Here is a 222,542-nt window from a genome sequence, read left to right on the forward strand (position 1 = left end):
GAGGCGGGGCGCATACCTTGTAGCTGCGCCAGGAGTGGCAGACCGGTTCACGCTTGACCGGACGATAAGCGGCAAGATCTTCCATCGTCATCGATCCACCGAGCGGTGCAGCCCGGGTTCGCTGGACGATTTCCGCCGCAGTGCTGCCGCGATAGAGCGCGTCAGTCCCGCTGCGCGAAAGGCGGCGCAGGAAGTCGGCATAGTCTGGATTCTTCAGCCGGTCGCCGACCTGCAGCCTGGTGCCGTCCGGGCGCGAGAAATAAGCCTGCGCATCGGGTACAGACAATTGCGGAAACGGGGCCTGCAGGAACTTGCCGAGACGTGGGCTGACGATGAAGCCCTCCTCCGCCGTGGCGATCGCAGCGGAGAACAGGCCGCCCCAGGGCAGGCTGCCGTGTTCGCTGTGAAGCAGGGCCAGCGCCGCTACCGCGCCGGGTACGCCAGTGGCGCGCCCGCTGACGACCGCTTCGCGGAAGCCCAACGGCTGTCCTGCGTTGTCGAGGAACAGCGCGCGGGTGGCCTGGGCAGGCGCGGTTTCGCGGCCATCGTAGATGGTTACCTTGCCGGTGGAAGCATCGAAATAGTTGAGGAAGGCACCACCACCCATCCCCGAAGATTGCGGCTCGACCAAGGACAGCATCGCCTGGACGGCCAGTGCGGCATCGGGGGCACTGCCGCCGCGTTCGAGCACTTCCATCCCTGCCTGCGCCGCGAGTGGATTGGCCGCAATCACGAAGGGCTCAACCCGCGTCTGAACGACCGACGCCGGCGGGGTGCTCGCAACGGGTGGGTCCAGCGGAGCGCAGGAGACGAGGGCGAGCGAAACCAGGGCGGCGCAGAAGCGGATCGGGGTCATGGGCGCCATCCTTAGGCAGCCCCCCGGTCGCTGGCAACGCCGTGCGGCCGGGTCACCAAGGTGCTTGCCGCTGCGGCGCAGGCGACCTAAGCCTCGCGACAAGATCTGAATACAGAACACAAATCGCGTTGAGGAGCCTGCCGTGCTGACCGATATCGACTCGGCCAACAATCTCGTCGAACTGTTCCTGAAGCGGGCCGATGCCCGACACGACCAACCGTTTCTCGGGGCGCGCATCGGCGGGCAGTGGGAAACCATCAGTTGGGGCGAAGCCGTTGCCCGAGTTTGTCTGCTGGCGGAAAGCCTGCGTGGGCTGGGCCTCAAGGACGGCGACCGTGTGTGCCTCGTTTCGGAGAACCGTCCTGAATGGTGCCTGGCCGACCTGGCAATCATGGCGGCCGGCTGCATCACGGTGCCCGCCTACGTCACCAATACCGAGCGCGACCACGTCCACATCCTCGACAATTCGGGGGCACGGGCAGTGATCGTGGCGAATGAGAAGCTGTTGAAGCCGCTCCATGGCGCGCTGCAAGCCTCGGGAGTCGCCGAGCACGTCATCGGCATCGACAATCTCAACCGGCATCAGTCCGGCAGCTTCGAGTTTCACGACTGGGCGACGATGCTGCAAGGGGATGTCGCGGCGGCACGGGCTGCGGTCGAAGCCCGCATGGCGGAGATCAAGCGCGAAGACACTGCCTGCATCATCTACACCAGCGGCACCGGCGGGGCCCCGCGAGGCGTGCTGCAGCATCACGGCGCAATCCTGTGCAACGTGGCGGGCGCAGCCGATATCCTGATCGAGGATTTTGGCATTGCCGATGACGAGCGCTTCCTCTCCTTCCTGCCGCTGAGCCACGCCTATGAACACACCGGCGGGCAGTTCCTGCCGATCGCGGTCGGGGCGCAGATCTACTACGCCGAAGGGCTGGAGAAGCTCGCCAGCAACATCGAAGAAACCCGCCCGACGATCATGGTCGTGGTGCCGCGCCTGTTCGAAGTGCTGCGGGCCCGGATCATGAAGCAGATCGAGAAGCAGGGCGGCCTTGCCGAAAAGCTGATGAACACCGCGCTCGATGTGGGCGAGCGCAAGGCTGCAGGCGCCCGCAAGTTCGGCGACGGCGCCAAAGATCTCGTGGTCGGTCGGTTGCTCAAGCCCAAGATCCGCCAACGCTTCGGCGGACGCATCAAGGCGATGGTTTCGGGCGGCGCACCGCTCAACCCCGATGTCGGCGTGTTCTTCCAGTCGATGGGGCTGACCATGCTGCAGGGATATGGCCAGACAGAGGCGGGGCCGGTGATCAGCTGCAACCGCCCCAAGGCCGGACTCAAGATGGACACGGTCGGTCCGCCAATGCGCGGGGTCGAGATCAAGATCGCCGAGGACGGCGAGATCCTCTGTCGCGGCGAGCTGGTGATGCATGGCTATTGGCGCAACGAGCCCGAAACCGCGCGGACGATTGTCGATGGCTGGCTTCACACGGGTGACATCGGCCATCTCGATGACAAGGGCCGGATCGTGATCACCGACCGCAAGAAGGACATGATCGTCAACGACAAGGGCGACAATGTCGCGCCGCAGAAGCTCGAAGGCATGCTGACGCTGCAACCAGAGATCGCGCAGGCAATGGTCGCGGGTGACAAGCGGCCCTACATCGTCGGGCTACTGGTCCCCGATGCCGAATGGGCGCTCGAATGGGCCAAGGCACAGGGCAAGAAATTCGACCTCAAGACATTGCAGGACGATCCCGAGTTCCGCGCCGCGGTGCGTACGGCGGTCGACCGAGTGAACAAGGACCTGTCGGTAGTAGAGAAGATCCGCCAGTTCGCCTTCGCCGACGAGGCCTTCACCATCGACAATGAAGAGCTAACCCCGAAGCAATCGATCCGCCGCCACAAGATCAAAGAACGCTACACGGATCGGATTGATGGGCTGTACAAGAGCTAGTACTCGCATCAGTTTGGCGTTGTAGTTTCCCAACAATCCCATAACCTGCCGACTGCTTGAAAAATTCGTCCAAGGGGTCCGCAATGTTTCGAATACGTGCTGCCGGGATGGCGGCCGCTGTTGCGCTTGCCGCATTTACTCAGCCACTGATCGCCACCCCGCCTATCGAAGCCTATGGCGAACTGCCCGTAATAGAACAGATGGCCCTATCACCCCAGGGCGGACTCTTTGCGGCGATTACGACCCTCAACGGGCAGCGGGTGGTCGCGGTATTCGACACGAGACTCACCCTGATCAAGCGGGTAACGATAGGCGACGTAAAGGTGCGCAGCGTCGAGTTTGCAACCGAGGACCTGCTGCTTCTGCGACACAGCATGACCCAGGAACTCGATGCCGGCTTCGCACAGGACAAGGTCGAACTGGTGCAGTCGCTGGTCATTCCGCTCAGTGCCACCGAACCTGCAGTAATCTTCAAAGATCGCGCCGACGTCCTCAATGCCACTTTCGGTTACTACGGCACCCGCATAGTCGACGGTCAGCCCAAAGCTTACTTCGGCGGCATAAAGCTCAAGAGCGGTAGCTTCGACGGAGGCTATTATTTCGATCATGGGCGCCCTGGCCTCTATGAGGTCGATCTTCGGACCAATCGTAGCAAATTGGTCGATAGTCCTGCGCCTGAAGGGTTCTATCGCAGGTGGATCGTCGGACCCGACGGTAGTGTTTTAGCCCTGATCGATGTGCGGGACGCGAACGGCGAATGGGTCGTCAGGAATGGGGCCGACACAATCATTGCCCGGGGCGAAAGCCACAATGGTGCTGCAGGCCTTGTCGCTACGGGGCCAGGCGGAAGAACCGTCATCTACAGGGTGCAGGGTGAAGCAGACGAGGCTCCGCGTTGGATCGAAATCGCGCTCGACGGATCGGGTAGCGAAAGCGAGTTTCTTCCAGGGGTCGGTATCGAACGGCTCTACAAGGACAGCCTGACCGGTCAGCTGATCGGTTATCGCCCCTTGGGAGAGGATCCGCATTTCTTCCAATCTACTTCGACCAGCCGCGCGCGGGCAGTTCGCAAGGCCTTTGCGGGGCTCAATCCCTCGATGTTGGATTGGACTTCTGGGCTGGGACGGGTGCTCGTTAACACCCACGGCAATGAGGACAGCGGCAGCTTCTTCATCGTCGACCTTGCTGCAATGCGCGCTGATTCCGTGGGGCTTGAGCGACCGCAGATCGAACCGGGCGACGTCGGGCCGATCTCGACAGTTACCTACCAGGCAAGCGATGGATTGGAGATCGAGGGTATCCTGACCCTCCCGCCCGGACGCGAGGCCAGACAGCTGCCGCTGGTGGTATTGCCACATGGCGGCCCCCACGCTCGGGATATCGCAGGCTTCGATTGGTGGGCACAGGCCTTTGCTTCACGCGGTTATGCCGTGTTCCAGCCCAATTTTCGCGGCTCGACCGGCCGCGGAGTCGATTTTGAGCGCGCCGGCTACGGTGAATGGGGCAAGAAGATGCAGACCGATATTTCCGACGGCGTGGCCAAGTTGGCAGCCGACGGGACGATCGATCCCACCCGCGCCTGCATTGTGGGCGCCAGCTACGGCGGATATGCGGCACTAGCAGGTGTAACGCTGCAGAACGGCCTTTATCGCTGTGCAGTTTCAGTTGCGGGAGTGGCCGATCTCAGTCTCATGTCGCGTATCGAGAGGCGTGAATCTGGTGACAGCCGGATCTTCACGCGCTCGCTGGAGGAGGAGCTGGGTCCGAAATCTGGCCTGCGGGCGGTTTCGCCCCGCTTTAATGCCGCGCAGGCCGACGCGCCGGTTTTGCTCATTCACGGCCGCGACGACACAGTCGTGCCGTACCTTCAAAGCGAGAAAATGGCCGACGCCCTGAAGGATGCCGGCAAGCCCTATGAACTGCTTGAGTTGAAGGGCGAAGACCACTGGCTCTCGCTCGGATCAACCCGCCTGCAGATGCTGAAGGCAGCAGTCAGTTTCGTCGAGAAGCACAATCCGCCGGACTAGGGTCAGGCCGCTTCGCTCTCGATGAATTCTGGGTAGAAGCTCGGCGCGCGGTCGGACCAGCCTGGGGCGGTCGCGGCGGCTTCGCTCAGCGACTGGAGCAGCATCTTGCGGCGCTCCGGACGGATCTGCGGCAGGGCCGCCGCGGCGCAGAAGGCACTCGGCAGCCACGGGCGGACGTCGGCGGAGAGCAAACGCTCATAGAGGAAACGAAAGGCCGAGAAGCTCTCGATCCGTTCCTGCGCGAGATCGAAGGCAGCAACGCGGGTCAGTTTGCCGACAAAGCCCTCGATCGCATCGAAACCCGAGGTCTGCGGAACCGAATGGCGCAGCGCCTTCAGTTCCTGGTAGGCGACATACTGGCTGCGGATTGCGGCGTTCTCTCCCGCGCTACGGCCCCAGATGCGGAAGGCGTCGCAACGGCTGAGCCCGATATCGAGGCTGCGCCGGATATAGCGCTGCTCGGCTGCGGTGAACCCGGCGAATTCGCGCATCTCTGCGATGGTCAGCGTAGCGGTATTCGTAACGGCCATGATCGGTGCCCCCGTTGTACAGGGCGAATCTCACCGAAGATGGTTAATAAGTCGTAAGCGAGCGAAGGTCAGATCAAACCGGCCAGTGGGCTCGACGGGTCGGCGTACTTGCGCGTGGCCATGCGGCCGGCGAGATAGGCATCGCGCCCGGCCTCTACCGCCAGCTTCATCGCGCGGGCCATGCGCAGCGGATCCTTGGCTTCGGCAATCGCTGTGTTCATCAGCACACCGTCACAGCCCAGCTCCATCGCCACTGCCGCGTCGGAGGCCGTACCGACTCCCGCATCGACCAGTACGGGCACCTTGGCTCCCTCCACGATCAGGCGGATGGTCACGCGGTTCTGGATGCCCAGACCCGATCCGATCGGCGCACCGAGCGGCATGACCGCAACCGCACCGGCATCTTCGAGCTGCTTTGCCGCGATTGGATCGTCGACACAGTAGACCATGGGCAGGAAACCTTCCTGGGCCAGGATCTCGGTCGCCTTCAGCGTCTCGCGCATATCGGGATAGAGCGTGCGCGCTTCGCCCAGCACCTCGAGCTTGACCAGATCCCAGCCGCCCGCCTCGCGCGCAAGGCGCAGCGTGCGAATGGCTTCGTCGGCGGTAAAACAGCCGGCGGTGTTCGGGAGGTATGTGACCTTCTTGGGATCGATAAAATCGGTCAACATCGGTGCCTTGGGATCGCTGACATTGACCCGGCGCACCGCCACCGTGACGATTTCAGCGCCCGACGCTTCCAGCGCGGCAGCGTTCTGCGCGAAATCCTTGTACTTCCCAGTGCCGACGATGAGGCGGCTGCGGAATGTTCGCCCGGCAACGGTCCAGGTGTCATCCTGGCCGCCGCCGACGAAATGGACGATCTCCAGCACGTCGCCCTCGGCCAGCTTGTGGCTCGCCAGCTCGCTCCGCGGTGCGATGGTGCCATTGCGCTCGACCGCGACCTTGGTGGGATCGAGTTCGAGCTCGCGCACGAGGTCGGCGATGGTGGTGGCAGCGGTGCGGCGCAGTTCGCCATTGACGGTAAGGGCAATCATGCGGCCCGACTTAGTCGCCGCAGCGCTCCTTGCAAGTCGCGGAATGCGTGTGGCGCAGGTTGAGGACGTGTCCGAGCGACACCAGTGCTACGCCGATGATGGTCAGCACCGCTTCCTTATACCCATGCGGGACCGCGAGCGCGCCACCCATGAAGGTCAGCCCGGTCATCGCCACGACAAAGGGCGCGGCAACCCGATGGCGCAGTGCACCCCAGCCGATCGCGACGGCCGCGATCAAGGTGGCGATCACCAGGCCCACGCGGTGGATGTCGGGCGAAAGGAAGAACTCGCCCCCGATACCCAGGCCGGAAACCAGCACGATCGAGAGCAGGCAATGCATGGCGCAAGCGCCCGAGAGGAAAATCCCGGCGCGGTCGAGCCTGCGGCGAATCGGAGAGATGGCACGTACAACCATTGCGAAACGCGACTTATGTGACGATGTAACATAATTCAAGGGCGAGAGGGGCTACACAGGTGCGAATTGTCGCGGAGCGATACCGCTTTGCAGCAGCGGATTGCGCTTGCGTAACGATGCTGGCGGTCGCACATCGGCGCCGATGATGACCTCTCCTGCGACTATCCGCCCCAAAGCCCTGGCCACCTGGTTGCTGATCGTTGCGGCGATGGTGGTGCTGATGGTCTCTGTCGGGGGGATCACGCGCCTGACCGAAAGCGGGCTGTCGATCACCCAATGGAAGCCGATCACCGGGGCGATCCCACCGCTGAGCCAGGCGGACTGGCAGGCCGAGTTCGAACTATACAAGCAGACCGGCGAGTATCTGAACGTTACCGGGCCTGCGGGAATGGATCTCGCAGCGTTCAAGTTCATCTTCTTCTGGGAGTGGTTCCACCGGCTGCTGGGCAGGCTCATCGGACTGGCTTTCGCGGTGCCGTTGGCGTGGTTCTGGGCAAAGCAGGCGATCCCGCAAGGCTACAAGCCGCGCCTGCTCGCCTTGCTCGCATTGGGCGGGCTGCAAGGCGTGTTCGGCTGGTTCATGGTTCGAAGTGGATTGGCCGGGACGATGACCGACGTCAGTCATTTCTGGCTTTCGATCCACCTCCTGACCGCGCTGGTGACGCTGGCGGGTTTGGTATGGACCGCCCTCGACCTGCGGGAGCTGGCGCGTGGCAATGCCAAGGCGGCGCGCTGGACAGCGACCGCAAGCTGGGTTGGCGCAATCCTGTTCGTGCAGCTCCTGCTCGGCGCGTGGGTGGCCGGGCTCAATGCCGGGCTCGCCAGTGACACCTGGCCCCTTATGCAGGGGCGTGTGGTTCCTGAATTCGACGGCAGCCGCGGGCTGTTCTACGCGATGGCCCACGATCCCTTCCTCGTCCACTTCCTGCATCGCTGGTGGGCCTGGGTCGCTGTGGCAGCCCTGGTGGTGATGGCACGCAAGCTCAAACCGATCGACCGCAGGGCCTCGGTTGCCATCCATTCAGCCTTCGGGACGCAGATCGTGTTGGGCATCGCCACTGTAATGACCGGCGTCGCGCTGTGGATTGCGGTATCGCACCAGGTCGTGGGAGCACTACTTGTCGCCAGCTTCGCCTGGGGTGCGCATGTACTGGGGCGCAGGACCGCGTGACCGCACTTATCTACTGCCCCTTTCCGGACGCCGCGAGCGCGGAGCGGATCGGCGCCGCAATGCTCGATGAGGGGCTGATCGGCTGCATCAATATCGGCGCTCCGATCCGCTCGCTGTTCGCCTGGCAGGGCGAACGGGGTGAAAGCGAGGAAGTGCCCGCGCTCATCAAGACCGCCGCCGCCCTGCTCGAGCGTGCGGTTGCCCGGCTCGAAGTTCTGCACCCATACGAAGCACCGGCAGTAATCGGCTGGAAAGCGGATGCTGCGGGATCTGCAACACAGGCCTGGCTCGGCGCGCTGAACCGCTAGCACCGCAGCGCAGCGCAAGTGGGGTGTTATTTTACCGCTCCGCAGAGGCCCGGATTTGCTTGACTTGCGCGGCATCCCTCGCCATTTGCCGCCCGCTTCGCGGATGCGGCTTCGGGCCGGATTCGCCGAATGGACGCCGCCGCTAACGCGGGCGGCACGAACACTAGGAACGGAAAACAGCCATGAAGGCTCTCACCAAGGTGACCCGGTCGATCAAGCCGGCCGAGGTCGAAAAGAAGTGGCACATCGTCGACGCCGACGGCCTCGTCGTCGGCCGCCTCGCTGCGATCGTCGCCAACCACCTGCGCGGCAAGCACAAGCCCAGCTACACCCCGCACGTCGATTGCGGCGACCACGTCATCATCATCAATGCCGACAAGGTGAAGTTCACCGGCAAGAAGATGACCGACAAGGTCTACTACAAGCACACCGGTCACCCCGGCGGCATCAAGGAAACCACCCCAGCCAAGGTGCTGGGCGGTCGCTTCCCCGAGCGCGTGCTAGAAAAGGCTGTTGAGCGCATGATCCCCCGCGGCCCGCTGGGCCGTGCGCAGATGCGAGCGCTGCATATCTATGCCGGCACCGAGCACCCGCATGACGGCCAGAAGCCCGAAGTGCTCGACGTTGCCTCGATGAACCGCAAGAACAAGGTTGCCGCATAATGGCTGACACCAACGACACCGTCACCGATCTCGCCGATCTGAAGGACATTGCCGGCGACGCGCCTCAGGGCGACGCGGCCGACATCGCCAAGACCGCCGAGGTCCCCCTGCGTGAGCAGGAACTCGACAAGCAGGGCCGCGCCTATGCCACCGGCCGCCGCAAGGACGCCACCGCGCGCGTCTGGCTGAAGCCCGGCACCGGCAAGGTCACCGTCAACGGTCGCGACCAGGAAGTCTATTTCGCACGTCCGACGCTGCGCCTCGTCATCGACCAGCCCTTCGCGATCACCGATCGCCAGGGCCAGTACGACGTCGTCGCCACCGTCAAGGGTGGTGGCCTTTCGGGTCAGGCCGGCGCGGTCAAGCACGGGATCGCGCAGGCACTGTCCAAGTACGAACCTGCGCTGCGCGGGACCGTCAAGGCGGCCGGCTTCCTGACCCGCGACAGCCGCGTGGTCGAGCGTAAGAAGTACGGCCGCGCCAAGGCTCGCCGCAGCTTCCAGTTCTCGAAGCGCTAAGGCTGGATCTCCAGGATCAATGGGAAGGGCGGCTCCGCAGGGAGCCGCCCTTTTCTTTTGCAGATAGGCTATGCTGCAATCAGCGCTGCAGCATCATGATCCCCCAGGCGAGCCCGGAGCCGGCAAAGAACAACGGCCACGACCACCAGAACCGATAATCGACGACTTCGGCCATGTAGATCGCCATCTGGCCACCATGGCTGCCTTGCGATCCGATTATCAGCGAGATCACGCCCGACAATATCGCTCCGAGTGGGATCGCCTTGACCAGTTCCATCGCCATTCTCCGCCTGGATCAGGAAGCGAAATGCCACGGCTTGGTTTCGGAATCGGGTGCCAAAATCGGTTTGCGAAGGCGGTTGCCGTTCGCGGTTAATGGATAGGCGGGTCCACCGGTGGAATCTGCCGCACGGGTGCAACCGGCTCGCCGGGCTCACGCGGTGGCAGGGCGTTCTCGGGTACGTCATCGATCTGCATGTCGGGAGTATCGATATGCTCGAGATTGCGCACCGTTACCGAGAGTGTGCTCCCATTCCAGCTTATCTCGTTGAAGCTGGGTGGCGTCGAACGGGTGCGGTGCGACAGGGTCCCGGCCCCGATCATCCGCACGGGGCCGGCGGGTGTGGCCTCCATGATATCGAAGGCGTCATGGACATGACCCGAAAGGACCCCCACGACATTGCGCCTTGCCAGTTCGGCCAACGCGCGTTCGCCGTGCTTGGTCAGGGCCGTGCCCTTTGTCCCCACTTCCCTCAGTGGGTGGTGGACGGCGATGAGGGCACGGGTGCCCGACGGCAAGGCATCGACAAGCGCCAAGCAGTTCTCCAGCGCAGCTCGGCTGACCCAACCCTTGGACCAGTTGAGGCGTGGCTGTGCGGGCACCGCGGTCTTGAGTGGAATGATCGCCAGCGTGCCCAGATCGAGGTCACGCTCCACCTTCCCCTTCATCCCGCTGAACCGTCGATAGGGCGCGAAGAAGCGTTCGATAGGGTTGAAATAGGGCATGTCGTGATTGCCCACTTCGACTGTAACGGGCACGTCGAGCGAGTTGATCCATGCCGTAGCAGCGGCAAACTCGCGATGGCGCGCACGCATCGTCAGGTCGCCAGTGATCGCGACTGCATCGGGGCGCTGCACTGCAATTTCCCGCTTCACCCAATCGAGTGCGTGGGGGTTCTCGAGCCCGAAGTGGATATCGGAGAGATGGAAGATGCGCCGGAGTTCGGGTGCCATGTTCGCTCGCTAGCAGATCGCGCAGCGCGGCTGCCACAGGAATGTCGGGCCTATTGCTTAGATGCGACCTTTGATTAGCAGCCAGCAGAACGTCCCGTTCACCGCGGTATACGCGCCATAGAGCCAAGCGGCGGCCTTCCAGCCACTCGCCGCCAGGAACATGGCGGCAAGGAGGATAAGGAACTCAAGCATCAGCGAAACTCTCCCCCCACCGCGACGCAGGGCTGGCGGGAGCGAATCGAGGATCGGGTTGCCACTTTCGAGCATCGCCTTTCCGAGGGCGAAGTTCAGCACACCGCAAATGAAGAGTAGCGCCAACAGCATCGACGGACGGCATAGGCTTGTCGTCGGTGGATTGCCAATCGCGGTTCGTCGGCTGCCTAGCACCGCCGATCCAAAGACCCGGTCGCTCGTCGAGCAGCACGTGCGACTACAGTTGTAGCTGGGTAATACAGGTCATGCGGAGGGTCCTCCCCCAAGTCAGTCCCCCAAAACCGGGGCCCTCCGCAGACCCGGAGGAAACCCTTATGAAAACGACCCTCGCCCTAATCGCCGCTGCCGGTCTGGCCGTACCGGCCGCCGCCATGCCCGCCGACGCCGTCCCCTACAGCGTAAGTGTGAAGTATTCTGACCTCAACCTCGACACACCCGAAGGCCTTGCCCGTCTTGAGCGCCGAATCGACACGGCGTCTCGCGAGGTATGCGGCTTCCAACGCGTGGTCACTGGTACCCGCATCCGCAGCTCGGAAATCAATGCCTGCCGCGACAAGGTCAAGGCCAAGGCCATGGCCCACATCGCAGCCGTTCGTGATGAGCAGGCGCGCGGCGGCTGATTGATTTGCAGCTGTCTCAGAGCAGCGCAGAACAGGGTGGCTGCACCCCCAGCCAAACCCACAGAACTAGACCCCGGCCGAATGCAGTCCCTCGGTCGGGGTCAACTTTATCGCAGGACTGCAGGGTTCGGAAAAGCGCGGCGTATCAGCGCCCGGCCATCGCCTTGACCTTGGGCAGGTAGGTCCGCCCGATCCGCAGCGCCTCACCGTCATCGAGTTCCACCGACCACACACCCAGACCGTCGTGCCTGAGGCCTGCGATCCGGTCGCGGCGCAGGATGGTCGAACGGTGGATACGGATGAAACGCGCCGGATCTAACCGCTTCTCGAGGCCGGCAATGGTTTGCAGCAGCAAATAGGTGCGCGCTTCGTCGCCTTCACCGACATACAGGCGCACATAATCACGCTCGGCATCGATCCGGCCCACTTCCGACGTAGCGATCCGGATCAGCTCGGAACGATGCGGGATCCACAGTTCTTCCAGCCAGCGGCTGTCACCGCGCTCGGCATCTCCCTGCCGGGCGAGCGCGCGCTTTATGGCGCGTTCCAACCGCTCGGGCTTAACCGGTTTGAGCACGTAATCGACCGCATCGAGATCGAAGGCCTCGACCGCGTAATTGTCATGCGCGGTGACGAAAATCACGGCCGGACGAGTCGCGGACTTGGCCAATTCCTTGGCAACCGAAAGTCCATCAACCTCAGGCATTGTCATGTCGAGCAGCACGAGATCGGGCTTGAGTGCTTCGATCAGCCGCAGTGCCTGGCCGCCATCGCTGGCGGTGCCAATCACCGCTAGGTCATCCATCTTTGCGCAGATCACCTGCATCCGCTCGATTGCGAGCGGTTCGTCGTCGACAATCAGTGTGCGCAGTTTCTGCGGTGTGTCTTCAGCCATGCTTCACCATGGGGAGCCTGAGTTCGGTTTCATAGCCCTGCAACGCCGGGCCCGAGGTTACGGTCGCTTCGTTGCCAAAGCGCGCCTCGAGACGATCACGAACATTGGCGAGACCGATGCCGAAGCCGCCCGAATGACCTGCTGGCATGCCCGGCCCATCATCGCAGACCGTCACCACCAGTCGCCCATACTCCTCGCGCGCGGCGATCGAAACCGTCACCGGGCGCGAGCTGGCGGAAACGCCGTATTTGACCGAGTTCTCGACCAGCGGCTGCAGGATCATCCCCGGCACCTTGTAGTTTGCCAGCGCCGAAGGCAGGTCGACCCGGACGCGCAGCCGCTCCGGAAAGCGCACCGCTTCGATCTCGAGATAGTGTTCCTGCAGGTCGATCTCGTCGGCCAGGGTCACGTCGCCGGTGGAGTCTTCGGCCAGGCTGTGGCGGTAGAAGCGGGAAATCGTCTGGATCATCTGCTCGGCCTGTTCGGCCTTGCCTGTCATCACCAGTGCGCTGAGCGAGTTGAGCGTGTTGAACAGGAAATGCGGGTTCACCTGGTAACGGAGCGAGCGCAGTTCGGCTGCCTTGGCCGCGGTACGGAACCGCTCACCCTCTCGCTCGGCGGCCAGCGCCTGCGCGCGCGCCTGGATAGCAATGTAGAGAGCCGCCCAGGCCAGCAGCAGGAAGTAGCGGCCAAGTGCGATGTCGAAGGTCATCCGCCACTGATCCATCAGCGTCGGAGCCGGGGCAATCAACACGCTTTCCGGTTCGGCCGTCTCGGCTTGACTGACATCATTGTCGATCGGCGCGCGTGGGACGTCGACAAGCAAGTTGCCCGATTCGTCGCGACGGATGGCAATGCCGCGCTCGGCGCCGATCCGCTTCTCGATCTGGGCCTGGACAGGCTCGAACATCCACTGATTGACCTGGGCAATAACCAGAGAAGCTGGCGTGGCGATTACCGCGGCGACCGCAATCTTGACCCCGATCGAGCGGCGATCGAACAATCGCAACACCAACCACATGACGCTCGTCATGGCGATGCCGACCAGCACAACGACGCTGCGGCGCCAGAGCATTTCCCATTCGAGACCGAATCCTGACAATTCGCCCCGAATGGTCGCGAGGGTGAAATAGATCACCCATACGCTCACGATCGAGCCCATCACGACTCGCGTCGAGAGATGCGGGGTTTCCGAGTTCATCTGGCGTTCATGCTGCAAAACATGCCGACGTGTGGCCCCGAAGGCGTGCAAAAGCCAGCACGGCGGTCGATATGGTTCACACGTTAGTCGAGGCGGATGCTATTCGGCGGGCTCGAAATTACCTTCGGCGATCCGCTTGCGCCATTCAGCCGGGGCAAGCGTGTGAACGTTGTTGCCCGCCGCGTCGACCGCGACCGTCACCGGCATGTCCTGCACCTCGAATTCGTAGATCGCTTCCATGCCGAGATCCTCGAAGGCAACAACCCGCGCGCCCTTGATCGCCCGGCTGACGAGATAGGCTGCCCCGCCTGTCGCCATCAGATAGGCAACCTTGAAACGACTGATCACCTCGACCGCATTGTGCCCGCGCTCGGCCTTGCCGATCATCGCCAGGAGTCCAAGGTCGAGCATCATCTCGGTGAACTTGTCCATGCGGGTAGCAGTGGTCGGACCAGCCGGGCCAACGACTTCACCCATCACTGGATCAACCGGCCCGACGTAGTAAATAGCGCGTCCCTTGAAATCGACCGGGAGCTCCTCACCCGCATCAAGCATATCCTTGATCCGCTTGTGCGCGGCATCCCGCCCGGTAAGCATCTTGCCGGAGAGCAACAAGCGATCGCCATGGTTCCAGCTCGCCACTTCCTCTGGTGTCAGCGCATCGAGATTTACGCGCTTCGCTGCACTGTCGGGCTGCCAGGTGACTTGCGGGTAATCGTCGAGCTTGGGCGGCTCGAGGAAGGCGGGACCAGAGCCATCGAGCGTGAAGTGCGCATGGCGCGTCGCCGCGCAGTTCGGGATCATCGCCACCGGCTTGCCCGCGGCATGGCAGGGCCAGTCGAGGATCTTGACGTCGAGCACGGTCGACAACCCGCCCAAGCCCTGTGCACCCACACCCATCGCATTGACCGCGTCGAAAATCTCGATCCGCAGCTTCTCGATATCGTTCTGCGGCCCGCGCGCTTTCAGCTGGCCCATGTCGATCGGATCCATCAGGCTCATCTTGGCAAGCTTCACGCAATGCTCCGCCGTACCACCGATGCCGATGCCGAGCATGCCCGGCGGGCACCAACCCGCACCCATAGAGGGAATCTGCTCAATTACCCAGTCGACGATATTGTCGCTGGGATTCATCATCTTGAACTTGGACTTGTTCTCGCTGCCACCGCCCTTGGCCGCGACATCCACGCTCACCGTATTGCCCGGCACCATCTCGACCGACAGGACACACGGCGTATTATCGCGCGTGTTGCGGCGGGTGAAGGCCGGATCGGCAAGGATCGACGCACGCAGCTTGTTGTCGGGGTTGTTGTAGCCACGGCGCACGCCTTCATCGACGACGTCCTGCAGGCTCAACCGCGAATCGAGTCGACAATCCATGCCCCATTTGACGAAGACGTTGACGATGCCGGTATCCTGGCAGATCGGCCGGTGTCCCTCGGCACACATCCGGCTGTTGGTCAGGATCTGCGCGATCGCATCCTTCGCGGCGGGGCCCTTTTCCGCCTCATAGGCTTCGCCCAGCGCGCGGATATAGTCCATCGGATGGTAGTAGGAGATGTACTGAAGCGCGTCGGCCACGCTCTCGATCAGGTCGGTTTCCTTGATGACGGTCATGTCGCTCATCGCCGCGAGTTCCCATGTTGCAGAATTGCGCTCTCCGATAGGCGCGTTTGCGGCCATCGGTCAAAGCGCTTGGACACATCTTCTCTTGCGCCTAAAGCAAGCCTGCTTGACCTAGCGTGTTATTAGAGTAATACAGTAGCAATTGCCATGACCACGACCCTATCCCCTTCGAACGACTTTGCCGCCGCCCGCCGCGCGATGATCGACAGCCAGTTGCGCACCAGCGGCGTAAACGAGGCCTTCGTTCTCGATCGCATGCAAGCGGTTGCTCGTGAGGATTTCGTGCCTGAAGAGATGCGCGCCGCGGCCTATACCGATCGCGCAATCCGATTGGGCGAGGGCAAAGCGCTCGCTGCACCGCTGTTTCACGGCATGATGCTGGCGGAAGCCCAGCCGAAAGCCGATGACACCGCTCTCGTGGTCGACGGTGGCAGCGGCTACCTCGCTGCGCTGGTCGAGCCGCTGGTCGGTTCGCTCAAGACGCTCTCGTCCGACGAGGCCCTGAGTGCCAAGAAGAAGGGTGCCTATACCCTCGTCCTTGTCGACGGTGCCATCGAGCACGTTCCCGCCGAACTCGCGAAGCTGGTGGCCGAAGGCGGCCGGATCGTGACCGGCCTGGTCGACCGCGGGGTCACCCGTCTTGCCACCGGGCGCAAGGCTGCGGGCTCGCTCGCACTCCTGCCGCTGGCGGAAATCGGTGTCCCGCGCCTCCACCAGTTTGACAGGCCCACCAGCTGGAGCTTCTGAATGCGGTCAACCGCCCCTGCGAGAAAGTTCGCTTACACCACTGCGCTCGTCGCGCTGACCGTCGCCGCACCTGCCAGTGCCGACACGCTTCAGGAAGCGCTGACCGAAGCCTATCTCTCCAATCCGACGCTGCTCGCCGCTCGCGCGAACCAGCGCGCGAATGACGAGAACGTGCCGATCCAACGGGCCCAGGGGTTACCGGGGATCAACACCACCGCGACCTATGTAGAATCGATCCAGAAGTCGCAGAACAGCTTCAATGCCCCCGACCGCACGCTGCAAGTCAATCCGCAGCTGACTGTGCCGATCTATTCAGGCGGTGCGGTCCGCAACTCGGTCAAGGCCGCGGAGGAACGGGTGACTGCGGGTCGTGCGGATCTGCGTGCAACGGAAAGCTCGATCTTCAGCCAGGTTGTCGCCGCCTATATGGACGTGCTGCGCAATGAAGCCATCGTGGCACTCAATGCGAACCAGGTCGAAGTCCTCAAGGTGAACCTGCAGGCCACCAGCGACCGGTTCGAGATCGGTGACCTCACTCGCACCGACGTGGCCCAGTCGCAGTCCCGCCTCGCCACCGCCCAGGGCAATCTGCAAGGCGCGCAATCCAACCTCATCTCGGCCAGGGAAACCTATATCTCACTGGTCGGCGACGAACCCGACAGCCTCCAGCCGCCGCCGCCGCTGCCGAACCTGCCGCAGGACGTAAACGACGCCGTCGATTTCGCACTGGACAACAATCCCGACCTGATCGCCGCCAAGGATCGCGCCAAGGCGGCTGGATTCGACACGGAAGTGGCTGGTTCGGGTCGCTTGCCGAACCTAGCCCTCTTCAGCGGCGCAACTTACACCAATTACTTCAATACCTTGGCAGGGGGTTCCTCGGCGCTGGCCCAGCGCGAAACAACCGCCAACGCAGGTGTCAGGCTGACCGTTCCGATCTTCCAAGGTGGCCTTCCGGCAGCCCGTCAACGCCAGGCGCAGGCTCGCGAAACCGCGGCATTGGAGCAGGTCATCGCAGCTGAGCGCAACGTGATCGTGCAAGTCCGATCGGCGTGGTCGAGCTGGCAGGCTTCGCTGGCCGTGATCGAAAGCAGCCAGCTTGCAGTCGAAGCAGCCGCGCTGAGCCTCGAGGGCGTGAAGGCCGAGAACACCATCGGGAATCGCGACATCCTGGACGTGCTCAACGCTGAGCAGGAACTGCTCTCTGCACGCGTCCAGCTGGTGACGGCTCGGCGCAATGCCTATGTCGCGGGCTTCAGCTTGCTCGCCGCGATGGGCCGCGCAGAGGCGCGCGACCTTGGCCTCGGTGACGAGGGCACGCTCTACGATCCGGTTGAAAACTACCAGCGTGTCCATGGGCGGATCTGGGACTGGAATCGCGATCCGGAGCCCGTCGCCAGCGCGACCCGCACCGTGGATATCCCCCCCCCGACTGCCGAAGTTACCGAAGTGGATGAAACCGCTTCCAAAAGTGAGTACTAAGGTCCGGTAGCCGAATCGGAGTGCCGATTCGAAGCAGGGGCAGGGACGCAATGCAGCAACCGGGCGAACCATCGGTCGAAGAGATCCTGGACTCGATCAAGAAGGTTATCGCGCGCGACAATCGCGAGGGCATGATCGCCGAACGCCGGCGCAAGATCGGGCCGACTCCGGAACCCGAAACGCACCAGGTCGAAACCGAAGAAACGGTCGAGGAAGTACTCGAGCTCGATGCCGACTTTGCCATGGAGACGGCCGAAGAAGAGGCGGGCGAGGCCGCCGAGGCGCTGATCCGCGACGAAACCCGCAACGCAATGCGTGAGAACTTCGCCGCACTGGCCATGCTGTCCCAGCCGGGCAAGGCGCCGCAGATCGTTCGGTCGGGCGAGACCTCGCTCGAAGGGCTGGTCCGTGAAATGCTCCGCCCGATGCTCGCCAAGTGGCTCGATGAAAACCTTCCCGCAATGGTCGAGGAAATGGTCAAGGCGGAAATCGCCCGGATCGCCGGCAAGCGCTCCTGATCCCAATCTTGGCATCGGCGCGCTGCGGGGCTAGGTCCGCGCGCATGACTGCACGCAATCGGGTCGCATTCCCTATCGCCAGCGCGCTCGCGCTTTTCGCCGCCCCTCTCGCCGCCACGCCGGACGGCCGTACGGCGATGAGCGCGAAAGACCTCGTCACCATGCCGCGCCTCGGCGCGCCGAGCGTCGATCCCGCGGAACGCATGGCGGTCTACACGGTGACCGAGACCGATCCCGAAAGCTATGCACGCAAAAGCGTGCTGCACATGCGCCTGCTCAATGTGATGGGTGCTGCATCGTTGCGGCTGGAGATCGATGGGAGCGACGCGCAGTTCGGCGGCGATGGCTGGCTCTATTACCTGGCCGACAGTGCCGAGGGGGGTGAGGATGCCACCAGCCAGGTCTGGCGCGCGCGGATCGGTGAAGACGGCAGCGTTTCCGACGTGATGCGGGTCACCAACCTGCCACGCGCAGTCAATGGTTTCGCCGTATCGAAGGACGGCACGAAGATTGCCGTATTCGTCGAAATCTCACGCAATTGCGCGGCACTCGACTGCGACGACAGCGCCAAACCCTACGCGCCCGGGCCGGGCACGGGGCGGCTGTACCAAGGCGACGGTGGCTTCGTCCGCCATTGGGACCATTGGGAAACGCCAGGCACGTATAACCGCGTCTTCACCTTCAATCTCGAGAACGGCAAGGCGCACGGCACGGGCGTTGCGGTGGACGGGCCGGCAGGCGCCGGTGGGCCCAGCGGCGATACGCCGACCATGCCGTTCGGTGGCAATGAAGACTTTGCCTTCGCCCCCGACGGCAAGGGGGCGTGGTTCGTGGCGCGTGAAGCCGACGCGCGGGAACCCTTCTCGACCAATCTCGATATCTGGTGGACCGACCTTTCGGGTGGCGTTCCCGTCAATATGACCAGGGCCAACGCAGCGATGGACATGCTGCCCGCCCCTTCGCCAGACGGGCGCCACCTAGCCTATGTCGCGATGGAACGGCCGACATACGAAGCAGATCGCCAGGTCGTGATGCTGCGCGACCTCAAGACCGGCGCCACGCGCGCGCTGACGCAGGATTTCGACCGTAGCTTCGGCTCGCTCGCCTGGACGCCCGATGGGCGCTGGATCGTCGCCACTGCGCAAGACGTGCTCGACACGCCAGCCTTCCGTATCGATCCGCACAGCGGCAAGGTCGAACGGCTCGACCTCATGGCCGGGAACGAGGCGCACATCGCCAATGTCGTTCCGTTGCGCGCTGGCAGGCTGGTGTTCACCCGCGATTCGATCGGCGCTCCCCCCGAACTCTACCTTGCCCAGGCATGGGGACAGGCAAAGCCGCTAACCGACGCAGTGACGACGCGAATTGGCAAGCTGGCTCCGGTCTCGGTCCAGCGCTTCAACTTCACTGGCGCCGACGGCGATACCGTGTGGGGGCAGATTACCAAGCCCGAGGGCGCGACGGGCAAGCTTCCCGCAATCCTTTATGTCCATGGCGGGCCGCAAGGCACCTTCAACGACAGCTGGTCGAACCGCTGGAATCCGCGCGTCGTCGCGAGTCAGGGCTACGCGGTGATCTCGGTCGACTTCCATGGATCCACCGGATACGGGCAGGCCTTCACCGACGCGATCAACAACGACTGGGGTGGCAAGCCGCTGGAGGACCTGCAGAAGGGCCTCGCCCATGCGCTCACGGTCGATCCGCAGATCGACGGGAGCCGGGCCTGCGCGATGGGCGCCAGTTATGGCGGCTACATGATGAACTGGATCGCCGGGCTATGGCCCGACCGGTTCAAGTGCCTCGTCCAGCATGACGGCGTGTTCGACGCACGCGCCATGGCCTACGAAACCGAGGAGCTGTGGTTCGACATCTGGGAACACGGCGGCAAGAGGTACTACGAAGACCCTGCCGCCTACGAACGGTGGAATCCCGTGAATCACGTCGACAAATGGCAAACCCCGATGCTGGTGATCACCGGCGAGAGGGACTTCCGTATCCCCTACACCCAGGGCATCGCGTCCTTCACTGCGCTGCAGATGCGCGGCATACCCAGCCAGCTGCTGGTCTTTCCCGACGAAAACCACTGGGTACTGAAGCCCAAGAACTCGCTGCAATGGCACCAGACCGTGTTCAATTGGCTGGGCAGGTGGCTGAAGCCGGCAGAATGAGCAACACCCCGGCAGATCTCGACAAGGCTCGTGCCGCGCTGGCCAAGATTGGTGGGGCCACGATCGAACGACAGATCTTCCTCTGCGCCATGTCGGAAAAGCAGAAATGCTGCCGTCGCGAAGAGGGCGAAGCTGCGTGGAAATACCTCAAGCGGCGGATGAAGGAACTCGGCCTGGTTGGACCGGGTGGAACGGTGCAGCGGACCAAGGCCGACTGCCTGCAGGTCTGCGAAGCCGGGCCGATTGCCGTCGTCTGGCCCGACAACGTCTGGTACCATTCCTGTCGTGAAGACGTGCTCGAGGCGATTATCCAGCGCCACCTGATCGGCGGCGTTCCGGTCGAGGAATACCGGCTGCGTCCCGCAAACTAGTCGTCCGCCAGCGGATCCTCGATCGCTTCGTCGTGGCCAGTACCCGATGACAGGAATACCAGCCCCATCAGCGCACTCGCCATCAGCATGGTGAAGCCGATCCCCAGCGCTGCGGCGATATAGTAGTGAATGGAAACCTCGGTGCTGCCGAACTTGTAGAGCAGCGCGAGCGAGATCGCGACGACACCCACAGTCAGCAGCAGCATGAAGCGCATGATCCGGCGGAACCGCGCCCATGCAAAAGCCGCCTGTTCCGGATCGTCGAGGGGGGACTTCCTGGCCATCGCGGCCCATCTGGAGGCTCGCGCCCGGCGATTCAATGCCAATCCCTAACCGATTCGCTTTTGAGCCCGGAAAGTGGCATTCTCCCTAGCCAGGAGTGGTACAGGAGGTCGGGCATGATAAGCAGGCTGATCGAAGGTCGGGCAAGTTCGGAAATCGTCGCATCCACCGTAGACACGCCGGTACGCGAGGTGATCGCATTGCTGGCAGAACGACGCATCGGCGCGGTGCCGATTCTCGAGAACGGAAGGGTGGCGGGGATTTTTTCCGAGCGCGACGTGATCTATCGACTGGCCGCCGAAGGCGACGCTTGCCTCGACCGACCCGTTGGAGAAGTTATGACCTCGCCCGCGATTACGGTCGATCCGCGCACCACCGTACTCGATGCCCTGGCGCTGATGACCCGTCGCCGCATCCGCCACTTGCCGGTGGTCGATGGCGAGGCAATGTGCGGCTTCATTTCGATCGGCGATCTCGTCAAGGCGCGGCTCGACCAGATCCAGCACGAAGCCGAGGCGATGCGCGAATATATCCAGACCGCTTGAGTGGAACGGCGCGCATTCCTACATCCATGCGCATGAGCATTGCCCCAACCCTCACCGAAGCTGCCGCCGCCCGCGTTGCCGCGATTGCGCAAAAGCAGGCCAAGCCGGCTATCTTGCGCCTTTCGGTCGAGGGGGGTGGCTGTTCCGGGTTTCAGTACAAGTTCGACCTTGCCGCTGCGCCCGAAGGTGACGACACGGTGAGCGAGACCGGCGGAGTCCGCCTGGTGGTCGATGCAGTGAGCCTCGATCTCGTATCCGGGAGCACCGTGGATTTTGTCGAATCGCTGGGTGGCGCGGCCTTCCGGGTCGAAAACCCGCAGGCGGCAGCAGGTTGCGGTTGCGGTTCCAGCTTCGGCATTTAGTGTCCGGGCGATGAAAATCGCCAGCTTCAACATCAACGGGATCAAGGCGCGGCTTCCGCGCCTGAAGGAATGGCTCGAAGAGACCCGACCCACCGTCGCCTGCCTCCAGGAAATCAAGACGATGGATGAAGGCTTTCCGGCCGACGAGTTCGAGGCGATCGGCTACAAGGCTATCTGGCACGGGCAGAAAAGCTTCAACGGGGTCGCCATCCTCGCCGATGGGGTCGAGCCGGTCGAGACAAAGCGTGGCTTACCGGGAGATCCGGATGACGAACAGGCGCGTTACCTCGAAGCCGAGGTCAACGGCGTCCGCGTCGCTTCGATCTATCTTCCCAACGGCAACCCTCAGCCGGGACCCAAGTTTGACTACAAGCTACGCTGGATGGAGCGACTGCGTGCGCACGCCGCCTCGCTGTGGGCGCAAGAGATCCCCACCGCCTTGGTCGGCGACTACAACGTCATTCCCAATGATCGGGACGTGTGGGCGGTCAAGGCGATGGAAGACGATGCGCTGATGCAGCCCGAATCGCGCGACGCCTACAAGCGGATGCTCGGTGATGGTTGGACCGACGCCCTAGCCACACTCAACCCACGCGGCGGAGTTTGGACCTATTGGGACTACCAGGCCGGGGCCTGGCAGCGCGATCATGGCTTTCGCATCGATCATCTGCTCCTGTCCCCCGAACTGGCCGACCGCATGGTCGCTGCGGGCGTCGACAAGGCCCATCGCGGGCGGGAGAAGGCGAGCGATCACGCCCCGGTGTGGGTCGAGATCCGCGACTGACACGAAGAAGGGCCGCCGCAGTGCTGCGACGGCCCTGTTAGTTCGGCCATCCCTATCTCAACGATAGAAGATGTGCGTATCGATCGTGGCGAGCGCGACCTTGCGGCGGCTCCAGCCGGGTCGAACATATGTGGCGTGGAAATAAAGCGCTTCACTCGCCTTGCTGTCCCACAGCCCGCGATGCGCGATGCGCGCGATTGCCCTGGCATTGGCCCAGGCCTTCGACGCGGTGCGAATCCGCGGCATGTTGCCGTTCTTGATGAACGAGAACTGCGAGCGCTGGTAGACGACGCCGCAATAGCTTTCCGGGAAGCGCCGGTCTTCTGCGCGGTTGACGATCACCTGCGCCACGGCCAGCTGGCCATCGAGCGGTTCGCCGCGGGCCTCGAAATAGATCGCACCAGCCAGGCACTGGAGCTCGGGTGAGAGTTCGCCACTGGCGGGCATGGCGTTGACCAGCTCGCGCAGGCTCTGGGCCCGCGGTGCTTCGGTCGTTTCCTCTATGTCGGATTGCGCTTCCTCAGCGGGAAGCTGCTGCACCACTTCCTTCTCGACGAAGACCGGCACGACCTCTTCGGTCAATTGTGCCGCAACAGCGGTGGTTTGGGTCGCCTGCGCCGCGACCTGGGCGTTGGCGCCGGAACTTTCTGCCCCGGCAAGGGTAATAGTGGCGGCCACCGCGAAGAGCGCGGTTAAACCGGTGAACTTGCGAACCATGATTCCGAAACAATCGGCGGTTGGCGGACTGACACAGGCTGGGACCCACGCGCGTTTTCCTGCGTCGTTTAATCGGGTCCGTTAACGGGCCTGCCGGCCACCCCCCGTCTGCGTGCTTGTGCTACGACCGTATTGTCGCGGGCACCGCCTACGCCTCGTAAGGTTGGCGGCCAAATAGTCGCAATTGATACGGTGTCAACCTATTGCAGTGCGGAATCGATGAAGTGTTCCGGATCGGGAAGGTCCAGTTCGACCACCCAACAATCGGGATCCGAACGTCGTCGCCGTTCGATATACTGCGTAAATTCGTCTTTATCTTCAGCATTTTCTTCCTTCGTCAGGACGAATTTGCGCGAGCCATCGAGCTGCGGCATCCGCTCCCATAGACGTGCGTTGGCTCCGCGCGTCATGGTGACGAGAAGAATTACGCCTGCATCTTTTTCGCCGCGCTGCACAATAGCCGCGAATCCTCCCGAGGCTTCGGCTGTGCGAACCAGGGCGCTGGCTTCCAGGTGGGCAGGCAGGCGACCTTCCATTAATCCTGTTCCTTCACCTGATACCCCGGCAGGCCAGACAGCGCGATGCGGGAACGCATGAAGGTGCCAGTGCCGCGGCCTATCTCGTCCCCGTCGGCATCGACCAGCCGCGCTTCGGCGACAAATACCCGCTTGCGCCCGCTGACCCAACGTCCTTCTGCCACTACCTCGCCCGCACGGACCGGCTTGGTGAAATGCAGGTTGAACGAAGTGGTCAGCAGGAAACGATCGGTGACGAAGGTGTTGGCGGCATAGAAGGCCGCGTCGTCGAGCATCTTGAAATAGATCGTCCCATGCGCCGCCCCTGCCGCATGGTAACTCGCTTCGGTCACGGTGAAGGTGATGCGAGAGCGGCCCTCGCCAGGGATCTCGAGCCGCGATTCGTACAGGGCGTTGACCGGAGCCGATGCATACAGGCTCTCGAGGGCGCGATAATGGCGCTCAGCTCCAGTCATGTCCGCCTTTCAGCCTAGCGCGGTTCGACCCAGCCGATCGACCCGTCGTGGCGACGATAAACCATGTTGTGCTGCTCGCTGCCGGCGTTCTTGAACAGCAGCGCGTTGGCGTTCTGCAGGTCGAGCATCATCACCGCATCGGCGACACTGCATTCGGGGATCACCGCGCGGGTTTCAGCAATCACCGGCGGGCTATCCGCAGTAATCTCTTCCTCGTCGTCAGGCTCGGGAGCAGCAAGGATCGTGTAGGCAGCTTCTTCCTCGCGCAGCGCGTGGTCGGCCTGCTCATGGCGATCCTTGATACGTCGCTTGTAGCGGCGCAGCTGCTTTTCGATCTTGCCGGCGGCGGCGTCGAAAGCCTGGTGGACATCGTGCGCCTCGGCATGACCCTTGAGGATCAGGCCCTGCATCACATGGGTGACAATGTCGGAGGTGAAGGCGCCACCCGGGCCCTTGCCGAAAGTTACGTGCGAGGAGATCGCTCGGTTGAAATACTTCTCGACGATGGCGTTCATGCGTTCGGAGACATGCTCCTGCAAGGCGGCGCCGGTATCGATCTGGTGGCCAGAGACGCGGATGTCCATGTTGTTGTGTTCTCCTTTGTCTGCCCTACGATCCCTTGATCCGGCCCGTCCGCCGGATCGTGTCGAACCCTAGCCCCACAAGGGGTTTTCGAGCTCGGCGACGAATTTCCTGTGCCGTTCCAATTCCTCCGCTGAAGCAGCATGCGGCCGTGGTTCGCGGCGCGGCCCTGAAGACTGGCGAACCGCGATAATCTCGGTCACCTCGGTCACGATCTCGACATGGCGCGTCGCGGCGAGCTCGAGCCCGATCTGCCGCCCGCCCTTCAGCTCGACATAGACCTGCGCCAACAATTCGGCATCGAGCAGCGCGCCGTGCTTGACCCGGTGGCTGCGATCAATCCCGTAGCGGGTGCACAGGGCGTCGAGTGAAAGCTTGGCGCCGGGGTGGCGCCTCTTCGCTAGCGCGACGGTATCGACCATCCGGCTGGTGCAGATCGGATCGCGTTCGCACAGCGCGAGCTCGTTGTTGAGGAATCCGAAGTCGAATCCCGCATTGTGCGCCACCAGCGGGGCATCGGCGACGAAAGCGAGCAGTTCATCGGCCAATTCGCGGAACAGCGGTTTGTCAGCCAGGAACGCTGCCGACAGGCCATGCACGGCCTCCGCCCCCGCGGGCATGTCGCGTTCCGGGTTGAAGTAGGCGTGAAAGGTCGCGCCAGTGGGTACGAGATTGACCATCTCGATGCATCCAATCTCGACCATCCGGTCCCCCGTCTTGGGGTCGAGTCCGGTGGTCTCGGTATCGAACACGATCTCACGCATTGCTTACCCTATCGGCCTCGGTTGCGCGGATTTCAAGGGGGCGCAGCCGGCTAGCGCGCGGCACTGGCTTGCTTCAACTCCCCAATGAGGTCGATCACCTCGTCTTCGGTCAGCTCGATCGAGGTCCCGGTGTCGATAATGTGGTCGGCGCGGGCGCGCTTGTCCGCGTCGGGCACCTGCAGCGAAAGGATGTGAGCGAACTTGTCCTCGGTCATCCCGGGGCGGGCGAGCACGCGCTTGCGCTGCGCCTCGGCCGGGGCGGAGACGACCACCACGCGGTCCACCGCGGCCACGCCACCCTTCTCGAACAACAGGGGAATGTCGAAGACCACCACGGGAGCCCCCACATGTTCGATCAGGAAGGCTTCGCGCTTCTTCGCCACGGCGGGGTGCACGATGGCCTCGAGCCGCGCGAGCGCAGCCTTGTCGCCGAATACCTGTTCGCCCAGCTTCTCCCGCAGCACACCTTGCGGGCCGGTCGACCCGGGAAATTCGGCCTCGATCGCAGGTAGTAACTCGCCGTCCGGACCTTGCATCGCGCGGACTTCCGCATCGGCATCGAAGACCGGTACTCCCGCTGCTTCGAACATGGTCGCAACGGTCGACTTGCCCATTCCGATGGAACCGGTGAGGCCGACGATAAGCGGGCGGGTCATGCTGTCAGCCTTTCGCGCAGATCGGGATCGAATTCGCGCGGCGGCTCGACATCGAAGAAGTGGGTGAAGGCCGCAGCCGCCTGCCCGATCAGCATGGCCAGCCCATCCACGGTCGCAAAGCCGGCTGCCCGCGCATTCCTGAGGAAGTCGGTCTCTACCGGATCGGTCACGATATCATAGGCAATCGACCCCGGAGGCGCGTGGCTCCAGTCGAAGGCGAGCGGCGACTGGCCGCGCATGCCCAGCGGCGAGGCATTGACGACGAGGTCGCAGCATCCCTCACGGTCGTCGAAGGCAAAATCGGTTGCTTCGGCAAAATGATCGAGTGGAGCGGCGTGATGTTCTCCGCCCGGATCGAGTTCGTCCAGCAAGGCGCGCGCCTTGTCCGGATTGCGTCCGGCAAGCACCAGGGTGAATCCCTCGCCCGCAAGCCCGGCGATGATCGCCCGCGCCGCACCGCCGGTCCCAAGGATCCGCGCCATGCGGAAATAGTGTTGTTGGGCCAGTTGGCCGCGCAAAGGCTCGAGGAAGCCCGCAACATCCGTGTTGTAGCCCACCAGCGAGCCGTCGGATTCGCGCACAATGGTATTCACCGCAGCAACCTTGGTCGCAAGCGGGTCGATCCGATCGAGAAAGGGGATCACTGCCTGTTTGTGCGGCATGGTCACGTTGCAGCCGCGCCATGCCTCGTCACCACGAAGCGCGGCGAGGTAGGATTTCACATCAGCTGGCAGGACATGGTGAGCACGATAGGTCGCATCCAGCCCCAGTTTCTCGATCCAGAAGCCATGGATTGCGGGTGATTTCGATTGAACGATCGGATCGCCAATGACTTCCGCGTAGCAAGTCATGCGAGCAAGGCGCCTTCTTCGCGAAGCGCGTCGAGTACCTGCAACAAGGGCATGCCAAGGACGGTGAACTGGTCGCCCACTATACCTTCGAACAGCTGCACACCGGGCCCTTCGATACGAAACACGCCTACGCAATAGCTAACCTGTGGCCATTCGGCGTCGAGATAGGCCGCAATGAACTCGTCGCTGAGTTCACGCACATGCAGTCGCGCAAAATCCGAACCAACCCACAGGATCTGACCACCCCGCGCCAGTGCCGCTGCACTATGCAGGGTCATCGTCCTGCCCGAGAACGCGCGCAGGTGTTCGGCGGCATTCTCGCGACTGGTCGGTTTGTCGAACCGGCGTCCATCGACTTCAACCAGCGAATCCGAGCCGAGCACCAGAGCCTCGGGATGGCGTGCTGAAACGTCAGCAGCCTTGGCCGCTGCGAGCGCCTGCGCGATCTCGACCGGTTCGACATCCTCCATTTCTGCTTCGAGGGCCCGTTCATCGATCTCGGCGCCGATCGCTTCGAAAGTGAGCCCGGCAGCGGTCAGCATCGCCTTCCGCGACGCACTGTTCGAACCGAGTATCAGGCCCGTTCCGGCGATCCCGCTCATATCGGCTTGGCTCCCTGGGTGGTCCCGCGCAACTCGCGCTCATTGTAAAGGCGGATCACGGCGGCCGCGGTTTCTTCGATCGAACGGCGCGTCACGTCGATGACTGCCCAGCCATTATCGGCGAACATGCGGCGGGCAAAGGCGACTTCCGCCTTGACCTTTTCCTGGTCAGCATAGTCAGTCTGGCGTTCCTCGTTCAGACTGAGCAGCCGGTTGCGGCGCACCTGCACCAGCCGTTCGGGTGCGGTGGTCAGGCCGACCACCATCGGGTTCTTGAGTTTGTAAAGCATCGGCGGCGGCGGGCTTTCCACCACCAGCGGGATATTCGCAACCTTGTAGCCGCGATTGGCAAGGTAGATGCTGGTCGGCGTCTTCGAGCTGCGCGACACGCCGGCAAGGACGATGTCGGCCTGCTCCCAATCCTCCCAGCCGATGCCATCGTCATGGGCGATCGTGAACTGGATCGCTTCGACGCGTTGGAAGTAGGCCTGGTCCATTGCATGCTGGCGGCCCGGCCTGCCATGAGCTTCCTGGCCCAGCGCCTTCTCGAGCGCCTCGGTAACCCGGTCGAGGATTGGCACCGCAGGCAGGCCCTGCTGGCTACACACCTCTTCCAGCCGGCTGCGGGTTTCCGGATTGACCAGCGTGAACAACACCAGGCCTGGATTGGCCTTGAGTTCGGGAACGATCCGCTCAAGGTGCTGGCGGCTGCGGACCATCGGCCAGAAATGACGAATGACGTCGGCATTCTCGAACTGCGCGAGCGCTGCCTTGGCAAGCATCTCGAGCGTTTCGCCGGTGGAATCGGACAGCAAGTGGAGGTGGACGCGGTTGGAAATGGGAGGCTCCGGCACCCTGTGGAGAACCTCCCGCATAAACCACGGGAGAAAGCTGGCGACAAGTTCGGGTGCGAATTCGCTCCCCACTGCGAGTCCGCCAAGGACCGACTTCCGCACAGGCCGGCAAGGTTTTGGACAGGCTGGGGACAGCCGGGATAACTTTGACTCGACTCACCGCGAACCACGAGTCGCGGCCAACCGGCACCCTTTGCATCGCGGGAGAAATCGGGCAGGGGCGCTTTATCCCTGAAATCCACAGGGCCAACAGACTCCATCAAACCTAATCAATATATATATTATTTGGATTGGACTCGCACGATGCCCGGTCTCCTGCTCGATACTCTCAACGGCCAGCGAGGCGCCAATGTGCCCCTCTGGCTCATGCGCCAGGCGGGTCGATACCTGCCCGAATATCGCGCGCTGAGGGAGCAGAAGGGCGGGTTCCTCGCGCTTGCCTATGACAGCGAAGCAGCATGCGAGATCACGCTGCAGCCGATCGATCGCTTCGGGTTCGATGGGGCAATCCTGTTCTCCGATATCCTGATCGTGCCCCACGCGATGGGCCAGGACTTGCAGTTCCTCGCCGGGGAAGGCCCGCATCTTTCGCCGCGACTGGTCGAAGCAGCGCTGGAAAGCCTCACGCCCGATCCTTCGCGGTACGAACCGATCTACCAGACGGTGCGCCTGTGCCGCCAGCGCCTGCCCGAAGGCGTGACCATGCTGGGCTTTGCCGGCAGTCCCTGGACCGTGGCGACCTATATGGTGGCCGGTGAGGGGAGCCGCGACCAACACGAAGCCCGCGCGCTTGCCTATCGCGACCCGGCTGCGCTCCAGGCGATCATCGACGCGATCGTGGCGCAGTCGATCGAATACCTTTCGGGTCAGATCGTTGCAGGGGCCGAAGCAGTTCAGTTGTTTGACAGCTGGGCAGGAAGCCTTGCGCCGTGCGAGTTCGAGCGTTGGGTCATCGCGCCCAATGCCGCGATCGTCGCGGCGCTGCGCGAACAGCACCCTGACGTACCGATCATCGGTTTTCCCAAGGGTTCGGGCGAGAAGCTTCCTGCCTATGCCCGGGAGACGGGGGTACAGGCGGTTGGTGTCGACGAAACTTTGGATCCCGCCTGGGTTGCCCGCGAATTGCCCGAAGGCCTGCCTGTGCAGGGCAATCTCGATCCACTGCTACTGCTGGCCGGTTCACCCGAGTTGGAGCGGCGTGTGACCGCGATCCTGCGCAGCTTTGCTGACCGTCCTCACGTGTTCAACCTCGGCCACGGCATCGACCGGCGCACCCCGATCGAGCATGTCGAGCGAGTGATCGCGGTTGTTCGCGGATTTGAGGGGTGACGCAGGGATGCTGCGATCCTACATAACCAGCAGATGCAGGATGTCCTCGCCATGACTTACTACTGGCTCAAGGCCGGGCACATCATTTTCATGGTTTTCTGGATGGCGGGGCTGTTCATGCTCCCGCGCCAGATGATCTACCTGCACTCAGCCGCCGCCGGATCCGATGAAGCGGCATCATGGGCCAAGCGGATGGGCCTGCTGCGCAAGGTCATCCTTTCGCCAAGCATCGCGGTCGTCTGGATCCTGGGCTTGCTGCTGGCATGGCATATCGGAGCATGGAGCCAGGGCTGGTTCCATGCCAAATTGCTGTTCGTCGCCGCCCTCAGCGGGTTCCATGGTTACATGGTGGCCCAATCGAAGAAGATGGTTGCCGGCGAACGGCCGTTGACCGAGAAGCAATTGCGCATGTGGGGCGAATTTCCCGGCATCGCGCTTGCCGTCATCGTGATCCTGGTGGTGGTCAAACCCTTCTGACCCGCGCTGTGTCGGGCGAATCACGGATCATTGGATTGTCGATTGACGCACATCGGGCGCGGTCGTAATTGCACATCACCGACCGGCTAGAGGTCCCGCATCCAGATGGGGCCAGGTCCGCTTTCTCCAAGCCCATACGACCTGCCGGCCATCAACCAGAATACTCAGAGAATTTCTATGCATCTCAAAGATTTGAAAGCAAAACCCCCAGCCGAACTGGTCTCGATGGCCGAAGAACTCGGGGTCGAAGGCGCTTCGACGATGCGCCGGCAGGACCTCATGTTCTGCATCCTGCGCGAACTGGCCGAGGACGAGGAATACGACGAACCGATCATGGGGATCGGCACGATCGAGGTGCTGCAGGACGGTTTCGGCTTCCTCCGCAGCCCCGAGGCGAACTACCTCGCCGGCCCCGACGATATCTACGTTTCGCCCAACCAGGTCCGCAAATGGGGCCTGCGTACCGGCGATACGGTCGAGGGCGAGATCCGCGCGCCGCGCGAAGGCGAACGCTACTTTGCGCTGACCAGTCTCAAGACGGTCAACTTCGACGATCCCGATGCCGTGCGCCACCGCACGAATTTCGACAACCTCACACCACTCTACCCCGATTCGAAGCTGACGCTCGACACGGTCGATCCGACGGTGAAGGACAAGTCGGCGCGCGTGATCGACATCATCTCGCCGCAGGGTAAGGGCCAGCGCGCGCTGATCGTGGCGCCGCCGCGCACGGGCAAGACCGTGCTGCTGCAGAACATCGCCAAGGCGATCACCGACAACCACCCCGAGGTGTTCCTGCTGGTGCTGCTCGTCGACGAGCGCCCGGAAGAAGTCACGGACATGCAGCGCAGCGTGAAGGGTGAAGTGATTTCATCGACCTTCGACGAGCCGGCCAACCGCCACGTCCAAGTCGCCGAAATGGTGATCGAGAAGGCCAAACGCCTGGTCGAACACAAGCATGACGTGGTCATCCTGCTCGACTCGATCACCCGCCTCGGCCGTGCCTACAACACCGTGGTGCCGAGCTCGGGCAAGGTCCTGACCGGCGGTGTCGATGCCAATGCGTTGCAGCGCCCGAAGCGCTTTTTCGGTGCCGCGCGCAACATCGAAGAGGGCGGTTCGCTCTCGATCATCGCCACCGCGCTGATCGATACCGGCAGCCGCATGGACGAAGTCATCTTCGAAGAGTTCAAGGGCACCGGTAACTCGGAAATCGTGCTCGATCGCAAGGTCGCCGACAAGCGCATCTTCCCCGCGCTCGATGTGGGCAAGAGCGGTACCCGCAAGGAAGAGCTGCTGGTCGAGAAGGACAAGCTCTCCAAGATGTGGGTCTTGCGCCGGATCCTCATGCAGATGGGCACGGTCGACGCGATGGAATTCCTTCTCGACAAGATGAAGGATTCCAAGACCAACGAAGACTTCTTCGCGAATATGAACCAGTAAGCAAAAGGGCCGCTTCCCGAATGAGGAAGCGGCCCTTCTTGCATTGGAGGCGGGTGGGTCAGCCGGCTTTCTGCCGCTCCAGCTGGGCGGCCATCTGCTCCCATACCTTGTTCACCGCCTTGAGCGGCCGAACCATGACCTTGAAATCGACGATCTTGCCATCCTGATCGAAGCGGATCAGGTCGATGCCGTTGACGTGGATCCCATCCATGGTGGTCTGGAACTCGATCATCGCGTTTTCGCCGTCGACCAGCTCGCGGACATATTCGAAGCTGTCGTTGCCCAGCGTCTGCCCCGCAGCGGAGAGGTAGGCGACGACAATCGGGCGGCCGACCTGGGGGGTGTGCACCACCGGTGAGTGGAACACTGCATCGGGGTGGATGATCGCCGAAAGTGCTGCGGGCGAGCTGCCCGCTTCGATCACTTCGTGCCAGCGCTTCAGGCCCTCACGTGCGGACATAGAATCTCTCTCCTCGTTTGAGCTGGAACGATGGCGCGAATTGAAGGGCTGGTCCAGCCCGCTTCAGCCAAGGTGCTGGGCGAAGAATGTCGATGTTCGCTGATCCGCGAGTTGCGCGGCTTCCTCGGCGCGACGCTTGCCGAACTCGGTGGCGAAGCCGTGATCGAGCCCTTCGTAGTCGTGCAGGGTAACCTTTGGGTGGTCGTCCAGGCCTGCGTGCATGGCTTGCTGTGTGACCTTGTCGACGAAGCCGTCCTCGGTCGGGATGTGCAGCATCAACGGGTGGGCGATCGCGTGCTTCTCGCCCAGCAATCCATCGATACCGACCCCGTAATAGCCGACGGACGCGTCGATATCGGTCCGCGCGGCGGTCATATAGGCCAGTCGCCCGCCAAGGCAGTAGCCGACGCAACCGACCTTGGGCACACCCTCGGTTCGGCGAATGTGGTGGATGGTCGCCTCGATGTCGCGGATGCCCTGGTCCTGGTTGAACTGACCCATGAGGGTGAGTGCACGCTGGAACTCGGGTTCGACATCGGGATCGAGCTCGACCCCGGGTTCAAGCCGCCAGAACAGGTCTGGTGCAACTGTAAGATAGCCCTCTTCGGCCAGCCTGTCGCATTTGCGGCGGATTCCGGCATTCACGCCGAAGATCTCCTGGATCACGATTATCGCGGCCCTGGGCGCGCCTGACGGGCGTGCAACGTAGGCTGTGAAGCTATCCTGACCCGAGAGGGTGGGAATTGTGGCGGTCTCGGTCATAGAGTCGATCTCCTGTTGCGCTGCGGGGCCTAGCGCTTGCGGCGAAGCTTTGGCAAACCCAGATAAGGCGTACAGCGCCACAACGGAGGAAGCGCCATGAAGGTCCATATCGAAATCGACTGCACGCCCGAGGAGGCGCGGACCTTCATGGGCCTGCCCGATGTCGGCAAAGCTAATGATATCTATGTCGACATGATGGCCAAGGCCATGAAGGGCGTGTCGAATACCGACCAGCTACAGGAATATGCCAAGCAGCTCGCTCCGATGGGGCAGGCGGGCTTCAAGCTGTTCCAGAGCTTCATGGAGGGTGCCAACGCCGCCCGCAGCGGTTCGGGCCGTGGCAAGCCCCCCGACGAGGACTGAACCGGCCTGAGACAATGATTGATACGATTTTTGCCCTGTCGAGCGGCGCGCCGCCGGCTGGGATTGCGGTTATCCGGATCAGTGGGCCGGAAGCGGAATCGACGCTGTCTGCACTTTCAGGGCCTTGCCCGCCCGCGCGACGCCCGTCCTTGCGGGTGCTGCACAGTCGCCTGGGTGGCTTTCTCGACAAGGCGCTCGTGACATGGTTTCCCGGGCCCGCCACTGCCACAGGCGAGGACCTGGTGGAACTGCATTGCCATGGGGGCAGGGCGGTCGTTGCGGCGGTTCTGGGGGCGCTCGAGGCGATGCCCGGCCTACGCGAGGCACAGCCAGGCGAATTTACCCGTCGGGCCTTTATGAACGGACGGATTGATCTCACCGAAGCCGAAGGATTGGCTGATCTGCTGGCGGCAGAGACCGAGTGGCAACGGCTTGGAGCATTGGTTGCCGCTGGTGGTGCGCTGTCAAAGCGAATCGAGATCTGGCGCGAGTTGGTCCTGGGTTTGTCAGCCGAGGTCGAGGCTGCGATCGATTTTGGCGACGAGGATGATGTGGGTGAGCTTCCTGGCGATTTTGGGGAGTCGGTTGCCTTTGTCGCTGGCACGGTGGAGCGCGTTCTGGCGCGCCCATCGGCCGATCGCTTGCGTGAGGGGATACGCGTGGTATTCGCTGGACCGCCGAATGCCGGGAAATCATCTCTTTTCAATGCATTACTTGAAGAAGGCGTGGCGATTGTCTCGGCTGAAGCGGGCACAACCAGGGATGTGATCGAGCGACCGGTTTCGCTGGATGGCGTACCCTTCACCCTCGTCGACACGGCGGGTTTGCGTGAGGCAGGTGCGGGAGAGATCGAGGCAATCGGGATTGAGCGGGCGCGCGAGCAGCTGGTTCGGGCACAGATTGTGCTGTGGCTTGGAGACCCTGAGGACCGCCCTGAAGGATCGATCCTGGTGCAAACCAAATGCGATCTGGGGATGGCTGAGGTCGATGGTGCCTTTCGGGTTTCCGCAGTTACTGGGGAAGGTCTTCCAGTCTTGGTCGAAGAGATAATTCGGCTGGGCAAGGTGGCTTTGCCGCCGCGTGGCAATATCGCGTTCAACCGGCGGCAAAAGGCGGTGGCGACTCAGGCGCTAGAGTGTCTCAAGCGGGCGGGCGAGATCCGGGACCCCTTGCTGGTTGCGGAAGAGCTGCGGGCTGCACGTGCTGCGTTCGACGCTTTGAGCGGAAGAAACTCGACCGAAGAGATGCTCGATGCGTTGTTTGGTCGCTTCTGCATCGGCAAATGATGTTTCACGTGGAACACACTGTGCTTTGATTTCCGGCGTCGCGACGTTAGAGGCCCGCTTATGCATGATTTCGACATCCTCGTAGTCGGCGGCGGACACGCCGGCGTCGAGGCGGCTTGCGCCGCCGCGCGGATGGGCGCGCGGACAGCGCTGGTGAGTTTCGACCTCGATGCCATCGGGGCGATGAGCTGCAATCCAGCCATTGGTGGTTTGGGCAAGGGTCACCTTGTTCGCGAGGTGGATGCGCTCGATGGCATTATCGGTCGCGCGGCCGACGCGGCCGCGATTCACTATCGCATGCTCAACCGATCGAAGGGTAGTGCCGTATGGGGCCCCAGGGTCCAGGCGGACCGGCGCCTGTTCAAAGCGGCTGTGCAGTCGATGATCGCTGCTCAGGACGGCCTCTCATTGATCGCGGGGGAGGTGGCCGCTCTGCGCTTCTCGGGGCAGCGCGCGGCTGGTGTGGAACTGGCCGATGGAACCCAGCTTTCGGCACAAGCAGTGATCTTGTGCACTGGCACTTTTCTTGGGGGCGTGCTGTTTCGCGGAGAGGAGCGCTTCATCGGTGGGCGGGTGGGCGAGAATGCCGCACATCGACTGGCCAAGCAGTTGCGTGCAGCGGACCTGCCGATGGGGCGCCTCAAGACGGGGACCCCACCCAGGCTCGACGGGCGCACGATCGACTGGGGTGTACTCGAGGAGCAGGCTTCCGATCACGAAGCGTGGACCATGTCCTCACTGACGCAGGGTCGGATTAACCCGCAGGTCTTCTGTGCGGTCACGCGGACCAATGCTCGTGCGCATGACATCATTCGCGCCAATCTCGATCGCTCACCACTGTTCTCGGGTGCTATTGGCGCTGCTGGTCCGCGCTATTGCCCGTCGATCGAAGACAAGATCCATCGCTTCGGCGATCGCGATGGGCATCAGGTCTTCCTCGAGCCTGAGGGACTCGATACGCATCTGGTCTATCCCAACGGCATATCGACTTCGCTTCCTGCAGACGTCCAGCTGGCAATGCTGCGGAGCATGACAGGCTTGGAGAAGGTCGAGATAGTCGTTCCTGGCTACGCAGTCGAGTACGACCATGTTGATCCTCGCGCGCTAAGTTCGGGCCTCGAGCTCCACGCAATTCCAGGGCTATATTGCGCGGGACAGATCAACGGCACCACCGGTTACGAAGAAGCGGCCGCCCAAGGACTGGTTGCTGGGATGCAGGCCGCCGCCCAGGTCCTCGGTAAGGAACCGGCCGCCCTCGACCGGGCCAATTCCTATCTGGCGGTGATGGTGGACGATCTGACACTGCATGGGATCACCGAACCCTATCGTATGCTCACCGCGCGAGCGGAGTATCGGCTTCGCCTGCGGGCTAGCAATGCCGACACGCGCCTGACCCCGCTTGGCATGTTGGCTGGCCTGATCGGCGAAGAGCGTCGCACGTGGTTCGAATGCAGGACAGCGCGGCGGGCAAGGCTGGACGTAGTGTTCGATGGTCCCCTCCATGCGCGCGAACTGGCTGAGGCAGGGTTCCACGTGAAACGCGATGCTGGGGCACGGCCCGTTCGTGATTGGTTGTCGGCTGGCCATGTCGACCTCAACGGACTGGCGACAATATTCGATGCGATCGATCCCTTCGACGAGCTCGCGGTGGAAATGGCGGAGGACGCCTTCTATGCTCCCTATCTGGCGCGACAGCAGGCGGAATTGAGCGATTTGCGGGCAAGCGAGGCTCTCCGCCTGCCGGCGGACTTTCCCTATCGCGACGTCCCGGGACTTTCGAACGAAATGGTCGAACGGCTTTCCCTGGCGCGCCCTGCAGATATGGCTGCGGCCTCGCGGGTCCAGGGGGTTACACCGGCAGCTTTGGCGGCGCTGTTGGTACACGCCCGTAGGGTGGGTCAGCTGGCCGCATGATCGAAACCGAAGAACAGGCGCGTGCCTATGTCGCCGGGCTCTGCGATGGGCGCGCGATGGTGCGCCTCGAGCGTCTCGTCACGGCGCTGGGCGAAGAGAACGAACGCCAGAACCTGGTTGCGCGAAATTCTCTGTCCATGGTGTGGCAGAGGCACATCGCCGATTCCGCGCAACTCCTGAACCGGGACGATCTCGGTGTGGGCCCTTGGCTTGACCTGGGTAGCGGAGCGGGCTTTCCAGGGCTTGTCATCGCCGCAATGCGTCCGGAACTTCCTGTAATTCTGGTGGAATCACGCAAGCGGCGCATCGAGTGGCTGGCCCACTGTGTGCAGCTGCTTGGGCTCGGTGAGTGCCGGATCGAAGGTAGGCGACTCGAATTGGTCGAGTCCTTTCCTGCCCGGGTGATCTCCGCGCGGGCCTTCGCTCCACTCGATCGTTTGCTCCGCTTATCCGCACGCTTCTCCACAAGCGACACCCGGTGGCTGTTGCCCAAGGGGCGTTCGGCAGAGCAAGAAGTGCAGGGCCTCACAGAATCACTACGGCAAATGTTTCACGTGGAACACTCGCTCACCGATCCCGAGGCAGGAATCGTAATTGGCTGCGGCCAATGGAAGGAAACGGCATGATCACCATCGCGATCGCGAACCAGAAGGGCGGGGTGGGCAAGACCACCACGGCGATCAATATTGCGACGGCGATGGCCGCGACCGGGTGGAAGACGCTGCTGATCGACCTCGATCCCCAGGGAAACGCCTCGACCGGCCTCGGAATCGAGGCGGCCGCGCGCGAAAACACCAGCTACGACCTCCTGCTCGAGCAGGCGACGCTACCCGAATGTGTTTTGCCAACAGACATTCCCGGTCTCGACATCGTCCCGGCGACGCAAGACCTGTCCGGCGCCGAAGTTGAACTGGTTTCGGTAGAGGATCGCACGGGTCGGTTGACACAGGCATTGGCGCAGCATGCGCACGCCTACGAAGTCTGTTTCATCGACTGCCCGCCTTCACTGGGGTTGCTGACGCTCAATGCACTATGTGCGGCGGACACATTGCTTGTGCCGTTGCAGTGCGAGTTCTTCGCCCTCGAGGGCCTTAGCCAGCTGCTCCAGACCGTCGAGCGTATCCAGCAGGGTTTCAACCCCGATCTTGGTATCGTGGGGGTCGTCCTGACCATGTTCGATCGCCGTAACCGTCTAACCGATCAGGTCGCCGACGACGTACGCGATTGCCTGGGCGGATTGGTGTTCGAGAATGTCATACCGCGCAATGTTCGCCTCTCGGAGGCGCCGAGCCACGGCATGCCCGCTCTGGTTTACGACCACCAGTGTCCGGGTAGCCGCGCCTATATTGGCTTGGCTCGAGAATTGATTGGTCGCCTGCCCGAAACAAGGAAAGCCGCATGAGCGAGACCACGCCCGCCGCCCGTCCGATCGATCGCAAGAAGAAGCTCGGCCGTGGGCTCGGTGCGCTGCTCGGAGAGACGCGTCGCGAAGAGCCACTGGTCCGCCGGGAAGCTACTGACGATTCTGACCAGGGGGAGGCAACCGAGCCGAAGTCCGCCACCGCTATAACCAGCGGCCTCGCATCGATCCCGGTTGCCCGGATCGAGCCGCTGCCGGGGCAGCCGCGGACCCACTTTAACGAGGAGGCACTCGATGAACTGGCCTCCTCCATCGCGGCACGCGGGGTGATCCAGCCGATCATTGTCCGTCCGCTGGATGGCGGGCGCTACCAGCTGGTCGCGGGTGAACGCCGCTGGCGTGCAGCCCAGCGCGCGCGGCTGCATGAGATTCCAGCCCTGGTGCGGGAGCTTGAACAGCGCGAGGTAATGGCACTGGCGCTGATCGAGAACCTCCAGCGCGAAGATCTCAATCCCCTGGAAGAAGCCCGCGCATATCAAAAGCTTGCAGACGACGAGGGGATGACCCAGGCGGAGATCGCCAAGCTGGTCGACAAGTCGCGTAGCCATGTCGCCAACTTCCAGCGCCTGCTTGCCTTGCCGGACGACGTACTTGCCTTCCTGGCCGAGGGGTCGTTGTCGATGGGACACGCACGCGCCTTGATCGGACGCGAGGATGCGTCTGCGCTCGCCCGACGGGCGGTTAGCGAGAAGCTCTCGGTCCGTGAGATCGAAAAACTCTCTCGCGCACCGTCAAAAGCCGGTGAAAGAAAGGCGAAGAGACCGTCACCGCACGGGGCAACCGAGGACGCGGACATCACGGCGGTTCAGGGCCATCTCGAAGAGTTTTTGGGGATGCAGGTGCGCATCAAGATCGAAGCATCGCCCAACACTGGTACGGTCACGATACGCTATCGCACTCTCGACCAGCTCGACCTGATCTGCCAACGCCTGACGGGCGGAGATATCTAATAATTATCAGTTATTTACGACAGCTCTTGTGGTCCGACCGGTTTATCGATCGACTGCAATGTCTTCACGGTAAACTGCGCGCTGCGGCACCATGACCATCACCGGCACGAGCATGTATTGCCCACTGTCCGAATACTGCGCGTGGAACGCCCCACTGCGGGCGCTTTCCATGTAACTATCGAGATAGTCTTCGCACGTTGCCCGAACTTCGTAGCTGGCATCGACGGCTGCGGACTCGTCTTCTTCGACGACTTCGGGGCTCAAGCGTCGGCTACACTCCGCGAGCCAGCCAGCGCGATCAAACTGCACCAGCCGCCCACCCGGCGATAAAACGGGCTCATCACCTTGATAGATATAGATATATTGGCCGCTGCGGCCCTGCTACTGCGGTGGATCACTCGCGAAGCACCACCCGGTGCGGCAGGGTGACCGTAAATAGCAGGATACGCGTAGAACACTGACCCTTCGGGAACAGTTGCATACTCAACCCTGCGCACAATCCTATGAACCGCCGGGTCCTGGTGCGGCCGCGTTCCTTCAGGCGGGGGCCATCCCGGCACCGTGCCGCCATACTCCATCGCAGTCTCGACCTCACAGGCCGTGTAGGCATAATCGTCTGGTTCCACCGACGGGATTGTTTGCACTACCGGCTCTGAAACAAAGATGACTGTCCCATCCAGTCGTGAGGGAATTGCGCGTGTCGCCACACTCTCTTCACCGGGCTCTGCCGTACCCTCAATCTGATCGACTTCGCTCTGCTCATCGGCGAAATTGGTATTCGCCGGATGCGTAGTCGATCGGATCCTGCGCCAAAGCGACACCCGGTATCATTGCCAGCATGAAGGAAGCGATGCTTAAGCGGGATCGCAATTGCATGGGCCGACTCCTGCGACGAATCCCAGTCCCGTGGGCGGATCGATCGTGGCCCAGTGTTAACACCGCCGTTTGATCCGACAAAATTGTGCCCGTGGGCCTGCCCCGCAGCGGGTCAGCCGGCTCTAGATGCGATTCGCCAGCAAGGCAGCCAATGCCTCGATGCCCGCTTGGTCTTCCTCATCGAACCGCGCTGGCTTCGGGCTATCCAGATCGATCACCGCAACGACTACATCGTTGCGGATGATCGGTACCACCAGTTCCGAATTGGTCACCGAATCGCAGGCGATGTGCCCAGGAAAGGCGTGCACATCTTCTACCAGCTGGGTCAGGCCTTCGCTGGCGGCCACGCCGCAAACGCCCTTGCCCGGAGGGATCCGGATGCAAGCCGGGCGACCGCAGAATGGACCCAGCACCAGTTCACCCCCCACCATCCGGTAGAAGCCTGCCCAGTTGAGATCGGGAAGGAAGTCCCACAGCAAAGCGGCAATGTTGGCCATATTGGCTACCGCATCGGGTTCACCATCGGTGAGGGCCGATGCCGCGTCGATCAGCTGGCGATATGCTTCGGGCTTGGGGCAATCCGGCGCAGGGCGAAAATCATACATCGCGCCGATCTAGTGCGGCCGGAGCCTGCTGCAACCCCCATTGCCGCCTCCAGAGGTCTCGCCTATCCGATGAGTCATGAGCACTCTCAAGAAAGTCGGCATCGGCCTTGTCATCGCCCTGTTGGTCATTGCCGCGGGCCTATGGTTCATCACCCGCGGCGATACGGCGACGATGCCCTGGGCCGAAGTCACTGGCACTGAGCCGCAGCTCGAGGAGCCTTCCGAAGAAGCGATCCCGACGGTGGCCATCGCGGACCCTATTGGTTGGGGCGCGGATGAAACCCCGATCGCGGCCGAGGGTCTCGTCGTCTCCCGCTTCGCGGACGGGCTTGAGCACCCACGTACGCTGCAGGCGCTGCCCAACGGCGATATCCTGGTGGCCCTAAGCCGCGCACCCCAAGAAAAGGGTAGCGGTTTCGAGGCCTGGATCGCCGAAAGGCTCATGGCAAAGGCTGGGGCAACCGGTCCCTCGCCCAACCAGGTGCTGCTCCTGCGCGACACCGACAACGACGGGAAGGCGGATGTGAAGCAGGTCCTGCTCGACGGGCTGGACTCTCCCTCTGGCCTCGCATGGGGCGATGGCGTGCTCTATGTGGCCAACCATAATGCCGTACTGGCTTATCCCTACGAACTCGGTGCGGCCAAGGTTTCTGGAGCAGCCCGAAAGATCGCCGATCTGGCGCCCGGCGGTAATCACTGGATGCGCAACCTGGCGCTGAATCCCGATGGGACCAAGCTCTATGCCGCAGTCGGTTCGGCCAGCAATATCGCCGAGCGCGGGCTCGAAGTTGAGGAGGGCCGCGCACTCATCTGGGAAATCGACGTGGCTACCGGTCGGCAGCGGGTCTTTGGCGCAGGATTGCGCAACGCCAACGGACTCGACTTCAGCCCGTGGTCCGGGGAGTTGTGGACTACCGTCAATGAGCGCGACATGCTCGGGTCGGACCTCGTCCCGGACTATCTTACCAATGTGCCTGTCGGTGCCCATTATGGCTGGCCATGGGTCTATTGGCGCGACAATTACGACAAGCGGGTCAAATACCCCATCCCGTCCTTCATCAGCTACGTTCGCACTCCCGAATATGCCATGGGTCCCCATGTTGCCGCACTGGGCCTGGTGTTCAGCAAGGAAGGCGCCCGCTTGGGCGACAAGTTTGCGAATGGAGCCTTTGTCGCTCAGCATGGATCGTGGAACCGCAAACCGCCTTCGGGCTACGATGTCGTCTACGTGGCTTTCGACGCGCGCGGAAACCCCATGGGCAAACCTGTTCCGGTCCTCTCCGGTTTCCTGACGGGCGATGGCAAGACCCACGGGCGGCCGACCTGGGTGGAATGGGCGGGAGATGGCGCCTTGCTAGTGAGCGATGATACGGCCGGCATTATCTGGCGGGTGATTGCACCAGGTGCCAAGCCACAGGCAGGCATTGCGCGTATCACGGGCAAGCGTCTCCCGCCGCAGCGGGAGCTTCGCGGGCAGTCCGCGACCTTCGGTGCCGATGATTTTGCACGTAGCGTTACGGCTGAGTAAGTCGCGCCGCGCGACTTCTCAGCCCGCTAGCTGGGCCGTGTCGAGCGCGTAGAGGTCAGCTGCTCCGGCAATTGCCGAGGCGCGCAGGCCCGTAGCCTCTGGTACGATCCGGTCGAGGAAGAAGCGGACGCTGGCACGCTTCGCCGCGGCGTTCGCAGGGTTATCTTCGGCTTCGACCGCACGGAGCTGGCGCAACATCTGCCATCCAGCGACCGCCACGGCGAGCATGGTGCAGAACGGCACGGAGCCTGCCAGGCGATCATCCAGACTGGCATCCGATCGGAGCCAGTCGGCCACTGCGGTGCAATCCTGGGCCAGCGCCGCCAAGCTCGGCTCGTCCCCGCCATCGCGCAAGATATCGGCAATTAGGCCAAGCAGCGCTTGCCCATCCTCAAGACCCAGCTTCCGCGTCACGAGGTCGGCTGCTTGGATGCCGTTGGTCCCTTCGTAGATCGGTGCAATCCGCGAATCGCGCCAATGCTGGGCTGCACCGGTTTCCTCGATAAAGCCCATGCCGCCATGGATCTGCACGCCAAGGCTGGCGACCTCGATCCCCACATCCGTACCCCAGGCCTTGATAAGTGGGGTGAGAACCTCGGCGCGCGCCGCGGCGCCAGTATCGCCGAGTGTCCCGCGGTCCACCTGACCAGCGGTGTAATAGAGCAGCGCGCGGGCTCCTTCGGTCAGCGCTTTCATGCGCAGCAGCATCCGGCGGACATCCGGATGTTCAATGATTGCCACCGGAGCACGACCGGGCGATCCGGCCCGCGCGGACTGAATCCGGTCCCGGGCATAGGTCAAGGCTTGCTGGGTCGCGCGTTCGCCGATCTGAACTCCCTGGTTTCCGACATTGATGCGCGCATTGTTCATCATCGTGAACATCGCCGCGAGTCCGCGGTTTGGCACACCGACCAGCTCGCCGATGCATTCGCCATTGTCGCCGTAGCTCATCACGCAGGTCGGCGACGCGTTGATACCGAGCTTGTGTTCGATACTGACACAGCGAAGGTCGTTCCTCGAACCGAGTGAACCGTCGGTGTTCACATGATACTTGGGGACGATGAACAGCGAGATTCCCCGGCTCCCCTCCGGCGCGTCGGGGAGCCGCGCAAGCACTAGGTGTATGATGTTTCGCGACAGTTCGTGTTCGCCCCAGGTTATGAAGATCTTCGTGCCGGTGATGCGGTACTTGCCGGCATGCTCGCCCTCGGCAATGGGCACGGCGGTCGAGCGCAGTGCGCCGAGGTCCGAACCCGCCTGCGGCTCGGTCAGGTTCATCGTTCCCGACCATTCGCCACTCACCAGCTTGGGCAGGTATTTCTGCTGAAGTTCCGGCGCCCCATGGTGCTCAAGCGCCTCGATTGCACCGACACTGAGCATGGGCAGGAGATTGAAGGCCATGTTCGCCGTGCCGAGGTTTTCGAGCACATTGCAGGCCAGCGTGAACGGCAGGCCCTGGCCGCCGAAGTCGACAGGTCCGGCAATCGCATTCCAGCCCTGCTCCACATAGGCCTGGTAGGCCTCCGCAAAGCCCTCAGGCAGACGTACCACGCCATTGGCCAGTTTCGAGCCCTCCAGATCGCCTAGCCGATTGAGCGGCGCCCACTCGCCCGCCGCGAACTGGCCAATACCTTCGACGATCGCTTCGACCATGTCGGGCTCTGCTGAGGCGAAGCGGGCGCTTTGGGCAAGATCGCCAATACCCGCGTTGACACGGATGGCGAGCAGTTGGTCTTGGGTAGCGGCGGCGTAGGTCACAGGCATTCCTCTTGGCTTTGCGCACGTCCAGATATAGCGCGCAGGCATGAGCCGCAAATACGCTACGGAAATGCTCCAGCCAGATGCTGAGGGAATCGCACATGCGGCGAAGATTTTGCGGGCCGGTGGGCTTGTCGCGGTGCCGACGGAGACTGTCTATGGCCTAGCTGCCCGCGCCGATAGTGGCGCCGCTGTGGCACGAATCTACGAAGCCAAGGGACGACCAAGTTTCAACCCGCTCATCGTGCATGTTGCGACGCTGGACCAGGCTCGGCGCCTGGCCGAGCTTTCGCCTGAGGCAGAGCACCTCGCCGCGACGCATTGGCCGGGGCCGCTGACCCTTGTTCTTCCTCGCCGTCGCGACGCCACACTGGCAGAAGCGGTGACCGCCGGGCTCGATACGGTGGCACTGCGCATGCCTGATCATCCCGTTATGTGTTCGCTATTGGAAGCTGTCGATTTTCCCCTCGCGGCACCCTCGGCCAATCGCAGCGGCTTTATCAGTCCCACTACCGCAGCACATGTCCTTGCTTCACTCGACGGGCGGATCGAGGCCGTCATCGATGGCGGCGCATGTCGGGCTGGCGTAGAGTCGACGATCGCCGCGGTCCGTGCGGATGGGTCGATTGAAGTCCTGCGCCCAGGTCCTATCAATCTGGGGCAAATCTCTCGCGGATCCGGGATCGAAGCGCCCGGCCAGCTGGCCAGCCACTATGCCCCCGGGAAACCCGTTCGCCTCAATGTGTCGGAAGTTGCGCCAGACGACTTCGTGATCGGTTTCGGTGCCGTGCGCGGCGACTGTACACTTTCCGCTTCCGGCAATCTCAACGAGGCGGCGTCACGGCTCTATGCCTGCCTGCATGAGGGGGCGCGGTCGGAAAAGCCACGCATCGCGGTCGCACCGGTTCCAGAGAGCGGTATCGGCATTGCGATCAACGACAGGTTGCGCCGCGCAGCGACGCCGCCTGCTTGATCAGCGCTCGACGGGCTCCACCGGTATTGTCGGCAGGATCTGCTGGATTTCGGCATAGGTTGTCACTGCATTGTCGCAGGCGCGGCGGTTGCCTTCCTGGCATTCGTCGAGCTGCTTTTCGTATTGCCGTTGGAGCTTGGCGAGCCGCGCTTCGCGCTGGCGGATCTCTCGTCCGCGCTTCTGGTCCGCTTCCGATTGGCTTGTCGTTGCGAGGTCAACTCCCTTGCTGGCGACACGGACTGGCGCGGTCGCCACATCATAAGCCGCCTTCGCGATACAGCCCTGTAGAAGCAGGGCTGCAGGTAGGGAGGCAGATAAGACTAGGCGGCGCATGGCAATTCCTTCCATGCGCCGCCTAGCTGGATTGTTGTGAGCCGTCGATGAACTCAGGCTTCAGGTGCCTCCGGGGCCTCCGGTGCAGTAGGGGGTTCGGGAGCCTCCGTAGCCACAGGAGCCTCAGTTGTGCCCTGTGCAGACTTGCAGTTGAGCTTGCCCGAACCCATGGCGCTGACGGTGCAATTGGCGCGGCCATGGACGGTCACGGTGCCCGATCCCATGATGCTCGCATCAACCGTGCCGTCGGAAGAAAACTCGGTGTCGCCCGAACCGGCGACCGAAATGTCGGCGGTATCCACCTTGAGCCCCGCCATGCGTGCTCGACCCGAGCCGGCCACGGTCATGTCGAGCTTGTCGGCGCTGCCCGAGGCCTCGAAATCGCCCGATCCGGCGATCGTCAAGTCGAGCGCTTCGGCGGTGACCTTGGCAACGCTTGCCTTGCCCGATCCGGCAATGGTTACGTCTGCCTTGCCAGATAGCGAGGCGGCCTCGATTGAGCCTGATCCGGCAAGTACGATCCCGGTGAGGCCGGGCAGCGTCACGCGGATCGTAGCGGTGCCCTTGTCCTTCCAGCCATCCTTGCCGCGAACGATGCCCAGCGTGTCGCCATCCAGCGAGAAGCGCAGCGCGTCTACAGCGTCCTGATCGCCTGAGACATCGATATCGAGGGTATCCCCGTCGCTGACTATGACCCGGTCGGGGCTGGCGAGCACCAGTTCGGTCGGCGCCTTTCCGCTCATGTCGAGTTCGGACAGCGGCACGGCGTCTTCGTCACCGATGCGCACTTGCATGCCGTCGCAACCCGAAACCAGGACAGCGCCAGCGAGCGCGGCGACCGGGGCGAGGCCTTTGAGTATCTTGTGGATCATCATCGAAGCAGTTCCTTGTATGCCGATAGTCCGTGTTGCCGTTATAATACAGCGAGTGCCAGCATTCAAGCCAAACGAAAGGGGCCGCCCCTTGCGGAGCGGCCCCAAACGCTATTTTCGTCGAAGCTGGGAAGGCGCCGGTCGATCAGGCCTCTTCGGTGTTCTCGTAATACTGCGGCGCGTGTTCGCGCAGCACGTCGAGGATCTTGCCGAGCGCGGTCGGCTCGTCGGTCTTCTCCATCGCCGCCAGTTCGCGGGCCAGGCGGCTCGAAGCCGCTTCGAAGATCTGGCGTTCCGAATAGCTCTGTTCTGGCTGGTCTTCGGGGCGGAACAGGTCGCGGGTCACCTCGGCGATCGACACGAGGTCGCCCGAATTGATCTTGGCTTCGTATTCCTGCGCGCGGCGCGACCACATGGTACGCTTGACCTTGGGCTTGCCCTTGAGCGTTTCCATCGCTTCCTTCAGCGTCTTGTCGCTCGACAGCTTACGCATGCCAATCGATTCAACCTTGTTGACGGGAACGCGGAGCGTCATGCGCTCCTTCTCGAAACGGAGGACGTAGAGATCGAGCTGCATGCCTGCGATTTCTTCGCTTTGCAGCTCCACGACGCGTCCCACGCCGTGCTTGGGGTAAACAACGTAATCGCCAACGTCGAAGGCATTCGCCTGGCTTGCCATGCAATCCATCCTTTCGTCCGGGCGCGGCCGCTGAGGGGCTGCAGCGTCACCAAGAGACCGTACCGCGATCCATGGAGCGGAGCGCGGTGTGGAACCTTCGGTGTCGTTGCTTGGGTGGCCTGCCCTTCCAATTCTTCACACCTGACCGGGAGCAAACCGGTGCAGTTGTTGCATTATATAGCACAGTCGCAAGAAAATTGCGAATCGCAATTCACATCGACCGGAAGTGGCATGGCGGCGCGCCCTGCGCGCGGAGGAATCAGTCGCCTTCGCCGGGCTCGGGAGAGAAGTACTTGTCGTACTTGTCATCTTCGCCCTTGTGCTCGTCAGCATCCGCAGGCGCATCCTTGCTCTGCGTGATGTTCGGCCATTCGGCGGAGAACTTGGTGTTGAGCTCGAGCCACTTCTCCAGCCCATCCTCCGTGTCGGGGAGAATCGCTTCGGCGGGGCATTCCGGCTCGCACACGCCGCAGTCGATGCATTCGCTGGGGTTGATGACGAGCATGTTCTCGCCTTCGTAGAAGCAGTCGACCGGGCAGACCTCGACGCAGTCGGTGTACTTGCACTTGATGCAGGCGTCGGTGACGACATAGGTCATGGGTAGTCGGATCCCTTGCGAAGTGTTTCCCTGAATCCTGCTGCTAGGGCCGATTATTGCTTTGGGTCAAGCTCCCGATAGCAGGCCTGCGCCTCACGCGGCGGGCCACGCCGTTCGGGCAGGGCGAGTATTTCTACTAGGCGGACAAACTTGCCGAGTGGGATCGTCAGGATGTCGCCGACGCGTACGTCCTGCGAGCCACGGGTGACGCGTTCCCCATTGCGCCGGATCAGGCCCTGTTCGACCAGCTTTTGCGCCGCGCTGCGTGTGCGCACGAAACGCAAGGTACACAGCAAACGGTCGATCCTCACGGACGCGCCATCTCAGCGAATCAAGTCTGCCAATGCAGCAAAGGCGCTGCCTTCACGCGGCTGGGCAGGCGCAGCGCGTTCCTGCTTGCGGCGCGAAGGACGCCATTCCCACAGGTCCGGCCGCGGAGGGCCGCACACGCCTTCCGCCAACGGCCTTGCGCGCTGGATCCGGAAACCCGCGCCTCCCAGCAACCGGATGACACTATCCTGTTCGAGGCCGATCGATATCGGCAGGGCCAGGTCGACCACGAACTTGCGCCGCCGGTCCTTGGCCTGCGCCTTGGCGCGGGCTTCGTGTGCGGCGCGCAGGATCTTCTCGGCCAGATCGATGCGGATCGCCTGCTCACCAGCCGGACGATACCCCGATGGGAGCTTCTTGCCCCCGGCAATGACCGGTAGCATCGCCTCCTGCAACGGCCTTCGATCGATCCCAAGGGCACTCAACAGCTGGCGCGGGGCCGGTTTGAGTAGTGCCGGTGCGAAGATGTCGAGCGCCCCGAAGGTCACCCCGATCTTCCTGAGAAACGGCCGCATTTCCTTGGGCAGGTGCTCGATTCCCGCTCGCTCGCGGCTGGTGTAGCCGTGGCCGGCGATGAGGTTGAGCAGCAGCGCACGCGCCTGCGAGCCGGCCTCGGGATCCCTCGCCGCCATGTGAAGCCGCTCCAGCGGCTCGAGCGGGGCGAGTTTGGCTTCGAGCCAGCGCGTCAGTGCAGAGAGCAGCGCCTCGCTTGCCCGATTGGGCAAGGCGGCGACCTCACGCGAGGGATGCAACACCGGCGTCACGGTGCCGTCGCGGACCTCGAGCCGTGCCAGCTCCTCGCCTTTCCAGCGAAGCGTACCCCTGCCGAGCTCTATTTCTGCCAAATCGGACGCAGCCAGCGCTTCCGCCCTTTGGCCGAGCAAGCGCGGAAGCGCCTTTTCGGCTGCAGCCAGCAGCATCCGGCGATCCTCATGGCGAGCACCGGGGTCAACCGCGAAGCGGAAGCCCGTGACCGTGCCGAGCTGCTCATCCTCTACGGTCACGCTACCGTCCTCGCTCAACGTAATAGGCAGCATGCCGGTGTCTTCACCCAGCGATTTCATCAGGATTGCGGTCCTCCGGTTAACGAATCTCTCAGTCAGTCGCGCATGCAACGCGTCCGACAGTTTGGCCTCGACGCCGCGCGCCCGCGACGCCATTTCGTCACGCGCCAGCACCCAATCGGGTCGCTGGCAGATATAGGCCCAGCTGCGAATCGCCGCGATCCGCCCCTGCAGCGTATCGATGTCGCCCGCCATATTGGCGAGTTCGCTGATTCTCGCTGCGACATAATCCGCGCCAAGATAACCTTCGCTGAGATCCTGCCACAGCCGCGCAACGAAGCGGGCGTGCACGTCCGGGCCGCGCTGGCGAAAATCAGGCAGAGAACAGGCTTCCCAGAATCGCCGCACCATGCCGGGACTGCGCACATTGATCGCGACCGCATCTTCGGCGAGGGTTTTGAGTGTCGTCAGGTCGATCGCTTCGGGGGCAAGGCGCAGCGCGGGATCTTCCGGCGTTGCTTCAAGATCGTCGATCAGCCGCTGCAGCGAATCGAAACGAGGCTCAGGCTCCCGCCAGAACAGGTGCGTGAGCGGCGCGAAGCGATGCTCTTCGATCGCGTAGACCTCTTCATCGGTGAACTCGGGCGCTTCGCTGCGTTGCCCAGCCAGGGTGCCGAATGTGCCGTCGCGCTGGTGGCGGCCTGCCCGCCCGGCGATCTGAGCCATCTCGGCCGGCAAAAGGCGCCGCATACGGACCCCATCGAACTTGGTAAGCCCGGCGAAAGCGACGTGGTTTACATCGAGGTTGAGCCCCATCCCGATCGCATCGGTAGCGACGATATAGTCGACCTCTCCGCTCTGGAAGAGCGCTACCTGCTTGTTGCGGGTCTCCGGGCTTAACGCGCCCATGACTACAGCGGCACCGCCGCGAAAACGGCGCAGCATTTCCGCCACCGCGTAGACCTGCTCCGCACTGAAAGCGACAATCGCGCTGCGCGGGGGTAGGCGGGATAACTTGCGTGGGCCGATATGCTTGAGCGTCGAGAATCGCGGCCGGTCCGAGATCTCCGCCTTGGGGATGAGTTGGCGGACCAGCGGCTCGACCGTCGCCGAACCCAGCAGCATGGTTTCCTCGCGCCCGCGTGTGTTGAGCAGGCGATCGGTGAAAATGTGGCCACGCTCACGATCGGCGGCGAGCTGGGCTTCATCGAGCGCGACGAAGGCCGATCCGGCACCATCGCGCGGCATCGCCTCGACCGTGCAGCACAGATACCGTGCGGTGTTCGGTTCGATCCGCTCTTCACCGGTGATCAATGCGACCTGGCTGTCACCCTTGATTGCCCGGACGCGATCGTAAACCTCCCGAGCCAGCAGGCGCAGTGGGAAGCCCATGCAGCCGCTCGAATGCGCTACCATGCGCTCGATCGCGAGATGCGTCTTGCCGGTGTTTGTGGGTCCGAGAACCGCCTTGATCGCGCTATCCTGCACCTCGCCCCTGTGGCAGCGACGCCCGCGGGCTGCAACAGCCTGCCGAGAGGCAGACTCGTTTCATCGCATGCCGGACTCGCATGGTCGCAAGTTAAGCCCGTCTTTACTTTGTTTTGGCAGGAAAAGCAGGCAAGGGACGTGCAGGGATCGGGCCTTCCCGTTCACGCGCGGGCGGCCATGGACGGAGGGTGAGGCGTGTACACGTCCCATGGGGACATCAGCGAAAGCACCGAAAACGGCATCACGGGCGGACCTGGCCAGCCAGCCGCCGCGCTTGCGCACGACCAAGTGCTACCCATTCGCCCGACTACCGCTGCTTCGTGGGACCACCTGCGCATTCAGGTTTCTCAACGCCTTCAGGCCTTGGACCTCGCACCCGATCTAGGGTCCGAAATCGGCAGCAAGCGTTGGTTTCGCGGTCTCGGCACCTTCATCGGCCTCTCTGCCTTCGCACTCTCTTTCTGGCCCAGCTTTGCCCCGCTCGAAGCCGCTCCGATGGAGCGGATCGACGATGCTGTACGCGATGAATATCGCAGCCAGATGATCCTCCCGCTTGCGCTTGGCGCGGATAGCGGCCGCCACATGGGCGCGACTTCGTTGGTCGAGCCATTGAGCGAGGCTCCTGAACGCCCGCGGATCGAGCTTCTGGCGACGCTGGGCCAGGGCGATAATTTCGATCGGATGCTGCGCCGCGCAGGGGTCGGAACGGGAGACACCCAGAGGGTCCTCGACATGATTGGCGGCGCTCTTCCCCTGGCTGAAATCGAGCCGGGAACACAGGTCGATATTATACTCGGTCGCCGGCCAGCCCCTGGGGCGCCGCGCCCCCTCGAGAAACTGGCCTTCCGTGCGCGGTTCGACCTCGAACTCGAAGTTGGCCGCTTCGAGGATTCCGGCCCCCTGGCTCTCGTGAAGAAGCCGATCCGCGTCGACGACACGCCCCTGAGGATTCGCGGTACCGTGGGCAGCAGCCTCTACCGTTCGGCACGAGCCGCCGGCGCCCCGGCCAGTGCCGTACAGTCCTATCTCAAGACCCTTAGCCAACAAGTCGATTTGGACCGCGACCTGCGTGCGACGGATACATTTGACCTGATCATTGCACATCGTCGGGCAGCGACCGGCGAACGCCAGGCTGGCCAGCTCCTATTCGCCGGCATCGATCGCGGTGAGAAGCCGAAGGTCCAGCTGATGCGCTGGGGGCGCGATGGCGAATTCTACGAGGCATCGGGCGTGGGCGAGCAGCGTGGGGGTTTGATGGCCCCGGTCAGCGGCCGGGTGGGCTCGCGCTATGGCATGCGGCGGCACCCGATCCTCGGCTATACCCGCATGCATTCGGGCCTCGACTACAAGGCTGGCTACGGTGCGCCGATCGTCGCCGTGACCGATGGCGTCGTGCTGTCCGCCGGTCGCGCGGGCGGTTGCGGCAACGCGGTGAAGCTGAGCCATGGGGGCGGGCTGCAGACGCGCTATTGCCACATGAGCCGCATGGCCGTGAGCGGTGGCCAGCGCGTACGCCGTGGGCAGGTGATCGGCTATGTCGGTTCGACAGGCCTCTCGACCGGTGCGCACCTGCATTATGAAATGTATCGCAACGGCCGCGCGGTCGACCCTGCCTCGGTCAAGTATGTCACGCGCGCGCAGCTGTCGGGCACTGAGCTGCAGCGGTTCCGGCAGACGCTGTCGACCCTGCGCCAGGTCGAAGTAGGTGCTGCCCTCGCCGACCTGGTTCCCACCTCCAGCGAAGTTGCCGAAGAAGCACCAAAGCGTGAAATCGACAAGCTCGACGTGCCCAAACCGCTCCGCTGAGATTGCGCCTTGCAATTCCTTGCGGCACAGCGCCTTCCCATGAGTGATGCAAGCTACCCCGCGACGCGTCTGCGCCGCACTCGTGTCAGCGGCTGGAGCCGCGCGATGCACCGTGAAACGGTGATGACTCCTGCCGACCTGATCTGGCCCCTATTCGTGACCGGAGGCTCGGGCATCGAGGAACCGATCGCGAGCCTGCCCGGCGTATCGCGATGGTCAGTAGACGGAATCGCCAAGCGAGCGAAGGAAGCTGTCGAACTGGGTATCCCGTGCATTGCGCTGTTTCCCAACACCCAGCCCGAAAGGCGCAGCGATGATGGGGCCGAGGCGCTCAATCCCGATAATCTCATGTGCCAGGCGATCAGGGCGGTCCGCGACGCATGCGGCGGAGACGTCGGGATCCTCACCGACGTGGCGCTCGATCCCTATACCAGCCATGGCCAGGACGGTCTGCTCGACACGAGCGGTTATGTGGTCAACGACGACACGGTAGCGGTCCTGGTCGACCAGGCGGTCAACCAAGCCAATGCCGGCGCCGACATCATTGCGCCTTCCGACATGATGGATGGCCGTGTGCGGGCGATCCGCATGGCGCTTGAGATGAGCAACCATCCCAATGTCCAGATCATGGCCTATTCAGCGAAATACGCCTCTGCCTTCTACGGCCCGTTCCGCGATGCCGTGGGGTCGGGCGGCCTGCTCAAGGGTGACAAAAAGAGCTACCAGATGGACCCAGCGAATGGCGACGAGGCGATGCGCGAGATCGCACTCGATATCGCCGAAGGCGCCGATAGCGTCATGGTCAAGCCCGGCCTTGCCTACCTCGACATCATTTGGCGGGCCAAGCAGCGTTTCGGCGTGCCGGTATTTGCCTATCAGGTGAGCGGCGAATACGCGCTGATCGAGGCCGGTGCCGCTTCGGGCATCGCCGATCGCGAGGCGTTGCTGATGGAGAAGCTGCTGGCATTCAAGCGAGCCGGCTGCTCCGGGGTTCTCACCTACCACGCACCGGTTGCTGCACGCCTCCTCAATGGCTGAGTACCGTCGAGAATCCGATCGCCTCATCCTGCGCGATTGGCGGGGCGATTTCGATTGGGAAGAGTTCTTCCTGGTTACCAATACCCCCGAAGTTATGCGTTGGCTGGGCGGATGTTTCGACGAGGCTGGGTGCTTGAAGCAACGCGAGCGGGTGGAAGCTTGCCGCTTGCGCAATGGCTTCTGCTTCTGGGCACTGGAGCGCAAGGAAGACGGCGCGCTGCTGGGGTTTTGCGGATTGAAGCGCGCTGATGCGCTGGGTTCGACAGTGACCGGACAAATGGAGATCGGCTGGCGCTTGCGCGAAGATGCCTGGGGCAGGGGGTATGCCAAGGAAGCCGCCAATGCCGCGCTGGCTGCTGCCTTCGGCGAGTTCGGTGCCAAGGAAGTCGTTGCGCTCACCGTTGCCGACAATACGGCAAGTTGGGGCCTGATGCTCAAGCTGGGAATGCGCCGGCGTGAAGAGCTGGATTATCCTGATGAACGCTATGATCACCCCTGGCGCGATACGGTGGTCTACTCGATCGATCGCACTACATGGGAGCGCCGCGATGGCTGACATAATTGCCGAAACCGATCGCCTGATCCTGCGAACTATAGACGAGGGCGATGCACTCGAGCAGGACCGCGTGCTCAACACGCCAAGGGTCATGGCACGGCTGGGCGGCGTGAAGGAGTTGCATGAGATCGAGGCCAAGCACGCCACGTCGCGCGCGCTCTATGCCCAGGAAGGCTTCAGCTTCCTGTTCATGATCGAAAAGGCGACCGGCGAATTGGTCGGCCATTGCGGCATCAAGCGGGTCGATCACCCATTAGCCAAGAACCAGGGCGATCACGAGGTCGGCTGGCTGGTGCGCGAGGACCGCTGGCGGCGCGGCTATGCTGAGGAGGCCATGCGTGCGGTTCTCGATTGGGCGTTCGGTCGGGTGTGCGCGCCGCATGTCGTCGCACTGACCAGCGAGCTCAATGTCGGCAGCTGGAAGCTAATGGAAAAGCTTGGCATGATGCGCCGCAAAGACCTCGATTTCGAAGATCCGGCCTTTCCGCCGGAAGATCGCACCACGATCCTCTATTCACTCACCAAAGAGCAGTGGGAGAATGCCCGATGACCGCGACTCGCCCCGGCGTGACCACCATCCCGATCCATGGAAAGGCGCCGCGTATCCACGATAGCGCATTTGTCGCTCCTGGCTGCGTAATCGTTGGTGATGTCGAGATCGGCGCGGACAGCTCGATCTGGTACAATTGCGTACTCCGCGCAGATGTAAGTCGTATCGTGATCGGCCAGCGCTCGAACATCCAGGACGGCAGCGTGTGTCACTGCGACCCGGAACGCCCGGGCGATCCCGAGGGCTCGCCGCTGATCATCGGTGACGACGTGCTGGTCGGGCACATGGCCATGATCCACGGCTGTACCATAGAAGACCGCGGCTTCGTGGGTCTCGGTGCAATCGCCATGAACAAGGCGGTGATCGGTTCGGATGCCATGCTCGCGGCCGGCGCGATGTTGACCGAAGGCAAGGCGATCGGCGCGCGCGAACTGTGGGGCGGTCGCCCGGCCCGCAAGATGCGCGATCTCGACGAAATGGCGATCATGGGCATGCGGATGGGCGTCGCGCACTATGCCGACAACGCGAAGCACCATGCAGCGGCGGTAGATGAAGCGCTCAAGGGCTGAACTGCCCGATGCCGATGCCTTGCGTGCCCTGATCGACAAGGCGGGGTGGCTGGCGGTTCGCGCCACGCCCGGAGCGCGCAGCGAAGCCCTGCGGATCGAGGACGGACGGGTATTGGTGAAGGTTCGTGCCAAGCCGCAGGACGGGGCGGCGAACGAGGCGGTGATCCGCCTCGTTGCACAGGCACTGAACCTCGCCCCGTCGCGCGTCGAATTGTTGCGCGGCGCAACTTCGCGCGAGAAACTGTTGCGGATTGCGACCTAGGCGGCCGCGGGGGCCTTCAGGTACTTCATCATGAACGGGACGTAATCGGCCTTCCCGACTGCTAGGCCTTCCATCCGCAGCAGGGCATAGGTTGCCATCAGGTGGAAGTAGAACTGCGGCAGAACCCAGTCGCGAACATATTCATGTGCCTGCATCGCGAAGGCCATGCCGTTGGGCAGGTCGAACTCCACGGTCGCGTCGGCGGCGGGCCAACTGGCGGGATCGGTCGCAACAACCAACTCCTTGACCTTGGCGATCCGCGCCTTGGCATCGGTCAGGTCGGTGATGTCGCTCTCATCGAGCTCAAGCTCGAGATTTCCCAGGCGATTGAGCGCAATCACCACCTGTGCGGTGGTGAAGCGGATCTGCGTGGCCAGCGGGAACATGTCTTCCGCCAGTTGCGCCTGCAACAAGGCATCGCCCTTTGCATGCTCGCTTGCCTTGCCGACCAGATGATCGAGCGTTCCAAGCATGTTGGTGAAAGTGGCAAGCGTGGCAGTGGCGTAAGACATAGGGCTCTCTCCTGGAATGATCCCGGTGAGTTAGGGAGCGGCCGCGCCAGTATCAACGATCCCTCCCGATCAAACCGAACAATGACCGGGTTCCAGTGTGGTTAACCGGCCTCTCCCGCGCGCAGCCGCTCGATCCGCGCCTCGACTTCCGGATTTCCCGGAAAGGCGATAGCCTCGATCGTGTCGGCAAAGCGCTCGCTGTCGCCGAACCACGCCAGCTCGGCACAGGCGTCGCGCATTGCGAGCCATTTCGCGGCGGGGCCGTCCATGCGAGTCATTGCGTCGGCCAGGGCATGGCTGGCGCCGGTGGGGACGACAAAACCATTGTGGCCATCGCGGATCAGCAGATCGCGGGCACCGACCTGCATGCTGACGATTGTGGGCAGGCCCAATGCGACGGCCTCGTTGACCACCAGGCCCCACTGCTCCTCGACGCTCGGAAGTACCAGCGCGAATGCAGCGTTCATTTCGCGCGCACTTTCCTGTGGTCCGAGGAATCCCGTCCAGCGAATGCGCTGTTCGACGCCAAGGTCTTTCGCCTGCGCTTCCAGTTCCGCCTGCAACGGTCCTGCCCCGGCCAGCACCAGGCCTCGCGGCCGCGGGACGGAAGCACAATAGCGCGTATAGGCATCGAGCAGGAGATGGAGGCCCTTCTTGGGCACGAAGCGTCCGAGGAACAGGAACGGCCGCCGCTCGAAGTCGGGTTCCTCACTACCAGCGGCCAAGTGCCGCAACCGCGCATTGGAAAGCGTATCATAGCCCGGCCACAGGCGCTTCGCCGGCAGCCCGAGGCTGCGATAGTAGGCGTGACTGCGCGGCCCGGCGAGAATGCCACCGTAATAGGCGCGGAGGAGGGTGCGCTTGAGCCATTCGGCTGCGCCGTGCCGCCGATAATCGTCGGCCTTGGAATCGGAGCAAAAGAACACCGCCGCGCCGCGACGCCTGAGCTGCCAAGCAAGCAGGGCGGTGCCGGGATCGCTACTGGCCAGACCAAGGATCACGACATCGTGCCCCGGCAGTGCGTCACGAAGCGCGCGATGCCGTCGGCGCCGGGGAATATCCTCTGCATCCACACCGGGAACGAGGGTCTGCTTGGTTACCCCGTCGATCGGGCCGGATGGCGCCCATGCGTAGCGGCGCGAGCCCGAGGCGACTTCCACGCCAGTGACAAGCGCCCGGCCCCGCAGCCGCCGCGCGACCGCCTCGCAGCGATCGACATGGTAGGGCGCGAACTGCTCCCAGACGAGCGCGATGCGCCGGGGCGCGGCCTGAGCCGGCCCGGTGCTCAACGGACTATCCGCAAGTCAGCTGTCAGCTTTCACCTGCGCCCTTGTTCGCCTTGGCGCCGGGCTTCTTCGGCGCCGCCTTCTTCGCGGCGGCCGGCTTCTTGCGCTTCGGGCCGCCCTTCGGTGGGGCTGGCGTAAGTTCGAAAGCGGGCTTGCCGTCCTTGATCGACACCTGCACCTCGCCGCCGTCCGCGAGCTTACCGAACAGCAGCTCCTCCGCCAGCGGTTGCTTGATCTTCTCCTGGATCAAGCGGGCCATGGGACGCGCGCCATAGAGGCGGTCGTAGCCCTTGTCGCCCAGCCAGGCGCGCGCTTCCATGTCGAACTGGATATCGACATCCTGTTCGGCGAGTTGCAGTTCGAGCTGGAGGATGAACTTGTCGACCACGCGGGCGACCGTCTCCTTGCCAAGATAACTGAACGGCACGATCGCATCGAGGCGGTTGCGGAACTCGGGGGTGAACATGCGCTTCACCGCCTCTTCGCTCGCGTCCTCCTTGCTCACATCGCCGAAACCGATGCCCTGGCGCGCCATGTCGGCTGCGCCGGCATTGGTGGTCATGATCAATACGACGTTGCGGAAGTCGACTGTCTTGCCGTGGTGGTCGGTCAGGCGGCCATTATCCATCACCTGCAGCAGGATATTGAACAGGTCGGGGTGCGCCTTCTCGATTTCGTCGAGCAGCAGCACACAATGCGGATTCTGGTCGACTGCGTCGGTCAGCAGGCCGCCCTGATCGTAGCCTACGTAGCCCGGGGGCGCGCCGATCAGGCGACTGACGCTGTGGCGCTCCATGTATTCGGACATGTCGAAGCGCTTGAGCTCGATGCCCATGATGCTGGCGAGCTGCCGCGCAACCTCGGTCTTGCCGACGCCGGTCGGACCCGAAAACAGGAACGAGCCGATCGGCTTGTCCGGATCGCGCAGGCCTGCGCGGCTGAGCTTCATCGCGGTCGACAGCTTCTCCACCGCGGCGTCCTGGCCGAACACGACATGCTTGAGGTCGCGTTCGAGATTCTCGAGAGCCTTTTTGTCGTCGCTGGACACCGTCTTGGGCGGGATGCGCGCCATGGTCGCGATCACCGCCTCGATCTCGCGTGCGGTAATCTTCTTCTTGCGGCGGCTCGGCGGCACCAGCATCTGCATCGCGCCAACTTCGTCGATCACGTCGATCGCCTTGTCGGGCAGCTTGCGGTCGTTGATGTAGCGTGCCGACAACTCCACCGCGGTCTTCAACGCATCTGCGGTGTAGGTGACCTTGTGGTGGTTCTCGAAGGCGCTCTTGAGGCCCTTGAGGATCTTGATCGTGTCTTCCACCGTGGGTTCGTTCACGTCGATCTTCTGGAAACGGCGCAGTAGCGCGCGATCCTTCTCGAAGTGGTTGCGGAACTCCTTGTAGGTGGTCGAACCGATGCAGCGGATCGCACCGCTCGATAGCGCCGGCTTGAGCAGGTTCGAAGCGTCCATCGCCCCGCCGCTAGTGGCGCCAGCCCCGATAACTGTATGAATTTCATCGATAAACAGGACCGCGTCGGGCATGCCCTCGAGTTCGTTGACGACCTGCTTGAGCCGTTCCTCGAAGTCGCCGCGATAACGCGTTCCGGCGAGCAGCGCACCCATGTCGAGCGAGTAGATCACCGCGTCCTGCAGGACTTCGGGCACGTCGCCTTCGACGATCTTGCGCGCCAGGCCCTCGGCGATGGCGGTCTTGCCCACGCCCGGATCGCCGACATAAAGCGGGTTGTTCTTCGATCGGCGGCACAGGATCTGGATCGTCCGGTCGACTTCGGGCCCGCGGCCGATCAGCGGGTCGACCTTCCCGTCTTCCGCCTTCTGGTTGAGGTTGACCGTGAACTGATCGAGCGCGGTTTCTTTCTTGCCTTTGGCTTCAGCCTTATCTTCGCCCTGCGCTTCGCTTTCCTCCGCGCCCTGCGGCGGACGGCTTTCGATCTGCTTGCCGCCCTTGCCGATGCCGTGGCTGATGAAGCTCACAGCGTCGAGCCGGCTCATGTCCTGCTGCTGGAGGAAGTAGACCGCGTAGCTGTCGCGCTCGGAAAACAGCGCCACCAGCACGTTCGCGCCCGTGACCGTATCCTTGCCCGAGGATTGCACGTGCAGGATCGCGCGCTGGATTACCCGCTGGAATCCTGCAGTCGGCTGCGGGTCGGAGCTGTCGTCCGACTTGAGCGATTGGTACTCCTGCTCGAGGTACTGGCGCACCACATTGCCGAGTTCGTCGAGATCGACGCCGCAGGCGGTCATCACCTGGGCCGCATCCTCGTCTTCGATCAGCGCCAGCAGCAGGTGCTCGAGCGTGGCATACTCATGCCGTCGCTGGCCTGCATCGCTAAGCGCTGCGTGGAGGGTCTTTTCGAGATTGGCTGCGAAACTGGGCATTCAGGTGGTCTTTCCAAGGGACTCGCCAAAGGCGAATTGGGGACAGACTATCGGCAGAAGGTTAGCCGAAGCTGTATAGACAGTCGATATGGGTGCCTCGCGAGGAAAGTGCAGCCCCCGCATCACCAACTAATCCTTTCGCCCGAACAAGGCCTCGGCCGCGTCGCGGTGGGCGGCTGCCTTGGAGCGATGTCTCTCTACGCGTGCTATCTCGGCTTCGAGCAGGGCAATCCGCTCGGCGAGTTCGTCCTGCGAATAGGGGGCGAGATCTTCTGTCGCGAGCCGGTCGGCTGCGTCGCCCCGGGGGCGCGGACGGTCGTCTTCATCCATTGGTGGCAATCTCGCAATTCTCGGTGGTTGCTGTCAACGGGGCCGCGCGTTAATGCACCGCAGCGTGGCGGCGGAGCCACGCTGGCAAAGCGCGCGACAGGGGAAATTCGTGGCTACACAAATACCTGAGACGATGATTGCCATGGGCTTCGACGCGCCCGGGGGCCCCGAGGTCTTCCGCTCAGAACGGCTGCCCGTGCCCACCCCCGGCGAAGGCGAGTTGTTGATCAAGGTCACTTGGGCGGGGATCAATCGACCAGACGTGATTCAGCGGCAGGGTTTCTACCCACCCCCGCCCGGTGCTTCGCCGATCCCGGGTCTTGAGGTTTCCGGCACGGTTGTGGCGGTGGGTTCGGGGGTCGGGCCCGAAATGCTCAACCGGAGGGTTTGTGCGCTGGTGTCCGGCGGCGGCTATGCCGAATATTGCCTCGCCCATGCGGGCCATTGCCTGCATGTCCCCCACCACATGGACATATCCGAAGCTGCTGCAATCCCCGAAACCCTGTTCACTGTGTGGCACAATGTCTTCGAACGCGGTTTCGCCCGCGATGGTGAAACATTGCTGGTGCACGGCGGCACGTCCGGCATCGGGACGATGGCGATCATGCTCGGCAAGGCTTTCGGATTGACAGTCATCACCACTGCCGGAAGCGAGGACAAGTGCGAGGCTGCTCGCGGCCTCGGCGCCGATCTGGCGATCAACTATCGGGACGTCGATTTCGTCGACGCGGTTCGTGAGTTCACAGGCGGGAAGGGTGTGGACATCGTACTCGACATGGTCTCCGGCCGCTATGTCGCGCGCAATATCGAATGCCTGGCCGAAGACGGGAGGCACGTGACGATCGCCGTGCTCGGTGGGCTCAAGGCCGAAATCAACATGGCTACGGTGATGCGCAAGCGGTTGACCCTGACCGGTTCGACGCTCCGCCCGCGATCGGACGGGTTCAAGGCATTGCTTGCCGACGAAATCTACAATCACGCCTGGCCGCTGTTCGAGGACGGAACGATCCGTCCGGTGATGGACAAGGCCTTTCCCTTGGCCGATGTCGCTGCAGCCCATGCCCGCATGGAAGCGGGCGACCATATCGGCAAGATCGTTTTGGAGGTGGCCGGTGGCTAGGTACATTCTTCACGAAGATCCGCGCAGCGGCAATTGCTACAAGATCAAGCTGACTGCCGCGCTGGTGGGGATTCCACTCGAAGTCCGCCAGTACGACATCATGGCAGGCGAGACCCGCACTCCCGAATTCCTCGGCAACGTCAATGCGAATGGACGGATTCCGGTCCTCCAGATCGACGACCGCTTCCTCCCGGAAAGCAATGCCGCGTGCTGGTACCTGGCCGAAGACAGCGCGCTGATCCCGAACGATCGCTTCGACCGCGCGGATATGCTGCGCTGGATGTTCTTCGAGCAATATAACCACGAACCCAATGTCGCGACCTTGCGGTTCTGGCTGCACTTCGTGGGCGAGGCCAACCTGTCCAAACAGCAGCGGGCACAGCTGATGGCCAAGCGGATTGCCGGTTGCGACGCACTTTCCTTGATGGACCGGCACCTTGCCGGGCGCGACTGGTTCGTGGGAGGCGGCCCCACGCTCGCCGACATCGCGCTCTATGCCTACACCCATGTGGCTGAAGAAGGGGGCTTCGGGCTAGCCGATTATCCGGCGGTCGAGGCCTGGCTGGCGCGGGTCGCGGCGCTGCCCCGCTACGTCGCGATGAGCTGACCCGCAATCGTAGCAAAGTCCCCGTTCGGTAACCGGACCGTGCGACGCACGTAACAATCCTGCGTCATGGAAGTCCCCGTCATGCAGCGGGGATTCCATCCATGACCGAACTGCCCAGCGGCTTCGAAGCGCTTCACAACGTCGCCAATTTTCCGTCGGTAAAGCCCGCCGTGCCCGAACGCATCGTAGGTGAGCGGCGTCGCTTTCGGACGATCTGGATCAGCGATGTCCACCTGGGCACCAAGGGCTGCAATCACGAGCTGCTGATCGACTTCCTCGACCATACAGACAGCGAAACGATGTACCTCGTCGGCGATATCATCGACGGCTGGCGGCTGAAGAAGAAGTTTTACTGGCCGGCCGAACACAACGATATCGTTTGGCGCATTCTCAAACGCGCCAGGCGCGGCACGCGCATCGTCTACATCCCGGGCAACCACGATGAAATGGTGCGGCCTTTCTGCGGGATGGATTTCGGCGGGGTCCAGATCCGCCGCGCTGCCTTCCACGATACCGCCGATGGTCGCCGGTTGATAGTCCTGCATGGTGACGAGTTCGATACGGTCATGCTGGCGCACCGCTGGCTCGCCTTCGTCGGCGACGCTGCCTACCACCTGATGATGAAGCTCAACAATTGGGTCAGCCGGGTGCGGTCGGCCCTTGGCCTGCCGTATTGGTCGATCTCCAAGGCGGCCAAGCACAAGGTCAAGAATGCGGTCGAGTTCATCTCCAAGTATGAGGAAGTGGTCGCCCGCGCGGCCGGTGAGCGTGGGGTGGATGGCGTGGTCTGCGGCCATATCCATACCGCCGAGTTCCGGCCTTTCATGCACGAGGGCAAGGCGGTCGAATATTGGAACGATGGCGACTGGGTGGAGGGCTGCAATGCGCTGGTCGAGCATTTCGATGGGCGCATGGAAATTCTCCACTGGGCCGACGAAGTTGCGCGGCGCGACAAGTGCGAGGACCCTGCGCAGGAGCTGCAGGCGGCGTGACGGCACAGCCCATGCGCCCGCTCGAGCACTCCGCGAACGGCCTTCCGCAGCGCATCGCGATCGCCACTGATGCCTGGATGCCGCAGGTCAACGGAGTGGTTCGTACGCTCTACACTACCCGCGATATCCTGAACGCGAAGGGCCACGAAGTGCTGGTAATATCGCCCGACCGGTTCACCAACTTTCCCTGTCCGACCTACCCCGAAATACGGCTGGCTCTGGCACCGCCGGGCGAAGTCGCCCACCTGCTGCGGGACTTCGCTCCCGATGCCATCCATATCGCCACCGAGGGTCCGCTGGGAATGACGGCACGGCGCTACTGCGCCCGCAACGGTGTGCCCTTCACTACCGCGTACCACACCCAGTTCCCTGAGTATGTCGCACGCCGCACGCACCTGCCGGCTGAATGGTTCTGGCGCTACATTCGCTGGTTCCATGCCCCGGCCGAGCGCGTGCTGGTCGCCACCGAGAGTATCCGCGAAGAGCTGCGGGCGCATGGTCTGCATCGGCTGCATCACTGGAGCCGCGGCGTCGATCTGTCCTGTTTCACGCCCGATGCACCGCCGCCGCCGGAGTATGACGGCCTGCTGCGCCCGATCCAGCTTTACGTTGGCCGGGTAGCGGTCGAAAAGAACATCGAGGCTTTCCTTGCCTCTGAATATCCTGGCACCAAGGTGGTGGTGGGCGACGGTCCCGCGCTGGCGGAACTCAGGGCGCGCTTCACCGACGTCCGTTTTCTCGGTCGCCGTTCAGGTCGCGAACTGGCGGGCTGCTATGCCGGTGCGGATGTTTTCGTCTTTCCGAGCCGGACCGATACTTTCGGGCTGGTGATGATCGAAGCGCTCGCATGCGGCACGCCGGTCGCAGCGTTCCCCGTAGCCGGCCCGCGCGATATCGTGACCGAAGATGTCGGGGCACTGTGCGACGATCTTGATCGCGCCATAGCCGCGGCCCTGTTTTGCGAGCGTAGCACATGCTCGGCGTATGGGTCCGGATTCAGCTGGGAGGCGGCGACCGGCCAGTTCCTGAGCGGTCTTTCGGCCCTCGACAGCGAGGCGTTGCCGGCCACCTAGCCTTTAGCTTGCCGAATCCCCGCAGCTGGCCTACATGACGGCTGCAATGGCCGCTCCGCGAGGGGCGGCCCTTCTATTTTCAGAGCTGAGAAAAGGCACTTCCATGGCCGACCAACCCAAACCGCTCATGCCGCATGCGACCGCTACCTGGCTGGTCGACAATACCGGGCTGTCGTTCGAGCAGATCGCCGAATTTTGCGGCCTGCACATCCTCGAAGTGCAGGCGATGGCAGACGATCTTGCGGGCAGCAAATATACCGGTCGCGATCCGGTCCATTCGGGCGAGCTGACGCTGGCCGAGATCGAAAAGGGCCAGGTCGATCCGGAATACAAGCTCAAGATGCAGCGCGCACCGGTTGCGGTCAGCCGCACGAAGGGGCCGCGCTACACCCCGGTCTCGAAGCGCCAGGACAAGCCGGACGGCATCGCCTGGCTGATCCGCAACCATCCCGAGATTTCGGACGCGCAGATCTCGAAGCTGATCGGCACCACCCGCAACACAATTACCGCGATCCGCGAACGGAGCCACTGGAACATCCAGAACATCCAGCCGAAGGATCCAGTGACGCTGGGCCTGTGTTCGCAGCGCGAACTCGACGCGGTGGTCGCCAAGGCTGCCAAGAAGGCCGGGCTCGAGGGCGAGGCCGCCCCGGTCGAAGTCACTGGCGGGACCGATCGCGAGCGCTTGATCGAGGAGCTGCGTGCCGAGCGCGATGCGAATGAAAAGGCCGCCGCCGAGGCAGTGCAGGAAGCGGAAGCCGCGGCCTGGCTGGAGGCCAAGCGCGCTTCCGAAGAAGCCGACGAAGAATAGTCGCGCCGACTCCATGAATTGAAGCGGGTGGAGCAGGCGCTCCGCCCGCTTTTTTCTTGCGCGATTTGTAACTGCGCGCCATGTTACTGACATGGCTGTCAATAAGCGCTTCCCCCCACCGCCATCGGTCTACGGTCATGCAAGGCCCTGGAACTCCAGCATAAAGCCGGAGCTCCTCCATGTTATATTCGCGCGGCAGGCGCGGGAAGTTCCTGATGCCCCACTGGTCGAATTCCTTGGCCGGAGCTTTACTTACCGCCAGTTGTATTCGGAGGCTCGGCGTTTCGCTGCGGGGCTGGCCGAGCGAGGGATCAGCAAGGGTGACCGTGTCGGCCTCTTCTTGCCCAATGTTCCGACCTACGTCGCGGCCTATTATGGAGCGATGATGGCCGGGGCGGTCGTGGTCAATTTCTCGCCGCTCTATACTGTCGAAGAGCTTAGCCACCAGGTCGAGGACTCGGGCACCAAGCTGCTGGTCACACTCGACTCGCCGCTGCTCCTGCCAACGGCAACCAAGGTACTAGACGCATCCTCGCTCCAGCACCTGATAGTTGCGCGGCTCGCCGATTCATTGCCACGCCTCAAGTCGTTGGCACTGCGCACGCTTGGGCGGCGCCAACTCGCCCCCGTCCCCCAACGCTCCGACGTGCTCGAATGGAGCGATGTGCTCGCCGAATGGAACTGGGTGCGCTGGCTGGATGGGAAGGAGCCCGACTTGCGGGTGGGGACGGTAACAGACCTCGCACTGCTGCAGTATACCGGCGGCACTACGGGTACGCCGAAGGGTGCGATGCTGACCCACGGCAACTTGTCGAGCAATGCGATCCAGGTCGATATGCTCGACCCCTTCGATCGCGCCGAGTCCGACATTGTGCTCGGCGCGCTGCCGCTGTTCCATGTCTTCGCCAATACCTGCGTGCTCAATCGCACGGTGGTTCGGGGCGGGTGCATCGTGATGTTGCCGCGCTTTGAGGCGGGGCAGGTGCTCAAGACCATTACGCGGACGCAACCGCGCGCCTTTCCCGGCGTCCCGACCATGTTTCAGGCGCTCCTCGATCATCCCGATTTCACCAGGACCGACTGGTCGGCCTTGCGCGTTTGCATCTCCGGTGGCGCGCCGATGCCGGGGCCTCTGCGCGAGAAGTTCGAGTCGTCGACCGGCGTGCGCTTGATCGAAGGCTATGGGCTCACGGAGAGTTCGGGGGTGGTCTCGACCAACCCCTACCAGGGGCTACGCAAGCCGGGCACGATCGGCCAGCCGATCCCCGCGACCCAGGTGCTGCTGCTCGATAAGGAAGATCCCGAGAGTCTGGCACCCGACGGCGAGCCGGGCGAGCTCGCGGTACGCGGCCCGCAGGTGATGCAAGGCTATTGGAACTTACCCGAGGCGCAGGCGACTACCTTTGCGGAACACAATGGCGAGGCATGGCTGCGCACCGGCGACGTTGCGACGATCGACGATGACGGATTCCTCACGATCGTTGACCGGATCAAAGACATGATTGCGGTGGGCGGCTTCAAGGTGTTTCCGAGCCAGGTCGAAGCAGTGCTGCTTGAGCACCCGGCGATCAAGGAAGCACTGGTGATCGGCCGACCGGATGCCTACCGTGGTGAAGCGCCGGCTGCCTATGTCACGCTCAACGAGGGCGAGAGCGTTTCGGGTGACGAGCTCAAGGCTTGGCTCAACGCAAAGGTTGGCAAGCATGAGCGCGTTGAAGAACTGGTGGTACGGGAGGCGCTGCCCAAAACGATGATCGGCAAACTCGATCGCAAGGCGCTGCGGGCCGAAGTTCTGGGTTGAACCAACAGGCACGGGCCGCTCGCATCAATACGCGAACGGCCCGCAACTTTCCCAAAGCTTGAACTCAGTTGGCGACCGGAATCTCGGTCTTCGCGGGCTGTGTCGGGACTGCGCCAGTTTTGCGCGCATCGCGATGCGCGAAGCGGCCCTCGACTTGTGCGCCCTGTTCGATTGTGAGCGCATCGTAGAATACGTCACCGGTGATCTTGGCAGTTTTCAGGATGACCAGCTCACGGGCAGTGATCGAACCATCGACGGTTCCGGCAAAGCGGGCGCTCTCGGCCTTGACCGCGCCGGTAATCGTGCTGGTCTCGCCCTGTACCAGACTGGCGCAGGCGATGTCACCCTCTACCGAACCGTCGATATGGAGGTCGGCCGAGGCCTGAATATCGCCCTTGATGGCAAGGTCCGAACCTAGGACGGAGAAGGTCGAGCTGTTCTTGGTGGCCATGGTGCGCCCTGTGTTATTCGGCGTGGGCGAGCTGGGGGGCTCGACGGATTTCTTCGAGAACATGCGGAGCGGTCTCCAGGAAGGTGCGCGGGTTCACCGCGCGATCATTGATGCGCACTTCGAAGTGGAGGTGCGGGCCGGTCGAACGACCGGTGCTTCCGATAGCACCGATGGTTTCTCCGGCAACGACCTTCTGGCCGACCTTGGAGTTGAAGGCCGACATATGCGCATAGCGGGTCATCAGGCCGTTCCCGTGGTTGATCTCGACCACCTTGCCGAAGCCCGACTTGCGCCCGACGAAGCTTACTACCCCGTTGGCGGCAGCGTAGATCGGTGTGCCGGTCGGGCCGCGGAAATCGAGACCCTTGTGCATTGCTGCAACGCCGGTGAAGGGATCGCGGCGATAGCCGAAGCCCGATGATATGTATTCAAGCGCTGCCGGTTCGACCTGCGGGACGCCGGCCAGGCCGTTCTCCAGTGCTGCCATGCGTGCGATCGAAAGCCCGAGGCGCTCGAAGCGCGGATCGATTGAGCCATCGCGCGACGTGGCCAGCTTCTCCAGCGGACCACCCACTGCGGTGCGGTCGGCACGGCTCAGCATCAATCGGGGGTCGATGCCGAGTTGTTTGAGGGCACTTGCGGCACGCTGGGCGCGCCAGTCGGCATAGCGGGTGAGGCCCTCAACGAAAGCGAGCTGACGTGCTTCGATCCGGGCGAGTGCAGCTGCCTCGGGAATAGATACGCTGACCTTGTCGACAGTCTTCGCCGCTTCGCCGCTGGAATCACTGACATTGGTCATGCCTTTGGCGTCTGCCGGAAGCGAGGTGACCATGTCTTCGATGAACTCCTGGCGCTTCACCAGGTCGCTGGCGACCGCATCGATATCATCGCGATAGGCATCGACCCGCTCTTCAGCGGTAGCCACCTTGGCTTCGCGATCGAGCAGCGAGAGCCGGTCGGCCGTCGCGCGATACTGGGCCCAGCCGGCGATGGCGACCGAAAGCGTCCAGACAATGAGGGCGGCAAGGGTAATCGCGGCGGCCGTCATCTGGACGCGCGACGAAATCGTGATGAAACGAACCTGGCCTTCGGACCGCATGAAGAACTCGCGATCCGGGAACCAGCTAAGCACGCGGCTCCCCCAGCCGGTGTTGGCAATCAATTTTCGCAAACGACCCGTCCCTTTATGGTCTTTCGTCCCTGTCCAAGCGAGCTAACAAAGCTTTGTGTTGAAATCGAATCGCAGTTCCCGTGGAATCCATGAGACGAAGCAGCGATGCGATGAACCGTTTCAGATGTTGAGAATTTTCGTTCGCGGGCAGGAACCAATCATTAAGTCCAAGTTTACCAATAACTTGCGATTCGCACCGGAGCGGGCGAGCAACCCATTGTATATATACGACAAAACTTGGGAAGGCCTAATTTGACCGGGCGGCGCCCACGAATCGGGCTGCTCGGCGGTAGCTTCAACCCGGCACACCGTGGCCACCGCCGCGTTTCGCTGTTCGCGCAGAGGGCGCTCGGGCTGGACGAGGTCTGGTGGCTGGTCTCGCCCGGCAATCCACTCAAGCCATCCAGCGACATGGCCCCGCTCGAGGCGCGATTTGCCTCGGCCGTGCGGCAGGCGCGAGTGGCGCCGATCCGCGTCACCGCGATCGAGCGCCAACTCGGAACGCGCTACACGATCGATACGCTGCGCGAGCTGTGTCGGCGTTATGCGAGGTACGAGTTCGTGTGGCTGATGGGTGCGGATAATCTTGCGCAATTCCATCGCTGGCGTGAATGGCGCGACATCGCACGCACCATGCCGATTGCAGTCATAGCCCGGCCGGGCTATGATGATGCTGTCGTCGCAAGCCCCGCGATGGCCTGGCTTAGGCGCTATCGCGTGCCGCTGGCCAGCTTTGTTAATGGGGGCGCATGGAGTGCACCGGCACTGGTGACTTTGCGTTTCGATCCCGATCCAAGATCGGCCACGGCCATTCGCCGCGCCGATCCCGATTGGGCCGCACGCTTCGCCGGGCCGCCTCCGAGGGACCAGCTGACACATCGGCGAATAGTGGCGGGGGAGGAAACGACCGCGCCATGATGCGCCTTGTTTCTCCAACGGCCCACGCCTCTCGATCCAGGAGTACGATACCCGCCTATGACACAGGCGCATACCGCCCCGGCCACAGCCGGACAGACCTCGGCACAGGTGATCCGCTTGGCCAAGGGTGACACTGACGCGCTGCTCGCCCTGGTGCTGCAGCAACTCGACGACGACCAGGCGCAGGACGTGGTCAGCATCCCGCTCGAAGGGAAAAGCTCGATTGCAGATCACATGGTCATCGCTTCGGGTCGCTCTACCCGCCAGGTCGCTGCAATGGCGCAGAAACTGGCCGAGAAGATCAAACACGATGGGTTCGGTTCGGTGAAGCTCGAAGGGCTTCCCGCGGCAGACTGGGTGCTGATCGATGCAGGCGACGTGGTGGTCCACCTGTTCCGCCCCGAGGTGCGTAGTTTCTACAACCTCGAGCGCATGTGGGCCTTCGGCGATGCACCGCCGGTAGCGGGCACGGCATAACCGTTTCTGCCTCGCGCAGCCGGAACTGAGGCTGCGCGCCTGGAGCCGACCCTCGGCCGTGCGTCGCGCGGCTGCTCTGCAGTCGACTGGACGCAGACGGAGCATCGCCATACAGCGTGCGGCATGCTCCTGCATGTCATTGCACGTGGAAAGATCGCCCGCTCGCCGGAGGCTGAGCTGGTCGCGCGCTATGAGAAGCGCATTACCTGGCCGATCAAGTTCACCGAACTGCCCGAAACTGGCGGTCGCATTCCCGACTCCCAGACACCCGGCAAGACCGTCTTGCTCGACGAACGCGGCAAGGATCTCTCCTCGGAAGACCTCGCTGCAATCCTCGGCCGCTGGCGCGACGACGGTATGCGCGAATGCCGGTTCGTGCTGGGTGCCGCAGATGGACATTCGGAAGCCGAGCGTCGCGAGGCCGAACTGCTTCTCGCATTCGGCCAGGCGACCTGGCCTCATCTGCTGGCCCGCGCCATGCTTGCCGAACAGCTCTACCGGGCGACGACGATCCTCGCCGGCCACCCCTATCATCGCAGCGGATAATCGGGCAGGAATGACGCCATGGTCCGTTGGCTCGTTGCCCCCGCCTTTTGCACTGCCAGCCTTGCGGCCTTCGCGCTTGCCCTGACCCCGCTCGATGCGCAGGGCCCGGCGCAGTTTTCCAGTGCCAACGAAGCACGGGAGGCGCTCGATGCGGCCCGCCAGCAGCAACGTAACGCCCGGGCACGCGGCGAACGCCTCGAGAAGCAGGCCGCGGCCGCTCGCGAGGCCGAAGAGAAAGCGGTGCAGCAGGCCGCCGCACTTGCCGCGCGCGTGCAGCAGGCCGAAGCGGGGATCGCTGCAGCGGAAGCGCGCTTCGACCTCGCCAGTCGCCAGCGCCAGGCGCTCGATCGCCAGTTGGCGCAGCGCCGGGAGCCGCTCGTCCGGCTCACAGGCGCGCTCCAAAGCATGGCCCGCCGCCCGCTGACGCTGTCGGCGCTGCAGCCAGGTTCCTTGCGCGACCTCGTACATACCCGCGCCGTTCTCGACAGCACGATACCGCTGGTGCGCAGCCGAACCGCAGCCCTGCGCGGCGAGCTGGCACGCGCCCGGGCGCTCGAGGCTGAAGCGAGCGCGGCCCTCTCCGACCGCCGTGAAAGCGAGAGAGTGCTTGGCGAGCGTCGCAAGCAGTTGATCGCGGCTGCGGCACGCCAGCGACTGGTGGCCCAGCGCGCATCCGGCGGCGCCAATCGCGAGGCGCAACGGGCACTGGTCCTGGCGGAGCAGGCGCGCGACCTCGATGGTCTGGTCGATCAGCTTGAATCCGCCGGATCGCTGCGAACACAGTTGGCGGCACTGCCGGGCCCGATCATCCGGCCTGAGGATCCGGCGGCCGCCACCGTTGCGGCGATACCCATCCCGACGCCGAGCGAGACCGCGCCACCTGCGCGCTACCAACTGCCCGTCAATGGACGGGTTACCCGTGGTTTTAGGGAAAGCGGCACCGGTGGCTCACGCGAGGCGGGCATCGAACTGTATCCCCGACCCAGTGCACAGGTTGTCGCTCCCGCCGCTGGCCGGGTGGCCTTTGCCGGCCCCTATCGTGGCTATGGAAAGATCGTGATCGTCGAGCACGAGAATGGGTGGACGAGCCTTATCACCGGCCTTGGCTCGCTCGATGCCGAGGTCGGGCAGGCAGTGACAGCGGGCTCGCCCCTTGGCCTGGCAGGGGCAAGGGCCCCCGCAATCACGCTCGAGTTGCGCCGGCAGCGCACCCCGGTGAACCCGCTCGACTATCTCCAGTAATCGCTCCGTCGATTTCCCCTTTCGGGACGTCCCTCCAATGCTCATCTGGTGTTCAGCGCGCTCTCGCGATAAACTGCGTTCGCGTATTGGAGAGTTACTGCCGATGAAAATCGCCGCCCTGCTTCGTTCGGCCGCCCTTGTCACAGCCGTGGCGATCATTCCCGCCACGACTGCGGGGGTCGCACAGGTCGAAGGCCGCGCAGGTCCTGAATTCGCGAAAGTTCTCGCTGTCTACCAGCGGATCAAGGCGAGCTATGTCGAGACGGTCGAAGACGACGTGCTGATGCGCGGGATGATCGATGGCATGCTTACCGCACTCGATCCGCATTCCGCCTATCTCGACGGTGGCGACCTCCAGCGGCTCGAAACCATGATCGACGGAAACTATTCGGGCCTTGGCCTATCCGTCGTCATGGAAGATGGTGCGGTGAAGATAATCTCCCCGTTCCGCGGCAGCCCTGCGGAGAAGGCGGGTCTTAAGGCGGGCGACTTCATCACCCATCTCGATGGCAAGCTGATCTACGGCGGTAGCCTCGACGAAGCGGTGGCGCAGATGCGCGGCAAGGAGGGCACGCAGATACAACTGACCGTATTCCGCACGGGGCGAGAAGAGCCCTTCGACGTGACCGTGACCCGAGGGGTGATCGAACTCGAACCCGTCACCGGGGAACTCGAGGACGGCAATATCGGCCACATCATGATCAACGAGTTCTCGCGCGACGTCGGCAGCGATGTGTTTTCCGCGTGGCAGGAGCTGCGCGAAAAGGCCACCGGGCGGATAAATGGGCTGGTGCTTGACCTGCGCTCGAACCCCGGCGGAAGCCTCGACGAGGCCGTCGCTCTGTCCGACCTGTTCCTGTCCGATGGACGCATCGTTTCGCAGCGCGGACGCGCGCGGGGCGAGAATATCACCTACGATGCGGAGACCGTTTTCCGCGGTGACATCGCCGAAGGCTTGCCGATTATCGTGCTGATCGATTCCGGCTCGGCCTCGGCCTCCGAAATCGTCGCAGGTGCGCTGCAGGACCACCGCCGCGCGGTCGTCATGGGCGAACGCAGCTTCGGCAAGGGCAGCGTCCAGTCGCTGCTGCCGCTGGGCCGGGATGCCGCGCTCAAGCTCACCACGGCGCGTTACTACACGCCTTCGGGACATTCGGTGCAGGAAGGTGGGATCAAGCCTGACATCGCGGTGCCGCAGCTTAGCGACCCGGATCTGGCCAAGAAGGCCAAGTTCACCCTGCGCGAATCCGATCTGCGGGGCCATCTGATCAACGAAGCAGGGTTGGCTGACGAGGCGTTCGAGAAGGATCAGCGTGAAGATCCGCGCTTCCAGCTGACGGCCGAGCAGCTCGAGAAGAAGGGGATCAAGGACTTCCAGCTCCACTATGCGCTGGAAACCTTACGCCGCACCGCGCCGAACAAGGTTGCCGCACGCTCCCGATAGGGTAAACCGCCGAGTGATGGATGTGTCGCCCCCCTTCCGGACCGCGCGTGCTCTCGCACTGGCTGTCCCCGCCCTGCTGCTCGCCGGCGCCTATGTCTCGCAATATGGCTTCGGCCTTTACCCCTGCGAGATGTGCTGGTGGCAACGCTACCCGCACTTTGCCGCCGTGGCGCTTGCCCTGCTCGGCTTCGTCATCGCACCGCAACGGCTATGGGTGGCACTCGCGGCATTGGCCGTGCTGGTCTCAGGCGTGATCGGGCTGTTCCACGCCGGGGTCGAATATGATTGGTGGCCCGGTATCACCTCCTGTGCAGCCATATTCTCCGAAGGGACGGGCAATGCGCTGGAGGACATCATGAACACCCCGCTGGTGCGCTGCGACGAACCGGCCTGGACGTTGTTCGGCATTAGCCTGGCCGGGTTCAACTTCCTCATTTCGACCGCCGCAGGGCTCGCGATCCTCGTGCTGCTGGGCAAGGATCGCGCTGCGTGAGCAAGGTGCCCGACCATATCGCGCGCATGATCCGGGTCGATCAGGCCGGCGAATTCGGTGCGACGCGCATCTATGCCGGGCAGCTTGCCGTCCTGGGCAATCGCGGCCCGCACGCCACGGCAATCGCCGGAATGGCCGAACAGGAGGCCGATCATCGCGCGAAGTTCGATGCACTCATGGCTCGGCGTGGCGTTCGGCCAACCGCGTTGCAGCCGTTCTGGGACCGCGCGGGCTTCGCGCTGGGCGCAGTCACTGCGCTGATCGGGCCCGAGGCGGCGATGGCCTGCACTGCGGCGATCGAGACCGAGATCGACAATCACTACACCCGCCAGCTCGACGAGCTTCACGCCAGCGGCGAAGATCCCGAACTGGCCGGATTGATCGAAGAGTTCCGCGAAGACGAACGCGAACATCGCGATGCGGCGCTTGCTGCCGGGGCGGAACGCGCACCGGCCTATCCGCTGCTATCCGGACTGATCAGGCTCGGCTGCCGGGCCGCGATCAGGCTTTCGGAACGCGTTTGAGGGGATTAAGCCGCATTCGTGCGCGCTTCATGGGTGGTTCACCGGCGCACAGGCGTAATGCGCCAACCAGATAAGGACGAGCTTTCGATGACCAGGACTCTCCCGCTGCTTGCAGCACTCGCCAGCACTGCGTTTGCCGTTCCTGCTTCGGCACAGGAAACCGTCGATACCGGTGATGACAGCTACAACATGGTCATCGTCTATGGCGATGACACGTGCCCGCAGTCGACGGTCGATCAGATCGTCGTTTGTGCGCGCAAGGCCGAAAGCGAACGATACCGGATTCCCGAACGCCTGCGCCTTTCCGACAGCCCCGAGAACCAGGCCTGGGCAGAACGGGTCGAGCGGTTCGAGACAATTGGCAGCTTCGGCGCCCTGTCCTGTTCGCCGACCGGTGCGGGCGGCTTCACCGGCTGCACCCAGCAATTGATCGATGCCGCCTATGCCGACAAGGAAAACAGCTCGGAGGTTCGCTTCGGCCAGCTGGTTGCCGAGGCGCGGGCCGAACGCCTTTCAACCATCGATGCCGAGGCGGCTGCCGAGCAGGAGCGCGTAGAAATGATCGAGCGCGAATACCAGGAGCGGCTGGAACGCGAACGTGACGGTGAAGGCCCGGCCGAAACCGCCGAGGAATTGCCCCAGCCCGAAGGCTAAGCAGCCTCTATCGCAGCTTAACCATTTACGGTTACGAGGGCGGCATGGCCGCCAAGCGCAAGATCCTTACCGTGTTCGGCACCCGTCCGGAGGCGATCAAGCTGTTCCCGCTGGTGCATGCCCTGGCGGCGGACGATCGGTTCGACAGTCGCGTGTGCATCTCCGCGCAGCATCGCGAGATGCTCGACCAGGTACTCGCAATCGCGGGGATCGTACCCGATCATGACCTCGACCTGATGACGCCCGGCCAGACGCTCGATGCGCTGACTGCACGGGCCCTGGTCGAGATCGGCAAGGTGCTCGACGCGGAGCAGCCCGATTGGGTGGTGGTACAGGGCGATACCACGACGGTGATGGCCGGTGCCATCGCCGCCTATTATCGCAAGATCCCGGTCTGCCATGTGGAAGCCGGACTGCGCAGCGGCGACATCCATCATCCCTGGCCGGAAGAGGTCAACCGCCGTGTCGTGGGCGGCTTTGCAGCGCTCCATTGCGCGCCGACTGGAACCGCGCGCGAGGCCCTGCTGCGCGAGAACGTCGATCCGGCGACCGTCCATGTCACGGGCAATACGGTGATCGATGCGCTGCACTGGGTGACTCGACGGATCGAGCAAGATCCTCCGCTGGCGTCCGGCCTTGCCGAACTCGAAGCGCGCTTCGCGGGCAAACGGATCATCGGCATGACCAGCCATCGCCGCGAGAACTTCGGTACGGGCATGCAAAGCATTGCCAAGGCAGTGAAACGGATCGCTGCGCGTCCCGATGTGGCGGTGATCTTCCCTATCCACCTGAACCCCAATGTGCGCGCCGTGATGAAAGAGATTCTGGCCGGTCTCGACAATGTCGCTCTGCTCGAACCGCTCGACTATCCGAATTTCGCCCGCCTGCTCTCTATCTCGCACCTCATGTTGACCGATAGCGGTGGGGTTCAGGAAGAGGCGCCCGCGTTGGGCAAGCCGGTGCTGGTGATGCGTCAGACCACCGAACGACCCGAGGGGGTCTCGGCCGGGACCGCCAGGCTGGTGGGAACCGATGCCGATGCAATCGTGCGGGAGACCATGCGCCTGCTCGATGACGATGCCACCTACGCGGCGATGGCACGGGCGCACAATCCTTTCGGCGATGGGCATTCGGCGGCGCGCATCGCCGACCTCCTCGCAGGTTAGTAAATGGCAGTGCCGCTGAACATGCCGACCCGCGCTGCCTGATCGAAGGTTGCCTGAAGCCTAAGCCTTGTCGAGCGCGATGTCGGGCGCGTCTTCCTGCTTCATGCCAACGACGTGATAGCCCGCATCGACGTGGTGCGTTTCGCCGGTCACGCCGCTCGACAGGTCCGAGAGGAAATAGAGACCCGATCCGCCCACGTCCTCGATGGTGACGTTGCGACGCAGTGGCGAATTGTATTCGTTCCACTTGAGGATGTAGCGGAAGTCGCCGATCCCGCTGGCGGCCAGCGTCTTGATCGGCCCCGCGCTGATTGCATTGACGCGGATACCCCGAGGGCCAAGGTCGTTGGCCAGGTATTTCACGCTGGTTTCCAACGCCGCCTTGGCCACGCCCATCACATTGTAGTGCGGGATCACCTTTTCTGCGCCGTAATAGGTCAGCGTCAGGATCGAGCCGCCGCCCGAACCGTCTTCCTGCAGCGGTGGCATCATCGCCGACGCGCGTTGCGCCACAGCGACGAGGCTGTAGGCGGAGATATTCATGGTCATCAGGAAGTTGTCGAGGCTGGTGTCGACATATTTCCCGCGCAACTCGTTCTTGTCCGAGAAGCCGATGGCATGGACGACGAAATCGATCGTGTCCCACCGCGCCTTGAGCGTCTCGAAGGCGCGGTCGAGCGCGGCCATGTCGGAGACGTCGCAGTCGAAGGTGAAGTCGCTGCCCAGCTCTGCCGCCAGCGGCTCCACGCGCCGCTTGAGCGCCTCGCCCTGGTAGGAGAACGCCAGTTCGGCGCCTTCGTCGGCAAGCTTTTTGGCAATGCCCCAGGCCAGAGACTTGTCATTGGCGAGGCCCATGATCAGCCCGCGCTTGCCTGCCATCAACCCGCTCATGCAGCGTGCTCCTCTTCTTCCATTTCCTTCGTCAACGCCGCCCGCCTCGGCTCGTCGTCCTGCCCGATGTGGCTCAGTTCTTCCTCGGGCGATTCCGCCAAGGCTGCGTTGAGTTCCGCGCCGATAACGACACCGAGCCCGACAAGCCAGAAAAAGAACATGGCGATCATGACCCCAGCCAAGCCGCCATAGGTCAGGTCATAGGTGAAGAACTGGCGGACCAGGGGAGGCATCAGCGTCGTGGCGGCCATCCACCACAGGGTCGTGATCAACGCTCCGGGCCATTTGGGATAGCGCCGGCGGCGATAGCGTGTCGGCGTCAGGCCCAGGAAGGTCGCGTAGAGCGAACCGAACACGACAAGCGCCGGGATGGCCTGGCTCAGTCGCAGTTCGGCAATCCGGTCGAGCAATTGCGGGAAATAAGCGGAAATCATCTGCTGCGCAGCACCGATCGTGACCTGCGCGATCAGCGCCAGCATCAGCAGCAGGACAGTGCCCAAGATCGCGAGGGTCGAAAGCAGGCGATTCTTCCAGAATGCCCGGGTTGGTACCGTACCATAGGCTCGCCGCAGGATGTCGCGGATGGTCTCGACGAGACTGCCGACGGTCCAGAGTGCGACCAGGGCGCCGACCCAGAGCAACCAACCGCTGCGCGCATCGACGACATTCAGGGCCACCGGCTGGATCACATTGGCGACCATCGGCGGAACCGCCAAGAGCACCGTGTTGATTGCCGCCGCGCGTTCGGCCTGTTCGCCAAACAGCGAAAACACCGCCGCCCCGAGGATGAAAAAGGGGAAGATCGACAGCATGGCAAGATAGGCAAGATTGCCGGCGTGGATGAAGCCATCGTGCCACGCGCCGATCGCTGTGCGCTTGGCCACTTGCCAGGCGCGCGTACCTGGACCGAGGTGGTATTCGATCCGCCCACGCAGGTCCTGTGCAGCCTTGCGACGAGCCTCGGGGGAGAGCGATACGATCTCGTGCTCTTCCACCACCGAATGGTCGTGCTTAGTCAAATGGCTACACCCCGAGATCGGCCCTTGGGTCGCTTTCGTCCTTCCACCCTTCGAGCCGCTTGGCAAGCGCCTCGAGGTCTGCCGGGAGCTGGATCTGCAGCGCGACGAGCTGGTCGCCCCTGCTGCCGTCCTTCTTGCTAAAGCCCTTGCCCTTGAGTCGCAGTACGGTCCCGCCATGGGTGCCGGCCTTGAGCGTCATCATCACCGGGCCGTCGACCGTCGGCACGCGAATCTTGGCCCCGTTGACCGCTTCATCGAGCGTAATCGGCAGGTCGAAGCGCACGTCGTCGCCATCGCGGCGGTAAAGCTTGTGCTTCTCGATATCGATCGTGACCAGCCCGTCGCCCGCGCCACCAGGGCCCTGCTCTCCCTTGCCCTTGAGCCGCATCTGCGTGCCGTTCTCGACCCCCTTGGGCAGCTTGAGGTCGATCGTCTTGCCATCGGCCAACGTGATTCGCTGGTCCTTGAGCGTTGCTGCATCGATGAAGGGCACGCGCAGGCGATACGCGATATCGGCACCTTTCCTCGGTGGGGGCGGCCTGCGTCCAGCATTGCCGAACGGGCTGCCGCCACGCCGCGTGCCTCCGCCGAAAAGCCCGTCGAAGATGTCGCCGAGGTCGACTTCCTCGCCGCCGAAGCCCTGGAAATCCTCAGGCCGTGCGCCACGCCCCGATCCGCCGCCACGGAAACCCCCGCCGCCGAAGCCGCCGCCCATCCCGGCAAAGGGATTGGCCGGATTGCCGTCCGCGTCGATCTCGCCGCGGTCGAAGCGCGCACGCTTGTCCGCGTCCGACAGCAGGTCGTAAGCCTGGGTCACCTCGGAAAAACGCTCGGCGGCCTTGGGGTTGTCCTTGTTACGATCGGGATGGAGCTCCTTCGCCAGCTTGCGATAGGCGCTCTTGATATCCTTCTCGGACGCGGTGCGGGCAACGCCAAGGGTGGAATAGGGATCGGCCATGGCGTGTTAGCTAGGTGTAACGCTTCTTGCGCGCAAGCGTCCGCAGTTTCCTACGTTACTGTCGAGAGCTAGGTGAAGGAAATGTCGGGCGTTGCTCCCTGTCTGCGATCCTGCCATGCGGCTACCGTTACTGCTGCGGTATTTATCGGCAGGACAGTGTTCCATGTGTTCCATGTTTCAGGATCGAGCGATGCAAGCTGAACAGAGCGCCATTCCCGAGACCGATCCCTTCGCCCTGTTCGAAGCATGGTTCGGCGAAGCGAAGGCGAGCGAGCCCAACGATGCCAACGCCATGGCGCTGGCAACGGCGGCACCCGGCGGGTTTCCCTCGGTCCGAATGGTGCTGCTCAAGGGCCATGGGCCCGACGGGTTCGTGTTCTACACCAATGCCGAAAGCCGCAAGGGCGAACAGATTCGCGCCAACATGCGCGCAGCCTTGCTGTTCCACTGGAAGAGCCTGCGGCGCCAGATCCGTATCGAAGGCCCGCTCAGCGAAGTGAGCGAGGCTGAGGCCGACGCCTATTTCCATTCCCGCCCGCGCGTTTCGCAGATTGGTTCGGCTGCGTCGGACCAGTCGCGACCCCTGCCTGAGCGACAAATCTACCTTGATCGTGTCGCCGCGCTCGAGGCCCGCTTTCCCGAAGGCGACATCCCGCGACCGCCGCATTGGACCGGCTTCCGCCTGAGCCCGCGGCGAATCGAATTCTGGCGCGATCGCGAGTTCCGCCTGCACGACCGTCGCCTGTTCACTCGCGACAAGGAAGAGGAGGCGTGGTCCAACACGCTTTTGTATCCGTGAGCATCGAACGCGCTCGGCTGACGCGCTCGGCGGCACTCGCGTCGATCACCATGGCGGTGTTCCTGGTCACCTTGAAGACCTGGGCCACATGGAAGACGGGCTCCACCGCCATGCTCGGCAGCCTGGCCGATTCCGGGCTCGACCTCATTGCCAGCCTTGCCACGCTGGTGGGCGTCTGGATCGCTGCGATGCCTGCGGACTCCGAGCATCGTTTCGGGCATGGCAAGGCCGAGGCGCTCGCCGCGATCGTCCAGGTCATGCTCATCTCGGTTTCCGCCTTTGGAATTGCGGTGCGAGCCATTGGCCAGTTGATGTCGGGCAGCGAAACCACTGCAGCAGCCGAGGGCATCGGCGTTTCGGTGATCGCCATCCTCGCCACGCTGGCTCTGGTGGCCTGGCAGCGCCATGTCATTTCCCGCACCGGCTCGGTGGCGATCAAGACCGACAACATCCACTACCAGTCCGACCTCCTGCTCAATCTCGCGGTCATCGCCGCGCTGGTGGTCGATCAGTACCTTGGGTTTTCGGAGGCCGATCCGCTGTTCGGCCTCGGCATCGCTGCTTGGCTGGCATGGGGCGCGTTCAATGCGGCGAGCGAAGCGGTCGACCACCTGATGGACAAGGAGTGGCCGGAGGAGCGGCGCGAGGAATTCCTTGCCGTGCTGGCACGCCATCCCGAACTGCGCGGCGTGCACGACCTGCGTACCCGCACCAGCGGTGCCATCGACTTCGTCCAGTTCCATGCCGCCATGGACGGATCGAAGCCGTTGCGCGAAGTGCACCAGATCATGGACGAGCTTGAGGCGCGGATCGAGGCCGAGTTTCCCGGTGTCGAAGTGCTCATCCACCCCGACCCCGAAGGGCTGGTCAATGAAGTAGGCGATGCCGCCGAGGAATTGCTGCCCGAGCTCAAGGACCAGGCGTGACGCTCGCCCTTCCGTACTGGCACGTGGACGCTTTCGCCGAACGCCCCTTTGCCGGCAACCAGGCAGCCGTGATCCTGCTCGAAGAATGGCTCGATGATACGACCCTGTGCGCCATTGCAGAGGAGAACGCCTTTGCCGAAACCGCCTTCCTGGTTCGCAGCGAGGCAGGCGAGGCCGATTGGGATTTGCGCTGGTTCTCGCCGGTGGCGGAAGTGCGGCTGTGCGGGCATGCGACCTTGGCCAGCGGACATGTCATCCTGAGCCACGACGGCGGGGATCGGGTCACCTTCCGCACGCGGCAGGCAGGCGTGCTCGAAGTGCGCCGGAACGGTGCGGGCTACGAACTGGCCTTGCCGGTGATCGAGACCGCGCCGCGGCCCTGGCCGGAAGCGGCCGTGCTGCTGGGCGCTGAGCCGCTGGAGGTGTGGCGCAACGATTCACGCTACAACGTCTTCCTCTTTCGCGACGAAGCTGCCGTGCATGCACTTGCGCCGGACCTGCGCGGCCTGGGCGCGCTGGGCGACGACCAGTTCATCTGCACGGCACCCGGCGTCGCTACCGATATCGTCAGCCGTGTCTTCGTGCCGGGTGTCGGGGTGGATGAAGACAGCGTGACCGGCTCGGCCCATGCGGTGCTGGCGCACTTCTGGTGCCCACGGCTGGGCCGGGACGATTTCACCGCGCATCAGGCTTCGCCGCGCGGGGGGGCGTTGACCTGCCGCCGGGATGGCGATCGGGTCTGGCTGGGTGGCCCCTGCGTGTCGGTGGTCGAGGGGAGTTTTTTCCTCGCCTAGCTGGCGGGATATAGCTCGATCACATCGGCCAGCTGCTCAAGCATGGCCCTGCGCTCTTCCGCGTTGGAATGGCCCAGCCGCACTACCGTCAGCTTCTGGCTTGGCGAGACGTAGACATATTGCCCCATATGCCCGATCGCCGAGAAAGCACTGTGTGGCGCGCGGTTGGGAAACAATGGCTGTTCCATCCCCTCGGGCACTGGCCGGTTGAGCCAGGTTTGCAGGCCGTATTGCGGGCTCCTGGGGCTGGGTTTGACCATTTCCTCGACCCATTGGCGCGGAACAAGCTGCTCGCCGCGGACGGACCCCTTGTTGCGCAACAGCTCACCGAACCGGGCCCAATCGCGTGCCGTGGCGTGGATCAGGCTTCCCCCGATCAGCGTGCCCGAGCGGTCGAATTCGGGCACGGCCGATGTCATGCCCAGCGGCCCGAATAGCCGAGCATGGAGATAATCCGCCACGGCCTTGCGCCGCGCGTCGGGGCTGCGGCTGTCGGTCAGCGCCCGCGCGGCGATGTCCGCCAAGATGACCGAGGTACTCGAAGAGTATTCGAACTTCGTACCGGGTTCGGCCTCGAGCGGCTGCGCAGTGGCATAGTCCACCATGTCGTCGCGCCCATCGAGGAACAGCATGCGCACCTCATCGCTCTCGTAAGGCGGGTCGCCTGCCTCGGTATGCTCGAGGCCCGAGCGCATCTGGAGGAGTTGGCGTAGAGTGATCTCTGCGCGAGGGTCGCCGGGCCGCTGCCATCGTGGAACCGGCGCGGGTGCGTCTAGCCGCAGCTGCCCGTCTGCCACCAACATGCCGATCATCACTGCGGTGACGGTCTTCGCCATCGACCAGCTGACGAAGCGGGTCCTCTCGCTATAGCCGGGAGCGTAGCGTTCAGCCGCGATCTTGCCGCCGTGCATTACGACCAGTGCCCGCGTCTCGCCCAGCCCGTCGAGCGTAAACAGTTCGTCTGTTTCCCGCGCGAGCGCCTTGGTCGGCGCACCTGGATCTTCGCCGATGGCGGCGAGTGCTTCTTCGCTCAGCGGCGGCGGCTCGGGTGGGCCTGATGGACCGCAGGACGCGAGGCTTGTGGCGGAAAGAAGAAGCGCGATAAGGGGTGCAGGCCGCGAAAGCATGCGGCGTCACTCGCATGAAGGAATCCCGCTTGGCAACGGCCAAAACCCGCTCTTCGAATTTGCGCCGCAGACTGTGGCTCCTGGTGCTCCTCTTCGCCGCGCTGGCGGCAGTCTGGGCTGCCTGGGGCGAGGGAGTGCGCCGCAATGCCGCGGCTGCGACTGCCTATGGTGCCCATGTCACTTGCTCGTGCCGCTACATCGAAGGGCGCAGCCTGGAAGACTGCGCGAAAGACAAGCTCGACGGCATGGAATTCGTGCGTTTCAGCGAGGATCCGGAAGCCAAGAGCATTACCGCCATGGTTCCCTTCGTCGCCAGCGACACGGCGACGTGGCGCGACGGTTATGGCTGTGTGCTCAAGGAATGGGAAAGCTAGGCGCCTTCGCGCAGGAAGTCCGCATAGGCCCCGCGCAAACCATCTTCGAGCGTGATCCGCGGTAACCAGCCAAGTGCCTTCATGCGTGAAGAATCGAGCAGCTTGCGCAGCGTGCCATCGGGCATGCTCGTGTCGAACAGGATCCGGCCATTGAAGCCCACGATCCCGGCGATCAGTTCGGCGAGATCCGCAATTGCGATGTCCTCGCCATAACCCACGTTGACCGGATCCTCGTCCGAATACTCGACCAGCAACTTCACGCAGGCATCGGCAAGGTCGTCGACATGAAGAAACTCGCGCCGTGGTGAACCGCTGCCCCACACCGTCATCGTGGCACACCCGGCAAGCTTCGCCTCATGCGCCTTGCGGATCAGTGCGGGGACGACATGACTGCCCTCAGGGTCCCAATTGTCGCCCGGACCATAAAGATTGGTCGGCATGGCGGAGATGAAGTCGCAGCCATATTGTCGGCGATAGGCCGCCGCCAATTTGAGCCCGGCGATCTTGGCGATCGCATAGGCCTCGTTGGTGGGTTCGAGCACGCCGGTCAGCAAGGCGGCTTCACGGATCGGCTGTTCGGCGTGTTTCGGGTAGATGCAGGACGACCCGAGGTACAGCAGCTTGCCGGTGCCATGCCGATGTGCCGCATCGATCACCGTCGTGGCGATGGCGAGGTTGTCATGAAGGAATTCGGCAGGGCGCGTGGCGTTGGCCATGATCCCGCCCACCCGAGCCGCTGCCAGGATCACCGCGTCCGGGCGGTGCTGCGCGAACCAAACGTCGACCTCCGCCTGATTGCGCAAATCGACAGACCGCGGGGCGGTCACGATCGTGCAGGCCTCGCTCTTGAGGCGGCGGAGTAGCGACTGGCCTACCATTCCGCCATGGCCTGCGACCCAGACGGTTTTCCCTTCGAGCGCGAATCGCGGCATAATCACGGGCGTCGAAGCAGGTTCATGTCGGCTTCGACCATCTCGCGGGCGAGCTCGCGCACGGGCAGGGTCGTCGACCAACCAAGCCTGTCGCGCGCCTTGCTGGCATCGCCGCGCAGGTAATCGACTTCGGTCGGCCGGAAATAGCGCGGATCGATCTCGACAAGGCAGCGACCCGTCTCGCGACAATAACCCTTCTCAGCCGCGCCTTTGCCGCGGAACTCGAGCGTGATGCTCGCATCCTCAAAGGCCCATGCAGTAAATTCGCGGACACTGGTGGAGACGCCGGTCGCGAGGACGTAGTCTTCAGGCTGCTCCTGCTGCAGCATGAGCCACATGCCTTCGGCATATTCGCGGGCATGGCCCCAATCGCGACTTGCTTCGAGATTGCCGAGCCATAGCCGGTCCTGTTGCCCGAGCGAAATCGCTGCCGCTGCGCGGGTAATCTTGCGGGTTACGAAGGTTTCGCCGCGCACTGGGCTTTCGTGATTGAACATGATCCCGCAGCTCGCATGCAGCCCATAGGCTTCGCGATAATTGACCGTAATCCAGTGCGCATAGAGCTTCGCGGCGGCATAGGGACTGCGCGGATAGAACGGGGTGCTTTCGTTCTGCGGGCACTCGTGCACCAGGCCGAACATCTCGCTGGTCGATGCCTGGAAGAACCGCGTCTTATCGGTAAGCCCCAGGATGCGGATCGCCTCGAGTAGGCGAAGCGTCCCCAGGCCATCGGCATTGGCGGTGTATTCGGGGGTCTCGAAGCTGACCTGAACATGGCTTTGCGCCGCCAGATTGTAGATTTCGTGCGGCTGGACTTCCTGCACCACGCGGATGAGATTCGTGGCGTCGGTAGCATCGCCAAAATGCAGGTACATCCGCGGATCGGGATTGTGGGGATCCTCGTAGATGTCCTCGATTCGACCGGTGTTGAATGACGAGGACCGGCGCTTCACGCCGTGGACCTCATAGCCCTTTTCCAGAAGCAGGCGCGCCAGATAAGCGCCGTCCTGTCCTGTTACACCGGTAATAAGCGCCCGCTTCGTCGGCACGTCGACCTCGTTATTTCTTTGCGTCGACGATTCCGTCAATCACTGCCGCGAAGCAAGGCCAATGGATGGGGAATGCCCGGTTTTAGGGGATTTCTCTTTCGGTATCGGCAATCCAGCCGCCGCCGACCACGCGCTCGCCTGCATAGAGCACCGCCGCCTGGCCCGGGGCGACACCCAGCTCGGGCTGCGCGAAGCGGATGAGTGTCGTCCGCCCTTCGCCAAGGGGTCCGTCGAGCACCACCGGTACCGGTCGCGCAAGGCTGCGCACTTTCGCGGCCAAGGGAGCGTCAGGTAGTGGACCGATCCGATTGGTCTCGACCAGTCTAGCGGCCGTTACCGCCAGCATTGCCCGCGGACCGACTCGTACTTCGCCGCGTTCGGCGTCGATGCCCACAACATAAAGCGGCTCGGGCTGCCCCCCGATGTCGAGTCCGCGTCGCTGGCCGACGGTATAATGGATGATTCCGCGGTGCTTGCCGAGCTCTTCGCCGGTTGCTGCATGGACGATCGCGCCTTCGCGCGCGCCCTCGGGCCGCAGCTTCCGGACGATCTTTGCATAGTCGCCATCGGGAACGAAGCAGATATCCTGGCTGTCCGGCTTTGCCGCATTGCGCAGGCCGGCTTCTTCGGCGAGCCGACGAACCTCGCTCTTGGGCATCCCGCCCAGCGGGAAGCGGAGGTAGGCGAGCTGCTCTTCGGTAGTGGCGAACAGGAAATAGGACTGGTCGCGCGCCGGATCGAGTGCGCGGTGCAGTTCGGGGCCGGCGGCTCCCATTACGCGCCGCACGTAATGTCCAGTCGCGAGGCAATCCGCCTCGAGTTCGCGGGCCATGGCGAACAGGTCGGTAAACTTGGGCCCCATATTGCAGCGGATGCAGGGCACCGGCGTCTGGCCCGCAAGGTAAGCGTCGGCGAAAGCTTCGACCACCTCCTCGCGAAAGGCACTTTCATGGTCGTGCACGTAATGTGCGATCCCCAGCCGGTCAGCCACGGCACGGGCATCGCGTATGTCGTCCCCTGCGCAGCACGCCCCCTTGCGACCGCTGGCTGCGCCATAATCATAGAGCTGAAGGGTGACCCCGATTACTTCCGCACCACTCCGCGCCGCCAGTGCGGCGACGACGGAACTGTCGACCCCGCCCGACATGGCGACGACGATGCGGCATTCGCCTGCAGGCCTCGGCAGGTCGAACAAGCCAGCGGCGGCAGCCGGAGAAAGAGTAATGCTGTCGGGCATGGCGGGCCCTTTACACGCAAGTGGGGCTTGCCACCAGTAGCCCCCGTATGGACCCGCTATCGATGTTTCACGGAACGTTTACCATGCTGCACTATCCACAATCTCATGTTCGAGGGGCAATTCAACAGGACAGGCGTCCCTGAAACGCGCGAATCCGCGGATTTGCAGCGTTTCCGTTGGACGGACCTGGTCGCACGACTCGCTGCGACTCGCGATTTGCGCGATGAAATCGCGCGGGTCGAGGGTGGTTTCGGTGCCTTTGCAGAAGTCCGCCGGGAGGGTGGCGAAAAAGGTAAAGACGCTGTTTACCATGATGGTTCAGGACATGGCAAAGCGGGTAAGCTAGGCCTCGGAACAGCCGCCAATGACGCGGTGCAAGGCGATCGAGAGACAGAATGATTGAAAACCAGGATATCCGCCCTGCACAGGTGATCGGCCCCCTTGGGGAGCCGCTGACGCTTGACGACCTGCCTTCGCCCAAAACCAAGCGCTGGGTTGTTCGCCGCAAGGCCGAGGTCGTCGCGGCGGTCAATGGTGGCCTGCTGACGATCGACGAAGTGCTGGAGCGCTATAGCCTCAGCCTCGAGGAATTCGCGTCTTGGCAACGCGCCGTCGACCGGTCAGGCATGCAAGGCCTTCGCGTGACGCGCATCCAGCACTATCGTGACCTCTATGAGCGCCAGTTGAAATACTGATCTCAGCTGCAGTAGGCGCTGAAATCCTACAATAAATTCATAAACTTCTCAGCCTCCGCGTTCCGGTGGGGGAACCGTTGGTCGTGATCGCCCGTTTGTCGGACATCGGGTGGACGGTTAAAGAGGAGAAGTTCAATGGAATGGATTGTCGCAATTATTGTCGGCGGCGTCGCTGGCTGGCTGGCGAGTCTGGTCATGCGCCGGGACGCCTCTATGGGAATTTTCATGAACGTCGTGGTCGGCATTGTGGGCGCCTTGCTGGGCAATGCCTTCATCGCCCCGCTCCTCGGCTTTGGCGGCAGCATCCAGAGCTTCAATGCCGCTGGATTCGTGATCGCCATCCTCGGCGCGATTGTCCTTCTGGCAATCGCGAACCTCATCCAGCGCGGGCGGGTGCGCTAGAAACTAGCTACTACTCGATGGCAGTGCCCGGGATCGCGTGATCCCGGGCACTGCCATTTTACCTTTACCTTGCGAAGGATGACGCGGATATTCGCCGACGTTCGTCCGTTGCTGGGAGACCCCGGTCGATAGCTGCATTGCTCCCAATCTACACGGGGCCTATTCGCCCTTTGCTTATTTCTTGCGCTTAGTGACCTAGTCATGTAACACACTCGGGTCCGAAGTCGCATATCGGGGCATTATGGCAATGAAGTACGAGTCAGGTTTCGAAGCCCAACGGGCGCAGGTGCTGGAGTCCGTCGGTGACGACGACTCGATCGGAGTGGGTGGTTCTGCCACCATCCGACGCCGGATCATCGTAATTGCCCTGGTTGGCCTCGTAGTTGCCCTCGCGGCTTTCTTCGCGCTGAGTTCCGGCGGCGACGCGGTGCCCGACGAATCTGCTCAACTGCCAACCGTCTCAGTGGTGGCGCCCGGCCGTACGACGGTCGAGGGCGAGATTGTTGCAACCGGTGCGATTGCAGCCCGGCGCGACATGCCGGTCGGTGCGGTCGGCGAGGGTGGCCGGGTCATTGCCATTCCGGTCGAGGCCGGCGACTGGGTCCGCCAGGGCCAGGTGCTCGCGGTCATCGACCGATCAGTCCAGACCCAACAGGCGCAAAGCGCCGCGGCCCAGGTTCAAGTCGCGCAAGCCGATGCCAACCTTGCACAGGCGAACCTAGACCGCGCGCTCCAGCTGGTCGAACGGGGTTTCGTCTCGGCCGCTGACATCGACCGCCTGACCGCGACGCGCGATGCCGCCGATGCCCGCGTACGTGTGGCACAAGCCCAGTTGCGCGAACTCCAGGCCCGCAACGCCCGCCTCAACATCGTCGCGCCCGCTTCGGGACTGCTGCTCGAACGCAACGTCGAGATCGGCCAGACCGTCTCGGGTGGCGCACAGTCCTTGTTCCGCATTGCGCGCAACGGTGAGATGGAGATGCTCGCGCGTGTGGGCGAGGTCGAACTGGCAAACCTTTCGGCTGGCGTAACGGCCGAAGTCAGCCCGATCGACGGAGGCAAGACGTTTACCGGGAAAGTCTGGCAGCTTTCGCCCACGATCAATACCCAGGATCGTCAGGGAACGGTCCGGATTGCGCTCTCCTATGCGCCTGAACTGCGTCCGGGCGGCTTCGCCACGGCACGCATCCGCAGCGGCACGGTGGTGGCTCCGATTCTGCCTGAGAGCGCCGTCCTGTCCGATCGCGAGGGTGCCTTTGTTCTCATCATCGATAGCGAGAACAAGGCGCAGCGCCGCGCCGTCACGACCGGTGCGGTTACCGCCAAGGGCATTGTCATCACCGAGGGCCTTACAGGTTCAGAGAAAGTGGTGCTGCGCGCTGGCGGCTTCCTGACGCCGGGTGAGACCGTCAAGGCCCAAATGACGACCATCGACTGAGCAGGGGCAACCTGATGAACTTCCGTAATATTTCTGCCTGGTCGATCCGCAACCCGGTCATACCACTGGTAGCCTTCGCTGCGCTTCTGCTTGCAGGGCTGATCAGTTTTGCCCGGATGGATGTGGTCAACAACCCGGACATCGAATTCCCGGCAGTCAACGTATCGATTTCGCAGCCGGGCGCAGCGCCCACCGAGATCGAGAACCAGATCACGCAGCGCGTGGAAGCGGCGGTCCGCTCCATCAATGGCGTGAATTCAATCAACTCGACCGCCAGGGAAGGCAATTCGAACACCTTCATCGAGTTCGAGATCGGGACCGATCCGAACGATGCAGTGGCGGAGGTCAAGAACGCGGTCGATCAGATCCGCGGCTCACTGCCCGACGGGATCATCGAGCCCCGCGTAACCAAGGAGGAAATCTCCGGCGGCTTCCTTGCGATCTACGCAGTTGAAGCCGATGACATGACGATCGAAGGACTGAGCTGGTTTATCGACGACACGGTCGCCAAGCAATTGCTCGGTATCGAGGGGATGGCGGAGGTCAACCGCTTCGGCGGCGTGGACCGAGAAATCGAGGTCATCCTCGATCTGCCCAAGATGCAGGCGCTGGGAGTAACCGCGAGCCAGATCAATAACTTACTGCGGCAGAGCAACATCGATGCCGCCGGCGGTGCGGCCGAAGTCGGCGGAACCAGGCAATCTGTGCGCGTTCTCGGTAACAGCGAAGACGCCTATGCTCTCAGTCAACGGCAGATCCAGCTCGGCGGCGGACGCACGGTCAAGCTCGCCGAGGTCGCAAAGGTCCGCGACGGCTATTCGGAACGTACGTCGATCAGCAAGGTGCGCGACAAGGAAGTCGTCAACTTCGCCATGAGCCGCGCCAAGGGCGCTTCCGACGTCACCGTCTACGAAGAGGCGCTCAAGAAGATCGAGCAGATCGAGGCTGAGAATCCCGGGGTGAAGTTCATTCCGCTGTTCAACACGGTCAAATACACCAAGCAGCAATACGAAAGCGCCATGGCGGCGATGATCGAGGGCGCGATCCTCGCTGTTGTCGTGGTGTTCTTCTTCCTGCGCGACTGGCGCGCGACCGCAATCTCGGCAGTCGCCATCCCGCTTTCGGCCATCCCGACCTTCTGGTTCATGGATTTGCTCGGCTTCAACCTCAACCAGCTGTCGCTGCTGGCGCTCGCGCTGGTCGCGGGCGTGCTAGTCGATGACGCGATCGTGGAGATCGAGAACATCGTGCGCCACATGCGCATGGGCAAGACCGCCTATCAGGCATCCATCGACGCGGCCGACGAGATCGGCCTGCCAGTGGTCGCGACCAGCTTCTGTATCGTCGCCGTGTTCTTCCCGGTTGGCGCAATGCCCGGTATCTCGGGCCAGTTCTTCAAGAACTTCGGGTTCACCGTGGTGGTCGCGGTGCTTATGTCGCTCGCCGTCGCACGTATGATCACGCCGATGCTGGCGGCCTATTTCCTCAAGGCGAAGGGCGTCGCCGCGCACGGCGAAGGCCGCTTGATGGACCGTTATATGGAAATCCTCGCGTGGTCGCTCGACCGCGGAAAGATGTACGCTGCGCGCGAAGGTATTGAGGGGCCACGCCACCGCTGGCTCTATGTCATCTCGTTGCTCCTTGTGGTCTTGGGTGCGCTTGGACTGTCCGCGGTAGCCACATTCGCGGCATCGGGGATCATTCAAGGCTTCGGCATTCCAGCAATGATTGCTGGGCCCGATGCGAGCCTTCCCGCCGAAATTGTCGCCAAGATCATCGGCGTCGCCCAACTGGCGATCGCGCTGGCTGCTGGCGCCTTGGCACTGTTCGTATTCTTCAAGTTACTCGCCGTCATATCAAGCAGCCTTGGCGATCACATGCGCCAGGCGTGGCGGTACCTCTTTGCGCGCTTCCTCGACCACCGTGTGTGGATGCTCGGCGTCGGCTATTTCTCGCTGCTGCTGACGATCCTGCTATTCGGCGTCGTCCCGGCTCAGTTCCAGCCGGTTATCGATGATGACAACAGCCGGGTAGAGATCGAGATGGTGCCCGGCACGACGCTCGAAACGACGGAGCGCGTTGCAGATGAGGTCGCTGCGATCCTCTACGAACAACAGGAAGTCGAACGCGCCCTCGAGCGCGTGCGCGAAGGACAGGCGACGATCTACATTACGCTCCGCCCCGATCGTGAACGGACTTCGATCGAGTTCGAACGTGGCCTGGCTCCGCGCTTTGCCCAGATTGCGGACGCCCGTGTGCGGTTCGCCTCGCAATCGGGCGGCTTCGGTTCGGGTCGAGACATGACGATCATGCTGGCGGGCTCGGATCCCGAATTGCTCAACCAGACGGCGGCAACGCTGGTCGAGCAGATGAAGGGCATCGACATGCTGGTCGCGCCGCGCATCAGCGCTGACATCAACCGGCCTGAATTGATCATCGAACCGCGTGAGGATCTCGCCGCGGAACTCGGCGTCACGACTGTTGCGCTCAGCCAGACGATCCGCATCGCTACCATGGGCGAGATCGAACAGAATGCAGCGAAGTTCTCGCTCTCCGATCGGCAGATCCCGATCCGGGTCAAGCTGCCCGAGCGGTCGCGTGAGAGCCTAGAGACGATCAAGAACCTGCCCGTCCAGACCGCAAACGGAGGTTCGGTGCCGCTGTCGCGCGTCGCGAATGTTTCGTTCGGCTCAGGCCCGACGAGCATCCAGCGCTACAACCAGAACCGCCGAGTGCTGGTGGGCGCGGACCTCGCCCAGGGTGTGGTCAAGGGCGAGGCGCAGGCCAAGATCGACGCGCTGCCGATCCTGCAGGACCTGCCGCAGGGCGTGATCCGCGACGTAGTTGGCGAAGACGAGTGGCAGGCCGAGCTTATGACCAGCCTGCTGATCGCGATCATCTCGGGCGTGCTGCTGGTGTTCGCGGTGCTGGTGCTGCTCTATAAGCGGTTGATGAGCCCGCTGGTCAATATGACCAGCCTGGCCCTGGCGCCGCTGGGTGGCATCCTACTTGTCTGGCTGTTTGGTCAGCCGCAGTCGATGCCGGTCTACATCGGTATCCTGCTGCTGCTGGGCATCGTCTCGAAAAACTCGATCCTGCTGATCGACTTCGCCATCGAAGAGATGGACAAGGGCACGCGCAAACTCCACGCGATCATCGATGCGGGCCACAAGCGCGCGCAGCCGATTGTGATGACCACAGTTGCGATGACCGCCGGCATGGTGCCCACCGCCCTGTCGGGCATCCTCGGCTCGGGTGACGGCGCCTGGCGCGCGCCCATGGGCACCGTAGTGATCGGGGGCCTGATCCTCTCGACACTGCTGACGTTGCTGATTGTGCCTGCAGGCTTCAGTCTCGCCGATGGCTTCGAGAAGCGCGCGGGCCCCTGGCTGCGCAACCGGCTGCTCACCTACAAAGACGGCGATGATACGCGCGGGCGTGTCGACGTGCCGCCGGAGGCCGAGCCGGCCGAGTGACGGGTCTCCATCCAGCTGGCCGCACGCATGTGCGGCCGCCGGTAACGCCAGACCGCGCGCGCGCCATGCGCCGCACCGCGACGGGACTGATCGTCCTGATGGCGGCGGTGTTCCTTGTTTCGGGCCGCTATCTCGGATTGCATCCTTCCATCGGCTACGTCCACGCGTTTGCTGAGGCTGCCATGGTCGGCGGCCTTGCCGACTGGTTTGCAGTGACCGCACTGTTCCGTCGCCCGCTCGGCCTGCCGATCCCGCACACGGCGATCATCCCTGTCAACAAGGATCGGATCGCGGAGACGATGGCGGGGTTCCTGCGCGACAACTTCCTCACTCCGGCGGTGGTTGGTCGGCGCATGGGAGCGATGAACCTCGCCAAGGCGCTCGGCACCTATCTCGCAGACCCGAAGGCCGTGAAGGACTCGCGCATCCGCGCGGGGGCGGGCGAACTCGCGGTCGAGGTCCTCGAATCGCTCGATCCCGACCGCCTTGGCGGGCAGGTCCGCAGTGGCATCAAGACCCAGCTTGAAAAGCTCGACATTGCCCCGTTGCTCGGTGGAATGCTCTCGGCGATGATTGCCGACGGGCGGCACAAGCCGCTGATCGACAAGATCATCCGCTGGACCGGCCTCGTGCTCGAGGACAATGAGGAGATGGTGCGCGATATCGTCCATCGTCGCGCCAATGCCGTTCTGCGTTTCACGGGGCTCGACGAGCGGCTCGCCAATTCGGTGATCGACGGGCTCTACAAGTTGCTCGCCGAAGTGCTGGTCGATCCCGAACATCCCATCCGCGCCAAGATCGAGGAAGGGCTGGAGGAATTCGCACGTGGCTTGCGTGAAGACCCCGAGCTGCAGGCGCGGGTGGAGAAGCTCAAGCGCGAACTCCTCAACAACCCGGCCATCAGCGATTGGTGGCAGGGCGTGTGGGAGCGCCTGCGCGGCAATCTGATCGACAGCATCCGTTCATCGGGTGGTGTCGGCGGGGCCTATATCGGCGAGACGCTGGGCGAGCTGGGAGCCGCACTGCGCGACGACGAGCGCCTGCAGGCACAGGTCAACCGCTTTGCCCGCCGAACCGCTGTAGGTATCGCCACGCGCTACGGCGACCAAATCGTGCGCCTGGTTTCCGAAACCGTGCGCCGTTGGGATGCGCAGACGATTACCGACCGGGTGGAGTCCGCCGTGGGCCGGGACCTCCAGTTCATCCGCATCAACGGTACGCTGGTGGGCGGGCTGGTCGGCACCACCATCCATGCGCTGGATGTCTATGTGATCTGAACTAGGCAGGCGCCTTGCCCCTTACGGCGACCTCGCCGCTGTCGGTCATTGCTCGGTCGTAGGCTGCGACCAAGGCATCGAACGCATTTCGAAAGGCACGTGCTTCGCCATGAAAGGGGATCCCGGTCCCCCCGCTGACAGCATCGGACAAGAGCCACGCGAGGTGGTCGTGGCCGGCTTCAGTGCGCTCGCCAGCGGCACTACGTTCGATGAGGGTAAGCATGGCATCCTCCACCTCGCCGTAGCGATGGCTCCAGATGCGGACCCAGTTCTTGCCCTGCTCACCATACCGTCGCAGCCATACAACCTGCGGATCATCCGCATCGATCTTGCTGGCGGGGGCTTCGATCACCCGACGACGCTGTTCCAGCAGGAAATCAAAAGTCGTCCGGCTGTCTGCCTTCCAATGGTCGAGTAGTTGTGTGTCGGGCCTCGCGAAATCGCCTGAGGGATAGAGGAACCGGTCCATGAAGATGGGATGGTCGAAGGTCAGCGCACGCAGCCCGGGCATCTCGAGATAGATGGCCATTTCGGTGAGCGTTGATGCCTGTCTCTCATTGGCGAAGTTCTTTGATTCGAGCATCCCGATGCTGCAACCGCGAAGATAGGGCAGGGTAGCTGCGTGGTAAATCTCGTGCAGGTAGCGCAGGTCGCGAATGTACGGGTTGTCGTAGTCGCATAACAAAATGCCGCCCCACCAGCTCGAAAAGTGGGTCCATTCGATATGCGGTTCGGATGGTTCATAAAAGAACCGGGGTACCTTCCCGAAGCGATCGACAATATCGTGGACCATGCCGCCCTTGCGATGAGATTCGGCGATCGGGCCGTCGGCCCACAGGTTCATGACGTAGTCGTGGATCGAACCTCGATCGACTAACAGGTCGATACTATCTATTTTCATGTGAGGCCTTCTGCTTGCCATCGCGCGAGCAGACGTGGCGCTGTGCTTGCCGCCAACTTTGGATCGATCAGTGCTGCCATCGAGGGCGTGGCGCAGATTCGGATGATGCGCTCGTCTTCGCAGCCGCGATGAACTGCCTGAATAAACGGCGCATCGCCTGCGCTTGCCGGAGCCGTCACAAGCAGGTTAACCTGGGCTGGCGCCAGTGCTGCAATTCCCAGGCAATGTCCAATACGACGGGCTGCCTCCGCCTGTGCCTCGGCATAGCGGCTGGGCAGCTCATGAACTGAAAAGTGGTCCATCATAGCGCTACCCCAAGCGAGGCTTAGCAAGTTCTTGAACCATTTGTTGCCGACGAGTGAAGGGCATTCCTCGCGCGCGAAAACGCCGCCTACCCGATGATAGTAGCCTCCGAAGGGCTTGGAGTGGCTGAAGACGAAATGTGCGACGTTGGGCAAGTCGATCGCGACTTCGAATGCGCGCGCTACATTTCCGACATAAGTCAGGTCCGGAACCAGCGCGATGTCGGGCCGCATTTCGGCGAGCTCACGCGCGAAGGCATCGAAATGCGGCCACACCGCGCCATCGATTGCCGAGGGCTGGCTGATCCAGAACTGGGCGTGCCGGTCGGCGAATTCCGACACGGCTTGCCAATCCGAGCGAGCATGGCGCCTTAAGGGCAATCCAAGGCTCGCCGCATAAGCCGAAAAGCCCTCATACTCGCCGTCGAAGATATGGATCGAAGGCTCGAAGCCCCTGCGCTGCGCGCTGGCAGCATATTCGGCCATCAGCTTGAATATGCCTTCGCTTGCACCGGCGGTCGGATAGTGGTGGGGGAAGGCGGTGGCGTCGAACTTCACGACCGGCGAAGACCAGGCGATCCAGCGCTCGAAATAGCTTTCGTGGAGCGTATCCTGTTTCTGCGTCCACGCCTCGCGGTAGTGGTCGAACAACCCTGCTTCGCGGCCCGCAGTGCCACCATCCATCACCGCGGCCAGCATGGCCTCGCTTTCAGGCATGACCAGCGAATAGATCGTGCCCGACGCGCCGGCGGCGAACAGCGCCTGCTTCACATCTCCCTGCGAATAGGACGGCAGGTGATCGCTCATGCATCCCTCATGCAACGAAAAAGGCCCGGGCGGAATACCCGGGCCTCCCTATGCAAGATCACTTGCAAATTTTGCGTGAATTCAGAGCTTTTGCGTCAATTCCGGCACGATCTTGAAGAGATCGCCAACCAACCCGATGTCCGCGACCTGGAAGATCGGGGCGTCCTCGTCCTTGTTGATCGCAATGATAGTCTTCGAGTCTTTCATGCCGGCCAAGTGCTGGATCGCACCCGAGATGCCGATCGCGATGTAGACTTCGGGGGCAACGATCTTGCCGGTCTGGCCGACCTGGTAATCGTTCGGGACGTAGCCCGCGTCGACCGCCGCGCGGCTGGCGCCGACGCCCGCACCGAGCTTGTCGGCGAGCGGGATAATCACTTCCTGGAACGTCTCCGAATCTTTCAGCGCGCGGCCGCCCGATACGATTACCTTGGCGCTGGTCAGTTCCGGACGCTCGCTCTTGGCGATCTCGGCCGAGATGAAGCTCGAAGTGCCGACATCGCCGGTCGCCGCGACGTCTTCGATGGTGGCGGAGCCACCCTCGGTTGCTGCCTTCTCGAACGCCGTGCCGCGCACCGTGATGACCAGTTGCGCATCGGAAGATTCGACCGTGGCAATCGCATTGCCGGCATAGATCGGACGGGTGAAGGTCTTGTCGCCTTCGACCGAAAGGATGTCCGAAATCTGCATGACATCGAGCTGCGCGGCGACGCGCGGTGCGATGTTCTTGCCGGTGGTGGTGGCGGGCGAGACGAAGGCGTCGTGGCTGGCCATCAGCGAGGCCACCAGCGGCGCGACGTTTTCAGCGAGGCCGTGCTCGTAGGCCGCATCGTCGGCACAGTGTACGGTGCTGACGCCGGCGACCTTGGCGGCCTCTTCGGCGACGCCGCGGCAGCCCTTGCCGGCGACCAGCAGGTGCACTTCGCCAAGCTTCGAGGCGGCGGTGACCGCAGCCAGTGTGGCGTCCTTCATGTGGGCGTTGTCGTGTTCCACCCAGACGAGAGTTTTCATGTCGTGATTCCTTTCGTGTCCGGGTTGCTTAGGCGATGCCGAGGGCTTTGATCTTGGCAACCAGCTCGTCGACGTCGGCAACCTTGATGCCGGCCTGGCGCACGGGCGGCTCGGTGACCTTGAGCGTCTTGAGGCGCGGCGCGGTGTCGACGCCGTAGTCGGCCGGGCTCTTGGTATCGAGCGGCTTGGACTTGGCCTTCATGATGTTCGGCAGCGAAGCATAGCGCGGTTCATTGAGGCGCAGGTCGGTGGTGACGATCGCGGGCAGCGAGAGCTTCACGGTCTCGAGGCCGCCATCGACTTCGCGCTTCACGATAACGCTGTCGCCGTCGACTTCGACCGTGTTGGCGAAGGTGCCCTGCGGACGGCTCATGAGGGCGGCGAGCATCTGGCCGGTCTGGTTCGAATCGTCGTCGATGGCCTGCTTGCCCAGCAGGATCAGGCCAGGCTCTTCCGCCTCGGCGATTGCCTTGAGGATCTTGGCGACGGCCAGCGGCTCGACTTCGTCGTCGGTCTGGACCAGGATCGCGCGATCGGCACCCATGGCCAGCGCAGTGCGCAGCGTTTCCTGCGCCTTTGCCGGGCCAATGCTGACGGCGACGATTTCGGTCGCCTTACCCGCTTCCTTGATGCGAATGGCCTCTTCGACGGCGATTTCGTCGAAGGGGTTCATGCTCATCTTGACGTTGGCGAGGTCGACACCGGTACCATCCGCCTTCACGCGCGGCTTGACGTTGTAGTCGATCACCCGCTTGACGGGCACGAGGATCTTCATGGGGATTCCTTCCTCTCGAATGAATGTGACGCCCGCCTAGCTTGCGTTTACGTAAACGTCAATCCGAAGGGCGGTGTCGGCTCGCGCAAAGGTCAAGAACTTCGTACGGAATGCCTTCCTCGAACTGGCCGTTCTCGGCTGCCAGCATCTCTTCCATGATCCGCTTCGGATCATACTCAAAATTGGAGGATTCACCTGTTGTCGGCGAATCGATGCCTTGAGGAATGACCAATTCACGGTTCACCCGCGTGCCGGCTCCCAGGTTTATTAGGCCGCTCCCTGAGAGATGGGCATACTCTCCGAAGTCTTGAGTCTTGTATTTCCCTGCGGCCCAGCGTTCGGCGATAGTCAAAATCATATGATAATTGGCTTGGGGGAAATAGCGACCTGAGTCTCGCGCACCCAACTGCTCGTCGGTAAAGTAACTCGGCCCGGCGAGCCAGAAGAGATACTGCGCTGTTCCAGCATCGCACTCGTCCTGAGAGACGATCCAGCTAAGCTCTTCAACGCCGCTATCCCAGTTCTTTTCCTTGGCGACTTTGTCCCAATCAGCAGGACCCTTCGCCGCTAGCCACTTAAGTAGCTCCTGGCGGATGCATACATTGTAATCGTCGACCCAGCTCATTTATAGCCTTACCCTTCACGCCGCCTTCTTCACCTCGGCCACGATCTTGCGCGCGGCATCGCCGAGATCGTCGGCGCTGACGATGGCGAGGCCCGAACTGTCGAGGATCGCCTTGCCTTCGTTGACGTTGGTGCCTTCGAGCCGGACTACCAGCGGAACCGACAGGTTCACGTCCTTGGCCGCCTGGATGATGCCGTTGGCGATCACGTCGCACTTCATGATCCCGCCGAAGATATTGACGAGGATGCCCTCGACCGCCGGGTCCTTGAGGATGATCTTGAAGGCCGCGGTCACCTTCTCGGTGGTGGCGCCGCCGCCCACGTCGAGGAAGTTGGCGGGGAAGGCACCGTTGAGCTTGATGATGTCCATCGTCGCCATGGCCAAGCCCGCGCCGTTGACCATGCAGCCGATATTGCCGTCGAGCTTGATGTAGGCGAGATCGTATTCGCTCGCTTCGACTTCGGCCGGGTCTTCCTCGGTCTCGTCGCGCAGCGCTTCGATGTCCTTGTGGCGATAGAGCGCGTTCGAATCGAAGCTCATCTTGGCGTCGAGCACCATCAGCTTGCCATCGGTGCTTTCGACCAGCGGGTTGATCTCGAGCATCGAGCAGTCGGTCGCCATGAAGGCTTCGTAGAGCTGCTTGGCCAGCACCTGCGCCTGCTTGTTGAGGTCACCGGTCAGCTTGAGCGCGAAGGCCACCGCGCGGCCATGGTGCGGCATGAAGCCCTGCGCCGGGTCGATGGTGAAGGTGGTGATCTTTTCGGGCGTGTCGTGGGCGACGGCCTCGATATCCATTCCGCCTTCGGTCGACACGACAAAGGCGACGCGGCCGGTGGCACGGTCGACCAGCAGCGACAGGTAGTATTCCTTGGCGATATCGACGCCATCGGTGACATAGAGGCGGTTGACCTGCTTGCCGGCCTCTCCGGTCTGAACGGTCACCAGCGTATTGCCGAGCATTTCCTTGGCATTCGCTTCGACCTCTTCGAGCGTCTTGGCGAGGCGGACACCGCCCTTGGCGTCGGGGCTGAGTTCCTTGAACTTGCCCTTGCCGCGGCCGCCGGCGTGGATCTGCGCCTTGACCACGTAGAGCGGGCCGGGGAGCTGCTTCGCTGCGGCAACCGCTTCTTCGACGTTAAGCGCGGCATGGCCCGCGGGCACCGCGATGCCGAACTTGGCGAGCAATTCCTTGGCCTGGTATTCGTGGATGTTCATCGGTGGGCGTATCCTTCGCGTATTGCGCGTCTGGGAGGGAATGGGAGTCGCGCGCCGCATAAGCATGTCTGGGCCCGCTTGAAAAGTGCGTCGTTCGCGTGCAGGGCGCGCTGCCTTCCCATGATAGATAGTGCTCGCCTCGAATCGATTGTCTCCGAAGCGGGGCGGATCGCCCATGGTCTCTGGCCGGGCGCGGGCAATGCGCTGCGCAGCTGGGACAAATCGCCGAACAACCCCGTGTCCGAAGCCGACATCGCGGTCGACACTTTCCTCAAGCGCGAACTGGGTGCCCTGTTGCCCGCGGCCGGGTGGCTCAGCGAAGAGACTGCCGATGATCCTGCGCGCCTGGGACGCGACCTCATCTGGCTGGTCGACCCGGTCGACGGGACGCGCGATTTCATCAGGGGGCGCAGCGGCTGGGCCGTGTCGGTCGCGTTGATCAGCGCAGGCCGGCCCTTGATCGGGATCCTTTCGGCCCCCGCGCGTGGCGAGATATGGCAGGCCGTTGCCGGGCAGGGGGCCTGGCGCAATGGCCAGCGGCTCGTTGCCTCGACCCGTTCGGAGTTTCCAGGTTCGCGCGTCCCCGCCGTATCGCTGCCCAAGACCGACAGTGACCTGGTGACCGTCGACCAGCCCAATTCGATTGCATTGCGCATTGCGATGGTGGCGGCGGATGAAGCCGATCTGGTCGCCACGCTGCGCTGGGGCTTTGAATGGGACATCGCGGCCGCCGGTATGATCGCACGCGAAGCGGGAGCGGCAGTAACCGACGCCTATGGCAACAAGCTGGACTACAACAAGCGCGATCCGCGCGCCTTCGGGGTCCTGGCTTGCGCGCCGCTCATCCACGACGCGGCGGTTGCCCGTCTCGCCCCCCGCGCGGCCGAACTCGATGCCTAGAATGTAGGAAGGGGCCGACCTGGCGGCCGACCCCTTCGATTGCATGGCCAAACGGCCTTAGTGTCAGTAGCCTTGCGTACTCTGCGCGGCTTCCACGTCCTGCTGGTCGAACGGGATAATCTTGATCTCGACACGACGGTTGAGCGGCTCATTGACGCCGTCACCCGTCTGGATCTTCAGCCGGGTTTCACCGAAGCCCATCCAGCGAATGCGCGAAGAGCTGACTCCGCGGCTGATCAGGTAATTAGCCACCGCCTGCGCGCGTTGTTCCGACAGGCGCTGGTTCGATTCCATCGAACCGGTGGTGTCGGTGTGGCCGTACACGTCGACCAGGCTGTTGGGATACTGGACCAGGCTCGCCGCCACACGGTCGAGCACGTCGCGGAAGCCGGGCGAGATCGTGTAGCTGCCGGTCGAGAAGGTCACGCCATCGGGCAGGTTCACCAGAATCGCGTCCCCGCCGTCGACCTCGGTAACGTCCACGCCGGAACCGGCGGTCTGTTCCTTCAGTTCCTTGATCTGCTGGTCCATGCGATAGCCGACGTAGCCGCCGGCGGCGGCACCACCCACGGCGCCAATGATGCGGCCGGTCTTGCCGCCGATCACCCCGCCCAGAAGGCCACCAACGATAGCCCCGCCTGCGCCGCCGAGCACGGTGCGCGAGACCTTCTTCTCGCCGGTGTTGGGGTCGGTAACGCAGGCTGAGACGGTCAGCAGCGAAATGCTGGCGAGGCTTGCGGTCAGGATACGCGACTTTTTCATAAGGACTTTCCTCTATCTGCAGCGGGCTTGGGCCATCGCCGAACTGCCCCAGTGGGGATCCGGGGGAGTAACCCTACCTCTCTCTGATGTTCTAAACCGCTCAAAGCCTAGCCCGTTCCTGAACGAGTGACAGATAAGTTGCTGGAGGCGCTGGCGCGACGGTGCAATTGTGCTAGCTGAGAGACGTGACACCCTTCCCCTGGACCGACCTGCTGATCATCGCCGGGCTCATCGTGCTCAATGGCGTGTTCGCAATGAGCGAACTGGCCATCGTATCCGCGCGCACTGCGCGGCTGCGAGGAGCCGCGCAGAAAGGCGTCCGCGGCGCGCGCGTGGCACTGTCGCTCGCCGCGGAGCCGGGCAAGTTCCTCTCGACCGTCCAGATCGGCATTACCCTGATCGGGATTATTGCCGGCGCCTATTCGGGATCGAGCCTCGGGCCTCCCGTCGCCGCGCGCCTCTCGGCTGCCGGCTTTCCTGCGCAATGGGCCGAAGAGGTCGGTTTCGCACTGGTCATTGCCATCACCACCTATCTCAGCCTGGTTGTTGGCGAACTCGTGCCCAAGCAGGTCGCGCTGCGCGCGGCTGTGCCGATCGCCATCTACATGGCGCGCCCGATGGCCTTTCTGGCCCGTGTCGCTGCGCCGCTGGTTTGGCTGCTCGATGCTTCGTCCGGCTTGCTCATTCGCCTGCTTGGCGTGCGCCCGGCTGGGCAAGGTTCGGTAACCGCCGAAGAACTCCACATGCTGTTTGCCGAAGCCACCCGCACCGGCGTGATCGAGCACGAACAGCACCAGATGCTGCAAGGCGTGGTGCGCCTGGCCCAGCGTCCGGTGCGCGAACTGATGACGCCGCGCACCGCGGTCGACTGGATCGACAGCGGCGCCGATACGGCAGCGATCCGCGAAGCCATCGATGCCAGCCCGCACTCGCTGCTGCCGGTCGCCGAAGGTTCGCCAGACAAGGTGCTTGGCGTGGTCAAGGTGCGCGACATCCTGTCGCGACTGGTGACGGGTGAAGCCATCGATCTCGCCGCGCTGATGAAAAAGGCAGAGGTGGTCCCGGACCAGCTCGATGCGGTCGACGCCCTTCGGGTGCTGCAGCAGGCCGAAGTCGCCATGGCCATGGTCCACGATGAATACGGCCATCTCGACGGGATCGTCACTCCGGTCGACTTGTTGACCGCACTGGTCGGTGATTTCGTCAGCGACCAGGACCCGGGCGACGCTCCGGGAATCATTGAACGCGAAGACGGCAGCCTGCTGGTTGCCGGCTCGCTCTCGGCCGACGTGCTCGCCGATCGCCTGGCTCTGGAATACGGCGACGACCGTGAGTTCGGCACGGCTGCGGGCTATGCCCTCCATGTGCTCAAGCGCTTGCCGAAGGAAGGCGAGCACTTCCATGATCAGGGCTGGCGTTTCGAGGTGGTCGACATGGATGGCCGCCGGATCGACAAGCTGCTGGTGTCGCAAGTGAGCGGCGAGCGCGTCGCTGACGAGGCTTAGCCGCAAGGGGCGCACTGATCGATGATCGGTGCGGTTTGCCATGAGGGGAATGGTGCTGCTGGGGAGGATTGAACTCCCGGCCTCACCCTTACCAAGGGTGCGCTCTACCACTGAGCTACAGCAGCACGGATCCTCCGCGAGACGCTCGCGGGGTGGAGGCGCGCGCTATTGGCAGGACGGGCGCGAATGTCAACCTGCAGCTTGCGGCACAGCGCGATTTTGGCGAAAGGTTGCGCGATGTCCGCTGCGAACGAACCGATGAGCCGTGAAGAACGGCTCGCTGCGAAACTCCGTGAGAACCTGCGCCGTCGCAAGGAGCAGGGACGGGAAATGCGCGAATCACAAGCGACAAGCCTTCCCAAGGGCGATGTGGGCGGCTAACGCGCCTTGCTCCTAGGGGAATAACGGGAGCCTCCCATTGTCCAAGCTTGTCCTTGTCCGCCACGGCCAGAGCGAGTGGAACCTCGCCAACCGTTTCACCGGTTGGTGGGACGTCGACCTGACCGCACAAGGCGAAGCCGAGGCGCGGGCCGCGGGCGACCTGCTGGCGGAAAAGGGCGTATTGCCGACGGTGGCCTTCACCTCGCTGCAAACCCGCGCGATCAGGACGCTGCATTTCGCGCTCGAAGGCTGTGGGCGCCTATGGATCCCGGAGACCAAGGACTGGCGCCTGAACGAGCGTCACTACGGTGGGCTGACCGGTCTCGACAAGCAGCAGACGCGTGAGCGCCACGGCGATGAGCAGGTGCATATCTGGCGGCGCAGTTTCGACGTGCCGCCGCCTGAGCTCGAGCCGGGCAGTGAATTCGATCTCTCCACCGACCCGCGCTATGCCGGGATCGATGTGCCGCGCACCGAGAGCCTCAAACTGACGATCGAACGCGTGCTGCCCTATTGGGAAGAGACGATCCTGCCGCAGCTCGGCAAAGGCGAAACGGTCATCATCTCGGCCCACGGCAATTCGCTGCGCGCATTGGTCAAGCACCTCTCGGGCATTTCCGATGAGGAGATCACCGGGCTCGAAATCCCTACCGGCCAGCCGATCGTCTATGAATTCGACGGCACGCAGGTGGCGGGCGAGCGCTATTACCTGAAGGACGCGTGATATGGCTGCAAAGGTCGCCATCGTCATGGGGAGCCAGTCTGACTGGGAGACCATGGCCTGTGCTGCGGAGGTCCTCGACGAGCTGGGTGTCGACACCGACGTCAGGATCGTCTCGGCCCATCGCACGCCCGATCGCATGTATGACTTCGCCAAGGGCGCGGTGAATGCAGGGATCGAAGTGATCATTGCCGGGGCCGGTGGTGCGGCGCATCTGCCCGGCATGATTGCGGCACTGACCCATGTTCCGGTGCTCGGCGTGCCGGTCCAGTCCAAGGCGCTTTCGGGGCAGGACAGCCTGCTCTCGATCGTCCAGATGCCCGCGGGGGTGCCGGTCGGAACGCTTGCCATCGGCAAACCGGGGGCGACCAATGCGGGCCTGCTCGCGGCGGCAATCCTCGCCAATCACGACGCCGCACTGTCGCAGCGACTGCAGGATTGGCGCGCGGCACGCAGCGCCGCGGTGACGGAGCGCCCAGAAGACTGATGCTGGCGAGAGGGGGCACGATCGGCATGTTGGGCGGCGGCCAGCTTGGCCGGATGATGGCGGTCGCGGCTGCCCAGCTCGGTTACCGCTGCATCGGCTATGCACCGCAGGGCGAGGCGGTCGCCGAACAGCTGTGCGACGGCTTCTTCACCAATGCCTGGGACGATCACGCCGCGCTGGCGGAATTCGCCGCGCAATGTGACGTGGTGACCTGGGAGTTCGAGAACGTCCCCGTTGCCACCGCCCAGGCCATCCCCGCCGATCGCGTCTTCCCCCACCCGCGCGCGCTCGAGACTGCGCAGGACCGGCTGACCGAGAAACGCTTCATCGAGGATCTTGGCGGAAGGCCTGCGGCCTATGCGCGCGTCGACTCTGCAGCGGAACTCGCGGCAGCGGTCGACCGTCTGGGTGCGCCGGGTATCCTCAAGACACGGCGCGACGGTTACGATGGCAAGGGCCAGTGGCGGATCATGTCGGCACGCGATGCCGACGCATTGCGCCTGCCCGACGTACCGCTGATCTACGAGGGTTTCGTCGAATTCGAAGCCGAGTTCTCGGTCATCCTGGTGCGGGGCCGCGATGGCGAGATGCGCGTGTGGGATTCGCCGCGCAACACGCATGCAGAAGGCATTCTTGCCACCTCCGCGCTCCCTGCAGGCTCCGTCATCGAAGCGCAGGTGGCCGAAGCGCGCAGGCTGGCTGAAAAGGTTGCGAGCGCGCTCGACTATGTCGGCGTGCTGACGCTCGAGTTCTTCGCCACGCGCGAAGGGCCGATCTTCAACGAGATGGCGCCGCGCGTCCACAATTCGGGTCACTGGACGATCGAGGGTGCCGCGACGAGCCAGTTCGAGAACCACATCCGCGCAGTTGCGGGGCTGCCCTTGGGGGACACCCATACCGTGGCCAGCAAGGTGGTGATGACCAATATCGTCGGCGACGATATTCTGGGTGCGCAGCAGTGCCTGTCGCTGCCCGACACGCATTTGCACGACTACGGCAAGGCGGAAGTGCGCGAGGGGCGCAAGATGGGCCACGTCACCCAGCTTGAGCGCTGATGGGACTGTTCCTGATCTATGCCCGCGCCGCCAACGGCAGCATCGGCAAGGACGGTGGCTTGCCCTGGCATCTTCCTGCCGACCTCAAGCACTTCAAGGCGCTGACGCTGGGCAAGCCGATGATCATGGGCCGCAAGACTTTCGAGAGCCTGCCCGGCCTGCTTCCCGGGCGCCGCCACATCGTGCTGACCCGCAGCGCGGGCTGGCAGGCGGACGGCGCCGAAGTCGTTGGCACGATCGACGACGCGATTGAGCGTGCGGGCGGCGGCGACGCCGCGGTAATTGGCGGGGCGGCGGTCTTCGAGCTGTTCCTGCCGCATGCGGAGCGCATCGAACTCACACAGATTCATGCCGACTATCCCGGCGACACTTTCATGGGTGAGCTCGGTCCCGAATGGACAATTGCCGCGCGCGAAGATCATGATGCACAGGGTGAGGCGCCTGCCCACAGTTTCCTGACGCTGGAGCGAACACGATGAAACGCAAGATCCTGATCGGCCTGGGTGGCGTGTTGCTCGCGGCAATCTTCGGCTTCTTCCTGTTCGCGCCCGGCATGATCGAGCGCGACATGAACAAGATCGACGGACAACCGCTGATCGAGGTTTCGGACGAGGCGAAGGCGTTGCATGCGACGCTCGAGATCGTCGATTTGCATTCGGACACGTTGCTGTGGAAGCGCGACCTGCTCGAGCGCTCGGATCGCGGCCACATGGATCTTCCGCGTCTGCGCGAAGGCAATGTCGCGCTGCAGGTCTTCTCCAGCGTGACCAAGACGCCCAAAGGCCAGAACTACGATGCCAATGGCGCCGACACCGACAACATAACCTTGCTGACCTTTGCGCAGCTCCAGCCGATGCGGACATGGACCAGCCTGCTCGAACGTTCGCTGTGGCACGCGAAAAAGCTGGAAACAGCGATCGAGACCGCGCGCTTCGAGATGTATCAGGTCTGGACTCCGGCGGATGTCGACAGGCTGCTGAAAGCGCGGGAGGATGCGGTCAAGCCGGTCGGCGCGCTGTTCAGCGCAGAGGGCCTGCAAAGCCTCGAAGGCAATCTCGACAATCTCGACACGCTCTATAGTGCGGGGATGCGCATGGCGGGGCTGACGCATTTCTTCGACAACGACCTCGCCGGTTCGATGCACGGGCTGGAGAAGGGCGGGCTGACCGACAAGGGGCGCGAGGCGGTGCGGCGGATGGAGCGGATGGGCATGATCGTCGATATCGCGCATTGCAGCCACAAATGCGTCGCCGACATCCTCGCCATGGCACAGCGTCCGGTCGTTTCGAGCCACGGCGGGGTGCAGGCGACCTGCAAGGTCAATCGCAACCTCACCGACGAAGAGATCCGCGGCGTTGCCGCCACCGGAGGGGTGGTGGGGATCGGCTACTGGGATGCGGCCATCTGCGATACCAGCCCGCGCGCTGCGGCCAAGGCGATGAAGCATGTGCGCGATCTCGTGGGGATTGAACATGTCGCGCTGGGCAGCGATTACGATGGAGCGACCACCGTACGCTTCGACACCTCGCAGCTGGTGCAGGTGACGCAGGCGCTGATCGACGAAGGCTTCTCGCCGGAAGAGACCCGTGCGGCCATGGGGGGTAATGCGCTGCGGGTGATCCGCGCCGGACTGGTGCCGCAAGGGACCGCGCAATGAGATTCCTCGACCACCGTGATCCCCTGCCGGAGAGCCTGCGCGGAGCGATCGTCGCGCTGGGCAATTTCGATGGGTTCCACCTTGGCCACCAGGCCGTGGCGGGCGAAGCGATCCGTTGGGCCCGCGCCGAGGGCCGCCCGGCGATCATCGCCACCTTCGATCCCCATCCGGTGCGCCACTTCAAGCCCGATACCGCACCTTTTCGCCTGACCACGCTCGAGCAGCGGCAGGAACTCTACCTCGCCGCCGGGGCCACCGCGATGCTGGTGTTCCATTTCGACGGTGAACTGGCGGGCACCACGGCGGAGGATTTCGTCAAGCGCCTGCTCGCCGAACACCTCGGCGTGGCCGGAGTGGTAACTGGCGAGGATTTTACCTTCGGCAAGGCGCGCGGCGGCAATTTCGAGAAGCTGGTCGAGCTCGGCCGCGAGGTCGGGATCGAAGCGCGCGCCGTCCCGCCCGTCATGGAAGGGGGTGAGCCCGTCTCGTCGAGTCGGGTGCGCGATGCCCTGGTAGCGGGCGATCCGCAGGAAGCGGCGCGGCTGCTTACCCGCCCCTTCGCCATCCGCGGCGTGGTCCAGCACGGCGACAAGCGCGGGCGTGAAATCGGCTATCCCACTGCCAATCTCCCGGTCGAACATTACCTGCGCCCCCGATATGGGATCTATGCCGTGACCGGCCGCATCCTTGCGACCGGACAGCTGCTCAAGGGCGCGGCCAATATCGGCGTGCGCCCACAGTTCGACCCACCCAAGGAGCTGCTAGAGCCTTATTTCTTCGATTTCTCCGGCGACCTCTATGGCCAGGAACTCGAGGTGGCCTTCCACCACTTCCTGCGTGGCGAGGCGAAGTTCGATTCGCTCGATGCGCTGACCGAACAAATGGCCCGCGACTGCGACCAGGCGAGAGACCTGCTTTCGTGAAGAAATGGCTGATGCGCCTCGGCACCGCTGCGGCGGTGGGGTTCCTTGCGCTGACCGTGCTCAACGCCAGCTGGCTGGCGCCGCAGCCGAAAGGCGCGGTCAAGCTGGTAGCACATCGTGGGCTCGCCCAGCTTTCCGACAGCGAGGCGGCTGGTTTCGACAGCTGTACCGTCACCCGAATTGAAGAGCCGATCCACGACTATCTCGAGAACTCCACCCGTTCGATCGCCCGGGCGGCGAAGCTGGGGGCAACGCTGGTCGAAGTGGATGTCATGCCGACCAGCGACGGGCAGGTCGCACTGTTCCAGGATGCGACGCTCGATTGCCGCACTGACGGCACGGGCGCAACGCGCGGCAAGACACTGGCCGAGCTGAAGGCGCTCGATGCGGGGCATGGCTATACTGCCGATGGCGGCAAGACCTACCCGTTCCGCGGCAAGGGCGTGGGCGCGATCCCCTCGCTCGAAGAAGCGCTGGCGGTCACCGGGCGGGCGCGCCTGCTCTACCGCTTCACCAGCGATGACCCGAGAGAGGCCGAGCTGCTCGCCGCTGCGCTCAAGGCGTCCGGGCGCAATGTCGGACCGCGCGGCGATGCCTTCGTCGGTCCGAGTGCGCCGATCGAGCGCATTCGGGAGCTACTGCCCGATGCCTGGGCCTATACCGTCGAGGAGGGCGAGGCCTGTACCCGCGCCTATGTCGCGCTCGGCTGGAGCGGCTATGTGCCCGAAAGCTGCCGTGGCGGGACGATCTTCGTCCCGCTCGATTCCCAATGGGCGATGTGGGGTTGGCCCAACCGCATGATCGCGCGGATGGAGGCGCACGGTACGCACATTGTGGTGGTGCGCTCGTCGGGCGAGAACGGCCCTGCGGGGCTCGACCTCCCCGAACAGCTTGGCGAGATTCCCAACACCTTCAACGGCTATGCCATGGTCGATGACGGGTTCGCGGTGATCCCCGCCCTGATCCAGCGCTTCGACGATCGCAGCCAGGAAGAAATCGACACGGTCTATCGCGGGCTCGAAGCTCGCCGGCTGCGGCGCGGCGATTGACGCTTTAAAGCCGACGCCAAATCCCCTAACGGCTCGCCTCTATGTCAGAACAGCGCGACTACAGAGACACGGTCTTCCTGCCGAAGACCGATTTCCCCATGAAGGCCGGACTCCCGCAGAAGGAGCCGACGATTGCTGCGCGCTGGCAGGACGAGAAGCTCTATGAAGCGCTGCGAGCAGCGCGCAAGGGGCGCGAGAAGTTCATCTTCCACGATGGCCCGCCCTACGCCAATGGCGACATGCACATCGGCCATGCGCTCAACCACACGCTCAAGGACATGGTCTGTCGCACGCAGAACCTGCTGGGCAAGGATGCGCCCTACGTTCCGGGCTGGGACTGCCACGGCCTGCCGATCGAATGGAAGGTCGAAGAGCAATATCGCAAGGACAAGAAGGCCAAGCCGGTGCTGTCGGGCAACGGCCGCAACGAGGCTGAGGTCAAGGCCTTCCGCGATGAATGCCGCGCCTATGCCCAGCACTGGGTCGACGTCCAGCGTGAGCAGCTGAAGCGCCTCGGCGTAATGGCCGATTGGGACAATCCCTACCTCACCATGCAGAAGGAAAGCGAAGCGATCATCGTCGCCGAGCTGATGAAGCTGGCCGAGGCGGGCAATCTCTATCGCGGTTCGAAGCCGGTGATGTGGTCCCCGGTCGAGGAAACCGCGCTGGCCGAAGCCGAGGTCGAGTACGAGGACATCGTTTCGACTCAGATTGACGTGGCGTTCGAGATCATTGACGGCCCGCTCCCCAACATCGCTGGAACTCACGCGGTCATCTGGACGACGACGCCGTGGACGATTCCGGTCAATCAAGCGATCGCCTACGGGCCCGAGGTCGAATATGTCATCCTGCATGTTCACACTCAGCCTGAAAACGAAGTAGCGAAGACCGCCAAGGTTTCCGACGTCCTCATTGCAGAAGCACTCGTCGAGCAATTCTCGGTTCGCGTGGGCATTTCGCCAGCCCATTACGAGATCGTCTGGCGTGGCAAAGGCTCTGACCTCGCCGGCACCGTCGCCCGCCACCCGATGCACCATCTCGGCGGGTTCTATGCCAAGCCGCGTCCCTTCCTACCGGGTGATTTCGTCACCACCGACAGCGGCACCGGCCTCGTCCACATGTCGCCTGACCATGGCGAGGACGATTTCGAGCTGTGCAAGGCGAACGGGATCGAGCCGCAATTCGCGGTGATGAACGACGGGCGCTATCGCGATGACTGGCCCTGGTTGGGCGGGAGCGACGAGCGCCGCCGCAGCGTCATCAACAAGCCCTTCAATGCGCCCGAGGGACCGATCTGTTCGGACCTGCGCGAAGCCGGCGCTCTGCTCGCCGCGTCCGAGGATTACCAGCACTCATACCCGCATAGCTGGCGTTCGAAGGCCAAGGTCATCTTCCGCTGCACCCCGCAATGGTTCGTGCCGATGGACAAGCCGTTGGGCGTGGGTGATTTCGACGTCGCCCCGGGTAGTCCTTTCGGCGGGGCGATCGCACCCTTCGTCAGTCACGACCATTCGACGCTGCGCGAACGCGCGATGCAGGCCATCGCCGATACGCGCTTCGTGCCCGAAAAGGGCCGGAACCGTCTTGGCAGCATGGTCGAAGGGCGGCCCGACTGGGTGCTCAGCCGCCAGCGCGCCTGGGGCGTGCCGATCACGCTCTTCGTGCGCTCCGACGGCAGCTATCTGCAGGACCCCGGCGTCAACGCGCGCGTGATCGCGGCGGTGCGCGACGAGGGCATGGACGCCTGGAACGACGGCAACAAGGCCGCCTTCCTCGGCCCGGATTACGACCCCAACGAATTCGAGATGGTCACCGACATTCTCGACGTATGGTTCGATTCGGGCTGTACCCACGCCTTCGTGCTCGAAAGCGGACGCTGGGGCGATGTGCAATGGCCCGCCGACCTCTACCTCGAAGGCAGCGACCAGCATCGCGGCTGGTTCCAGTCCTCGCTGCTCGAAAGCTGCGCCACGCGCGGCCGCGCGCCCTACGACCAGATCCTCACCCATGGCTTCACCATGGCGAGCGATGGGCGGAAGATGTCGAAGAGCCTCGGCAACACTGTAGACCCGATCAAGGTGATGGAAACCTATGGCGCGGACATCATCCGCCTGTGGGCGCTGAGCGTCGATTTCACCGAGGATCACCGCATCGGTGACGAGATCCTCAAGGGCGTCGCCGACCAGTACCGCAAGCTGCGCAACACCTTCCGTTACCTGCTCGGTGCGCTCGACGGGTTCGACTATGAGAGCGAGCATGTCGGGTTTGCCGAAATGCCCGAGCTCGAGCGGTACATGCTCGACCGGCTGGTAGCGCTCGATGCGACGATCCGCCGCGCGATCGTCGACTACGACTTCAACGAATACACCCGCGCGCTGATCGACTTCTGCAACGAAGACCTCTCCGCCTTCTTCTTCGATATCCGCAAGGACCGGCTCTATTGCGACGATCCGGCGGGAACCGAACGGCGCGCCTATCGCACCGTGCTCGATATCCTGTTCCAGGCGCTGGTCCGCTATGCCGCGCCGGTGCTGGTGTTCACCGCCGAAGAGGTATGGGGGACGCGTTTTCCCGATCGCGGCAGCGTCCACCTGCTCGAAGTGCACGAGTTACCCGCCGAATGGAGCGACCCGGCCCTGGCCACCCGCTTCGCTGCCCTGCGCGCACTGCGTGAGGAAGTGACCGAAGCGATCGAGCCGCTGCGCCGCGACAAGACCATCCGCTCCAGCCTCGAGGCCGAAGTGGCCGTGCCCGCCGCGCGCGTCCCCACGGGCTTCAGCGATGCCGATCTTGCCGAGCTGTTCATCACCGCGTCAGTGACGCGCGGCGATAGCGAGGGCGTGAGTGTGGGCCGGACATCCGAACACAAGTGCGGGCGCTGCTGGCGCCTGCTCCCCAGCGTGCCCGAAGACGGCGCGCTTTGCGACCGCTGCGAGCCGATGGTCGCGGGCATGGATGCGGCCGTATGACCGCAGTGCTGCGCTATCGCCTGATCGGCTGTGCCTTGGCGCTGCTGGTCCTGGCCATCGACCAGTGGACCAAGTGGTACGTCACCGGGCCGTTGAGCATCGATGAAGTAGGCGATTCGATGCAGATCGTCTCGATCTTCGATCTGCGCTTCACCCGCAATTTCGGTGTCTCGCTCGGCATGTTCGAAGCGACCAGCCCGGAAATGCGCTGGGGCCTGGTGCTCGTCACCGGACTGATCGCGCTCACTGTGACCATCTGGATGCTGCGCGAGAAATTGCTGGGCGATATCCTTGCGCTGGCGCTGATCCTTGGTGGGGCGCTGGGCAATATCCGGGACCGTTACGAGTTCGGCTATGTCGTCGATTTCGCCGATCTGCACTTCGGTACCTGGCGCCCGTTCCTGATCTTCAACGTTGCCGATGCGGCTATCACCATCGGCGTTCTCATCGTTCTTGCGCGGGCACTCTTCATGCGCGACAAGGACAGCGATACCGAGACCCCAGAGGCGCCTGGCGCCGCGGAGACCATCTGATGAACAAGCTTGCCCGTTTCGCCCTCGCTGCCGGCCTCGCCGCCATGACCGCGGCCTGCGGTGGCGGCGGCATCTTCAATCGCGACCGGCCCGACGAGATGGCGGTGCAGCGGCAGGCCCCGCTGGTGGTCCCGCCCGATTTCAACCTGACCCCGCCCGCCCCTGGCGCGCCGCGCCCGGGTGAAGGCACCGCGGCCGAGCAGGCGCTCGACGCGCTGTTCGGCGGGCCGGCTCCGCGTTCGCGGGTCGAAACCAGCGTGCTCGACCGCGCCGGTGCGGCGGATCCCGGCATCCGCTCCAACGTCGGCGATCCCGGCACTGCGACCGTTGCCAAGGGTTCGGTCACTCGCGACATCATCGCAGCCCCTGAGGGCGACGGTGCCAGCGCGCAGGCCGTGATTCCGGGTTAAGTCGTCCGCTCCGCCTTGTCGGCGGCGTTGGTGTTCTTGATCATCGCCCGCATCTGCTCCCACTCGGCATCGCCGAGGCCGTGGAGTGCACCCCAGAAGGTCCCGCCGGTCGCCTGATAGCCGGCACCATCAATCGCGATGGTCTGGCCGTTCACCCATTCGGCACCCGGCCCCATCAGGAATACGGCAAGGTTGGCGAGTTCGTGCATCTCGCCATGGCGGCCCATCGGATTCATGTCGTGCCGTGAATTGTCGCCATGCCCGCCGGGCGCAAGCCGCGCGCTCATGCCCTTGGTCGGGAATAGGCCGGGTGCAATGGCATTGAAGCGCAGGCCATAGCGTCCCCATTCGACCGCCAGGCTCTGGGTCATGATGTTGATCCCCGCCTTGCTCATCGCGCTCGGCACCACGAAGGCGCCACCATTCCACACCCAGGTGGTCAGGATGGCGAGGAAGCTCGCCTTGCGTCCCTCGGCGATCAATCGGGTGCCGATCTCATGCGTGACATAGAAGGTCCCGCGAAAGACGATGTCGCTGATGGCGTTGAAACCGTTGATCGACAGGTCTTCGGTGCGGCTGATGAAATTGCCCGCGGCATTATTGACCACGCCGGTCAGCGGGCCATGCGTCCAGATCGCGTCGACCATTGCCTTGATCGCTTCAGGCGAACGGATGTCGCAGGCATGGCCCACAACCTTGCCGCCAAGTGCCGCCATCAGCTCTTCGGCGGTCTCGTCGAGCTTGCCTTGCCGCCGGCCGCAGATGTGAACCTCGGCGCCCAGCTTCAGGAAAGCTTCGCTCATCTCACGCCCCAGGCCGGTGCCACCGCCAGTGACCAGGATCCGCTCGCCTTCCATCAGCCCTTCGCGAAACATCAGCTTCGAAATGTCCATGGCCCTCTCCCTCTCTCTCGATGGCATAGCGCAGGCGGGTGTCGAAACCAGATTGAATCGTGCCAGTGTATTGCCTAGCTAGAACGGCATGGATCCAGAAGACCTGACCCCGCTCGACCCGGCCTACGCCAGCATGCTGCGGGTCAAGTTCGGAATTGTCGCCGCCGTGCTGCTCGCCGGGGCGTCTGTCGCGGAGATCGCGATACCGGGGTATACCGGCGCGGTATGGCTGCCTGTGGGACTGTTCGCCCTGTGGCTGCTCATCCGCATGCCGATGCGGCGCTACGCTGCGCGCGGCTATTCGCTCGAGGGCGAACGGCTGCGTGTGGTGCGCGGCATCCTGTTCCGCTCGGATTCGGTCGTGCCCTTCGGTCGGGTCCAGCATATCGACGTCGATCAGGGGCCGCTCGAGCGTGCCTTCGGCCTGGCGACGTTGACGGTGCACACCGCCGGCACGCACAATGCCTCGGTTTCACTGCCGGGTCTCGCGCAGGCGGATGCCGGGGCGATCCGCGAGGATATCCGCGCCGCAATCCGTCGCGACACGCAATGACCGAAACCTCGCTCCATATGCCGCAGCGGACCGATCCGCGCACCTTTGCGGTCAAGGCGATGGCGATGATGGGGCAACTTGTCGTGCCGCTGGTGATCGCTGGCGCGACGATTTTCGACAAGGCGGGTGACCGCGGCAAGCTAGTCTATGCTTTGCCCTTCGTGCTGATGGTAATCGCGATCAACTTCGCGCTGGCCTATATGCGCTGGCTTCGGCTGACCTATGAAGTGCGTGATAGCGACATCAAGGTCGAGAGCGGCCTGCTATCGCGGTCCGCGCGTTCGGTGCCCTATGAACGGATCCAGGACGTCAGCCTCGAGCAGAAGTTCCTCCCACGCCTCTTCGGCCTGACCGAGGTCAAGTTCGAGACCGGTGCGGGTGGCGGTGAGGACCTCAAGCTCTCCTTCCTTTCCGAAGAAGAGGGGGAACGGCTCCGCCAGCTCGTTCGCGCCCGCCGTGATGGGGCGGAAGTGGTGCTTCCGGAGCACGGCGAAATCGAGGAAGCGCCCGATAGCTTGCTGTTTGCCATGGGCCCGCAGCGCGTGCTGGTTTTCGGGCTGTTCGAGTTCTCGCTGGCGGTCGTCGCCGCCGTCGCCGGTGCCGCGCAGCAGTTCGACTACCTGTTGCCCTTCGAATGGTGGGATGTGCGCAAATGGTACACGGCGCTCTCGGGGCCGGGGCACTGGCTGTTCGAACTCGGCGTCCTTGCGCAGGGCATTGCGATCCTGCTTGCGCTCGGCTCCCTGTTGCTGGTGGGAACGGTTACCGGACTTGCCCGCACGGCCTTGCGCGAATGGGGTTTTCGTCTCGAGCGCGGGGAGAAGGGCCTGCGCCGCCGCCGCGGATTGATGACCCGCACGGACGTGGTCATGCCGCTTCATCGCGTGCAGGCTCTGCGGCTGGGCACCGGCATATTGCGGCGACGGTTTGGCTGGCATTCGCTCAAGGTCGTCAGCCTGGCCAGCGATAGCGGTTCGACCAATCACGATGCGGTACCCTTCGGCCGGTTGGAAGAGATCGCCCCGGTGGTCGCCGAAACCGGCTTTACGCTGCCGTCCGCCGAGGTCGAATGGCATCCGTCCGCTCAAGCCTATCGTTTCGATCGCGCGATGCTCGGAGCCGCGGCGCTGGGTCTCGTCGCCATCGGGAATCTGGTATTCGGTCATTGGCCGATCGCACTCGGCGCCGCTCTGATCGGCTTCGTCTGGATCCCGCTGCACGAGTATCTGCGCTGGCGCTTCGATCGCTACGCGATTGATGCAAAACAGCTCTATTCGCGGCATGGCTGGCTCGCACCCAGCCTTTCCATCGCATCGCGGGTCAAGCTCCAGTCAGTCGAGATCGTCCGTGGTCCGCTGGCTAGACTACGCGGCTATGCCGACCTTCACTTCGGGCTGGCCGGCGGCAGGTTGCGGATGCGCGGAGTCCCACTGGAACAGGCACGGCGTATTCGTGCAGGAGTGCTCGATTCGATCGCCGGGACCGACTTTTCCGAACTCTCCGTCCCGGCATGAACGATTAGGCGCGCAGGTCTGCCCATTCAGGGTGGCGTTTGAACGCCGCGACGACATAGGAACACTCAGGCAGAATGCGAAAGCCCTGCTCGCGCGCATCAGCAACCAGTGCATCGACCAGCTTGCCTGCGAGGCCCTGGCCGCGCAATTCGTCGGGCACGAATGTGTGCGTGGCGTGCCGCACGCCTTCGCCTTCGGTCCAAGTCAGTGTGGCATGACGCGTCATGCCCGGGACGCGGATGACATAGGTCCCGCGCGCTCCGTGTTCGCGGCGCTCCACGCTGATGGCCTTGCTGTCGCTCATGCAGAATTCCTTTCTGTGCAACCAATGCACCGGCGGTTATGCGCGTTCCGATGCAGTTCCTGTCCGACAATGCCGCCAGCGTCCATCCCGCAGTGTGGGATGCACTGCGTGCCGCCGACACTCCCGACGCGCCCTATGACGGCGATGCGATCAGCGCCGGCCTCGACGACAAGGTATCGGCGCTGTTCGGACGCGAATGCGCAGTGCTGTGGGTGGCGACCGGGACGGCGGCGAATTGCCTTGCGCTTGCCACCATGGTCCAGCCACACGGCGGCGTGGTTTGCCATGAGGAAGCGCACATCGAGGTGGATGAGGGTGGCGCGCCCGGCTTCTACCTCCATGGGGCCAAGCTGCTGCTAGCGCATGGCGATGGGGCGAAGCTGGCCCCCGATGCCATTCGCGCCGTGATCGATCCGATTCGTGATGACGTCCACCAGGTCCAGCCGCATGCGATCTCGATTACGCAGGCGAGCGAGTACGGTCGCAGCTATCGCCCCGAAGAGGTTGCTGCGATTGCCACGCTGGCCAAGCACCGTGGGCTGGGCCTGCATATGGACGGCGCACGTTTTGCCAACGCAGTGGCCTTTCTCGACTGCTCGCCAAGTGAAGCCGCGGGGCCGGTCGATGCGCTGAGTTTCGGCTTCGTCAAGAACGGCGGGATGAGCGCCGAGGCGATCGTGTTCTTCGATCCCGCACTGGCCGATGTCGCGCGCTACCGCCGCAAGCGTGCAGGACACCTGCAGTCCAAGGGGCGCTACCTCGCGGCCCAGATTCACGCCATGCTCGACGGTGATGTGTGGCTGGCCAATGCGCGCAATGCCAATGCGGCGGCAGCGGAGATCGCGAGTGCCTGCGGCGAGCGCCTGATGCACGCGGTCGAGGCGAACGAACTGTTCGTGCACTGCACTGCGGCCGAACGTGAAGCACTGCGCGCCCAGGGTTTCGGCTTCTATGACTGGGGTGCGGACGCCGCGCGTTTCGTGACCGCATGGAACACGCGCGAAGAGCATGCGCGCGCACTGGCGCAGGCGATTGCAGGCCTATGAGCATGCATCCCGAGGAGCATAGCCTCCTCGCCCCCCGCAACCTGGCAGCATTCCTGCTTGTCAGTCTGATCTGGGGCGGCACCTGGCTGGTGATTCGCGACCAGATATCATCGGTCCCGGCCGGCTGGTCGATCGCCTATCGCTTCATGGTCGCGTCGCTGGGCATGTTCGCGCTAGCGCGCCTGCGTGGCGAACCATTCCGGCTCGCGCCCGGCGGCTGGCCCTTTGTCCTCGCGCTCGGGATCTTCCAGTTCTCGCTCAATTTCACCTTCGTCTATCACGCCGAAGGCTACGTCACCTCGGGCCTCGTTGCGGTGATTTTCGCATTGCTTGTGGTGCCCAATGCGGTCCTCGGGCGGATCGTGCTCAAGCAGCCCATCCGCAGCGAATTCGTGATCGGATCGAGCATTGCCGCGCTGGGCGTGGCGATGCTGTTTGCGCAGGAATACCGCGCCTCCCCCGCGACGCTGGGGGAAGTCGTGACCGGTGCATTGCTGTGCGTCGGCGGTATCCTTTCGGCCAGCATGGCCAACATCCTCCAGGCGACGGAAGGCGCCAAGCGCCAGCCGCTGCTGACCCTGCTCGCCTGGTCGATGCTGTGCGGGGTGGCGATCAATGTCGCCTATGCGCTGGTGGTCGAAGGTCCGCCGCAGTTTGATCCGCGTCCGAGTTATGCCCTCGGCGTGCTTTATCTCGGGCTGATGGGTTCGGTGGTCACCTTCCCGCTATACTATGGGTTGGTGCGCAAGGTTGGGGCGGGGCGGGCGGCCTATTCCTCGGTCGTGGTGCCGGTGGTGGCGATGATCCTGTCGACGCTGTTCGAAGGCTTCGTGTGGGGTCCGTTGCCGATTGCCGGGGCGGTGGTGACGGTGGCGGGCATGCTCGTCGCCATGCGCACCCGCAGCGCGCCGCCGCCGCGCCGCGCTACGCCCGAGCCATGATCGCGGCCAGGCCTTCGCGATAGGTCGGATAGAGCGGCCGCCAGTCGAGCAGCCGCTTGGCCTTGCCATTCGCGACGCGGCGGTTCTCGGCATAAAATCCACGCGCCATGGGCGACAGGTCAGCTTCCTCGAGCGTCAGCATTGGTGGAGGCTCGAGGCCCAACAACCGCGCCGCTTCCTCGATCACCGCATTCTGGCTGCACGGCAGGTCGTCGGCGAGATTGTAAGCCCCCGATGGGGCATTGCGCTCGATGCCAGCGACTACTCCGCTGACGATGTCGTCGACATGGATGCGGCTGAACACCTGCCCAGGCAGGTCGATGCGGTTGGCCTTGCCCGTGCGGACGCGTTCGAGCGCGCTGCGGCCCGGACCGTAGATGCCCGGTAGGCGAAAGACTCGGGCACCAAGGTCCAGCCAGCGCGCGTCGCTTTCGGCACGGGCGGAGCGGCGTCCGCCGCCGGTGGGCGAAGCTTCATCGACCCAGGCGCCTTGCGCATCGCCATAGACTCCGGTCGAGGAAAGGTAGCCTAGCCACTTGCCCGCGAGGCCGTCACCAAAGGCATCGAGCACCGGATCGCTGCCCTCTGCGGGCGGCACCGAACTCAACACTTGGGTCGCATCGGCCAGCGCCGCTGCAACCGCCGCTCGATCTCCGAAGGCAAGATTGCCCGCACTGCCGGTTGCATCGACCCGCCACCCTTGCGCGCGCAGCGCGGCAGCGATGCGTTCGGCGGTGTAGCCGAGGCCAAAGATCAGCAGCCTGCTCACTTGGCGTCGAGATAGCCCTCTTCGGGCACCACGATTTGTGGATCCTTCACATGCCGGGCCTTCCACTCCATCGACATGCGCACGCGGGCCGCGCCGCTGGGATGATCGAAAAACAGCAGTTCCTCGATCGGCCCCGGCTCGATCTTGCGATATTCGGACAGGCGCATGGCGACCTTGGCGAAGCCATCGGGCTCCTGAGCGGCGTCGAGTCCGAAGGCGTCGGCCTCGCTTTCGGCAATCCGTACCAGCGAATTGGTCGCTGGGGTCATCAGGAACATCCACACGCTGAAGCAGATGGCCAGTACCGGCAGTGAAGCGGGGTCCGCCACGTCGCGCACGCCCCACCGCTCGCCGTAGCGTGCGATCAGGCGGGGTGCCACGCGGCTGGTGACGAACAGTCCCAGCCCGAAGATCAGCAGGTAGATCCCCACGATCCACCAGACATGGGCGAGCTTGTAGTGGCCCATTTCGTGGCCCATCACGGCAAGGATCTCGGGCTCGCTGGTGCGCTCGAGTAAATTGTCATTGAGGGAAATGCGGATCGTCGGGCCGAGGCCCGAGACATTGGCCGAGATCCGCTTGTGCTGCTTCGACTGGTCGAAGACGTAAATATGCTCGGCAGGAATGTCGTATTTCGCCGCGATTCCTTCGATCCTGTCACGCAGTGGACCGGACTCCATCTCCGTATACTCATTGAACAGGGGGGCAATGAATACCGGGGCAAGGACCATGCCGAGCATCAAGAACGCGCCGATCACCCCCGTTGCCCACAGCCATCAGCTGCGCGGTGCGCGACGGATGAGAGCGTAGATCATGATGACCAGCAACGGCGCAGCAATCAGACCGATGGCGAAACCGGTCAGCTGTTCCCCCGCCCAGCCGGCAAAATCCTGGTCGAGCAGGCTATACTGCTTTTCGCGGAAATAGCCGGTGTATAGCGTCCATGGCAGCAGCAGGATCGAGCCGACCACCGAATAGAGCAGCGCAGTGATGCCGGTGACTACCCAGCGGCGCTTGCTCACGCGTTCGCCGAAATTGCGAAAGGCGCTGGCCAGGCGGAAGCGGAGCAGCAGCCAGTCGGCCAGCACGCTCGCCACGGTGCCCCACAGGATCAGCCAATAGCCGCCCTCGAAATAGGCATCGGATTGCGCTCGCGCGGGGCCTTGCAGCGTGTCGAGATAGGCGCGCGTCGCCGCTTCGACATCGAATCCCGAATTGGCCGCGGCCAGAAGGTCGATGATCATTGCATTCCTCCCTCTCTGGTTACCGGGCTGCGGCCATTGGGTGAATCTGTCAATCCGTCGACCTTCTCTTGCCGACCGGTGAACGCGAAGGCTCGACGGGCGTTGCATGAAGTGACAGAGGAAACTGCGCAGCAGCGCGACAGGAGAGAAATGGACATCGCTCGTACCCCTGAAACCCCCGGTGGCAACGTGGAAATGGCTGACGCCGCGCCGCAGCCAAAGGCTCCGCCGATGATCCGGCGCGACGACTATCGCCCGTTTGGCTGGCTGGTCCCCGAAACGAAGCTCGACTTCGAGCTCGGTCTCGAAAGCACGCATGTTACCGCGACATTGACCGTGGCGCGCAATGCCAAGGCCGACCCCGCGCCGGTAATCCGCCTCAACGGTGATGGACTTGAGCCCGAGAGCGTGCTGGTCGACGGCGTGCCCGCGACGAACTGGACTATGGACGAAGGCGATCTGATGCTGCCGCTGACGGGCGAAGCGCATGAGATCCGTATCGCCACTACAATCCAACCGTCGACCAACTCCCAGCTGATGGGGCTCTATGCCTCGAACGGGATGCTTTGCACCCAGTGCGAAGCAGAGGGTTTTCGCCGCATAACCTTCTTCCCCGACCGCCCTGACGTGCTCAGCACCTATACCGTGCGGATGAGCGGACCGAAGGCGCAATTCCCGGTCCTATTGTGCAATGGCAACCGTATCGCTGTGGGTGAGGGTGGCGACAGCCATTGGGCCGAATGGCATGACCCCTGGCCCAAGCCCTCCTACCTCTTCGCGCTGGTTGCAGGCGATCTGGTCGCGCGCAACGACAGCTTCACTACGATGAGCGGGCGCAAGGTTGAACTCAACGTCTATGTCCGCGAAGGCGATCTCGACCGGACCGAGCACGCGATGGAAAGCCTCAAGCGTTCGATGAAGTGGGACGAGGAGGTCTTCGGACGCGAATACGACCTCGACCTCTTCAACATCGTTGCCGTGTCCGACTTCAACATGGGGGCGATGGAGAACAAGGGGCTCAACGTCTTCAACACCAAGTTCGTCCTCGCCGATCCCGAAACCGCCACCGATGCCGATTATGACGGGATCGAAGGCGTCATCGGCCATGAATACTTCCACAACTGGTCGGGCAATCGCATAACCTGCCGGGACTGGTTCCAGCTGAGCCTCAAGGAGGGCTTCACCGTGTTGCGCGACCAGCTGTTCAGCCAGGACATGGGTAGCGCACCGGTCAAGCGGATCGAGGATGTACGCATCCTGCGCATGGCCCAGTTCCCTGAGGATTCGGGCCCGCTGGCACACCCGATTCGCCCAGATTCCTATCGCGAGATCAACAACTTCTATACGGCGACCGTCTACAACAAGGGGGCCGAGGTGATCCGCATGATGCGGACCATGGCGGGCGAAGAGCGATTCCGTGCCGGGACCGACCTTTATTTCGATCGCCACGATGGCGAGGCGGCGACCTGCGAGGATTTCGTAGAGGCGATCGAGGACGGTGCGGGGCTCGACCTCAAGCAGTTCCGCCTGTGGTACTCGCAGGCAGGAACGCCGAAGGTCTCGGTGTCGCTCGAGCACGAAGGCAACACCGCTACGCTGCGGCTGGGACAGGTGGTCCCATCCACCCCCGGCCAGCTGGACAAGCAGCCGATGCCGATCCCGCTCAAGCTCGCCCTGTTCGATCGCGCCAGCGGAAAGCATGGTGGCGAGCAATTGGTGGTGCTCGATAAGGCGGCAGACACGTTCACTTTCGATGGTTTTGCCGAGAAGCCGGTACTGTCGATCAATCGGACTTTCTCCGCGCCGGTGACGATCGAACGGGACGTGCCGCGCGAGGATCTCGTTTTCCTCGCCGCCAAAGACGACGATCCCTTTGCGCGCTACGAAGCGATGCAGGAGTTGATGACCGGCCATTTGGTCGCGGCGGTGTCGGGATCGCTGGGCGACAATGACCGCGCGGCTGCACGGGCCGATATCGCGCGGGCCCTGGGTGCGGTGATCGCCGATGCGACGCTTGACGACCTGATGCGTGGCGAGCTGCTGTTGATGCCCGGCCAAACCCATATTGCCGAGCAGATGCTGGTGGCCGATCCGGGTCGTATCCACGCAGAGCGCGAGGCGTTGAAGGCTGCGGTCGGAGCTGTTCTGGCCGAAGATCTCGTTGCGATGCATGCGCGGGCCTCGACATTGCCCTTCACCATGGATGCGGCAGGCAAGGGCGCACGCAAGGTCAAGACCATCGCGCTAACCTATCTCGCGGGCGCCGATCCGGAGCGCGCTTCGGCGCTGGCTGCGTCACAATACGATTCTGCCGACAACATGACCGATCGACAGGGTGCGCTCATGGTGCTGGCCGGTCTTGGTACCGCGGAACGGACCGCGCGGCTGATCGACTTCTACAACCGCTATCAGGGCAATGCCCTGGTGATCGACAAGTGGTTTGCGCTGCAGGCGTCCTCGCTTCACCCGCAGGCGATCGAGCACGTCAAGGCGCTGGCCGATCATCCGGACTTCACCCTCCGCAACCCCAATCGCGTGCGCTCGCTCTACATGGCCTTTGCCGGCAACCCGTCGGCATTCCATGCGGCAGACGGTGAGGGGTACCGGATGGTTGCCGACCTGATCCTCGCGCTCGATCCGATCAACCCGCAGACCGCGGCACGCTTTGTGCCGTCGCTCGGGCGCTGGCGGCGGATCGAGCCGGGCCGAGCGGCGCTGATGCGCTCCGAGCTGGAACGCGTCGCGGCTGCGCCACACCTGTCGCGCGACACCTTCGAACAGGTTACCCGTTCGCTTGATTGAGTTGCTGCGCTCCGGACTCCTGGATGCGGTCCCTCATGGGTTCTCGACGCGGGTGGGGCTCGCTGCCGACGATGTACTACCGGGGGCCCCGTTGGTCCGCGTCAATCAGGTCCATTCGCCCGATGCGCTGATCCTGCGCGATATCTGGGATACGCCGCCAACGGCCGATGCGATGGTCACCGACCGGCCTGGGCTGCTCCTCGGGATCGTCACTGCCGATTGTGCCCCAGTGTTGTTCCATGACCCGGAAGCCCACGTTGTGGGCGCGGCACATGCGGGATGGCGCGGAGCGCATGGCGGGGTGATCGAGAACACGCTGGCCGCGATGGTCGAGCTTGGTGCGCAAGCAGACCGGATTCGGGCTGCCATCGGGCCGACCATCGCGCAGGCGAGCTACGAGGTCGACGAAGGCTTTCGGGCGCAATTCGGCCCCGACGATGCGATCTTCTTCGTGGCGGGACGCGCCGATCATTGGCAGTTCGATCTCCCCGCCTATGTCGTCCACCGATTGCAGCAGGCTGGCGTGACCAAGATCGATGACCTTGCGCAGGACACCTACGCTGGTGCGACCAAGTTCTTTTCATTTCGCCGCTCCACCCATCGCGGCGAAGATACGGGCGGCCGGCAGTTGAGTGTGATCGGGCTGCGCAATTGATGGCGCGCATGATGGAGGACAGCCGCCAAAATGGCTGTTGGCAACCTGTCGCATAGCCGCTAGAGGCGCCACCAAACCGGGATTCCGGGGGCTTTCGCGTAGGCTTCGTGCAGGCATTCGTGGTCCGTCCCCGTCCGGTTACGAGATCGAAAATTGCGCCAGTCCGATCCCGGGTCCTGGCGCCGGAACAAGGCAGGTAAGGCAAGGCGCTGATGGCAGACACCGCTGCAACCGCAACTCCCGAAACGGCTGGCGCGACCGACGACGGTATCCGTCGGCGTGACTTCCTCGACATCGCCGCCGTCAGCGCGGCCGGTATCGGCGGCCTCGCTGTCGTCTATCCGCTGGTTAGCCAGATGGCGCCTTCGAAGGACGTGCTCGCCGCCAGCTCGACCGAGGTCGACGTGTCGGCAATCGAGCCGGGCCAGGCGATCAAGGCCGTGTTCCGCAAGCAGCCACTGTTCGTGCGTCGCCTGACGCCGACCGAGGTGCAGGAGGCGAACGACGTCGACGTGTCCTCGCTGCGTGACCCGCAGACGCTCGAAGAGCGGACGAAGGAAGGTCACGGCGACATGCTGATCACCATGGGTGTCTGTACGCACCTCGGCTGCGTCCCGCTGGGTGCAGCCGAAGGCGAGGTGAAGGGCGAGTTCGGCGGCTATTTCTGCCCCTGCCACGGTTCGCACTACGACACCGCTGGCCGCATCCGCAAAGGCCCGGCGCCGAAGAACCTCGAAGTGCCGGAATACGAGTTCACCTCCGACACCGTCGTGCGCGTCGGCTGAGCCTGAAAGACGAGAGAGACACCATGAGCTTTCCCTGGGCCAAGGAATATACCCCGACCAATTCGTTCATGAAGTTCATGGACGAAAAGCTGCCGCTGCCGCGCCTGGTCTATAACGCCGTCGGCGCCGGTTACCCGGTTCCGCGCAACCTGTCGTACTTCTGGAACTTCGGCGTGCTCGCCGGGTTCTTCCTGGTGCTGCAGATCGTCACCGGCGTGGTTCTGGCGATGCATTATGCGGCGAACGCATCGGTGGCCTTCGCCACGACCGAGCACATCATGCGCGACGTCAACTGGGGCTGGCTGATGCGCTACGCGCACGCCAATGGCGCGAGCTTCTTCTTCATCGTCGTCTACCTGCACATCTTCCGCGGTTTCTTCTACAGCTCGTACAAGGCCCCGCGTGAGATGATCTGGCTGCTCGGCGTGGTCATCTTCCTGCTGATGATGGCGACCGCCTTCATGGGTTACGTTCTGCCCTGGGGCCAGATGAGCTTCTGGGGTGCCAAGGTCATCACCGGCCTGTTCGGCGCGATCCCGCTGGTTGGCGAACCGATCCAGGTCTGGCTGTTGGGCGGCTATGCGCCCGACAACGCCGCGCTCAACCGCTTCTTCTCGCTGCACTTCCTACTGCCCTTTGTAATCGCAGCGGTGGTCATCCTGCACATCTGGGCGCTGCACATCCCGGGTTCCTCGAACCCGACGGGCGTCGAAGTGAAGCAGGAAAGCGACACGCTTCCGTTCCACCCGTACTTCACTGCGAAGGACGGCTTCGGCCTCGGCGTGGCGCTGTTGTTCTACTTCGCTCTGGTGTTCTTCCTGCCGAACTACCTCGGCCACCCGGACAACTACATCGAAGCGAACCCGCTCTCGACCCCGGCGCACATCGTGCCTGAATGGTACTTCTGGCCGTTCTACGCGATCCTGCGCGCCTTCACGGCGGACTTCTTCTTCATTCCGGCGAAGCTGATGGGCGTCCTGGCGATGTTCAGTGCGATCCTGGTGTGGTTCTTCCTGCCCTGGCTCGACAAGTCGCCGGTTCGCAGCGGCCACTACCGTCCGCTGTTCCGCAAGTTCTTCTGGTACGGCCTGATTCCGTCGATGGCGGTGCTGTTCTACTGCGGTGGTGCCCCGGCCGAAGAGCCCTTCGTGATGCTCAGCCAGATCGCGACGGCATACTACTTCCTGCACTTCCTGGTGATCCTGCCGATCGTCTCGCAGATCGAGAAGCCGGAGCCGCTGCCCTATTCGATTACCGAAGCCGTTCTCGGTTCGGACGACAAGGCCGTCCTCGGTGACAGCGCCAAGCCGGCCGTCTGAGCGAGAAAGAGAGACTTGAGACAATGAGCCAACTCTTCAGCATCCGCTTCATCGGCATCCTGATCGGCCTCGGCTTTACCGTTGCCGTGCTGTGGGCCTTCGGCAATGGCGCCTACACGGTGATCAGCGAAGGCCAGCTCAAGCCGGCCACCGCCGAGCACGAGTTTCACAAGACCCCGAACCAGTATGCCTGGTCGTTCGATGGCCCCTTCGGCCGCTTCGACCAGCAGCAGCTCCAGCGCGGCTTCAAGGTTTACGATGAGGTTTGTGCTGCGTGCCACAGCCTCAAGTTCGTGGCTTTCCGCGATCTCGAACAGCTCGGCTATGACGAAGGCCAGGTGAAGGCCTTCGCCGCATCAAAGCAGGTGCCTGACGTCGATCCCGTGACGCAGGAGCCGACCACCCGCCCGGGCCTGCCGACCGACTATTTCCCGCATGTCGCCTATGCTGGCGCAGGCAATCCGCCGGACCTCTCGCTCATGGCCAAGGCTCGCCACGACGGGACCAATTACATCGCTTCGCTGCTGACCGGTTATACCGAGATGCCGGCCGAGGTGACCGAGGAATTCCCCGACTTCGCGATCCCGGCAACGGGTTACTACAACCCCTATTTCGCCAACCTGGCGCTGGCCATGCCGGCCCCGCTGGCTGACGGCCAGGTCACCTACGACGACGGTACCGAAGCGACGGTCGAGCAGATGTCGAAGGATGTCGCAGCCTTCCTCACCTGGACCGCCGAACCGACGCTGGACAAGCGCAAGCAGACGGGTTGGCCGGTTCTGATCTTCCTGCTGTTCGCCACGGTCCTCGCATACCTGTCGAAGCAGCAGATCTGGGCAGCGGTGAAGCCGAAGAAGCACGGCTGAGCCAGTCTGACAACCGAATGCAAGGCGCCCCTCCATCCAACGGGATGCGAGGGGCGCCTTCGTTCTGCCGGAGAGATACATGACCCCCGACGAGCTCAAGGCGCTGGTCCGCACCATCCCTGATTTCCCCAAGCGCGGTATCCAGTTCCGCGATATCACCACCCTGATCGGCAATGGGCGCGGATTTTCCGCCTCGGTTGAGTGGCTGGCGGAACGCGTAGAGGGCAGCCAGGCGATCGCGGGCATGGAGGCGCGCGGCTTCATCTTCGGCGCGGCGGTCGCAGCCCATCTGGGCCTGCCATTCCTGCCCATCCGCAAGCCCGGCAAGCTGCCCTGCAACACCATTGGCGTCGACTACGAGCTCGAATACGGACTCGATCGGCTTGAGATGGACCCCTTGGCGGTGACTCCTGGCCAACCGGTCGCCATCGTCGACGATCTACTGGCAACCGGCGGTACTGCGCTGGCGGCGACTAAGCTGCTGCGTCAGGCAGGTGCCGCGGTCTCCCGTGCGGCCTTTGTGATCGACCTCCCCGACCTGGGCGGAGGCCGGCGACTTGCAGAGGTCGACGTTAAGGTCGATAGCCTGATGTCCTTTGAGGGCGACTGACTTTCTCGCCCCTGTTTGGATATTTTCGGGGCTTCGGGCATTGAACGAGGGAAGCTTTCCCTTGTGGGGGATCGACAGGAACGCCTGAGTTCTCGCGAGGGGTATGGAACAGACACTGGTCATCGCAATGGTTGGCATGCTGGGCATCGGCGCCCAGTGGCTGGCATGGCGTACGGGCTGGCCTGCCCTCGTCCTGATGCTTGCCGCCGGTTTCCTTGCGGGCCCCATTCTCGGCCTGTTCGATCCTGAGCACGCCTTCGGCCCCTTGCTCGAACCGATGATATCGATCGGCGTCGCGCTCATCCTCTTCGAAGGTGGGCTCAGCCTGGATTTTCGCGAGCTGAGGCATGCCGGCTCGGGCGTTCTCAGACTGGTAGTCCTCGGTGTGCCCCTCGGTTGGACCTTTGGCGCGATAGCCGCCCACTCGATTGGTGGATTGGAATGGCCCGTCGCAGTGCTCTTCGCCGGCATCCTCGTAGTCACGGGCCCTACCGTGGTGATGCCGCTGCTGCGCCAGTCTTCGGTCAACCCTCGCCCGGCCGCGATCCTCAAATGGGAAGCGATCGTCAACGACCCCCTCGGTGCGCTTTGCGCCGTGATCGCCTATGAATACTTCCGTCGGGTCGCCGAGTTTCCCGATGCCTCGTTGGTGGAGGTCGTCCCTCCCCTGATCTTCGCCGCGATCATCGCCGGCCTGATCGGCTATGTCGCGGCAGCTGCCATCGCCTGGTCCTTTCCGCGCGGCGCCGTACCCGAATACCTCAAGGTCCCTGTCCTGCTCACTGCGGTGATCGTCGTCTTCGTCTTGTCGAACACGATCGAGCATGAGGCGGGCCTTGTCGCCGTCACCGTGATGGGCATCGCGCTTGCGAACATGAACGTCTCCTCGCTGCGCAGCATCCACCCCTTCAAGCAGAACGTCGCAGTGCTGCTCATTTCGGGCCTCTTCATCATCCTGTCGGCCAGCCTCAAGTTCGAGGAACTGGCCTATCTCAATTGGAGCTTCGGCCTCTTCCTTCTGGCGCTGCTGTTCCTGGTCCGCCCTGCCACTATCCTGCTGAGCCTGCTGGGCAGTTCGGTGCCCTGGAACGAGCGATTGTTCCTCGCCTGGATCGCACCCCGCGGGATTGTACTCGTGGCGATCTCGGGACTCTTCGCGCTTCGACTCAAGGATATCGGGTATGACGGGACCGCGCTGATCGGCCTGAGTTTCGCGGTAGTGGTGACCACCATCGTCGCCCACGGCTTCACCATCGACCTTGTCGCCCGCCTGCTGGGGATCAAGGGGAGCAATCGCCCGGGCCTGCTCATCGTTGGCAGCACGCCCTGGACCATCGCGCTGGCGCAGCATCTGCACGAGCTCAAGACCCCGGTCATGGTAGTGGATTCAAGCTGGCAGCGCCTGACGCTGGCGCGCCAGAAAGGCCTGCCAGCCTATCACGGCGAAATCCTCAATGAAGCGACCGAGCACAATCTCGATCTCTCGCCCTACTCGGTGCTGGTCGCCGCGACCGAGAATGAGGCCTACAACGCTCTGGTGTGCAACGAATTCGCGCATGAGATCGGTCGCGACAAGGTGTTCCAGCTGGGCGAATCGGCCGAGGAGGGCGATCGCTATGCCTTGCCGCCGGGGCTGCGTGGCCGGGCCTTGTTCGAATCGGGTTTCGGGGTTGAGGACGTCAACGAGCGCCAGGCCCAGGGGTGGGTGTTCCGCAAGACGAAGCTTTCCGAAGCCTTCCGCTTCGAGGCTGCCCAGCAGCGCCTGCCGGAGGCGGCCAACATGCTCCTCCTCGTACGCGAGGACGGAACGCTGCGCTTCTTTACCCACGCGGTTCGACCCGAACCGCAACCGGGGGATACGATAATCAGCTTTTCCCCGCCCCAGCAACGTAGCCCGGAAGAGGTGGCCGCAAAGCGGGCGAGCAGGCGCCAGAAGACAACTGCGGCGGAGCAAGGGGCATGACTGTGAAACGAAGCCTTACGGCCGGACTTGGTCTTGCCCTGCTTGGTGCACTAGCCGCGTGCGGGGAGACGACACCTCAAACCCCGCAACCCAAGCCGACGGGGGATGCCAAGTCGATCTTCAGGCCCGAGTTCCAGATCGAGCCGATCGCAAAGGAACGTCCGCCCCAGCCGCTCGATACACGCATTTTCTTCCCTGAAGGTAGCGAGCTGACAGAGGCCGCCCGTGCCGAACTCGCCACGGTCGTCAATTCGCAGCAGGCAGCGGCCGGCGGGCCAATCGTCCTGCGTGGCCATGCCGACGCGGGCGGCAACGATGCGGCCAACCTTCGGATATCGCGCGAGCGCGCCGAAGCCGTGCGCTCATTCCTTGTCGACAACGGCATCGATGAGGCGCGCATCAGCGTGATCGCCTTCGGTGAGCAGAATCCGATTGCGCCGAATGCCTTGCCCGACGGGACGCCCAACGAAGAGGGGCGCGCGCGCAATCGCCGGGTCGACCTTCACATCGACACTCCTGCTCCTGTTCCCAAAAGCAAGGAGCCCACCCTAGCCGAAACACTTTCGGCGGCAGCGGAACGGGAAGCTAGCGTGGCCCCCTCCGAATAGCACGATCCCGGCAAAGGCGTGTTGACGAGCCCGCTGCGGTGATGGCATGGGCGGGTCCTGTTCACGGGGCTTCCGTATGGAGCCCCGACAAGCGGGTATAGCATAGTGGTAATGCTCCAGCCTTCCAAGCTGGCTAGAGGGGTTCGATTCCCCTTACCCGCTCCATTCCCTCTCGCGAGAAAGCGAGCTGCCGGAAATGAAAAAGCCGGATGCATCGCACCACACTGGCGCGACGCATCCGACCAATACGACTCCGAAGGGATCAGCGCCTAACGCCATCCTCGACAAGTCCATGCCCTAGGCATTGCAACCGAACTGTAACAGTCCCCCTGCGAGGGGACGCCCTAGGCGAGCGGCATGTTGTCGATCAGGCGTGTCCCGCCGATCCGCGCAGCAACGAAGAGCCGCAGATTGCCCGATGCCGGGCCCGGCGGGGCGAGGCTTTCGGCATCGCGCAACTCAGCATAATCGACCGAGTCGAAGCCCGCGGCGAGGATGTCGCCGGTCAATTGCTCCAGCACGCCGGGAACGCCCGCCCCCTTTGCGAGGGCTGCGATTGCACGGCGCATGGAGGCAGGGAGCGCGGTTGCCTGCTTGCGTTGCTCGACCGAGAGGTAGGCATTGCGGCTCGACATGGCGAGCCCATCGCCTTCGCGCACGATGGGTACGCCGTAGATCGCATCGGCTGGCGGGAACAGCAGGTCGAGGTCGCGCGCCATGCGACGGATCACGGCCAGCTGCTGCCAGTCCTTCTCACCGAAGAACGCCATGTCGGGCCGAACCTGGTTGAATAATTTGCAGACTACCGTCGCGACGCCGTCGAAATGTCCGGGGCGGTCGGCCCCGCACAGGCCCGCGCTGACACCCTCAACCGAGATGCTCGTGGCATAGCCCGCAGGATACATCTCGCCCGGCGTCGGCGCCCACAGCAAGGCAACTCCTTCGGCTTCGAGCAATTCGCTGTCGCGCGCGAGCTGGCGGGGGTAGGCGTCGAGATCCTCGTTGGGGCCGAACTGCTTCGGATTGACGAAGATCGAGACAGCGACGTGATCGGCCTGCGAACGCGCCTTGCGCACAAGTGTCAGGTGCCCCTCGTGGAGGGCGCCCATGGTCGGCACCAGGGCCAGCGATCCACCTTGCCGCAAGCGCTCGGTCTCGGTGCGGAGCGCGACCAGCGTCGTAACCGTCTTCACCAGATCCACTCCCAATGACAAGGTAAGGCGACCATTGTCGCTCCGCCCCTCTAATCGCCCCCGGTGCCTGTGGCTACAGCGCTTCGGACGGCGCTGCAACGGACGCCACCGCAAGGAATTTTGGTACTTCCCAGTGCCATTGCGTTGCCCGGGCTGGCGACCTTGGATAGGGAGGCGCGCTCAGCCCTATTTTCGAGTAGAACCTTCCGATGTCGTCTGCGCCGCACCGTATCGTCTTCGCCAATGAGAAGGGCGGGACCGGTAAATCCACTACGGCGGTGCACATCGCGGTGGCGCTGGCCTTTGGTGGCGCACGCGTGGTGGCCTTCGACCTCGACTATCGCCAGCGCACCATGTGCCGCTATTTCGAGAACCGTGCCGAAACGATGGAGCGCCGCGGGATCGAGCTGCCGATGGCCGAATCCCATGTTGTCGAGGGCATGGACGAATCGCAGTTCGAGGCGTTCATCGCGGAACAAGCGATTGGGGTGGACTTCGTGGTGATCGATACGCCCGGTCGCGACGATCCCCTGGCGCGCCATGCCGCAACCACGGCCGACACGCTGGTCACGCCGATGAACGACAGCTTCGTCGACTTCGACCTCATCGGCCAGGTCGAAGGCGAAAGCTTTCGCGTCAAGAAACTTTCCTTCTACGCCGAACTGATCTGGGAAGCGCGGATCAAGCGCAGCCGCGCGACGGTGGAGCAGAGCCGTCGCCAGATGGACTGGGTGGTGGTGCGCAACCGCACCAGCCACACCGAAGCACGCAACATGGCGCGCATCGAACAAGCGCTGACCGAGATGTCGCGCCGCGTCGGTTTCCGCGTGGCGCGTGGCTTGTCCGAACGCGTCATCTATCGCGAATTGTTTCCGTCGGGCCTTACGCTGCTCGACAAGGGCCACCTTGGCGACCTCGGCACCAGCCACCTGGTCGCGAGGCAGGAACTGCGTGGGCTCATCGCGGGACTGCGTCTCCCGGGGACCAGCGCAGCCCGGGACGAGGAGGATGTTGCCTGATGATACGCCTTATTGCCTTGGCCATTCTGGTTTCCGTCGCATGTCGCTGGATCTTCGGAAAATGGCCGTGGGAATACCTCAAGGCGCCTGACACGCGTCAGCAGGCTTTGTCCAAGGCGCGCAAGCTGCTCGGCGTCAGCGAGCGAGCCGACGCGCAGGAAATCCGCGACGCACATCGTCGTATTGTTGCAATTATCCATCCCGACAGGGGCGGGAGCAGTCAGGAAATGCAGGAGGTCAACGCTGCGCGTGACCTCCTGCTCAATGAACTGCCCTACGAAGCCCCGGAGAGTAGTGAATGAGTCACAGTTTCAACCCCACGATCCTGCGCGAATACGACATTCGCGGGATCATCGGCGAAACGCTGGGGCCCGACGATGCGCGTGCGATCGGAAAGGTGTTCGGCTCGATGCTGGCCGAGGCGGGGGGCAAGCGGGTCGCAGTGGGCTATGATGGGCGAGTGTCTTCGCCGATGCTCGAGCATGCCTTGGTCGAAGGACTGAGCGCTGTAGGGCTGGATGTCGTGCGGGTCGGCATGGGGCCAACCCCGATGCTCTATTACGCGGAAGCCTCTGCCGACGATGTCGACGGCGGTATCCAGATCACGGGCAGCCACAACCCGGCCAATTACAACGGCTTCAAGATGGTGTTCCAGGGGCGACCGTTCTTCGGCGCGGATATCCAGGAGCTTGGCCGACGCAGCGCGGCCGGTGAATGGCGTGATGGGACGGGTTCGGTCGAAGCGCGCGATGTCATGGAGGCCTATGTCGCCAAGATGCTGGCGGCGCTCGACGGGATCGATCCGGCCAGGCTCGAGGGGGTGCGGATTGGTTGGGATGCGGGGAATGGCGCCGCTGGCCCGGCGTTGGAACGGCTCGTTGCTGACCTGCCGGGCGAACATCACCTGCTCTACACCGAAGTCGACGGTAACTTCCCCAACCACCATCCCGATCCAACGGTTGAAGCGAATCTCGCGGACTTGCGCGCGCTGGTCGCTGAGAAATCGCTCGACTTCGGGATCGCCTTCGACGGTGACGGGGACCGCATCGGCGCGATCGACGGCGAAGGGCGGGTCATCTGGGGCGACCAGCTGCTGATGATCTATGCCGAGGACCTGCTGGCAAAGCGCAAGGGCGCAACGATTATCGCTGACGTGAAGGCGAGCCGGGCACTGTTCGATCACGTGGCCGCGCATGGCGGGCAGCCGCTGATGTGGAAGACCGGCCATTCGCTGATCAAATCCAAGATGAAGGAAGTCTCCTCGCCGCTGGCGGGCGAGATGAGTGGGCACGTGTTTTTCGCCGACGAGTATTATGGCTTCGACGACGCGCTCTATGCTGGGGTGCGGCTCATCGCCGCCTCGGCGCGACTGGGCAGGTCGGTCACCGAGCTGCGCGGAGCGATGCCGGCGATGGTCAACACGCCCGAGCTGCGTTTCCAGGTCGATGAGAGCCGCAAGTTTGCGGCGATCGAAGAAATCGCCGCACGCATCGCTGCGAGCGACGCGGTGGCCAATACTACCGACGGCGTACGGGTCACCACCGATGACGGCTGGTGGCTGCTGCGCGCCTCGAACACGCAGGACGTGCTGGTCGCCCGCGCGGAGAGCGATAAGCAGGAGGGGCTCGATCGGCTCGTCGCGCAGATTGACGAGCAGCTCGCGCTGAGCGGGCTCGAACGCGGCGAGAGCGTGGGGCATTAGGTTTAACGGGCAGACTCTGTCTGATGACGCGATGAACGAACAGGCGGGCGTGATGAACGCTGGCGATGATGCGTGGCGAAGCGCTAGGTTGTTGCCGCATGGAAAGCCTTACGGTCCCACCTGAAATCGACGCCTGGTTCGCCGGGCGTGGGTGGCGTGTTCGGCGGCATCAGGCGGATATGCTCGCTGCCAGCGATGCTGGGCGGCATGCGCTGCTTGTCGCGGATACTGGGGCAGGCAAGACCCTTGCGGGCTTCCTGCCGACGCTGGCCGATTTCACCCCGTCGCGATTGGGCGGCAGCGAACTGCCCGAAGGACTGCACACGCTCTATGTCTCGCCCCTGAAGGCGCTGGCGCATGATGTGCAGCGTAATTTGCTTGCCCCGGTCGAGGAAATGGGGCTGCCGATCCGGATCGAGACGCGCAGCGGGGATACGCCGTCCGAACGCAAGAAGCGCCAGCGCACGCGCCCGCCGCATGTCCTGCTGACCACGCCCGAAAGCCTCTCGCTGCTGTTGTCCTATCCCGACAGCTTCGAACTGTTCCGTGGCCTGAAGCGTATCGTCATCGACGAGGTTCACGCCTTTGCCACCGGGAAGCGCGGCGACCTGTTGGCATTGGCACTTTCGCGCCTGCAAGCGATCGCGCCGGACATGCGCCGAGTGGCGCTATCCGCCACCCTCGCCAATCCCGAGGGGTTTCGCGAATGGCTCGCGCCGTGGGACGAAATCGATGCGGTCGAGTTGGTCGAAGGCGAAGTAGGTGCTGCGGCCGAGGTCGAAATCCTGTTGCCCGAGGAGGAGCGCGTCCCCTGGGGCGGGCATGCCGCGACCTGGGCGATCCCGCAACTCTATGACCAAATCTGCGCCAACCGCACCACGCTGATCTTCACCAACACGCGTTTCCTGGCGGAGTACATCTTCCAGAACCTATGGGATGTGAACGAGAGCAATCTGCCCATCGGTATCCATCACGGATCGCTGAGCAAGGAGGCCAGGCGCAAAGTGGAAGGCGCCATGGCACGGGGAGAACTTCGTGCCCTGGTGGCGACCGCCAGCCTTGATCTGGGCGTCGACTGGGGTGACATCGACTTGGTGGTCCAGATGGGGGCACCCAAGGGCTCATCGCGTCTGCTCCAGCGCATCGGCCGCGCCAACCACCGACTCGACCAGCCGAGCCGGGCCTTGCTGGTGCCGGGGAACCGCTTCGAATTCCTGGAGGCGACCGCCGCCAAGGAGGCGGTCGACGAGGGCGAGCGGGACGGTGAAGATTTCCGCCCCGGCGGCCTCGATGTGCTGGCCCAGCATGTGATGGCCTGCGCCTGCGCCGGGCCATTCCACGAGGATGCTTTGCTGGGCGAAGTGCGATCGAGCCTTGCCTATGCGTGGGTCGATGCCGTGGCATGGGAGCGCGTGCTCTCCTTCGTCGCCACCGGCGGCTATGCGCTCAAGGCCTATGACAAGTTCAAGCGCATCATCCGCGGCCGTGACGGCGTTTGGCGGCTGACACATCCGGAACAGGCGCATCGGCACCGGATGAATGCGGGGATCATCATCGATTCCGAAATGCTCGATGTGCGCATTAACGCCGGGCGGGGGCGTGGTGGACGCAGCTTGGGCAAGGTCGAGGAGCGCTTCGCCGCTGCGCTCAGCCCGGGGGACACCTTCACCTTTGCCGGGATGAGCCTCGAAGTGATCAAGGTGCAGGACATGGAGGTGGTGGTGAAGGCCGCCAAGGCCAGTGCCATGATCCCGAGCTATGGCGGGGCGCGCATGCCCCTGACCACGCACCTTGCAGAGCGTGTGCGCGCCATGCTGGTCGATCGCGCAGGATGGGCCCGATTTCCCGATGATGTGCGCGAATGGCTCGAGGTCCAGGATTGGCGTTCGCAGATGCCTGGGCCGGGGGATCTGCTGGTCGAAAGCTTCCCGCATGCCAAGCGCCACTACAGCGTCTATTACACCTTCGAAGGGTGGAACGCGAACCAGAGCCTCGGCATGCTGATCACCAGGCGGATGGAAGATCGCGGGCTGATGCCGGGCGGCTTCGTCGCCAATGACTACAGCCTGGCCGTATGGGGCCTGAAGCCGGTCGCGGATTATCGCCCGCTCTTATCGCCTGACATCCTGCAGGATGAGTTCGTCGAATGGCTGCAGAACTCGCACCTGCTGCGCCGAGCATTCCGTGAGGTCGCGGTGATCGGCGGGCTTGTCGAACGCCAGCATCCGGGCAAGCGCAAGACGGGCAAGCAGGTCACTTTTTCGACCGACCTGATCTACGATGTCCTGCGCAAGTATGAGCCCGATCACGTGCTGCTCGAGGCGGCCTGGGCGGATGCCCGGAACCGGTTGACTGATATCGGGCGCCTCACGAGCCTGCTCGAACGCTCGGCCGAGCAACTCGTTCATGTCGAACTTGATAGGGTTAGCCCGCTGGCGGTGCCGGTCATGGTGATGATTGGGCGCGAAGCAACCCCGCAGGGTTCTGTCGACGATGAACTGTTGCTCGAGGCCGAGACCCTTGCGGGTGCTGCTATGTGGGTCGACGAACCGGCAGAGCGAGACCTTGGCTAATCGGCACCGAAGGTTCGGTATTTCTCGTTGCCGACGAAGGCGAATTTCTCGACGCCCGAGTCCTTGATCAGGGCGATCGTCTTTGAGGAGCGATCGTAGCTGGCCAGGGGATCGGGCTCGAAGCGGACGACAGGTTGTTCGGCCATATTAGCAGCGGTCGCCAGCTGGTTGAGCAATGCTTGGCGGTCGAGCTCCTGCCCGTTCCAATAGAGCCGATCCTGCGCGTCGATATGGACCGTATTGGTTGCCTGGATGGTGAAGGTGCCAGTGCCATTGGGCAGGGGAATGGCCAGCGAGTGCGTAGCGATCGGGATGACCATGATGAACATGATCAGCAGCACCAGCATCACATCGATCAGCGGGGTGATGTTCATCTCGGACATGGGACGCGCCATCGAAGCGCTGCGGCGGTGGGTATAAGGCATGGCGACTCCCTCTTTCTATGTCATGACATAACATCACATTATTCTGATCGATGCAAGGGGAGTTGGCGTTGTTCTTGAACGCAAAAAGGGGCGGATCGCTCCGCCCCTTCTCTTACCTTGTTCCGATCTAACGGACTTGGGAAGTTTAATTCCCGAAGACGCGGTAGCGTTCGTTGCCGACGAAACCGAACTTGGTCACGCCGCTGCCCTTGATGATCTGCAGAACCTTGGCTGCCAGATCGTAACTGGCGAGCTGTTCGGGTTCGAACTGCAGCTCGGGCTCTGGATCGATGTTCTTCGACTCTTCCAGCAGCGTACGCAGCTGGCCCGTGTCGATCGGTTCCCCGTTCCAGAGAATCTGATTGTCCACGGTCAGCACCAGCTTGTTCTTGATCGGCTCGACAATCACGTCGGGCGGAACTGGGTTCGGCTGGGGCAGGTCGATGTCGACCGAGTGTGTCGCGACCGGAATCGTGATGATGAACATGATAAGGAGAACGAGCAGGACGTCGATCAACGGCGTCATGTTCATTTCCATCATCGGCGCGCCATCATCCTTGCCGCCTGACATTGCCATAGTGGGTTACTCCCTAATCTGCTCTGTCGAACCGGTCGGTCAACCGTTGGGGTCGACCGGGTTCGAGATGAAGCCGACGGTGGGATAGCCCGCCGCCTGGACGTTGTAGATCGCGCCAGCCACGCAGCCCCAGGGTGCATTCACGTCGCCACGGATGTGTACCTGCGGGATCTTATCCGGGTCTTCCATGATCGCCTCGGGGCCGCCGGCGCGCTGCACGATGGCATCGAGACGCTCGAAAGCCCTGTCGTAGAGTTCTTCCGACGAAACCGCGGTGATGTTGTTGAAGTAGACCCGGCACTCGCCGTTACGGGACGCGCCTTCAAAGCCCGGCTCGCCGGCGCTACGGCCGGACTCGTCGGTGGTGCTAACGGTCAGGAGGAGGTTCTCGACCTTGTCCTTCGATTCGACCGATTCGAAAACCGGAATTTCCAGCTTCTCGATCGTCTGGATCGCGACCGGGACTGCGATGAGGAAGATGATGAGGAGCACCAGCATCACGTCCACGAGTGGAGTGGTGTTGATGTCCGACATCGGCGTGTCGCCGCCACCTCCTGTCGAAATCGCCATAGTTTAAATCCTATTTGCGCTAAGTTCTATTGTGCGAAGCATTTCGACGGGGGTCGGACCAGCCGACCCCCGGGAAACATCAGCGCTTCGGAGCAGCTGCGGTGGTTGCAGCGGGCCTGGCCGTAGCGGCCGGAACGGCAGGCTTTACGGCGCCGTTCGAGTTGATGTTGGCGAGCAGGTCGGTCGAGAAGGCGCTCAGCATTTCGGCGATGCGCTTGTTGCGGCCCTGCAGCCAGTTGTAGGCGAACACCGCCGGCACGGCAACGAGCAGGCCGATGGCGGTCATGATCAGAGCTTCACCGACGGGCCCTGCGACCTTGTCAATCGAGGCCGAACCGGCGAGGCCGATGTTGATCAGCGCGCGGTAGATACCGATAACCGTACCGAGCAGGCCGACGAATGGAGCGGTCGCACCGACGGTCGCGAGGAACGGCAAGCCGCTCGCAAGCTTGGAGTTGATGGTGTCTTCCGAACGGGCCAGCGAGCCGTGCAGCCAGTCATGGGCTTCCAGCTTGTCGGTCATCTTGGCGTGCTGGTCTTCGGCGGCGAGAGCGTCGTCGACGAGCTGGCGCCAGGCGCTGTTCTTGTCGAGCTTGGCAGCGCCTTCCTTGATGGTGGCGGCTTTCCAGAAATTGGTGCGCACGCCGGCGTACTGCGACATCACCTTGCGCTGTTCGAACAGCTTGGTGAACAGGATGTAGAACGAACCAACCGACATGATCACCAGGATGGTGAAGATCGACCAGGCGATGATACCGCCCTGTTCCATGGCTTCCATGAAACCGAACGAGGCCTGCGGGGCAGCGTCACCGGCGGAGGCGAGAATGTTAAAGATCATAGCGAGTTATCCTCTTGCGTAGTTAGGTTCCGCCGCGCGGGCGGGAATTGGGTTAGTTGAGCTGGTAGACGATTGTGGTCGCCCAGCTGTCCGAAATCGGATTGCCTGCGGTATCCTGGGCGGGATTGAACCGCGCATAGCGGGTCATGCCGTCGCATGCTGCACCGTCGAGGTCGGCGGAGCCGCTCGATCGGGTAACACTGCAGGCGGCAACCTTGCCGTCGGGCCCGACGGTCACACGCACGCCCACCGAACCTTCGATGCCTTCGCGCTCGGCGCGACGCGGATAGTTCGCCTGAATGCGGCTGGCCCAGCCACTCTGGCCCTTGGGCGTAGCACTGCGAGCCTTCGACGGAGCCGGCGGCGGAGCCGGCGGAGCTGGCGGCGGAATCGTCAATGCAGGCGGAGCTGGCGGCGGAATCGTCGTCTGCGTCCGAATCGGTGGTGGAGCCGGTGCGATGTTGATCGGCGGCGGCGGCGCAACCGGCGGCGGCGGTGCAGTGTCCGGCTCCGGCGGCGGCGGTTCGTCCTCCGGTTCCGGCGGCGGTGGTTCTTCGATATCGATCGTGGTCACGCGCTCGATCATCTTCGTGGCCGCCTCATAGGCGAGGCCGGTGATCAGCGCATAACCGAGAGCAATATGGATGAGGGCAACAATGATGATCGCGACAACGCGATTGCCGCTCATCTGTTGGTCAGCATAAGCCATTCGGTCGCTTCACTCCATCGGTCGTCCCGGCAGTCACCGGGATCGATAAGACTGCCAGCCGGGGGTTAGGGGCCCCTCGGTTGCAGCCAAGCTTAACTTCAGAACGTCGCTGCAACCCTTATGCTACGACGACGCAGGAGACCCGAAGTTCCCGACAGAACCCCAAGACCTCTCCCCCAAGCAATATTGTATCATAGCCTGGGCCCGGCCCGACCCTTTAGCTACGATGCCGGACCTCCGCAATCGCTTTGTCGGTTAACCGCGGATTCAGTGGCTGGGGGAGAAACCTGTCAAATCGTCGCTATACTGCCGCTGTCCGGTCGAATCGGATCACGGTTTGAACAGACTCCAGCTTCGAAAAGAGTGACATGCCCATCATCCGCCATCTCCTGCCCGCCGCCCTTGCCCTAAGCATCTGCACTTCCACGGGAGTAACGGCGCAGGACGTGGCTGGACCCGCGCTGACTTATGCCGATCTCGTGGCGCTGGCCGATGGCACGCCCCTGGTGGTCAAGGCGCAGGTCCGCAGCCAGGTTCCCGTGGGGCCGGAGCGGTCTCCCGGGCTCGCACCGGGCCATGTGCGCCTTTACATAGAGGCGAGGACAACCGCGCTAATCGCCGGTTCGGTGCCCGTCGGCGAATCGCTTGCCTACCTCGTCGACGTCCCGCTCGATCCGAAGGGCAAGCCGCCGAAGCTCAAGAAGGCCGAAGTCGTCCTCTTCGCTCGGCCCGTCAGGGGCCGTCCCGGCCAGCTCCAGTTGATCAAGCCCGATGCCCAGTTACCCTATTCGCCCGAGTTCGAGGCGCGTTTGCGACCGATCCTCGCCGCGCTGGTAGCGCCTGATGCGCCACCCCGCGTGACAGGAGTCCGCGATGCGCTGGCGGTCGAAGGCACGCTGGTCGGCGAATCGGAGACCCAGCTCTTCCTCGATACTGAGAATGATGGTCCGGTTTCGGTGACCGTGGTCCGCCGCCCCAACCAGGCCTCGCGCTGGGGCGTCTCCTGGTCCGAGATCGTCGACCAGGCCGCCCGTCCGCCGCAGCGCGGAACGCTGGCGTGGTATCGCCTCGCCTGCGCCCTTCCCGAACGATTGCCGTCGCAGGCCAACCTGTCGCGGGATGCGCGCGCGCGCTCGCTTGCCGCACAGGACTATGCCTTCGTGATCCAGCAGCTGGGTCCGTGCGAGCGCACGCGCGATTGACAGCCTCGGCTTGGCGGGCGCCAAGACAAACTGGTTCCCACCTCCCGCTAGGCTGCGCTAGGGCGCGGCGATGAAGCCGTTCAGCCATATATTCCGCGTTCGCTATGCCGAAGTCGACCCGCAGGCAGTCGTGTTCAATTCGCGTTATCTTGAATACGCCGATGTGATCGTCACCGAATATTACCGCGATTGCCGGTCGCGCGGCATGCCCGCCGACATGGAGTTCCACGTTCGCCGGGCCGAAGTCGACTATATCGTCCCTATCCGGCTCGATGAGCTGATCGAGGGCCACCTCACCGTCACGCGCATCGGTAATTCGAGCGTGGAGAAGCGCATTACGCTGCATGGCGAGGATGGATCGCTCCGCGCGGAAATCGTGCTGGCCGTGGTCCACGTCGATCTGACGAGCGGCAAACCCGTTCGTGTCCCGGACGATGTTCGCGCTGCCTTCGGCTTCCCAGTGGAGGAGGAAGCCCATGGCTGAGCCCCTCCGCATCGCGCTCGCCGGACTCGGCACCGTCGGCATCGGCGTCATCCGTCTGCTCGAAGCGAACCGCGAGGTGGTGGAGCGCCGTGCTGGCCGCGCAATCCAGATCGTCGCGGTCAATGCCCGCGATCGGGCCAAGGACCGCGGGGTCGACCTCACGCCCTATGCCTGGGTCGATGACATGCAGGCGATGGCGGAGCGCGCCGATGTCGATGTGGTCGTTGAACTGGTAGGCGGGGCCGATGGGCCGGCGTTGTCGCTGGCTCGGGCTTCGCTCGATGCCGGCAAGGGGCTGGTCACCGCAAACAAGGCGATGGTCGCGCATCACGGCATGGAACTGGCCGAGCTGGCCGCGATCAAGGGTGCACCCTTCGCTTTCGAGGCCGCGGTGGCGGGCGGGATTCCGGTGGTCAAAGGCCTGCGCGAAGGCACCGCCGCCAATGAGCTGACGCGGATTTACGGCATCCTCAACGGAACCTGCAATTACATCCTCTCCGAAATGGAGCGCACCGGCGCCGACTTTGGCACCATGCTCGCCGCCGCCCAGGACAAGGGCTATGCCGAGGCCGACCCGTCCTTCGATATCGAAGGCGTCGATGCCGCGCACAAGCTCGCGATCCTGGCCGCCATCGGCTTTGGCACGCGAATCGATTTCGACGCCGTGCGCACGACCGGAATTACCGAAGTTCGTGCAACCGACATCGCCCAGGCCGACGCGCTGGGCTATGTCGTGCGCTTGGTCGGCGTAGCCACCCTTGCCAAGCGCGACGATGGGACGGCGCAGCTCTTGCAGCGCGTGCAGCCATGCCTGGTGCCGTTCCGCCACCCGCTCGCCGCGGTCACCGGCCCGACCAATGCCGTTGTCGCCGAAGGCGATTTCGCGGGGCGCCTGTTGTTCCAGGGCGCTGGTGCGGGCGATCGACCCACCGCCAGCGCGGTGGTTGCCGACCTGATCGATATTGCCCGCGGACAGGCGGGCGCTCCCTTCTCGGTCCCGGTCGCGCAGCTCGAAAGCTGTGCGGCGGGCGACCCGGGCGAGCGCGTGGGCCGCGACTATATCCGCTTTACCGTGGCCGACCGGCCCGGCGTGCTGGCGGAAATCACCGCGGCGATGCGCGATGCGGGGGTTTCGATCGAGAGTCTGATCCAGCGTGGTCGCGACCACGAGGGGGGCGAAGTGCAGGTGGCGATGGTGACGCACGAAGGGCCCGAGAGCAGCGTTACGCAGGCGCTGGCCCTGCTCGAAGGTTCGCCTAGCCTGACGGCTCCGCCGCTGGTGATGCCGATCCTGCGGGACTGACCTCTGCTTGGTCGTCGACAGGCGGCAGGCCCAGTTGCTCAGCTCGCGCCGCGCGTTCCGCTGCGGCAGTAGCAGCCTCGCGGCCCAAAGGCGGCAATCCACGTGAAATCCGGTCTGCGTCCGATCCCGGCGGGGCGTCGGGCAGCGTGGAGAAATCGATGATATAGGCGGGCGGTGGCGGGCAAGGATTCAAGCCGATGCCGCACAGGCCGCCGACGGTCGCTGGGCCCTGGAAGATGCCGGGCCCGTCGACATTGGGCGTGCGCAGGTCGCCTTCGTTCATCGTTTCCCGGGCATAGCGGCTCTGCGCTCCTTCCTTGTCATATCCGTAGCGCGAACCGTCCGACCGCCTGCGGCAGACGATGATTTCACCGGATATCGATGCGGCTTCCTGCTCCGCGCTGCAATCCTCGAGCGGCGCATCCGCTTCGGGCGGCAAGAGCAAGTCGATGCGGTCTGGGGGCGTGCCTTGCTGGGACTCCTGCTCGACCTGGGCTACCGCCGCACCCGCAAGGGACAGGACGACCCAGGGCACGATCCGCAGCAGTCGTCTCGACAATGCCATTTCCCCTGTCTATCGGCCCGCTGCATACGAATTCGCGCCGGGGCACCCGCTTTACCGGATCTGCTACACCGTTGAAGGACTTAACCGCTTATGAACTCGCCTGCCGACAATCCGCTCGATCGGGTCTTGGTGCTTGAGATGGTTCGTGTTACCGAAGCCGCTGCGGTGGCGGCGTCGAAACTCATCGGCCGCGGTGACGAAAAGGCGGCCGATGCCGCCGCGGTCGAAGCCATGCGCAAGGCCTTCGACACGCTCTATATGGATGGCACGGTGGTGATCGGCGAGGGTGAGCGCGATGAGGCGCCGATGCTGTTCATCGGCGAAAAGGTTGGCGGCGCACCGGGCAAGGGTCCGAAGATCGACATCGCACTCGACCCGCTCGAAGGCACCACGATTACCGCCAAGGCAGGCCCGAATGCGCTGGCGGTGCTGGCCGCTGCGGAAGAAGGCTGCCTGCTCAATGCGCCCGATGTCTATATGGACAAGCTGGCGGTCGGGCCGGGCTATCCCGACGGGATCATCGACTTGGCCAAGTCGCCCACTGAAAACGTCAAGGCGGTGGCGGCCGCCAAAGGCGTCGAACCGTCGGACATCATCGTCTGTGTGCTCGACCGGCCGCGCCATGCCGACCTCATCGCAGAACTGCGCGGGCTCGGCTGCGGCGTGGTGCTGATCGGCGATGGCGACGTCGCCGGAGTGATTGCGGTGACCGACGAGGACACCACGATCGACATGTACATGGGCCAGGGTGGTGCGCCCGAAGGTGTGCTCGCCGCAGCTGCGCTGCGCTGTGTCGGCGGCCAGTTCAACGGGCGGCTGGTGTTCCGCAACGAAAACGAGAAGGCCCGCGCGCGCAAATGGGGCATCACCGATTTCGACCGCATCTACACGCGCGACGATCTGGTGAAGGGCGATTGCATCTTCGCTGCGACGGGGGTCACCTCGGGCTCGCTGCTCGACGGGGTGAAGTACCTGCGCGACGGACGCATGACGACCGAAAGCGTGGTGATGCGCGCATCCAGCGGCACAGTTCGTTGGATTAGGGGCGAACACCGCCCAAAGTGACCGGGGAGTGGGGGGAATCACCCCCTTCGCATGTTGCGTTTCCGTGACTCTCGGCTAGGCGGGGCGCACAGTCGCTCACGGGGATTCGCTGCATGAAGATCATGGCCGCCAACTCGAACCTGCCGCTCGCTCGGGCAATCGCCGGTTATCTCGAGCTGCCGCTGGTGGATGCCCAGGTGCGCCGCTTCGCCGATGAGGAAATCTTCGTCGAGATCCACGAGAACGTGCGCGGCGAGGATGTCTTCGTGGTCCAGTCGACCAGCTATCCGGCCAACGACAATCTCATGGAGCTGCTGATCTGCATCGATGCGCTGCGCCGCGCATCGGCCAAGCGGATCACCGCCGTGGTACCCTATTTCGGCTATGCCCGGCAGGATCGCAAGCCCGGCCCGCGCACGCCGATCTCGGCCAAGCTGGTTGCCAATCTGATCACCGAGGCCGGGGCCGATCGCGTGCTCGCGGTCGATCTGCACGCCGGGCAGATCCAGGGTTTCTTCGACATCCCGACCGACAATCTGTTCGCGGCGCCGGTGATGGCCGCCGATATCCAGGCGCGCTACGGCGATCAGGCATTGATGGTGGTTTCGCCCGACGTGGGCGGCGTGGTTCGTGCCCGTGCGCTGGCCAAGCGGCTGGACAACGCCCCGCTGGCGATCGTCGACAAGCGCCGCGACCGGCCAGGTGAATCCGAGGTGATGAATATCATCGGCGATGTGAAGGGCCGTCACTGTATCCTGATCGATGACATCATCGATTCGGGCGGCACACTGTGCAACGCCGCGCAGGCGCTGCTCGACGAAGGTGCCAGCTCGGTCGCCGCCTATATCACCCATGGCGTGCTGTCGGGCGGTGCCGTGGCACGCGTCGATGGGTCGGCGCTCAGGGAACTGGTCATCACCGATACCATCCGCGCCACCGACGCTGCGCAGGATTCGGAAAAGATTCGCATCCTCACCATCGCCCCGCTGATCGGCGAGGCGGTACGCCGCATCGCCGACGAAAGCTCGGTCAGCTCGTTGTTCGATTGAGAGTCAGTCGCGCGGTTCGGCTTCCGGATCGCGCCAGGGCTCGATCGTGTCCGGCGGCAACATGGCCAGCGCCTGCACCCTGTGTGCCTGGCGCACCTCGAGGTTGAGCCGCAGCAGGGGATGCTGCTCCGACTGCAACTGTCCCGGCGTGCAGTCGAAGAAATGACGGATTTCGCGAATCTGGTGTGACTGGTCGAAATAGCGCAGGCGCAGTGCCGCCTCTTCTTCCTCCATTGCCACGCCCAGTAAGGCCGAGGCCAGGTCGAGCGCTCGCGCCCGCCTCCGGACCTGGCGCGGGCTCATGCCGAAATCGCGCAAAACCGTTCGCTCCAATGTGCGTGGGGCGACATTATGCCGGTCGGCAAATTCGCGCAGCTTGAACGACGGATTGGCAAGTAGCTGCCGCTCGAATGCCATGGACAGGGGATCGGGGTGACGTGTGGCGTGCTTGATGAGGAACCGGCGTAGTTCTTCCTCGAAGGTGGCAAGCCATTCGTGCGGCTGTCCGTTCGGGTCGAAGCGCGAGCTCAGGTGGCCATGGCCGACCATGGCGTCGAAATCGAGGATCCGATCCAACACCTCGGCCTGCGGCGGATTGCCCAGCACCGTGGCGGCTCCCGCCGCGAGGTGCACGGTAATAACCTTGAAGTTGCCCTCCGCCGTGATGGGCAGGATGCGCGATTGCGGCCCGAAATAGAGTGATATCCCCGCTTCGCCCGGTTCGAATACCTTCAGGCCATCGCGGGTCTGTGCGGTCCATCGTCCACCGAACATGATGCGTAGGCAGGTGTTGTCATTGAGCATGCCGCAGGAAATCTGCACGCCCTCGGGCAGTTCACCATGGGTCGCGCTGAACCAGGTGAACCACGGCGCGACGTCGCTTGCGGGTGGATGGTTGAAGGCAAGCGGCTGCCCATCGCGCGTGCGACCCGTGTGCGACGTCAACGTCGCGGGCTCCTGGCCTTCCCCTGTTGTCAACGCGCCATTGCTCCCCGAGGGCACGAACCATCCAACTTGTTCATACCAACCCGCAAGGCTTGCGCCAGTTCCCAACAGCAAAAGACCATGGCCAGCATGCCGCCGCGCTGGTAGCGGCATGGCATGAGTATTTCGAACGATATTGCCCTTGCCAACCGGCTTGCCGATGTGGCCGGTGCCGCGATCCGTCCGCTGTTTCGTGGTGACTGGCAGGCCGAGCAAAAGGAAGACAACACCGCCGTCACTATTGCTGATCGCGCCGCAGAAGAAGCTATGCGCGCGATCCTCGACAGCGAACGCGCTGCCGACGGAATCATTGGCGAGGAATATGGCAGCGTACGCGAGGGCGCGGCCCGGCAATGGGTGCTCGACCCGATCGACGGGACGCAGAGCTTCGTTGCCGGTCGCCCCATATTCGGAACGCTGATCGCACTGCTGCAAGATGGCTGGCCGGTGCTCGGCGTGATCGACCAGCCGATCCTGGGCGAACGCTGGATCGGTGCGCTGGGAGAAGGGACCACCTTCAATGGCAGGCCGGTACGCACCCGTGCCTGTAGCGCCCTTGAAGGCGCCTCGGTCGCCACCACCAGCCCGCATTGTTTCGCCGAAGCCGAGGTAGACGCCTATCTGCGGGTCGTGGCCAAGGCCTATCCCCGGCGTCCGTTCCCGGTCTACGGCGGCGATTGCTACAACTATGCGCTGCTGGCGAGCGGGCATCTCGACCTGGTGATCGAAAGCGGTCTCAAGCTGCACGACTATGCGGCGTTGGTCCCGGTGGTCGAGGGCGCGGGCGGAATGATGAGCGACTGGCAGGGGCACCCCCTTGATGCCGGCAGTGACGGCAGCGTGCTGGCGCTGGGCGATCCCGCGCGGCTTGAGGATGTGCTCGAGGCGATGGCCGGCGCATGAGCCTGCCGCTCGCCGGTCGGGTTGCGCTGGTCACCGGGGCCGCGCGGGGGCTCGGGCTGGCGATTGCCCAGAGGCTTGCAGCCGATGGCGCGACTGTCTGGCTCAACGGCCGAAACAAGGCGGCGCTCCAGGCAGCAGCGGACGCGATCGACGGCGATACGCGGGTGCTGGCCTTCGACATCGGCGACGATGGCGCGAGCGAAGCTGGTTTCACGCGGATCGCGGAGGAGACGGGGCTCGATATCCTCGTCAACAATGCCGGCAATCGCGACCGCAGGCCGCTGGCGGAAATGGATCGCGCGGCGATGCGTGCCATGCTTGAGGTCAATCTGGTCGCCCCTTTCGACCTCGCGCGCCGCGCGGCGGTGCTGATGCGCGATCGGGGCTACGGCCGCATCGTCAACATCACCTCCATCGCTGCCGAGATCGCGCGCGGCGACGTCGCTTATACTGCCTCCAAGGGCGGACTGGCGGCGCTGACCCGCGCCCTGGCCGCGGAACTGGGGCCACACGGGATTACCGTGAATTCGGTTTCGCCCGGCTACTTCGCTACCGAAGCCAATGCCGCAATGGTCGCCGATGCGACGATTGCGGATCATCTTTTGCGGCGCACTTCGCTGGGTCGTTGGGGCAATCCCGAGGAAGTTGCCGGCGCGGTTGCCTTCCTCGCTTCGCCCGATGCGTCCTATATCACCGGCCATTCGCTCAGCGTCGATGGCGGCTACCTCGCACACTTCTGAGTACGTCTTATAGCTGCGCCCAACTGGCCGCTAGTCGCCGTTTGATGTCGGCCAGTCTCGCGATCTTTTGGATTAGCTCAGGTACGCGATCAAGCTCCGCAATTATGCGCAGCAAGTATGAGACCCCGGCGAAAATACTGCCTGCGCTCGCATCCGGGAGGCTCGCCAGTCGCGTGATTACTGCGAGCGAGACGACCAAGGTGACGGTTTCTAGCAGACTCCATGATTTTGCCTCGGCATCGCTCAGGCCGACGCGGTGGCTTCGGACCCTGCCGAAGTGATGCTGGATTGCAGAATGGCGCCGCAAAGCTAACACGTCGATCTGCCGCTCGTACTGGTTGTTCAGGATTCGATTGAGGCGCAGGCTGCGCTTTCCCAGCCAGCGATTTACCACGCCGGCAGGGACCAGGAGGCATAGGACAAGCAGTCCCGAGAGGACATCGTAAGCGAACATCAAGGCTATTGCGCCGAGCAGCGAGATCGAGACAGTGGCGATTGAAGGTATGTCGAACTCATAGAAATCGACCACGTCCTGCGTCATCACAATATGGGCGGAGGTTCGGCTGAGATCCCCGTCTTCCTCCACATTCCGCTTCGCCAGTCCCGAAGCAACCTCGACATAGATTCCGCTGAACAGTCGAGTGTCGTACAGCTGACGTAGGGCGGCAACCGCGATATGGGCCAGCCATACTCCCGCAAGCGGCACGAGCGATAAATGGTCTCCGCTCAATAAGCCGTTGATCGCAATACCGATTAGCAGTGGGTAGATGAGATCGAATATGTTCTCGATGCCGAGAGCAGTATAGGTCAAACCAATCTGCAGGCGCTTGTCGCGAAACTTTTGCGCAAGCGACCGGGCCTCCGCCGAGGACTCATCGAGACTTGAGTGCTCCTGCTCTTCGTATTGGCTCACATGAGACAAGTTCGCGTGGGGTGACTGATCGTTACAATCGCGGGTCGCTGTTCGCCTTTCCTAGCGCAGGCGGGCACGGCATTGCTGCGGCCATGTCAGGTTGTACCTTCATGCGCCACTTCACAGATCGGTCGAAGCCGAAGCAAATCCGGCTCATGAACCCTGTTCCATCTGTTCCAGCCTTCAGCCTCCGGGGCCCCGGGCTGAACGAGAGGAGACTTGCATTCCCCCGCGGAATCGCTAAACGCGCGCCCTTCACCGACACGTGATTCATCCGCCTGCCTGGCTGAAAGGGCTGCCAGGGCCGGTTCGGACGTGTCTCTGACTAGGAGATGAAAATGCCCAAGCTGAAGACCAAGAGCGGCGTGAAGAAGCGCTTCAAGCTCACCGCCACTGGCAAGGTCAAGCATGGTGTCGCAGGCAAGCGCCACCGCCTGATCAGCCACAACGCCAAGTACATCCGCCAGAACCGCGGCACCACCGTCCTGTCCGAATCGGACTTCAAGGCGGTGAAGAAGTGGGCCCCCTACGGCCTCGACTGAGCCGGTTTCGAGAACAGGAGTACTAGAGCATGTCCCGTATCAAGCGCGGCACTACCACCCGCCAGAAGCACAAGCGGATTCTCGACCAGGCCAAGGGCTATCGCGGTCGCCGCAAGAACACCATTCGCATCGCGCGTCAGGCCGTCGAGAAGGCTGGTCAGTATGCCTATCGCGACCGCAAGGTTAAGAAGCGCAACTTCCGCGCCCTGTGGATCCAGCGCATCAACGCTGCGGTCCGCGCCGAAGGCCTGACCTATTCGCAGTTCATGCACGGCACCAAGCTGGCCGGCATCGAACTCGACCGCAAGGTGATGGCCGATCTCGCCATGAACGAAGGCTCCGCCTTCAAGGCGATCATCGCGCAGGCGAAGGCCGCTCTCCCCGCCTGAGCGGACTGAGCAACCGGAACGTGAAGGGCGTCCCGTTCAGGGGCGCCCTTTTCCGTATGCTTGTCGCGAATGTACAAGCCGCTACTATGCACCCTTAGGAGGTCATGCGGTGAGTAAGGATGTTCGGGTCAAAGTGCGGTTCTTCGCGCCACCGGCGGATCTCGAACCCTGTTTCTCGATCCTCTATCGCATGGAAGTCGACCTTCCCGAAGGCGCGCTCGTCACCGATTATCTGCATCCCGAATGGGCCAACCTGCGGTTCTTCGTGCGCAATCCGCCGCAGGCCGAGATTGTCGATGGGACCGCAGTCCTCGGAAAGCGATTCCAGGCGACCGGTCCCAGTGCGCATCCGACCCGGTTCCATATCGGGGCCACGCGCATGTGGGGTATCGGGCTGCTTCCCCTGGGTTGGGCGCGCTTCGTCGGTGTCCCGGCGGTCGACCTGGCCAACACCGCTTCGGATGGTGAAACGACTGCGGCCTTCGCGCCCTTTGCTCCCCTGTGCGACGTGTTGTGCAGCGACCGTGCCGACGATGAAGGGCAGTTCAGGGCGCTGGTCGCGTTCTTCCGCGGTCTGGCCGACCAACCCCAGGATTACGAGCGGATACTCAAGATCCAGGAAGTGATGGTCGATCCCTGCCTCGTGCAGGTGGAAGAGTTCGCCGCGCGGGTGGGCTTTTCGAAGCGGACGCTCGAACGGCTCTGTAATCGCCATTTCGGCTTCTCGCCCCGCGTCCTGCTGCGCCGCCAGCGCATGATGCGCACCTTGACTGCATATATGCTGGAAGGCGGTAGCTGGACCTCCGTGATCGATCGCCACTACCATGACCAGGCGCACTTCGTGCATGAGTTCCACGCTTTCATGGGTATGTCGCCGACCGAGTATGCGGCACAGGAGCATCCGATCCTCCGTGCCTTCATGATCGAGCGTCGCAGGGTGTGGGGTATCCCCGCCCAGGGGCTCCGTCGCCAGAAATAAGGGTTCGCCGACCGATTGCGATTTGCTAGGCGGCGAATCGCTTATGCGACCGGAGGGCCCATTGGGGGTGCGCAGTAGAGCAACGCTGGAAGGACCGGCGGGGTGGTGATGCGATCACCTCCGCCCGATTGCGTGCGCCTGCGATTCTTCCTCCCTCCCGAGGACCTTCGCCCCTTCGTCACGACGATTTACCAGATGGTGATCGAGGCCAACGAAGGCGCTCCAGTCGATGATCGGCTCCATCCCGAATGGGCCAATCTGCGCTTCCTGGTGGAAGGAACGGTGGAAGCCGCCGTTGGCGGGGGATCCTTGCAGCCCGTTCCCAGGGCGGTGATGGTCGGTCCGACCAGCAGGGCCACCCGCTTCCGTTCGTCGGGGGGCGAGAGTTGGGGGATAGGATTGCTCCCGCTCGGTTGGGCGCGCCTGACCGAAGCCCCGGCCGCCGATTATGCCGACCGGTTCTGCGACGCATTTGACGATCCTGCCATGGCTCGGTTGCAGGTGTTTCAGAAAGTCCTGGCCGACCCACCGTGCGAACCCGACCGTTTTCGTGGCCGACTGGTAACCGCGATGCGCCAGGCCCTGGGGCCGCCCCAGCTACGCGAAGAGGAGATCGTGCGACTGGGCATTGCGCTCATCGACCCGACCATTCACTCGGTAGCGCAACTTGCCGAGCATACGGGAACCAGCATGCGCTCGCTCGAACGGCTGTGCAATCTCGCCTTCGGCTTTCCGCCGCAGCTGCTTCTGCGTCGGCAGCGGTTCCTGCGGAGCCTTGCCCAATACATGCTCGATCCGACCCTGAGGTGGATCGATACGCTCGACAGCCATTACCATGACCAGGCGCATTTCGTGCGTGACTTCAAACGCTTCATGGGAATGAGCCCGAGTGCCTACGCCAAGCTGCCCCACCCGGTGCTCGGAGCGGCCGCGCATGCCCGCAAGGCGATTGCCGGAGAGGCTGTGCAGGTTCTGCACAAGCCGCCCGTGCCATAGGAAGCGATGCGCGGGATCATCATGTCTAAATCGTCACTTGCGACCGTCGAATACGCTTCGAACGAGCTGCGCCTTCGCCTCGTCGGACCGCCGCCCGACCTCGCGCCCTATCTTTCCGGCTATTATCGGACCGAGGTAATGCCTGGCGCCCTGGTCGAAGACTGGCTCCCGCCCGAAGAGGCGAATCTCAGGACGGGGCAGGCGGAGGAATATGTAGCTGCGATCGGTACGGACCAGCTGGCCGTGGTGCCGCCAGCGGTGATTTCGGGACCGACCGATCGCGTCACCCACCTGCGGCTCGGCGGCGGCAAGTTCTGGGGGATAGGCCTTACTCCGGCCGGCTGGGCGCGTTTCATCGGGCTCCCGGCAAGCGATTTCGCCAATCGATTCGACGATATCGCCCGGCACCCGAGGTTGCAGTCGCTTCGGGACATGCTCGACACTCTGCGCGGGAACGGAGACGATACGGACGCGTCGGTGGCCTTGATCAACCGGACCTTTCGCGACCTGCTCGATCGGCGGTCGCCCAATGAGGCGGCCATCCATGCGGTTCATCATGCAATCGGCACCGAAGGGAACGTGCCGGTTGCCCAGATTGCTTGCATGGCCGGGATGAACGCCCGCACCTTCGAACGGTTCTGCGGGCGGCACTTTGGCTTTCCGCCGGCCCGGCTTCTGCGACGCCAGAGATTCCTGCGCAGCCTTGGCAAATACATGCTGGATCCGGCCATGCGCTGGATCAATTCGCTCGACGGCCACTACCATGACCAGGCGCACTTCATTCGCGAATTCCGTTCGATCATGCAGATGACCCCGACCGAATATGCCGAACGATCACATCCGATTACCGGGGCGGCGGTGCAGGTCATTAGTGCTGCGGCCGGAGTTGCAATGCAGGCCCTGCACATGCCGCGTGTCCCGCCCGCGCCCTGATCAATCGGGGCTTGGGAACAGGCGCCTAAGCCGCTAGGGGGCGCGTGCAACAAACAAGACGACGCCAGACCAGATCTCCATGACCGACCTCGACACTCTCAAAGCCGACGCGCTCGCGCGGATCGACAGCGCCCCCGACGCCGCCGCGCTGGAGGCGCTGCGCGTTGCATTCCTCGGCAAGCAGGGGACGATCTCTGCGCTGATGAAGACGCTTGGCGGCATGAGCCCGGAAGAGCGCCAGGCCGAAGGGCCGAAGATCCAGGGCCTGCGTGCCGATGTGGCCGATGCGCTGGCGGCAAAGAAGGAAGCGCTGGAAGGCGCCGAGCTTGAAGCGCGTCTCGCCAGCGAGACGCTCGACCTCACATTGCCGGCGCCAGCCAGCCCCAAGGGTAGTGTGCACCCGGTCAGCCAGGTGATGGATGAGCTGGCCGAGATTTTCGCCGACCTCGGCTTCTCGGTCGCCACGGGGCCCGAGATCGAGGACGACTGGCACAATTTCACCGCGCTCAACATGGCCGAAACGCACCCGGCGCGCGCGATGCACGACACATTCTATTTCCCGGATGTTGATGCCGAGGGGCGCCGCATGCTGCTGCGTACGCATACCTCGCCGGTGCAGATCCGCTCGATGGTCGAACAGGGTGCACCGATCCGCATCATCGCGCCGGGCCGTGTCTATCGTTCGGATAGCGACGCGACCCACACGCCGATGTTCCACCAGATCGAAGGCCTGGTGATCGACAAGGGCATCCATCTGGGTCACCTCAAATGGACGCTGGAGACCTTCCTCAAAGCCTTTTTCGAGCGCGAGGATATCGTGCTGCGGCTGCGGCCCAGCTATTTCCCCTTCACCGAACCATCGGTGGAAGTCGATGTGGGCTGGCAGGATGTCGGCGGACGCCGCGTGCTTGGCGGAGACGGTGACGCGCCCGGCCACGGCTGGATGGAACTGCTCGGCAGCGGCGTGGTCAACCGCCGCGTGATCGAATTCGCGGGGCTCGACCCCGATGTATGGCAAGGCTTCGCCTTCGGTGTCGGCGTCGATCGCCTGGCCATGCTCAAATACGGGATGGACGATTTGCGCGCCTTCTTCGACGGCGATGGCCGCTGGTTGTCGCACTATGGCTTCTCGCCCTTCGACCAGCCGACGCTTTCCGCAGGTGTGGGAGCGCGCGCATGAAGTTCTCGCTCGAATGGCTGCGCTACTTCCTCGACACCGACGCTTCGGTGGCCGAGATCGCCGCTACGCTGAACAAGATTGGCCATGAGGTCGAAGGCATCGAGGACCCGGCGGACAGGCTGGCGGGCTTCAAGGTCGCCAAGGTGCTGACCGCCGCCCGCCATCCGGATGCGGACAAGTTGCAGGTGCTGACCGTCGATATGGGCGAAGGCGACCCGCTGCAGGTTGTCTGTGGCGCGCCCAATGCCCGTGCGGGGATGAAGGGTGTGCTCGGCCTGCCGGGTGCGGTGGTTCCGGCCAATGGCATGGAACTGCGCAAGAGCGCGATCCGCGGGGTCGAGAGCAACGGCATGATGTGCTCGGTGCGCGAACTCGAGCTGGGCGACGAGCATGACGGCATCATCGAACTGCCCGATGATGCGCCGGTCGGCATCAGCTTTGCCGAATATCACGCCGCTTCGCCGATCTTCGATGTGGCGATTACGCCCAACCGTCCCGATTGCATGGGTGTCTACGGCATCGCGCGCGATCTCGCGGCAGCTGGGCTCGGCACCTTCAAGCCGATCGAGATTCCGGCGATCGAAGCAGGCTTTGCCTGCCCGGTCGAAATCCGCACCGACGATCCTGAAGGCTGCCCGGCCTTCTATGGCCGCGTCATCCGCGGCGTCACAAATGGGGCAAGCCCGGAATGGATGCAGCGCCGGCTCAAGGCCGCTGGCCAGCGGCCGATTTCGGCGATTGTCGACATTACCAACTACCTGATGCTGGCCTTCGGTCGCCCGGCGCATGCCTATGACCTCGCCAAGCTCAGCGGCCCAATTGTCGCGCGGCGCGCCAAGGACGGCGAACAGGTGCTGGCGCTTAACGAGAAGACCTACACGCTCGACGATACCATGACCGTGATCGCCGACGATGCAGGCGTGCACGACGTCGCGGGCATCATGGGTGGCGAGCATTCGGGCGTTACCGAAGGCACCACCGACGTGTTGCTCGAAATCGCCTACTTCGACCCCGAGCGGATCGGCGTGACGGGCCGCAAGCTCGGTCTCGCGTCGGACGCGCGCACGCGCTTCGAGCGCGGTGTCGACCCTGCCTTCCTCGACGATGGCCTCACCCTGCTGACTTCGCTGATCCAGCGCATCTGTGGCGGCGAGGCGAGTGAGGTCGTGCGTGCTGGCGAGCCGCCAGTCGCGCCTAGGGAAATTGCCTTCGACCCCACATTCACTGCGCGCCTCGGTGGCGTCGAGGTGGACGAAGCCGAGCAGCGTCGCATTCTCGAGGAGCTCGATTTCACTGTCGGTAGCGACTGGCAGGTCACCTGCCCGCCGCGTCGCCATGACATCGAAGGGCCGGCGGATCTCGTCGAAGAGGTCGTGCGTATCCACGGCCTCGACAAGGTCGCCAGCGCACCGCTGCCGCGCATGGATGGCGTCGCCCGCCCGACCGCGACCCCGCTGCAGAAGATGGAGCGCAAGCTGCGCCGCGTCGCTGCGGGGCGGGGCCTCGACGAGGCCGTGACCTGGTCGTTCCTGCCGCAGGCGGATGCAGACCATTTCGCGGGTGGCAACGGCGGGCTGTGGGTGCTCGAGAACCCGATCAGCGAGGACATGAAGGCGATGCGCCCATCCTTGCTGCCGGGCCTGATCTCTGCCGCCAAGCGCAATGCCGATCGCGGTGCCGATGGCGCGCGCCTGTTCGAAATCGGCCGTCGGTATTTCCGTGGTGAAGGCGGTGCCAGCGACGAACGGCCGACGCTTGGCGTGATCCTTGCGGGCGAGAAGACCCCGCGCGGCTGGGCGCAGGGCAAGGCCAGCCAGTTCGATGCCTTCGACGCCAAGGCGGAAGCGCTTGCGCTGCTCGAGGCAGCCGGTGCGCCGGTCGACAATTTGATGGTGATGGGTGAGGCCGGCGATCAATTCCACCCCGGCCAGTCGGCAACCCTTCGCCTGGGCCCCAAGACCGTGCTCGCTCGCTTTGGCGCGCTGCACCCGAAGACGCTCAAAGCATTTGATATCGATGGTCCGGTGATGGCGGTCGAGATCTTCCTAGACGCGATCCCGCCCAAGAAGGGCGGTGGCGGCTTTGCCCGCACGACATATTCGCCCCCGGCGCTGCAGGCGCTGACCCGCGACTTCGCTTTCCTCGTACCGGCAAGCTTGCCGACTGGTGATCTGGTCAAGGCGGTGCGCGGTTCGGACCGCCAGGTGATCGTCTCGGCCCGCGTGTTCGACGTCTTTGCGGGCCAGGGCGTTCCCGAGGGCAAGAAATCGATCGCCATCGAGGTCGTGCTGCAGCCGGGCGAGAAGAGTTTCACCGATGCCGAGATCAAGGCGATCTCGGATAAGGTCGTCGCCGCAGCCGCCAAGCGGGGCGCGGAGCTGCGGGGATGACAGGTTTGCGCCGGGCGATCGCGGCGCTTGGGCTGCTCGCTTCTGCAGGGTGTGTGACTGCGTCTGAGCGAAGTGCATCCTGCGCCATCGCAGATGGTGATCGCCTTTGGCTCGTAGGTGCGCTCGACAACTGGCGCGCTTCGGCGCGCGCCGACCTGCACATTGATCCGCACCCGCTGCCTGATGTCGTGACCCTCGATGCTCATTGCACCTATCTCCTGAAGACAGGGCGGACCGATCGCATGACGTCGCGTGAGCATGGCGGGCAGCCAGTCCTTCCGGACGGTAAGCCGGTTCCGCTTGGTCCGGTTTCCTTCGCAACCGGAGCGAAGGACGGTTATTTCGTCATGAGCCTGCCCACTGTGTGGCATGCGGCAGGTGTGAAGAGCGGGCTCGGGGTAGAGGGCCTGATGGATGGCGTGCTGCTGCATGAAATCATGCATACGCGACAGGCCGAACTGGCTGGTCCCCAGCTCGATACGCTCGCTCGCGCAAATGGCATCGGCGAGGACGACCTTACCGACAACATTGTGCAGGAACGTTTCGGCGAAGACCCGACTTATCGCGCTGCTTACGAGCGCGAACGCGACCTCCTGTTTGCCGCTGCCGGTGCAGCGAGCGATGCGCAGGCACGCAGCCTCGCCCGGGAAGCCTTGGCCGCGCTGCGGGCGCGCCGGGCGCGTTTCTTTGCGGATGAGAACGCCTTCTACGAAGCATTCGATGATATCTTCCTCACCATGGAAGGCATGGGCCAATGGCTCGCCTATCGCCACTATGTGAGTCCCCGCGGCGGTGCGATCGATCCGACCACGGCACTGCGCGAGGTGCGTCGCGATGGCAGTCAGTGGACCCAGGACGAGGGCCTCGCACTGATTCTCGTGGTCGACCGGTTGCTGCCGGACTGGCAGGCGCGAGCCTTCCGCGACCCCGATTGGCGGGCCGAAGCTCTGCTCGCCGCCGCAACTGGAGACAGCCAATGACCCGGACAGCCTTCGTCACCGGAGCCACTGCGGGGATTGGCGAGGCCACGGTTCGCACGCTGGTGGCGAGCGGCTGGCGGTGTGTCGCCACCGGACGGCGCAAGGAGCGGCTTGATGCCTTGGTCGCGGAACTGGGCGCGGACAAGGTCCACGCCGCCTGTTTCGACGTGCGCGACATCGAAGCGCTCGATGCTGCGCTTGCGGCGCTCCCGGCGGATTTCGCGGGTGTGGACTTGCTGGTGAACAACGCTGGTCTCGCACAGGGCCTCTCGCCCGCGCAAGAAGCCAGCCTCGACGACTGGCAGACGATGATCGACACCAATGTCACGGCCATGGTGGTGCTCACGCGCAAGCTGTTGCCGGTGTTGATCGAGCGCAAGGGCGCGATCATCGCAATCGGGTCGGTCGCGGGCAGCTACATCTACCCTGGCGGCAACGTTTATGCTGGGTCCAAGGCCTTCGTGAACCATTTTACCCTGGCGCTGCGTGCCGACCTTCATGGCACCGGAGTGCGCGTCACCTCGGTCGAACCGGGGATGGTCGAGACCGAATTCACGCTGGTGCGCACCGGCAGCCAGCAGACGTCCGATGATCTCTATGCCGGGGTCAACCCGATGACCGGGCAGGATATTGCCGATACCATTCGCTGGATCGCCGAGCTGCCCGCGCACCTCAACATCAACCGCATCGAACTGATGCCGGTGAATCAAGATTTCGCCGGCTTCCGCGTCGCGCGCTCCTGAAAAGACTCATGACCTCCAATCGCCGAACCTTCGCGATCATTTCGCACCCTGACGCGGGCAAGACCACGCTGACCGAAAAACTGCTGCTGCAGGGCGGCGCGATCCATCTTGCCGGCGAGGTCAAGGCGCGCGGGCAGGCTCGGCGGGCGCGATCGGACTGGATGAAGATCGAGCAGCAGCGCGGCATCTCGGTGACCAGTTCGGTGATGACCTTCGAGAAGGATGGGATCACCTTCAACCTGCTCGACACGCCGGGGCACGAAGACTTCTCGGAAGACACCTACCGCACGCTGACCGCGGTCGACTCCGCCATCATGGTGATCGACGCGGCCAAGGGTATCGAGCCGCAGACGCGCAAGCTGTTCGAGGTTTGCCGGTTGCGCAGCGTGCCGATCATCACCTTCGTCAACAAGGTCGATCGCGAAGGCCGTTCGCTGTTCGAGATACTCGACGAGGTCGCCGATGCGCTGGCGCTCGACGTGTCGCCGCAGTCGGCGCCGCTCGGCATGGGAGGGCTGTTTACCGGCATCCTCGATTTTGCCAGCGATACCGTCACCCGCCCTGAGGGCGACAGCCGCGAATATCTGGGCAAGCGCGAAGCGTTTGCGGGCGTTGCGGGCGATCTGCCCGGTGATCTGGCGGAAGAGATCGAGCTGGTCCGCGAAGGTTATCCCGAATTCGACCTCGAGGCCTACCGCCACGGCGACCTGACGCCGGTCTTCTTCGGCTCGGCGCTCAAGAACTTCGGGGTTGAGGAGCTGATCGCGGCCATCGCCAAATGGGCGCCGCCGCCGCGCCCTCAGCCTGCCGGTGAGGAGCAGATATCGCCCGACCGGGACGAGGTCACCGGATTCATCTTCAAGGTTCAGGCCAACATGGATCCCAACCACCGCGATCGCATCGCCTTCATGCGGCAGGTGTCGGGTACCTTCAAACGCGGCATGAAGCTGACACCCTCGGGCCTCGGCAAGCCGATCGCGATCCATTCGCCGATCCTGTTCTTTGCGCAGGACCGCGAACTGGCCGACACGGCGGAGGCGGGCGACATCATCGGCATTCCCAACCACGGCACGCTGCGCGTGGGGGATACGCTGAGCGAGAAGAACCAGGTCCGTTTCACCGGCCTGCCCAATTTCGCGCCGGAAATCCTGCGCCGCATCGTGCTGGTCGACCCGACCAAGACCAAGCAGCTCAGGAAGGCGCTCGACGACCTCAGCGAAGAAGGGGTGATCCAGGTCTTCTATCCCGAGATCGGCGGACAGTGGATCGTCGGCGTGGTCGGCCAGCTCCAGCTCGACGTGCTCGTCTCGCGGCTCGAGGCAGAATACAAGGTTGGCGCCAATCTCGAAGCCTCGCCTTTCGCTACCGCACGCTGGCTCAAGGGCGACCAGAAGGCGATGGACGAGTTCGAGAAGTTCAATCGCGCCAACCTGGCGCGTGACCGCGATGGCGACCTGGTGTTCATGGCCAAGAGCCCGTGGGACGTCGGTTACCAGCAGGAAAAGAACCCCGACCTGACCTTCTCGGCAACGAAGGAACGGTGAGGTTGCGCCCAGGCTGGCTTCGCGGCAAATGCCTCGCATGACGCTCCAGCCTGGCCCCACTTCGCAGACCTTCATCTCGCAGCGGCTTCGGCTGCACTATCTCGACTGGGGCAATCGCGGGAAACCGCCACTGGTGCTGGTCCATGGTGGGCGCGACCATGCGCGTAGCTGGGATTGGGTGGCCGAGCAGCTGCGCGACGATTGGCATGTGGTGGCGATGGATCACCGTGGGCATGGCGATTCGGATTGGGTCTCCGACGGCAATTATTCCGCCGGAGACATGGTCTATGACCTTGCGCAGCTGATCCACCAGCTTGGTGTTGGCCCGATAACGATCGTTAGTCATTCGATGGGCGGCAATGTCTCGCTGCGCTACGCGGGGACCTTCCCTGACATGGTGAAGAAGATCGTCGCCATCGAAGGCCTCGGCCCAAGCCCCAAGCGCCAGGCCGAAATGCGCGCGAAGCCTTATCCCGAGCGGCTCAACGAATGGATCGGCAAGAAGCGCGCCGCCTCCGGCCGTAGCCCGCGCAAGTATGAGAGCATCGAGACCGCCTTCGCCCGGATGATCGAGGAGAACAGCTACCTCACCGAGGAGCAGGCCCGTCACCTCACCATCCACGGGGTCAATCGCAACGAGGATGGCACCTATAGCTGGAAGTTCGACCCGCATCTCAATGTCTGGCCGGTCGAGGATGTGGCCGACGAGTTCCTGCACCAGACCTGGGCCGCAATCACCGCGCCGACGTTGTTGCTCTATGGCGCGAACAGCTGGGCATCGAACCCCGAGGGCGACGGACGGCTCGAGCATTTTGCCAATGCCAAGGTGATCGAGTTCGCCGATGCCGGGCACTGGTTGCACCATGACCAGTTCGACCTGTTCATGCAGACCTTGCGGGAGTTCCTCTGATGGCGGATTTCTTCGATCAGCTCGACGACAAGCATATCGCAATGATCGCGAAGCAGCCCATGTTCTTCGTCGCCACGGCGACCGAGGGCGCGCGCATCAACCTCAGCCCCAAGGGCTATGACGCCTTCCGCGTGCTGGGGCCGACGCAAGTCGCCTATCTCGACCTGGGCGGCTCGGGGAACGAAACCCACGCGCACCTGGCCGCCGACGGGCGGATCACGGTGATGTTCTGCAATTTCGAGCAACCGGCGTTGATCCTGCGCATCTACGGACGGGGTCGGGCGGTTCTGCCGCAGGATGCCGAATGGGACGACCTGGCCGCACATTTCGACCTCATCACCGGTACCCGTCAGATCTTCGTGATCGACATCGAAAGCATCCAGACCAGCTGCGGTTGGGGCGTGCCCTTCATGGAATTCCGCGAAGAACGCGCGACGCTGAAGAAGGCGCATGCGCAGATGGAGCCCGAGGCCTGGGTGGAGCGGGTGGCCGGCCGCACGCAAAGCATCGACGGTCTCCCGACCCGGCAGACCGATCGGTTCATCGAGGCCGACAACGGGTAAGTGCAACTCACTTTCGCCAGCTACAACATCCACAAGGCGGTCGGAACCGACCGCCGCCGCGACGCCGACCGCATCCTGCGGGTCTTGCACGAAGTCGATGCCGACATCATCGCGCTGCAGGAAGTCGACCGCCGTATCGGCGATCGTGCCACGGTCCTCTCGCGCGCGGCGATCGACGATACTCATTGGCGCGTGGTCGAAGTGGCGCGGCGCCCGCGCAGCATCGGCTGGCATGGCAATGCCTTGCTGGTGCGGCGCGAATTCGAGATCGTCGAAGGTGAAGCGCTCGAACTACCCACGCTCGAACCGCGCGGGGCGGCCTGCGGGGAGATCCTGGTCAACGGCAAGGCGCTAAGGATCATCGGCACGCATCTCGATCTCTCCGGCTTGCGCCGTCGCGACCAGATCCGCGCGCTGCTCGACCGGACGCAGGCCTGCGATCGTGGCTTGCCCACGGTGATCATGGGGGATTTCAATCAGTGGGGCCGGCAGACCGGCGCCATGCGCGAATTTGACGGCGGCTGGCAGGTGGTCACTCCCGGACGCAGCTATCCAAGCCGCCAACCGATCGCCACGCTCGACCGTATCGTCGCGACGGAACATTGGCGCTGTCTCGACGCGCAGGTCCATCACACGGCGCTGTCCGCCGTCGCATCGGACCATCTTCCAGTGACCGCCAGACTCGAATTGATCAATTCTTAGGCGCACGCCTAAAAAATAAGCATCAGAGTCCGCCCCCGGCCTATCGGACCCCAATACTCGCGCCCTGCGGGCAGTTTGGCACGCTTCATGCTGCGTTTGCGAAGACCGGTGCTGGGGCCGGCGCAGACATGAGGGGTGAACGCGTGAAATTCATCATCGCTGTCATCAAGCCATTCAAGCTCGACGAAGTGCGCGAAGCGCTCGGTTCGATCGGCGTGGCCGGAATGACCGTGTCCGAGGTCAAGGGCTTCGGGCGCCAGAAGGGGCAGACCGAGATTTATCGGGGTGCCGAATATTCGACCAACATGCTGCCGAAGGTGAAGCTGGAAATCGCTGCCAGCGACGATCTCGCGCCGCAGGTGGTTGAAACCATCCAGCAGGCTGCGAGCACCGATGCCATCGGCGATGGCAAGATCTTCGTGCTCGATCTCGCCAGCGCCACCCGCATCCGCACCGGCGAAACCGGCGACACCGCCCTGTGAAGACGATGAAGGGATCCACCATGCTTCGCACACTCACCCGCGCGGGCGCCGCTGGCCTCGCGCTTCTCGCGCCCGTAGCGGCCTTTGCGCAGGAGGCGGCCGAAGCCGCCGCGCCTGTACCGAACCCGGGCAACAATGCCTGGATGATGACATCGACCATTCTCGTCCTACTGATGATCCTTCCGGGGCTGGCGCTGTTCTACGGCGGCCTGACCCGGTCCAAGAACATGCTGTCGACCATGACGCAGGTCGGTGCCACGGCAGCACTTGCCATGCTCATCTGGGTCATGTGGGGCTATTCGCTCGCCTTCGGCGACACCACCTACGACGGCACACTCGGCCTCTTTGTCAGTGGTGGCAGCTATTTCCTCACAGGCATGGACGCGGCGAGCACTGCCGCGACCTTCACCGATGAGGTGATCAGCAAATACGTCTTCGTCAGCTTCCAGATGACCTTCGCTGCGATCACTGCAGCGCTGATCCTGGGTGCTACGGCCGAGCGCATGAAGTTCAACGCAGTGATGGCTTTCGTGCCGCTGTGGCTCACGATCGTCTACTTCCCGATCGCGCACATGGTGTGGGCGGGCGGCGGCCTGCTGTTTGAAGACGGCGCACTCGACTTTGCCGGCGGCACCGTGGTGCACATCAATGCAGGCGTTTCCGGCCTCGTGCTCGCCTACCTGCTGGGCAAGCGCAAGGGCTATCCCGCCGAACCGATGCCGCCGCACAGCATGACCCTGACCATGGTTGGCACCGGCCTGCTGTGGGTGGGTTGGTTCGGCTTCAACGCCGGTTCGGCGCTCGAGGCCGACGGTTCGGCTGGCCTGGCGATGATCAATACCTTCGTCGCCACCGCTGCCGGCGCGCTGACCTGGATGGTGATCGAGCGCGCAGCCGGTCACAAGGGGTCGGCACTGGGCTTCTGTTCGGGCGTTATCGCTGGCCTGGTCGCGGTGACCCCCGCAGCCGGGAACAGCGGCCCGTTCGGCGCCATCCTGCTCGGGATCCTGGCCTCCGCCGTCTGTTATTTCGCGGTGGCCAAGGCCAAGGCGAAGTTCGGCTACGACGACTCGCTCGATGCTTTCGGCATCCACGGCATCGGCGGGATCGTCGGTGCGATCGGCACGGCGGTCGTCTACCAGCCTTTCCTCGGCGGCCCTGGCGACGGTTCGACTGCGCTCAGCGCCCAGCTCGGCGTGCAGGTCTTCTCGGTGGTCGTCACGATCGCCTGGGCGGGTATCGGCACCCTCCTTGCTGGCGGCCTGGTCAAGGCGCTCATCGGTCTCAGGGTTTCGGAAGAAACCGAGTTCGACGGCCTCGACATCGGCGAGCATGGGGAGCGCGCCTACAACTAACCACCAGTTTGGCGGGGGCGCCGCCTCTCTCCTCTCCTCTCTCGAGGTGCCCCCGCCTAACCATGTTCCTCCTGCGAACATCAACTCACGAAGGGCCGGAGCCAGACTCCGGCCCCTTTTTTGTGTCCGCTGAGTGTGTGACGCCAATGCTACGGCTTGCGGGCGATTTTCATGCCCCCTTGCACGGACAGTTGCATTGATCCTGCAACTGATTCACTTCCGCCGAGTTGGCCGGGCCCGTGCCCGGTCGTGGAGGAGAGAAAACATGACCCCCATCACTACCAGGCGCGCATCGCGCGCCGCCGCGCTGCTCGCCAGTTGCGGTCTGGTTGCTCTGGCAGCCCCTGCCTTCGCGCAGGACGCGGAAGAGGGCGAAGAGACCGGCAACGTCATCATCGTTACAGCGACCAAGCGCGATTCGACGATTCAGGACGTTCCGTTCTCGATCAACGCCCAGACCCAGGAAGACATCCAGCGCTCGGGCGCAGGCACGCTCGAAGACCTTTCGCGCAATGTCGCTGGTCTTTCGGTGCAGAACCTCGGCCCAGGCCAGAGCCAGGTTTCGGTGCGCGGCGTTTCGGCCGGGCAGATTGTCCGTGACCAGCCCGGCGTGAAGGAACAAGTCGGCGTGTATCTCGACGAAAGCGTGATCTCGCTGTCGCTGTTCACCCCCGATCTCGACCTGTTCGACCTCAACCGCGTCGAGACCCTGCGCGGCCCACAGGGCACACTGTTCGGTTCGGGCAGCGTCGGCGGTACCATCCGCTACATCACCAACCAGCCGAAGATCGGCGTGACCGAAGGGCTGGTTGAGGGCAACATCAACCTCGTCGACGGTGACGACCTCGGCTGGCACCTCAAGGGTGCGCTGAACGCACCGCTGGGCGAACGTGCCGCGCTGCGCGCAGTTGCCTATTACACCCAGTACGGCGGTTTCATCGACGCGATCGGCCCCGCCGGTGGCGAGGATATCAATGGCGGCGAACGCTATGGCGGCCGCCTGGCGCTCACCATCGATACCGGTGAAGGGTTCAAGATCACGCCGCGTATCGTCTACCAGAAGGTGAAGGCGGACGGTTTCAACCGGCAGGAAATCTGGAACCTCTACGCCAATCCCGATACCACCACCCGGCCCACCGTGGAGTTCAATGAGCGTGAGCAGTACCTGCTGCTACGCGAAGCCTTCGAGGATGAGACGATCATCGCCGACCTCGTGGTCGAGGCGGAACTCGGTCCGGTGACCATGACTTCGGTCAGCAGCTACACCAACCGTGATATCCTCGTCAGTCGCGATGCCAGCGCCCTTACCGGCTCGGTCTCGGTCGACCTCGGCTATCCCGATGCGGGCGTGCTGCTGCCGTCGAACCTGGTCGACACCACCGATGTCGAATCGATCACGCAGGAAGTGCGCTTCGCCTCGAACGGCTCGGGCCCGCTGCAGTGGGTCATCGGCGGCTTCTATTCGCAGACCGACCGCTTCTATCGCCAACGCCTGCCCACCCCGGGCTATGACGCCGTGACCGATGCGGTTCTCGGTGCCGGCACTTCGGCGGCAGTGGCCAACGGCTTCCCCGCAGACTCGCCCTACAACGCCGACCTGCCCTATGATCTGGAGCAGATCTCGGTCTTCGGTGAAGCGACTTACGCCCTGACCGATGCCTTCGACGTTACCCTTGGTGCGCGCTATTACGACTACAAGGAAGAACGGCAGTTCATCTCCGGCGGCCTCTTCGCCAATGGCGATAACCGTTCGGACCGCACCAAGTCGGATGGCGTCAGCCCGCGCTTGCTGCTCAGCTATGACGTCAACGACACGCTGACGCTCAATGCCCAGGCATCGAAGGGCTTCCGCCTGGGCGGCGTGAACGACCCGCTGAACATCACGCTGTGTACCCCGGCGGATGCGGACCTGTTCGGCGCATTCCAGAGCTATGAGGACGAAACGCTGTGGAACTACGAAATCGGCGCCAAGGCGCAGGGTCGTGGCTTCCATGCCAACATTGCGGGCTTCTACAACGACATTAAGAACCTGCAGGTCACGCTTGATGCCGGTAGCTGTTCGTCGCGTATCGTCTTCAACGTCGACAAGGCGCACTCGATGGGTATTGAGGCCGAATTCGGCTTCTCGCCGACCACCGGGCTCGACTTCACCTTCTCGGGCAGCGTGATCGAGGCTGAATTCGACACTACCCTGCCGGGCGCGCTGGTGACGGCAACGGGTATTCGCAACGGCAATCGCCTGCCGACCGTGCCGAAGTTCCAGTTCACCGCTGCGGGTAGCTATGAGTTCCCGGTAGCCGCGAATGCCGACGTCTATGTCGCGGCTTCGTGGAACCACGTGGGCAACCGCTATACGCAGCCTGCCGACCAGGAGAACAACCCGCGCACCTTCGTGCATGGGCTGCCGTTCGGCGGTGCCCCGGCCACTGCGTCGACCACGGTCGACCTGCAGCTGCCGTCTTACGACCTGGTGAACCTGAATGTCGGCATCGACTTCGACAGCGGCCTGTCGGTGTCGGCTTACGTCAACAACCTGTTCGACGAGAACGCGCTGCTCAGCTTCGACCGCGAACGCGGTGGCCGTGCACGCCTCGGCTACAACGTTGGCCAGCCGCGCACGATCGGCATGACGGTGCGCCAGAGCTTCTGACGCTCGGACCTGTTGCAACAAGAGAGGGGCCGGGACGCGAGTCCCGGCCCCTCTTTGTTTGTTGCGAAAGGTTCAGGCGGCGAGCGCTGCCTTGACGAAATCGGCACAGCGTTCGCCGATCATGATGCTCGGCGCATTGGTATTGCCGCTTACGAGGCGCGGCATGATGCTGGCATCGGCGATGTAAAGGCCATCGATACCGCGCGCCTTCAGCGTTTCATCGACCACTGCGTCCGCGTCGGGACCCATGCGGCACGTGCCGACCGGATGGTAGACGGTATCGGCGCGGTTGCGGATCAGCGCGTCGAGCTGCGCATCGTCGTCGAGATCGATCGGGTAGCGGTCCCGCGGTTCGTACTTCGCCAGGCTGGGCGAGGACGCGATGCGGTGTGACAGGCGCACGCCCGCGCGCATGGTCGCCAGGTCGCGCTCGTCGTCGAAGAAGTTCGGATCGATCCGCGGCGCGAGCCGTGCGTCAGGACCGTTGAGGCGCACCGTGCCCCGGCTTTCGGGACGCAGCACGCAGGCGTGGAGCGAAAAGCCGTGGCCCTTCACCTTCTCGCGCCCGTGGTCCTCCAGCATGGCGGGGACGAAGTGCCACTGCACATCGGGTGCCGGCGCGCCGGGCATCACCGTCCAGAACCCGCCTGCTTCGGCATACGGCGTGGTCATGATCCCGGTGCGCTTGCGCCGATGTTCGACAATCGCCTTGGCCATGCGCACGGTGCCGGCAAGGCTATCGCCGATGAAGTCCTTGCTCTCGGTTTCCCAACTCGAAACGTAGTCGATGTGGTCCTGCAGGTCCGAACCCACGGCCGGCCGGTCGAGCTTTACCTCGATCCCATTGTCCTTGAGATGCTGCCCCGGACCGATCCCCGAGATCATCAGGATCTGCGGCGAATTGAAGGCGCCTGCCGACAGAACCACCGCGCCGCGGGCGTGGATGGTCCGTTCCTTGAGGCCGACCGAATAGGTCACCCCGGTCACTCGGCCCTCGGTAATCTCGAGCCGCTGCACCGTGACGCCGATACGCACGTCGAGGTTCTTCGAGCCTCGCAGCGGTTCGACATAGGCGCGCGCCGATGACCAGCGCTCGCCGTTCTTCTGGGTGACCTGGTAAAGCCCGAAGCCTTCCTGCGTCGCACCGTTGAAATCCATGTTGCGCGGCAGCTGCAGCTGCGCCGCTGCCTCAACGAAGGCGAGGCTGCCCGGGTTGGGCCATTTCTGGTCGCTGACCCACAGCGGACCATCATTGTTGTGGAACTCGTCGGCACCGCGGACATTGTGTTCGGCGCGCTTGAAGTAGGGGAGCACGTCCTCGTAGCTCCAGCCCGAGCAGCCGAGCGCCGCCCAATTGTCGTAGTCCCACTGGTTGCCGCGGATATAGACCATGGCGTTGATCGCGGATGAGCCGCCCAGCCCGCGTCCGCGCGGCTGGTAGCCGATGCGACCGTTGAGCCCCTTCTGCGGCACCGTCTCATAGCGATAGTTCGATGCATCGCGCAGGAAGGGCATGAAGCCGGGCGTCTTGATCAGGAAATTGTCGTTCCGTGGCCCCGCTTCCAGCAGGCAGACACGCTTGCCTGCCTCTGCCAGGCGGCCGGCCACGGCGCTGCCCGCGCTGCCCCCGCCGACAACGATAATATCGAATTCATCCATGATTACTCCTCTCGATTCGAGAGGTTAGGCAGGCTCCGTCTCGCCCGCAATCGGGTTTTCGGTTGAAACGGGATTTCCCGTCTGTGCCTGTCGTGTTGCCCAGCTCTCGCGGATCATATCGCTGGTTTCGCGGCTGCCGTCATGGGTCCAGCCCGGTTCGCGGAGCAAGTAGGACAGCTTGTGCTTCCACGGCGCGCGCCACATGTCCTGCACGATCCCGATCCATTCGTGGAACACGCTCCACAACAGGTTGAAGCTGCCGAGCTGCTTGACGATGCCATAGCGGATCTTCTCGTCGCGGCTTTCCGGCTCGAAGGTCCCGAACATCCGGTCCCAGACGATAAATACTCCCGCATAGTTGCGGTCGAGGTAGCGCGGGTTGGTCGCATGGTGGACGCGGTGGTGGCTCGGCGTGTTCATCACTGCCTCGAACCAGCGCGGCATGCGATCGATCGCCTCGGTATGAATCCAGAACTGGTAGATCAGGTTGAAGCCGCCGCAGATCGCGATCATCACCGGATGGAAGCCCAGCAGCACCATCGGCAGCTTGAAGGCGAAGCCGAGGGTCAAGAAGCCGGTCCAGGTCTGCCGCAAGGCGGTGGACAGGTTGTAATGCTGGCTCGAATGGTGGTTCACGTGGCTCGCCCAGAACCAGCGCACCCGGTGGCCGAAACGGTGGACCCAGTAATAGGCCAAGTCGTCGAGCACGAAGCAGGCGGCCCAGGCCCACCAGGCCCAGGGAACCTCGAACAGGCGGAACTGCCAGGTCCACAGGAACAGCGCGAGAAAGACACCGCCCGTCAACAGGCCTGCCACCGTACTGCCCAGACCGAAGGCAAGGCTGGTGAGCGTGTCCTTGGGTTCATAGGCATCGGGCCGCTTGCGCCTGGCCCACAGCATCTCGAGCAGGACCAGCGCCACGAAGCCGGGCACGGCATAGTCGACGGGAGAGAAGTCGGGCATGTCAGCGGCTTCCTTGGGCGTTGATTTCACGAGCCCATTGCTGGGGATTGGGAACGGTCAGTCGAGCCTGCCCATAGCGCCGCTCGCCGCTGTCGACGACCAAGGCCTCGCCATCGAGTTGGGCCCTCGCGCCTGCGGCAAGGATGCGTCCGGCAAAATGGGTGCCGTGGGGGCGGAGCAGCAAGACGCGGCCGGCCGCGTCGCGCATCAGAGCCCCGTAGCCTTCGCGGTCGAGCGCAATGGCGACCGGCGCATAGCCGCTGACCGCCTCGTCAGCCGCACGGCGGGCTTCCGATTCGTCATGCAACCGTGGCTGCGGACCCAGCTTCAACCAGCGCGCGACCCAGGCGAGCGCAAGAATGGCGACAAGCGATCCGACAAACTGGAGCAGGGCGGGTGAGAGATTCATGGCGAGGCGGATTGGCACGAGCTGTTGATTACGGCAAGCATGCAGGATGTGGGAGATATCGATGAAACTTGCCAGTACCGCCATTGCCTTGTCGCTGATTGCCACTCCGCTTGCCGCACAACAGGCCGACCCCTTGGCAGAGGTGGCGGTGCAGGGCGATCGCACCGCACGCGTCGCCAAGCAGATCTGGGATTGGGCAGAGCTTGGCTACCAGGAGGGCCGCTCTTCCGGCCTGCTGCAGGACGAATTGGAGAGCGAAGGCTTTGCCGTCACCGCGGGCGTTGCCGGCATTCCGACTGCGTTCGTGGCCGAATGGAGATCGAAGGGGGACAAGGATGGTCCGGTCATCGCGATCCTCGCCGAATATGACGCCCTGCCGGGAATCACCCAGTCCACTTCCGCGACTCGCGATCCGGTCGCGGACAAGCACGCCGGGCATGCCTGTGGTCACAACCTGTTCGGCGCCGGGTCCCTGACTGCGGCGATCGCGGTGAAGCGCTGGCTCGAGAAGACGGGGACGCCGGGCACGATCCGCCTCTACGGCACCCCGGCGGAGGAAGGCGGTTCGGGCAAGGTCTACATGACCCGTGCGGGGCTGTTCGAAGACGTCGATTTCGCGATCAACTGGCATCCGGACAGCATCAACAGCGCCGCAGCGGAAACCAGCCTTGCCAATCGTTCGGCCAAGTTCCGCTTCCACGGCGTATCAGCCCATGCTGCCGGCGCTCCGGAGCGCGGGCGCAGCGCGCTCGACGGGGTCGAGGCGATGAACATGATGGTCAACCTGATGCGCGAACACACCGATATGAACACGCGCATCCACTACGTCATCACCAGCGGCGGGTCGGCGCCCAATGTCGTTCCCGATTTCGCCGAGGTCTTCTACTACGTCCGTCATTCGGATGCCGATGAGGTCCGGGCGCTGTGGACCCGGCTGGAAGCCGCGGCCAAGGGCGCGGCGCTGGGCACCGGGACCGAAGTCGATTGGGAAATCATCCATGGCAACAATTCGCTGCTGCCGATCGAAGCGCTGGCCAAGGTGATGGATGCCAAGCTGCGCAGCCTCGGCGGTATCGAATACACGGCAGAGGAAAAGGCCTTCGCCGAACAGATAGCCAAGAGCTTCGGAGATCGTGCGGTGCCGGTCGAGAATGCGGCGACAATCCAACCCTATGGCAAGTCGTTGGGCTACGGGTCGACCGATGTCGGTGATGTGTCCTGGGCGACGCCCACCGTCGGTCTCAACACCGCGACATGGGTGCCCGGCACCAGCGCGCATAGTTGGCAGGCGGTCGCGGCGAGCGGATCTTCGATCGGTTTCAAGGGTGCGCAGCTGGCCGCCAAGGCGATGACGCTGATGGCCGTCGAGCTGTACACCAATCCCGAACTGCGCACTGCCGCGCGGGCAGAATTCGATGCAGCGCGTGGGCCCAACTACCGTTACGAATCGCTGCTGGGCGACCGCGACCCGCCGCTCGATTATCGCAAATAGTCAGCCGCGTGCGCGGGCGGCGAGCATGTCCATGGCCGGGCGGACCGGGCTGACATCGTAGCCAGCCGCCTGCGCTGCGGCAGCGATCGAGTCGGGATCGCCGCCCTCGCCGGCCTGCGCCAGCGACCAAAGCAGCGTGGAACGCGTGCCCGACCGGCAGAAGCCTAGCACCGGACCGGTGGTTTTCGCGAGGGCTTCGGTGAGCGCCGCCACCTGCGGTTCGCTGAAACCGGCCGAGGTCACCGGAATGGCGACATAGTCCATCCCTGCTGCCCGTGCGGCCGCCTCGATCTCCGCGCCTTCGGGCTGGTCGGGTGCTTCGCCGTCGGGCCGGTTGTTGATCACCAGCGTCACCCCCATGGCTGCCGCTTCGGCAATATCTTCGACCGAGACTTGCGGGCTGGCAAAGAAACTGTCGGACAGCTTGCGAAAATCGCTCATGCGGCTTCTCCACGGGGCTGAGGCGCGGCAGTGGCCTCCGGGTGCGATCGCCTTGCCAATTCGTGATGATGCACGCAAGCGAAAGGAAGCAAGGCCGCGCTTGGCGAAAATGTCACATTTTTGCGTCACAGGCGGCATGTCTGCTAAATCATTCGCGCGCGACGTCGTTTCGCGCTATGACCTTGCGAAGATGAGGCTGTTTGCGCGAGTTGTGCGGCAGCCACTGCCCGGCGCGTCCTGCAGCCCCCGCGCATGGCAGATCGAACAATGGGCGGCACGAAGGTACTATTCGAGTTATGGGTTACGACAGAGGGCGCCGTCGCGGACGGGACAAGCGCGACGGTTTCGGGGAGGACGGTTTCGACCCATTCGGTGGACCGCCCGCGGACTTTGCTCCGCACAATACATTTCGTGACGACCGCGGTGGCGGTGATCGCTTCGGCGGTGGTGGCGACCGTTTCGGCGGCGGCAATCGCGGCGGTGGCGGTGGCGGCGGCTTCGGCGGCGGCCCTCGTGGCGGCGGCGGCGGCGGCGGCGGCGGTTTCAACCGCATGCCGGCCCAGGTCGTGGGCACCGGCAAGGGCACGGTGAAGTTCTTCAACGGCCAGAAGGGATTCGGCTTTATCCAGCAGGATAGCGGTGGCGAGGACGTTTTTGTCCACATCAGCGCTGTCGAGCGGGCCGGCCTCGAGGGACTTGCCGAAGGGCAGGAGCTCGAGTTCAACCTCGTCGATCGCGGTGGCAAGGTTTCGGCGCAGGACCTGCAGGTCGTCGGCGATGTCATCCCCGTACAGCAGCGCGCTGGCGGCGGTGAGCGCGAAGCTGCTCCGCGCCGCGAACTGACCGGCGAGAAGGCGACGGGGACGGTGAAGTTCTTCAATTCGATGAAGGGCTTCGGCTTCCTCACTCGTGACGATGGCCAGCCGGACGCATTCGTTCACATCAGCGCTGTCGAGCGGTCGGGCCTGTCCGGACTGAACGAAGGCGAACGCTACGAGTTCGATCTCGAAGTCGACCGACGAGGCAAGTATTCGGCGGTCAACCTCGTTCCCGCATCGGAGTGAGGCGGCAGACCGCGATCCGGTTTGACCCGGGACGCGAGACGCAATAGATCGCTGGCAAACACGCGAATGGCGGTTCCTTGGGGACCGCCATTTGTCTTTGACCCTAAATGCCTTTTCGCGAATCCCCTGGGAGGAACCATGTCGATTACACCGCTGATGCCCGTCTATCCCCGTTGCGGGGTGCGCCCGGTCAAGGGAGAGCATTGCCACCTGATCGACGAGGACGGCACCCGCTACCTCGACTTCGCCAGCGGCATCGCGGTCAACCTGCTCGGCCACAGCCACAAGGGCCTGATCGGCGCGATCCAGAAGCAGGCCGAGACGCTGATGCACGTCTCGAACCTCTATGGCAGCCCGCAGGGCGAGGCGCTGGCCCAGCGCCTGGTCGACAAGACCTTTGCCGATACGGTGTTCTTCACCAATTCGGGCGCCGAGGCAGTCGAATGCGCGATCAAGACCGCGCGCGCCTATCACCAGCATGTCGGCAATGACGACAAGTTCGAGCTGATCACCTTCACCAACGCCTTCCACGGCCGCACGATGGCAACCATCAGCGCTTCGAACCAGGAGAAGATGCACAAGGGCTTCATGCCCCTGCTCGCCGGGTTCAAATATGCCGAGTTCGACGATCTCGAAAGCGCTAAGGCGCAGATGGGCCCGAACACTGCGGGCTTCCTGGTCGAACCGATCCAGGGCGAGGGCGGCATCCGTCCGGGTTCGGAAGAGTTCATTCGCGGCCTGCGCCAGCTCGCCGACGAAAACGACCTGATGCTGGTGTTCGACGAGGTCCAGTGCGGCGTTGCCCGCACCGGCAAGCTCTACGCCTACGAACACTACGGTATCGAACCGGACATCATGGCCACTGCCAAGGGTATCGGCGGCGGCTTCCCGCTAGGCGCCTGTCTCGCGACCGAGAAGGCCGCGCGCGGCATGGGTTTTGGCACGCATGGCTCGACCTATGGCGGCAACCCGCTGGCGATGGCCGCGGGCATGGCGGTGATGGATGCCGTCGCCAACGACGAATTCCTCGCCGAAGTGACGGAGAAGGGCGAGCGCCTGCGCACCCGCCTTGAACAGTTCATCGGCAATTACCCCGAACTGTTCGAACTGGTCCGCGGCAAGGGCCTGATGCTCGGCCTCAAGATGAAGGTCGAAAGCCGGCCCTTCTTCGTCCACCTGCGCGACAATCACCAGCTGCTGACCGTGGCGGCCGGCGATAACACGCTGCGCGTCCTGCCGCCGCTGGTGGCGGGCGACGCCGAGTTCGACGAATTCTTCGACAAGCTCTCCGCCGGTGCGGCGAGCTTCGATCCGGGGGCCTGACGATGAGCGGCGGTGACGCGCTCGACCTGGCCCCGGCGGTGAGGAACTTCCTCGACCTGTCGGACGCGGGCGGGGATACGATCGCCGCCATGCTCGCCGATGCGCAGGACCGCAAGGCGGCGCGTGCCGGCTGGCCAAAGGGACGGCCTGATTCGGACGCCCCGCTGGCCGGTCACGTGCTGGCGATGATCTTCGAGAAGAACTCGACCCGCACGCGGGTGAGCTTCGACATCGCCATGCGCCAGCTTGGGGGCAGCTCGCTGATCCTCGATTCGGGAACCAGCCAGCTTGGCCGGGGTGAAAGCATCGCGGACACCGCGCGCGTGCTCAGCCGCATGGTCGATGCGATCATGATTCGCACCGACGACCATGCCAAGGCCGAGGAACTGGCGCATTACGCGCATGTGCCCGTCATCAACGGGCTCACCGACCGGTCGCATCCCTGCCAGATCGTCGCCGATCTGCTGACCATGGTCGAACAGGGCAAGGCGCTTCCTGGCCTCGAGGTCGCCTGGCTGGGTGATGGCAACAATGTGCTGCACTCGATCCTCGAGGCGGCCGGTATCTTCAAGTTCAACGTCCGCGTCGGCACGCCGCAGGGGTATGAACCCGATGCGGAGTTCGTCGCCATGGCGCGGGCCGGCGGGGCGCGAGTCACCTTGACCCAGGACGCCGCCGAAGCGGCCGCAGGTGCCGACATCGTCGTGACCGACACCTGGGTTTCGATGGGGCAGGAGCATGTGCATAACAAGCTCGCCGCGATGGAGCCCTTCCGCGTCGATGCGAAGCTGATGGCTCGCGCCAATCCCGATGCGCGCTTCCTCCACTGCCTGCCCGCCCATATCGGTGACGAGGTCAGCGAAGAGGTGTTCGAGAGCGAGCAATCGGTTGTTTTCGATGAAGCCGAGAACCGGATTCACGCGCAGAAATCGGTGCTGCTGTGGTGTTTCGGCAAGCTCTGAAACACCCCTAACAATCGCGCTTGCCTTGCCCCATATGGCGGCGATGACTGATTCCGAGCACAATCCCGCCGAAACCTATTCGGAGCGCCTGCTGGGCTTCACCATCCCCTCGCGGAATGCGCGGGGGCGGCTGGTGCGGCTCGACCGGACGCTCGATGCGATCCTGTCGGCGCACGACTATCCCGCCCCAATCACTCACCTGCTGGCCGAGGCGCTGGTCCTGGCTACCCTGATGGGCGGCCTGCTCAAGGACGGGGGATCGCAGGTCACGATGCAGGCGCAGACTGAAGCGGGCGCGGTCAAGCTGCTCGTCTGCGACTACAAGGACGGCGACCTGCGCGGCTATGTCGACTTTGATGCCGATGCGCTGGCCGAGCTGGGTGCCAACCCCTCGCTGTTCGCGCTGTTCGGCAAGGGTTATCTTGCGATCACCTTCGACATGGCAAAGGGCAAGGGCCGCTATCAGGGCATCGTCCCGCTGGAGGGCGGGAGCCTTTCCGAAGCGTGCGAGAACTACTTCTTCCAGTCGGAGCAGGTGCCGACACTGATTCGCTGTGCCGTACGCTCGGACGGCAGTGCCTGCGTAGCCGCGGGCCAGCTGGTCCAGCACCTGCCCGATGGCGAGGAAGGGCGCGAACGCCTGCATGCCCGGCTCGACCATCCAGAATGGGAGCACGTCGCAGTCTTGGCGGGGTCACTCCGCCATGACGAACTGCTCGATCCCGAGCTTTCGCTCGAAGCGATCACCTGGCGCCTGTTCCACGAGGAAGAGCAGGTCAGGGTGCAGCCCGGCTCGGCGATCGAGCGTGGGTGCCGTTGCACGGTCGAGCATTACCGCCAGGTCATCGCCCGTTTCCCGGAGGAAGATCGCGCCGACATGCGCAATGAAGCCGGGGAAATCGTCGTCGATTGCGCCTTCTGCTCGAAGCAGTTCACCATCGCCGCGTAACGGTGTGTCGATGTTATACAACGGTTAATCGCAGATTTGCTCTATTGGAAGCGAATCACGGAGGCGACTGAAGCTGTTGGTACGCGAAAGGTTTGTGAAGGAAATGAGCCGCAAGGGAATGCTTATGGTGCTTGCAACGCCGCTCTTGGCGCTTGCGGTGCCTGTGCTCGCCCAGGCCTCGCTGGCCATGCTCGATTCGCTCGACAAGGGCGGATGGGAGCTTCGCTATCGCGACGGCACGGCGATGCGCAAGGTATGCGTCAAGACGGGGCGTGAGTTCATCCAGCTGCGCCACACCGATTCCGGCTGCAACCGCTTCGTGGTCGAAGACGGCACCAATGAGGTGACCGTACAATATACCTGCCGCGGCAATGGCTACGGGCGAACGAACATCCGCAAGGAAAGCGGCATCCTCGTCCAGATCGACAGCCAGGGCATCGCCGATGGCAAGCCCTTCCAGTTTTCGGCCGAAGGTCGCCGCTCGGGATCGTGCAGCTGACGGTTGCCGCTCATCGCGTTCCGTCCTAGCGGCAAGCCATGACGAATGACGACAAGGCGCAGCCCGGCCCGGCGGTCGTGCTGCTTTCAGGCGGGCTCGATTCGATGGTCACCGCGGCGATTGCGCGCGAACGCGGCCATGCGCTCCACGCGCTGAGCATCGACTATGGCCAGCGTCACCGCCGCGAACTTGAGTCGGCGCAGGCGATTGCGGAACGGTTGGGGGTGGAACGCCATGTGATGCTGCCGCTCGACCTGCGGCGGTTCGGTGGCTCGGCGCTGACCGATGATATCGACGTCCCGAAGTCCGGGGTCGGCAGCGATATTCCGGTGACCTATGTCCCGGCCCGCAATCTCGTCTTCCTTGCGCTCACCACGGCCCTTGCCGAGAGTTCGGGCTCGCGCGACATCTTCATCGGGGTCAATGCACTCGACTATTCGGGTTACCCCGACTGTCGGCCTGAATTCATCGCGAGCTTTGCCGAAACTGCGCGACTTGGGACCAAGCAAGGGGTCGAGGGTGCGCCCTTCACGATCCACGCACCACTGCAGCACATGACCAAGGCGGATATTGCGCGCGAGTGCCACCGGCTCGGGCTCGATCCGGCGTGGAGCTGGTCCTGCTATGATCCCTTGCCGGATGGGACCGCCTGCGGAGCCTGCGATTCCTGTCGTTTGCGGCGAAAGGGGTTTGACGAAGCGGGGCTTATCGATACGACACGTTACGCAGAAGGAATGCCTTCGCTAACGGAGTAGGGATTTGACCGAGACGACCGACGCCGCCGCGCAGGCAGACCTTCCGGCAGCAGCGGTGGGGGACAAGGTTCCAGCCTATAGCTGGTATGTCCTTTTCACACTTGTCGTTGTTTACATCCTCAATTTCATCGACCGACAGATCCTTTCGATCCTTGCGGTCGACATCAAACGGGACCTCGGCCTCACCGATGGCCAGCTTGGCTTCCTCGGCGGCGCGGCCTTTGCGGTGTTCTACGCCCTGTTCGGGGTGCCGCTCGGCAGGCTGGCCGATCGCTGGCACCGGGTCCGGCTGCTGACGATCGGGCTTGCCTTGTGGTCGGCGATGACCGCCGCCTCCGGCCTGGCGCGAAACTATCTGACGCTATCCTTGGCACGCATGGGCGTTGGCGTTGGCGAAGCAACGGCCAGTCCCACCGCCTATTCGCTGATCTCGGACTATTTCCCCGCCAAGAAACGCGCGACCGCGCTCGCGATCTACTCATCCGGCCTTTACCTGGGCGGCGGTGTGTCGCTGCTGATCGGTGCGAAGATCTCGCTGGTTTGGGATACCGCTTATCCCGGCGGCGGAATCGGCGGACTGGTCGGCTGGCAGGCCGCCTTCCTGGCGGTGGGTCTCCCGGGGATCTTGATGGCGATCTGGGTTGCCACCCTGCGCGAGCCGGAGCGCCCGCCTGAGGAGCATTCGACGGGCCGCCATCCCCTGCGCGACTTCTTCGTCGACCTGTCGATGCTGCTGCCGCCCTTCACCCTGGTTCATGCAGCACGGCGTGGGATGAAGGCGCTTGTGGCCAATATTGCCTTCGCTGCCGCGATGGTTGCAGCGGCCATTTTGATGATCGGAATTACGGGCAACACCCCCCAGTGGTCGGCAATGGCTTTCGGCTATTACGCGGTGTTTTCATGGGCCGGTACGCTCAAACAGCACGATCCCGCCACCTTTAGGCTGATTTGGGGCACTCCGGCATTCATCTGCACCGCGCTGGGTTACGGGCTGGTCTCGCTCGGCGCCTATGCGCTCGCCTTCTGGGCGGCCCCCTATGCCGAGATCGTGCTCAAGCTGCCGAAAGAGGAGCTGGCCTTTATCCTGGGTGCCAATGGCGCAGCCTCCGGCTTCCTTGGCGTGATCCTCGGGGGACGGCTGTCGGACGCCCTTCGCCAGCGCCATCCGTCGGGGCGGATCCTTATGATCATGTTCGGCATCCTTGCGCCGATCATTCCGATCTGGGTGGGTTTCACCACCGAGGATGCCACGGTGTTTTACGTGATGAATTTCCTGGCTGGCCTGTTTGCCGCCACTGCCTTGGGCGCGGCAGCTGCGACTACGCAGGACCTGGTGCTTCCGCGCATGCGGGGTACGGCCACGGCCTCGTTCTTCCTCGCCACGACATTGGTCGGGCTGGCGGTCGGCCCCTATATGGTCGGCCAGATTTCCGAACTGACTGGCAGTATGCGGATCGGGGTTTTATCGCTGATCGCGGTCGCACCGATATCGTTGGGCTTGCTCATCTGGGCCTACCGCGCCCTTCCGGAAGCCGAAGCCACGATCGAGGAGCGCGCCCGGGCCGCAGGTTGACCGGTATCGGTCAGCTCGACGGGTTCAGGACACCGCAAGCGATCCTGGCGCCTGCGTTCCCTGAGGGATCGCTGCGGTAGTCGTCGGGCCCCGCGTGGATCACGACGGCGGTACCGTCGGCGTCGAAGATCCTTGGCAGGAGTGTGCTGGCGTCTCCGGTGAGGTCGGCAACCAGCGAACCGGTCCGGTTACTGGCGACTACCAGGTTGGGCAGGTCGCCGAGGTGTTTGCCGCCTTCGGCTAGCGATCCGTGATGCCTTCCGTCAGGATTGAGATGTCCCCCGGCGCTGCCGAAATCGGGTGCCGTGCAGCTGCCCGTCGTGTGCAGGTGGAAGCCGTGCTCTCCGGCAGGTATGCCGACCACCGCGACAACCAGTGATAAGGTGGACCCGGTCTGGACCAGATGGACATTGCCCGTCGGCAGCCCGTCGGAAGTTCGCAACGCCGCTTCGCCGACGCGCGTGTCAGGCAGGGCGTCGACAGTGGTGCAGGCGCCTGCGAGCAAGGCAATGAACGGGACAAGGGCAAGCTGGGCACGCATGGCGGGTCTCCACGATTATGTCGGTTTCGTTCAACCAATGAAAAAGGGGCCGGATCGCTCCGGCCCCTCGTCCTGTATCGCGAAATTCGCGAAACTTACATGCCCGAACCCGGACCGTAGGTGAGTTCCACACGACGGTTCTGGAGTTCACGCACGCCGTCCGCGGTCGGGACGCGCGGCTGCGATTCACCGAACGCTTCGCTGGTAATCCGGCCGTCCGGAATACCGCGCGAGGTGAGGTAACCGCGAACCGAGGCGTTACGACGCTCGGCGAGGCCCATGTTGTACGTCGGCGTACCCGAACGGTCGGTGTGACCGGCGAGCATGACCGAAGCGGTGCCGCAATTGGCATAGGCCGAAACCGCGTTGTCCAGAATGGTCGCAGCTTCCGGGGTGATCGCCGATTCGTCCCAGTTGAAGAAGACGATGTACGGACCCGTCTGGCACACCGGCGCCGGCGGCGGCGGAGGCGGCGGAGGCGGCGGGGGTGGCGGCGGCGGAGGCGGCGGAGGCGGCGGAGGTGGCGGCGGTGCCGGCGGCTCGCCGAAGTTGTAGGTCAGCGTCGCCAGCAGCGAGTGCGAGCGGTAGCCGACCTTCGCGTCCGTGCCGTCAGCCGCAACCAGGTTGTTGCTGAACTGGTTGTAGAAGCGATACTTCAGACCGATGTCGATCTTGTCGCTGATCGGCTTACGGACGCCGGCAAGAATCTGCCATGCGAAGCCAGAGTCGCTGTCGTCTACGTCGAGACCCGCGATCGGGGTGAGTACGGCAACCTTGACGCGGCCGACGCCGACACCACCGCCGACAAAGCCCTGCAGGCCGTCATCGGGACCAAAGTCAACCAGGCCGTTGAGCATGAAGCTGAGAGCTTCTGCGCCACCGCCGACTTCGGCATCGTTGAGCGAGTTGACGTCGTCGGTGTAGCTGGCTTCCTCAGCGCGACGATGGCTGACTTCCGCTTCCATGCGGAACGGGCCGAAATCATAGCCGACGATACCACCGATATCGTAACCAGTGTCCGTATTGAGCGTGCCAACTTCGTTGGAGCCCCGGAGGTTGTCGATATCCTCGACCAGCATGACACCGGCATCGACTTCGACATACCAGCTGTCGTCACGTGCCAGGGCAGGCGAAGCAAGGGCCGTTGAGGCCATCGCCATTCCTATGACGAATTTCCGCATTATTGTTTCCCCTTTTTGCGAATAGGATTCACCGAGTGAAAGTTATCTAACTTTTCGCCCCGTAGGTGGCAAGCAGACAATGTTTGCCTACTGTTGCATTTTTGCCTCTTTCGCGATCCGATTTATTAAGTTCTGTGAAGGGGATACCCTTCATGGCCGTTCAAACGTCGCCCGCCGAGTTCGGTTCCCGCCTAGGCGCCGGGGATAATCCGATGTGCCCGCAAGATTGCCAGGATTGTGGCAATGATGTCCCGTGCCTCGACATCCACGACGCTACCGCCCGATGGATCAGTCGGAATGGGGGCTGCATCCCAGCTGTCTGAAAATGTTCGGTAGCGGTCCTGCGCCTGGTCGAATGCACGCAAGCCACGGAATGGTGGGGCGAATGTCCATTGATCTCCGTCCCACCACGCGAGGCAATCGTCCCGCCCTGACCACTCACCAACCGCGCCGGCCGCGACGATCCAGCAGTCCCCGGCGGAAGGTGCTGCCGGGGGCGACGCGCTCGTCCCGACCACCGACGGATGAAGCAGGGCATCTACCCGGGCAAAGGCTTCGTTGACGAAGATCTCTTTCTGCGCCTGACCGGCAGGCATGGCTGTGCTGCGGGCCGCGCAGGCTCTCCGGCTCGGCAGCCGAATAGAGCGTCGCCTGCGCGCCGTTGGGCCATGTCAGCCGCCGCAGCGACGGCTCGAAGTCGGGTGCGGCCTCGGGAGGGCAGCAGGCCAATATGCCGCTCTCGCCCTCGACCATGACGGCGCGGCCTTCGCCGAGATTGGCTGCGACCAGCGCAATGCGCGCGTCGGGCAGATTGTCCGCCGTGAAGCGGACCCATTCCGCCCCCGCGCGGGTCTTGCCGAAGCCGCGACCCGCCATGACGAGCCAGATGTACCAGGCATTGTCGGATGGCAGCTGGCCCTCGTGCGCGTAATTGCGGAAGTCGACCACGAAGGCGTCTCGCTCTTCCTGCGTGAGACCGTGGACGAAGGCCTCGCGCTCCGCCGGGGTGAGGCGCGCCCAGACGCCGGGCCGCGACAGGGGTCGGCTCATGCCGGAGAGATATCCCGGCCCGCGACCTTCTGGCGCAGTTCCTCGACCTTGCGTTCGATCGTTTCGCGGACTTGCGCGGCACTGACATTGGCCCGCTGCGCGCGCTCTTTCGCGACGGTTTCCTTGTGTGCGGCCAGCAGGCGCAGGGCCACCGCCACGTCCATCTTCCGTGCCGGGGCGGGATCGCGGAGAAAGCCGAGCACCTCCATTTCGAGGTTGGCATAGCCTTCGAACAGGGCGACGCGCCATTGGGCGGCGAAGTCCCGATTGGCGCGGCGGCTGCGATAGACGTCGCTCGTGGGGACGCCCGCCTTCGCGGCGGATGCAGTCACGTTGGAGGTTTCGGCCAGCTCTTCGAGGAAGACCTTCTTCCATTGCTCGTCCTTGCGCTGCGCCGCGCTCTGGTTCCCCGCCTTGCGCCCGCTCAAGGCGAAGATTTCGAGGGCTTCGTCCCATGCGCGGCTGAAGGCGCCGCATTTCTTCTTGCGGGTGTAAGGTCCGCTGGTGGTGATGCCCGTCGCCTCGGCGGCGGCGGTCACCTTGCCCAACTGCTTGAGCCCTTCGATGAAGGCGTTTTCCCACCAGGGGCGGTCGCTCGCTGCTTCGTCTGTCATTGAGTGCCTCCCGGAACTTGGCGAAATTGCCGACGGCGGAGACGAAAAGGGGCGGTCCCGCTGCCGGGCCGCCCGTTCGAATCACACTATCGCGATGTTCCGTATTGCTAACCAAACAGCGTCACGATGTCAATCAAAAAGTACCAAATAGGTTATTACCGCGGCGATTGCCAACCGTCCGGTGCTCGCCTAATCGTCGCTCTCACTCCGGGCTCTCAGGAACGCTCCCTGCCATGATCATGAAACCGCTCCGCGGCCTCTACGACTGGACCATGGACAAGGCCGCCCACCCCCATGCGGTGTGGTGGCTCGCCTTCTTCAGCTTCATCGAATCCTCCTTCTTCCCGATCCCGCCGCATCCGCTGCTCGGCCTGATGTGCCTTGCCGAACCGAAGAAGGCGCTGCGCTATGCGCTGGTCTGCACCATCGCCTCGGTGCTGGGCGGGATGCTCGGCTATGCGATCGGCTATTTCGTGTTCGAGGCGGTCGGGACCTGGCTGATCGGTTCGATCGGGATGACCGAGATGCTGCCGGTGGCGCAATGCATGGTCGATCGCGACGGGGCCTGGGTGGTGTTCGTCGCCGCCTTCACGCCGCTGCCCTTCAAGCTGGCGACGATCGTGTCCGGATTCCTCGGCATGTCCTTCTTGCCGTTCCTGATCGCCAGCATCGCCGGGCGGGCCTCGATCTTCATGATCGTGGGCGTGCTGTTCCGGATCTTCGGAGCGCCGATCAAGCGCTTTATCGACGAGTACCTCGGCTGGGTGACGCTCGCCTTCGTGGGCCTGGTCGGCGCAGGCTTCCTCGCACTCACCCAGTTTGGCGATGGCGACGAGGATGGCCGGGATGCCGCGGATAGCTGCGCGGTGCCATCGGCCTCCGCAGCCGCCTGACGCTCAGTCGAGCGAGGCCAGTGCCAGCTGGTCGCGGTCGGGGATGCGGATCTCGCGATAGCCGCGTTCGATCAGCCGCCGCTTCTGCAGTTCACCCAGGGCGGCATTGGCGGTGGCGCGGGTGATCCCGAGCAGGTCGGCCAGCTCCTGCTGGGTCACCGCCACGCTGGCCGGCCCGGGCATGCCGCCTGCCATGGTCGCCAGCAGCCCGGCCATGCGCGCCGAATTGGTGCCGCGGCGCAGTCCCGCCAGCAGGGCCAGCGTTTCCTGCAGTTGCTCGGACAGCGCCGCCAGCAGCGCCCGGGTCGAAGCGGGGTAATTGCCCAGCGCCTCGAGAAAGGTGCGCGCGCCGATCAGCCGCAGCCGGCTCGGCCCGCGCGAGACTGCATCGACGATGCGCGGCCTGCCCGAGAAGACCGCGAGCTCGCCATAGGAGTCGCCCGCGCCGAGTAGCGCGACCGCGCGGAAATCGCCATCGGCCAGGAACTGCCCGACCATCACCGCGCCTTCCTCGATCAGCCAGAACCCGTCGGCGGTGTCGCCGCGCTGCTGAATCAGCTGGCCGTCCTCGAAATGGCGCACCGCGGCGTTGCGGATCAGATGCACCTGCAGCGCAGGGTCGAGCGCCTCGAACAGCATCGGGGTCGCCAGCGAACGCCGAGTCGCACCAGAATGTAAAGAGTTGGACATTCTTTCCTCCCGGTAAACGCTACACCGCGAATCGACAAGATTTCACGGGAGGGAATGAATGTCCGCTTCGACCATTGCCATCGTCGCCATCTACCTCGGTTTCGCCCTGCTGGAGCTGTGGCATTCCAACCTGTTCCGCAAGGAAGAGCAGACCCGTGACGACGGGATCGTCGAGGCGGTCAGCATGACCCTGCTATTGGCGGTGACCCAGCCCACCGTACTGCTCGCGTCGGGCGCGCTCGCCAACTGGATCGCGCCGCAATATGCCGGCGCGCTGGCAGGCCTCAACATTCTCGCCGCGCTCGGCCTGTTCCTGATCCTCGACGACATGATGCAATATTGGTGGCACCGCGCGAGCCATTCGACCCCTTGGCTCTACAACCTCCACCGGGCGCATCACAACGCGAAGTACATGAGCGTGCGCCTCGTCTACCGGAACAACATCATCTATTATGCCCTGATGCCGAGCCTGTGGTTCGCCGGCGTGCTGATCTGGCTGGGCCTCGGCTGGGTCTATGCCGGATACATCGTGGTCAAGCTGCTGGTCATCACCGGCGCGCATTCGGACGTCGCCTGGGACAAGCCGCTCTATGCCATCAAGTGGCTCTCGCCGGTGATGTGGGTGGTGGAACGGACCATTTCGACCCCGGCCACGCACCATGCCCACCATGGACGCCATGCCGATGATCCTGCGGTCCACTACAAGGGCAATTACGGCAACCTGCTGTTCTTCTGGGATGTGCTGTTCGGCACGGCCAAGATCACGCGCACCTTCCCCAAGAGCTATGGGGTGGAGAACCTCGCCCCGGCGACGCTCGGCCAGCAGCTGCTGTGGCCGATCTTCCCGGAGAACAAGGCACAGCCCGAACCAGCGTCGCAGACGGGCAGCACGCAGACGGCTTGATGGAGGGGACGGGTGGCTGGTCGGAAGAACCGGCCACCCGCTTCATCACATAGTCACGCGAAGGCGAGCCGCACACCGGTCAGGTTCAGTCCGCCGTGACCAGCTGCCACCATCCGCTCGAAACATTCGAGGGCTGCCCCCGCTATCGGCGAGGCATCGGGTGTTTCCGCGATCGCGTAGCGCAGATCCTTCGCCACCAGGTCGATGGGGAACATCGCATCGTCCTTCTCGGCTAGCATGAGACCGGCAGCGGCACGTGCGGCGGGGGACAGGAGCGGGGTTTCCTCGAGCAGTGCGATGCCTGTCTCAGGTTCGATTCCCCTTGCTTCCAAGCGCGCGTTGATTTCCGCCAAGGCAACGACCTGGATCGCGAAGAGCGCATTGGCGGCCAACTTCAACGCCGCTCCGGAACCGCGTCCACCGGCATGAAGTTGCTTGCCGCCCATGGCACCGAGCACTGACCTTACGCTTTCGAGGACGGCTCCATCGCCACCGACCAGATGGATCAGCGCCCCAGCTTCCGCCTGCGGGCGGCTGCCCAGTACCGGCGCATCCAGCAAAGCTATCCCTCTTGCATCGCAAGCTGCACCAAGGCGCTCGACCTGCGCCACGCTCAATGTCGAGCTTTCGATGGCTACGGCGTTACCGTCCATGCCGGCTAGCGCCCCGGTCCCGGGGTCGAGCCAGACGGTTTCGGATGCTGCATCCCCATGCACCATGGCAATCACGACCTGCGCCCCGGCCACGGCATCGCGCGGAGCCAGCTTGGCGCCCGTGCGGTTCCAGCGCACCACATCGAACCCCGCCGCTTCCAACCGATCGGCCATCCGCGATCCCATTGCCCCCATTCCAAGTACTGCGACCCTGGTCATCGATAGCTCCTTCGCTTGAACGGCGTCGTGCCGCCCGGAACCAGATGGAGTATTCCAGAGTGTGCTGGTAGAAGCGTCAGATCGCTAACTTTCATTCGCAAGAGGAATGAATGGATCGCCTGCTTGCCATGCGCTACTTCATCGCCACGGTCGAATCCGGCAGCATTTCGGCTGCCGCCCGCCGCCTGCAAATCGGCCAGCCCACGGTTTCCAAGATGCTCGCCGCGCTCGAAAGCCATTTGGGGGCGCGGCTGTTGGTACGCACGACCCGCAGCCATGCCCTGACCGAAGCTGGGCGCCGCTACCTAGACCACGCCAGGATCGCGCTGGACGAAGTCGAGGAGGCCGAAGCGGCCGCCCGATCGGAGAACGCCTCCCTGTCGGGCTGGCTACGGATCGCTGCCGCCCCGGTCCTGGCGGCGCAGGTGATCATTCCCCGCCTGCACGCATTCCGAGCGCTCCATCCCGACCTGAAGCTCGACCTGGTTCTCGACGATCGGCAAATCGACCTGGTTGCCGAGGGGATCGACGTGGCCTTGCGCGCAGGCGAGCCGGGCCAGGTCAATCTTGTGGGAAGACGCATCGCAAGTATCGGACGCGTGCTGGTAGGTTCGGCCGAGTATCTCGTGCAGGCGGGAAGGCCCGAACATCCCGACCAATTGCCCCAGCATTCGCTGATAAGCTACGCCGAATATGGAACCGATAGCTGGCGGTTCGAGCGGGGGGACCAGGTAGTCCGGCCCATCATCGAGCCGTCACTGCGGGTGACCGCGGCTGAAGGCCTGCGTGCTTGTGTCCTGGCGGGAATGGGGCTGGCGGTGGCGTCGAGCGCCATGTTCCCCAGCGAACTCACCGATGGACGCGTGCAACGCGTGCTTTCGGACTGGCGCCTGCCGCTGGTCGATCTTTGGGTGCTCTATCCGCAAGGACGGCGGCCCTCGGCCAGGGCCAGCAAATTTGCCCAATGGATGGGTGAAGTCGGCGCGACGCTGTCTTTCCCGCCGTCCGGCGGTGGCAATCAGCGATCGCGGTAGTCGGGGCGGCGCTTGTCAAGGAAGGCGCGTTGCGCCTCCAGCGCGTCGGCGGTCTGGCTCAGCATCACCTGCTGCCGATCCTCGATCGCCAGCGCCGCCTCGAAGCCCGGCGCATCGATATTGCGATTGAGTGCATCCTTGCTCAGCCGCAGCCCCATTGGGGCGGTCAGCAACATGTCCTCGACGATTTTCGCGGCAGCCGCATCGAGTTCCTCCGGCTCGACCACCGCACTGACGAAGCCCGAGGCGAGCGCCCGGTCGGCGTGGATGAACCGCCCGGTGAGGATCATCTCGCTGGCAAGCGATGAGCCGACCAGACGCGGCAGGAAATAGCTCGATCCCATATCGCAGCCGCCCAGCCCGATCTTGATGTAGGCGGCGTTCATCCGGAAATCGGGGGTGCAGAAGCGGATGTCGCTCGACAGCAGCAGCGATAGCCCGCCGCCGCAGGCCGCGCCCTGCGCCAGCGCGATGATCGGTTGCGGGCAACTGCGCATCAGCTGCATCACCGTGGCGATGGCGCGTTGCGTCCTCCAGGTATGGTGGACCGCGCCCTCATTTCCGGTGTTCTTCCAGCTTGCGAGGTCGAGCCCCGCGCAAAACGCCCGACCTGCGGCCTTGAGGATCACGATGCGCACATCGGTCCGCTCGTGCAGCCCGCGGAAATAATCCTGCAGGGCATAGATCAACGCCTCGTCCATGGCGTTGAGCCGCTCGGGCCGGTTCAGCGTGACCGTCTCGACCGCACCCTCGGAATGGATCAGGATCGGGTCGGTCACGCCTTGTCTCCGGTCAGATGATGCCGACTGCCTTGCCGGCCTCTTCGAAGATTCGCAGGATCTCGCCCACTTCCCCTTCGGTATGCTCGGCACACAGCGAGCAGCGCAGCAGCGTCATGTTGGCGGGTGTCGCGGGCGGGCGGGCAAGGTTGACGTAGAGGCCGCCCTTGATCAGTGCCTCCCACATGGCCGCGCCGCGCTCGAGGTCGGGCATGATCACTGCGATGATCGCGCTCTGCGGTTCAGCGGTGCCGAGCTGGAAGCCGAGCTCGCGCAGGCCCTTGTGCAGCGTCTTCGAATTCTCCCACAGGTGGGCACGCTTGTTCGAACCGTGCATCAGTTTGCGGATGCTGGTCTCGGCGGTCGCGACCACGCTGGGCGGAAGCGAGGCGGTGAAGACATAGGGCCGACAGACGAGGCGCATGATTTCGAACTTGGGATGGTTCGAGACGCAGAAGCCGCCGACCGTGCCGACGCTCTTGGAGAAGGTACCGATGATAAAATCGACGTCGTCGATGCACCCGGCCTGTTCGCACACGCCGCGGCCGTTCTCGCCGATGAAACCCATCGAATGCGCTTCGTCGACCAGCACCATGGCACCGTATTTCTTCGCCACCGCGACCATTTCGGCCAGCGGGGCGATGTCGCCGAGCATCGAATAGACGCCTTCGAGCACCACCAGCTTGCCCGCCCCTTCGGGGATACGGCGCAGGCGCTTTTCCATCGCCTCGATGTCGTTGTGCTTGAACGGCACCACTTCGGCATCGCCCAGCTTGCAGCCGTCCCAGATGCTGGCGTGGCTGTCGATGTCGAGCACGATGTAGTCGCCCTTGCCGGCGATGGTGCTGATGATCCCGAGATTGGCCTGGTAGCCGGTCGAGAAGACCATCGCATGGTCCATGGCGTAGAAGTCCTTGAGCGCCTGCTCGACTTCCTTGTGGCCCTGGTAGGTCCCGTTGAGCACGCGGCTGCCGGTGGTGCCCGAACCGAAATCGGCCAGCGCCTGCTTGCCCGCTTCGACCACGTCCGGGTCGAAGGTCATGCCCATGTAATTGTAGGTGCCGAGCAGTATCGTCTCGCGCCCGTTGCAGATCGCGCGGGTCGGCGAGAGGACCTTTTCCATCACCAGGTTGAACGGGTCTTCCTGGCCGGTTGCGAGCAGGCCTTCACGCAGGGCGATGATATCGTCGAACTTGCTGAACAGGTCCGGCGCGCTGGTCATGTCGTGCATCAGTCGGCCTGCAGCTTCGTGACCGCGTCCACCAGCTGGCCGTAATTCTCGATCTCGGCCTGCTGGTTCATGCTGATGATGATATCGAACTCGTCTTCGATCGCGGCGACGAAGTCCATCACGGTCAGGCTGTCGAATTCGAGGTCGTTGGCGAAAGTGGTGGTGTCGGTCACCTCGGCGCCCTTCTTGTTGAAGGGCTCGATCAGCGAACGGATGGCGGTATCGACTTCGGCGCGGTCCATGGCGGTGCGTTCCAATCCTTGTGTGGCTCGGCAGCGAAGCTGCGCGGCGCATGCATGCCGCGGCAAAACGGCCAAAGGGCATGCTTGTCAAGCGCGGGCCGCAATGGCAAGTTCCGTCCAAGGTCGCAAACGTCTGTTCCAGCGAGGAAAAGCGGATGAGCGATTCAGCACGTGCAGAGCCGATAGTGGCCGATGAATCGGACACTGCTGCTGCGCCGATATCAAAGACCTATTCGAACCAGGCGATCCACCTGATGCGCACCGCGCAGATGAGCACGCTCAAGCTGTCGCAGATGGCCGACCAGAAGGCCTCGATCCTGCTGGGCGCGACCTTCCTCGTCTTTTCGCTGTCGGTCAGCCGCGCGCTGAGCGGGGGGATGCCGATTTCGCTGATGATCCTCGCTGGGTTCTCCTTCGCCAGCTCGCTGTGCGCGGTGATGGCGGTCCTGCCCAAGGTTGGTCGACCGACAGGCAAGATCAAGAACGCCAACCTGCTGTTCTTCGGTCACTTTACCTGGATGGACGAGGAGGAATGGCAGGACCAGCTGCTCGAACGGTTGGAGACGGACGAGACCGTGTTTCGCACCATGGCGCATGACATGTACCAGAACGGCCAGGTGCTCGCGGGCAAGAAATACCGCTTCCTCGCGCTAGCCTACAAGATGTTCATGACCGGCCTGTTCCTCACCCTGACCGTCTTCGCCATCGAGACGCTCCTGAGCTAGTCTTCGGCCGGTAGCAGCGCGCGCACCGCCGCCATGAAGGGGCCGATCGAGACCGGCTTGGCGAGATAGTCTGCCGCCCCCGCATCGCGGATCCGCTCCTCGTCCCCCTTGCCGGCATAGGCGGTCACCGCCAGCACCGGGATGGCTTCGAGCGTGGCTTCGGCCTTGAGCTGGGCGATCAGGTCGATTCCGCTGACATTGGGCAGCTGGATGTCCATGATAACAAGATGTGGTACGAATCGCTTGGCGGTAGCGAGCACGTTCTGGCCGTCGGCCACGGGCACGACTTCAAAGCCGTTGGCCTTCAGCACGTCGCAGAACAGTTTCCGATTGAGATCGTTGTCCTCGACAACGAGGATTCTCTTTGCCACGTGCTGGCCTCCCTGGCTTGAGACCGGCCCATATGGAAAACGAGGGGAACTGACAATTATTCGCGAAGCATCGCCATCAGGAACCGAAACCCGCGCCCCGGAAGTGCTGGCGCTCGAAGCGCTCGGCTGGGCGCTCGCCGACCCGGCACGGGCGGAACGCCTGCTCTCGCTCACCGGGCTGACCCCGGACCGGCTACGCCACGGGATCGAGGATCGCGCCGTGCAGGCGGCGGTGCTCGAATTCCTCGCGAATCACGAGCCCGACCTGGTGCTCGCCGCCGATGCGCTCGACACGACGCCCACGGCACTGATCGCCGCCAGCAGGGAGCTTGCCCGATGAGCCGCCCCTTGATCATCTCCGACTGCGATGAAGTGCTGCTCTACATGGTGTCGCCGTTCCGCGACTGGCTGGCCGAGACTCAAGGCGTCGACTTCCACATGGTCGGCAATGATTTCGCTCATGCCTTGCGCTGGCAGGAAAGCGGCGAGGTGCTGGCGCCGGAGGATATCTGGAAGAAGCTGCGCGGTTTCTTCGATACCGAAATGCACCGCCAGACGCCGATCGAAGGCGCGGTGGAGGCGATCGCGCGGCTGTCCGAGCATGCCGATGTGGTGGTGCTGACCAACCTTGCCGATCACCATCGCGAGATGCGATTCGAACAGCTGGCCGGTCACGGCATCGATGCGCGGGTCTACACCAACCAGGGTCCCAAGGGCCCGGCGTTGCAGAACATCGTCGCCGAATACGCGCCGAGCCGCACCTTCTTCATCGACGACCTCGCCCAGCATCACCGCTCGGCCCGCGAAACCGTCGGGACCATCACCACGCTCCACCTGTGCGGCGAACCCATGCTCGCCCCGGTGATCGATTGCGCGCACAAGTCCGGCCATGCCGACGCGCGGATCGACACCTGGGACGAGGCGCTGCCCTGGCTGATGCGCCAACTCGAAAAGGAAACGACATGAGCATCCACGACCGCCTGCGAGCGCACGGCATAACTCTTCCCAAGGCGGCGGCGCCCGTCGCCAGCTACGTGCCGGTCGTCGTCGACGGCCACACCGCCTATGTTTCGGGCCAGTTGCCGTTCGTTGACGGCAAGCTCGTAACGGGCAAGCTCGGGGATTCGGTCACGCTCGAGCAGGGTCAGCAGGCCGCGCGCGCATGCGGGCTGATGATCCTTGCCCAACTCGAGGCGGCCGGCCTGCTCGAGCGCGTCTCGCACATGGTGAAGCTGGGTGGCTTCGTCGCCTCGACGCCCGATTTCACCGACCAGCCCAAGGTCGCCAACGGCGCCTCCGACCTGATGGTCGAAGTGTTCGGCGAAGCGGGCAAGCATGCGCGCAGCGCGGTGGGCGTGCCCGTCCTCCCGCTCGACGCCGCGGTCGAGGTCGATGCGATCGTTGCTCTCAAGGCTTGATTCTCTCCTCGCGCCGCCACCCGATCCCGCGCGGGTCGGCTGGCTGCGCGAATGGACCTATGCCCATCGCGGCTTGCATGACGGGGTGCGTGTCGAGAACTCGCCCTCGGCCTTCCGTGCAGCCGTGGAGGCGGGACTGGGTATCGAGTGCGATATCCAGCGCAGCAGTGACGATGCCCCGATGGTCTTCCATGACTGGGATTTCGCGCGCCTGCTGGGCAGGCCGGACCAGGGCAGCCAGGTCGCGGCGCAGGATTGGCGGCAGTTGCGCTATTCCAGCGGGGATGCGCCGATCGACCTGGGCGACCTGCTCAGGATCACCGACGGGCGCGTTCCGCTGCTGATCGAGATCAAGTCGAAGCGAGGCTATGACGTCGAGCAGACCTGCCGCCGGGTGGTCGACGCGCTGGATGGCTATGCCGGCCTGCATGCCGTGATGAGCTTCGACCCGCGCGTTTCGCGCTGGCTGCGGAAGCACTCGCCCGCGACGGTCCGTGGCCTTGTGATGCGCGAGGACGACAAGGGGCACACGCAAAGCGAACTCGCCCGCCATCTCGCCCTATGGGCGGCGCGGCCCGATTTCCTTGCCTATCACATTGCCGCCTTGCCCAGCCCGATGGTCGCGGCTGCGCGGGCGGCGGGGATGCCGATCCTGACCTGGACCGTGAACTCTCCCGAAACGCGCGAGCGGGCCACGCAATACGCTGATGCCCCCATTGCCGAAGGAGCGGGCCTGCCATGAGCGATGGAGGCCTTGCCGCGCGCGTCGGCGGGTCGGTCGGCGCCTTCGACCGCGATGAGTGGAATGCGCTGGCAGGGCCGGGCAATCCTTTCGTCAGCCATGAATTCCTTACCGCACTGGAGGAATCGGGCAGCGTCGGGCCAGGCACCGGCTGGCAGCCAACCCCGATCGTGATCAGCGAGGAGGGCGGCCCGATCGTCGCCGCCATGCCCGCCTATCTCAAGGGCCATGGCCAGGGCGAATACGTCTTCGACCACAGTTGGGCCGATGCCTTCGAGCGGGCGGGCGGGCAATATTATCCCAAGCTCCAGATCGCCGCCCCATTCACCCCGGCGACCGGGCCGCGCCTGCTCCTGTCCGATGAAGCCTATGCCGCCCCGCTGCTGGCGGCGGCCGAGCAGCTGTGCTTGCAGAACCGCTTCTCATCGGCACATGCGACCTTCATCGAGCCGGCCCAGCAACCGCTGTTCGAGGCGGCGGGCTGGCTGCTGCGCTCGGACATCCAGTTCCATTGGCATAATCGCGGCTACGCCACATTCGACGATTTCCTCGCCACGCTGTCCTCGCGCAAGCGCAAGGACCTGCGCAAGGAACGCGCCGCGGCACAGGCCGAGGTCGAGATCGTCCACTTGTCGGGCGCTGCGATCCGCGCGGAACATTGGGACGCCTTCTGGCATTTCTACCAGGACACAGGCGCGCGCAAATGGGGTCACCCCTATCTGACGCGCGAGGCCTTCGACCTGTTCGGCGAGCGCATGGGGGACCGCATCCTGTTGGTGCTGGCACTGCAGGACGGCGAACCGATTGCCGGTGCGCTCAACTTCATCGGCGGGGATGCACTTTACGGCCGCTATTGGGGCTGCACGCGCGACATCCGCTTCCTGCATTTCGAGCTGTGCTATTACCAGGCGATCGATGCGGCGATCGAACTGGGCCTCTCAAGGGTGGAGGCCGGAGCGCAAGGCGGGCACAAGCTCGCCCGCGGCTATGAACCGGTGGAAACGGTATCGGCCCACTGGATCGCCGATCCCGGATTTCGCGAGGCAGTTGCCGATTTCCTCGAGCGCGAACGCGCGGGGGTGGCAATGGACCGCAACTACCTCGAACGGCGCACCCCTTTCAGGAAGGGGTGAGCCGGATCAGGCGGCCTTGCGCTGCCCTTCGGAGAGCCACTCGCGTGCCCGGCGCTGGGCTTCGGCAATTTCCCGGGCCGTCATTTCGTCCGAAACGTCGGCACGGCACCAAGCGGCCTCTTCATGCCCCTTGGAAGCGGCGATGTTGAACCACTTGTGCGCTTCGATGAAATCGGCAGTTACCCCGTGGCTGCCGGTCGAGAAGGCGACCCCGAGATCGTAGAGCGCATCGACGCTGCCCTGTACGTAGGCGGCGAGGCATTCGGCGACCAGCGCGGCGGCTGCTTCGCCCTGGATGATGACGCCGGCGTCCCCCTGGATAGTGCTGAAAGTCATTTCGAACCCCCCATTGCGGCCGGCCATTCCTTCGCCGGACAACCAAGAGGTCGCTTTTTATGGTCAACAATTGGTTAACACCGGAAAGAAAAATGCGCCGACCCCCCGAAATTGGGTGTTCTCATGCAACGTATTGGGGATCATGCGACGATTCGCGGGGATTGCGGCTTGTGCGGCCCGTGGGGCTTGCTTATAGGCCGCGCCCAGCGGGAAGCTTGAGTACCGGAAATATCCGGGCTTGCGGGCGAAGCGACCTGTCGACGCGACTTATTTGGTGAGAGGGTCGAATGGCCGCAACGGCTACGAGCGACATGGAAAAACTGGCCAAAGCCCGCGCGGCGGTTGGCGACAACTATACTCCCAGCGAAGACGAAGAGTATATGAGCGAGCGTCAGCTCGACTACTTCCGCATGCTGCTGCTCGACTGGAAGAAGTCGATCCATGACGCAGCGGGACAAACGCTTCAGTCACTGCAGGATGGTCCAATCCGTGAGCCGGATCTTAACGATCGCGCCTCGTCGGAAACCGATTGGGGGATCGAACTGCGGACGCGCGATCGCCAGCGCAAGCTGATTGCCAAGATCGATGCCGCGCTGCGCCGGATTGACGCCGGTGAGTACGGATACTGCGAGGTTACGGGCGATCCGATCGGTCTCAAGCGCCTGATTGCCCGCCCTGTCGCGACGATGACGGTGGAAGCGCAGGAAGCGCACGAAAGGCGCGAAAAGATCTCTCGCGACGATTAACGCGTTTACCCTTTTCTTAAGGAATGACCCCTTAGTCTGGGGCGAGCAACGTCCATGTTCTGCCATGGCGGGGCCAGTCGATCTGGAACGACAGGAGGGATAACCGCCACGATGTCTGCGCTCGACACTCGCAATGTCAGCCGTGACAGCCTGTTCCTTTTCGCGGAACTGGCTTTCGATGGGCAAATTGATCCTGTCCGAGTCAAGGTGCGCAACCTTTCGGTGGGCGGAATGATGGCCGAAGGCGGCGTCGTCGCGGCTTGGGGCGCGCGACTCACGGTGAAGCTGCGCAATATCGGTGATGTGAAGGGCACGGTGGCCTGGGTGCAGGGCAATCGCTTCGGTATCGCCTTCGATCATGAAATCGACCCGCAACTGGCCCGCGCGCCGATTGCCGGGAGTGACGACGCCACCCCACGCTATGGGCGGCCGGCGCCGGGGGGCTATCCCGCAACCGGCGGGCACGGAATGCGTCCACTCTGAAAACTGGAGGCTGACGCCTCACCCAAGCCCTGCTAGTCGGAGCGCATGCGTATCGTCGCCGCCATTCTGCTCGCGCTTGCAACCGCTGCCTGCGGCGGCAGTGTTGATGACGGCATCGTCGATGTGGCCTTCATTGCCGCGCCTGACGAACTCCAGACCGATGGTCTTCGCCTTGATTTTGCGGGCGAGCATCTGCGCGCCGCCACCGCCCAGGGGCTGGTGGCGCTCGATGCGTCGGGCGCGGTGGTTCCGGCGGTTGCCGAACGGTGGATCGTTACCGACGACGGGTCGAGCTACATCTTCCGTATCCACGAATACGACATGGAGAACGGTACCCGCCTGACCGCCCAGGCGGTTCGCGACAACCTGAGGCGCACGTTGCGGCGGCTGGAAGGGACCTCGCTCGGCCTCGATCTCGCCAAGGTGCGCGAAGTTCGCGCAATGACCGGCCGGGTGATCGAGATTCGCCTGACGAGCCCGATGCCAGACCTGCTCCAGCTGCTGGCGCAACCCGAGCTGGGCCTGATCATCGACAAGCGGTGGCTAGGTCCCATGCGGCTGGTCGCCGAGGATGACGTGGTGGTGCTCGATGCCCAGCCCCCCGAAGCGCGTGGTTTGCCCAGCCAGCCGGGATGGGAAGATGCCGTTAGCCGCGTGCGTGTCTATGCCGAGAGCGCCAAGGACGCGACCGAAGGCTTCGGAGACGGGCGCTTCGACCTGGTGTTGGGAGGCACCATCGCGACACTGCCGCTGGCCGATACCGGGCCCCTGACGCGCGGGACGATCCGGCTCGATGCGGCGCTCGGCCTGTTCGGGCTCGACGTCCAGAAACCGACCGGTTTTCTCGGCACGTCGGAGAACCGCGAAGCGCTGGCGATGGCGATCGATCGGGCAAATCTGCTGCAGGCCTTCAATATCGGCGGCTGGATTCCGACGACGCGGGTGGTTGCGCCAGGACTGCCGGGTGACGGCGGCACGGTTTCCGAGCGCTGGACCGATCTCGACCTTGGCGAGCGTAAGGCCCTCGCACAGTCGCGGGTTGCGCAATGGCGCGCGGGTCTCGGTCCGCCACGGGTATCGATCGGCTTGCCCGAAGGTCCTGGATCCGATCGTCTGTTCACCGCCCTCGCGCGCGACTTTGCCGCCATCGGCGTTTCGGCATCGCGCGCGTCCGACCCCGCCAAGGCCGACCTCGTCCTGCGGGACAGGGTGGCGCGTTTCGGGGCAGCAAGCTGGTTCCTCAACCAGTTCAATTGCCGTGTGTCGAAAGTGGTCTGTGCAGAGGGCACGGACTATCTCGTCGGCCTGGCGAACGAAGCGAAGGACCCGGCGGAAGAAGCTTCCTACCTAGCCGAGGCCGAGCAGGCGCTGACCGCGACCAATCTCTATATCCCGCTCGGCGCGCCGATCCGCTGGTCGCTAGTACGCGGCGATATCGGCGAGTTCCTCGAAAACCGCTGGAACATTCATCCCTTGTTCCCGCTGTCGCGCGCTCCCATTTAAGGGGGCATGGTCGAACCGACTTCCCGTGCCCGCCCCATAGGCGTCGAATTGCCGATCGGGACCGATGCGGTCTCGGTGCGCAAACGCATCGAAGCGATGGAGCAACTGCTCGAGCGGAGCTTCGTCCTTCCGGGTACCAACTATGCGATCGGACTCGACTCGATCGTCGGGCTGATTCCGGTGGTGGGCGATTTCATCACCGCGGCGATGGGCGCCTATATCGTATGGGAGGCCCGCAATCTCGGCCTGCCCAAATGGAAGCTGTGGCGCATGGCGGGCAATATCGCCTTCGACACCGCACTCGGTGCGGTGCCGCTGGTGGGCGATGCCTTCGACCTCGCCTTCCGCTCGAACAGCCGCAACCTCAAGATCGTGCGGAAACACCTCGACAAGCACCATCCGCACACCCGCGTGATCGAGGGGTAGTTTCATCGGTGACGATTGCGCGCTAGTGCATGCGAATGGCGCAAGACGTTACCTATGGATCCTATCTCGACCTCGATCGCATCCTCGCGGCGCAGCATCCCGCATCCGACGCGCATGACGAGATGCTGTTCATCATCGTCCACCAGGCCAGCGAGCTGTGGCTCAAGCTGTGCATCCACGAATTGCTGGCGGCGCGCGAATGCATCGTGGCCGACCGCTTGCGCCCGGCCTTCAAGATGCTCGCCCGTGTGGCGCGCGCGCAGGGGCAACTGATCCAGAGCTGGGACGTGCTCAGCACGATGACACCGCACGATTATTCGACCATCCGCCCGCACCTGGGCAAGTCGAGCGGCTTCCAGAGTGCGCAGTACCGGATGATGGAGTTCCTCCTTGGTGGGCGGAAGCCGAAGATGGTCGAGATGCATGAGGCAACCCCCGCCGTGGCGGCGGAGCTACGCGCCGAACTGACCCGCAAGAGCATCTATGCGGAAACCGTGGCGCTGCTCGCCCGGCGCGGCTTCGCGATCCCGCAGGAGGTGCTCGACCGTCCGGTGGGTGAACCCTGGGCACATTCGCCCGAGGTCGAAGCGGCCTGGGCCGAGATCTATCGCGACCCGCAGGAACACTGGGACCTCTACGAACTGGCGGAAAAGCTGGTCGATCTCGAATATCACTTCCAGCGCTGGCGGTTCGGCCACCTCAAGACCGTCGAACGGATCATCGGCTTCAAGACCGGGACCGGCGGAACCCCCGGCGTGCCCTACCTCGAAGGCGTGCTGAAGGCGGCCTTCTTCCCCGAACTGCTCAGCGTCAGGACCGCGATATGAGCCGCATCTGGGACATCTCCCAGACGCTCGGTCCGGGCCTGCCGGTGTGGCCGGGCGATACTGCATTCGCCTTCGACCGAAGCTGGCGGATGGAGGACGGCTCGCCGGTCAATGTCGGGCGGATGACCATGTCGACCCACTCGGGCACGCATGGCGATGCACCGCTGCATTACGCCGCCGACGCGGCCGACATCGCGAGCGTTTCGCTGGCGCCCTACCTCGGCGAGTGCCTGGTGGTCGACGCGCGGCATGCCCGTGACGCGGTGCGGGTGGACGACCTGCCCGACCTCGGCGGCGCGGCACGCGTGTTGCTGCGCACCTTCGAGGCGTTTCCTCATCAGGCGTGGGACAGTGGTTTCACCGCGATCGCGGCGGAGACGATCGAGTGGCTGGCTGCGCAGGGCGTGGTGCTGATCGGGACCGACGCCCCTTCGGTCGATCCGCAGGAATCCAAGACCATGGATGCCCACAAGGCGGTGCTGCGCAACGACATGCGCATCCTCGAAGGGCTGGTGCTCGATGACGTGCCACCGGGCCGGTACGAGTTGATTGCCTTACCGCTCAAGATCGCGGGCGGCGACGCGGGCCTGTGTCGCGCGATCCTGCGCGAGCTGCCCGATGCTTGAGCGCGCCCGCACGCTCGACGCGGGTGACCCGCTGGCGCGCTATCGCGAACGCTTCGACCTGCCCGAGGGCGTCGTCTATCTCGACGGCAACTCCCTCGGTGCGCTGCCCAGTGCGACCCCGCAGCGTCTGGCCGAGGTCATGCGTGGCGAGTGGGGTGAAGGGCTGATCCGCAGCTGGAATTCCGCCGACTGGATCGACCTGCCGCATCGCGTCGGCGCCAAGATCGCGCCGCTGATCGGGGCTTCTGCAGGCGAAGTGATCGCCTGCGATTCTACGAGCGTGAACTTGTTCAAGCTGATCGCGGCGGCGCTGGCCCTGCAAAAGCAAAGGGGGCACCCCGGGCGCAAGACCATCCTCAGCGAACCGGGCAATTTCCCGACCGATCTCTACATGATCGAAGGGCTCGAAAGGCAGGGTCTGGCGCTGCGCCGGTTGGCCGCGCGCGACACCATGGCGGACGCGATAGACGATGATGTCGCGCTGCTCATGCTGACACATGTGCACTACAAGACCGGCGCAATCTTCGACATGGCCGCGCTGACCGCCGCGGCCCATGCCAAGGGCGCGCTGGTGCTGTGGGACCTGTCGCATTCGGGCGGTGCGCTGCCCGTCCACCTCAATAGCTGCAATGCCGATTTCGCGGTTGGCTGCGGCTACAAATACCTCAATGGCGGACCGGGCGCCCCGGCCTACCTGTTCGTGGCGGACCGCCTGCAGCAGGCCGTGGATCAGCCGTTGACCGGCTGGATGGGTCATGCGGCGCCCTTTGCCTTCAGCGACGATTACACGGCAGCTCCCGGAATCGGGCGGATGCTCTGCGGCACCCCGCCGATCCTCGGCCTGTCCGCGCTCGAGGTGGGTGTCGATCTCATCGCCGAGATCGGGGTGGGGCGGCTCTATGCGAAATCGCAGCAGCTTTCGGAATTCTTCCGCCAATGCCTGTCCGAACTGGGGATCGAGCTCGAGCTCGTGAGTCCAACCAAACCGGCGCACCGTGGCAGCCAGCTCTCCTTCCGTCATCCCGAGGGCTATGCCATTTGCCAAGCGCTGATCGCGCGCGGCGTGATCGGCGACTTCCGCGATCCCGACATCCTGCGCTTCGGCTTTGCCCCTGCCTACCTGCGCTTCGAGGATATGGCAGAGGCCGCGCGGCACCTGTCCGAAGTGCTGGCCAGCGACGAATGGCAACGCGAGGAATTCCGCGATCGCGCGGCGGTAACCTGAGCGTCCGATTCTGGGTGGAAGGCGGACTCTACTTGGGCTCCAGACCAGCCGATTGGATGGAGTCAGATTGCTGAAATTTGAGACAGCGTTCGCGAGACCCGACACGTTTCCATGGTGTGACTCTGGGGCTGGGAATTTGAACCTCATGGAGAGTCAAAGGCGGGATCGTCCCAATCGAGATCGTCTCCTCGCCTTTGCTTGTTTGCCATCTTTTCCTGTTCGGACCATGCCTCGACGAAAAGCCGGGCACCCTCGTCGAGTTTTGCGAGAACGTCCGACCCAGGGTGGCCGGTCGTCACCGAACTAACTCCGGCCATGGCGCGCAAATTGCTGGCGTCGGTTGCATCGACGATTGCAACGCTCCTGCCCAAGGCCTGGAGAACTTGCCCCGCCGACTCGAGCTTCTCGAGGTCAGTCGAGCCATCGAGGATTACGAGCCAGCGGGTCATTCGCTGTTCCTACAGTTAGCCGAACTCGCCGACCAGCACGCCGGTGTCGAGGTCTCCCCCCTCTGATCCGTCTCCACCGATCCCTCCGAATCCGTCCTGGGCATTCTCATCTTCAGGACTTGCCTCGGGTGGAGCACCATGGTCGGCGTCGACCCCGCCCAGTCCACCGAAGCCGTTATGGCCATGATCGGTATGCGCGAGATCATCGGCAAACTGGACAGCGTGCTCTGATGCGTCCGTATGGTCGGGAGCGGATTCCGGCGCATCTCCGGCGAACATGCCTCCGAAGGAGCCGACCTCATCCTCGGCACTTGCAGCCTGCTCTTCTTCGGAGATCAGGACGAACTCGCCGGTGTCCACATCTTCGCCCGACACCGCGGTTGCTTCGCCAAACAAGGCCTCCCCCTGTCCTTCGATCGGCCCGTCATCGAGCGCTGACACCTCGCCGAGGGCAGAGGAAAGTTCGAGCGCTTGCACCGTTGCCTTGGGATCGGTGATTTCGATATCGATCAGGCGTAGGCCATTCTTCGACCATTCTTCCCACTTGGCCTTGAAGTTGGGCCAGTCGGCGCCGACCCACAGGCCATAGCCGCCGACTCCGCTTGCGAAAACGCCAGAATAGCGTTTCTGTCCCCCGAAGTTGGTGACCTCGATGTCGACCAGGCGCATTCCCTTGCCTGACCATTCCTTCCACTTGGCAAGGAAGCTCTTCCACGTCGCGTTGACCCACAATCCATAGGCACCGTTTCCGGCACGGAAGACCCCGGTGTAGCGGCGCTGGCCGTTGAAATTGGTGATCTTGAGATCGACGAGGCGCAGCCCCTTCGCAGACCATTCCTGCCATTTCGCGATGAAGCTGGCGTAAGTGACATTGGCCCACAGGCCATAGGCGCCACCGCCCGCCAGGAAAACGCCGGTGTAGCGGTTCTGGCCTCCCGTACGAACGACATCGACGTCGACGAGGCGCAAGCCCTGCCTGGACCATTCCTGCCACTTTGCCGTGAAAGACGCCCAGCTTGCGTTGACCCACAGGCCGTGCTTGCCCGTGCCAGCGCGCCAGACTCCGTTATAGCGACGCTCGCCGCCCGCCTGCACGATCTCGATGTCGTGCAGCCGCAGGCCCTGCTTCGACCACGCCTGCCACTTGTTCACGAAGCTGTTGTAGCTCGCATTCACCCACAGGCCGTATTTGCCCGACCCGGCTACAAACACGCCCGAATAACGTTGGTCGGCGAGCGGGAATCCGAGGTGGTAGGGCGTGACATTGCACATTTCCCAGCTGTTGCTCTTCATGATGCAGGGTACGCCGCCGCCCGGCGCTCCGTTGGCGCAATTCGAATTCGGCTTGCCGTAGTACCCCCATGATCCGCCGACATTGCAACCGCTTGCTGCATATTCGTCGGGAGCGTTGAATACGTGGCCCGTTTCATGCGCGAACACGCGATCGATATTGTCCGGTCCCCAACCATCGTTGGCATAGTCCATGACCAGCCGAGGTCCTCCGATGGAGGCATAGGCGAAATGGCCCAGCGGATACTTGGTGAAGAAGGCGACATAGGCCCAGTTGGTATTGAATTTCGAACGCAGGTCGTTGGCGTATTTGCCGACGTTGCCGAGACCCGCTCCGTATCCGAGCGCTGCCATTGCCGGGTCGCGCCAGCGCTCTTCCTTTTGCGCAAAGGTGGGATTGCCGGTCAGAGGCGTCGTGGTCAGCTTGGGGTTGCGGATTTCGTAGACGAACTGGACCGCTCCCGCCGGATTCTGCGCACCGAGCCATCCCAGGCCGTTCTGAACCTCGGCGATGACCTTGAGCCGCTCGGCCGCAGTGAACTTGAGCGCGTTGGTCGGTCCTTCGACGATGACGATACCGACTGCCACCCTTCCGGTCAGGCGCGCGCTGGTCGGCGCGCCGGCCTGCGCGTCCAGTCCGTGCGCTTCCATGCCTGCCTGTTCTGCGGCCACCTGGGCGCACATCAGCGGCTCGCCGCCTTCGGCCGAGTCCCAGCTTTCCCCGGCACGGGGACGTTCGGCCTTGGCCTTGTTGAACTTGGCAGACTGGCGCAGGGCGAATGCTTCCACACCCAGAGCTTCTTCCTCGCTCAGCGAGTCCATCATCGCCTTTTCGGCAGCCGTCGCGTCTTCGACAATTTGCGCACGGCCCAAGGTCAGCGAAAGCGGCTGTTCGGCCCCGGGAGGCATCTCGGCGATCGCCACGCGTTCGCCATACTGGTGCATGATGCGCCCGCCGGCTGCTTTCAGCGCCGCTTCGGGGGCGCGTGCAGCACCGCCTGCTGGAGCTATGATCAATCGTTCGCGAACACCCAAGTCTCCAGCCATCTTCTCTCTCCTAATTCGACGAACGACGAAATATAATGACGGCAGCAATAGCCGCCGCCTAAAAAACGGACGCGAGACGACCCCAAAATTTTTATGATTTGCTCACTCAAGCACAAGTGAGTCGAAGAACTTTATATCACGATTCCCAATTTTCACAAATCAGAGAATTTGTATAAGCTTTTAACTTACATAAACCTTGATCTTAAAAGGAAATGTCCGATTCGTTAGAAGAATGCCATCTAATCGACTCATAATGTGGCAATTGTGAGCGCAATGAGTTGGCTAGAGCCGGAAGCCGGCCAGGGCGGCTCAAGGCCAGATCATCCGCGCCCGCGGTAGGGTGGCACACCCTGGTCGGGCAGCCACAGGTCCTGGGGCGGTGCGTCTTATAAAGCCAATTTCGGGCAACCCTTGAGTCCTGCTATGGACACGGCTGTTCACGACACATTCTGGTAGCGTAACACGTTCGGACCCAGCTGCTCTGGCCCGAGAATATCGTGAGCGGTGTCCGCAATCAGGTCGTGATCGGACGGTCCTCTTCTGGCACACCCGGTGCACGGTCAAACTGTCATGATGTGGGTGGTGAGCGGACAAAGAATCTAGCGAACCTCCATAAACCCAGTATCTATAATGGGATGACTTGCTCTGATGATTGTGAATCCCGCTTTCACATTCCTGTTGAAGTTCGTGAAAAGGGGACGAACTGCTCACGCTATAATCTCTGGCTGATCAGTCAGGCCAAGAGTTGCCGCACTCGCGACCGGGGCAAGATTGACCCACTTCCCCCTTTGTCGGAATATCAGATCGTCATTCATTCCGCTGTGGTTCGCTCGAAGGGCCTCGATGAGTACACAGGCGAGCCGCTGGAGTGGAATCGAATAAACCACCATCGACCTGCCGCAGGTGGGCGAAGGAAACACGTCGTTCGTGGACGTTGGCCTAGCGTCGATCATTACCATGGAACGGGTAAGTTGAACTACCGGATATGCTCCGGTCTCGTGAATCTCGCAAAAGGCCCCTTAGACCATCAACAGTTCGTTGAACTATGTCGGAAGGTGGCGGACAAACATGCCGGTTGGGGCAAACAAGGCAAGGAAGCGAGATGACCGCTTTCGGGTCGCTAGCCGACGGTCCGCTCCTCGCACATCGCTAGCTCGGTGAAAGCGTCAACAGATGGGTGGGAGGCGGACACTAGTCTTTGTAATCAAGGCGCATGAATAAACGGGTGGCCCTTTGCTCTTTAATGCTGTTTGCAGCCGGTTGCGAACAAATGCAGCCCTCCTTTCGCAAGCAGGCGACACACACGACCTAGGTGACTTCCGAGTTGAGCAGATCACCATTGTGCCAAAGACACCCTTTCCCGGAGATGGGTACGATGGAGACGGGTTTCTGAAAGTCGAATTGGTCTCTTCGCGTCAGCTAACGCATGAGTATCCAACCTACTGGCTGGGGGTCGCGTCCGATTATTGCCCTTTAACCGATGACCATCACCTGATTGCATTGGGCTCACTCGATCAAGGTGGCAGCTTCTGGGGTAAAGATCCGCCGGTGAAACAGTCTCCAGATGGGAAGTATCGCTACCAAACTTATGTGGTTTGAGCATATCCGCCGCCCGGCAAGACGCATGACAACTATAGCACTCCCCGGACAGGGCGAATGCCCAGAGCGAATAAGATATTGTCGAGAACGAGGAAGACCTGTGCCTACAAATCTTCGGCGGAGATCATGACAATGTTTTCGCTAGGTCTTCAGTTACTCGCTTGAACCATGCGACCATTCTAAACACGGCAATCGAAGCCCAAGATAAGGGTACGCTCTAGCGGACAATGTCCGCAACCGGGTCGATTCCAGCCAATCGAGTCATGCGTCCTAGGTCAACTATGGCCTAAAGCCTGCGGCTGCTGCTCCAGGTGAGAAGCCTTGTGAGGGGCACCCGCTTTCCTACATCGGCACTTGCATGGCAGGTCTTTTGCCATGCTTGTTCCCACCTCTTGGAACTCCGATCCCGGAAGGCGACACCGCGCAGTCCGTGATTCTGTGCAACACCCTGTTATCAGGGATGAAAATGCACGGCCGTTATTTTTCGAAACGCCCCGGTCGGTGTTCCATCCCGGTGGCTTATTCTTCCAGCTCGATGTCCCAGTAGAGCCAGTCGCGCCAGGTTTCGTGGAGGTAGTTGGGCGGAAATTGCTTTCCGTGCTGCTGCAGCTGCCAATGCGTCGGGCGGATCGGCTGGGCGTAGAGATGCATGCCTGCCTGCTTGGGCGTGCGCCCGCCCTTCTTCATGTTGCAGGGCGCGCAGGCAGTGGCGATATTCTCCCAGGTGGTCTTGCCGCCGAGGCGGCGGGGGAGGACGTGGTCGAAGGTGAGATTGTGCATGTCGCCGCAGAACTGGCAACTGAAACGATCGCGCAGGAACACGTTGAAGCGGGTGAAGGCGGGAAATTCGCTGGGCTTCACATATTGCTTCAGCGCGATCACGCTGGGGATCTTCATGTCGAGGGAGGGCGAGTGAACTTCGCGGTCGTAGGTGGCGATCACGTCGACCCGGTCGAGGAAGATGGCCTTGATCGCGGTCTGCCAGGGCCACAAGCTCAGGGGATAGTAGGAAAGCGGTGTGTAATCTGCATTCAGGACGAGCGACGGACACGACTGCAGCTTGCGCGTCGGGTCCTCCTCGGTACTTCGAAACCGGGCAGCTCTTTCAATCAGTTCGGCCTTGAACACCTTGTGCGTTCCTCCCTGATGTCGCTGAAAATGCACTTGCACGGGGAAGCGTCAAGACTGTTACAGACAGGCTATCCACAAAGTTATCCTCCGAGTCGCCTGCAGGACTGCCCAGTTTGACCGTCACGCGCTTCGCTCCCAGCCCCAACGGACCGCTGCATTTGGGGCATGCCTATTCGGCGGTCATCGCGCATGATCGGGCGATGGAATGGGGCGGCCGCTTCCTGCTGCGGATCGAGGATATCGACGGTACGCGCTCGCGCCCCGAACTGGCCGAGGCGTTTCGCGAAGACCTCGCCTGGCTTGGCCTGACGTGGGAGGAAGTGCCCGCGCAATCCACCCGGTTGGCCAGCTATGACACGGCGGCGCGCAACCTGCTCGAACGGGGCCTGCTCTATCCCTGCACCTGCACCAGGGCGGAGATCGAGGCGCTCGAGCCGCATCTCGGCTCGGAAGGCCTGGTCTATCCCGGCACCTGTCGCGGGCAGACAACCGATCCGGGGCGCCCGACGGCCCTGCGGCTCGATGTCGAGCGCGCACTGGCGGAGGTCGGCGAGGTGTGGTGGGATGACGAGATCGCCGGCCGCATCGTCGCCGACCCGCGCGAGGCGGGTGATGTGGTGATCGTGCGCAAGGACGCGCCGGCAAGCTATCACCTCGCGGTAACGCTGGACGATGCGGTGGACGGGATCACGGTGGTAACGCGCGGGCAGGACCTGTTTCCTGCCACCAGCGTGCATCGCCTGCTGCAGGCCCTGCTCGGCCTGCCGGTCCCGCGCTGGTACCATCACGGGCTGCTGATGGACGAAGATGGCAAGAAGCTCGCCAAGAGCCGCCGCTCGGGCGAGCGTGGCTATGGCCTCGCGGAACTGCGCCGAGCGGGCGAGGATGGGCCCGCACTCGCCGACCGGCTGCGACGCGGCGATTTCCCTGCTGGCATTACGCTGGCGAGCGCCTAGATTGGAGCCATGACAACTTTCCTCATCATCGTCCTCGTCGTGCTGATGGCGCTGGTCGTTTATTCGCTGGTGCGCGGCATCGTCGCTTTCCTGCAGAGCACCAAGATCGATCTCGAAAGCGGCGAGCAGGTCGACGCGACCGAAATGCAGCTCCTCCAGAACCGCATGATGTTCAACCGCATCAAGTTCCAGGCGCTGGCGATCGTGGTGATCGCGGTGATCCTCGCGATCGCCAACTGACCGCCCGCGGCCGCCGATGGTCAAGCTCAACAAGATTTACACCCGTACCGGTGACGACGGGACCACCGGCCTCGTCGACGGTTCGCGGCTGGCCAAGCACGCGCCGCGGATGGAAGCGATCGGGGCGGTGGACGAGGCGAATAGCGCGCTTGGCCTTGCCGTGGTTGCCTTGGCCGGGACCGAGCATGTGGCCCCGCTGGTGCGGATCCAGAACGACCTGTTCGACCTCGGTGCCGATCTGGCCACTCCGGCGAGTGACGGCGGGGACTTCGCGCCGTCAGAAATGGTCCTGCGGATCGTTGCGGCGCAGCTCGAATGGCTGGAACAGGCGATCGACGCGGCCAATGAACGGCTCCAGCCGCTGACCAGCTTCGTCCTGCCCGGCGGGAGTGAAGCGGCGGCCCGACTGCATGTCGCGCGTGCGGCGGCGCGCCGGGCCGAGCGGGCGATGACCGCGATGGCTGTGGACATGCCGACCAACCCGCAAGCGCTGGCCTATATCAACCGCCTGTCGGACTATCTCTTCGTACTCGCGCGAGTGGCGAACCGCGATGGGGCCGATGACGTGAAGTGGATTCCCGGCGCTAATCGCTAGCCACGCCGCCGCTCGCTCGCTAAGCCGCGCGCTTTGCTGCATGTGCGAAGGAATTTCTCGATGACCAAGACGATCGCCATCATCGGTGCAGGGCAGATGGGATCGGGCATCGCCCAGACCGTCGCCGGGCACGGCATGGATGTGCTCTTGGCGGACGTCAGCCTCGAAGTGGCGCAGAAGGCGCATGCTGGCATCGACAAGGCGTTGGGCAAGCTCGTCGGTCGCGGCAAGTTGGAGATTGCCGAGGCCGAAGCGACGCTGAAGCGGATCAAGCCGGTTGCCGACTACGCGCCGATGAAGGACGCCGACCTGATCATCGAGGCCGCGACCGAGAAGGAAGAGATCAAGAAAGCGATCTTCCACAAGGCGGGCGAGTTCCTGTCGCAAGGCGCGATCATGGCTTCGAACACCAGTTCGATCCCGATCACCCGCATGGCCAATTACTCACCCGATCCGGCGCGCTTTATCGGGCTGCACTTCTTCAATCCGGTGCCCGTGATGGGCCTGATCGAGGTTATTCCCGGGCTCGCCACTGCGAAGGAAACCACCGACCGGACGGTCGCCTTTGCCGAAGGCCTGGGCAAGGAAGTGGTGCTGAGCCAGGACGAACCCGGTTTCGTGGTCAACCGCATCCTGCTGCCGATGATCAACGAAGCGATCTTCGTGCTTGGCCAGTCGACCGCGGGGATCGAGGATATCGACAAGGGCTGCCGGCTTGGTCTCAACCACCCGATGGGTCCGCTGCAGCTGGCCGACTTCGTTGGGCTCGATACCTGCCTCGACATCATCATGGTGCTCTACAAGACGACCCGCGACGCCAAATATCGCCCGGCGCCGCTGCTGGTGAAATATGTCGAGGCCGGCTGGCTCGGGCGCAAGTCCGGCCGCGGGTTCTATGATTACTCGGGTGAGGTGCCGGTCCCGACCCGTTGACCGGTGCAGCGGTTTACTGGACCAGCGGTTCGGTGCTGACTGCGGGCACGGTGTCGTTGATCAGGTGGCTTTCGTCGACCGGTTCCGGCTCGACCGGCTCGACGGGGCCGGCTTCCGCATACCAGTCGGCCAGTGCCGGGTCCTGCTGCGGCCGCGACTGAACTCGCGCCGCTTGCGGGAGTGGTGCGGACGCCTGCTGATTGTGCCCGGAGTCCTGGGCGACGAGTCCGTTGGCTCCATCTTCGCCCACCTGGGCGATGACTCCAGGATCGTCCTCGCCCCCAACCAGCATGGCGACGCCCCACAGGAAAATCCCGACCAGCATCAGCTTCTTGCCCTGGTTGGTAAACAGACCGTCTTCCATGGTTGTCGACCATAAGCCGGTTGCAGTTAAGGCTTCGTTGAACCTGCCTCGGCCTTGAGTTCGTAGAGTTTGTCGAGCGCTTCACGCGGTGTCAGCGAGTCGATATCAAGACCATCGAGCCTCTCGCGCAGGCTATCCCGGCGGGGCTCCTCAGCCTGAACGCCGGCGGCAAACAAGGGCAGGTCGCCCAGTCCGGCGGCGATCCCGCCGGTCGCCGCGCGGCCCTTTTCGAGCTTGTCGAGCACCGCCTTGGCACGTTTCAACACGGGCTGCGGCACGCCAGCAAGCCGCGCGACGTCGAGGCCATAGCTCCGGTCTGCGGCACCCACGGCCAGTTCGTGCAGCAGGACAAGATCGCCCTTCCACTCACGCGCGCGGACGTGGTGCAAGCTCAGCGCATCGCAACTCTCGGCGAGGCGACTGAGCTCGTGGTAATGGGTTGCGAAGAGGCAGCGGCAGCGCAGCTGTTCATGCACTGCCTCGACTACCGCCCAGGCCAGTGCCATCCCGTCATAGGTCGAGGTGCCGCGCCCGACTTCGTCGAGGATCACGAAGCTTCGCTCGGTCGCCTGGCTGAGGATCGCGGCAGTTTCGACCATCTCGACCATGAAGGTCGAGCGACCGCGTGCGAGATTGTCGGATGCGCCCACGCGGCTGAACAGGCGGTCGGCCATCCCGATGCGCGCCGTACTCGCGGGGACATAGCTGCCCGATTGCGCCAGCAGCAGGATCAACGCGTTCTGCCGCAAGAAGGTCGACTTGCCGCCCATGTTGGGGCCGCCGATCAGCCACAGCCGGTCGTCGGGGCCGAGCGCACAGTCGTTCGCAATGAAACGCTCGCCGGCGCGCGCCAGCGCCTGTTCCACCACCGGGTGGCGGCCACCAGTCACTTCAAGGCGAGGCTCGTCGAATACTTCGGGTCGACACCAGTCACCCTCGACAGCGCGTTCAGCCAGTGCCGCGGATACATCGATACGCGCCAACGCCGCAGCGGTCGCGGCTATTGCCTCGCGTGCGGCCACGACTTCGCCAACCAGTTCCTCGAAATGCGCTTCTTCCGCAGCAAGCGCATGGCCGCCCGCTTCGGCGATGCGACTCGCTTCCTCATGCAGGCCGAGCGAGTTGAAGCGCACCGCACCGGCCATGGTCTGGCGATGGGTAAAGCCGCTGTCCGCCGCCATCAGCTTGTCACCATGCTTGGCGGGTACCTCGATGAAATAGCCGAGCACCTTGTTGTGCTTGATCTTGAGCGAGGGGGTACCGGTTTCGTCGCGGTATTTGGCCTCGAGCGCGGCGATCGCACGACGAGCGTTGCCGCTGGTCTCGCGCAAGGCGTCGAGCGCATGGTCGTAGCCGCTTGCGATGAAACCGCCCTGCTGGCGCTCGGTCGGCGGTGAGGGCACCAGCGCGCGGGACAGGTGATCGACCAGTGCCGCATGTCCGCCAAGCGCACCGGTCATCTCCGCAAGCAATTCGGGCAGGTCGGGGCTTCCGGAAAGCATGTCGCGCACCCGCCGCGCTTCGCTGAGGCCATCGCGGATCTGGCCCAGGTCGCGCGGGCTTCCGCGCCCCGCCACCAGCCGCCCCAGCGCACGCCCGATATCGGGTGCCTGACGCAGCACTGCGCGCAGATCCGCGCGCAGCAGCGGATCGGCATGGAAATGGTGCACCGCCGCCAGCCGGGCCTCGATCGCGTCGCGATCCGCCAGCGGCGCGGAAAGGTCTTCGGCCAATTGCCGTGCGCCAGCCCCGGTGACGCAGCGATCCATGCAAGCGATCAGGCTCCCTGCGCGGCCGCCGCCCTGCGCCTCGAGGATCTCGAGGCTTGCACGGGTGGCGGCGTCCATCGCCAGGTGCGCGCCGGAACCGCGCGCTACGGGTGGGAGCAGGAAGGGCAGGTTTCCGCGGCCAGCGTGTTCGAGATAGGCGACGAGTCCCGCGGCGGCCGCCAGCATCGGGCGGGTGAAAGTGCCCAGCCCGTCGAGGGTGGCAAGGCCGTGGAGCGTCTTCAGGCGCGTTTCGCCGTCGTCGCTGCGGAAGGCGTTTCGTGGGCGCGCGATCACGCCATGTGGCGCGTATTCCCAGTCGTCGGGTCCAACCACCTCGCTTGCGCCCAATCGGGCAAGAGCCGCATCGAGCGCCGCGGGTGTGCATTCCTCCAGCTCCATCCGTCCGGTCGAAATATCGCAGGCGGCCAGCCCCACGCCATCGCGTACAGGAGCGACCGCCACCAGCAGATTTGCCCGACGTGGTTCGAGCAAGGCCTCTTCGGTCAACGTGCCCGCGGTGACGAAGCGGACGATGTCGCGCGCCACCAGCACCTTGGAAGAAGGCAGGCCCTCGCGCTTCGCCCGAACCTTGGCTTCTTCGGGCGTCTCTACCTGCTCGGCGATGGCAACTCGGCACCCAGCCTTGATGAGCCGCGCCAGATAGCCTTCCGCCGCATGCACCGGGACACCGCACATTGGTATCTTGTCGCCACCATGTTCGCCGCGACTGGTCAGCGCTATGTCGAGCACGCCAGAGGCGATCTTGGCGTCTTCGAAGAACAGCTCGAAGAAATCGCCCATGCGATAGAACAGCAGCGCATCGCCAGCCTCGCGTTTGAGCGCGAGATACTGCTGCATCATCGGGGTGGGCTGATCGGCCATGCTACCAGCCGTAGCGGTGGGCTTTCCGATTCGGGAAGCGCTGGATGGCAGGTTTCCCCTACCGCTCCGCGCCCGACCGCGTTAGGGCAGCGGGCAAGCGACAAGAGGCGGATATGTCAGAAGACGAAACCAACGCATTCAAGGCGCGCGAAGCGCTCTTCTACCACGAGACGATTCGTCCGGGTAAGATCGAGATCATCGCCTCCAAGCCGATGGCAACCCAGCGCGATCTCAGCCTCGCCTATTCACCCGGGGTCGCTGCGCCTGTCGAGGCGATCGCCGCCAATCCCGCCGATGCCGCGCGCTACACGGCGCGCTCCAACCTTGTCGCGGTGATCTCGAACGGCACCGCCATTCTCGGCCTCGGCAATCTCGGGGCGCTCGCGTCCAAGCCGGTGATGGAAGGCAAGGCGGTGCTGTTCAAGCGCTTCGCCGACGTCGATGCGATCGATATCGAACTCGATACAGAGGACCCGGATAAGTTCATCGAGGCGGTCGCGCTGATGGAACCGACCTTTGGCGGCATCAACCTCGAGGACATCGCCGCCCCCGAATGCTTCATCATCGAGCAGGCCCTGCGTGAGCGGATGAACATTCCGATCATGCATGACGACCAGCACGGCACCGCGATTATCTCTGCGGCTGGGTTGATCAATGCCTGCTACATTACCGGGCGCGAGCTCAAGGATGTGCGCATCGTGGTGAATGGCGCTGGTGCGGCTGCGCTTGCCTGTACCGCGCTGATCAAGTCGGTCGGCGTACCGCATGAAAACGTCATCGTGTGCGACCGTTCGGGCCCGATTTACCCGGGCCGCGATGGTGTCGACCAATGGAAGAGCGCGCATGCCGTCGAAACCGCTGCGCGCAGCCTCGAAGAGGCGCTGGTCGGCGCCGACATCTTCCTGGGCCTTAGCGCCGCAGGGGCGCTCAAGCCCGAATGGGTCGCGAAGATGGCCGACAAGCCGATAATCTTTGCCATGGCCAATCCGGTGCCCGAGATTATGCCCGACGAGGCGAAGGCGGTCCGTCCCGATGCGATTATCGCCACCGGCCGTTCGGACTTCCCCAACCAGGTCAACAACGTCCTCGGCTTCCCCTTTATCTTCCGCGGTGCGCTCGACGTCCAGGCGACCACCATCAATGAAGAGATGAAGGTCGCCGCGGCACGCGCGATCGCGGAACTGGCGCGGCAAAACGTGCCAGAGGAAGTGGCAGCAGCCTATGGCAAGAACCACAAGTTCGGCACTGATTACATCATCCCGGCGCCCTTTGACCCGCGCCTGATGGAGGTCGTCTCCAGCGCGGTGGCAAAGGCGGCGATGGAATCGGGGGTGGCCAAGGCGCCGATCGCCGATTTCGATGCCTATCGCACTTCGCTCAAGGCGCGACTCAATCCGACGACCTCGGTGCTCACCGGGGTTTATGACCTGGCCAAGGCCAACCCGAAGCGGATGGTGTTCGCCGAGGCGGAAGAGGAAGTCGTGCTGCGCGCTGCGATTCAGTATCGCGATTTCGGCTATGGCCAACCGATCCTCGTCGGCCGGACCAAGGCGATCGCCGACAAGATGCATATCCTGGGGGTAAGCGACCCGGGCAGCTTCGAAATCCAGAACTCTGCGGATTCGAAGCTGGTGCCGCAGATGGTCGACTATCTCTACAAGCGGCTGCAACGCAAAGGCTATACCCAGCGCGACGTTGCCCGCATGGTCAACCAGGAACGCAACGTGTTCGCCGCGCTGTTGGTCGCCCTGGGGCATGGCGATGCGATGATCACCGGCCTGACCCGGACCTTCGCCCAGACCGCGCGCGAGGTGAACCGGGTGCTCGATCCCAAGCCTGGCGCGGTGCCGTTCGGCATCCACATGATGATCGGCAAGAACCACACGACCTTCCTTGCCGACACCACCATCAACGAACGTCCGACGGCCGAACAACTGGCGCATATCGCTAAGGAAACCGCGGCGGTGGCGCGGCGCATGGGGCATGAGCCGCGCGTTGCCTTCCTGTCCTATTCGACTTTCGGCAATCCCTCGGGCCAATGGCTCACTAACATCCGCGACGCGGTGGCGATCCTCGACGCCGAAGAGCCGGGCTTCGAATATGAAGGCGAAATGGCTCCCGACGCGGCGCTCAATCCGGCAGTGATGAAGCTCTATCCCTTCAGCCGCCTGTCAGGACCCGCCAATGTGCTGATCATGCCCGGACTGCAGTCGGCCAACCTGTCGGCCAAGCTGCTGCGCGAACTGGCGGGGAATGCCACCATCGGGCCGATGCTGATCGGCATGGAGAAACCGGTGCAGATCGCGCCGATGACCGCGATTGCTCCCGATGTGCTGACGCTCGCCGTGCTCGCCAGTGCAGGGGTCGTCGGCTAGGCCGGCTCAGGCGAAGTCCTCGCTCTCGTCGACATAGGTCGACAGGTCGATCCAGTGCTTCGCCGGGTCGTCGGGATCGACCATGACCGGTAGCGACTTGTCCTTGAGCGCTTCAGACAGGTCGACCCAGAGCGGGTCGCTGGTGAAGGCATCGATTTTGCCGCTGACCGGGTTAATGCCCTGCGCCGCGACCTTCCACGGGTTGCGCCCATTTATCGATGTCGTGGTGTCGCGATAGCATTCGACGAACTTTGCCATGGTCGGGATACCGCGTGTGCGCAGCTTCGCCACGGTCCAGCGGCGGCGGAAGTAGGCATAGAACAGGCCCCAGCCGACGATCGCGAAGATTCCCCCGAAGCAGAGCAGAAAGGTCGGCAGGAACCAGCGGTCGAAGAAACCGTCGATGACCGCGCGCGTCGGGTTGTCGCGCTGGTAGATGATCGTGACCCGCTCTCCGACATTGTAGCTGGGCGGATTGCTGCCGGTTGATGAGCGATAGGTGCGCGTGCGCCCCTCGCCATCGCGGTACTCGACGACGGGACGATAGCTGCCGTCGCCGTCGCTGTCCCGGCTGTAGTCCAGGTCGACGACGATCCCGGCGGCTTCGATCCCGTTCTGGCTGAAGGAGCGGCTGTAATTGAGCGCGAAACCGCCACCGATCATGATGGCCAGCCCGACGAGCCCGAAGATCAGGCCGATCCAGAACACCATTCTCGGCATGGCACCTCCCCCTAGCACCTACCGTGTAGCGTAGGGGAGAGCGGCTAGAAAGGCAGCACCCGCCCGTTGTAGTCGAGATAGCGGAAGCCGCCGCCGCCGCAGTCGTCAATGACATTTGCAAGGCCCGCCACGCTCTGCGCAACCGTCAGCGGGGCCTGCTGCCCACCCATGTCGGTCTGGACCCAGCCGGGGTGCAACGCGACGACTTCGATATCGCGTGGTTTGGCGTCCTGTTCGGCGAGCCCCTTGGCGAGCATGTTGAGCGCGGCCTTGCTGGCGCGATAGAGCTCGTATCCGCCCGTACTATCGGCGATCGAACCCATGATCGATGACATGAAGCCCAGCGTGCCACCGTCCCTGATCTTGGGCAGCAGGGTGCGTCCGGCCTTCGCCGGGCCGAAGGCATTGGTCATCATCACATGCGCCACTTCCTCGCCGGTTGCCTTGTCGCTCGACTGGTGCCCCGCACCTGAGATACCGGCATTGATCAGCACCGCGTCGAGACTGCCGTCGGCCAGGCCCAGATCGGCATAGCTTGCCGGATCGGTGACATCGGCGGTGACGATGGAGAGGTGGTCGCAGGCCAGCGCATGGAGCCCGTCGCTGTGCGTGCGCTCGCTAGCGATTACCCGCCATCCGCGCGAGAGGAACTCGCCGACTAGTCCCAGGCCGATCCCGCGTGACGCGCCGAAGATGAAGATTGTGCCGTCCGCCATGTGTCTCTCCCGCAATCTCGCTTATCCCAGACCGGTCCGGCTGGTCGGTTCGGTTATTTCCGGCGGAACCGGAAGTACCATACTTCGTGACCGTATACTGTGCGTGCCTTGTGTTCATAGCGCGTTTCGGGCCAGCCGGATGGGCGGTTCTCCCAGCTCTTGCGCCCTTCGACCAGCCATTCGAACTCGGCGGTGAAGCGGCGCATGACCATCAGCGCGTGGCGCAAATAGACCGGGTGGTCGGTACCGAAGCGGAACTCGCCGCCAGGCTTCAGCTTGTCCGCGATCATTTGCACCGGACCATCGTTCATCATCCGCCGCTTGGCATGCTTGGCCTTGGGCCAGGGGTCGGGATGCAGCAGGTAGAGCATGGTCAGCGCGCCATCTGGCACCCGGCGCAACACGTCCAGTGCGTCGCCATGATGGATGCGGACATTCGCCAACCTGCGATCGCGCACATGGGTCAGTGCCTGGGCCACACCGTTGACGAAGGGCTCGGCGCCGATGAAGCCGTGGTCGGGCAGCATGTCGGCTCGCTCGGCCATGTGCTCACCGCCGCCAAAGCCGATCTCGAAATGCAGCGGACGGTCAAAGCCGAACAGAACTTCGGAGGTCACAGGTCCGTCGATTGGGACCGCGATCTGCGGCAGGAGCTTGTCGACGAGTTCCTGCTGCGCTGCGCGCAGTGGTTTACCCTGGCTGCGGCCGTAGAGCCGGTTGAGCGTGGTGGGATCGCCTTCCTTGTGTGCGGTCATGGCGCGCGCGATGGCAAGGCGGGCCGGGTTTGGCAAGCCGAGTCCGAGGCCAACTACCCTCTATGGGGCACCGGCTTCGCCTTGCTCAGCCTGGTCCTCGCCTAGCTCCGGCGATCAGTTCCAGGCGGTCCAGATGCCGTAGGCGCTGGTTAACGACAGCACGATTCCCACGAGGATCAGCATCAATTTCGGGCTGAAGTGTTTCGCTGCGAAAGCTCCGAAAGGAGCCGCAACTACTCCACCTAGCAGCAGGCCCAGGGTTGCTCCTGCCAGGTCAGCAATCCCGAGATGGAAGATGAAGGTTGCCGAAACGGCGAGCGTAAGGAAGAACTCGACCGAGTTCACCGTCCCCACCACCTTGCGCGGCTCGGCGCCCTGGATCAGCAGGTTGCTGGTAACGACCGGACCCCAGCCGCCACCGCCTGCCGCATCGAGGAACCCGCCCACTAGGCCAAGCGGCACCACGTGCTTCGCTTCCTTGAGCTTGGGTGGGTAGAGCAGTCCGCGGATGAGCAGGTAGATGCCGATCCCAGCGAGATAGAGCAGCACAAATGGTTTGATCATGGCAGCATCGACCGAACTGAGCAGATAGGCGCCGGTCACGCCTCCGATCACACCGGGAATGAGCAGGCGAAAGAACAGCTTGCGGTCGATGTTGCCGTTCAGCAGGTGACTGATTCCCGACGTCGCCGTGGTAAAGCATTCCACCACATGGACGCGTTGTGACGCGAGTGCAGGCGGCATCCCCAGCAGGCCGACGAGCAAGGTGTTGGAGATCACCCCGAACGCCATGCCCAGCGCGCCATCGACCATTTGCGCTGCAAAGCCGATCAGGATGAAAGGGACCAACGCCCCTAAATCAAAACCGAACGGATCCATTTTGCGGGGGCGTCCTTCGCCAATTGAAGCGCGGTGAATACAGGCGCTTCAGCGGCTCGCCGAGAGCAGAAAAAACCTTAACCCTGATAGCAAAACGCCCGAGACAATTCTGTCCCGGACGTCCTCGCTATTCCCATCCAAGAGAAACCGAATCAGGCGGCTTCCGCCTCTTCGTTCGGATCGCGGAGCACATAGCCGCGGCCCCAAACGGTCTCGATGTAGTTCTCGCCGCCGCAAGCGTGGCTGAGCTTCTTGCGCAGCTTGCAGATGAACACGTCGATGATCTTGAGTTCGGGCTCGTCCATCCCGCCGTAAAGGTGGTTGAGGAACATTTCCTTGGTCAGTGTGGTGCCCTTGCGCAGCGACAGCAGCTCGAGCATCGCATATTCCTTGCCGGTCAGGTGCACTCGTGCCCCGTCGACCTCGACCGTCTTGGCATCGAGGTTCACGGCCAGCTTGCCGGTGCGGATGATCGACTGGCTATGGCCTTTCGAACGGCGCACCACGGCGTGAATGCGGGCGACCAGCTCTTCGCGATGGAACGGCTTGGTCACATAGTCGTCGGCACCGAAGCCGAACGAACGAATCTTGGAGTCCATCTCGGCAATGCCCGAGAGGATCAGTACCGGGGTCTGCACCTTGGCGACGCGCAGCTTCTTGAGCACGTCGTACCCGTGCATGTCGGGCAGGTTCAGGTCGAGCAGGATGATGTCGTAGTCATACAGCTTGCCCAGATCGAGGCCTTCCTCGCCCAAGTCGGTCGAGTAGACATTGAAGCCTTCGGTCGTAAGCATGAGCTCGATTGCCTTGGCGGTTGTCGGCTCGTCTTCGATCAGCAGTACACGCATGGGTTATCCCCCGTAGCCCTGGTTTCACGGTAACCCCCTGCTAAGAGGTATTGCCCGCTATTAACCACGCAAGATCTGAACGGAAAAGGTTAACGTGAGGTAAAGTGCGTTAACATTTTTCAGTGTTGCAGTCGGGACTCACAAGTCAATTCCGATACTTCGCGCCACTGCCGCCTGGTCATAGTAGGGCCGTTCGACAAGGATTCGGTCGCTCCCTTCAGCGAATTCGAAACTGGCCGCCATACGCATGCGCAGCTTGCGCCCGGTAGCCGGCACGACGCGATCCGGCAGCCGCATCTCGCCAAGGTGTGTGCCAGTCAGCCAGAACTCGACCAGCACGGTATTGCCGGTGTGTGCGATGGCGATGATCTCGTTCCCCTGGTCGGGGAAGACCGAGCGCGATGCGGCAAAATAGCCGCGAACGGCTTCTTCGCCGTCGAACACCTGGCCGGTCGCCATCTCGTAGCGCGGGTGTCCGGCAAAGGTGTCGATCACCCCGTCCCAATCATACACCGTTTCACGGTGCATATGGTCGCGGACCGTCTGGATGCGGCGTTCGGCAAGATCTGGCATCGGCTCTCTCCCCAGGGCGGGGAGCTTTGCAGCATCAGAAGTGCGAGGCGAGCTTTTTCTGCCGTCGTCGCTGGGCGCTCGACCCAATGCCGATTGCCTCGCGATACTTGGCAACGGTGCGGCGGGCGAGATCGAAGCCCTCGTTGCGCAGCAGGTCCGCCAATGCCTCGTCCGACAGGACTTTCTTGGGATCCTCGGCATCGCACAGGGCGCGAATACGCGCCTTGATCGCTTCCGAACTGGCTCCCTCGCCATCGGCAGCGGCGACCCCACTGGAGAAGAAGTATTTCAGCTCGAAAGTCCCGCGCGGACAGGACAGGTACTTGTTGCTGGTCACCCGGCTGACCGTGCTCTCGTGCATTTCGATCGCTTCGGCCACTTCGCGCAGCGTCAATGGCCGCATTGCCGTGACCCCCTCTCGGAAGAAACCTTCCTGCCGCTTCACGATTTCAGCGGCGGTCTTGAGGATGGTGCGCTGGCGCTGGTCGAGCGCCTTGATCAGCCAGTCGGCTTCTCCGAGCTGCTCGTTGAGCCAGGCTTGCGAGGCCTTGTCGCGCGCGCCGGCCTTGAGTTCGACATAGTATTCGCGGTTGACCACCAGGCGCGGCAGGCTCGCTTCGTTCAAGCGAATGTCCCAGCCGCCATCCATGGGGGTCACCAGCACGTCGGGCACCACCGCCGCTTCGCTCGAGCCGCCATAGCGCAGCCCCGGCCGGGGATCGTAGCTGCGCAGTTCGGCCAGCATGTCGGCGAAGTCCTCGTCGTCGACTTCGCACATCCGTTTGAGCCGGGCGATCTCGCCTGCGGCGACGAGGTCGAGGTTGTCAATCAGTCGCGCCATGCAGGGGTCGTAGCGATCTGCCTCCTTGGCCTGCAGGGCGATGCATTCGGCCAGGCTGCGCGCTCCGACCCCGGTGGGATCGAGCGATTGGACAATCGCCAGCGCCCGTTCGACCGCGACCAGCGGTGCACCCAGCTCTTCGGCCAGGACCAGCAGTTCCGTCCCGAGATAGCCCGCTTCGTCGAGTTCGCCGATGATGCGCAGGGCGATAATCGCTTCGCGCGGGTCTTCCGCGACCGCGCCCACCTGGCCTGCGAGGTGTTCGGCAAGGGTTGGTTCGCCACCCGATCGGTTCTCGAGGTCGGGAAACTCCTCACCGCCGGAAGCAGTGCCCGCACGGCCCCAGTCGCCTGCATCGCCTGGGGCCGCTTCGGGGTCGAGCGCGTTGGCGGAAATATCGAGTGCCTCGGTCCCGTCGAAATCGGGCGCGCTGTCATGCTCACCCGCCGGACCAGGCGCATCCTCGCCTGCCTCGCGGCGGACTTCGCCCATCTCCAGCAAGGGGTTTGATTCGAGCGCTTCGGTAACGAAGCTCTCGATCTCCAGGTTGGACAGCGCCAGCAGCTTGATCGCCTGCTGCAACTGCGGCGTCATCACCAGCGATTGGGTTTGCCGTAGGTCTAGCCTCGGACCCAGCGCCATGATTCAGCTCCCCCCGACCCTCGGCATCAGAGGGTGAAGCTCTCACCGAGGTAGAGCCGCCGCACGTTCTCATCCGCTACCAGCGCCTGCGGGGTCCCGGCAAAAAGCACCTGGCCGCCGTAGATGATGCAGGCGCGATCGACGATTTCGAGTGTCTCGCGAACATTGTGATCGGTGATCAGCACACCGATTCCGCGGGTCTTGAGGTCCTTCACCAGGTCGCGGATATCGCTGATCGAGAGCGGATCGATCCCGGCGAAGGGCTCGTCAAGCAGCATGATCGACGGCTTGGCCGCCAGCGCGCGGGCAATTTCGCAGCGGCGCCGTTCGCCTCCTGAAAGTGCCATTGCCGGGCTGCTGCGCAGTCGGACAAGGCCGAATTCATCGAGCAGGCGCTCCAGTTCTGCCACGCGGGTCGCGTCGTCCGGTTCGACCATCTCGAGCACGCAGTTGATGTTCTGCTCGACAGTCAGGCCGCGAAAGATGCTGGTTTCCTGCGGCAAATATCCGAGGCCGAGGATCGCCCTGCGATACATCGGCAGGCAGGTAACATCCTGCCCGTCCATCAGGATCCGGCCGGCATCGGGCCGGACCAGACCCATGATCGAATAGAAGCAGGTCGTCTTGCCCGCGCCGTTGGGCCCCAGCAAGCCGAGGACTTCGCCCTTGCCGACGGTCAACGAAATATCGGTCAGGATCGCCCGCTTGTCATAGCTCTTGGCGATCGAGATCACCTCCAAACCGCCTTGCGGAATCGGCGGTGCGGCGTCGTGGACCGGGTCGGTGACGGTGGCTTGGTCGATGTCTGCCATGGCCGCGACATAGGCAGGACTGCGGCGGGTGAAAACCCCGTGCGGCGCTTTGTTAGACGAATTGGCAGGATTCCTGCATGGAAAGCCCCTGGATCACATCGGGACAAGCATACGCAAGATCAGTACGCCTGCTTGCCAGCGCGGCGCAAATTTGAAACAATGCGAATCCGGTGGAGAGGACAGGGGAGATGTCCATGGACAAGGCGGTCGACAAGGGTGACGTCGTCGAGGAAAACGACGGGCACCGTGGTCGGGACTGGCGCAGGTCGATGAGCGACAATGTCGCGCTGGCACTCCTAGTATACACCGCCTTGCAGATCTTCGTCACCGTTCATGCGATGCGCCAGGGCATGAACTCGATCGCACCCTATGTCCTGCTGGTCCTGCTGGTAGCCGGGATAATCCCCTTCTGCCGCAAGTACGAACACCGCTGGACCGCGCTGACCGACGAACAGGCGGTTGATCCGGCGCTGGCCGGTGCCTTTCGCCGCGATCAGATTGCACTGTGGTTGCTCGCGATCAGCACGCCGCTGCTGTTGACCGGGTTCTTCATGCTGATCTTCGCCTGATAACCACCCGGCACGGTTGCCAGCCGCTGGCACCGTCCCTACCTGCTCTGCGATGAACGCAGTCGAATTTGCCCAATCATGATCGCTAGCGATCAGGCGCTGGACCGTTGCCGCCAGCTGGTCGACCTCGCCCGCAGCAAGGGGGCCGATGCGGCCGACGCCGTGTGCCGCGCGAGCACCTCCGAAAGCGTCAGCGTCCGGCTTGGAGCGTTGGAGGATGTCGAGCGCTCGGAGAGCGAGGAAATCGGCCTACGCGTATTCGTCGGGCGTCGCTCCTCCTCGATCCATACCAGCGATTTCGGCGCCGAGGGCCTTGCTGTCCTGGCCGAACGCGCCGTGGAGATGGCCCGGCTCGCGCCCGAGGATCCCTATTCCGGCCTTGCGCCCGAAGGGCGACTGTTTACCGGCGAAACCCCTGAGCTCGACCTACTCGACGCAGGCGAACCTTCGCCGCAGGAGCTGCGTGAGAAGGCGCTGGAAACCGAAGATGCCGCCCGCGCGGTTGCCGGGGTGACGAATTCCAACGGGGGCACCGCCGGGTACTCACGGACTGTGTTTGGGCTCGCCACTTCGCATGGCTTTGCCCGCGGCTATGCCAGCGGGTCGCACACGCTTTCCGCCAGCGTTGTCGCGGGCGAAGGGGCGGACAAGCAGACCGACTATGCCTATCGCACGGCACGCCATCGCGCCGACCTGCCAAGTCCCGCAGACATCGGGCGCGAGGCGGGCGAGCGCGCCGTTCGCAAGGTTGGACCTGGGTCGATCGGATCGGGCCGGATGCCGGTGGTGCTCGACCCGCGCGTGGGTTCGGGCGTGCTCGGCCACCTGCTTTCGGCGATGAGCGGCCCATCGATCGCGCGCAAGGCCAGCTTCCTGCTCGGTCATGAAGAGGACCAATTGTTCGACAGCGCAATCCGCGTGGTCGAGCAGCCGTTGCGCCTCCGCGGGCTGCGCTCGCGCACCTTCGATGGGGAGGGTTTAGCCTGTTCGGACCGGGTGCTGGTTGACGGCGGCCGGATGACCGGATGGCTGACCAATGTCGCCTCGGCTGCGCAACTCGGGCTGGGTCTGACCGGCCATGCGGGACGCGGCGGGGGCGGGGCACCGGGAATTGCGCTTAGCAATGTCGTGTTGGAACCGGGCCAGGCCAGCGTCGCCGAGCTCATCGGAGATATCGAGGACGGGCTCTATGTCACCGGCCTGTTCGGGCAAGGCGTAAACCTTGTGACAGGCGATTACAGCCGCGGCGCCACCGGGCTGCGCATCCGCAAGGGTGAACTGGCCGAACCCGTGGCCGAGATCACCATTGCTTCGACCCTGCTCGAAATGTTCCGCGCGCTGGTTCCGGCCAATGATCTCGAGCTGCTACACGGGATCGACGTGCCGACATTGCGCATCGACAACATGGCGGTTGCGGGAGAATGATGCAGGGGCTCGCCCTGCTTGTTGCCCTGGCCCTGACGGGGCCCTTGCCCACACAGATAGTTGAGCCGGCCGAGACCGAGCCCACGTCCGTACCAACTGTCGTCCAACCGATCGCTACGACCCGGGATGAGGGCGCGGACGAACGCATTGCAGACCGTATTACCGGTATTTTCGCCGAACTGCCGGCATTCGAACGCGTGGAAGCCACCGCAAGCGAAGGCGTAGTCGTGCTGTTGGGCACGGTGCCGAAGCAGGACGATATTGCCCGTGCAGAGGCGATTGCAGGCCGTGTTTCGGGAGTGGTGACGGTTGAAAACCGGCTCAAACGCGATGTATCCCTGTCTCCTGAAGGCGCCGGCTTTGCCAGCCTTGCGGACCGGTTCGACAGGTTTGTGCGGCTGCTGCCGTTGATTGCTGCGGCCCTCGCCGTGTGGGCGGTCATCGCGCTTGTTGGCTACGTAATCGCCGGCTTCGGCGCGCTGTGGCATCGGATAGCAACGAACAGCTTCCTTGCCGAGCTGATTGCCAGCGCAATCCGGTTCATCTTCGTTGTTGGCGGGCTGGTCATCGCGCTGGATATGATCGGTGCTACCGCACTGCTTGGGGCGGTCCTCGGCGGCGCGGGCGTAATCGGAATCGCGCTGGGTTTTGCCATGCGGGAGACGATTGAGAACTACGTTGCGTCGCTAATGCTGTCGCTACGACAGCCCTTCCGGGCCAACGATTGGGTGAAGATCGACCAGTTCGAAGGTCGGGTAATCCGCCTGACCAGTCGCGCAACGATCCTGATGACGCTGGATGGAAATCACCTGCGTATTCCCAATGGTCAGGTGTTTCGCGCGATCATACTGAATTACACGCGCAACCCGCAGCGGCGTTTCGATTTCGAACTGGGCATCGATGTCGACGACGACGCGCTGGCGGCGCGGCAGCTGGGGCGCGACACCTTGGCGGGACTGGATTTCGTGCTCTCCGACCCGCCGCCCGAGGGCCGGATTCGCCGCGTGGGGGATTCCAACGTGGTGATCCTGTTCCTCGGCTGGATCGACCAACGGGAGACCGATTGGTGGAAGGCGCAAAGTCAGGCGATTCCGGCGGTGAAGGAAGCCTTGGAGAAAGCCGGCTTCGGCCTGCCCGAGCCCATTTATCGGTTGCGTATCGACCCGCGTTCGGCAGGCGTGCCGATCGAATCGATCGAGGCCGCACGCGGCGATTCAGCTTCTGCCCAACGGCCGCGCAAGGTTCAGGCTCCTCTTCCGGCAGGTGAAGAGGAGGATATCCGTCCTGCGGACAAGGTTGCCGCGATGGTAGAGGAAGAACGCCGGCAGGCCGGCGCGGAGCAGGAGACAGATCTCCTCGACCGCACCCGCCCGGTGGAATAGCTTCTACTTGCTGGCCTGGTAGCGTTCGATCGCTTCGATGACGATCTGGCGCGCTTCGGCGGCCTCGCCCCACTTGCCGACGCGGACCCACTTATCCGCTTCGAGATCCTTGTAGTGGGTGAAGAAGTGCTCGATCTGCTGGAAGATGATCGAGGGCAGGTCCTTGGTCTCGCCGACGTCGGAATAGTAGGGGAAGGTCGTGTCCACGGGGACGCAGATCAGCTTCTCGTCGCCGCCATGCTCGTCTTCCAGGTTGAGCACGCCGATCGGGCGCGCACGCACCACGCAGCCGGGGATGAAGGGCGAACGCGAGATGACCAGCGCGTCGAGCGGATCGCCGTCGGGCGAAAGCGTGTGCGGCACGAAGCCGTAGTTCGCCGGATAGCGCATCGGCGTGTGCAGGATACGGTCGACGAACAGCGCGCCCGATTCCTTGTCGAATTCATATTTGACCGGTTCGCCGCCGGTCGGAACCTCGATAATGACGTTGAGGCTCTCGGGCGGATTGTCGCCCACGGGGATCTTGTCGATGCGCATGACGCGTCCTTGCTGAGTGTGTTCGTCCCTCTCCCCAGAAAGACTTTGCGACGGCGCCCTTAGAGGCGTGCCGCCAAGGCCGCAACCCGCACTCTAACCTGAAATTGGCGCCAGCAATCGGTCGAGCCCCTGGACTTCGCTACCCTTCGCCTCGAGCCAGGGGTACCGCAGGCCCCCGTGGTAATCGATCGCGATCGTATCGTAGCGCTCGCCGCGCTTGACCAGCAGCTCGATCGGGCGCTGTTCTGCCTTTGCGGCGATGATCGCATCGCGGATCGCATCCTGCGAATAGGCAATCCTGCCGACCGCCACCACCTGCGTGCCGTTGACGATGCCGGCATTGAAGGCGGGGCCGTCCCACAAGGTACTGACGACCTTGCCCTCCTTGTCGAGGTTCATGCCCAGCGAATAGAACAGGTCGAGGTAGTTGGCGCCGCCCATCCGACCCTTGTGATAGGGATTGGGCTCCTCCTTCCACACTAGTTGGTATCCAGCCATTTCGATGCCGCGCACTGGCGCCGGCTGTCCCGGCTGGCGCAGGCGGGTATCGAGGAAATTTGCCCAATCGTAGGGGTAGACCGCATTCAGCGTCGTCACGACTTCGTCGAAGTCATAGGTCAGCTGGCCCCAGTCACCGCCAGTCTTGCCGAAGAAGGCCTTGGCGAAATCGTCGAGCCCCTTGGCGCCGCCAGTCCCTTGGCGGATGGTCTGATCAGCCTCGAGCCAGGTCAGCGCCCCCTCGGTATAGTAATCCTCGCTGCGCTGGAGCGAAGGGTAGGGGTGCGGGCGACGGGCGTTGACGATCGGATCATAGGTGGTGTCCTGAACGCTGCGCCAGGCCCGGCCCGGCTGGCCTTCGGAATAGTTCGCCGCGGCCAGTGCAAGCGTGCCGAGGATCGTTTCCTTCTTCTGCAAGCCCGATCGGGCCGCGAGAATCCAGCCCCAGAACTGCGTCTGCCCCTCATAGACCCACAGCAGGTCGTCCTGCATCGGGGTGCTATAGTCGGGGGTCCACAGCCCTTCGGGGCGGCGGAACTTGCCATTCCAGCTATGCACCAGCTCGTGGCTGACGACGTTGTGGTCCCAGTCCATCTCGTCCCACTTGATCAGCGCATTGGGCTCGTACTGGTTCTCCGCCGAACGATGGTGTTCGAGCCCGATTCCACCCATCCGGTCGGTCATCGCGAGCAGGATGTCGTAGTGATCGAAGTGCCGCGTACCGAACAGCGCGTCGGCCTCGTCGACGAGCCTCTCGAAGCGCGCGAGGTTCTCCGGCGCGATAGCGAGATATTTGGGCGCATCGGCCACGGCATCGAGGCGGACGTTCTCGCCCACCTCCCATTGCTTGGCATACTTCCCCGCGAAGATC

237 protein-coding genes, 2 tRNA genes and 1 pseudogene (2 of these 240 running past the window's edge) are annotated in these 222,542 nt (G+C 63.6%); 142 read left to right on the plus strand and 98 right to left on the minus strand.

The genetic code is table 11. The features are described 5' to 3' along the window. A protein-coding gene (locus tag HQR01_RS05515) for a gamma-glutamyltransferase family protein (RefSeq protein WP_234030262.1) crosses the window boundary here: on the minus strand, positions 1–856 show its 5' portion. Its footprint begins 869 nt before the window's first position; only the first 856 of its 1,725 coding nucleotides appear in the window; its start codon is at positions 854–856; the stop codon falls past the left edge of the window. A 142-nt stretch (positions 857–998) separates the two neighbouring features. Here HQR01_RS05515 and HQR01_RS05520 point away from each other — a divergent pair, with 142 nt between their 5' ends. Together HQR01_RS05520 and HQR01_RS05525 are read left to right on the plus strand one after the other, a co-directional pair. After that, positions 999–2,801, plus strand: coding sequence for an AMP-dependent synthetase/ligase (locus HQR01_RS05520; RefSeq protein WP_173213290.1), 1,803 nt, complete (start codon positions 999–1,001; stop codon positions 2,799–2,801). Between the two features lie 83 nt (positions 2,802–2,884). Then, the gene (locus tag HQR01_RS05525) at positions 2,885–4,828 is read left to right on the plus strand and encodes an alpha/beta hydrolase family protein (RefSeq protein WP_234030263.1); all 1,944 of its coding nucleotides are present in this window, start codon (positions 2,885–2,887) and stop codon (positions 4,826–4,828) included. 2 nt (positions 4,829–4,830) lie between these two features. On the opposite strand, the gene HQR01_RS05530 is transcribed toward HQR01_RS05525, so the two are convergent. From HQR01_RS05530 to HQR01_RS05540, 3 genes are all read right to left on the minus strand, one after another. Next, on the minus strand, positions 4,831–5,358 hold the full coding sequence (locus HQR01_RS05530; RefSeq protein ID WP_173213292.1) for a hypothetical protein: 528 nt from the start codon (positions 5,356–5,358) through the stop codon (positions 4,831–4,833). Positions 5,359–5,426: 68 nt separating this feature from the next. Further along, positions 5,427–6,395 carry a sulfur carrier protein ThiS gene (gene thiS / locus HQR01_RS05535; RefSeq protein ID WP_173213293.1) on the minus strand — a complete coding sequence of 323 codons (969 nt, stop codon included), beginning with the start codon at positions 6,393–6,395 and terminating at the stop codon, positions 5,427–5,429. A gap of 10 nt (positions 6,396–6,405) precedes the next feature. Next, positions 6,406–6,810, minus strand: coding sequence for a MerC domain-containing protein (locus HQR01_RS05540; protein WP_173213295.1), 405 nt, complete (start codon positions 6,808–6,810; stop codon positions 6,406–6,408). Positions 6,811–6,952: 142 nt separating this feature from the next. Between HQR01_RS05540 and HQR01_RS05545 the strand changes: the two genes are divergently transcribed. The 4 genes from HQR01_RS05545 to rpsI all read left to right on the plus strand — a co-directional run bounded on the left by HQR01_RS05545 (position 6,953) and on the right by rpsI (position 9,469). Further along, positions 6,953–7,981, plus strand: a complete 1,029-nt coding sequence (locus HQR01_RS05545; RefSeq protein WP_173213297.1) for a COX15/CtaA family protein — start codon at positions 6,953–6,955, stop codon at positions 7,979–7,981. After that, on the plus strand, positions 7,978–8,289 hold the full coding sequence (gene cutA / locus HQR01_RS05550; RefSeq protein WP_173213299.1) for a divalent-cation tolerance protein CutA: 312 nt from the start codon (positions 7,978–7,980) through the stop codon (positions 8,287–8,289). The genes HQR01_RS05545 and cutA overlap by 4 nt, the downstream gene beginning before the upstream one ends. A 182-nt stretch (positions 8,290–8,471) precedes the next feature. After that, positions 8,472–8,951 carry a 50S ribosomal protein L13 gene (rplM, locus tag HQR01_RS05555; protein ID WP_173213301.1) on the plus strand — a complete coding sequence of 160 codons (480 nt, stop codon included), beginning with the start codon at positions 8,472–8,474 and terminating at the stop codon, positions 8,949–8,951. Continuing rightward, entirely contained in the window at positions 8,951–9,469 is a 519-nt protein-coding gene (rpsI, locus tag HQR01_RS05560; RefSeq protein ID WP_173213303.1) for a 30S ribosomal protein S9, read from the plus strand. The genes rplM and rpsI overlap by 1 nt, the downstream gene beginning before the upstream one ends. A gap of 79 nt (positions 9,470–9,548) precedes the next feature. Here rpsI and HQR01_RS05565 read toward each other — a convergent pair whose 3' ends face one another. The 3 genes from HQR01_RS05565 to HQR01_RS05575 all read right to left on the minus strand — a co-directional run bounded on the left by HQR01_RS05565 (position 9,549) and on the right by HQR01_RS05575 (position 11,026). After that, positions 9,549–9,752 carry a hypothetical protein gene (locus HQR01_RS05565; protein ID WP_234030264.1) on the minus strand — a complete coding sequence of 68 codons (204 nt, stop codon included), beginning with the start codon at positions 9,750–9,752 and terminating at the stop codon, positions 9,549–9,551. Positions 9,753–9,841: 89 nt separating this feature from the next. Further along, a complete protein-coding gene (locus HQR01_RS05570; RefSeq protein ID WP_173213305.1) occupies positions 9,842–10,702 on the minus strand; it encodes a metallophosphoesterase family protein in 861 nt (286 codons plus the stop codon). Between the two features lie 57 nt (positions 10,703–10,759). Then, positions 10,760–11,026, minus strand: a complete 267-nt coding sequence (locus tag HQR01_RS05575; protein WP_173213307.1) for a hypothetical protein — start codon at positions 11,024–11,026, stop codon at positions 10,760–10,762. Positions 11,027–11,229: 203 nt separating this feature from the next. Between HQR01_RS05575 and HQR01_RS05580 the strand changes: the two genes are divergently transcribed. Then, positions 11,230–11,535 carry a UrcA family protein gene (locus HQR01_RS05580; RefSeq protein WP_173213309.1) on the plus strand — a complete coding sequence of 102 codons (306 nt, stop codon included), beginning with the start codon at positions 11,230–11,232 and terminating at the stop codon, positions 11,533–11,535. A gap of 145 nt (positions 11,536–11,680) precedes the next feature. Here HQR01_RS05580 and HQR01_RS05585 read toward each other — a convergent pair whose 3' ends face one another. From HQR01_RS05585 to HQR01_RS05595, 3 genes are all read right to left on the minus strand, one after another. Beyond that, on the minus strand, positions 11,681–12,430 hold the full coding sequence (locus HQR01_RS05585; RefSeq protein ID WP_173213311.1) for a LytR/AlgR family response regulator transcription factor: 750 nt from the start codon (positions 12,428–12,430) through the stop codon (positions 11,681–11,683). Next, complete coding sequence (locus HQR01_RS05590; RefSeq protein WP_173213313.1) at positions 12,423–13,631, minus strand: sensor histidine kinase; 1,209 nt, start codon at positions 13,629–13,631, stop codon at positions 12,423–12,425. The genes HQR01_RS05585 and HQR01_RS05590 overlap by 8 nt, the downstream gene beginning before the upstream one ends. Positions 13,632–13,730: 99 nt before the next feature. Beyond that, entirely contained in the window at positions 13,731–15,248 is a 1,518-nt protein-coding gene (locus HQR01_RS05595; RefSeq protein ID WP_173216166.1) for a fumarate hydratase, read from the minus strand. A gap of 156 nt (positions 15,249–15,404) precedes the next feature. Here HQR01_RS05595 and HQR01_RS05600 point away from each other — a divergent pair, with 156 nt between their 5' ends. Genes HQR01_RS05600 through HQR01_RS05620 form a run of 5 tightly spaced genes read left to right on the plus strand, consistent with a single transcriptional unit; the run spans position 15,405 to position 20,543 of the window. Beyond that, entirely contained in the window at positions 15,405–16,004 is a 600-nt protein-coding gene (locus HQR01_RS05600) for a protein-L-isoaspartate O-methyltransferase family protein (protein WP_234030265.1), read from the plus strand. Then, a complete protein-coding gene (locus HQR01_RS05605) occupies positions 16,005–17,486 on the plus strand; it encodes a TolC family outer membrane protein (protein ID WP_173213315.1) in 1,482 nt (493 codons plus the stop codon). A 50-nt stretch (positions 17,487–17,536) separates the two neighbouring features. Continuing rightward, on the plus strand, positions 17,537–18,004 hold the full coding sequence (locus HQR01_RS05610) for a DUF2497 domain-containing protein (protein ID WP_173213317.1): 468 nt from the start codon (positions 17,537–17,539) through the stop codon (positions 18,002–18,004). A gap of 44 nt (positions 18,005–18,048) precedes the next feature. Then, a complete protein-coding gene (locus tag HQR01_RS05615) occupies positions 18,049–20,172 on the plus strand; it encodes a dipeptidyl-peptidase 5 (RefSeq protein WP_173213319.1) in 2,124 nt (707 codons plus the stop codon). Beyond that, complete coding sequence (locus HQR01_RS05620) at positions 20,169–20,543, plus strand: (2Fe-2S) ferredoxin domain-containing protein (RefSeq protein ID WP_173213321.1); 375 nt, start codon at positions 20,169–20,171, stop codon at positions 20,541–20,543. The genes HQR01_RS05615 and HQR01_RS05620 overlap by 4 nt, the downstream gene beginning before the upstream one ends. On the opposite strand, the gene HQR01_RS05625 is transcribed toward HQR01_RS05620, so the two are convergent. Continuing rightward, positions 20,540–20,827 carry a hypothetical protein gene (locus HQR01_RS05625; protein WP_173213323.1) on the minus strand — a complete coding sequence of 96 codons (288 nt, stop codon included), beginning with the start codon at positions 20,825–20,827 and terminating at the stop codon, positions 20,540–20,542. The genes HQR01_RS05620 and HQR01_RS05625 overlap by 4 nt on opposite strands. Positions 20,828–20,941: 114 nt before the next feature. On the opposite strand from HQR01_RS05625, the gene HQR01_RS05630 reads away from it, so the two are divergent. From HQR01_RS05630 to xth, 3 genes are read left to right on the plus strand one after another with little or no spacing between them, the layout of a single operon-like run. After that, entirely contained in the window at positions 20,942–21,370 is a 429-nt protein-coding gene (locus HQR01_RS05630; RefSeq protein WP_173213325.1) for a CBS domain-containing protein, read from the plus strand. Positions 21,371–21,402: 32 nt separating this feature from the next. Beyond that, on the plus strand, positions 21,403–21,732 hold the full coding sequence (locus HQR01_RS05635; RefSeq protein ID WP_173213326.1) for a HesB/IscA family protein: 330 nt from the start codon (positions 21,403–21,405) through the stop codon (positions 21,730–21,732). 10 nt (positions 21,733–21,742) lie between these two features. Beyond that, positions 21,743–22,516 (plus strand): exodeoxyribonuclease III, encoded by a 774-nt coding sequence (gene xth / locus HQR01_RS05640; RefSeq protein ID WP_173213328.1) that lies wholly within the window; start codon positions 21,743–21,745, stop codon positions 22,514–22,516. Positions 22,517–22,573: 57 nt separating this feature from the next. On the opposite strand, the gene HQR01_RS05645 is transcribed toward xth, so the two are convergent. The 9 genes from HQR01_RS05645 to HQR01_RS05685 form a co-directional block, all read right to left on the minus strand. Then, the gene (locus HQR01_RS05645) at positions 22,574–23,233 is read right to left on the minus strand and encodes a cell wall hydrolase (protein ID WP_173213330.1); all 660 of its coding nucleotides are present in this window, start codon (positions 23,231–23,233) and stop codon (positions 22,574–22,576) included. 200 nt (positions 23,234–23,433) lie between these two features. Then, on the minus strand, positions 23,434–23,769 hold the full coding sequence (locus HQR01_RS05650) for a DUF1491 family protein (RefSeq protein ID WP_173213332.1): 336 nt from the start codon (positions 23,767–23,769) through the stop codon (positions 23,434–23,436). Next, on the minus strand, positions 23,769–24,224 hold the full coding sequence (locus tag HQR01_RS05655) for a PaaI family thioesterase (protein WP_173213334.1): 456 nt from the start codon (positions 24,222–24,224) through the stop codon (positions 23,769–23,771). Before HQR01_RS05655 ends, HQR01_RS05650 begins: the two co-directional genes overlap by 1 nt. Positions 24,225–24,238: 14 nt before the next feature. Then, positions 24,239–24,808, minus strand: a complete 570-nt coding sequence (gene hpf, locus HQR01_RS05660; RefSeq protein WP_173213336.1) for a ribosome hibernation-promoting factor, HPF/YfiA family — start codon at positions 24,806–24,808, stop codon at positions 24,239–24,241. A 69-nt stretch (positions 24,809–24,877) separates the two neighbouring features. Continuing rightward, positions 24,878–25,570: a DNA polymerase III subunit epsilon gene (gene dnaQ, locus HQR01_RS05665; RefSeq protein ID WP_173213338.1), complete on the minus strand. Its 693-nt coding sequence runs from the start codon at positions 25,568–25,570 to the stop codon at positions 24,878–24,880. A 50-nt stretch (positions 25,571–25,620) separates the two neighbouring features. After that, the gene (gene coaE, locus HQR01_RS05670) at positions 25,621–26,226 is read right to left on the minus strand and encodes a dephospho-CoA kinase (RefSeq protein WP_173213340.1); all 606 of its coding nucleotides are present in this window, start codon (positions 26,224–26,226) and stop codon (positions 25,621–25,623) included. Then, a complete protein-coding gene (locus HQR01_RS05675; RefSeq protein WP_173213342.1) occupies positions 26,223–27,077 on the minus strand; it encodes a shikimate dehydrogenase family protein in 855 nt (284 codons plus the stop codon). The genes coaE and HQR01_RS05675 overlap by 4 nt, the downstream gene beginning before the upstream one ends. Then, positions 27,074–27,679: a Maf family protein gene (locus HQR01_RS05680; RefSeq protein ID WP_173213344.1), complete on the minus strand. Its 606-nt coding sequence runs from the start codon at positions 27,677–27,679 to the stop codon at positions 27,074–27,076. Before HQR01_RS05680 ends, HQR01_RS05675 begins: the two co-directional genes overlap by 4 nt. Next, a complete protein-coding gene (locus tag HQR01_RS05685) occupies positions 27,676–28,554 on the minus strand; it encodes a pyruvate, water dikinase regulatory protein (RefSeq protein WP_173213346.1) in 879 nt (292 codons plus the stop codon). Before HQR01_RS05685 ends, HQR01_RS05680 begins: the two co-directional genes overlap by 4 nt. A gap of 282 nt (positions 28,555–28,836) precedes the next feature. Between HQR01_RS05685 and hemE the strand changes: the two genes are divergently transcribed. From hemE to rho, 3 genes are all read left to right on the plus strand, one after another. Further along, positions 28,837–29,862, plus strand: a complete 1,026-nt coding sequence (gene hemE, locus HQR01_RS05690; RefSeq protein ID WP_173213348.1) for a uroporphyrinogen decarboxylase — start codon at positions 28,837–28,839, stop codon at positions 29,860–29,862. Between the two features lie 33 nt (positions 29,863–29,895). Then, the gene (locus HQR01_RS05695) at positions 29,896–30,339 is read left to right on the plus strand and encodes a CopD family protein (protein WP_173213350.1); all 444 of its coding nucleotides are present in this window, start codon (positions 29,896–29,898) and stop codon (positions 30,337–30,339) included. Positions 30,340–30,516: 177 nt separating this feature from the next. Then, positions 30,517–31,782 carry a transcription termination factor Rho gene (rho, locus tag HQR01_RS05700; protein ID WP_173213352.1) on the plus strand — a complete coding sequence of 422 codons (1,266 nt, stop codon included), beginning with the start codon at positions 30,517–30,519 and terminating at the stop codon, positions 31,780–31,782. A 58-nt stretch (positions 31,783–31,840) separates the two neighbouring features. On the opposite strand, the gene HQR01_RS05705 is transcribed toward rho, so the two are convergent. Both HQR01_RS05705 and HQR01_RS05710 read right to left on the minus strand, forming a co-directional pair. Continuing rightward, the gene (locus tag HQR01_RS05705) at positions 31,841–32,242 is read right to left on the minus strand and encodes a nuclear transport factor 2 family protein (protein ID WP_173213354.1); all 402 of its coding nucleotides are present in this window, start codon (positions 32,240–32,242) and stop codon (positions 31,841–31,843) included. Positions 32,243–32,305: 63 nt separating this feature from the next. Continuing rightward, a complete protein-coding gene (locus HQR01_RS05710; RefSeq protein WP_173213356.1) occupies positions 32,306–33,004 on the minus strand; it encodes a dienelactone hydrolase family protein in 699 nt (232 codons plus the stop codon). A gap of 96 nt (positions 33,005–33,100) precedes the next feature. Here HQR01_RS05710 and HQR01_RS05715 point away from each other — a divergent pair, with 96 nt between their 5' ends. The 6 genes from HQR01_RS05715 to HQR01_RS05740 are packed head-to-tail and all read left to right on the plus strand — an operon-like array spanning position 33,101 to position 38,937. After that, the gene (locus tag HQR01_RS05715; protein WP_173213358.1) at positions 33,101–33,367 is read left to right on the plus strand and encodes a DUF6489 family protein; all 267 of its coding nucleotides are present in this window, start codon (positions 33,101–33,103) and stop codon (positions 33,365–33,367) included. Between the two features lie 14 nt (positions 33,368–33,381). Beyond that, positions 33,382–34,653: a tRNA uridine-5-carboxymethylaminomethyl(34) synthesis GTPase MnmE gene (mnmE, locus tag HQR01_RS05720; protein ID WP_173213359.1), complete on the plus strand. Its 1,272-nt coding sequence runs from the start codon at positions 33,382–33,384 to the stop codon at positions 34,651–34,653. A gap of 60 nt (positions 34,654–34,713) precedes the next feature. Further along, positions 34,714–36,567, plus strand: coding sequence for a tRNA uridine-5-carboxymethylaminomethyl(34) synthesis enzyme MnmG (gene mnmG, locus HQR01_RS05725; RefSeq protein WP_173213361.1), 1,854 nt, complete (start codon positions 34,714–34,716; stop codon positions 36,565–36,567). After that, complete coding sequence (gene rsmG, locus HQR01_RS05730; RefSeq protein ID WP_173213363.1) at positions 36,564–37,193, plus strand: 16S rRNA (guanine(527)-N(7))-methyltransferase RsmG; 630 nt, start codon at positions 36,564–36,566, stop codon at positions 37,191–37,193. Before mnmG ends, rsmG begins: the two co-directional genes overlap by 4 nt. Beyond that, positions 37,190–37,969 carry a ParA family protein gene (locus HQR01_RS05735; RefSeq protein ID WP_173213365.1) on the plus strand — a complete coding sequence of 260 codons (780 nt, stop codon included), beginning with the start codon at positions 37,190–37,192 and terminating at the stop codon, positions 37,967–37,969. Before rsmG ends, HQR01_RS05735 begins: the two co-directional genes overlap by 4 nt. Then, positions 37,966–38,937, plus strand: a complete 972-nt coding sequence (locus HQR01_RS05740) for a ParB/RepB/Spo0J family partition protein (protein WP_173213367.1) — start codon at positions 37,966–37,968, stop codon at positions 38,935–38,937. The genes HQR01_RS05735 and HQR01_RS05740 overlap by 4 nt, the downstream gene beginning before the upstream one ends. A 42-nt stretch (positions 38,938–38,979) precedes the next feature. Here the strand turns inward: HQR01_RS05740 and HQR01_RS05745 are convergent, their stop codons facing one another. Then, positions 38,980–39,246, minus strand: a complete 267-nt coding sequence (locus tag HQR01_RS05745) for a hypothetical protein (protein WP_173213369.1) — start codon at positions 39,244–39,246, stop codon at positions 38,980–38,982. Between the two features lie 689 nt (positions 39,247–39,935). Further along, entirely contained in the window at positions 39,936–40,418 is a 483-nt protein-coding gene (locus HQR01_RS05750; RefSeq protein WP_173213371.1) for a GAF domain-containing protein, read from the minus strand. A 76-nt stretch (positions 40,419–40,494) separates the two neighbouring features. On the opposite strand from HQR01_RS05750, the gene HQR01_RS05755 reads away from it, so the two are divergent. Continuing rightward, on the plus strand, positions 40,495–41,946 hold the full coding sequence (locus HQR01_RS05755; RefSeq protein ID WP_173213373.1) for a PQQ-dependent sugar dehydrogenase: 1,452 nt from the start codon (positions 40,495–40,497) through the stop codon (positions 41,944–41,946). Between the two features lie 18 nt (positions 41,947–41,964). Here HQR01_RS05755 and HQR01_RS05760 read toward each other — a convergent pair whose 3' ends face one another. After that, positions 41,965–43,704: an acyl-CoA dehydrogenase gene (locus HQR01_RS05760; RefSeq protein WP_173213375.1), complete on the minus strand. Its 1,740-nt coding sequence runs from the start codon at positions 43,702–43,704 to the stop codon at positions 41,965–41,967. A gap of 46 nt (positions 43,705–43,750) precedes the next feature. Here HQR01_RS05760 and HQR01_RS05765 point away from each other — a divergent pair, with 46 nt between their 5' ends. Beyond that, positions 43,751–44,677: an L-threonylcarbamoyladenylate synthase gene (locus HQR01_RS05765; protein WP_173213377.1), complete on the plus strand. Its 927-nt coding sequence runs from the start codon at positions 43,751–43,753 to the stop codon at positions 44,675–44,677. Here HQR01_RS05765 and HQR01_RS05770 read toward each other — a convergent pair whose 3' ends face one another. From HQR01_RS05770 to HQR01_RS05795, 6 genes are all read right to left on the minus strand, one after another. Beyond that, on the minus strand, positions 44,678–44,932 hold the full coding sequence (locus HQR01_RS05770) for a hypothetical protein (protein WP_325064537.1): 255 nt from the start codon (positions 44,930–44,932) through the stop codon (positions 44,678–44,680). Positions 44,933–45,063: 131 nt separating this feature from the next. Further along, a complete protein-coding gene (locus HQR01_RS05775; RefSeq protein ID WP_234030266.1) occupies positions 45,064–45,885 on the minus strand; it encodes a head GIN domain-containing protein in 822 nt (273 codons plus the stop codon). A gap of 142 nt (positions 45,886–46,027) precedes the next feature. Further along, the gene (locus tag HQR01_RS05780) at positions 46,028–46,561 is read right to left on the minus strand and encodes a CarD family transcriptional regulator (RefSeq protein ID WP_173213381.1); all 534 of its coding nucleotides are present in this window, start codon (positions 46,559–46,561) and stop codon (positions 46,028–46,030) included. A 259-nt stretch (positions 46,562–46,820) separates the two neighbouring features. Then, a complete protein-coding gene (fdxA, locus tag HQR01_RS05785; RefSeq protein ID WP_173213382.1) occupies positions 46,821–47,159 on the minus strand; it encodes a ferredoxin FdxA in 339 nt (112 codons plus the stop codon). 53 nt (positions 47,160–47,212) lie between these two features. Then, entirely contained in the window at positions 47,213–47,470 is a 258-nt protein-coding gene (locus HQR01_RS05790) for an RNA-binding S4 domain-containing protein (RefSeq protein ID WP_173213383.1), read from the minus strand. Between the two features lie 12 nt (positions 47,471–47,482). After that, positions 47,483–49,981, minus strand: a complete 2,499-nt coding sequence (locus HQR01_RS05795; protein WP_234030267.1) for a helicase-related protein — start codon at positions 49,979–49,981, stop codon at positions 47,483–47,485. A gap of 195 nt (positions 49,982–50,176) precedes the next feature. Here HQR01_RS05795 and HQR01_RS05800 point away from each other — a divergent pair, with 195 nt between their 5' ends. Genes HQR01_RS05800 through HQR01_RS05825 form a run of 6 tightly spaced genes read left to right on the plus strand, consistent with a single transcriptional unit; the run spans position 50,177 to position 54,762 of the window. Next, the gene (locus HQR01_RS05800; RefSeq protein ID WP_234030268.1) at positions 50,177–51,787 is read left to right on the plus strand and encodes a M23 family metallopeptidase; all 1,611 of its coding nucleotides are present in this window, start codon (positions 50,177–50,179) and stop codon (positions 51,785–51,787) included. A 39-nt stretch (positions 51,788–51,826) separates the two neighbouring features. Continuing rightward, a complete protein-coding gene (hemB, locus tag HQR01_RS05805; protein WP_173213384.1) occupies positions 51,827–52,825 on the plus strand; it encodes a porphobilinogen synthase in 999 nt (332 codons plus the stop codon). After that, positions 52,818–53,381: a GNAT family N-acetyltransferase gene (locus HQR01_RS05810; RefSeq protein ID WP_173213386.1), complete on the plus strand. Its 564-nt coding sequence runs from the start codon at positions 52,818–52,820 to the stop codon at positions 53,379–53,381. Before hemB ends, HQR01_RS05810 begins: the two co-directional genes overlap by 8 nt. Further along, complete coding sequence (locus HQR01_RS05815) at positions 53,374–53,931, plus strand: GNAT family N-acetyltransferase (RefSeq protein ID WP_173213388.1); 558 nt, start codon at positions 53,374–53,376, stop codon at positions 53,929–53,931. Before HQR01_RS05810 ends, HQR01_RS05815 begins: the two co-directional genes overlap by 8 nt. Further along, positions 53,928–54,500: a gamma carbonic anhydrase family protein gene (locus HQR01_RS05820; RefSeq protein ID WP_173213390.1), complete on the plus strand. Its 573-nt coding sequence runs from the start codon at positions 53,928–53,930 to the stop codon at positions 54,498–54,500. The genes HQR01_RS05815 and HQR01_RS05820 overlap by 4 nt, the downstream gene beginning before the upstream one ends. After that, the gene (locus HQR01_RS05825) at positions 54,481–54,762 is read left to right on the plus strand and encodes a DUF167 domain-containing protein (protein WP_173213392.1); all 282 of its coding nucleotides are present in this window, start codon (positions 54,481–54,483) and stop codon (positions 54,760–54,762) included. The genes HQR01_RS05820 and HQR01_RS05825 overlap by 20 nt, the downstream gene beginning before the upstream one ends. Here HQR01_RS05825 and HQR01_RS05830 read toward each other — a convergent pair. The 4 genes from HQR01_RS05830 to HQR01_RS05845 all read right to left on the minus strand — a co-directional run bounded on the left by HQR01_RS05830 (position 54,759) and on the right by HQR01_RS05845 (position 59,288). Continuing rightward, positions 54,759–55,274, minus strand: a complete 516-nt coding sequence (locus HQR01_RS05830; RefSeq protein ID WP_173213394.1) for a DUF1993 domain-containing protein — start codon at positions 55,272–55,274, stop codon at positions 54,759–54,761. The two genes, HQR01_RS05825 and HQR01_RS05830, sit on opposite strands and share 4 nt — an antisense overlap. Positions 55,275–55,375: 101 nt before the next feature. Then, the gene (locus HQR01_RS05835; RefSeq protein ID WP_173213396.1) at positions 55,376–56,563 is read right to left on the minus strand and encodes a glycosyltransferase; all 1,188 of its coding nucleotides are present in this window, start codon (positions 56,561–56,563) and stop codon (positions 55,376–55,378) included. Between the two features lie 22 nt (positions 56,564–56,585). Beyond that, on the minus strand, positions 56,586–58,958 hold the full coding sequence (gene clpA, locus HQR01_RS05840; RefSeq protein ID WP_173213398.1) for an ATP-dependent Clp protease ATP-binding subunit ClpA: 2,373 nt from the start codon (positions 58,956–58,958) through the stop codon (positions 56,586–56,588). A 129-nt stretch (positions 58,959–59,087) separates the two neighbouring features. Continuing rightward, entirely contained in the window at positions 59,088–59,288 is a 201-nt protein-coding gene (locus HQR01_RS05845; RefSeq protein WP_173213400.1) for a DUF1192 family protein, read from the minus strand. Positions 59,289–59,421: 133 nt separating this feature from the next. Here HQR01_RS05845 and HQR01_RS05850 point away from each other — a divergent pair, with 133 nt between their 5' ends. The 6 genes from HQR01_RS05850 (at position 59,422) to HQR01_RS05875 (ending at position 65,692) form a co-directional block, all read left to right on the plus strand. After that, positions 59,422–60,408, plus strand: a complete 987-nt coding sequence (locus tag HQR01_RS05850) for an NAD(P)H-quinone oxidoreductase (protein WP_173216176.1) — start codon at positions 59,422–59,424, stop codon at positions 60,406–60,408. Further along, positions 60,401–61,015: a glutathione S-transferase family protein gene (locus HQR01_RS05855; RefSeq protein ID WP_234030270.1), complete on the plus strand. Its 615-nt coding sequence runs from the start codon at positions 60,401–60,403 to the stop codon at positions 61,013–61,015. The genes HQR01_RS05850 and HQR01_RS05855 overlap by 8 nt, the downstream gene beginning before the upstream one ends. A 101-nt stretch (positions 61,016–61,116) precedes the next feature. Beyond that, a complete protein-coding gene (locus tag HQR01_RS05860; RefSeq protein ID WP_173213404.1) occupies positions 61,117–62,007 on the plus strand; it encodes a UDP-2,3-diacylglucosamine diphosphatase in 891 nt (296 codons plus the stop codon). Positions 62,008–62,018: 11 nt separating this feature from the next. After that, positions 62,019–63,080 carry a glycosyltransferase family 4 protein gene (locus tag HQR01_RS05865; RefSeq protein WP_173216178.1) on the plus strand — a complete coding sequence of 354 codons (1,062 nt, stop codon included), beginning with the start codon at positions 62,019–62,021 and terminating at the stop codon, positions 63,078–63,080. Positions 63,081–63,183: 103 nt separating this feature from the next. Next, positions 63,184–63,891 carry a DUF1013 domain-containing protein gene (locus tag HQR01_RS05870; RefSeq protein ID WP_173213406.1) on the plus strand — a complete coding sequence of 236 codons (708 nt, stop codon included), beginning with the start codon at positions 63,184–63,186 and terminating at the stop codon, positions 63,889–63,891. A gap of 91 nt (positions 63,892–63,982) precedes the next feature. After that, positions 63,983–65,692 (plus strand): long-chain-fatty-acid--CoA ligase, encoded by a 1,710-nt coding sequence (locus tag HQR01_RS05875; protein ID WP_173213408.1) that lies wholly within the window; start codon positions 63,983–63,985, stop codon positions 65,690–65,692. Between the two features lie 64 nt (positions 65,693–65,756). Here HQR01_RS05875 and HQR01_RS05880 read toward each other — a convergent pair whose 3' ends face one another. Next, positions 65,757–66,143 carry a bactofilin family protein gene (locus HQR01_RS05880; RefSeq protein WP_173213410.1) on the minus strand — a complete coding sequence of 129 codons (387 nt, stop codon included), beginning with the start codon at positions 66,141–66,143 and terminating at the stop codon, positions 65,757–65,759. 13 nt (positions 66,144–66,156) lie between these two features. Then, positions 66,157–67,275: a M23 family metallopeptidase gene (locus tag HQR01_RS05885; protein WP_234030271.1), complete on the minus strand. Its 1,119-nt coding sequence runs from the start codon at positions 67,273–67,275 to the stop codon at positions 66,157–66,159. 291 nt (positions 67,276–67,566) lie between these two features. Here HQR01_RS05885 and HQR01_RS05890 point away from each other — a divergent pair, with 291 nt between their 5' ends. From HQR01_RS05890 to wecB, 9 genes are all read left to right on the plus strand, one after another. Next, positions 67,567–68,232 (plus strand): nicotinate-nucleotide adenylyltransferase, encoded by a 666-nt coding sequence (locus tag HQR01_RS05890; RefSeq protein ID WP_173213412.1) that lies wholly within the window; start codon positions 67,567–67,569, stop codon positions 68,230–68,232. A gap of 57 nt (positions 68,233–68,289) precedes the next feature. Further along, complete coding sequence (rsfS, locus tag HQR01_RS05895) at positions 68,290–68,709, plus strand: ribosome silencing factor (RefSeq protein WP_173213421.1); 420 nt, start codon at positions 68,290–68,292, stop codon at positions 68,707–68,709. A 123-nt stretch (positions 68,710–68,832) separates the two neighbouring features. Beyond that, a complete protein-coding gene (locus HQR01_RS05900; protein ID WP_173213423.1) occupies positions 68,833–69,255 on the plus strand; it encodes a 23S rRNA (pseudouridine(1915)-N(3))-methyltransferase RlmH in 423 nt (140 codons plus the stop codon). Between the two features lie 18 nt (positions 69,256–69,273). Then, positions 69,274–70,497, plus strand: coding sequence for a murein hydrolase activator EnvC family protein (locus HQR01_RS05905; RefSeq protein WP_173213425.1), 1,224 nt, complete (start codon positions 69,274–69,276; stop codon positions 70,495–70,497). A gap of 103 nt (positions 70,498–70,600) precedes the next feature. Further along, the gene (locus HQR01_RS05910; RefSeq protein WP_173213427.1) at positions 70,601–71,941 is read left to right on the plus strand and encodes a S41 family peptidase; all 1,341 of its coding nucleotides are present in this window, start codon (positions 70,601–70,603) and stop codon (positions 71,939–71,941) included. A gap of 16 nt (positions 71,942–71,957) precedes the next feature. Next, on the plus strand, positions 71,958–72,434 hold the full coding sequence (locus HQR01_RS05915; RefSeq protein WP_173213429.1) for a disulfide bond formation protein B: 477 nt from the start codon (positions 71,958–71,960) through the stop codon (positions 72,432–72,434). A gap of 26 nt (positions 72,435–72,460) precedes the next feature. Beyond that, positions 72,461–72,958 (plus strand): demethoxyubiquinone hydroxylase family protein, encoded by a 498-nt coding sequence (locus HQR01_RS05920; protein ID WP_173216182.1) that lies wholly within the window; start codon positions 72,461–72,463, stop codon positions 72,956–72,958. 87 nt (positions 72,959–73,045) lie between these two features. Continuing rightward, the gene (locus HQR01_RS05925) at positions 73,046–73,612 is read left to right on the plus strand and encodes a hypothetical protein (protein ID WP_173213431.1); all 567 of its coding nucleotides are present in this window, start codon (positions 73,046–73,048) and stop codon (positions 73,610–73,612) included. 44 nt (positions 73,613–73,656) lie between these two features. Next, the gene (gene wecB / locus HQR01_RS05930; protein ID WP_173213433.1) at positions 73,657–74,778 is read left to right on the plus strand and encodes a non-hydrolyzing UDP-N-acetylglucosamine 2-epimerase; all 1,122 of its coding nucleotides are present in this window, start codon (positions 73,657–73,659) and stop codon (positions 74,776–74,778) included. Positions 74,779–74,838: 60 nt separating this feature from the next. Here wecB and fabI read toward each other — a convergent pair whose 3' ends face one another. Genes fabI through HQR01_RS05945 form a run of 3 tightly spaced genes read right to left on the minus strand, consistent with a single transcriptional unit; the run spans position 74,839 to position 77,646 of the window. Then, on the minus strand, positions 74,839–75,669 hold the full coding sequence (gene fabI, locus HQR01_RS05935) for an enoyl-ACP reductase FabI (protein ID WP_173213434.1): 831 nt from the start codon (positions 75,667–75,669) through the stop codon (positions 74,839–74,841). Next, entirely contained in the window at positions 75,666–76,688 is a 1,023-nt protein-coding gene (locus HQR01_RS05940; RefSeq protein ID WP_173213436.1) for a YihY/virulence factor BrkB family protein, read from the minus strand. The genes fabI and HQR01_RS05940 overlap by 4 nt, the downstream gene beginning before the upstream one ends. A 4-nt stretch (positions 76,689–76,692) precedes the next feature. Continuing rightward, positions 76,693–77,646, minus strand: a complete 954-nt coding sequence (locus tag HQR01_RS05945) for a DnaJ C-terminal domain-containing protein (RefSeq protein WP_173213438.1) — start codon at positions 77,644–77,646, stop codon at positions 76,693–76,695. A gap of 190 nt (positions 77,647–77,836) precedes the next feature. On the opposite strand from HQR01_RS05945, the gene pdxH reads away from it, so the two are divergent. From pdxH to HQR01_RS05960, 3 genes are read left to right on the plus strand one after another with little or no spacing between them, the layout of a single operon-like run. Further along, the gene (gene pdxH / locus HQR01_RS05950) at positions 77,837–78,445 is read left to right on the plus strand and encodes a pyridoxamine 5'-phosphate oxidase (protein WP_173213441.1); all 609 of its coding nucleotides are present in this window, start codon (positions 77,837–77,839) and stop codon (positions 78,443–78,445) included. After that, entirely contained in the window at positions 78,442–79,371 is a 930-nt protein-coding gene (locus tag HQR01_RS05955) for a cation diffusion facilitator family transporter (protein WP_173213443.1), read from the plus strand. Before pdxH ends, HQR01_RS05955 begins: the two co-directional genes overlap by 4 nt. Further along, on the plus strand, positions 79,368–80,165 hold the full coding sequence (locus tag HQR01_RS05960) for a PhzF family phenazine biosynthesis protein (RefSeq protein ID WP_173213445.1): 798 nt from the start codon (positions 79,368–79,370) through the stop codon (positions 80,163–80,165). Before HQR01_RS05955 ends, HQR01_RS05960 begins: the two co-directional genes overlap by 4 nt. Here the strand turns inward: HQR01_RS05960 and HQR01_RS05965 are convergent. After that, positions 80,162–81,292 (minus strand): serine hydrolase domain-containing protein, encoded by a 1,131-nt coding sequence (locus HQR01_RS05965; protein WP_173213446.1) that lies wholly within the window; start codon positions 81,290–81,292, stop codon positions 80,162–80,164. The genes HQR01_RS05960 and HQR01_RS05965 overlap by 4 nt on opposite strands. A 29-nt stretch (positions 81,293–81,321) precedes the next feature. On the opposite strand from HQR01_RS05965, the gene HQR01_RS05970 reads away from it, so the two are divergent. After that, positions 81,322–81,666 (plus strand): hypothetical protein, encoded by a 345-nt coding sequence (locus HQR01_RS05970; RefSeq protein ID WP_234030272.1) that lies wholly within the window; start codon positions 81,322–81,324, stop codon positions 81,664–81,666. On the opposite strand, the gene HQR01_RS05975 is transcribed toward HQR01_RS05970, so the two are convergent. The 3 genes from HQR01_RS05975 to mnmA form a co-directional block, all read right to left on the minus strand. Beyond that, positions 81,663–82,598: a GDP-L-fucose synthase family protein gene (locus HQR01_RS05975; RefSeq protein WP_173213450.1), complete on the minus strand. Its 936-nt coding sequence runs from the start codon at positions 82,596–82,598 to the stop codon at positions 81,663–81,665. The two genes, HQR01_RS05970 and HQR01_RS05975, sit on opposite strands and share 4 nt — an antisense overlap. A gap of 2 nt (positions 82,599–82,600) precedes the next feature. Next, on the minus strand, positions 82,601–83,647 hold the full coding sequence (gmd, locus tag HQR01_RS05980; RefSeq protein ID WP_173213452.1) for a GDP-mannose 4,6-dehydratase: 1,047 nt from the start codon (positions 83,645–83,647) through the stop codon (positions 82,601–82,603). An 82-nt stretch (positions 83,648–83,729) separates the two neighbouring features. After that, a complete protein-coding gene (gene mnmA / locus HQR01_RS05985; RefSeq protein WP_173213453.1) occupies positions 83,730–84,884 on the minus strand; it encodes a tRNA 2-thiouridine(34) synthase MnmA in 1,155 nt (384 codons plus the stop codon). Between the two features lie 105 nt (positions 84,885–84,989). On the opposite strand from mnmA, the gene HQR01_RS05990 reads away from it, so the two are divergent. The 6 genes from HQR01_RS05990 (at position 84,990) to HQR01_RS06015 (ending at position 92,172) form a co-directional block, all read left to right on the plus strand. Beyond that, entirely contained in the window at positions 84,990–85,283 is a 294-nt protein-coding gene (locus HQR01_RS05990) for a hypothetical protein (protein ID WP_173213455.1), read from the plus strand. After that, on the plus strand, positions 85,280–85,579 hold the full coding sequence (sciP, locus tag HQR01_RS05995; protein ID WP_173213456.1) for a CtrA inhibitor SciP: 300 nt from the start codon (positions 85,280–85,282) through the stop codon (positions 85,577–85,579). The genes HQR01_RS05990 and sciP overlap by 4 nt, the downstream gene beginning before the upstream one ends. A gap of 135 nt (positions 85,580–85,714) precedes the next feature. Then, the gene (locus HQR01_RS06000; protein ID WP_173213458.1) at positions 85,715–85,981 is read left to right on the plus strand and encodes a GlsB/YeaQ/YmgE family stress response membrane protein; all 267 of its coding nucleotides are present in this window, start codon (positions 85,715–85,717) and stop codon (positions 85,979–85,981) included. A 247-nt stretch (positions 85,982–86,228) separates the two neighbouring features. Beyond that, positions 86,229–87,419, plus strand: coding sequence for an efflux RND transporter periplasmic adaptor subunit (locus HQR01_RS06005; protein WP_173213460.1), 1,191 nt, complete (start codon positions 86,229–86,231; stop codon positions 87,417–87,419). Positions 87,420–87,433: 14 nt separating this feature from the next. Beyond that, positions 87,434–90,895, plus strand: coding sequence for an efflux RND transporter permease subunit (locus tag HQR01_RS06010; protein WP_173213462.1), 3,462 nt, complete (start codon positions 87,434–87,436; stop codon positions 90,893–90,895). 65 nt (positions 90,896–90,960) lie between these two features. Beyond that, the gene (locus HQR01_RS06015; RefSeq protein WP_173213464.1) at positions 90,961–92,172 is read left to right on the plus strand and encodes a DUF445 domain-containing protein; all 1,212 of its coding nucleotides are present in this window, start codon (positions 90,961–90,963) and stop codon (positions 92,170–92,172) included. A 1-nt stretch (position 92,173) separates the two neighbouring features. Here HQR01_RS06015 and HQR01_RS06020 read toward each other — a convergent pair whose 3' ends face one another. The 6 genes from HQR01_RS06020 to sucC form a co-directional block, all read right to left on the minus strand. Then, positions 92,174–93,073, minus strand: a complete 900-nt coding sequence (locus HQR01_RS06020) for a hypothetical protein (protein WP_173213480.1) — start codon at positions 93,071–93,073, stop codon at positions 92,174–92,176. Further along, a complete protein-coding gene (locus tag HQR01_RS06025; protein ID WP_173213482.1) occupies positions 93,070–94,182 on the minus strand; it encodes a hypothetical protein in 1,113 nt (370 codons plus the stop codon). The genes HQR01_RS06020 and HQR01_RS06025 overlap by 4 nt, the downstream gene beginning before the upstream one ends. 81 nt (positions 94,183–94,263) lie before the next feature. Then, positions 94,264–95,193, minus strand: a complete 930-nt coding sequence (locus HQR01_RS06030) for an electron transfer flavoprotein subunit alpha/FixB family protein (protein ID WP_173213484.1) — start codon at positions 95,191–95,193, stop codon at positions 94,264–94,266. Between the two features lie 28 nt (positions 95,194–95,221). Continuing rightward, on the minus strand, positions 95,222–95,968 hold the full coding sequence (locus HQR01_RS06035) for an electron transfer flavoprotein subunit beta/FixA family protein (RefSeq protein ID WP_173213486.1): 747 nt from the start codon (positions 95,966–95,968) through the stop codon (positions 95,222–95,224). A 58-nt stretch (positions 95,969–96,026) separates the two neighbouring features. Further along, positions 96,027–96,593, minus strand: coding sequence for a DUF4274 domain-containing protein (locus tag HQR01_RS06040; protein ID WP_173213488.1), 567 nt, complete (start codon positions 96,591–96,593; stop codon positions 96,027–96,029). 15 nt (positions 96,594–96,608) lie between these two features. Then, on the minus strand, positions 96,609–97,808 hold the full coding sequence (gene sucC / locus HQR01_RS06045; protein ID WP_173213489.1) for an ADP-forming succinate--CoA ligase subunit beta: 1,200 nt from the start codon (positions 97,806–97,808) through the stop codon (positions 96,609–96,611). Between the two features lie 120 nt (positions 97,809–97,928). On the opposite strand from sucC, the gene HQR01_RS06050 reads away from it, so the two are divergent. Continuing rightward, the gene (locus HQR01_RS06050; protein ID WP_173213491.1) at positions 97,929–98,708 is read left to right on the plus strand and encodes a 3'(2'),5'-bisphosphate nucleotidase CysQ; all 780 of its coding nucleotides are present in this window, start codon (positions 97,929–97,931) and stop codon (positions 98,706–98,708) included. Between the two features lie 63 nt (positions 98,709–98,771). Here the strand turns inward: HQR01_RS06050 and HQR01_RS06055 are convergent, their stop codons facing one another. Beyond that, positions 98,772–99,470 (minus strand): OmpA family protein, encoded by a 699-nt coding sequence (locus HQR01_RS06055; RefSeq protein WP_173213493.1) that lies wholly within the window; start codon positions 99,468–99,470, stop codon positions 98,772–98,774. A gap of 185 nt (positions 99,471–99,655) precedes the next feature. Between HQR01_RS06055 and HQR01_RS06060 the strand changes: the two genes are divergently transcribed. Then, on the plus strand, positions 99,656–100,975 hold the full coding sequence (locus tag HQR01_RS06060) for a hemolysin family protein (protein ID WP_173213495.1): 1,320 nt from the start codon (positions 99,656–99,658) through the stop codon (positions 100,973–100,975). Positions 100,976–101,025: 50 nt separating this feature from the next. On the opposite strand, the gene HQR01_RS06065 is transcribed toward HQR01_RS06060, so the two are convergent. Continuing rightward, a tRNA-Thr gene (locus HQR01_RS06065) sits at positions 101,026–101,100 on the minus strand. Between the two features lie 112 nt (positions 101,101–101,212). On the opposite strand from HQR01_RS06065, the gene HQR01_RS06070 reads away from it, so the two are divergent. The 11 genes from HQR01_RS06070 to HQR01_RS06120 are packed head-to-tail and all read left to right on the plus strand — an operon-like array spanning position 101,213 to position 111,160. Then, a complete protein-coding gene (locus HQR01_RS06070; protein WP_173213497.1) occupies positions 101,213–101,356 on the plus strand; it encodes a hypothetical protein in 144 nt (47 codons plus the stop codon). A gap of 37 nt (positions 101,357–101,393) precedes the next feature. Beyond that, positions 101,394–102,080, plus strand: coding sequence for a 2,3-diphosphoglycerate-dependent phosphoglycerate mutase (gpmA, locus tag HQR01_RS06075; protein WP_173213499.1), 687 nt, complete (start codon positions 101,394–101,396; stop codon positions 102,078–102,080). A 1-nt stretch (position 102,081) separates the two neighbouring features. After that, a complete protein-coding gene (purE, locus tag HQR01_RS06080) occupies positions 102,082–102,564 on the plus strand; it encodes a 5-(carboxyamino)imidazole ribonucleotide mutase (RefSeq protein ID WP_173213501.1) in 483 nt (160 codons plus the stop codon). Beyond that, positions 102,564–103,619: a 5-(carboxyamino)imidazole ribonucleotide synthase gene (locus HQR01_RS06085; protein WP_173213503.1), complete on the plus strand. Its 1,056-nt coding sequence runs from the start codon at positions 102,564–102,566 to the stop codon at positions 103,617–103,619. The genes purE and HQR01_RS06085 overlap by 1 nt, the downstream gene beginning before the upstream one ends. Continuing rightward, complete coding sequence (locus HQR01_RS06090) at positions 103,619–104,098, plus strand: dihydrofolate reductase (protein WP_173213505.1); 480 nt, start codon at positions 103,619–103,621, stop codon at positions 104,096–104,098. The genes HQR01_RS06085 and HQR01_RS06090 overlap by 1 nt, the downstream gene beginning before the upstream one ends. Then, positions 104,095–105,276, plus strand: coding sequence for a dipeptidase (locus HQR01_RS06095; RefSeq protein WP_173213507.1), 1,182 nt, complete (start codon positions 104,095–104,097; stop codon positions 105,274–105,276). The genes HQR01_RS06090 and HQR01_RS06095 overlap by 4 nt, the downstream gene beginning before the upstream one ends. Next, entirely contained in the window at positions 105,273–106,199 is a 927-nt protein-coding gene (locus HQR01_RS06100; protein ID WP_173213509.1) for a bifunctional riboflavin kinase/FAD synthetase, read from the plus strand. Before HQR01_RS06095 ends, HQR01_RS06100 begins: the two co-directional genes overlap by 4 nt. Further along, on the plus strand, positions 106,196–107,248 hold the full coding sequence (locus HQR01_RS06105; protein ID WP_173213511.1) for a glycerophosphodiester phosphodiesterase family protein: 1,053 nt from the start codon (positions 106,196–106,198) through the stop codon (positions 107,246–107,248). The genes HQR01_RS06100 and HQR01_RS06105 overlap by 4 nt, the downstream gene beginning before the upstream one ends. Before the next feature lie 41 nt (positions 107,249–107,289). Beyond that, complete coding sequence (gene ileS / locus HQR01_RS06110) at positions 107,290–110,217, plus strand: isoleucine--tRNA ligase (protein ID WP_173213512.1); 2,928 nt, start codon at positions 107,290–107,292, stop codon at positions 110,215–110,217. Then, complete coding sequence (lspA, locus tag HQR01_RS06115; protein WP_173213513.1) at positions 110,214–110,750, plus strand: signal peptidase II; 537 nt, start codon at positions 110,214–110,216, stop codon at positions 110,748–110,750. The genes ileS and lspA overlap by 4 nt, the downstream gene beginning before the upstream one ends. Continuing rightward, a complete protein-coding gene (locus tag HQR01_RS06120; protein ID WP_173213514.1) occupies positions 110,750–111,160 on the plus strand; it encodes a DUF3035 domain-containing protein in 411 nt (136 codons plus the stop codon). Before lspA ends, HQR01_RS06120 begins: the two co-directional genes overlap by 1 nt. On the opposite strand, the gene HQR01_RS06125 is transcribed toward HQR01_RS06120, so the two are convergent. Continuing rightward, complete coding sequence (locus tag HQR01_RS06125; protein ID WP_173213515.1) at positions 111,157–112,053, minus strand: SDR family oxidoreductase; 897 nt, start codon at positions 112,051–112,053, stop codon at positions 111,157–111,159. The genes HQR01_RS06120 and HQR01_RS06125 overlap by 4 nt on opposite strands. A gap of 88 nt (positions 112,054–112,141) precedes the next feature. On the opposite strand from HQR01_RS06125, the gene HQR01_RS06130 reads away from it, so the two are divergent. After that, positions 112,142–112,606: a PH domain-containing protein gene (locus tag HQR01_RS06130; RefSeq protein ID WP_173213520.1), complete on the plus strand. Its 465-nt coding sequence runs from the start codon at positions 112,142–112,144 to the stop codon at positions 112,604–112,606. Continuing rightward, positions 112,603–114,120 carry a PH domain-containing protein gene (locus HQR01_RS06135; RefSeq protein WP_173213529.1) on the plus strand — a complete coding sequence of 506 codons (1,518 nt, stop codon included), beginning with the start codon at positions 112,603–112,605 and terminating at the stop codon, positions 114,118–114,120. The genes HQR01_RS06130 and HQR01_RS06135 overlap by 4 nt, the downstream gene beginning before the upstream one ends. Positions 114,121–114,124: 4 nt before the next feature. Here the strand turns inward: HQR01_RS06135 and HQR01_RS06140 are convergent, their stop codons facing one another. Further along, the gene (locus HQR01_RS06140) at positions 114,125–114,424 is read right to left on the minus strand and encodes a GNAT family N-acetyltransferase (protein ID WP_173213530.1); all 300 of its coding nucleotides are present in this window, start codon (positions 114,422–114,424) and stop codon (positions 114,125–114,127) included. A 50-nt stretch (positions 114,425–114,474) separates the two neighbouring features. On the opposite strand from HQR01_RS06140, the gene HQR01_RS06145 reads away from it, so the two are divergent. Then, the gene (locus HQR01_RS06145; protein WP_173213532.1) at positions 114,475–115,470 is read left to right on the plus strand and encodes a threonine aldolase family protein; all 996 of its coding nucleotides are present in this window, start codon (positions 114,475–114,477) and stop codon (positions 115,468–115,470) included. Beyond that, a complete protein-coding gene (locus tag HQR01_RS06150; protein WP_234030273.1) occupies positions 115,467–116,411 on the plus strand; it encodes a DMT family transporter in 945 nt (314 codons plus the stop codon). Before HQR01_RS06145 ends, HQR01_RS06150 begins: the two co-directional genes overlap by 4 nt. Here the strand turns inward: HQR01_RS06150 and HQR01_RS06155 are convergent. Genes HQR01_RS06155 through HQR01_RS06165 form a run of 3 tightly spaced genes read right to left on the minus strand, consistent with a single transcriptional unit; the run spans position 116,395 to position 118,424 of the window. Beyond that, positions 116,395–117,180 (minus strand): Rossmann-fold NAD(P)-binding domain-containing protein, encoded by a 786-nt coding sequence (locus tag HQR01_RS06155; protein ID WP_173213534.1) that lies wholly within the window; start codon positions 117,178–117,180, stop codon positions 116,395–116,397. The genes HQR01_RS06150 and HQR01_RS06155 overlap by 17 nt on opposite strands. Next, positions 117,177–117,938 (minus strand): M48 family metalloprotease, encoded by a 762-nt coding sequence (locus HQR01_RS06160; protein ID WP_173213536.1) that lies wholly within the window; start codon positions 117,936–117,938, stop codon positions 117,177–117,179. Before HQR01_RS06160 ends, HQR01_RS06155 begins: the two co-directional genes overlap by 4 nt. A gap of 18 nt (positions 117,939–117,956) precedes the next feature. Further along, the gene (locus tag HQR01_RS06165) at positions 117,957–118,424 is read right to left on the minus strand and encodes a M48 family metalloprotease (RefSeq protein ID WP_173213538.1); all 468 of its coding nucleotides are present in this window, start codon (positions 118,422–118,424) and stop codon (positions 117,957–117,959) included. A gap of 150 nt (positions 118,425–118,574) precedes the next feature. Here HQR01_RS06165 and pepN point away from each other — a divergent pair, with 150 nt between their 5' ends. From pepN to HQR01_RS06210, 9 genes are all read left to right on the plus strand, one after another. Beyond that, on the plus strand, positions 118,575–121,226 hold the full coding sequence (pepN, locus tag HQR01_RS06170; RefSeq protein WP_173213540.1) for an aminopeptidase N: 2,652 nt from the start codon (positions 118,575–118,577) through the stop codon (positions 121,224–121,226). Further along, entirely contained in the window at positions 121,219–121,881 is a 663-nt protein-coding gene (pgeF, locus tag HQR01_RS06175; protein WP_173213542.1) for a peptidoglycan editing factor PgeF, read from the plus strand. The genes pepN and pgeF overlap by 8 nt, the downstream gene beginning before the upstream one ends. Positions 121,882–122,093: 212 nt before the next feature. Continuing rightward, positions 122,094–122,666 carry a ubiquinol-cytochrome c reductase iron-sulfur subunit gene (gene petA, locus HQR01_RS06180; RefSeq protein ID WP_173213544.1) on the plus strand — a complete coding sequence of 191 codons (573 nt, stop codon included), beginning with the start codon at positions 122,094–122,096 and terminating at the stop codon, positions 122,664–122,666. A 23-nt stretch (positions 122,667–122,689) separates the two neighbouring features. After that, complete coding sequence (locus HQR01_RS06185; protein ID WP_173213546.1) at positions 122,690–123,985, plus strand: cytochrome b; 1,296 nt, start codon at positions 122,690–122,692, stop codon at positions 123,983–123,985. A 23-nt stretch (positions 123,986–124,008) separates the two neighbouring features. After that, the gene (locus HQR01_RS06190) at positions 124,009–124,851 is read left to right on the plus strand and encodes a cytochrome c1 (protein ID WP_173213548.1); all 843 of its coding nucleotides are present in this window, start codon (positions 124,009–124,011) and stop codon (positions 124,849–124,851) included. A gap of 79 nt (positions 124,852–124,930) precedes the next feature. Beyond that, on the plus strand, positions 124,931–125,461 hold the full coding sequence (locus HQR01_RS06195) for an adenine phosphoribosyltransferase (protein ID WP_173213550.1): 531 nt from the start codon (positions 124,931–124,933) through the stop codon (positions 125,459–125,461). A 103-nt stretch (positions 125,462–125,564) separates the two neighbouring features. Next, positions 125,565–127,424, plus strand: a complete 1,860-nt coding sequence (locus HQR01_RS06200) for a cation:proton antiporter (RefSeq protein ID WP_173213552.1) — start codon at positions 125,565–125,567, stop codon at positions 127,422–127,424. Continuing rightward, on the plus strand, positions 127,421–128,032 hold the full coding sequence (locus tag HQR01_RS06205) for an OmpA family protein (protein WP_173213554.1): 612 nt from the start codon (positions 127,421–127,423) through the stop codon (positions 128,030–128,032). Before HQR01_RS06200 ends, HQR01_RS06205 begins: the two co-directional genes overlap by 4 nt. A gap of 91 nt (positions 128,033–128,123) precedes the next feature. After that, positions 128,124–128,197, plus strand: a tRNA-Gly gene (locus tag HQR01_RS06210). A gap of 179 nt (positions 128,198–128,376) precedes the next feature. Here HQR01_RS06210 and panC read toward each other — a convergent pair. Beyond that, the gene (panC, locus tag HQR01_RS06215; protein WP_173213556.1) at positions 128,377–129,225 is read right to left on the minus strand and encodes a pantoate--beta-alanine ligase; all 849 of its coding nucleotides are present in this window, start codon (positions 129,223–129,225) and stop codon (positions 128,377–128,379) included. A 209-nt stretch (positions 129,226–129,434) separates the two neighbouring features. Here panC and HQR01_RS06220 point away from each other — a divergent pair, with 209 nt between their 5' ends. The 4 genes from HQR01_RS06220 to HQR01_RS06235 all read left to right on the plus strand — a co-directional run bounded on the left by HQR01_RS06220 (position 129,435) and on the right by HQR01_RS06235 (position 134,519). Continuing rightward, positions 129,435–130,244, plus strand: a complete 810-nt coding sequence (locus tag HQR01_RS06220; protein WP_173213558.1) for a division plane positioning ATPase MipZ — start codon at positions 129,435–129,437, stop codon at positions 130,242–130,244. Then, positions 130,244–130,546 carry a J domain-containing protein gene (locus HQR01_RS06225; protein ID WP_173213560.1) on the plus strand — a complete coding sequence of 101 codons (303 nt, stop codon included), beginning with the start codon at positions 130,244–130,246 and terminating at the stop codon, positions 130,544–130,546. Before HQR01_RS06220 ends, HQR01_RS06225 begins: the two co-directional genes overlap by 1 nt. Beyond that, a complete protein-coding gene (pgmG, locus tag HQR01_RS06230; RefSeq protein WP_173213562.1) occupies positions 130,543–131,946 on the plus strand; it encodes a phosphoglucomutase/phosphomannomutase PgmG in 1,404 nt (467 codons plus the stop codon). The genes HQR01_RS06225 and pgmG overlap by 4 nt, the downstream gene beginning before the upstream one ends. Before the next feature lie 98 nt (positions 131,947–132,044). Further along, positions 132,045–134,519, plus strand: coding sequence for a ligase-associated DNA damage response DEXH box helicase (locus HQR01_RS06235; RefSeq protein WP_173213563.1), 2,475 nt, complete (start codon positions 132,045–132,047; stop codon positions 134,517–134,519). Here the strand turns inward: HQR01_RS06235 and HQR01_RS06240 are convergent. From HQR01_RS06240 to HQR01_RS06260, 5 genes are all read right to left on the minus strand, one after another. After that, positions 134,516–134,944 (minus strand): ExbD/TolR family protein, encoded by a 429-nt coding sequence (locus HQR01_RS06240; RefSeq protein ID WP_234030274.1) that lies wholly within the window; start codon positions 134,942–134,944, stop codon positions 134,516–134,518. The two genes, HQR01_RS06235 and HQR01_RS06240, sit on opposite strands and share 4 nt — an antisense overlap. A 145-nt stretch (positions 134,945–135,089) precedes the next feature. Then, entirely contained in the window at positions 135,090–135,521 is a 432-nt protein-coding gene (locus HQR01_RS06245; RefSeq protein ID WP_173213565.1) for an ExbD/TolR family protein, read from the minus strand. A 39-nt stretch (positions 135,522–135,560) separates the two neighbouring features. Further along, positions 135,561–136,091 carry an ExbD/TolR family protein gene (locus HQR01_RS06250; RefSeq protein ID WP_173213567.1) on the minus strand — a complete coding sequence of 177 codons (531 nt, stop codon included), beginning with the start codon at positions 136,089–136,091 and terminating at the stop codon, positions 135,561–135,563. Between the two features lie 79 nt (positions 136,092–136,170). Next, the gene (locus HQR01_RS06255) at positions 136,171–136,929 is read right to left on the minus strand and encodes a MotA/TolQ/ExbB proton channel family protein (RefSeq protein WP_173213569.1); all 759 of its coding nucleotides are present in this window, start codon (positions 136,927–136,929) and stop codon (positions 136,171–136,173) included. Positions 136,930–136,981: 52 nt separating this feature from the next. Further along, the gene (locus HQR01_RS06260; RefSeq protein WP_173213571.1) at positions 136,982–137,638 is read right to left on the minus strand and encodes an energy transducer TonB; all 657 of its coding nucleotides are present in this window, start codon (positions 137,636–137,638) and stop codon (positions 136,982–136,984) included. Positions 137,639–138,006: 368 nt separating this feature from the next. On the opposite strand from HQR01_RS06260, the gene HQR01_RS06265 reads away from it, so the two are divergent. The 3 genes from HQR01_RS06265 (at position 138,007) to HQR01_RS06275 (ending at position 140,627) form a co-directional block, all read left to right on the plus strand. Then, a complete protein-coding gene (locus HQR01_RS06265) occupies positions 138,007–138,840 on the plus strand; it encodes a hypothetical protein (protein WP_173213573.1) in 834 nt (277 codons plus the stop codon). A gap of 70 nt (positions 138,841–138,910) precedes the next feature. Beyond that, a complete protein-coding gene (locus HQR01_RS06270) occupies positions 138,911–139,324 on the plus strand; it encodes an acyl-CoA thioesterase (protein WP_173213574.1) in 414 nt (137 codons plus the stop codon). After that, complete coding sequence (locus HQR01_RS06275) at positions 139,317–140,627, plus strand: homoserine dehydrogenase (protein ID WP_173213575.1); 1,311 nt, start codon at positions 139,317–139,319, stop codon at positions 140,625–140,627. The genes HQR01_RS06270 and HQR01_RS06275 overlap by 8 nt, the downstream gene beginning before the upstream one ends. On the opposite strand, the gene HQR01_RS15145 is transcribed toward HQR01_RS06275, so the two are convergent. Continuing rightward, a complete protein-coding gene (locus HQR01_RS15145; protein ID WP_188115110.1) occupies positions 140,581–141,192 on the minus strand; it encodes a hypothetical protein in 612 nt (203 codons plus the stop codon). The two genes, HQR01_RS06275 and HQR01_RS15145, sit on opposite strands and share 47 nt — an antisense overlap. 90 nt (positions 141,193–141,282) lie before the next feature. Between HQR01_RS15145 and glpX the strand changes: the two genes are divergently transcribed. Continuing rightward, a complete protein-coding gene (gene glpX / locus HQR01_RS06285) occupies positions 141,283–142,257 on the plus strand; it encodes a class II fructose-bisphosphatase (RefSeq protein WP_173213576.1) in 975 nt (324 codons plus the stop codon). A 92-nt stretch (positions 142,258–142,349) separates the two neighbouring features. Beyond that, a complete protein-coding gene (locus tag HQR01_RS06290; protein WP_173213577.1) occupies positions 142,350–143,285 on the plus strand; it encodes a ribose-phosphate pyrophosphokinase in 936 nt (311 codons plus the stop codon). Between the two features lie 3 nt (positions 143,286–143,288). Here HQR01_RS06290 and HQR01_RS06295 read toward each other — a convergent pair whose 3' ends face one another. Next, complete coding sequence (locus tag HQR01_RS06295) at positions 143,289–144,230, minus strand: helix-turn-helix domain-containing protein (RefSeq protein WP_173213578.1); 942 nt, start codon at positions 144,228–144,230, stop codon at positions 143,289–143,291. 156 nt (positions 144,231–144,386) lie between these two features. On the opposite strand from HQR01_RS06295, the gene hisN reads away from it, so the two are divergent. Beyond that, complete coding sequence (gene hisN, locus HQR01_RS06300; RefSeq protein ID WP_173213579.1) at positions 144,387–145,172, plus strand: histidinol-phosphatase; 786 nt, start codon at positions 144,387–144,389, stop codon at positions 145,170–145,172. Continuing rightward, positions 145,169–145,912, plus strand: a complete 744-nt coding sequence (locus tag HQR01_RS06305; protein WP_173213580.1) for an SDR family oxidoreductase — start codon at positions 145,169–145,171, stop codon at positions 145,910–145,912. Before hisN ends, HQR01_RS06305 begins: the two co-directional genes overlap by 4 nt. Before the next feature lie 7 nt (positions 145,913–145,919). Here the strand turns inward: HQR01_RS06305 and HQR01_RS06310 are convergent, their stop codons facing one another. Beyond that, positions 145,920–146,825, minus strand: a complete 906-nt coding sequence (locus HQR01_RS06310) for an ABC transporter six-transmembrane domain-containing protein (protein WP_173213581.1) — start codon at positions 146,823–146,825, stop codon at positions 145,920–145,922. Positions 146,826–147,163: 338 nt separating this feature from the next. On the opposite strand from HQR01_RS06310, the gene rpmI reads away from it, so the two are divergent. The 16 genes from rpmI (at position 147,164) to HQR01_RS06390 (ending at position 164,163) form a co-directional block, all read left to right on the plus strand. Continuing rightward, positions 147,164–147,367 (plus strand): 50S ribosomal protein L35, encoded by a 204-nt coding sequence (gene rpmI, locus HQR01_RS06315; RefSeq protein ID WP_173213582.1) that lies wholly within the window; start codon positions 147,164–147,166, stop codon positions 147,365–147,367. Between the two features lie 29 nt (positions 147,368–147,396). After that, entirely contained in the window at positions 147,397–147,756 is a 360-nt protein-coding gene (rplT, locus tag HQR01_RS06320) for a 50S ribosomal protein L20 (protein WP_173213584.1), read from the plus strand. 109 nt (positions 147,757–147,865) lie between these two features. Beyond that, positions 147,866–148,735 (plus strand): helix-turn-helix domain-containing protein, encoded by an 870-nt coding sequence (locus tag HQR01_RS06325; protein ID WP_234030275.1) that lies wholly within the window; start codon positions 147,866–147,868, stop codon positions 148,733–148,735. Positions 148,736–148,843: 108 nt separating this feature from the next. Beyond that, positions 148,844–149,731, plus strand: coding sequence for a helix-turn-helix domain-containing protein (locus HQR01_RS06330; protein ID WP_173213586.1), 888 nt, complete (start codon positions 148,844–148,846; stop codon positions 149,729–149,731). Between the two features lie 21 nt (positions 149,732–149,752). Next, a complete protein-coding gene (locus HQR01_RS06335) occupies positions 149,753–150,664 on the plus strand; it encodes a helix-turn-helix domain-containing protein (RefSeq protein WP_173213588.1) in 912 nt (303 codons plus the stop codon). Between the two features lie 79 nt (positions 150,665–150,743). After that, on the plus strand, positions 150,744–151,844 hold the full coding sequence (gene pheS, locus HQR01_RS06340) for a phenylalanine--tRNA ligase subunit alpha (protein WP_173213590.1): 1,101 nt from the start codon (positions 150,744–150,746) through the stop codon (positions 151,842–151,844). After that, positions 151,841–154,234, plus strand: a complete 2,394-nt coding sequence (gene pheT, locus HQR01_RS06345) for a phenylalanine--tRNA ligase subunit beta (protein ID WP_173213592.1) — start codon at positions 151,841–151,843, stop codon at positions 154,232–154,234. The genes pheS and pheT overlap by 4 nt, the downstream gene beginning before the upstream one ends. Continuing rightward, positions 154,231–155,214 (plus strand): hypothetical protein, encoded by a 984-nt coding sequence (locus tag HQR01_RS06350; protein WP_173213594.1) that lies wholly within the window; start codon positions 154,231–154,233, stop codon positions 155,212–155,214. The genes pheT and HQR01_RS06350 overlap by 4 nt, the downstream gene beginning before the upstream one ends. Continuing rightward, positions 155,211–155,957, plus strand: coding sequence for an SDR family NAD(P)-dependent oxidoreductase (locus HQR01_RS06355; protein WP_173213596.1), 747 nt, complete (start codon positions 155,211–155,213; stop codon positions 155,955–155,957). Before HQR01_RS06350 ends, HQR01_RS06355 begins: the two co-directional genes overlap by 4 nt. A gap of 8 nt (positions 155,958–155,965) precedes the next feature. Beyond that, positions 155,966–157,501: a peptide chain release factor 3 gene (locus HQR01_RS06360; RefSeq protein ID WP_173213598.1), complete on the plus strand. Its 1,536-nt coding sequence runs from the start codon at positions 155,966–155,968 to the stop codon at positions 157,499–157,501. A gap of 37 nt (positions 157,502–157,538) precedes the next feature. Beyond that, entirely contained in the window at positions 157,539–158,411 is an 873-nt protein-coding gene (locus HQR01_RS06365) for an alpha/beta fold hydrolase (protein ID WP_173213600.1), read from the plus strand. Next, on the plus strand, positions 158,411–158,974 hold the full coding sequence (locus HQR01_RS06370) for a pyridoxamine 5'-phosphate oxidase family protein (protein WP_173213601.1): 564 nt from the start codon (positions 158,411–158,413) through the stop codon (positions 158,972–158,974). Before HQR01_RS06365 ends, HQR01_RS06370 begins: the two co-directional genes overlap by 1 nt. Further along, entirely contained in the window at positions 158,975–159,676 is a 702-nt protein-coding gene (locus HQR01_RS06375; RefSeq protein WP_173213602.1) for an endonuclease/exonuclease/phosphatase family protein, read from the plus strand. It abuts the gene before it with no gap. Positions 159,677–159,819: 143 nt separating this feature from the next. Beyond that, positions 159,820–160,158 (plus strand): P-II family nitrogen regulator, encoded by a 339-nt coding sequence (locus tag HQR01_RS06380; protein WP_173213603.1) that lies wholly within the window; start codon positions 159,820–159,822, stop codon positions 160,156–160,158. A 20-nt stretch (positions 160,159–160,178) separates the two neighbouring features. Beyond that, positions 160,179–161,513, plus strand: coding sequence for an ammonium transporter (locus HQR01_RS06385; RefSeq protein WP_173213604.1), 1,335 nt, complete (start codon positions 160,179–160,181; stop codon positions 161,511–161,513). Between the two features lie 265 nt (positions 161,514–161,778). Beyond that, positions 161,779–164,163: a TonB-dependent receptor gene (locus HQR01_RS06390; RefSeq protein WP_173213605.1), complete on the plus strand. Its 2,385-nt coding sequence runs from the start codon at positions 161,779–161,781 to the stop codon at positions 164,161–164,163. A gap of 72 nt (positions 164,164–164,235) precedes the next feature. Here the strand turns inward: HQR01_RS06390 and HQR01_RS06395 are convergent, their stop codons facing one another. Genes HQR01_RS06395 through HQR01_RS06405 form a run of 3 tightly spaced genes read right to left on the minus strand, consistent with a single transcriptional unit; the run spans position 164,236 to position 167,194 of the window. Next, positions 164,236–165,822, minus strand: a complete 1,587-nt coding sequence (locus HQR01_RS06395; protein WP_173213606.1) for a GMC family oxidoreductase — start codon at positions 165,820–165,822, stop codon at positions 164,236–164,238. Positions 165,823–165,846: 24 nt separating this feature from the next. Then, positions 165,847–166,785, minus strand: coding sequence for a sterol desaturase family protein (locus HQR01_RS06400; protein WP_173213607.1), 939 nt, complete (start codon positions 166,783–166,785; stop codon positions 165,847–165,849). Position 166,786: 1 nt separating this feature from the next. Then, positions 166,787–167,194, minus strand: a complete 408-nt coding sequence (locus HQR01_RS06405) for a hypothetical protein (RefSeq protein ID WP_173213609.1) — start codon at positions 167,192–167,194, stop codon at positions 166,787–166,789. A 61-nt stretch (positions 167,195–167,255) separates the two neighbouring features. Here HQR01_RS06405 and HQR01_RS06410 point away from each other — a divergent pair, with 61 nt between their 5' ends. Further along, entirely contained in the window at positions 167,256–168,686 is a 1,431-nt protein-coding gene (locus HQR01_RS06410; protein ID WP_173213611.1) for an amidohydrolase, read from the plus strand. Here the strand turns inward: HQR01_RS06410 and HQR01_RS06415 are convergent, their stop codons facing one another. Beyond that, on the minus strand, positions 168,687–169,127 hold the full coding sequence (locus HQR01_RS06415) for a TIGR01244 family sulfur transferase (protein WP_173213612.1): 441 nt from the start codon (positions 169,125–169,127) through the stop codon (positions 168,687–168,689). It abuts the gene before it with no gap. 296 nt (positions 169,128–169,423) lie between these two features. Here HQR01_RS06415 and HQR01_RS15360 point away from each other — a divergent pair, with 296 nt between their 5' ends. The 7 genes from HQR01_RS15360 (at position 169,424) to HQR01_RS06450 (ending at position 176,252) form a co-directional block, all read left to right on the plus strand. After that, complete coding sequence (locus HQR01_RS15360) at positions 169,424–170,191, plus strand: cold-shock protein (protein ID WP_173213614.1); 768 nt, start codon at positions 169,424–169,426, stop codon at positions 170,189–170,191. A 138-nt stretch (positions 170,192–170,329) separates the two neighbouring features. Further along, entirely contained in the window at positions 170,330–171,514 is a 1,185-nt protein-coding gene (locus HQR01_RS06425) for an aspartate aminotransferase family protein (RefSeq protein ID WP_173213616.1), read from the plus strand. A gap of 2 nt (positions 171,515–171,516) precedes the next feature. Then, entirely contained in the window at positions 171,517–172,476 is a 960-nt protein-coding gene (gene argF / locus HQR01_RS06430) for an ornithine carbamoyltransferase (protein ID WP_173213618.1), read from the plus strand. Positions 172,477–172,519: 43 nt separating this feature from the next. After that, entirely contained in the window at positions 172,520–173,425 is a 906-nt protein-coding gene (gene hslO, locus HQR01_RS06435) for an Hsp33 family molecular chaperone HslO (RefSeq protein ID WP_173213620.1), read from the plus strand. A 103-nt stretch (positions 173,426–173,528) separates the two neighbouring features. Continuing rightward, positions 173,529–173,924: a hypothetical protein gene (locus HQR01_RS06440; RefSeq protein WP_173213622.1), complete on the plus strand. Its 396-nt coding sequence runs from the start codon at positions 173,529–173,531 to the stop codon at positions 173,922–173,924. A 38-nt stretch (positions 173,925–173,962) separates the two neighbouring features. After that, on the plus strand, positions 173,963–174,679 hold the full coding sequence (gene queC / locus HQR01_RS06445; RefSeq protein ID WP_173213624.1) for a 7-cyano-7-deazaguanine synthase QueC: 717 nt from the start codon (positions 173,963–173,965) through the stop codon (positions 174,677–174,679). 4 nt (positions 174,680–174,683) lie between these two features. Beyond that, on the plus strand, positions 174,684–176,252 hold the full coding sequence (locus tag HQR01_RS06450; RefSeq protein WP_173213626.1) for a spinster family MFS transporter: 1,569 nt from the start codon (positions 174,684–174,686) through the stop codon (positions 176,250–176,252). Positions 176,253–176,262: 10 nt separating this feature from the next. Here the strand turns inward: HQR01_RS06450 and HQR01_RS06455 are convergent, their stop codons facing one another. The 5 genes from HQR01_RS06455 to HQR01_RS06475 form a co-directional block, all read right to left on the minus strand. Further along, positions 176,263–176,793, minus strand: coding sequence for a superoxide dismutase family protein (locus HQR01_RS06455; protein ID WP_173213627.1), 531 nt, complete (start codon positions 176,791–176,793; stop codon positions 176,263–176,265). Between the two features lie 95 nt (positions 176,794–176,888). Beyond that, positions 176,889–177,974 carry an OmpA family protein gene (locus tag HQR01_RS06460; protein WP_173213629.1) on the minus strand — a complete coding sequence of 362 codons (1,086 nt, stop codon included), beginning with the start codon at positions 177,972–177,974 and terminating at the stop codon, positions 176,889–176,891. A gap of 191 nt (positions 177,975–178,165) precedes the next feature. Beyond that, on the minus strand, positions 178,166–178,492 hold the full coding sequence (locus HQR01_RS06465) for a DUF2793 domain-containing protein (protein WP_173213631.1): 327 nt from the start codon (positions 178,490–178,492) through the stop codon (positions 178,166–178,168). Continuing rightward, on the minus strand, positions 178,413–179,024 hold the full coding sequence (locus HQR01_RS15405; RefSeq protein ID WP_173213632.1) for a terminase large subunit domain-containing protein: 612 nt from the start codon (positions 179,022–179,024) through the stop codon (positions 178,413–178,415). Before HQR01_RS15405 ends, HQR01_RS06465 begins: the two co-directional genes overlap by 80 nt. Further along, positions 179,021–179,638, minus strand: coding sequence for a hypothetical protein (locus HQR01_RS06475; protein ID WP_173213634.1), 618 nt, complete (start codon positions 179,636–179,638; stop codon positions 179,021–179,023). Before HQR01_RS06475 ends, HQR01_RS15405 begins: the two co-directional genes overlap by 4 nt. A 233-nt stretch (positions 179,639–179,871) precedes the next feature. Between HQR01_RS06475 and HQR01_RS06480 the strand changes: the two genes are divergently transcribed. After that, positions 179,872–180,531: a YqaA family protein gene (locus tag HQR01_RS06480; protein ID WP_234030277.1), complete on the plus strand. Its 660-nt coding sequence runs from the start codon at positions 179,872–179,874 to the stop codon at positions 180,529–180,531. 3 nt (positions 180,532–180,534) lie between these two features. Here the strand turns inward: HQR01_RS06480 and HQR01_RS06485 are convergent, their stop codons facing one another. After that, a complete protein-coding gene (locus HQR01_RS06485) occupies positions 180,535–181,221 on the minus strand; it encodes a Crp/Fnr family transcriptional regulator (RefSeq protein ID WP_173213636.1) in 687 nt (228 codons plus the stop codon). A gap of 58 nt (positions 181,222–181,279) precedes the next feature. Between HQR01_RS06485 and HQR01_RS06490 the strand changes: the two genes are divergently transcribed. Beyond that, positions 181,280–182,125, plus strand: a complete 846-nt coding sequence (locus tag HQR01_RS06490; protein ID WP_173213638.1) for a sterol desaturase family protein — start codon at positions 181,280–181,282, stop codon at positions 182,123–182,125. Positions 182,126–182,178: 53 nt separating this feature from the next. On the opposite strand, the gene HQR01_RS15330 is transcribed toward HQR01_RS06490, so the two are convergent. Next, positions 182,179–182,571 carry an NAD-binding protein gene (locus tag HQR01_RS15330; protein WP_267905504.1) on the minus strand — a complete coding sequence of 131 codons (393 nt, stop codon included), beginning with the start codon at positions 182,569–182,571 and terminating at the stop codon, positions 182,179–182,181. After that, positions 182,560–183,018: pseudogene (locus HQR01_RS15335) on the minus strand (NAD(P)-dependent oxidoreductase); the annotation flags it as partial. The gene HQR01_RS15330 and the pseudogene HQR01_RS15335, both read right to left, overlap by 12 nt. An 89-nt stretch (positions 183,019–183,107) precedes the next feature. Between HQR01_RS15335 and HQR01_RS06500 the strand changes: the two are divergent. Continuing rightward, positions 183,108–184,031: a LysR family transcriptional regulator gene (locus HQR01_RS06500; protein WP_173213642.1), complete on the plus strand. Its 924-nt coding sequence runs from the start codon at positions 183,108–183,110 to the stop codon at positions 184,029–184,031. Here the strand turns inward: HQR01_RS06500 and HQR01_RS06505 are convergent. From HQR01_RS06505 to HQR01_RS06515, 3 genes are read right to left on the minus strand one after another with little or no spacing between them, the layout of a single operon-like run. Next, positions 184,016–184,810: an enoyl-CoA hydratase/isomerase family protein gene (locus HQR01_RS06505; protein ID WP_173213644.1), complete on the minus strand. Its 795-nt coding sequence runs from the start codon at positions 184,808–184,810 to the stop codon at positions 184,016–184,018. The genes HQR01_RS06500 and HQR01_RS06505 overlap by 16 nt on opposite strands. A gap of 13 nt (positions 184,811–184,823) precedes the next feature. Then, complete coding sequence (gene spt / locus HQR01_RS06510) at positions 184,824–186,041, minus strand: serine palmitoyltransferase (protein ID WP_173213646.1); 1,218 nt, start codon at positions 186,039–186,041, stop codon at positions 184,824–184,826. Beyond that, a complete protein-coding gene (locus HQR01_RS06515; RefSeq protein WP_173216193.1) occupies positions 186,041–186,283 on the minus strand; it encodes an acyl carrier protein in 243 nt (80 codons plus the stop codon). Before HQR01_RS06515 ends, spt begins: the two co-directional genes overlap by 1 nt. A gap of 155 nt (positions 186,284–186,438) precedes the next feature. Between HQR01_RS06515 and HQR01_RS06520 the strand changes: the two genes are divergently transcribed. Continuing rightward, positions 186,439–187,008: a Pycsar system effector family protein gene (locus HQR01_RS06520; protein ID WP_234030278.1), complete on the plus strand. Its 570-nt coding sequence runs from the start codon at positions 186,439–186,441 to the stop codon at positions 187,006–187,008. On the opposite strand, the gene HQR01_RS06525 is transcribed toward HQR01_RS06520, so the two are convergent. Next, the gene (locus tag HQR01_RS06525; protein WP_173213648.1) at positions 187,005–187,379 is read right to left on the minus strand and encodes a response regulator; all 375 of its coding nucleotides are present in this window, start codon (positions 187,377–187,379) and stop codon (positions 187,005–187,007) included. The genes HQR01_RS06520 and HQR01_RS06525 overlap by 4 nt on opposite strands. Before the next feature lie 103 nt (positions 187,380–187,482). Between HQR01_RS06525 and HQR01_RS06530 the strand changes: the two genes are divergently transcribed. From HQR01_RS06530 to HQR01_RS06550, 5 genes are read left to right on the plus strand one after another with little or no spacing between them, the layout of a single operon-like run. After that, positions 187,483–187,719 (plus strand): DUF3572 family protein, encoded by a 237-nt coding sequence (locus HQR01_RS06530; RefSeq protein ID WP_371830711.1) that lies wholly within the window; start codon positions 187,483–187,485, stop codon positions 187,717–187,719. Further along, entirely contained in the window at positions 187,716–188,345 is a 630-nt protein-coding gene (locus tag HQR01_RS06535; protein WP_173213650.1) for an HAD family hydrolase, read from the plus strand. Before HQR01_RS06530 ends, HQR01_RS06535 begins: the two co-directional genes overlap by 4 nt. Then, positions 188,342–188,797 (plus strand): RidA family protein, encoded by a 456-nt coding sequence (locus HQR01_RS06540; protein ID WP_173213652.1) that lies wholly within the window; start codon positions 188,342–188,344, stop codon positions 188,795–188,797. Before HQR01_RS06535 ends, HQR01_RS06540 begins: the two co-directional genes overlap by 4 nt. Continuing rightward, the gene (locus tag HQR01_RS06545; protein ID WP_173213654.1) at positions 188,772–189,539 is read left to right on the plus strand and encodes a glycerophosphodiester phosphodiesterase family protein; all 768 of its coding nucleotides are present in this window, start codon (positions 188,772–188,774) and stop codon (positions 189,537–189,539) included. The genes HQR01_RS06540 and HQR01_RS06545 overlap by 26 nt, the downstream gene beginning before the upstream one ends. Further along, positions 189,536–190,672: a GNAT family N-acetyltransferase gene (locus tag HQR01_RS06550; RefSeq protein ID WP_173213655.1), complete on the plus strand. Its 1,137-nt coding sequence runs from the start codon at positions 189,536–189,538 to the stop codon at positions 190,670–190,672. Before HQR01_RS06545 ends, HQR01_RS06550 begins: the two co-directional genes overlap by 4 nt. 6 nt (positions 190,673–190,678) lie before the next feature. Here HQR01_RS06550 and HQR01_RS06555 read toward each other — a convergent pair whose 3' ends face one another. After that, positions 190,679–191,008: an SEL1-like repeat protein gene (locus HQR01_RS06555; protein WP_173213657.1), complete on the minus strand. Its 330-nt coding sequence runs from the start codon at positions 191,006–191,008 to the stop codon at positions 190,679–190,681. A 311-nt stretch (positions 191,009–191,319) separates the two neighbouring features. On the opposite strand from HQR01_RS06555, the gene dksA reads away from it, so the two are divergent. The 7 genes from dksA (at position 191,320) to kynU (ending at position 196,844) form a co-directional block, all read left to right on the plus strand. Beyond that, on the plus strand, positions 191,320–191,754 hold the full coding sequence (dksA, locus tag HQR01_RS06560; RefSeq protein ID WP_407644604.1) for an RNA polymerase-binding protein DksA: 435 nt from the start codon (positions 191,320–191,322) through the stop codon (positions 191,752–191,754). 111 nt (positions 191,755–191,865) lie between these two features. Further along, on the plus strand, positions 191,866–192,237 hold the full coding sequence (locus HQR01_RS06565; RefSeq protein WP_173213667.1) for a PilZ domain-containing protein: 372 nt from the start codon (positions 191,866–191,868) through the stop codon (positions 192,235–192,237). A 45-nt stretch (positions 192,238–192,282) separates the two neighbouring features. Then, positions 192,283–193,740 carry an ABC transporter substrate-binding protein gene (locus HQR01_RS06570; RefSeq protein ID WP_173213669.1) on the plus strand — a complete coding sequence of 486 codons (1,458 nt, stop codon included), beginning with the start codon at positions 192,283–192,285 and terminating at the stop codon, positions 193,738–193,740. A gap of 6 nt (positions 193,741–193,746) precedes the next feature. Then, complete coding sequence (locus HQR01_RS06575) at positions 193,747–194,166, plus strand: DUF4112 domain-containing protein (RefSeq protein WP_173213671.1); 420 nt, start codon at positions 193,747–193,749, stop codon at positions 194,164–194,166. Between the two features lie 35 nt (positions 194,167–194,201). Further along, on the plus strand, positions 194,202–194,993 hold the full coding sequence (locus tag HQR01_RS06580) for a tryptophan 2,3-dioxygenase (RefSeq protein WP_173213673.1): 792 nt from the start codon (positions 194,202–194,204) through the stop codon (positions 194,991–194,993). Continuing rightward, a complete protein-coding gene (kynB, locus tag HQR01_RS06585) occupies positions 194,990–195,619 on the plus strand; it encodes an arylformamidase (RefSeq protein WP_173213675.1) in 630 nt (209 codons plus the stop codon). The genes HQR01_RS06580 and kynB overlap by 4 nt, the downstream gene beginning before the upstream one ends. After that, positions 195,612–196,844, plus strand: coding sequence for a kynureninase (gene kynU, locus HQR01_RS06590; RefSeq protein WP_173213677.1), 1,233 nt, complete (start codon positions 195,612–195,614; stop codon positions 196,842–196,844). Before kynB ends, kynU begins: the two co-directional genes overlap by 8 nt. A 143-nt stretch (positions 196,845–196,987) precedes the next feature. On the opposite strand, the gene HQR01_RS06595 is transcribed toward kynU, so the two are convergent. From HQR01_RS06595 to HQR01_RS06605, 3 genes are all read right to left on the minus strand, one after another. Next, positions 196,988–197,293 (minus strand): hypothetical protein, encoded by a 306-nt coding sequence (locus tag HQR01_RS06595; RefSeq protein WP_173213678.1) that lies wholly within the window; start codon positions 197,291–197,293, stop codon positions 196,988–196,990. Positions 197,294–197,308: 15 nt separating this feature from the next. After that, positions 197,309–199,630 carry a hypothetical protein gene (locus HQR01_RS06600; protein ID WP_173213680.1) on the minus strand — a complete coding sequence of 774 codons (2,322 nt, stop codon included), beginning with the start codon at positions 199,628–199,630 and terminating at the stop codon, positions 197,309–197,311. A gap of 2,118 nt (positions 199,631–201,748) precedes the next feature. Next, positions 201,749–202,357, minus strand: coding sequence for an HNH endonuclease (locus HQR01_RS06605; RefSeq protein ID WP_173213682.1), 609 nt, complete (start codon positions 202,355–202,357; stop codon positions 201,749–201,751). 116 nt (positions 202,358–202,473) lie between these two features. On the opposite strand from HQR01_RS06605, the gene gluQRS reads away from it, so the two are divergent. From gluQRS to HQR01_RS06625, 4 genes are read left to right on the plus strand one after another with little or no spacing between them, the layout of a single operon-like run. Beyond that, on the plus strand, positions 202,474–203,316 hold the full coding sequence (gene gluQRS, locus HQR01_RS06610; RefSeq protein WP_173213684.1) for a tRNA glutamyl-Q(34) synthetase GluQRS: 843 nt from the start codon (positions 202,474–202,476) through the stop codon (positions 203,314–203,316). Between the two features lie 9 nt (positions 203,317–203,325). After that, positions 203,326–203,556: an HIG1 domain-containing protein gene (locus HQR01_RS06615; protein ID WP_173213686.1), complete on the plus strand. Its 231-nt coding sequence runs from the start codon at positions 203,326–203,328 to the stop codon at positions 203,554–203,556. A gap of 16 nt (positions 203,557–203,572) precedes the next feature. Next, positions 203,573–204,151 carry a cob(I)yrinic acid a,c-diamide adenosyltransferase gene (locus tag HQR01_RS06620; RefSeq protein WP_173213688.1) on the plus strand — a complete coding sequence of 193 codons (579 nt, stop codon included), beginning with the start codon at positions 203,573–203,575 and terminating at the stop codon, positions 204,149–204,151. Positions 204,152–204,211: 60 nt separating this feature from the next. Further along, a complete protein-coding gene (locus HQR01_RS06625) occupies positions 204,212–205,084 on the plus strand; it encodes a 3-hydroxyacyl-CoA dehydrogenase NAD-binding domain-containing protein (RefSeq protein WP_173213690.1) in 873 nt (290 codons plus the stop codon). Between the two features lie 13 nt (positions 205,085–205,097). Here the strand turns inward: HQR01_RS06625 and HQR01_RS06630 are convergent, their stop codons facing one another. Together HQR01_RS06630 and mutS are read right to left on the minus strand one after the other, a co-directional pair. Then, entirely contained in the window at positions 205,098–205,448 is a 351-nt protein-coding gene (locus HQR01_RS06630) for a hypothetical protein (RefSeq protein ID WP_173213692.1), read from the minus strand. A gap of 26 nt (positions 205,449–205,474) precedes the next feature. Next, positions 205,475–208,099: a DNA mismatch repair protein MutS gene (mutS, locus tag HQR01_RS06635; protein WP_173213693.1), complete on the minus strand. Its 2,625-nt coding sequence runs from the start codon at positions 208,097–208,099 to the stop codon at positions 205,475–205,477. 113 nt (positions 208,100–208,212) lie between these two features. On the opposite strand from mutS, the gene HQR01_RS06640 reads away from it, so the two are divergent. After that, the gene (locus HQR01_RS06640; protein WP_173213695.1) at positions 208,213–210,474 is read left to right on the plus strand and encodes an NADP-dependent malic enzyme; all 2,262 of its coding nucleotides are present in this window, start codon (positions 208,213–208,215) and stop codon (positions 210,472–210,474) included. Positions 210,475–210,480: 6 nt separating this feature from the next. Here HQR01_RS06640 and HQR01_RS06645 read toward each other — a convergent pair whose 3' ends face one another. The 8 genes from HQR01_RS06645 to lptB form a co-directional block, all read right to left on the minus strand. After that, a complete protein-coding gene (locus HQR01_RS06645) occupies positions 210,481–211,194 on the minus strand; it encodes a DUF3592 domain-containing protein (RefSeq protein ID WP_173213697.1) in 714 nt (237 codons plus the stop codon). Between the two features lie 44 nt (positions 211,195–211,238). Continuing rightward, positions 211,239–211,910, minus strand: coding sequence for an SDR family NAD(P)-dependent oxidoreductase (locus tag HQR01_RS06650; protein ID WP_173213698.1), 672 nt, complete (start codon positions 211,908–211,910; stop codon positions 211,239–211,241). 53 nt (positions 211,911–211,963) lie between these two features. After that, positions 211,964–212,665 (minus strand): tRNA (guanine(46)-N(7))-methyltransferase TrmB, encoded by a 702-nt coding sequence (trmB, locus tag HQR01_RS06655; protein ID WP_173213700.1) that lies wholly within the window; start codon positions 212,663–212,665, stop codon positions 211,964–211,966. Between the two features lie 114 nt (positions 212,666–212,779). Further along, a complete protein-coding gene (locus tag HQR01_RS06660) occupies positions 212,780–213,544 on the minus strand; it encodes a sulfite exporter TauE/SafE family protein (protein ID WP_173213702.1) in 765 nt (254 codons plus the stop codon). A gap of 152 nt (positions 213,545–213,696) precedes the next feature. Then, positions 213,697–214,392, minus strand: a complete 696-nt coding sequence (gene ctrA / locus HQR01_RS06665; protein ID WP_142787809.1) for a response regulator transcription factor CtrA — start codon at positions 214,390–214,392, stop codon at positions 213,697–213,699. 138 nt (positions 214,393–214,530) lie between these two features. Next, complete coding sequence (locus tag HQR01_RS06670) at positions 214,531–214,965, minus strand: ester cyclase (protein WP_173213703.1); 435 nt, start codon at positions 214,963–214,965, stop codon at positions 214,531–214,533. A 34-nt stretch (positions 214,966–214,999) separates the two neighbouring features. Continuing rightward, entirely contained in the window at positions 215,000–216,448 is a 1,449-nt protein-coding gene (rpoN, locus tag HQR01_RS06675; RefSeq protein WP_173213705.1) for an RNA polymerase factor sigma-54, read from the minus strand. Positions 216,449–216,474: 26 nt separating this feature from the next. Further along, the gene (gene lptB / locus HQR01_RS06680) at positions 216,475–217,260 is read right to left on the minus strand and encodes an LPS export ABC transporter ATP-binding protein (protein ID WP_173213707.1); all 786 of its coding nucleotides are present in this window, start codon (positions 217,258–217,260) and stop codon (positions 216,475–216,477) included. Between the two features lie 194 nt (positions 217,261–217,454). On the opposite strand from lptB, the gene HQR01_RS06685 reads away from it, so the two are divergent. The 3 genes from HQR01_RS06685 (at position 217,455) to HQR01_RS06695 (ending at position 220,636) form a co-directional block, all read left to right on the plus strand. After that, positions 217,455–217,829 carry a hypothetical protein gene (locus HQR01_RS06685; protein WP_173213708.1) on the plus strand — a complete coding sequence of 125 codons (375 nt, stop codon included), beginning with the start codon at positions 217,455–217,457 and terminating at the stop codon, positions 217,827–217,829. Between the two features lie 78 nt (positions 217,830–217,907). Then, a complete protein-coding gene (locus HQR01_RS06690) occupies positions 217,908–219,254 on the plus strand; it encodes a TldD/PmbA family protein (RefSeq protein WP_173213710.1) in 1,347 nt (448 codons plus the stop codon). Further along, positions 219,251–220,636, plus strand: coding sequence for a mechanosensitive ion channel family protein (locus HQR01_RS06695; RefSeq protein WP_173213711.1), 1,386 nt, complete (start codon positions 219,251–219,253; stop codon positions 220,634–220,636). The genes HQR01_RS06690 and HQR01_RS06695 overlap by 4 nt, the downstream gene beginning before the upstream one ends. A 3-nt stretch (positions 220,637–220,639) precedes the next feature. Here HQR01_RS06695 and ppa read toward each other — a convergent pair whose 3' ends face one another. After that, positions 220,640–221,173 (minus strand): inorganic diphosphatase, encoded by a 534-nt coding sequence (ppa, locus tag HQR01_RS06700; protein ID WP_173213713.1) that lies wholly within the window; start codon positions 221,171–221,173, stop codon positions 220,640–220,642. A 93-nt stretch (positions 221,174–221,266) separates the two neighbouring features. Next, positions 221,267–222,542, minus strand: partial view of a M61 family metallopeptidase gene (locus HQR01_RS06705; protein WP_173213715.1) — the 3' portion only. The gene runs 665 nt beyond the window's last position; 1,276 of the gene's 1,941 nt are visible here — the last part of the coding sequence; its start codon lies off the right edge, out of view — the gene reads right to left on this strand; the stop codon is at positions 221,267–221,269.

Source organism: Erythrobacter mangrovi (assembly GCF_013260645.1).
GTDB classification, from domain to species: domain Bacteria; phylum Pseudomonadota; class Alphaproteobacteria; order Sphingomonadales; family Sphingomonadaceae; genus Qipengyuania; species Qipengyuania mangrovi.

Bases quoted from the DNA above. Each gene is read 5' to 3' on its own strand.
- HQR01_RS05570 (WP_173213305.1), bottom strand. From the start codon at position 10,702: ATGGCACCCGAACTCCGGCGCATCTTCCATCTCTCCGATATCCACTTC.
- HQR01_RS05900 (WP_173213423.1), top strand. From the start codon at position 68,833: ATGCTCCTGCATGTCATTGCACGTGGAAAGATCGCCCGCTCGCCGGAG.
- HQR01_RS06360 (WP_173213598.1), top strand. From the start codon at position 155,966: ATGACCTCCAATCGCCGAACCTTCGCGATCATTTCGCACCCTGACGCG.
- HQR01_RS06135 (WP_173213529.1), top strand. From the start codon at position 112,603: ATGACCGAAACCTCGCTCCATATGCCGCAGCGGACCGATCCGCGCACC.
- HQR01_RS05910 (WP_173213427.1), top strand. From the start codon at position 70,601: ATGAAAATCGCCGCCCTGCTTCGTTCGGCCGCCCTTGTCACAGCCGTG.
- mnmE (WP_173213359.1), top strand. From the start codon at position 33,382: ATGATTGATACGATTTTTGCCCTGTCGAGCGGCGCGCCGCCGGCTGGG.
- HQR01_RS05590 (WP_173213313.1), bottom strand. From the start codon at position 13,631: ATGAACTCGGAAACCCCGCATCTCTCGACGCGAGTCGTGATGGGCTCG.
- HQR01_RS06015 (WP_173213464.1), top strand. From the start codon at position 90,961: ATGCGCCGCACCGCGACGGGACTGATCGTCCTGATGGCGGCGGTGTTC.
- dksA (WP_407644604.1), top strand. From the start codon at position 191,320: ATGGAAAAACTGGCCAAAGCCCGCGCGGCGGTTGGCGACAACTATACT.
- HQR01_RS15330 (WP_267905504.1), bottom strand. From the start codon at position 182,571: ATGGGCGGCAAGCAACTTCATGCCGGTGGACGCGGTTCCGGAGCGGCG.
- HQR01_RS06615 (WP_173213686.1), top strand. From the start codon at position 203,326: ATGACAACTTTCCTCATCATCGTCCTCGTCGTGCTGATGGCGCTGGTC.
- HQR01_RS06250 (WP_173213567.1), bottom strand. From the start codon at position 136,091: ATGGCGATTTCGACAGGAGGTGGCGGCGACACGCCGATGTCGGACATC.
- HQR01_RS06355 (WP_173213596.1), top strand. From the start codon at position 155,211: ATGACCCGGACAGCCTTCGTCACCGGAGCCACTGCGGGGATTGGCGAG.
- HQR01_RS06440 (WP_173213622.1), top strand. From the start codon at position 173,529: ATGAGCCGCAAGGGAATGCTTATGGTGCTTGCAACGCCGCTCTTGGCG.
- HQR01_RS06395 (WP_173213606.1), bottom strand. From the start codon at position 165,822: ATGGATGAATTCGATATTATCGTTGTCGGCGGGGGCAGCGCGGGCAGC.
- HQR01_RS06130 (WP_173213520.1), top strand. From the start codon at position 112,142: ATGGATCCAGAAGACCTGACCCCGCTCGACCCGGCCTACGCCAGCATG.
- HQR01_RS06100 (WP_173213509.1), top strand. From the start codon at position 105,273: ATGAGATTCCTCGACCACCGTGATCCCCTGCCGGAGAGCCTGCGCGGA.
- fabI (WP_173213434.1), bottom strand. From the start codon at position 75,669: ATGAGCGGGTTGATGGCAGGCAAGCGCGGGCTGATCATGGGCCTCGCC.
- HQR01_RS06245 (WP_173213565.1), bottom strand. From the start codon at position 135,521: ATGGCAATGTCAGGCGGCAAGGATGATGGCGCGCCGATGATGGAAATG.
- HQR01_RS15145 (WP_188115110.1), bottom strand. From the start codon at position 141,192: ATGGCATTGTCGAGACGACTGCTGCGGATCGTGCCCTGGGTCGTCCTG.
- HQR01_RS05860 (WP_173213404.1), top strand. From the start codon at position 61,117: ATGACCGAACTGCCCAGCGGCTTCGAAGCGCTTCACAACGTCGCCAAT.
- HQR01_RS06070 (WP_173213497.1), top strand. From the start codon at position 101,213: ATGTCCGCTGCGAACGAACCGATGAGCCGTGAAGAACGGCTCGCTGCG.
- pdxH (WP_173213441.1), top strand. From the start codon at position 77,837: ATGCAAGCTGAACAGAGCGCCATTCCCGAGACCGATCCCTTCGCCCTG.
- HQR01_RS06020 (WP_173213480.1), bottom strand. From the start codon at position 93,073: ATGAAAATAGATAGTATCGACCTGTTAGTCGATCGAGGTTCGATCCAC.
- HQR01_RS05925 (WP_173213431.1), top strand. From the start codon at position 73,046: ATGACCAGGACTCTCCCGCTGCTTGCAGCACTCGCCAGCACTGCGTTT.
- HQR01_RS06535 (WP_173213650.1), top strand. From the start codon at position 187,716: ATGAGCCGCCCCTTGATCATCTCCGACTGCGATGAAGTGCTGCTCTAC.
- HQR01_RS06620 (WP_173213688.1), top strand. From the start codon at position 203,573: ATGGTCAAGCTCAACAAGATTTACACCCGTACCGGTGACGACGGGACC.
- mnmA (WP_173213453.1), bottom strand. From the start codon at position 84,884: ATGCCCGACAGCATTACTCTTTCTCCGGCTGCCGCCGCTGGCTTGTTC.
- HQR01_RS05580 (WP_173213309.1), top strand. From the start codon at position 11,230: ATGAAAACGACCCTCGCCCTAATCGCCGCTGCCGGTCTGGCCGTACCG.
- HQR01_RS06490 (WP_173213638.1), top strand. From the start codon at position 181,280: ATGTCCGCTTCGACCATTGCCATCGTCGCCATCTACCTCGGTTTCGCC.
- HQR01_RS06570 (WP_173213669.1), top strand. From the start codon at position 192,283: ATGCGTATCGTCGCCGCCATTCTGCTCGCGCTTGCAACCGCTGCCTGC.
- HQR01_RS06415 (WP_173213612.1), bottom strand. From the start codon at position 169,127: ATGAGCGATTTTCGCAAGCTGTCCGACAGTTTCTTTGCCAGCCCGCAA.
- HQR01_RS05755 (WP_173213373.1), top strand. From the start codon at position 40,495: ATGAGCACTCTCAAGAAAGTCGGCATCGGCCTTGTCATCGCCCTGTTG.
- HQR01_RS05825 (WP_173213392.1), top strand. From the start codon at position 54,481: ATGAAGCGCTCAAGGGCTGAACTGCCCGATGCCGATGCCTTGCGTGCC.
- HQR01_RS15405 (WP_173213632.1), bottom strand. From the start codon at position 179,024: ATGAGCCGACCCCTGTCGCGGCCCGGCGTCTGGGCGCGCCTCACCCCG.
- HQR01_RS06140 (WP_173213530.1), bottom strand. From the start codon at position 114,424: ATGAGCGACAGCAAGGCCATCAGCGTGGAGCGCCGCGAACACGGAGCG.
- HQR01_RS06150 (WP_234030273.1), top strand. From the start codon at position 115,467: ATGAGCATGCATCCCGAGGAGCATAGCCTCCTCGCCCCCCGCAACCTG.
- pheT (WP_173213592.1), top strand. From the start codon at position 151,841: ATGAAGTTCTCGCTCGAATGGCTGCGCTACTTCCTCGACACCGACGCT.
- HQR01_RS05710 (WP_173213356.1), bottom strand. From the start codon at position 33,004: ATGACCGAGACCGCCACAATTCCCACCCTCTCGGGTCAGGATAGCTTC.
- HQR01_RS06350 (WP_173213594.1), top strand. From the start codon at position 154,231: ATGACAGGTTTGCGCCGGGCGATCGCGGCGCTTGGGCTGCTCGCTTCT.
- HQR01_RS06690 (WP_173213710.1), top strand. From the start codon at position 217,908: ATGATCGCTAGCGATCAGGCGCTGGACCGTTGCCGCCAGCTGGTCGAC.
- HQR01_RS05610 (WP_173213317.1), top strand. From the start codon at position 17,537: ATGCAGCAACCGGGCGAACCATCGGTCGAAGAGATCCTGGACTCGATC.
- HQR01_RS06200 (WP_173213552.1), top strand. From the start codon at position 125,565: ATGGAACAGACACTGGTCATCGCAATGGTTGGCATGCTGGGCATCGGC.
- queC (WP_173213624.1), top strand. From the start codon at position 173,963: ATGACGAATGACGACAAGGCGCAGCCCGGCCCGGCGGTCGTGCTGCTT.
- HQR01_RS05565 (WP_234030264.1), bottom strand. From the start codon at position 9,752: ATGGCGATGGAACTGGTCAAGGCGATCCCACTCGGAGCGATATTGTCG.
- HQR01_RS06030 (WP_173213484.1), bottom strand. From the start codon at position 95,193: ATGAAAACTCTCGTCTGGGTGGAACACGACAACGCCCACATGAAGGAC.
- HQR01_RS06055 (WP_173213493.1), bottom strand. From the start codon at position 99,470: ATGAAAAAGTCGCGTATCCTGACCGCAAGCCTCGCCAGCATTTCGCTG.
- petA (WP_173213544.1), top strand. From the start codon at position 122,094: ATGGCAGACACCGCTGCAACCGCAACTCCCGAAACGGCTGGCGCGACC.
- spt (WP_173213646.1), bottom strand. From the start codon at position 186,041: ATGCACGACATGACCAGCGCGCCGGACCTGTTCAGCAAGTTCGACGAT.
- xth (WP_173213328.1), top strand. From the start codon at position 21,743: ATGAAAATCGCCAGCTTCAACATCAACGGGATCAAGGCGCGGCTTCCG.
- HQR01_RS06385 (WP_173213604.1), top strand. From the start codon at position 160,179: ATGCTTCGCACACTCACCCGCGCGGGCGCCGCTGGCCTCGCGCTTCTC.
- HQR01_RS06165 (WP_173213538.1), bottom strand. From the start codon at position 118,424: ATGATCATCGACCTTCTGGCCGCGGCCAATTCGGGATTCGATGTCGAA.
- HQR01_RS06370 (WP_173213601.1), top strand. From the start codon at position 158,411: ATGGCGGATTTCTTCGATCAGCTCGACGACAAGCATATCGCAATGATC.
- HQR01_RS06550 (WP_173213655.1), top strand. From the start codon at position 189,536: ATGAGCGATGGAGGCCTTGCCGCGCGCGTCGGCGGGTCGGTCGGCGCC.
- mutS (WP_173213693.1), bottom strand. From the start codon at position 208,099: ATGGCCGATCAGCCCACCCCGATGATGCAGCAGTATCTCGCGCTCAAA.
- HQR01_RS05765 (WP_173213377.1), top strand. From the start codon at position 43,751: ATGAGCCGCAAATACGCTACGGAAATGCTCCAGCCAGATGCTGAGGGA.
- ppa (WP_173213713.1), bottom strand. From the start codon at position 221,173: ATGCGCATCGACAAGATCCCCGTGGGCGACAATCCGCCCGAGAGCCTC.
- trmB (WP_173213700.1), bottom strand. From the start codon at position 212,665: ATGACCGCACACAAGGAAGGCGATCCCACCACGCTCAACCGGCTCTAC.
- HQR01_RS05595 (WP_173216166.1), bottom strand. From the start codon at position 15,248: ATGACCGTCATCAAGGAAACCGACCTGATCGAGAGCGTGGCCGACGCG.
- HQR01_RS06040 (WP_173213488.1), bottom strand. From the start codon at position 96,593: ATGAGCTGGGTCGACGATTACAATGTATGCATCCGCCAGGAGCTACTT.
- rpoN (WP_173213705.1), bottom strand. From the start codon at position 216,448: ATGGCGCTGGGTCCGAGGCTAGACCTACGGCAAACCCAATCGCTGGTG.
- HQR01_RS05780 (WP_173213381.1), bottom strand. From the start codon at position 46,561: ATGGCAAGCCAGGCGAATGCCTTCGACGTTGGCGATTACGTTGTTTAC.
- hemB (WP_173213384.1), top strand. From the start codon at position 51,827: ATGAGTGATGCAAGCTACCCCGCGACGCGTCTGCGCCGCACTCGTGTC.
- HQR01_RS06485 (WP_173213636.1), bottom strand. From the start codon at position 181,221: ATGTCCAACTCTTTACATTCTGGTGCGACTCGGCGTTCGCTGGCGACC.
- HQR01_RS06035 (WP_173213486.1), bottom strand. From the start codon at position 95,968: ATGAAGATCCTCGTGCCCGTCAAGCGGGTGATCGACTACAACGTCAAG.
- HQR01_RS05585 (WP_173213311.1), bottom strand. From the start codon at position 12,430: ATGGCTGAAGACACACCGCAGAAACTGCGCACACTGATTGTCGACGAC.
- HQR01_RS05810 (WP_173213386.1), top strand. From the start codon at position 52,818: ATGGCTGAGTACCGTCGAGAATCCGATCGCCTCATCCTGCGCGATTGG.
- HQR01_RS05850 (WP_173216176.1), top strand. From the start codon at position 59,422: ATGATTGCCATGGGCTTCGACGCGCCCGGGGGCCCCGAGGTCTTCCGC.
- HQR01_RS06500 (WP_173213642.1), top strand. From the start codon at position 183,108: ATGGATCGCCTGCTTGCCATGCGCTACTTCATCGCCACGGTCGAATCC.
- HQR01_RS06265 (WP_173213573.1), top strand. From the start codon at position 138,007: ATGCCCATCATCCGCCATCTCCTGCCCGCCGCCCTTGCCCTAAGCATC.
- HQR01_RS05705 (WP_173213354.1), bottom strand. From the start codon at position 32,242: ATGTCCGCACGTGAGGGCCTGAAGCGCTGGCACGAAGTGATCGAAGCG.
- pgmG (WP_173213562.1), top strand. From the start codon at position 130,543: ATGAGTCACAGTTTCAACCCCACGATCCTGCGCGAATACGACATTCGC.
- HQR01_RS06275 (WP_173213575.1), top strand. From the start codon at position 139,317: ATGGCTGAGCCCCTCCGCATCGCGCTCGCCGGACTCGGCACCGTCGGC.
- lptB (WP_173213707.1), bottom strand. From the start codon at position 217,260: ATGGCAGACATCGACCAAGCCACCGTCACCGACCCGGTCCACGACGCC.
- lspA (WP_173213513.1), top strand. From the start codon at position 110,214: ATGACCGCAGTGCTGCGCTATCGCCTGATCGGCTGTGCCTTGGCGCTG.
- HQR01_RS05915 (WP_173213429.1), top strand. From the start codon at position 71,958: ATGGATGTGTCGCCCCCCTTCCGGACCGCGCGTGCTCTCGCACTGGCT.
- HQR01_RS06520 (WP_234030278.1), top strand. From the start codon at position 186,439: ATGAGCGATTCAGCACGTGCAGAGCCGATAGTGGCCGATGAATCGGAC.
- HQR01_RS06630 (WP_173213692.1), bottom strand. From the start codon at position 205,448: ATGGAAGACGGTCTGTTTACCAACCAGGGCAAGAAGCTGATGCTGGTC.
- HQR01_RS06195 (WP_173213550.1), top strand. From the start codon at position 124,931: ATGACCCCCGACGAGCTCAAGGCGCTGGTCCGCACCATCCCTGATTTC.
- kynB (WP_173213675.1), top strand. From the start codon at position 194,990: ATGAGCCGCATCTGGGACATCTCCCAGACGCTCGGTCCGGGCCTGCCG.
- HQR01_RS06425 (WP_173213616.1), top strand. From the start codon at position 170,330: ATGTCGATTACACCGCTGATGCCCGTCTATCCCCGTTGCGGGGTGCGC.
- HQR01_RS06120 (WP_173213514.1), top strand. From the start codon at position 110,750: ATGAACAAGCTTGCCCGTTTCGCCCTCGCTGCCGGCCTCGCCGCCATG.
- HQR01_RS05525 (WP_234030263.1), top strand. From the start codon at position 2,885: ATGTTTCGAATACGTGCTGCCGGGATGGCGGCCGCTGTTGCGCTTGCC.
- HQR01_RS05905 (WP_173213425.1), top strand. From the start codon at position 69,274: ATGGTCCGTTGGCTCGTTGCCCCCGCCTTTTGCACTGCCAGCCTTGCG.
- HQR01_RS05675 (WP_173213342.1), bottom strand. From the start codon at position 27,077: ATGACTTGCTACGCGGAAGTCATTGGCGATCCGATCGTTCAATCGAAA.
- HQR01_RS06145 (WP_173213532.1), top strand. From the start codon at position 114,475: ATGCAGTTCCTGTCCGACAATGCCGCCAGCGTCCATCCCGCAGTGTGG.
- HQR01_RS06335 (WP_173213588.1), top strand. From the start codon at position 149,753: ATGTCTAAATCGTCACTTGCGACCGTCGAATACGCTTCGAACGAGCTG.
- HQR01_RS06240 (WP_234030274.1), bottom strand. From the start codon at position 134,944: ATGCCTTATACCCACCGCCGCAGCGCTTCGATGGCGCGTCCCATGTCC.
- HQR01_RS06305 (WP_173213580.1), top strand. From the start codon at position 145,169: ATGAGCCTGCCGCTCGCCGGTCGGGTTGCGCTGGTCACCGGGGCCGCG.
- HQR01_RS05945 (WP_173213438.1), bottom strand. From the start codon at position 77,646: ATGGCCGATCCCTATTCCACCCTTGGCGTTGCCCGCACCGCGTCCGAG.
- HQR01_RS05695 (WP_173213350.1), top strand. From the start codon at position 29,896: ATGCAGGATGTCCTCGCCATGACTTACTACTGGCTCAAGGCCGGGCAC.
- argF (WP_173213618.1), top strand. From the start codon at position 171,517: ATGAGCGGCGGTGACGCGCTCGACCTGGCCCCGGCGGTGAGGAACTTC.
- HQR01_RS05715 (WP_173213358.1), top strand. From the start codon at position 33,101: ATGAAGGTCCATATCGAAATCGACTGCACGCCCGAGGAGGCGCGGACC.
- HQR01_RS06255 (WP_173213569.1), bottom strand. From the start codon at position 136,929: ATGATCTTTAACATTCTCGCCTCCGCCGGTGACGCTGCCCCGCAGGCC.
- purE (WP_173213501.1), top strand. From the start codon at position 102,082: ATGGCTGCAAAGGTCGCCATCGTCATGGGGAGCCAGTCTGACTGGGAG.
- HQR01_RS05620 (WP_173213321.1), top strand. From the start codon at position 20,169: ATGAGCAACACCCCGGCAGATCTCGACAAGGCTCGTGCCGCGCTGGCC.
- HQR01_RS06095 (WP_173213507.1), top strand. From the start codon at position 104,095: ATGAAACGCAAGATCCTGATCGGCCTGGGTGGCGTGTTGCTCGCGGCA.
- HQR01_RS05650 (WP_173213332.1), bottom strand. From the start codon at position 23,769: ATGGAAGGTCGCCTGCCTGCCCACCTGGAAGCCAGCGCCCTGGTTCGC.
- HQR01_RS06365 (WP_173213600.1), top strand. From the start codon at position 157,539: ATGACGCTCCAGCCTGGCCCCACTTCGCAGACCTTCATCTCGCAGCGG.
- HQR01_RS06185 (WP_173213546.1), top strand. From the start codon at position 122,690: ATGAGCTTTCCCTGGGCCAAGGAATATACCCCGACCAATTCGTTCATG.
- HQR01_RS05575 (WP_173213307.1), bottom strand. From the start codon at position 11,026: ATGCTGTTGGCGCTACTCTTCATTTGCGGTGTGCTGAACTTCGCCCTC.
- HQR01_RS06695 (WP_173213711.1), top strand. From the start codon at position 219,251: ATGATGCAGGGGCTCGCCCTGCTTGTTGCCCTGGCCCTGACGGGGCCC.
- HQR01_RS06125 (WP_173213515.1), bottom strand. From the start codon at position 112,053: ATGGACATTTCGAAGCTGATGTTTCGCGAAGGGCTGATGGAAGGCGAG.
- HQR01_RS05655 (WP_173213334.1), bottom strand. From the start codon at position 24,224: ATGACTGGAGCTGAGCGCCATTATCGCGCCCTCGAGAGCCTGTATGCA.
- hemE (WP_173213348.1), top strand. From the start codon at position 28,837: ATGCCCGGTCTCCTGCTCGATACTCTCAACGGCCAGCGAGGCGCCAAT.
- HQR01_RS05685 (WP_173213346.1), bottom strand. From the start codon at position 28,554: ATGCGGGAGGTTCTCCACAGGGTGCCGGAGCCTCCCATTTCCAACCGC.
- rho (WP_173213352.1), top strand. From the start codon at position 30,517: ATGCATCTCAAAGATTTGAAAGCAAAACCCCCAGCCGAACTGGTCTCG.
- HQR01_RS05865 (WP_173216178.1), top strand. From the start codon at position 62,019: ATGCGCCCGCTCGAGCACTCCGCGAACGGCCTTCCGCAGCGCATCGCG.
- HQR01_RS06515 (WP_173216193.1), bottom strand. From the start codon at position 186,283: ATGGACCGCGCCGAAGTCGATACCGCCATCCGTTCGCTGATCGAGCCC.
- HQR01_RS05540 (WP_173213295.1), bottom strand. From the start codon at position 6,810: ATGGTTGTACGTGCCATCTCTCCGATTCGCCGCAGGCTCGACCGCGCC.
- hisN (WP_173213579.1), top strand. From the start codon at position 144,387: ATGAGTATTTCGAACGATATTGCCCTTGCCAACCGGCTTGCCGATGTG.
- HQR01_RS06220 (WP_173213558.1), top strand. From the start codon at position 129,435: ATGTCGTCTGCGCCGCACCGTATCGTCTTCGCCAATGAGAAGGGCGGG.
- HQR01_RS06235 (WP_173213563.1), top strand. From the start codon at position 132,045: ATGGAAAGCCTTACGGTCCCACCTGAAATCGACGCCTGGTTCGCCGGG.
- HQR01_RS06205 (WP_173213554.1), top strand. From the start codon at position 127,421: ATGACTGTGAAACGAAGCCTTACGGCCGGACTTGGTCTTGCCCTGCTT.
- coaE (WP_173213340.1), bottom strand. From the start codon at position 26,226: ATGACCCGCCCGCTTATCGTCGGCCTCACCGGTTCCATCGGAATGGGC.
- HQR01_RS06270 (WP_173213574.1), top strand. From the start codon at position 138,911: ATGAAGCCGTTCAGCCATATATTCCGCGTTCGCTATGCCGAAGTCGAC.
- HQR01_RS06660 (WP_173213702.1), bottom strand. From the start codon at position 213,544: ATGGATCCGTTCGGTTTTGATTTAGGGGCGTTGGTCCCTTTCATCCTG.
- HQR01_RS05605 (WP_173213315.1), top strand. From the start codon at position 16,005: ATGCGGTCAACCGCCCCTGCGAGAAAGTTCGCTTACACCACTGCGCTC.
- HQR01_RS06050 (WP_173213491.1), top strand. From the start codon at position 97,929: ATGATAGATAGTGCTCGCCTCGAATCGATTGTCTCCGAAGCGGGGCGG.
- HQR01_RS05845 (WP_173213400.1), bottom strand. From the start codon at position 59,288: ATGGATGAAGACGACCGTCCGCGCCCCCGGGGCGACGCAGCCGACCGG.
- mnmG (WP_173213361.1), top strand. From the start codon at position 34,714: ATGCATGATTTCGACATCCTCGTAGTCGGCGGCGGACACGCCGGCGTC.
- ctrA (WP_142787809.1), bottom strand. From the start codon at position 214,392: ATGCGTGTACTGCTGATCGAAGACGAGCCGACAACCGCCAAGGCAATC.
- HQR01_RS06650 (WP_173213698.1), bottom strand. From the start codon at position 211,910: ATGGCGGACGGCACAATCTTCATCTTCGGCGCGTCACGCGGGATCGGC.
- HQR01_RS05975 (WP_173213450.1), bottom strand. From the start codon at position 82,598: ATGCCGCGATTCGCGCTCGAAGGGAAAACCGTCTGGGTCGCAGGCCAT.
- HQR01_RS06645 (WP_173213697.1), bottom strand. From the start codon at position 211,194: ATGCCGAGAATGGTGTTCTGGATCGGCCTGATCTTCGGGCTCGTCGGG.
- HQR01_RS06400 (WP_173213607.1), bottom strand. From the start codon at position 166,785: ATGCCCGACTTCTCTCCCGTCGACTATGCCGTGCCCGGCTTCGTGGCG.
- HQR01_RS05820 (WP_173213390.1), top strand. From the start codon at position 53,928: ATGACCGCGACTCGCCCCGGCGTGACCACCATCCCGATCCATGGAAAG.
- ileS (WP_173213512.1), top strand. From the start codon at position 107,290: ATGTCAGAACAGCGCGACTACAGAGACACGGTCTTCCTGCCGAAGACC.
- rpsI (WP_173213303.1), top strand. From the start codon at position 8,951: ATGGCTGACACCAACGACACCGTCACCGATCTCGCCGATCTGAAGGAC.
- rplM (WP_173213301.1), top strand. From the start codon at position 8,472: ATGAAGGCTCTCACCAAGGTGACCCGGTCGATCAAGCCGGCCGAGGTC.
- HQR01_RS06260 (WP_173213571.1), bottom strand. From the start codon at position 137,638: ATGGCTTATGCTGACCAACAGATGAGCGGCAATCGCGTTGTCGCGATC.
- HQR01_RS06025 (WP_173213482.1), bottom strand. From the start codon at position 94,182: ATGAGCGATCACCTGCCGTCCTATTCGCAGGGAGATGTGAAGCAGGCG.
- dnaQ (WP_173213338.1), bottom strand. From the start codon at position 25,570: ATGCGTGAGATCGTGTTCGATACCGAGACCACCGGACTCGACCCCAAG.
- rsfS (WP_173213421.1), top strand. From the start codon at position 68,290: ATGACACAGGCGCATACCGCCCCGGCCACAGCCGGACAGACCTCGGCA.
- HQR01_RS05870 (WP_173213406.1), top strand. From the start codon at position 63,184: ATGGCCGACCAACCCAAACCGCTCATGCCGCATGCGACCGCTACCTGG.
- HQR01_RS06390 (WP_173213605.1), top strand. From the start codon at position 161,779: ATGACCCCCATCACTACCAGGCGCGCATCGCGCGCCGCCGCGCTGCTC.
- HQR01_RS06545 (WP_173213654.1), top strand. From the start codon at position 188,772: ATGCGATCGTTGCTCTCAAGGCTTGATTCTCTCCTCGCGCCGCCACCC.
- HQR01_RS05530 (WP_173213292.1), bottom strand. From the start codon at position 5,358: ATGGCCGTTACGAATACCGCTACGCTGACCATCGCAGAGATGCGCGAA.
- HQR01_RS05735 (WP_173213365.1), top strand. From the start codon at position 37,190: ATGATCACCATCGCGATCGCGAACCAGAAGGGCGGGGTGGGCAAGACC.
- HQR01_RS05600 (WP_234030265.1), top strand. From the start codon at position 15,405: ATGACCACGACCCTATCCCCTTCGAACGACTTTGCCGCCGCCCGCCGC.
- HQR01_RS06005 (WP_173213460.1), top strand. From the start codon at position 86,229: ATGAAGTACGAGTCAGGTTTCGAAGCCCAACGGGCGCAGGTGCTGGAG.
- clpA (WP_173213398.1), bottom strand. From the start codon at position 58,958: ATGCCCAGTTTCGCAGCCAATCTCGAAAAGACCCTCCACGCAGCGCTT.
- HQR01_RS06575 (WP_173213671.1), top strand. From the start codon at position 193,747: ATGGTCGAACCGACTTCCCGTGCCCGCCCCATAGGCGTCGAATTGCCG.
- thiS (WP_173213293.1), bottom strand. From the start codon at position 6,395: ATGATTGCCCTTACCGTCAATGGCGAACTGCGCCGCACCGCTGCCACC.
- HQR01_RS05965 (WP_173213446.1), bottom strand. From the start codon at position 81,292: ATGCTTTCGCGGCCTGCACCCCTTATCGCGCTTCTTCTTTCCGCCACA.
- HQR01_RS05645 (WP_173213330.1), bottom strand. From the start codon at position 23,233: ATGGTTCGCAAGTTCACCGGTTTAACCGCGCTCTTCGCGGTGGCCGCC.
- HQR01_RS06090 (WP_173213505.1), top strand. From the start codon at position 103,619: ATGGGACTGTTCCTGATCTATGCCCGCGCCGCCAACGGCAGCATCGGC.
- sciP (WP_173213456.1), top strand. From the start codon at position 85,280: ATGATTGAAAACCAGGATATCCGCCCTGCACAGGTGATCGGCCCCCTT.
- pheS (WP_173213590.1), top strand. From the start codon at position 150,744: ATGACCGACCTCGACACTCTCAAAGCCGACGCGCTCGCGCGGATCGAC.
- glpX (WP_173213576.1), top strand. From the start codon at position 141,283: ATGAACTCGCCTGCCGACAATCCGCTCGATCGGGTCTTGGTGCTTGAG.
- HQR01_RS05880 (WP_173213410.1), bottom strand. From the start codon at position 66,143: ATGGCCACCAAGAACAGCTCGACCTTCTCCGTCCTAGGTTCGGACCTT.
- HQR01_RS05920 (WP_173216182.1), top strand. From the start codon at position 72,461: ATGATCCGGGTCGATCAGGCCGGCGAATTCGGTGCGACGCGCATCTAT.
- HQR01_RS06685 (WP_173213708.1), top strand. From the start codon at position 217,455: ATGGACAAGGCGGTCGACAAGGGTGACGTCGTCGAGGAAAACGACGGG.
- HQR01_RS06475 (WP_173213634.1), bottom strand. From the start codon at position 179,638: ATGACAGACGAAGCAGCGAGCGACCGCCCCTGGTGGGAAAACGCCTTC.
- HQR01_RS06010 (WP_173213462.1), top strand. From the start codon at position 87,434: ATGAACTTCCGTAATATTTCTGCCTGGTCGATCCGCAACCCGGTCATA.
- HQR01_RS06460 (WP_173213629.1), bottom strand. From the start codon at position 177,974: ATGCGGAAATTCGTCATAGGAATGGCGATGGCCTCAACGGCCCTTGCT.
- HQR01_RS05625 (WP_173213323.1), bottom strand. From the start codon at position 20,827: ATGGCCAGGAAGTCCCCCCTCGACGATCCGGAACAGGCGGCTTTTGCA.
- HQR01_RS05635 (WP_173213326.1), top strand. From the start codon at position 21,403: ATGAGCATTGCCCCAACCCTCACCGAAGCTGCCGCCGCCCGCGTTGCC.
- HQR01_RS06580 (WP_173213673.1), top strand. From the start codon at position 194,202: ATGGCGCAAGACGTTACCTATGGATCCTATCTCGACCTCGATCGCATC.
- HQR01_RS05775 (WP_234030266.1), bottom strand. From the start codon at position 45,885: ATGATGATCCACAAGATACTCAAAGGCCTCGCCCCGGTCGCCGCGCTC.
- HQR01_RS05740 (WP_173213367.1), top strand. From the start codon at position 37,966: ATGAGCGAGACCACGCCCGCCGCCCGTCCGATCGATCGCAAGAAGAAG.
- HQR01_RS06600 (WP_173213680.1), bottom strand. From the start codon at position 199,630: ATGGCTGGAGACTTGGGTGTTCGCGAACGATTGATCATAGCTCCAGCA.
- HQR01_RS06595 (WP_173213678.1), bottom strand. From the start codon at position 197,293: ATGACCCGCTGGCTCGTAATCCTCGATGGCTCGACTGACCTCGAGAAG.
- pepN (WP_173213540.1), top strand. From the start codon at position 118,575: ATGGACATCGCTCGTACCCCTGAAACCCCCGGTGGCAACGTGGAAATG.
- rpmI (WP_173213582.1), top strand. From the start codon at position 147,164: ATGCCCAAGCTGAAGACCAAGAGCGGCGTGAAGAAGCGCTTCAAGCTC.
- HQR01_RS06000 (WP_173213458.1), top strand. From the start codon at position 85,715: ATGGAATGGATTGTCGCAATTATTGTCGGCGGCGTCGCTGGCTGGCTG.
- hpf (WP_173213336.1), bottom strand. From the start codon at position 24,808: ATGGACATCCGCGTCTCTGGCCACCAGATCGATACCGGCGCCGCCTTG.
- HQR01_RS06225 (WP_173213560.1), top strand. From the start codon at position 130,244: ATGATACGCCTTATTGCCTTGGCCATTCTGGTTTCCGTCGCATGTCGC.
- HQR01_RS06670 (WP_173213703.1), bottom strand. From the start codon at position 214,965: ATGCCAGATCTTGCCGAACGCCGCATCCAGACGGTCCGCGACCATATG.
- HQR01_RS05830 (WP_173213394.1), bottom strand. From the start codon at position 55,274: ATGTCTTACGCCACTGCCACGCTTGCCACTTTCACCAACATGCTTGGA.
- HQR01_RS06625 (WP_173213690.1), top strand. From the start codon at position 204,212: ATGACCAAGACGATCGCCATCATCGGTGCAGGGCAGATGGGATCGGGC.
- kynU (WP_173213677.1), top strand. From the start codon at position 195,612: ATGCTTGAGCGCGCCCGCACGCTCGACGCGGGTGACCCGCTGGCGCGC.
- HQR01_RS05630 (WP_173213325.1), top strand. From the start codon at position 20,942: ATGATAAGCAGGCTGATCGAAGGTCGGGCAAGTTCGGAAATCGTCGCA.
- hslO (WP_173213620.1), top strand. From the start codon at position 172,520: ATGACTGATTCCGAGCACAATCCCGCCGAAACCTATTCGGAGCGCCTG.
- HQR01_RS06565 (WP_173213667.1), top strand. From the start codon at position 191,866: ATGTCTGCGCTCGACACTCGCAATGTCAGCCGTGACAGCCTGTTCCTT.
- HQR01_RS06330 (WP_173213586.1), top strand. From the start codon at position 148,844: ATGCGATCACCTCCGCCCGATTGCGTGCGCCTGCGATTCTTCCTCCCT.
- HQR01_RS06555 (WP_173213657.1), bottom strand. From the start codon at position 191,008: ATGACTTTCAGCACTATCCAGGGGGACGCCGGCGTCATCATCCAGGGC.
- rplT (WP_173213584.1), top strand. From the start codon at position 147,397: ATGTCCCGTATCAAGCGCGGCACTACCACCCGCCAGAAGCACAAGCGG.
- HQR01_RS06455 (WP_173213627.1), bottom strand. From the start codon at position 176,793: ATGCGTGCCCAGCTTGCCCTTGTCCCGTTCATTGCCTTGCTCGCAGGC.
- HQR01_RS05545 (WP_173213297.1), top strand. From the start codon at position 6,953: ATGATGACCTCTCCTGCGACTATCCGCCCCAAAGCCCTGGCCACCTGG.
- sucC (WP_173213489.1), bottom strand. From the start codon at position 97,808: ATGAACATCCACGAATACCAGGCCAAGGAATTGCTCGCCAAGTTCGGC.
- HQR01_RS05990 (WP_173213455.1), top strand. From the start codon at position 84,990: ATGTTCGAGGGGCAATTCAACAGGACAGGCGTCCCTGAAACGCGCGAA.
- HQR01_RS15360 (WP_173213614.1), top strand. From the start codon at position 169,424: ATGGGTTACGACAGAGGGCGCCGTCGCGGACGGGACAAGCGCGACGGT.
- HQR01_RS05680 (WP_173213344.1), bottom strand. From the start codon at position 27,679: ATGAGCGGGATCGCCGGAACGGGCCTGATACTCGGTTCGAACAGTGCG.
- HQR01_RS05615 (WP_173213319.1), top strand. From the start codon at position 18,049: ATGACTGCACGCAATCGGGTCGCATTCCCTATCGCCAGCGCGCTCGCG.
- HQR01_RS05815 (WP_173213388.1), top strand. From the start codon at position 53,374: ATGGCTGACATAATTGCCGAAACCGATCGCCTGATCCTGCGAACTATA.
- rsmG (WP_173213363.1), top strand. From the start codon at position 36,564: ATGATCGAAACCGAAGAACAGGCGCGTGCCTATGTCGCCGGGCTCTGC.
- HQR01_RS06085 (WP_173213503.1), top strand. From the start codon at position 102,564: ATGCTGGCGAGAGGGGGCACGATCGGCATGTTGGGCGGCGGCCAGCTT.
- HQR01_RS06640 (WP_173213695.1), top strand. From the start codon at position 208,213: ATGTCAGAAGACGAAACCAACGCATTCAAGGCGCGCGAAGCGCTCTTC.
- HQR01_RS06480 (WP_234030277.1), top strand. From the start codon at position 179,872: ATGATCATGAAACCGCTCCGCGGCCTCTACGACTGGACCATGGACAAG.
- wecB (WP_173213433.1), top strand. From the start codon at position 73,657: ATGGCCGCCAAGCGCAAGATCCTTACCGTGTTCGGCACCCGTCCGGAG.
- HQR01_RS06190 (WP_173213548.1), top strand. From the start codon at position 124,009: ATGAGCCAACTCTTCAGCATCCGCTTCATCGGCATCCTGATCGGCCTC.
- HQR01_RS06410 (WP_173213611.1), top strand. From the start codon at position 167,256: ATGAAACTTGCCAGTACCGCCATTGCCTTGTCGCTGATTGCCACTCCG.
- fdxA (WP_173213382.1), bottom strand. From the start codon at position 47,159: ATGACCTATGTCGTCACCGACGCCTGCATCAAGTGCAAGTACACCGAC.
- HQR01_RS06290 (WP_173213577.1), top strand. From the start codon at position 142,350: ATGAAGATCATGGCCGCCAACTCGAACCTGCCGCTCGCTCGGGCAATC.
- HQR01_RS06540 (WP_173213652.1), top strand. From the start codon at position 188,342: ATGAGCATCCACGACCGCCTGCGAGCGCACGGCATAACTCTTCCCAAG.
- HQR01_RS05750 (WP_173213371.1), bottom strand. From the start codon at position 40,418: ATGTATGATTTTCGCCCTGCGCCGGATTGCCCCAAGCCCGAAGCATAT.
- HQR01_RS06405 (WP_173213609.1), bottom strand. From the start codon at position 167,194: ATGAATCTCTCACCCGCCCTGCTCCAGTTTGTCGGATCGCTTGTCGCC.
- HQR01_RS05875 (WP_173213408.1), top strand. From the start codon at position 63,983: ATGGCTGTCAATAAGCGCTTCCCCCCACCGCCATCGGTCTACGGTCAT.